At 39.9% G+C, this 230,686-nt stretch carries 190 protein-coding genes, 1 tRNA gene, 1 pseudogene and 2 riboswitches (2 of these 194 only partly in view); of the genes and pseudogenes, 102 read left to right on the top strand and 90 right to left on the bottom strand.

Translation table 11 applies throughout. The annotated features are described in order from the left end of the window. Both H6G73_RS00245 and H6G73_RS00250 read left to right on the top strand, forming a co-directional pair. Positions 1-1,233, top strand: the 3' portion of a protein-coding gene (locus H6G73_RS00245; protein WP_190600935.1) for a TrkH family potassium uptake protein. Its footprint begins 102 nt before the window's first position; the window shows 1,233 of its 1,335 coding nt (coding positions 103-1,335); its start codon lies beyond the left edge, outside the window; it ends in the stop codon at positions 1,231-1,233. A 44-nt stretch (positions 1,234-1,277) separates the two neighbouring features. Beyond that, entirely contained in the window at positions 1,278-1,973 is a 696-nt protein-coding gene (locus H6G73_RS00250) for a potassium channel family protein (protein WP_190600936.1), read from the top strand. A 161-nt stretch (positions 1,974-2,134) separates the two neighbouring features. Here H6G73_RS00250 and H6G73_RS00255 read toward each other — a convergent pair whose 3' ends face one another. Both H6G73_RS00255 and queA read right to left on the bottom strand, forming a co-directional pair. Next, positions 2,135-3,100 (bottom strand): tetratricopeptide repeat protein, encoded by a 966-nt coding sequence (locus H6G73_RS00255; protein WP_190600937.1) that lies wholly within the window; start codon positions 3,098-3,100, stop codon positions 2,135-2,137. 130 nt (positions 3,101-3,230) lie between these two features. Further along, complete coding sequence (gene queA, locus H6G73_RS00260; RefSeq protein ID WP_244997474.1) at positions 3,231-4,355, bottom strand: tRNA preQ1(34) S-adenosylmethionine ribosyltransferase-isomerase QueA; 1,125 nt, start codon at positions 4,353-4,355, stop codon at positions 3,231-3,233. A 171-nt stretch (positions 4,356-4,526) separates the two neighbouring features. Here queA and H6G73_RS00265 point away from each other — a divergent pair, with 171 nt between their 5' ends. Together H6G73_RS00265 and H6G73_RS00270 are read left to right on the top strand one after the other, a co-directional pair. Next, complete coding sequence (locus tag H6G73_RS00265) at positions 4,527-5,153, top strand: sigma-70 family RNA polymerase sigma factor (RefSeq protein WP_190601241.1); 627 nt, start codon at positions 4,527-4,529, stop codon at positions 5,151-5,153. 85 nt (positions 5,154-5,238) lie between these two features. Then, positions 5,239-6,333 carry a tetratricopeptide repeat protein gene (locus H6G73_RS00270; protein WP_190600938.1) on the top strand — a complete coding sequence of 365 codons (1,095 nt, stop codon included), beginning with the start codon at positions 5,239-5,241 and terminating at the stop codon, positions 6,331-6,333. A 12-nt stretch (positions 6,334-6,345) separates the two neighbouring features. On the opposite strand, the gene H6G73_RS00275 is transcribed toward H6G73_RS00270, so the two are convergent. The 3 genes from H6G73_RS00275 to H6G73_RS00285 all read right to left on the bottom strand — a co-directional run bounded on the left by H6G73_RS00275 (position 6,346) and on the right by H6G73_RS00285 (position 9,835). Continuing rightward, positions 6,346-7,125 carry a hypothetical protein gene (locus H6G73_RS00275; protein ID WP_190600939.1) on the bottom strand — a complete coding sequence of 260 codons (780 nt, stop codon included), beginning with the start codon at positions 7,123-7,125 and terminating at the stop codon, positions 6,346-6,348. A gap of 218 nt (positions 7,126-7,343) precedes the next feature. Next, entirely contained in the window at positions 7,344-7,811 is a 468-nt protein-coding gene (locus H6G73_RS24930; RefSeq protein WP_313946742.1) for a DUF2267 domain-containing protein, read from the bottom strand. A gap of 617 nt (positions 7,812-8,428) precedes the next feature. After that, entirely contained in the window at positions 8,429-9,835 is a 1,407-nt protein-coding gene (locus tag H6G73_RS00285) for a sensor histidine kinase (RefSeq protein WP_190600941.1), read from the bottom strand. A gap of 306 nt (positions 9,836-10,141) precedes the next feature. Here H6G73_RS00285 and ppk1 point away from each other — a divergent pair, with 306 nt between their 5' ends. Continuing rightward, a complete protein-coding gene (ppk1, locus tag H6G73_RS00290) occupies positions 10,142-12,307 on the top strand; it encodes a polyphosphate kinase 1 (protein WP_190600942.1) in 2,166 nt (721 codons plus the stop codon). A 346-nt stretch (positions 12,308-12,653) separates the two neighbouring features. Then, positions 12,654-13,058 carry a response regulator transcription factor gene (locus H6G73_RS00295; protein ID WP_190600943.1) on the top strand — a complete coding sequence of 135 codons (405 nt, stop codon included), beginning with the start codon at positions 12,654-12,656 and terminating at the stop codon, positions 13,056-13,058. Positions 13,059-13,341: 283 nt separating this feature from the next. On the opposite strand, the gene H6G73_RS00300 is transcribed toward H6G73_RS00295, so the two are convergent. Beyond that, positions 13,342-13,524, bottom strand: coding sequence for a hypothetical protein (locus H6G73_RS00300; protein ID WP_190600944.1), 183 nt, complete (start codon positions 13,522-13,524; stop codon positions 13,342-13,344). Between the two features lie 214 nt (positions 13,525-13,738). On the opposite strand from H6G73_RS00300, the gene H6G73_RS00305 reads away from it, so the two are divergent. Then, positions 13,739-14,287 carry a DUF2854 domain-containing protein gene (locus H6G73_RS00305; RefSeq protein WP_190600945.1) on the top strand — a complete coding sequence of 183 codons (549 nt, stop codon included), beginning with the start codon at positions 13,739-13,741 and terminating at the stop codon, positions 14,285-14,287. Between the two features lie 227 nt (positions 14,288-14,514). Here H6G73_RS00305 and H6G73_RS00310 read toward each other — a convergent pair whose 3' ends face one another. Beyond that, positions 14,515-14,775 (bottom strand): chlororespiratory reduction protein 7, encoded by a 261-nt coding sequence (locus H6G73_RS00310; RefSeq protein WP_190600946.1) that lies wholly within the window; start codon positions 14,773-14,775, stop codon positions 14,515-14,517. A 555-nt stretch (positions 14,776-15,330) separates the two neighbouring features. Here H6G73_RS00310 and H6G73_RS00315 point away from each other — a divergent pair. After that, the gene (locus H6G73_RS00315) at positions 15,331-16,359 is read left to right on the top strand and encodes a response regulator (RefSeq protein WP_190600947.1); all 1,029 of its coding nucleotides are present in this window, start codon (positions 15,331-15,333) and stop codon (positions 16,357-16,359) included. Positions 16,360-16,410: 51 nt separating this feature from the next. On the opposite strand, the gene H6G73_RS00320 is transcribed toward H6G73_RS00315, so the two are convergent. Next, positions 16,411-17,616: a histidine kinase gene (locus H6G73_RS00320; protein WP_190600948.1), complete on the bottom strand. Its 1,206-nt coding sequence runs from the start codon at positions 17,614-17,616 to the stop codon at positions 16,411-16,413. A gap of 125 nt (positions 17,617-17,741) precedes the next feature. Between H6G73_RS00320 and H6G73_RS00325 the strand changes: the two genes are divergently transcribed. The 4 genes from H6G73_RS00325 (at position 17,742) to H6G73_RS00340 (ending at position 22,837) form a co-directional block, all read left to right on the top strand. Further along, positions 17,742-19,250, top strand: coding sequence for a hypothetical protein (locus tag H6G73_RS00325; protein WP_190600949.1), 1,509 nt, complete (start codon positions 17,742-17,744; stop codon positions 19,248-19,250). Positions 19,251-19,314: 64 nt separating this feature from the next. Beyond that, complete coding sequence (locus H6G73_RS00330) at positions 19,315-20,634, top strand: S-layer homology domain-containing protein (protein WP_190600950.1); 1,320 nt, start codon at positions 19,315-19,317, stop codon at positions 20,632-20,634. 99 nt (positions 20,635-20,733) lie between these two features. Next, a complete protein-coding gene (locus H6G73_RS00335) occupies positions 20,734-21,828 on the top strand; it encodes an SGNH/GDSL hydrolase family protein (protein WP_190600951.1) in 1,095 nt (364 codons plus the stop codon). Then, a complete protein-coding gene (locus H6G73_RS00340) occupies positions 21,794-22,837 on the top strand; it encodes a M42 family metallopeptidase (protein ID WP_190600952.1) in 1,044 nt (347 codons plus the stop codon). Before H6G73_RS00335 ends, H6G73_RS00340 begins: the two co-directional genes overlap by 35 nt. A gap of 255 nt (positions 22,838-23,092) precedes the next feature. Here H6G73_RS00340 and H6G73_RS00345 read toward each other — a convergent pair whose 3' ends face one another. Next, on the bottom strand, positions 23,093-24,130 hold the full coding sequence (locus H6G73_RS00345; protein ID WP_190600953.1) for a PEP-CTERM sorting domain-containing protein: 1,038 nt from the start codon (positions 24,128-24,130) through the stop codon (positions 23,093-23,095). 806 nt (positions 24,131-24,936) lie between these two features. Continuing rightward, a tRNA-Thr gene (locus H6G73_RS00350) sits at positions 24,937-25,008 on the bottom strand. A gap of 36 nt (positions 25,009-25,044) precedes the next feature. Here H6G73_RS00350 and H6G73_RS00355 point away from each other — a divergent pair. Beyond that, positions 25,045-25,314, top strand: a complete 270-nt coding sequence (locus tag H6G73_RS00355; RefSeq protein ID WP_190600954.1) for a DUF3493 domain-containing protein — start codon at positions 25,045-25,047, stop codon at positions 25,312-25,314. A gap of 551 nt (positions 25,315-25,865) precedes the next feature. Here H6G73_RS00355 and H6G73_RS00360 read toward each other — a convergent pair. The 8 genes from H6G73_RS00360 to H6G73_RS00395 form a co-directional block, all read right to left on the bottom strand. Next, entirely contained in the window at positions 25,866-27,491 is a 1,626-nt protein-coding gene (locus H6G73_RS00360; RefSeq protein ID WP_190600955.1) for a DUF1565 domain-containing protein, read from the bottom strand. A gap of 284 nt (positions 27,492-27,775) precedes the next feature. Next, on the bottom strand, positions 27,776-27,973 hold the full coding sequence (locus H6G73_RS00365) for a hypothetical protein (RefSeq protein ID WP_190600956.1): 198 nt from the start codon (positions 27,971-27,973) through the stop codon (positions 27,776-27,778). A 117-nt stretch (positions 27,974-28,090) separates the two neighbouring features. Next, positions 28,091-28,687, bottom strand: a complete 597-nt coding sequence (locus H6G73_RS00370) for a low-complexity tail membrane protein (RefSeq protein ID WP_190600957.1) — start codon at positions 28,685-28,687, stop codon at positions 28,091-28,093. Positions 28,688-28,802: 115 nt separating this feature from the next. Continuing rightward, positions 28,803-31,934, bottom strand: a complete 3,132-nt coding sequence (gene infB / locus H6G73_RS00375) for a translation initiation factor IF-2 (protein ID WP_190600958.1) — start codon at positions 31,932-31,934, stop codon at positions 28,803-28,805. A 440-nt stretch (positions 31,935-32,374) separates the two neighbouring features. Then, a complete protein-coding gene (locus H6G73_RS00380) occupies positions 32,375-32,638 on the bottom strand; it encodes a YlxR family protein (protein WP_190600959.1) in 264 nt (87 codons plus the stop codon). Positions 32,639-32,740: 102 nt separating this feature from the next. Continuing rightward, positions 32,741-34,018 (bottom strand): transcription termination factor NusA, encoded by a 1,278-nt coding sequence (gene nusA, locus H6G73_RS00385; protein ID WP_190600960.1) that lies wholly within the window; start codon positions 34,016-34,018, stop codon positions 32,741-32,743. A 296-nt stretch (positions 34,019-34,314) separates the two neighbouring features. After that, positions 34,315-34,776 carry a ribosome maturation factor RimP gene (gene rimP, locus H6G73_RS00390; RefSeq protein ID WP_190600961.1) on the bottom strand — a complete coding sequence of 154 codons (462 nt, stop codon included), beginning with the start codon at positions 34,774-34,776 and terminating at the stop codon, positions 34,315-34,317. A gap of 418 nt (positions 34,777-35,194) precedes the next feature. Further along, positions 35,195-36,646 carry a hypothetical protein gene (locus H6G73_RS00395; RefSeq protein WP_190600962.1) on the bottom strand — a complete coding sequence of 484 codons (1,452 nt, stop codon included), beginning with the start codon at positions 36,644-36,646 and terminating at the stop codon, positions 35,195-35,197. A 257-nt stretch (positions 36,647-36,903) separates the two neighbouring features. Here H6G73_RS00395 and H6G73_RS00400 point away from each other — a divergent pair, with 257 nt between their 5' ends. Next, positions 36,904-37,656: a peptidoglycan-binding protein gene (locus H6G73_RS00400; protein WP_190600963.1), complete on the top strand. Its 753-nt coding sequence runs from the start codon at positions 36,904-36,906 to the stop codon at positions 37,654-37,656. A 272-nt stretch (positions 37,657-37,928) separates the two neighbouring features. On the opposite strand, the gene H6G73_RS00405 is transcribed toward H6G73_RS00400, so the two are convergent. Beyond that, a complete protein-coding gene (locus H6G73_RS00405; protein ID WP_190600964.1) occupies positions 37,929-38,084 on the bottom strand; it encodes a hypothetical protein in 156 nt (51 codons plus the stop codon). A gap of 418 nt (positions 38,085-38,502) precedes the next feature. Here H6G73_RS00405 and H6G73_RS00410 point away from each other — a divergent pair, with 418 nt between their 5' ends. Continuing rightward, on the top strand, positions 38,503-39,855 hold the full coding sequence (locus H6G73_RS00410; protein WP_190600965.1) for a pentapeptide repeat-containing protein: 1,353 nt from the start codon (positions 38,503-38,505) through the stop codon (positions 39,853-39,855). Positions 39,856-39,917: 62 nt separating this feature from the next. Here the strand turns inward: H6G73_RS00410 and map are convergent, their stop codons facing one another. Then, positions 39,918-40,679 carry a type I methionyl aminopeptidase gene (gene map / locus H6G73_RS00415; RefSeq protein ID WP_190600966.1) on the bottom strand — a complete coding sequence of 254 codons (762 nt, stop codon included), beginning with the start codon at positions 40,677-40,679 and terminating at the stop codon, positions 39,918-39,920. Positions 40,680-40,696: 17 nt separating this feature from the next. Next, entirely contained in the window at positions 40,697-41,701 is a 1,005-nt protein-coding gene (locus H6G73_RS00420) for a Gfo/Idh/MocA family protein (protein ID WP_190600967.1), read from the bottom strand. 333 nt (positions 41,702-42,034) lie between these two features. On the opposite strand from H6G73_RS00420, the gene H6G73_RS00425 reads away from it, so the two are divergent. Beyond that, positions 42,035-42,334 carry a ferredoxin gene (locus tag H6G73_RS00425; protein WP_190600968.1) on the top strand — a complete coding sequence of 100 codons (300 nt, stop codon included), beginning with the start codon at positions 42,035-42,037 and terminating at the stop codon, positions 42,332-42,334. Positions 42,335-42,638: 304 nt separating this feature from the next. On the opposite strand, the gene H6G73_RS00430 is transcribed toward H6G73_RS00425, so the two are convergent. Beyond that, positions 42,639-44,243: a SpoIID/LytB domain-containing protein gene (locus H6G73_RS00430; RefSeq protein WP_190600969.1), complete on the bottom strand. Its 1,605-nt coding sequence runs from the start codon at positions 44,241-44,243 to the stop codon at positions 42,639-42,641. A gap of 188 nt (positions 44,244-44,431) precedes the next feature. On the opposite strand from H6G73_RS00430, the gene H6G73_RS00435 reads away from it, so the two are divergent. The 4 genes from H6G73_RS00435 (at position 44,432) to H6G73_RS00450 (ending at position 46,584) form a co-directional block, all read left to right on the top strand. Beyond that, positions 44,432-44,695, top strand: coding sequence for a ParB N-terminal domain-containing protein (locus tag H6G73_RS00435; protein WP_190600970.1), 264 nt, complete (start codon positions 44,432-44,434; stop codon positions 44,693-44,695). A 49-nt stretch (positions 44,696-44,744) separates the two neighbouring features. Continuing rightward, positions 44,745-45,227, top strand: a complete 483-nt coding sequence (locus tag H6G73_RS00440; protein ID WP_269468935.1) for a Dps family protein — start codon at positions 44,745-44,747, stop codon at positions 45,225-45,227. A 157-nt stretch (positions 45,228-45,384) separates the two neighbouring features. Then, the gene (gene grpE / locus H6G73_RS00445; RefSeq protein WP_190600972.1) at positions 45,385-46,059 is read left to right on the top strand and encodes a nucleotide exchange factor GrpE; all 675 of its coding nucleotides are present in this window, start codon (positions 45,385-45,387) and stop codon (positions 46,057-46,059) included. 198 nt (positions 46,060-46,257) lie between these two features. Continuing rightward, positions 46,258-46,584: an STAS domain-containing protein gene (locus H6G73_RS00450; protein WP_190600973.1), complete on the top strand. Its 327-nt coding sequence runs from the start codon at positions 46,258-46,260 to the stop codon at positions 46,582-46,584. On the opposite strand, the gene H6G73_RS00455 is transcribed toward H6G73_RS00450, so the two are convergent. The 7 genes from H6G73_RS00455 to ndhC form a co-directional block, all read right to left on the bottom strand. After that, the gene (locus H6G73_RS00455; protein WP_190600974.1) at positions 46,581-47,717 is read right to left on the bottom strand and encodes a PP2C family protein-serine/threonine phosphatase; all 1,137 of its coding nucleotides are present in this window, start codon (positions 47,715-47,717) and stop codon (positions 46,581-46,583) included. The two genes, H6G73_RS00450 and H6G73_RS00455, sit on opposite strands and share 4 nt — an antisense overlap. 245 nt (positions 47,718-47,962) lie before the next feature. Continuing rightward, complete coding sequence (locus H6G73_RS00460) at positions 47,963-48,730, bottom strand: DUF1350 family protein (protein WP_190600975.1); 768 nt, start codon at positions 48,728-48,730, stop codon at positions 47,963-47,965. A gap of 170 nt (positions 48,731-48,900) precedes the next feature. After that, positions 48,901-49,617, bottom strand: coding sequence for a hypothetical protein (locus H6G73_RS00465; RefSeq protein ID WP_190600976.1), 717 nt, complete (start codon positions 49,615-49,617; stop codon positions 48,901-48,903). A 128-nt stretch (positions 49,618-49,745) separates the two neighbouring features. After that, entirely contained in the window at positions 49,746-50,135 is a 390-nt protein-coding gene (locus tag H6G73_RS00470; protein ID WP_190600977.1) for a hypothetical protein, read from the bottom strand. A gap of 306 nt (positions 50,136-50,441) precedes the next feature. Further along, on the bottom strand, positions 50,442-50,966 hold the full coding sequence (locus tag H6G73_RS00475) for an NAD(P)H-quinone oxidoreductase subunit J (protein ID WP_269468936.1): 525 nt from the start codon (positions 50,964-50,966) through the stop codon (positions 50,442-50,444). Beyond that, the gene (gene ndhK / locus H6G73_RS00480) at positions 50,959-51,696 is read right to left on the bottom strand and encodes a photosynthetic/respiratory NAD(P)H-quinone oxidoreductase subunit K (RefSeq protein WP_190600978.1); all 738 of its coding nucleotides are present in this window, start codon (positions 51,694-51,696) and stop codon (positions 50,959-50,961) included. The genes H6G73_RS00475 and ndhK overlap by 8 nt, the downstream gene beginning before the upstream one ends. Beyond that, a complete protein-coding gene (ndhC, locus tag H6G73_RS00485; protein ID WP_190600979.1) occupies positions 51,687-52,049 on the bottom strand; it encodes a photosynthetic/respiratory NAD(P)H-quinone oxidoreductase subunit C in 363 nt (120 codons plus the stop codon). The genes ndhK and ndhC overlap by 10 nt, the downstream gene beginning before the upstream one ends. Positions 52,050-52,244: 195 nt before the next feature. On the opposite strand from ndhC, the gene H6G73_RS00490 reads away from it, so the two are divergent. From H6G73_RS00490 to H6G73_RS00515, 6 genes are all read left to right on the top strand, one after another. Next, positions 52,245-52,598, top strand: coding sequence for a rubredoxin (locus tag H6G73_RS00490; protein ID WP_190600980.1), 354 nt, complete (start codon positions 52,245-52,247; stop codon positions 52,596-52,598). 232 nt (positions 52,599-52,830) lie between these two features. Further along, positions 52,831-53,835, top strand: a complete 1,005-nt coding sequence (locus H6G73_RS00495; protein WP_190600981.1) for a photosynthesis system II assembly factor Ycf48 — start codon at positions 52,831-52,833, stop codon at positions 53,833-53,835. Between the two features lie 120 nt (positions 53,836-53,955). Then, entirely contained in the window at positions 53,956-54,204 is a 249-nt protein-coding gene (gene psbE, locus H6G73_RS00500) for a cytochrome b559 subunit alpha (RefSeq protein ID WP_190600982.1), read from the top strand. Between the two features lie 9 nt (positions 54,205-54,213). Next, complete coding sequence (psbF, locus tag H6G73_RS00505) at positions 54,214-54,351, top strand: cytochrome b559 subunit beta (protein WP_015139785.1); 138 nt, start codon at positions 54,214-54,216, stop codon at positions 54,349-54,351. A 9-nt stretch (positions 54,352-54,360) separates the two neighbouring features. Further along, on the top strand, positions 54,361-54,480 hold the full coding sequence (locus H6G73_RS00510) for a photosystem II reaction center protein L (RefSeq protein WP_010997988.1): 120 nt from the start codon (positions 54,361-54,363) through the stop codon (positions 54,478-54,480). 69 nt (positions 54,481-54,549) lie between these two features. Beyond that, complete coding sequence (locus H6G73_RS00515) at positions 54,550-54,669, top strand: photosystem II reaction center protein J (RefSeq protein WP_190600983.1); 120 nt, start codon at positions 54,550-54,552, stop codon at positions 54,667-54,669. 152 nt (positions 54,670-54,821) lie between these two features. Here the strand turns inward: H6G73_RS00515 and H6G73_RS00520 are convergent, their stop codons facing one another. The 5 genes from H6G73_RS00520 to H6G73_RS00540 all read right to left on the bottom strand — a co-directional run bounded on the left by H6G73_RS00520 (position 54,822) and on the right by H6G73_RS00540 (position 61,231). Then, positions 54,822-54,962, bottom strand: coding sequence for a photosystem I reaction center subunit VIII (locus tag H6G73_RS00520; protein WP_190600984.1), 141 nt, complete (start codon positions 54,960-54,962; stop codon positions 54,822-54,824). Between the two features lie 95 nt (positions 54,963-55,057). Further along, positions 55,058-57,514 (bottom strand): hypothetical protein, encoded by a 2,457-nt coding sequence (locus H6G73_RS00525; RefSeq protein WP_190600985.1) that lies wholly within the window; start codon positions 57,512-57,514, stop codon positions 55,058-55,060. A 96-nt stretch (positions 57,515-57,610) separates the two neighbouring features. Next, positions 57,611-58,921 carry an O-antigen ligase family protein gene (locus H6G73_RS00530; protein ID WP_190600986.1) on the bottom strand — a complete coding sequence of 437 codons (1,311 nt, stop codon included), beginning with the start codon at positions 58,919-58,921 and terminating at the stop codon, positions 57,611-57,613. Then, positions 58,903-59,745 (bottom strand): YaaW family protein, encoded by an 843-nt coding sequence (locus tag H6G73_RS00535; RefSeq protein WP_190600987.1) that lies wholly within the window; start codon positions 59,743-59,745, stop codon positions 58,903-58,905. The genes H6G73_RS00530 and H6G73_RS00535 overlap by 19 nt, the downstream gene beginning before the upstream one ends. A gap of 262 nt (positions 59,746-60,007) precedes the next feature. Then, a complete protein-coding gene (locus tag H6G73_RS00540) occupies positions 60,008-61,231 on the bottom strand; it encodes an FAD-dependent monooxygenase (RefSeq protein ID WP_190600988.1) in 1,224 nt (407 codons plus the stop codon). Between the two features lie 191 nt (positions 61,232-61,422). Here H6G73_RS00540 and ureE point away from each other — a divergent pair, with 191 nt between their 5' ends. From ureE to ureG, 3 genes are all read left to right on the top strand, one after another. Further along, positions 61,423-61,869, top strand: a complete 447-nt coding sequence (gene ureE, locus H6G73_RS00545) for an urease accessory protein UreE (RefSeq protein WP_190600989.1) — start codon at positions 61,423-61,425, stop codon at positions 61,867-61,869. Further along, positions 61,844-62,536, top strand: a complete 693-nt coding sequence (locus H6G73_RS00550; RefSeq protein WP_190600990.1) for an urease accessory protein UreF — start codon at positions 61,844-61,846, stop codon at positions 62,534-62,536. Before ureE ends, H6G73_RS00550 begins: the two co-directional genes overlap by 26 nt. Positions 62,537-62,613: 77 nt before the next feature. Further along, a complete protein-coding gene (gene ureG / locus H6G73_RS00555) occupies positions 62,614-63,207 on the top strand; it encodes an urease accessory protein UreG (protein ID WP_190600991.1) in 594 nt (197 codons plus the stop codon). 259 nt (positions 63,208-63,466) lie between these two features. On the opposite strand, the gene H6G73_RS00560 is transcribed toward ureG, so the two are convergent. Both H6G73_RS00560 and H6G73_RS00565 read right to left on the bottom strand, forming a co-directional pair. After that, positions 63,467-63,937 carry a hypothetical protein gene (locus H6G73_RS00560; RefSeq protein WP_190600992.1) on the bottom strand — a complete coding sequence of 157 codons (471 nt, stop codon included), beginning with the start codon at positions 63,935-63,937 and terminating at the stop codon, positions 63,467-63,469. A 337-nt stretch (positions 63,938-64,274) separates the two neighbouring features. Then, complete coding sequence (locus tag H6G73_RS00565) at positions 64,275-66,566, bottom strand: RelA/SpoT family protein (RefSeq protein ID WP_190600993.1); 2,292 nt, start codon at positions 66,564-66,566, stop codon at positions 64,275-64,277. A gap of 286 nt (positions 66,567-66,852) precedes the next feature. Here H6G73_RS00565 and patD point away from each other — a divergent pair, with 286 nt between their 5' ends. The 5 genes from patD (at position 66,853) to H6G73_RS00590 (ending at position 72,522) form a co-directional block, all read left to right on the top strand. Beyond that, positions 66,853-67,203 (top strand): heterocyst frequency control protein PatD, encoded by a 351-nt coding sequence (gene patD, locus H6G73_RS00570; protein WP_190600994.1) that lies wholly within the window; start codon positions 66,853-66,855, stop codon positions 67,201-67,203. Between the two features lie 371 nt (positions 67,204-67,574). Then, on the top strand, positions 67,575-69,455 hold the full coding sequence (locus tag H6G73_RS00575) for a sensor histidine kinase (RefSeq protein WP_190600995.1): 1,881 nt from the start codon (positions 67,575-67,577) through the stop codon (positions 69,453-69,455). Positions 69,456-69,576: 121 nt separating this feature from the next. Then, positions 69,577-71,214, top strand: coding sequence for a dipeptide ABC transporter ATP-binding protein (locus H6G73_RS00580; RefSeq protein WP_190600996.1), 1,638 nt, complete (start codon positions 69,577-69,579; stop codon positions 71,212-71,214). Continuing rightward, positions 71,214-71,933 (top strand): class I SAM-dependent methyltransferase, encoded by a 720-nt coding sequence (locus tag H6G73_RS00585; protein ID WP_190600997.1) that lies wholly within the window; start codon positions 71,214-71,216, stop codon positions 71,931-71,933. The genes H6G73_RS00580 and H6G73_RS00585 overlap by 1 nt, the downstream gene beginning before the upstream one ends. Positions 71,934-72,021: 88 nt before the next feature. Then, the gene (locus tag H6G73_RS00590) at positions 72,022-72,522 is read left to right on the top strand and encodes a GNAT family N-acetyltransferase (RefSeq protein WP_190601243.1); all 501 of its coding nucleotides are present in this window, start codon (positions 72,022-72,024) and stop codon (positions 72,520-72,522) included. Positions 72,523-72,557: 35 nt separating this feature from the next. Here the strand turns inward: H6G73_RS00590 and H6G73_RS00595 are convergent, their stop codons facing one another. Further along, a complete protein-coding gene (locus H6G73_RS00595) occupies positions 72,558-73,742 on the bottom strand; it encodes an NAD(P)H-quinone oxidoreductase subunit H (protein ID WP_190600998.1) in 1,185 nt (394 codons plus the stop codon). A gap of 764 nt (positions 73,743-74,506) precedes the next feature. Between H6G73_RS00595 and rsmH the strand changes: the two genes are divergently transcribed. Next, positions 74,507-75,412: a 16S rRNA (cytosine(1402)-N(4))-methyltransferase RsmH gene (gene rsmH / locus H6G73_RS00600; RefSeq protein ID WP_190600999.1), complete on the top strand. Its 906-nt coding sequence runs from the start codon at positions 74,507-74,509 to the stop codon at positions 75,410-75,412. Positions 75,413-75,502: 90 nt separating this feature from the next. Here the strand turns inward: rsmH and H6G73_RS00605 are convergent, their stop codons facing one another. The 10 genes from H6G73_RS00605 to sfsA form a co-directional block, all read right to left on the bottom strand. Then, a complete protein-coding gene (locus H6G73_RS00605; RefSeq protein ID WP_190601000.1) occupies positions 75,503-77,422 on the bottom strand; it encodes a WD40 repeat domain-containing protein in 1,920 nt (639 codons plus the stop codon). A gap of 38 nt (positions 77,423-77,460) precedes the next feature. Then, complete coding sequence (locus tag H6G73_RS00610; RefSeq protein ID WP_242034078.1) at positions 77,461-78,072, bottom strand: Uma2 family endonuclease; 612 nt, start codon at positions 78,070-78,072, stop codon at positions 77,461-77,463. Between the two features lie 165 nt (positions 78,073-78,237). Next, positions 78,238-80,079, bottom strand: a complete 1,842-nt coding sequence (locus tag H6G73_RS00615) for an ABC transporter ATP-binding protein (protein WP_190601001.1) — start codon at positions 80,077-80,079, stop codon at positions 78,238-78,240. 288 nt (positions 80,080-80,367) lie between these two features. Continuing rightward, positions 80,368-82,350, bottom strand: coding sequence for a primary-amine oxidase (locus H6G73_RS00620; protein WP_190601002.1), 1,983 nt, complete (start codon positions 82,348-82,350; stop codon positions 80,368-80,370). 205 nt (positions 82,351-82,555) lie between these two features. Further along, a complete protein-coding gene (locus H6G73_RS00625; RefSeq protein ID WP_190601003.1) occupies positions 82,556-83,080 on the bottom strand; it encodes a tetratricopeptide repeat protein in 525 nt (174 codons plus the stop codon). Between the two features lie 103 nt (positions 83,081-83,183). Next, positions 83,184-84,008: a transporter substrate-binding domain-containing protein gene (locus H6G73_RS00630; protein WP_190601004.1), complete on the bottom strand. Its 825-nt coding sequence runs from the start codon at positions 84,006-84,008 to the stop codon at positions 83,184-83,186. A gap of 12 nt (positions 84,009-84,020) precedes the next feature. After that, complete coding sequence (gene rplT / locus H6G73_RS00635; RefSeq protein ID WP_190601005.1) at positions 84,021-84,377, bottom strand: 50S ribosomal protein L20; 357 nt, start codon at positions 84,375-84,377, stop codon at positions 84,021-84,023. Between the two features lie 20 nt (positions 84,378-84,397). Further along, positions 84,398-84,595 (bottom strand): 50S ribosomal protein L35, encoded by a 198-nt coding sequence (rpmI, locus tag H6G73_RS00640; RefSeq protein ID WP_190601006.1) that lies wholly within the window; start codon positions 84,593-84,595, stop codon positions 84,398-84,400. Between the two features lie 56 nt (positions 84,596-84,651). Beyond that, positions 84,652-85,962 (bottom strand): aminopeptidase P N-terminal domain-containing protein, encoded by a 1,311-nt coding sequence (locus tag H6G73_RS00645; protein ID WP_190601007.1) that lies wholly within the window; start codon positions 85,960-85,962, stop codon positions 84,652-84,654. A gap of 210 nt (positions 85,963-86,172) precedes the next feature. Continuing rightward, positions 86,173-86,898 (bottom strand): DNA/RNA nuclease SfsA, encoded by a 726-nt coding sequence (sfsA, locus tag H6G73_RS00650; RefSeq protein WP_190601008.1) that lies wholly within the window; start codon positions 86,896-86,898, stop codon positions 86,173-86,175. A 142-nt stretch (positions 86,899-87,040) separates the two neighbouring features. Between sfsA and H6G73_RS00655 the strand changes: the two genes are divergently transcribed. The 3 genes from H6G73_RS00655 to H6G73_RS00660 all read left to right on the top strand — a co-directional run bounded on the left by H6G73_RS00655 (position 87,041) and on the right by H6G73_RS00660 (position 89,190). Continuing rightward, positions 87,041-88,171: a sensor domain-containing diguanylate cyclase gene (locus tag H6G73_RS00655; protein ID WP_190601009.1), complete on the top strand. Its 1,131-nt coding sequence runs from the start codon at positions 87,041-87,043 to the stop codon at positions 88,169-88,171. A gap of 92 nt (positions 88,172-88,263) precedes the next feature. Continuing rightward, positions 88,264-88,398 carry a hypothetical protein gene (locus H6G73_RS24675; protein ID WP_256443787.1) on the top strand — a complete coding sequence of 45 codons (135 nt, stop codon included), beginning with the start codon at positions 88,264-88,266 and terminating at the stop codon, positions 88,396-88,398. 123 nt (positions 88,399-88,521) lie between these two features. Further along, on the top strand, positions 88,522-89,190 hold the full coding sequence (locus tag H6G73_RS00660) for a 2OG-Fe dioxygenase family protein (protein WP_190601010.1): 669 nt from the start codon (positions 88,522-88,524) through the stop codon (positions 89,188-89,190). Positions 89,191-89,258: 68 nt separating this feature from the next. On the opposite strand, the gene H6G73_RS00665 is transcribed toward H6G73_RS00660, so the two are convergent. Next, positions 89,259-90,434 (bottom strand): DNA double-strand break repair nuclease NurA, encoded by a 1,176-nt coding sequence (locus tag H6G73_RS00665; protein WP_190601011.1) that lies wholly within the window; start codon positions 90,432-90,434, stop codon positions 89,259-89,261. A 73-nt stretch (positions 90,435-90,507) separates the two neighbouring features. After that, on the bottom strand, positions 90,508-91,293 hold the full coding sequence (locus H6G73_RS00670) for an HAD family hydrolase (RefSeq protein WP_190601012.1): 786 nt from the start codon (positions 91,291-91,293) through the stop codon (positions 90,508-90,510). Between the two features lie 308 nt (positions 91,294-91,601). On the opposite strand from H6G73_RS00670, the gene H6G73_RS00675 reads away from it, so the two are divergent. After that, a complete protein-coding gene (locus H6G73_RS00675) occupies positions 91,602-93,821 on the top strand; it encodes an ATP-binding protein (protein ID WP_190601013.1) in 2,220 nt (739 codons plus the stop codon). A 250-nt stretch (positions 93,822-94,071) separates the two neighbouring features. Here H6G73_RS00675 and H6G73_RS00680 read toward each other — a convergent pair whose 3' ends face one another. The 4 genes from H6G73_RS00680 to ntrB form a co-directional block, all read right to left on the bottom strand. Continuing rightward, a complete protein-coding gene (locus H6G73_RS00680; RefSeq protein ID WP_244997475.1) occupies positions 94,072-94,731 on the bottom strand; it encodes a universal stress protein in 660 nt (219 codons plus the stop codon). Positions 94,732-94,862: 131 nt separating this feature from the next. Next, positions 94,863-94,979, bottom strand: a riboswitch (cyclic di-AMP (ydaO/yuaA leader). Between the two features lie 125 nt (positions 94,980-95,104). After that, complete coding sequence (locus H6G73_RS00685; protein WP_190601014.1) at positions 95,105-95,941, bottom strand: ABC transporter ATP-binding protein; 837 nt, start codon at positions 95,939-95,941, stop codon at positions 95,105-95,107. 42 nt (positions 95,942-95,983) lie between these two features. Next, on the bottom strand, positions 95,984-97,426 hold the full coding sequence (locus tag H6G73_RS00690; RefSeq protein ID WP_190601015.1) for an ABC transporter substrate-binding protein: 1,443 nt from the start codon (positions 97,424-97,426) through the stop codon (positions 95,984-95,986). A 79-nt stretch (positions 97,427-97,505) separates the two neighbouring features. Next, positions 97,506-98,357, bottom strand: coding sequence for a nitrate ABC transporter permease (gene ntrB, locus H6G73_RS00695; RefSeq protein ID WP_190601016.1), 852 nt, complete (start codon positions 98,355-98,357; stop codon positions 97,506-97,508). A gap of 95 nt (positions 98,358-98,452) precedes the next feature. Beyond that, positions 98,453-98,657, bottom strand: a riboswitch (cyclic di-AMP (ydaO/yuaA leader). 421 nt (positions 98,658-99,078) lie between these two features. Here ntrB and H6G73_RS00700 point away from each other — a divergent pair. After that, entirely contained in the window at positions 99,079-100,272 is a 1,194-nt protein-coding gene (locus tag H6G73_RS00700) for a sensor histidine kinase (RefSeq protein ID WP_190601017.1), read from the top strand. Between the two features lie 66 nt (positions 100,273-100,338). On the opposite strand, the gene rnc is transcribed toward H6G73_RS00700, so the two are convergent. After that, on the bottom strand, positions 100,339-101,019 hold the full coding sequence (rnc, locus tag H6G73_RS00705; protein ID WP_190601018.1) for a ribonuclease III: 681 nt from the start codon (positions 101,017-101,019) through the stop codon (positions 100,339-100,341). A 109-nt stretch (positions 101,020-101,128) separates the two neighbouring features. Between rnc and H6G73_RS24680 the strand changes: the two genes are divergently transcribed. Together H6G73_RS24680 and H6G73_RS00710 are read left to right on the top strand one after the other, a co-directional pair. Beyond that, on the top strand, positions 101,129-101,254 hold the full coding sequence (locus H6G73_RS24680; protein WP_277925164.1) for a hypothetical protein: 126 nt from the start codon (positions 101,129-101,131) through the stop codon (positions 101,252-101,254). Positions 101,255-101,849: 595 nt separating this feature from the next. Further along, the gene (locus H6G73_RS00710; protein WP_190601019.1) at positions 101,850-103,316 is read left to right on the top strand and encodes an ammonium transporter; all 1,467 of its coding nucleotides are present in this window, start codon (positions 101,850-101,852) and stop codon (positions 103,314-103,316) included. Positions 103,317-103,387: 71 nt separating this feature from the next. Here the strand turns inward: H6G73_RS00710 and H6G73_RS00715 are convergent, their stop codons facing one another. Continuing rightward, positions 103,388-104,902: a hypothetical protein gene (locus tag H6G73_RS00715; RefSeq protein ID WP_190601020.1), complete on the bottom strand. Its 1,515-nt coding sequence runs from the start codon at positions 104,900-104,902 to the stop codon at positions 103,388-103,390. Between the two features lie 257 nt (positions 104,903-105,159). Between H6G73_RS00715 and H6G73_RS00720 the strand changes: the two genes are divergently transcribed. Next, complete coding sequence (locus H6G73_RS00720) at positions 105,160-106,779, top strand: ArnT family glycosyltransferase (protein ID WP_190601021.1); 1,620 nt, start codon at positions 105,160-105,162, stop codon at positions 106,777-106,779. Positions 106,780-107,037: 258 nt separating this feature from the next. On the opposite strand, the gene H6G73_RS00725 is transcribed toward H6G73_RS00720, so the two are convergent. Continuing rightward, positions 107,038-107,403, bottom strand: a complete 366-nt coding sequence (locus H6G73_RS00725) for a hypothetical protein (RefSeq protein ID WP_190601022.1) — start codon at positions 107,401-107,403, stop codon at positions 107,038-107,040. Between the two features lie 480 nt (positions 107,404-107,883). Here H6G73_RS00725 and H6G73_RS00730 point away from each other — a divergent pair, with 480 nt between their 5' ends. Then, the gene (locus H6G73_RS00730; RefSeq protein ID WP_190601023.1) at positions 107,884-109,791 is read left to right on the top strand and encodes a chloride channel protein; all 1,908 of its coding nucleotides are present in this window, start codon (positions 107,884-107,886) and stop codon (positions 109,789-109,791) included. Positions 109,792-109,996: 205 nt separating this feature from the next. Here the strand turns inward: H6G73_RS00730 and H6G73_RS00735 are convergent, their stop codons facing one another. Continuing rightward, the gene (locus tag H6G73_RS00735) at positions 109,997-110,410 is read right to left on the bottom strand and encodes an AbrB family transcriptional regulator (RefSeq protein ID WP_190601024.1); all 414 of its coding nucleotides are present in this window, start codon (positions 110,408-110,410) and stop codon (positions 109,997-109,999) included. Positions 110,411-110,803: 393 nt separating this feature from the next. Here H6G73_RS00735 and H6G73_RS00740 point away from each other — a divergent pair, with 393 nt between their 5' ends. The 12 genes from H6G73_RS00740 (at position 110,804) to H6G73_RS00795 (ending at position 123,915) form a co-directional block, all read left to right on the top strand. After that, a complete protein-coding gene (locus tag H6G73_RS00740) occupies positions 110,804-111,247 on the top strand; it encodes an Rrf2 family transcriptional regulator (protein WP_190601025.1) in 444 nt (147 codons plus the stop codon). A 66-nt stretch (positions 111,248-111,313) separates the two neighbouring features. Beyond that, positions 111,314-112,285 carry an adenosylcobinamide-phosphate synthase CbiB gene (cbiB, locus tag H6G73_RS00745; RefSeq protein WP_190601026.1) on the top strand — a complete coding sequence of 324 codons (972 nt, stop codon included), beginning with the start codon at positions 111,314-111,316 and terminating at the stop codon, positions 112,283-112,285. Between the two features lie 118 nt (positions 112,286-112,403). Continuing rightward, on the top strand, positions 112,404-112,940 hold the full coding sequence (gene pyrR / locus H6G73_RS00750) for a bifunctional pyr operon transcriptional regulator/uracil phosphoribosyltransferase PyrR (protein WP_190601027.1): 537 nt from the start codon (positions 112,404-112,406) through the stop codon (positions 112,938-112,940). A 143-nt stretch (positions 112,941-113,083) separates the two neighbouring features. Beyond that, positions 113,084-113,611, top strand: a complete 528-nt coding sequence (locus H6G73_RS00755; protein WP_190601028.1) for a response regulator — start codon at positions 113,084-113,086, stop codon at positions 113,609-113,611. A 389-nt stretch (positions 113,612-114,000) separates the two neighbouring features. Continuing rightward, complete coding sequence (locus tag H6G73_RS00760) at positions 114,001-114,672, top strand: glutathione S-transferase family protein (RefSeq protein ID WP_190601029.1); 672 nt, start codon at positions 114,001-114,003, stop codon at positions 114,670-114,672. 1 nt (position 114,673) lies between these two features. Next, complete coding sequence (locus H6G73_RS00765; protein WP_190601030.1) at positions 114,674-115,669, top strand: formylglycine-generating enzyme family protein; 996 nt, start codon at positions 114,674-114,676, stop codon at positions 115,667-115,669. A 270-nt stretch (positions 115,670-115,939) separates the two neighbouring features. Continuing rightward, positions 115,940-118,276, top strand: a complete 2,337-nt coding sequence (locus H6G73_RS00770; RefSeq protein ID WP_190601031.1) for an arylsulfatase — start codon at positions 115,940-115,942, stop codon at positions 118,274-118,276. An 88-nt stretch (positions 118,277-118,364) separates the two neighbouring features. Beyond that, positions 118,365-119,252 (top strand): bile acid:sodium symporter family protein, encoded by an 888-nt coding sequence (locus H6G73_RS00775; RefSeq protein ID WP_190601032.1) that lies wholly within the window; start codon positions 118,365-118,367, stop codon positions 119,250-119,252. Between the two features lie 264 nt (positions 119,253-119,516). Continuing rightward, on the top strand, positions 119,517-120,680 hold the full coding sequence (locus H6G73_RS00780; RefSeq protein ID WP_190601033.1) for a hypothetical protein: 1,164 nt from the start codon (positions 119,517-119,519) through the stop codon (positions 120,678-120,680). Between the two features lie 142 nt (positions 120,681-120,822). After that, positions 120,823-121,842: a Bug family tripartite tricarboxylate transporter substrate binding protein gene (locus tag H6G73_RS00785; RefSeq protein ID WP_190601034.1), complete on the top strand. Its 1,020-nt coding sequence runs from the start codon at positions 120,823-120,825 to the stop codon at positions 121,840-121,842. Between the two features lie 6 nt (positions 121,843-121,848). Beyond that, entirely contained in the window at positions 121,849-122,352 is a 504-nt protein-coding gene (locus H6G73_RS00790; RefSeq protein ID WP_190601035.1) for a tripartite tricarboxylate transporter TctB family protein, read from the top strand. 24 nt (positions 122,353-122,376) lie between these two features. Continuing rightward, on the top strand, positions 122,377-123,915 hold the full coding sequence (locus tag H6G73_RS00795) for a tripartite tricarboxylate transporter permease (protein WP_190601036.1): 1,539 nt from the start codon (positions 122,377-122,379) through the stop codon (positions 123,913-123,915). Here the strand turns inward: H6G73_RS00795 and H6G73_RS00800 are convergent. From H6G73_RS00800 to H6G73_RS00820, 5 genes are all read right to left on the bottom strand, one after another. Beyond that, a complete protein-coding gene (locus H6G73_RS00800; protein ID WP_190601037.1) occupies positions 123,912-128,648 on the bottom strand; it encodes a response regulator in 4,737 nt (1,578 codons plus the stop codon). The two genes, H6G73_RS00795 and H6G73_RS00800, sit on opposite strands and share 4 nt — an antisense overlap. A 111-nt stretch (positions 128,649-128,759) precedes the next feature. Further along, on the bottom strand, positions 128,760-131,645 hold the full coding sequence (locus H6G73_RS00805) for an ATP-binding protein (RefSeq protein WP_190601038.1): 2,886 nt from the start codon (positions 131,643-131,645) through the stop codon (positions 128,760-128,762). A 523-nt stretch (positions 131,646-132,168) separates the two neighbouring features. Continuing rightward, positions 132,169-133,266: a putative bifunctional diguanylate cyclase/phosphodiesterase gene (locus H6G73_RS00810; RefSeq protein WP_190601039.1), complete on the bottom strand. Its 1,098-nt coding sequence runs from the start codon at positions 133,264-133,266 to the stop codon at positions 132,169-132,171. 119 nt (positions 133,267-133,385) lie between these two features. Beyond that, positions 133,386-133,763: a response regulator gene (locus tag H6G73_RS00815; protein ID WP_190601040.1), complete on the bottom strand. Its 378-nt coding sequence runs from the start codon at positions 133,761-133,763 to the stop codon at positions 133,386-133,388. Between the two features lie 321 nt (positions 133,764-134,084). Further along, entirely contained in the window at positions 134,085-135,623 is a 1,539-nt protein-coding gene (locus H6G73_RS00820; RefSeq protein WP_190601041.1) for a response regulator, read from the bottom strand. A 504-nt stretch (positions 135,624-136,127) separates the two neighbouring features. Here H6G73_RS00820 and H6G73_RS00825 point away from each other — a divergent pair. After that, positions 136,128-136,583 carry a response regulator gene (locus tag H6G73_RS00825; protein ID WP_190601042.1) on the top strand — a complete coding sequence of 152 codons (456 nt, stop codon included), beginning with the start codon at positions 136,128-136,130 and terminating at the stop codon, positions 136,581-136,583. Between the two features lie 28 nt (positions 136,584-136,611). Here H6G73_RS00825 and H6G73_RS00830 read toward each other — a convergent pair whose 3' ends face one another. From H6G73_RS00830 to H6G73_RS00840, 3 genes are all read right to left on the bottom strand, one after another. Continuing rightward, the gene (locus H6G73_RS00830; protein ID WP_190601043.1) at positions 136,612-137,736 is read right to left on the bottom strand and encodes a hybrid sensor histidine kinase/response regulator; all 1,125 of its coding nucleotides are present in this window, start codon (positions 137,734-137,736) and stop codon (positions 136,612-136,614) included. Between the two features lie 25 nt (positions 137,737-137,761). Beyond that, complete coding sequence (locus H6G73_RS00835) at positions 137,762-139,093, bottom strand: ATP-binding response regulator (protein WP_190601044.1); 1,332 nt, start codon at positions 139,091-139,093, stop codon at positions 137,762-137,764. A 556-nt stretch (positions 139,094-139,649) separates the two neighbouring features. Further along, complete coding sequence (locus tag H6G73_RS00840) at positions 139,650-139,787, bottom strand: hypothetical protein (RefSeq protein ID WP_190601045.1); 138 nt, start codon at positions 139,785-139,787, stop codon at positions 139,650-139,652. A 551-nt stretch (positions 139,788-140,338) separates the two neighbouring features. On the opposite strand from H6G73_RS00840, the gene H6G73_RS00845 reads away from it, so the two are divergent. Next, positions 140,339-141,058, top strand: a complete 720-nt coding sequence (locus H6G73_RS00845; protein ID WP_190601046.1) for a response regulator — start codon at positions 140,339-140,341, stop codon at positions 141,056-141,058. Positions 141,059-141,109: 51 nt separating this feature from the next. Here the strand turns inward: H6G73_RS00845 and H6G73_RS00850 are convergent, their stop codons facing one another. Both H6G73_RS00850 and H6G73_RS00855 read right to left on the bottom strand, forming a co-directional pair. Further along, positions 141,110-142,420 (bottom strand): lipid-A-disaccharide synthase-related protein, encoded by a 1,311-nt coding sequence (locus tag H6G73_RS00850; protein WP_190601047.1) that lies wholly within the window; start codon positions 142,418-142,420, stop codon positions 141,110-141,112. 126 nt (positions 142,421-142,546) lie between these two features. Then, complete coding sequence (locus H6G73_RS00855) at positions 142,547-143,797, bottom strand: FGGY-family carbohydrate kinase (protein WP_190601048.1); 1,251 nt, start codon at positions 143,795-143,797, stop codon at positions 142,547-142,549. A 228-nt stretch (positions 143,798-144,025) separates the two neighbouring features. On the opposite strand from H6G73_RS00855, the gene psaM reads away from it, so the two are divergent. Together psaM and H6G73_RS00865 are read left to right on the top strand one after the other, a co-directional pair. After that, entirely contained in the window at positions 144,026-144,121 is a 96-nt protein-coding gene (gene psaM / locus H6G73_RS00860) for a photosystem I reaction center subunit XII (protein WP_190601049.1), read from the top strand. A gap of 337 nt (positions 144,122-144,458) precedes the next feature. After that, positions 144,459-144,866, top strand: a complete 408-nt coding sequence (locus tag H6G73_RS00865; RefSeq protein ID WP_190601050.1) for a slr1601 family putative cell division protein — start codon at positions 144,459-144,461, stop codon at positions 144,864-144,866. A gap of 336 nt (positions 144,867-145,202) precedes the next feature. Here H6G73_RS00865 and H6G73_RS00870 read toward each other — a convergent pair whose 3' ends face one another. Then, on the bottom strand, positions 145,203-145,928 hold the full coding sequence (locus H6G73_RS00870; RefSeq protein ID WP_190601051.1) for a tetratricopeptide repeat protein: 726 nt from the start codon (positions 145,926-145,928) through the stop codon (positions 145,203-145,205). 663 nt (positions 145,929-146,591) lie between these two features. Between H6G73_RS00870 and H6G73_RS00875 the strand changes: the two genes are divergently transcribed. Both H6G73_RS00875 and H6G73_RS00880 read left to right on the top strand, forming a co-directional pair. Beyond that, positions 146,592-147,056 carry a hypothetical protein gene (locus H6G73_RS00875; protein WP_190601052.1) on the top strand — a complete coding sequence of 155 codons (465 nt, stop codon included), beginning with the start codon at positions 146,592-146,594 and terminating at the stop codon, positions 147,054-147,056. Between the two features lie 13 nt (positions 147,057-147,069). Continuing rightward, complete coding sequence (locus H6G73_RS00880; protein WP_190601053.1) at positions 147,070-147,627, top strand: glutathione S-transferase family protein; 558 nt, start codon at positions 147,070-147,072, stop codon at positions 147,625-147,627. A 180-nt stretch (positions 147,628-147,807) separates the two neighbouring features. Here the strand turns inward: H6G73_RS00880 and H6G73_RS00885 are convergent, their stop codons facing one another. From H6G73_RS00885 to H6G73_RS00900, 4 genes are all read right to left on the bottom strand, one after another. After that, positions 147,808-148,299 (bottom strand): YajQ family cyclic di-GMP-binding protein, encoded by a 492-nt coding sequence (locus H6G73_RS00885; RefSeq protein WP_190601054.1) that lies wholly within the window; start codon positions 148,297-148,299, stop codon positions 147,808-147,810. Positions 148,300-148,387: 88 nt separating this feature from the next. Further along, positions 148,388-148,801: an MAPEG family protein gene (locus H6G73_RS00890; protein WP_190601055.1), complete on the bottom strand. Its 414-nt coding sequence runs from the start codon at positions 148,799-148,801 to the stop codon at positions 148,388-148,390. A 136-nt stretch (positions 148,802-148,937) separates the two neighbouring features. Next, a complete protein-coding gene (locus tag H6G73_RS00895) occupies positions 148,938-149,441 on the bottom strand; it encodes a DNA recombination-mediator protein A (protein ID WP_190601056.1) in 504 nt (167 codons plus the stop codon). A 482-nt stretch (positions 149,442-149,923) separates the two neighbouring features. Then, positions 149,924-150,088, bottom strand: a complete 165-nt coding sequence (locus tag H6G73_RS00900) for a hypothetical protein (protein ID WP_190601057.1) — start codon at positions 150,086-150,088, stop codon at positions 149,924-149,926. A gap of 446 nt (positions 150,089-150,534) precedes the next feature. On the opposite strand from H6G73_RS00900, the gene H6G73_RS00905 reads away from it, so the two are divergent. From H6G73_RS00905 to H6G73_RS00920, 4 genes are all read left to right on the top strand, one after another. Next, entirely contained in the window at positions 150,535-151,566 is a 1,032-nt protein-coding gene (locus H6G73_RS00905) for a general stress protein (protein WP_190601058.1), read from the top strand. Between the two features lie 336 nt (positions 151,567-151,902). Then, positions 151,903-152,364, top strand: coding sequence for a BON domain-containing protein (locus tag H6G73_RS00910; RefSeq protein WP_190601059.1), 462 nt, complete (start codon positions 151,903-151,905; stop codon positions 152,362-152,364). A 236-nt stretch (positions 152,365-152,600) separates the two neighbouring features. Then, a complete protein-coding gene (locus H6G73_RS00915; RefSeq protein WP_242034079.1) occupies positions 152,601-153,044 on the top strand; it encodes a CAAD domain-containing protein in 444 nt (147 codons plus the stop codon). Between the two features lie 206 nt (positions 153,045-153,250). After that, positions 153,251-153,625, top strand: coding sequence for a hypothetical protein (locus H6G73_RS00920; protein WP_190601060.1), 375 nt, complete (start codon positions 153,251-153,253; stop codon positions 153,623-153,625). Position 153,626: 1 nt separating this feature from the next. Here the strand turns inward: H6G73_RS00920 and H6G73_RS00925 are convergent, their stop codons facing one another. Next, on the bottom strand, positions 153,627-154,601 hold the full coding sequence (locus tag H6G73_RS00925; RefSeq protein WP_190601061.1) for a YegS/Rv2252/BmrU family lipid kinase: 975 nt from the start codon (positions 154,599-154,601) through the stop codon (positions 153,627-153,629). 199 nt (positions 154,602-154,800) lie between these two features. Between H6G73_RS00925 and H6G73_RS00930 the strand changes: the two genes are divergently transcribed. From H6G73_RS00930 to arsC, 6 genes are all read left to right on the top strand, one after another. Next, entirely contained in the window at positions 154,801-155,889 is a 1,089-nt protein-coding gene (locus H6G73_RS00930) for a glycosyl transferase (protein ID WP_190601062.1), read from the top strand. A 32-nt stretch (positions 155,890-155,921) separates the two neighbouring features. Beyond that, positions 155,922-156,335, top strand: a complete 414-nt coding sequence (locus H6G73_RS00935) for a secondary thiamine-phosphate synthase enzyme YjbQ (RefSeq protein ID WP_190601063.1) — start codon at positions 155,922-155,924, stop codon at positions 156,333-156,335. Between the two features lie 24 nt (positions 156,336-156,359). Beyond that, entirely contained in the window at positions 156,360-156,686 is a 327-nt protein-coding gene (locus H6G73_RS00940) for an ArsR/SmtB family transcription factor (protein WP_190601064.1), read from the top strand. A gap of 121 nt (positions 156,687-156,807) precedes the next feature. Then, complete coding sequence (locus H6G73_RS00945; RefSeq protein ID WP_190601065.1) at positions 156,808-157,869, top strand: PstS family phosphate ABC transporter substrate-binding protein; 1,062 nt, start codon at positions 156,808-156,810, stop codon at positions 157,867-157,869. Between the two features lie 29 nt (positions 157,870-157,898). Beyond that, entirely contained in the window at positions 157,899-159,050 is a 1,152-nt protein-coding gene (gene arsB, locus H6G73_RS00950) for an ACR3 family arsenite efflux transporter (RefSeq protein ID WP_190601066.1), read from the top strand. Between the two features lie 141 nt (positions 159,051-159,191). Further along, positions 159,192-159,584 (top strand): arsenate reductase, glutathione/glutaredoxin type, encoded by a 393-nt coding sequence (gene arsC / locus H6G73_RS00955; RefSeq protein WP_190601067.1) that lies wholly within the window; start codon positions 159,192-159,194, stop codon positions 159,582-159,584. A gap of 262 nt (positions 159,585-159,846) precedes the next feature. Here arsC and H6G73_RS00960 read toward each other — a convergent pair whose 3' ends face one another. Beyond that, positions 159,847-162,834 (bottom strand): two-partner secretion domain-containing protein, encoded by a 2,988-nt coding sequence (locus H6G73_RS00960; protein ID WP_190601068.1) that lies wholly within the window; start codon positions 162,832-162,834, stop codon positions 159,847-159,849. Positions 162,835-163,130: 296 nt separating this feature from the next. On the opposite strand from H6G73_RS00960, the gene H6G73_RS00965 reads away from it, so the two are divergent. Then, the gene (locus H6G73_RS00965) at positions 163,131-163,967 is read left to right on the top strand and encodes a peptidoglycan-binding protein (RefSeq protein WP_190601069.1); all 837 of its coding nucleotides are present in this window, start codon (positions 163,131-163,133) and stop codon (positions 163,965-163,967) included. A gap of 82 nt (positions 163,968-164,049) precedes the next feature. On the opposite strand, the gene H6G73_RS00970 is transcribed toward H6G73_RS00965, so the two are convergent. Continuing rightward, positions 164,050-165,624, bottom strand: coding sequence for a tetratricopeptide repeat protein (locus H6G73_RS00970; protein WP_190601070.1), 1,575 nt, complete (start codon positions 165,622-165,624; stop codon positions 164,050-164,052). 100 nt (positions 165,625-165,724) lie between these two features. After that, a complete protein-coding gene (locus tag H6G73_RS00975) occupies positions 165,725-167,665 on the bottom strand; it encodes an FAD-dependent oxidoreductase (protein WP_190601071.1) in 1,941 nt (646 codons plus the stop codon). A 299-nt stretch (positions 167,666-167,964) separates the two neighbouring features. On the opposite strand from H6G73_RS00975, the gene H6G73_RS00980 reads away from it, so the two are divergent. The 8 genes from H6G73_RS00980 to H6G73_RS01015 all read left to right on the top strand — a co-directional run bounded on the left by H6G73_RS00980 (position 167,965) and on the right by H6G73_RS01015 (position 176,679). Then, positions 167,965-168,738 (top strand): ABC transporter permease, encoded by a 774-nt coding sequence (locus H6G73_RS00980; protein WP_190601072.1) that lies wholly within the window; start codon positions 167,965-167,967, stop codon positions 168,736-168,738. A 25-nt stretch (positions 168,739-168,763) separates the two neighbouring features. Further along, positions 168,764-169,657: an ABC transporter ATP-binding protein gene (locus H6G73_RS00985; protein WP_190601073.1), complete on the top strand. Its 894-nt coding sequence runs from the start codon at positions 168,764-168,766 to the stop codon at positions 169,655-169,657. Between the two features lie 142 nt (positions 169,658-169,799). Then, positions 169,800-170,513 carry a PspA/IM30 family protein gene (locus H6G73_RS00990; protein WP_190601074.1) on the top strand — a complete coding sequence of 238 codons (714 nt, stop codon included), beginning with the start codon at positions 169,800-169,802 and terminating at the stop codon, positions 170,511-170,513. Positions 170,514-170,521: 8 nt separating this feature from the next. Next, on the top strand, positions 170,522-171,430 hold the full coding sequence (locus H6G73_RS00995) for a phosphate ABC transporter substrate-binding protein (RefSeq protein WP_190601075.1): 909 nt from the start codon (positions 170,522-170,524) through the stop codon (positions 171,428-171,430). 88 nt (positions 171,431-171,518) lie between these two features. After that, positions 171,519-172,157 carry a lysophospholipid acyltransferase family protein gene (locus H6G73_RS01000; protein ID WP_190601076.1) on the top strand — a complete coding sequence of 213 codons (639 nt, stop codon included), beginning with the start codon at positions 171,519-171,521 and terminating at the stop codon, positions 172,155-172,157. A 413-nt stretch (positions 172,158-172,570) separates the two neighbouring features. After that, on the top strand, positions 172,571-173,896 hold the full coding sequence (locus H6G73_RS01005) for a hybrid sensor histidine kinase/response regulator (protein ID WP_190601077.1): 1,326 nt from the start codon (positions 172,571-172,573) through the stop codon (positions 173,894-173,896). Between the two features lie 663 nt (positions 173,897-174,559). Beyond that, the gene (locus H6G73_RS01010; protein ID WP_242034080.1) at positions 174,560-175,003 is read left to right on the top strand and encodes a pyridoxamine 5'-phosphate oxidase family protein; all 444 of its coding nucleotides are present in this window, start codon (positions 174,560-174,562) and stop codon (positions 175,001-175,003) included. Between the two features lie 80 nt (positions 175,004-175,083). Next, entirely contained in the window at positions 175,084-176,679 is a 1,596-nt protein-coding gene (locus H6G73_RS01015; RefSeq protein ID WP_190601079.1) for a B12-binding domain-containing radical SAM protein, read from the top strand. A gap of 84 nt (positions 176,680-176,763) precedes the next feature. On the opposite strand, the gene H6G73_RS01020 is transcribed toward H6G73_RS01015, so the two are convergent. From H6G73_RS01020 to H6G73_RS01050, 7 genes are all read right to left on the bottom strand, one after another. Beyond that, on the bottom strand, positions 176,764-181,539 hold the full coding sequence (locus tag H6G73_RS01020; RefSeq protein WP_190601080.1) for a P-loop NTPase fold protein: 4,776 nt from the start codon (positions 181,537-181,539) through the stop codon (positions 176,764-176,766). Between the two features lie 306 nt (positions 181,540-181,845). Further along, the gene (locus tag H6G73_RS01025; protein ID WP_190601081.1) at positions 181,846-183,363 is read right to left on the bottom strand and encodes a thioester reductase domain-containing protein; all 1,518 of its coding nucleotides are present in this window, start codon (positions 183,361-183,363) and stop codon (positions 181,846-181,848) included. 192 nt (positions 183,364-183,555) lie between these two features. Continuing rightward, positions 183,556-185,220 (bottom strand): PfaD family polyunsaturated fatty acid/polyketide biosynthesis protein, encoded by a 1,665-nt coding sequence (locus H6G73_RS01030; protein ID WP_190601082.1) that lies wholly within the window; start codon positions 185,218-185,220, stop codon positions 183,556-183,558. A 121-nt stretch (positions 185,221-185,341) separates the two neighbouring features. Beyond that, a complete protein-coding gene (locus tag H6G73_RS01035; protein WP_190601083.1) occupies positions 185,342-188,692 on the bottom strand; it encodes a PfaB family protein in 3,351 nt (1,116 codons plus the stop codon). Beyond that, complete coding sequence (locus H6G73_RS01040; RefSeq protein ID WP_190601246.1) at positions 188,692-190,056, bottom strand: beta-ketoacyl [acyl carrier protein] synthase domain-containing protein; 1,365 nt, start codon at positions 190,054-190,056, stop codon at positions 188,692-188,694. Before H6G73_RS01040 ends, H6G73_RS01035 begins: the two co-directional genes overlap by 1 nt. Positions 190,057-190,420: 364 nt before the next feature. Further along, positions 190,421-192,151, bottom strand: a complete 1,731-nt coding sequence (locus tag H6G73_RS01045; RefSeq protein WP_190601084.1) for an SDR family NAD(P)-dependent oxidoreductase — start codon at positions 192,149-192,151, stop codon at positions 190,421-190,423. A gap of 309 nt (positions 192,152-192,460) precedes the next feature. Then, entirely contained in the window at positions 192,461-197,974 is a 5,514-nt protein-coding gene (locus H6G73_RS01050) for a type I polyketide synthase (protein ID WP_190601085.1), read from the bottom strand. Positions 197,975-200,154: 2,180 nt separating this feature from the next. On the opposite strand from H6G73_RS01050, the gene H6G73_RS01055 reads away from it, so the two are divergent. The 9 genes from H6G73_RS01055 to H6G73_RS01090 all read left to right on the top strand — a co-directional run bounded on the left by H6G73_RS01055 (position 200,155) and on the right by H6G73_RS01090 (position 209,698). Then, the gene (locus tag H6G73_RS01055; RefSeq protein ID WP_190601086.1) at positions 200,155-201,375 is read left to right on the top strand and encodes an ABC exporter membrane fusion protein; all 1,221 of its coding nucleotides are present in this window, start codon (positions 200,155-200,157) and stop codon (positions 201,373-201,375) included. A gap of 148 nt (positions 201,376-201,523) precedes the next feature. After that, complete coding sequence (gene devC / locus H6G73_RS01060) at positions 201,524-202,702, top strand: ABC transporter permease DevC (protein ID WP_190601087.1); 1,179 nt, start codon at positions 201,524-201,526, stop codon at positions 202,700-202,702. Between the two features lie 53 nt (positions 202,703-202,755). Next, positions 202,756-203,760, top strand: coding sequence for an NAD-dependent epimerase/dehydratase family protein (locus tag H6G73_RS01065; RefSeq protein ID WP_190601088.1), 1,005 nt, complete (start codon positions 202,756-202,758; stop codon positions 203,758-203,760). A 49-nt stretch (positions 203,761-203,809) separates the two neighbouring features. Further along, positions 203,810-203,938 (top strand): hypothetical protein, encoded by a 129-nt coding sequence (locus tag H6G73_RS24685; RefSeq protein WP_256443788.1) that lies wholly within the window; start codon positions 203,810-203,812, stop codon positions 203,936-203,938. 135 nt (positions 203,939-204,073) lie between these two features. Further along, on the top strand, positions 204,074-205,069 hold the full coding sequence (locus H6G73_RS01070; RefSeq protein WP_190601089.1) for a glycosyltransferase family 2 protein: 996 nt from the start codon (positions 204,074-204,076) through the stop codon (positions 205,067-205,069). A gap of 28 nt (positions 205,070-205,097) precedes the next feature. Beyond that, positions 205,098-205,565 carry a DUF2141 domain-containing protein gene (locus H6G73_RS01075; RefSeq protein WP_190601090.1) on the top strand — a complete coding sequence of 156 codons (468 nt, stop codon included), beginning with the start codon at positions 205,098-205,100 and terminating at the stop codon, positions 205,563-205,565. A gap of 102 nt (positions 205,566-205,667) precedes the next feature. Further along, positions 205,668-206,927: a glycosyltransferase gene (locus H6G73_RS01080; RefSeq protein WP_190601091.1), complete on the top strand. Its 1,260-nt coding sequence runs from the start codon at positions 205,668-205,670 to the stop codon at positions 206,925-206,927. Positions 206,928-207,108: 181 nt separating this feature from the next. Beyond that, positions 207,109-208,368 (top strand): glycosyltransferase, encoded by a 1,260-nt coding sequence (locus tag H6G73_RS01085; protein ID WP_190601092.1) that lies wholly within the window; start codon positions 207,109-207,111, stop codon positions 208,366-208,368. 67 nt (positions 208,369-208,435) lie between these two features. Next, the gene (locus H6G73_RS01090; RefSeq protein ID WP_190601093.1) at positions 208,436-209,698 is read left to right on the top strand and encodes a glycosyltransferase; all 1,263 of its coding nucleotides are present in this window, start codon (positions 208,436-208,438) and stop codon (positions 209,696-209,698) included. Positions 209,699-210,285: 587 nt separating this feature from the next. Here H6G73_RS01090 and H6G73_RS01095 read toward each other — a convergent pair. Beyond that, the gene (locus H6G73_RS01095) at positions 210,286-211,824 is read right to left on the bottom strand and encodes a GMC oxidoreductase (protein ID WP_190601094.1); all 1,539 of its coding nucleotides are present in this window, start codon (positions 211,822-211,824) and stop codon (positions 210,286-210,288) included. A 120-nt stretch (positions 211,825-211,944) separates the two neighbouring features. Beyond that, a complete protein-coding gene (locus tag H6G73_RS01100; protein ID WP_190601095.1) occupies positions 211,945-212,760 on the bottom strand; it encodes an SDR family NAD(P)-dependent oxidoreductase in 816 nt (271 codons plus the stop codon). A gap of 420 nt (positions 212,761-213,180) precedes the next feature. Between H6G73_RS01100 and H6G73_RS01105 the strand changes: the two are divergent. From H6G73_RS01105 to H6G73_RS01115, 3 genes and pseudogenes are all read left to right on the top strand, one after another. After that, positions 213,181-213,672: pseudogene (locus tag H6G73_RS01105) on the top strand (transposase); the annotation flags it as partial. A gap of 192 nt (positions 213,673-213,864) precedes the next feature. Then, the gene (locus H6G73_RS01110) at positions 213,865-214,827 is read left to right on the top strand and encodes a XamI family restriction endonuclease (RefSeq protein WP_190601096.1); all 963 of its coding nucleotides are present in this window, start codon (positions 213,865-213,867) and stop codon (positions 214,825-214,827) included. A gap of 117 nt (positions 214,828-214,944) precedes the next feature. After that, complete coding sequence (locus H6G73_RS01115) at positions 214,945-216,477, top strand: Eco57I restriction-modification methylase domain-containing protein (RefSeq protein WP_190601097.1); 1,533 nt, start codon at positions 214,945-214,947, stop codon at positions 216,475-216,477. Here the strand turns inward: H6G73_RS01115 and H6G73_RS01120 are convergent. Beyond that, positions 216,474-216,614: a hypothetical protein gene (locus H6G73_RS01120; RefSeq protein WP_190601098.1), complete on the bottom strand. Its 141-nt coding sequence runs from the start codon at positions 216,612-216,614 to the stop codon at positions 216,474-216,476. The two genes, H6G73_RS01115 and H6G73_RS01120, sit on opposite strands and share 4 nt — an antisense overlap. 140 nt (positions 216,615-216,754) lie before the next feature. Between H6G73_RS01120 and H6G73_RS01125 the strand changes: the two genes are divergently transcribed. Together H6G73_RS01125 and H6G73_RS01130 are read left to right on the top strand one after the other, a co-directional pair. Next, on the top strand, positions 216,755-217,858 hold the full coding sequence (locus tag H6G73_RS01125) for an XRE family transcriptional regulator (RefSeq protein WP_190601099.1): 1,104 nt from the start codon (positions 216,755-216,757) through the stop codon (positions 217,856-217,858). Next, a complete protein-coding gene (locus H6G73_RS01130) occupies positions 217,845-218,348 on the top strand; it encodes a hypothetical protein (protein ID WP_190601100.1) in 504 nt (167 codons plus the stop codon). Before H6G73_RS01125 ends, H6G73_RS01130 begins: the two co-directional genes overlap by 14 nt. 66 nt (positions 218,349-218,414) lie before the next feature. Here H6G73_RS01130 and H6G73_RS01135 read toward each other — a convergent pair whose 3' ends face one another. Then, the gene (locus H6G73_RS01135; protein ID WP_190601247.1) at positions 218,415-218,606 is read right to left on the bottom strand and encodes a hypothetical protein; all 192 of its coding nucleotides are present in this window, start codon (positions 218,604-218,606) and stop codon (positions 218,415-218,417) included. Between the two features lie 416 nt (positions 218,607-219,022). Between H6G73_RS01135 and H6G73_RS01140 the strand changes: the two genes are divergently transcribed. The 6 genes from H6G73_RS01140 to H6G73_RS01165 all read left to right on the top strand — a co-directional run bounded on the left by H6G73_RS01140 (position 219,023) and on the right by H6G73_RS01165 (position 226,011). Then, positions 219,023-221,683, top strand: a complete 2,661-nt coding sequence (locus tag H6G73_RS01140) for a cyclic nucleotide-binding domain-containing protein (RefSeq protein ID WP_190601101.1) — start codon at positions 219,023-219,025, stop codon at positions 221,681-221,683. Between the two features lie 134 nt (positions 221,684-221,817). Next, positions 221,818-222,273 carry a DUF2214 family protein gene (locus H6G73_RS01145; protein WP_190601102.1) on the top strand — a complete coding sequence of 152 codons (456 nt, stop codon included), beginning with the start codon at positions 221,818-221,820 and terminating at the stop codon, positions 222,271-222,273. Positions 222,274-223,463: 1,190 nt separating this feature from the next. After that, positions 223,464-224,357 carry a nitrogenase iron protein gene (gene nifH, locus H6G73_RS01150; RefSeq protein WP_190601103.1) on the top strand — a complete coding sequence of 298 codons (894 nt, stop codon included), beginning with the start codon at positions 223,464-223,466 and terminating at the stop codon, positions 224,355-224,357. A gap of 351 nt (positions 224,358-224,708) precedes the next feature. Further along, positions 224,709-225,008, top strand: coding sequence for an RNA recognition motif domain-containing protein (locus H6G73_RS01155; protein ID WP_190601104.1), 300 nt, complete (start codon positions 224,709-224,711; stop codon positions 225,006-225,008). A 162-nt stretch (positions 225,009-225,170) separates the two neighbouring features. Next, entirely contained in the window at positions 225,171-225,476 is a 306-nt protein-coding gene (locus tag H6G73_RS01160; protein WP_190601105.1) for a P-II family nitrogen regulator, read from the top strand. Between the two features lie 229 nt (positions 225,477-225,705). Next, positions 225,706-226,011, top strand: a complete 306-nt coding sequence (locus H6G73_RS01165; RefSeq protein ID WP_190601106.1) for a hypothetical protein — start codon at positions 225,706-225,708, stop codon at positions 226,009-226,011. Positions 226,012-226,022: 11 nt separating this feature from the next. On the opposite strand, the gene H6G73_RS01170 is transcribed toward H6G73_RS01165, so the two are convergent. The 3 genes from H6G73_RS01170 to H6G73_RS01180 all read right to left on the bottom strand — a co-directional run bounded on the left by H6G73_RS01170 (position 226,023) and on the right by H6G73_RS01180 (position 230,115). Continuing rightward, the gene (locus H6G73_RS01170; RefSeq protein ID WP_190601107.1) at positions 226,023-227,492 is read right to left on the bottom strand and encodes an FAD-dependent oxidoreductase; all 1,470 of its coding nucleotides are present in this window, start codon (positions 227,490-227,492) and stop codon (positions 226,023-226,025) included. Positions 227,493-227,596: 104 nt separating this feature from the next. Next, positions 227,597-228,346, bottom strand: a complete 750-nt coding sequence (locus H6G73_RS01175) for a DUF6920 family protein (protein ID WP_199317551.1) — start codon at positions 228,344-228,346, stop codon at positions 227,597-227,599. 146 nt (positions 228,347-228,492) lie between these two features. Further along, the gene (locus H6G73_RS01180; protein WP_190601109.1) at positions 228,493-230,115 is read right to left on the bottom strand and encodes a cyclic peptide export ABC transporter; all 1,623 of its coding nucleotides are present in this window, start codon (positions 230,113-230,115) and stop codon (positions 228,493-228,495) included. Between the two features lie 43 nt (positions 230,116-230,158). Between H6G73_RS01180 and hpnI the strand changes: the two genes are divergently transcribed. Beyond that, on the top strand, positions 230,159-230,686 hold the 5' portion of the coding sequence (hpnI, locus tag H6G73_RS01185) for a bacteriohopanetetrol glucosamine biosynthesis glycosyltransferase HpnI (RefSeq protein WP_190601110.1). 609 nt of this gene lie beyond the right edge of the window; only the first 528 of its 1,137 coding nucleotides appear in the window; it begins with the start codon at positions 230,159-230,161; its stop codon lies off the right edge, out of view.

The following is a 230,686-nucleotide window of genomic DNA, read 5'->3' on the forward strand; positions in this document are numbered from 1 at the left end:
GACCCAATTGTGGCACTGTTTACTTCAACTTCGGCGGTATGCGTCACAGGTTTATCAGTAGTTGACCCTGGCACATATTTCTCTTTTTGGGGTCAATTTTTTATTGCCCTTTTAGCCCAAATTGGCGGTTTGGGTTATATGACCACTACCACTTTTCTGATTTTGTTAATTGGGCGAAAATTTGACCTACGCCAAAAAATAGCAATTCAACAAGCTTTGGATCGACCAGGCATGAGTGGTAGCAGCCAAATTATTCGCTCAATTATTGCGACCACCTTAATTTTTGAAATTACTGGCATCTTTCTACTCTTACCAGCATTTGTGCCTGAACATGGCTGGAATTATGGTCTATGGCTAGCCATATTTCATAGTGTCAATGCTTGGAATAATGCCGGATTTAGCTTATTCAAAGATAATTTAATTGGCTATCAATCCTCGCCTTTAGTGGTTTTCACGATTACTACCTTAATTATCTTTGGCGGTATTGGCTATCAAGTAATTTTAGAAATGTATATTTGGCTCAGGGAAAAAATTAATAAATCAGCCAATAATTTTAATTTATCCTTGGATTTTAAAGTTGCTACTAGCACAACAATCTTGTTATTAGTGCTAGGCACTTTTCTCTTTCTCACTATCGAACAACGGAATCATGAAATATTTGGTAACCTCAATTTAGCAGATAAATTTCTAGTTGCTTGGTTTCAATCTGTTACGCCCAGAACTGCTGGTTTTAACACCGTTGATTTTGGAAAAATGACAGATGCTGCTTTATTTATCACCATCGTTTTAATGTTTATTGGTGCTAGCCCTGGTGGCACTGGCGGGGGGATAAAAACTACTACTTTGCGGGTGTTAACTAGTTGTACAAAATCGATTTTACAGGGCAAAGAAGATGTTTTACTCTACGAGAGAAAAATAGCTGTTTCACTTATTTTAAAGGCTGTAGGAGTCGTATTAGGTTCATTCGCTACGGTGCTTTTTGCCACACTTTTAATTAGTGTAACTGACCCAAAATTTGATTTTATTCAGATTTTGTTTGAAGTGGTATCTGCTTTTGCTACAGTGGGATTATCCACCGGTATAACTAGTAGTCTTTCCGTCGTAGCCAAGATAATTGTTATTACCACAATGTATATCGGTAGAGTCGGGGTTCTATTATTAATGTCAGCAATTTTAGGTGACCCTCGTCCTAGCAGAGTCCACTATCCTGAAGAAAATTTACTGGTGGGCTAATCAATAAAAATTTCCTTGTAAAAACATCAATAACAACAGAAATTATGAATCTGTCATCATTAAAATTCTTGCGGAGTCTCCGAAAAGATAACCACCAATTTGCCGTGATTGGTTTAGGTCGATTTGGTCGGGCTGTTTGTGCCACTCTGCATAATTTAGGTTATCAAGTTTTAGCTACAGATGTAGATGAAAAACGGGTATCAGAGGCATTAACAGAAGATATAGTTGGTCATGCTTTGCAGATAGATTCTACTGAACCTGCGGCTTTGAGAGAAGCAGGGATTTTTGAATTTGATACAGTCATTGTTGCCATTGGTAATTATATTCAAGAAAGTATTATCACCACTCTGAATGTGAAAGAAGGTGGTGTGCCCCATGTAGTAGCAAAAGCTTCTAGTGAAGTTCACTGCAAGTTGCTAAAAAGAGTGGGTGCAGATCATGTTGTGTTTCCTGAATATGAAGCTGGTTCTGCTTTAGCGAGAACCCTGACCAAACCCTCAATTTTAGAACGATTTGACCTTGACCCAGATAACAGTATTGTCGAGTTACTTGTTCCTGATGAATTTCACGGTAAAACCATTACAGAAATTCAATTGCGTAACCGCTATGGCTTAAATTTGTTAGCAGTGAGTCAGGATGGAAAATTTTTGATTAACCCTGAACCTACCAAACGCTTAGAAAGAGGTTCAGCTATGGTTGTGATTGGTTGTAATAAAGATATTAATCGGTTACCAATTTAGTCACAAACCATATTAGACATCTCCAGAAAAGTAGAGACGTTCCATGGAAAATCTCTACAATGTTTCCAGGAAATGCACATTTAATTTTCACCACATGTTTATATTATCGGTGCGTTAAGCGTTGCTATAACGCACCCTACCGTTATCTAAGGTCATCTATTTTATTGCTTCACTTCCGGGGTTTTAGATGTGACATTTTGCCCTAATTGCTGTAACATCTGGGTGATATTTTCAGTTTTTTCTGTGTCGCCTTGTCGGGTATATTCATTTAAAGCCCGACTGAAAGATTTCTTGGCGTTATTGATATCGCCTTGATTGTATAGCGCCACTCCTAAATTATAGAGAGCGAGGGCGTTTTTAGGATTGAGGCGAATTGCTTGTTGATAAACAGTAATTGCTTCGGCATTTTTGCCTTGCATAGACAATAAACTGCCCAAATTATTGTAAGCTACGCCGAGTTCGGGATTTAACTTTAAAACTTGACGGTAGGTGTCAATCGCCTGGTCAATTTGATTGTCCTTTTGCAAAACCAGGGCTAAATTTAAATAAGCATCCGTATTACTGTTATCTAGATTAATTGCCTGTTGATAAGCAGCGATCGCTTCTTGATACTGTCCTTGCTCATACAGTGCTAACCCTAAATTATAATGGGTGGCAGCCATGGTGGGGTTAAAGGTTAAGGCTTGACGGTAGGCACTGACGGCAGCTTGTTGTTGTCCTTGTTTGTGTAAAACCAGACCTAAATTGTAATAAGCTTCACCGAAATTCGGATTTAGCCGAATTGCTTCACTATATTCTTGTCCAGCTAACTCCAGCCGATTTTGTCGCAAGAGAATATTCCCCAGAAAATTCCTCGCTGCGGCAATATTGGGGTCACGCTGCAAAGCTTGACGGAAAGCCGCTTCGGCAGCAGGTAAGTCATTGTTTTGATAACGGATGACTCCCTGTTGATACAAGCTAGCTGTTTCCAAATCTTGTGAGACGACATTTTGTGCCACTAATTTGGTGGGTAGGGTCAAGAGGACAAACAGTGAGGAAGCTAATAATAGCTTTTGTCCTAACTTGCTGGAAAAACCTACCAGGGATAGCCCCTGCAACCATTGACGAGATGAAATTTGCTCAAACATAGATTAGTTTTTTACTTACTATCCCGCCCCTGGTGTACATATTTGATGCTTCGGGGCTAAGTATTTACATAGTCAGGATACCCATAACTACACGAAAAATTTAAACTCTTTTACTCAAAATTTAAATTTTTTACTCAATCCCTTGACCTTCCGGTAAAATCAACATGGCATCACCGAAGGAGTAGAAACGATACAGTGATGCGATCGCTTCTTGGTAAATTTTCAATAGCCTGATTCTGCCTATCAGGGCGCTAACCAACATCAACAAGCTAGAACGGGGTAAGTGAAAATTGGTAATTAGCCCTTCTACCACCTGCCATTCATAGCCAGGGTAAATAAACAAATTAGTTTTACCCACAAAGGGCTGTAATTCCCCTGATTGTGCCGCCCCTTCTAAAGCCCTAACCACCGTTGTTCCCACGGCAATAATGCGCCCTCCAGCCGCCTTAGTAGCCCGAATTTGTTCTACGGTTTCTGGTGGTACTTCTATCCATTCTTCGTGCATTTGGTGAGTGGTGACATCTTCCACTTCCACAGGGCGAAATGTGCCTACACCCACATGGAGGGTGAGAAAAGCTTGATTAATGCCAATATTCCGCAGTTTTTCTAATAATTCCGGTGTAAAATGTAATCCAGCTGTTGGTGCAGCGATCGCACCAGGTTGGTTAGCATACACTGTTTGATACTGGTCGCCAGCCGCCGTTGAACCTGTAATATACGGTGGTAGCGGTATTTCCCCAAACTTTTCTAACACCTGCACCAGGGAAACATGCTCTGGTAAATTAAACTGTAACAATCTCCCCCCAGTGGTTGGGTCTGATGCCATCACTGTAGCTGTTAACGGATGGTCAGATTCTTGTCCATGATGACCATCAAAAATAATTTGACTACCCAATTTAAACCGCTTTCCCGGTTTAACCAAAGCCAACCAACAATTATGCTGCCGTTCTTCTAACAGTAATACTTCCACTTCTGCCCCTGTGGCCTTACGTCCATACAACCGGGCAGGAATGACCTTCGTATTATTCATTACCAACAAATCACCGGGACGGAGAAGTGTAGGCAAATCACGGAAAATATGGTGTAGAGGAGGAAGAGTTTTACCAGTTTCTGGGGAATTGACCACTAGTAAGCGGGAACTGTCTCTAGGAACCACCGGGTTTTGGGCTATCAGTTCTGGTGGCAGCACATAGTCATAACCAGATAAAGATTGGTCTAAATTAATATCTTGTGTTGTTTGTTCCTGCACGTTCACTTTTGATTAACCAAAAAACAAAAATAACGTATGAGCATTCCTTGAGTATTTGCAGTTCGTGGCAAATAACCCCATATTATATGTTCAAAATGGACACTCAAGCGAATTTGAGATAATTTTGAGCATTATTAACCTAATAAATGCCTGGCAGAATCGATTGATATGGTGACAATGCAAATTCCCCATTTTCCCGAAGCTAATCACCCATTGGTGAAGTCGTTGTTTCACCACAGCGACCAAGAATTGCTGAGTTTATTTCAGCAATATCCAGATCATGGCAAGTATTTTACGGTGATTTTTTGCCGTTATAGTCCTATAGTCTACACCTTGATTCGCCATTCGGCGCGATCGCCCGTCCAGGCAGATTATCTATTTGCCCTCACCTGGAGACATATTTACTATGAACTAGGTGGACTCAATCTCAACAGCCCAGAAGTAGGTCAGGATGGTCTTAGCTTGCAAAACTGGCTAATTAACATGACCGCCTTCTGCATCAACGAAATTCAACTACCACCCACCGAAGCTATCCATTATTCTCTTCAAGGGTCTTCTCCACCCCTGTGGTGTTATGTTGAACAGGCATTAGACCAAATACCACCCCTATTACGTTTAATGCTAGTGATGGCACAAACCTTCCATTGGAGCGAAACTAGAATAGCAGCATACCTGCAAGCGGAAGGAGAACAAATTTCCCCCAGTGAAGTTAGTGATCTTCTGCAAGAAGGATATCGTATGCTAGAAGACAAACTGCCGGCCGATATTCGCGTGATTTACTTAGAAGAGAATTTGCCATCTTAAGCTCAAGTATCAACGTGAATATATCCGGTCTTTAATTCCCATTACAGAGATTTTACTGAGAGCCGAAATTTCACGGGTGAGCGTTATGAAACCGAGGCATTTATTACCAGGGCTATCTATTTTAAATTTTCAAAATTGCGGGGAATTTCGCCATATACAAAAATGGCAATCCCGAAGTTTTTATGCTTTATTATTGGCTGTTTTGCTAATGCCAAATTCAGCCATTGCTATTGATATTACCAAACAAATGCACCGTCCTCTATCAGTATCTAGAGATGAACGGACATATAGAGATTATGCTGATAGTTTGCTGCGGATAGGTAGAGAACAATTAGCAGCAGGATTTGCCGCTAAAACTGTAGAATCCGGGCAAGAAGCACTAGATATATATCGCATCCTTGGTGATGTGAACTCTCAAGGTTTAACCTATGATTTATTAGCAGGAGCTTATTTACAATTAGGTAATTTAAAAGATGCCGAAGATGCCTTAAGGCGGAGAGTAGGGATAGCTCGTGATAATAAAGATTTTGAAGCCCAAATCTTTGCCCTCAACAATCTTGGCACCCTGTTATTGCAAAAAGGTGAAGCCAAGGCTGCGGGTCAAACAATTCAAGATGCCTTGGCAATTGCTCGCAACTTAGAAAATATTGAAGGTCAAGGACTTTCTTTAAGCAATTTGGGCTTGGTATATACAAGATTAGGTAACTATAATCAAGCTATAAAAGTTTGTGAAACTGCCTTAATTTTCCGTCGCCAAACCAATGATGTTATTGGTGAAGCCAATACCTTGAATAACTTAGGTGATGCCTATTTAGCCGCAGGAGATTATGACAATACTATTGGTGCTTATGGTGCGGCTATGCGGTTAGCAAAAGTTCATTTTGACCGAGGTAATCAATTACGGGCTATTGATGGTTTAGTGATTGCCCATAGTGCTGTAAAAAGATATGAAAGAGCCATAGAATTACTAGACCAAAGGTTAGCCATCGCCCAATTTTTAAATAATCCTGTAGAAGAACTCAAATATTTTGCCTCTGCTGGGCAAATGTATGAAAAAATTGGTAAATACACCCAAGCCCGGAATTTATATCAACAGGCCCTGACTCTAACTAGAAAGTTAGATGACAAAAAGCAAGAAGCCTTTGTTTTAGATCGGTTGACTAATTTACCCAACAAATAAACACCTTGATGGTTAGTTCAATAAAACTCCACCAGTGTCTTGAATTCGCAACGATTTTCTATCTTGGTTAAAATCTGTTGTTTCTTGCAATGTCACATTCAAATTACCGACATTTTCCCCAGGTTGAGGAGTTACTTGTAAAAATCCACCATCTTCCCGTTGGAATGTTAATGTGATTGGTGCCTTTAACCCTCGTAACATCACGTAGGATTTACCTGTTAATGAACGGGGGGCTGTATCACCAATCACTTGATAGGTGACATTTGCACCAGTATTATTTTCTAACCTGATATTAACTGTGCCATTAGCGAGAGCAATTCTCATGACCGGGACTGGCGCTGGTGGAGTTTGAGTCCTGAATCTTGTTCCTGGTTGAGTAGTGGGTGGTGTTGGCCGAATAGTCGGTTCTGGAAGGGTAGAACCTTCCGACTGCACACCACGGGGGGAACGATTATAAGGTGCTTCATTAAAGATGCTGGGGTTAGGATTAACCACTGAAGGCGCTTCACCACCTACACCGAAGGGAGTCTGTTGTGCTGATGGATTTGCCGCAGAGGGTAAAAGACCTTGTTCCAATAGCCTTTGGGTTAAAGCATTGGGAGGACAACCTCGGGGAACTAAAACGCGATTATTATGAGGTTCTTCGTAAAAAATACGGGGACAGGGGTTAACTTTAGGAGTAGTTTGTTGTGCCATAACTTGATTGATGGCAGGTAACCCCATAAGTAAACCACCACAAATAGTCCCCAATATTTGCACATATTGGCGAAATGTTCGCTGATTTATATTCATTTTTACTCCATGAAAAGATGAAGGAAATTGCTATGAAACAGGTGACAGGTAAGCCAGCGCGGTCTTGGGGGAAACCCCCATGAGCGACTGGCGCACCCCTATGGCTAACGCCACGCTCCGCGAACGGGGTTACAGTGCTAAAAACCTTTGCCTGTCTAAGTGTTAGTTAATGTTCTAACCGTTCTGTCCATTGCTATGAATGTTGAATTTTTAATTGTTCATGCTTCTTGCCACAATTGATGAATATGGTCAGGTAACCAAGTAGCAATTTCTGCAATTCTGTCGGGGGATAATTCGTCTTTGGTGGCAGAAAATACAGCTTTTACCAGAGTTTCCCTCTCTACCGTAGGTGGCATTGGCCCTTCATTTTCCACACGAAACAAAAAGCGATCGCTATCTATCTTGAAAATGCCCGGTCCTTGCCAAGGTGGACGTACTCGACTTAAAAACGCCACAATTGGGTTAGTATCATGCCACAAATCGGCAATTTCTAGTTGTAAAGACCTATCTTCCGTTGTTTCCGCTGGTTTATGTAGTTCTGCTTCCACTCTATCTGCTGCTTCCGTAGTCATTAAATCTCGCATGACGCGAAAGACCACTTCTGTTAAATCTCTGGCATCGAAAATATCATGTACACCACTTTTGGCCATTACCTTCTCTAGAAATGGCAGATTTTTTGTATCTATAGCCTTATGACCATTTTCTGCTGGGGCATTGGCTAAATTATTAGCTAATTTTTCTAGTAATTGTTGTCCTTTTTCTGTGATTTCTGCCTGTTTGAAAGTAATCAAATGGGATAATGGCCCATCCTTCGCACTATAAGTATTAGCTATTCTTAAATCAAATTCTGGAGGATTAATCAAATCAGGTACATCTTCTTGATTTCCATAGGCATTACCTGTGAATTCTGCACGAATATAGTGATTTTGATTTAAATAATCTAAATGTCCTAAAAAATTAGCTATGGTAATATTGTGACCAGGAAAGTCATCTTTGGTAAAATGTACTTCGTGCATTCCTGAGCCAGATTCATTAATTTTTTTGAGTAAAATGTAGGCAACATCTTCTCGGATAGTTATAGGCATCTGTCGCTACACTCCCATAGGAATTTTAACATCATGAATTTCTGTCACCCATGACCAATTATTGAGCCGTCTGCAATGATATGTAAACCTCTCTCTTTCTTCCTATTCCCTGTTCTTTTCCCTAGATTTACAAGTCAAATTAGACTGCTATATTCCTAAATTAATAAGTAAATTAATTAGTCTCCATCTATCACAGGAAGCAAATACAAAAGACGAAATTATGACTCTAGATTTATAGGTAAAGTCACAGTAAATGTAGTACCTTTGCCAAGACTACTTTCGATTTGTATTTGTCCTTGATGATGTTCGACAATAGCTTGAGCGATCGCTAATCCTAATCCTGAACCAGTAGTACGTTCTTTTGCTGGCTTGAGTGTCTGATGAGACCGGGACGGATCAACTCGATAAAAGCGGTCAAATAAGCGGGGGAGAGATTCTGAAGGAATACCAATTCCCGTATCCACGACTTTAATTTGTAATTGGGGATGACTATAACGCAGTCCCGACACCAGATTTATCCCTTCTATCCTGGCTAACTCTACCTTGACTGTCCCCTTGGTTAGAGTATATTGCAGCGCATTACTAATCAAATTGGTACATAACCGCACCAACTGATCCCAATTTCCCATCAAAGTAAACCAATTTTCTAATAGTTCTGGGTCAATATCCTGGGGCGGGTCAATTAAGTGCAAAGATAAGGAAATTCCCTTTTCTGTGGCTAAAAGTTGTTGTTCTTCCACCACTTCCATCAACAGTGCATCGACAGGACAAACAGAAAAAACTTCCTGACTAATGCCACTGTCTTGACGTGCTAGAAATAGCAAATCATTGACCAATTTACCTAACCGTTGAGTGAGGCGTTCAACTAACTTTAATTGTTGTCGATATTGGCAGGCTGTAGATTCTTCCACCTCCACTAAATCCAAATCTGCTAAAGCTACTTGCACATTTGTTTGAATCAAAGCAATGGGACTTCTTAGTTCATGGGAAGCATCCGCAGTAAATTGCTTCAACCGTTGATAAGACTCCCCCACCGGTTCCATGGCTTTACCAGACAAAAACCAGCCACTAGCTGCCACCGATAACACCATTAACCATGTCCCCAAAGCCAAATCCAAAATCAACTGCCGGCTGGGTTTGGTAACTTCAAACCAGGGATGACTAACTCGTAAATAACCAAGCACCTGTCTTCCCATTTCTACCCGTTTGGTCACTTGTCTCAATAACTGTGCAGATTCTCCCCATCCCCCCATACCTACAACCTTGACTGTTTCACCAGTACGATGGTTGTGAACTGGAATATCTAAAGGTGCAGAAAACGTTGACCAAAGTAATTCTCCGGTTTGACTAAACCATTCCAAGTCAATGTGGTCGTCTTCTACACTATCTGCATTGTTGCGAAAACTGGCCTCTATATTGACACGCAGTTTTTCAGTATTTTTATTGAGTGGTTCAATGACTAAAGACCGTTCTACTACTTCCACCACATGGTTCAAGGTGTCATCTATCCTTTCAATCAAGGTACTACGAACATATAAATAAACACCACTAGCAAATAGTAGTAGTAACAGGGCTGTTACAGAGGTATACCAAATAGCGAGACGACGACGTGTGGCTTGGAACATGGTTAAACACCGACAAAATCCCCAGGTAATTAGCTAAACCACATCTGGTGGACATACCTGGACAAACTCACTACAAGTCTTGCCCACCCTGATGATGCAACTCCCATGTGTAACAGCTTACCAATTAAAAATTAAAAATTAAAAACTCAAACAAGTTTTTGCGATTCAATTTGTCCTGTCCTTTGGGCCAATGGGTATAATTTTTCTATCTTGATTTTCCTTGTTAAATATTACTTAACTTGGACTTACTATATTAGTTAGGTCTTCTCCTGTTTAATGGGCAAAATTTCACAGCCCCAGGTCATCATGCCTAAATCTAAAAAGACGACTCCTGCTATTAATCTCACCGAACCCCAATACTATATCAACCGCGAGTTAAGTTGGTTAGAGTTCAACAATCGCGTACTCCATGAAGCTTGTGATCCACGTACCCCACTGTTGGAACGCCTCAAGTTTTTAGGGATTTTCTGTTCTAACTTAGATGAATTTTTTATGGTACGTGTTGCCGGTTTAAAGCAACAGGTAGAAGCAAAAGTAACCCAGTTAACTCCTGATGGTCGCACACCACAACAACAGTTACAAGATATTCGCCTGCATTTGAGTCCTCAAGTCAAGAAACAAAATGAGGAATTTGAACAGGTTCTAAGACCTTTGTTGGCAGAAAACGGTATTTATATTCTTGATTACATAGAACTGAATCAAAAACAAAGAAATTATCTAGATAACTATTTTGAAGACCAGATTTTTCCGGTTTTAACTCCCCTAGCTGTTGACCCTAGCCATCCCTTTCCCTATATTTCTAATCTCAGTTTGAATTTAGCAGTGGTGGTGAAAAACCCAGATACAGAGGAAGAGTTTTTTGCCAGAGTCAAGGTACCGAAAGTATTACCGCGATTTTTGCCCTTACCACCAGAGTTAGGGATTCAGCATCAAGGCAAGCCGGCCCATTGGACAGGTGTACCATTGGAACAAGCGATCGCCCATAATCTGGAATCCCTGTTTCCGGGTATGAATATTCAAGAGTATCACCCCTTCCGTATTACCCGCGACGCTGACCTAGAACTGGAAGAAGACGAAGCTGACGACCTGTTATTAGCCATTGAACAGGAACTGCGGAAACGTCGCATGGGTGGCACACCAGTGAGGCTAGAAATTCAATCTCAAACCCCGGAAACAGTTCGTTCTCGGTTATTACAAGATTTGGAACTGACCGAAAATGATGCCTATGAAGTCGATGGTCTGTTGGGACTGCGGGATTTAATGTATTTCATGTCCCTGCCCTTACCAGAACTCAAAGACCCACCACGTCAATCTGTGGTGCCTCCACGCTTACAACGCATTAGAGAAAGCAGTGTCAATGCTGAAGGGTTGGAAGTTGAAGAGGGAAAAGACTTTTTTGCTGTGATTCGGGAAAAAGACTTATTAGTACACCATCCCTATCAATCATTTTCCGCCACCGTCGTCCGGTTTATTACACATGCGGCCCATGATCCCAATGTCCTGGCCATCAAAATGACCCTTTACCGTACTTCTGGGGATTCACCTATTGTTAATGCTTTAATCGCTGCCGCAGAAAATGGTAAACAAGTATCTGTTTTAGTAGAACTCAAAGCCCGATTTGATGAAGAGAATAATATTTATTGGGCTAGAAGGTTAGAAAGAGTTGGTGTACATGTAGTCTACGGCTTAGTGGGTTTAAAAACCCATAGCAAAATTGTCATGGTGGTGCGGCGAGAAAAAGACAGAATGCGCCGTTATGTACATATTGGTACTGGGAACTATAACCAGAAAACTGCCAGACTGTACACCGATTTAGGCTTATTAAGTTGTCGAGAAGAATTAGGTGCAGACTTAACAGATGTATTTAACTTCTTAACTGGTTATTCACGGCAAAAGTCCTATCGAGAAATTATGGTCGCACCAGTGAATATGCGCGATCGCTTTTTGGAATTAATTCGCCGTGAAATCGACAATGCCCAAAACGGTTTTTCGGGGCGTATCGTTGCTAAAATGAATGCCCTCGTTGACCCACAAATTATCGCGACTCTCTACGAAGCTTCCCGCGCAGGTGTGCAAATTGATCTAATCATTCGCGGTATTTGCTGCTTACGTCCAGGACTCAAAGATATTAGTGAAAATATCCGCGTCATCAGCATTATCGGCCGCTTCTTAGAACACTCCCGCATTTATTACTTCTATAACAATGGACAAGAAGAAATATATATTGGTAGTGCCGATTGGATGCGCCGGAATCTCGACCGGCGAGTCGAGGTAATTACCCCCATCAAAGACCAAGATATTGCTAAAGATTTGCAAGAAATTTTAGGCATCATGTTGGCAGATAATCGCCAAGCCTGGGAATTACAACCTGATGGCAGTTATATTCAAAGACGACCCTGTGAAGACTGCCCAGAAGCCAATTCTCAAAAAATTCTCATGTCTATGGCATTACGCACTGTTGGTATGTCCTAAGATAACTAACCACTCAGTAAAATATGTCAATTTATTTCTGGGTGGTTAACAGAAAACTGATTAATCCTAGAATCAAGATTTTTGACTAGTTTGGATCAGATGACCAAGGGCGGAAATAAGTTACAAATTGCGTTTTTTAATTGAAAATCCAACATCTCAAAGCTCAAATTGCCATGAGATAGGAGATTGTAAAACCCAAATCTAGATATGATTAGTGATGTTACATTCATCACATCTAAACTTTTTTAACTTGGTATAACTTTTTCACCCATAAGATAGAGTGAATAAATAAACCCATCCACATAAACTATATAAATTAACCTACATCTTGTTCCCTGTCCCTGGAATGTTAATGTTGTCCCCTAAGTCCGCGATCGTTCGCGTATTAATAGTTGACGATCATGACCTGACTAGATACTACCTCAAGGTAGCTTTCTCAGCCCAAGAGAATATCCAATTAGTAGGTTTAGCTACTAATGGAGAAGAAGCAATAGAAATGGTGAAAAGCTGTCATCCTCATGTCATCGTTCTCGATTTACAAATGCCAGTGATGGATGGTTGGATTGCTTCAGGAAAAATTAAAGCTATATCTCCACATATTCAGATTGTAGCTTACTCTTCCATAGAAGAATCCCGCATTAAACAAACAAAAGCCATGCCTAGTTTTGATGAAGTCTGCAAAAAAGATATTCCCACTAGCGAATTGATAGCAATTGTTAGAGAACTAGGTTTAAAAGCTGAATATGATTAAAGTAAAAAATTAATCATTCATCCTGCCGTGTACCAGTTCAATTGCATCTTTTACTCTCCTTCTCTCCTCACAACATTTTTTTCCAACATATACCCATTTAAAGCAAAAATTGGACAGATGAAAGCGAAAAAGTCTGAACTAAATATTGCCAATTTTTAATGGGTATTACATCAATTGAAAAAATAGATAGATTATGTACACAAAAAAATTAGATTTTGAGTCTTGAATGTGAACATCCAAAATTCAAAATCTAACACCGAAAATTTAAAATTGCTAATTAGGTTTAATTTCTTTCAGCTTCAGGAATAGTCTTCCGAAATTCATCAATTAAATCATCCAATTCTTCCAAAGCTTGATTCACATCAACTCTTAAAATCCCTAAATTTGATTGTTCCAGTAGATTCAGCAGATACTCCCGCTTACTTTGAACTGCGGCAATTCTTTCCTTGAGTGTCTGTATATCCATTGTCTTTTCCTATTGTTAACTATCCTCACATTTAAGTTAACGCAAAAAGTACAAGCCAGAGATGTTTGAGAAACTCTACCGGAAATTATTAGGTGCGTTATGACCAGATTTAACGCATCTTTTACATGTAATAATCACACCATGTGAATAATGCACCCTATTTGGAGGATGATATAAAAACTAGAATGTAAAGAAATTATACTTATCTGAAATTATGTTCGGCGGACTTTCTTTGGGAACTTTGGGTTTAACAGTTGGTAGCATTCTCACACTTGTAGGCTTTGTCGCCTATGCTACTAACAACGCTACCCTCAATCTTGTGGGCTTTTTTTATGGTTTTCCTCTGTTATTAGGGGGGTTAGCACTCAAAGCTAATGAACTGAAGCCAATACCCTTCAGCCAACCTACCACACCATCTATCTTGGCATTGAGACAGCAGCAAGCCACAATCACTCAAAATAAAATCCGTAAGGACATTACGCGCTATTGTTATGGTCAAAAGGCACATTTAGACCGGGCCTTAGAGTATCTAGGCTTAAGTCCTAGTGACGAAGAAAGACCTGTAGTCACTGGTCTGCGAGAAATAGAAGTCAATGGGGCCTATGCTTTGGTCTTAGAATTTGATTCTCCCGACCTACCCCTAGCTGTTTGGCTGGATAAACAGGAGAAAATGACTAAATATTTTGCACCTGGATTAGAAGTTAAAATTTCTCAGCCTGATGAAAATAAAATTGAACTGACGTTAATTACAGTTCCAGGTTAGTAATTAGGGATGACTGAAAACAGATAAAATTTTCATTCCGTCAAACTGTCAGTTAGAGAACAGGGGATATAACTACCAGTCTTCAGTTTTGAGGCTATTAATTTCTATAGTCTGCCATCCATTGATAACATTCATTCCATCAGGTAGAAGGCAGGGATATACTATTCCCTGTTCTCTGCTATCATGGATATTTCCTAATAGAAAATTTCCCTACCATCAATATACTCTTATTTTTCTAACCTGACTGCGTACCATTCTAAATATTGACCTGGGCCAACATCTAATTCACAACTGGTATCCAGTAAATATTGTGCTTGTTCTGCAACTGTGGTAAATCTCTGCACGTCCGGTGGTAAGTCATTTTCAGGTAGTTTTCCTAGAACTTCTTGCAATTTTTCCAGTAACTCTGATGCCGTGAAAAATTGCTCTGGTTGATTGGTTTCGAGGACAACAAAGTAATCTTGTTGATACATTAATGGATCTGGCATTGGTAATTTTTCCCAATCATTGACAAAATATTGGATTAAGTAGGTCAGATTAGTTAAATATAAAATGTCATTGTGTTGGCTAAGTAGAGCCGTAGACAAGGCAATTATGACATTAACTACAACTAAAACTTAGACACCCAAGAGCTTTTAGCACTGTCACCGTTCGACTGACACGGTAGTCGAAACTCACGTTAAGCCTATCACCTGGTATATGTTGTTAGCCCCGTGAAAACCAGGGAAACTAAGCAATTCCCATAACTGCATTTTACTGTTTTCAATGTAGACCTACTTACCCATAAAATTCCTTTCCGAGAAAACAATGAATTTTTGCATTTTCCATCAAAAATTATAGCAAATTTAGTCAATATTATTGAGTCAGGAGAATACAACTATACAAAAGATACTAAGTGTGAATATGGATGTACAATATGTAAATAAATTTGGTTAACTAGATTGCACGTCAAAAATACTTTTGCGCTCATCCCCCTTGACTACCTGTAGATATAATTTTGCCTATCTTCAGCCCATACTCTCGTTTTCTGTGGAATAAAATTCATGTCCGTCATAAGCCGATTTCCATTTTCCCAGCAACCCCCTCTTATTTTGGTGGCTGATGATGACAAAACGATGCTAATGCTGATGCGTGAAGCTATGGAGCAAGAGGGATATCGTGTGGTGACGGTTTCTGATGGTCAACAATGTCTAGATGCCTACAGTGCTATCAAACCAGATATCGTGTTGTTAGATGCCATCATGCCACAGATAGATGGCTTTAGCTGCTGTCAGCAATTGCTGCAAATAGCTAGAAATAATTTAATTTCGGCTTTAGCTAGTCTGGACAGTGACCCGGCATTAAGCAACACTATTATTTCTCAACTTTGGGATCGGACTCCTATATTGATGATCAGCAGTGCAGATGATGAAGAGTCCATCAACCGTGCTTTTGAGGCTGGTGCAACTGACTACATTCTCAAACCAGTGCATTGGGCAATTTTGCGCCATCGGTTACGAAGGTTGTTGCAACAGGGGCAGGTTTGCAAACAATTGGAGGCGGCAAATCAAGCTTTACAACAATTAGCTAATGTGGATGCTTTAACTGGCTTGGCTAATCGTCGTCGGTTTGATGATTATCTTAATACCCAGTGGATCAATTTAGCACAGTTAGAGTTACCTTTATCGTTGATTTTATGTGATATTGATTATTTTAAACTTTACAATGACAAGTATGGTCATCCAGCTGGTGATGTTTGTCTACAAGCTGTAGGTGCTGTTTTAAATCAAAATGCCCAAAAAAATCAGGATTTAGTTGCTCGTTACGGTGGAGAAGAATTTGCGGTGATTATGCCTAATACCCATGCTCCTGGGGCTGTCCATGTGGCTAAGGGTATGCAAATGGGAGTGAAAGATTTGCAAATTATTCATCATGGATCTGCTATTAGTGATTATGTCACTTTGAGTATGGGAGTTGCTACTGTTATTCCTAGTTGGAATAGTACACCCCTAGATTTAATTGTGGCGGCAGATAATGCTTTATACGAAGCTAAAGCCCAGGGAAGAGATTGCATTATTTCGGTGCAGCAGTGAGGAAGATGGCTAGGCCAGGTTGCCCTATCAGGAACTTACCCGCTAAGGGGGCTAAGAGGGATAAACTGGTAATGTAAAATGGAACCATGCGCCACCGTTAGGACTAGTGTCTACCCAAATTTGACCGTAGTGGGCGCGAATAATTCTTTGACATAAGCAAAGTCCAATTCCGTATCCTTCTGTACCTTCGTCTCGTTGCAAGCGGAAATGATTTTCAAAGATGCGATCGCGATTTTCTTCGGGAATGCCAGGGCCAGTATCACCAATGCTAAATTGTACTTTTTGGGTGGTGCGGTGGAGGGCAGAAATACTGATTTTTCCCCCGACTGGTGTATATTTAATGGCGTTGTCTAATAAATTGACGATGACTTGACGGATGCGTTCTGGGTCAGCGTAGACATAGGGTAAGTCTTGGGGAATATCTTTTTCTATCTTTTGAAATTTGGTAGTGTAGCGATCGCACAGTTCATCTAATACATCTAAGCAAAGTTGACTTAGTTCTAGTTTTTGGGGAGTTATGGGAAACTCAGTATCTTTACCTCTCCCTACTTGCAATAAGTCCGCAATCATGCGATCAATTAGCTTGGTTTGTGACCTGGCTTGTTTTAATAAATGTACTGTCATAGCGGGCTTGAGGCGCTGAAATGCTCCGCTATCTGGATTATAGTTAGATTGCAAAGTTTCTATGGCAATGGCCACTGCTGTGAGGGGATTGCGGAGGTCATGGGCCAGCATGGCAATTACCCGGTCTTTAAATTGTAGCTGTTCGTAAAGCTTTTCTTTTTCCTGTTTGAGGTGAAATATTTCATCGGAAAGTTTGATTAATTCCGCAGAAACGGCCACAGAATGAATTGTAGAGTTGGGAGATGCCACTCCTCTATTCTCATCTATACTGTCTTGTAAGTCTTCCTGTAACTTTAAGAACGTGTCTACAGCTGCTTGCCACCGAGGCCACCAGTTTTTTACTTGGCCAATAATATTGCTACCAGCAATAATTTGTTGTGGTGCTGGGTGAATTTTCACTAAGGCAGGTGTAGCTACTAATTTAAAGTGTTCGGCTAAATAGGGTTGTTGTCCAACATCGATAATTTGAAGTTCAAAACTATACTCAGCCTCTAGCTCTCTGAGGTAAGCACGGATACGCTGTACTTGCTGTCGGGACTTAGGTCGTCCATCAACAAACAACAATAGCTGGAGTGGGGCCTCAGACGAAAGCGGCTGATCGTGGGAAACTTGCATGTAATCGTGTTTCAGCACTGGTAACAACCTGACAACGCTTTACAGAAAGTAAAATAGACTGACGGTTGTTGATGGTCGTTGTTTTTTCCAATTTAATATCTATTTTAGATTTTTCCTACTCTTATCCAGTTTGGTTTTTGAAGATGAAACGAGTATTTTTAGGATTTTTGGCCTCATTAACGTTCACTTCCATAACTGATAGCTCTCTGGCTGAGGAATACCCATTATTTCCCCGTCAGAGTCTAAAACTGGCTGTAGATAGAGATGAACTATTTTATACCATAGCTAGTCAGTTAGTACAGCAGCAGATCAATTTAGTGGCTCGCTTTGAACAAGCATTGAATGACCCAAATCCCAATCCCATGAGGATTGTCCGTGGACAGTTGACTAATCAGGCGATCGCTGTTGATAATTTCCTGATGCGTCGGTACTCCAGCCCAAAAACTTTATGTACAAACGACGGCAATTTTTCCCAGCAGTCACCTTTACCTGTGCAATTAGATGAGTCAAAAGCCAAAATTTACTGCTCGTTGCACGCTGCTAACCAGAATTTATTAAAACTTCGCCCAGTCATTGACCGACTTTTATCACGGCGTGGTGAGTTAGCCTTAGTACGGGAGCTACCTTTGGTATCTGGAGAGCGACAATTAGATCCTGTCCTCACCATTGCACCAGTACAGCGTCCTGATCTGGGTCAACCTTCCACACCCTTTTTAGGCAGGGAACCTAATTTAACTACTTCCTCCTTTCCAGTGGTTGGTAGAACTGCAAAAACAGCTATAGCAAATTATGTACCGCCTCTGCAACCTGCCATCACCCCACCAGAGGATGCACTGACTATTCTTAAAACTGCTAATCAAATTTTGACTACAGTTCAAGCAGCGTTTGCGTCAGAAACTCGATTTATTAATACTCAGGAAACTAACACTACACTTGATCAGTTTGCTTACGACATAGATTCCCACGACAGACAAGTACACGCACAATTTTTGGAGTTGCCTCACACAGGCATTTTCCGAGTTCTTCCTGATTCAGCTTACCGTCGTCAGCCGAATAATCTTGAAAATCGATTAAAAGCAAGTGTTGGTGTTCGCTATCCGTTTCCCTCTGTGGGTAAGTCTGAAGGAGAGCTTAACCCTAGTCTAGCACTTGTCATTGTGGGCGATCGCTTCCAGTTGGTAAATTCGGGTGTAAATTACGGTTTTCTTACAAATGTCGGTGATGTGCCCTTAGAAAAGCTAGATCAGCAACTGGTGGGGGTGTCTCCGCAGATACGGGAGTTTTTCTTCAACTACCAACCACCCCAACAGTTAGAAGCCTTACAGGTAGACAGAAGAAGGTTTATTACAGGCAAAAACCAAAACTGGAACCAAGGGCAAATATTGTTAGCCAGCGCCCCAGTGGCATTAAATCATACTTATTTAGTGCGATCGCTACAATTTCAACTGCCAGAAATTATTTTGCATCGTCAACCAGTCTACCGCCAAAATAGCCGTGCTAGGCAGCAATTAGGACTCGTCCCTAGTAGTGATACCATAATTGCCTTTCGACCTGTCCGTCGTCGTTTAGATGGCAGCTACACCATTCTTTGGCGAGTCATTCACAACCTACCAGCACCCCAAATCGAAGATTTAGAAAAATATGTGCAGTAAATTTTGAAAATTGAGTTAGTCAACAGTGCTAGGTTAGGAATTGACGATAGATTTGTAACTTCCTGTGCTGTCCTCTAACCGTTCATTTTTCCTTGGCTTAGTGGTTGTAATTTCTGGCCTTACAGCCTGTTCTAATAGTCCATCGGCGAAAAATTTAGAGCAGTCTTTAGCCGCAGACCCCAGGCTACAAAACAACTCTCAAATCTTGGGGACAAATGCTCAACCCACTCCCACCAAATCATCTACAGTTCAACTCCCGACGGACTTTCCTCCAGAGATACCCCTTTATGCCAATGCTCAACTAACGGCAGTTCAACCTGCTAGCGGTTCCGAAAATCGAGCTTCCACCCAGTGGCAAAGTTCTGATCCCAGCAACTTTATTGCTAACTTTTATCGTAATCAATTTAAAACCAACAACTGGCAGATTGTGGAACAGCCTACAGATGATGTGGGTGGTACTTTTGTCGCGCGACGCAATGATTTAGAAGTCAAAGTCAACATCAAACCCCAATCTGTCACTACAGGTGCTGCAAATCAACCACAAACTTCCACAGAATTACAAATTGAATACTCAACCAGTGGCAATCTCAATGCTAGTAATTCTCCCCAACCAGGAGACCCCCAATTTATTGGCCCAGTACAACCCAAAACTAATGTAGCTGCCCAGCCCCAAAACTCCACTGTCAAACCGACATTTTTCTCTGACCTGAATAAATTAACACCCCAGTGGCAACAACATATTCAAGATTTAGCAGCCTTGGGTGTCTTAACCACGGAAACAAATATCAATAAAAGTAACTCTAGTTCTGCTACCAACCAGTTTGAACCCGGTAAAATTGTTACCCGACGAGAATTTGCCCGGTGGTTAGTGGCTGCTAATAATGCCATGTATGCTAACAACCCAGCGAAACAAATTCGCTTGGCATCAGAAACTAATCAACCCACCTTTAAAGATGTCCCTGCTACAGATGGGGACTTTCCAGCTATTCAAGGATTAGCAGAAGCTGGTTTAATTCCTAGTGCTTTATCAGGAGATGCCACCGCTGTGTTATTTCGTCCTGATGCTCCTTTAACCAGGGAACAGTTAATACTGTGGAAACTGCCCTTAGATACTCGTCAAGCCTTACCAAATGCCAATTTAGAAGCGGTGAAACAAACCTGGGGTTTTCAAGATGCAGAAAAAATTGACCCCAAAGTCTTAAGAGCAATATTCGCTGACTATCAAAATGCTGAACAGGCAAACATCAGGAGAGTTTTTGGCTATACCACTCTGTTACAACCGAAAAAGCCTGTAACTCGTGGAGAAGCTGCCATTAGTTTGTGGTATTTCGGTACTCAAGGGGAGGGAATATCTGCCACTGAGGCATTGAAACTCAAGAGTTAACAAAACTAAATACCTAAATAAATCAGTAAATCTACTAATCGTGAGTAAAATAAGCGTATATTTGACTAATTAAATTTTGGAAATACTATTTTTCATCCGATGAAAAACCGTAATACCACCCAGGTTTCTCTTTCTTTTCCCACCAAAGTTTTAGCCGCAGGGGTTGTACTGGCTTCTTCATTCCTGCCTCTTTCTGCTTCAGCAGCCCAATTTTCAGGGATTTACTCCTTTGGTGATAGTTTGACGGATACAGGAAACGTATATAATGGTACGTTTGGTCAAATACCTCAGAGTCCTCCCTATGCCGATGGACGCTTCTCCAATGGTTTCATCTGGGTGGAATATTTGAGCCAGCAACTGGGTTTACAACCTACTTTATTTTCTGAGATACCTATTAATCCTCAAGGTGTAAATTTTGCCGTTGGTGGTGCTGCAACTGGTCCAAACAATGCCCTTGTACCTAGTTCACAAACTGGACTACTCTCTCAAGTATGGGCTTTTGCTAATTTCAATCCGCAAGCTGACCCCAATGCCTTATATACTGTTTGGGCAGGGGCGAATGATTTGATTTATGTTAAGCCACAAGACTACGGCGACATAAATCAAACAATATCTACCGCAGTGCAAAACCTAACTAGTGCCTTGGGTTTTTTAGGTGGATTAGGTGCTAAAAATTTGATGGTATTTAACCTGCCAGATTTGGGTAAGTTGCCAGTTGCTCAACTAGGTAATCGTAACCCTGCGGTCTTAAGTGCAGCAACCCAAGCTTATAACTCAGCTTTAGCAACAGCTTTGAATGGTTTTAGCCAAAACCCAGGTCTGAATATTATTTCCGTTGATACTTATTCCCTATTTAATCAGGCGATCGCCTCACCAGCATCATTTGGATTAACCAACGTCACAGACCCTTGTTTAGATACAATTAATCAAACACTGTGCAGTAATCCCAACGAATATTTGTTTTGGGATTATTCTCACCCCGCTACAGGCGTGCACAGGGTAATTGCTGGTGCAGCATTAGCCGCAATTCCTGAACCTTCTGTATTATTAGGAATGTTTGCCCTGGGGATTTTAACTACTACTGGGGTTGTGAAAAGGAAGAAACCATCATCAAAAGTGTCCAATCATCTGGCATCAAGATTGAAACATCAATCAACTCATGTGGAATTACGACCAACTATTTACCATAATTGAAGAACTAGTCATGCACCACTCTCCTAGTGGTGTAGAAACAGAGATAAATGAGTTTTTGTTGCAGCGATTTGCTGAATTGGGAGTAGAAGCATGGTGCGATCGCGCCGATAATATTATCGCCAAAATTCCCGGTCAAAATCCAGAGGGAGCGATCGCTATCACAGCCCACAAAGATGAAATTGGTGGTATTGTCAAAAGTATTGGTGATGCAGGTCGTGTAGAGGTACGGAAGTTAGGTGGTTCCTATCCTTGGGTTTATGGTGAAGGAGTAGTTGACTTAATAGGAGACAACGAAACCATTAGTGGAATTCTCAGCTTTGGTTCTCGTCACGTTTCCCACGAATCACCCCAAAAGGCTCAACAAGAAGACACTCCAGTCAAATGGGAAAACGCCTGGATTGAAACCAAATTAACTATAGAAGAATTAGCAGGCGCAGGTATCAGACCAGGAACCAGAATGGTAGTTGGTAAACATCGGAAACGACCCCTGCGATTGAAAGACCATATTGCCAGTTACACCCTAGATAATAAAGCTTCTGTAGCCATTCTTTTAGCACTAGCAGAAACCTTAAAACAGCCACTTGTTGATGTTTATTTAGTCGCCTCAGCCAAAGAAGAAGTAGGAGCAATTGGGGCTTTATTTTTCACCCAAAATCAGCGTCTAGATGCCTTAATTGCTTTAGAAATTTGTCCTCTTTCCAGCGAATATCCCATAGAAGACGGCAAGAATCCCGTGCTTCTTTATCAAGATGGTTATGGGATTTATGATGAATATTTAAATGGACAACTACGCCAGTCTGCTCAACAATTAGATATATCAGTGCAACTAGCCACCTTGAGCGGATTTGGTAGTGATGCTTCCATTGCTATGAAATTTGGTCATGTTGGCCGTGCAGCTTGTTTAGCCTTTCCCACTCAAAACACTCACGGCTATGAAATTGCTCATTTAGGCGCAATTGCTAACTGTATAGAGTTGTTAAAAGTCTTCTGTCAAAATAAATTAGGGTAAGTTGACTATTCTTCCATGTATTTTATTCAAAATTTTATAGATTGTTGATTCAGCAAAGTGTGAAACATGGAGTTTTTGTAAATTCCTTCTGTCACGCAAACAACATACAATAAATGGATATTTTTGAGCATAACAATAGAGTGGCTACAAACAAAATAGCACTTTATTACCATCGATTCGGGTTAATTTAAAGATAAAAATACCAAGTCAGCTGATTACTGACAAGGTATTTTCCATTAAGTAGAACGGATAATGCTATGCTTTAACTGCCACTTTGTGGCGGTTCCGTTTTATTAGTCCACTCACTCCCACAGCACCCAATGCTAAAACACCCAAAATAGAATTAGATTCGGGAACAGTGGTAGAAGTTCTAAATGTGCTGGTAACGAATAACCCGTACACATTATCATCATTACTTGGGTTACGGGTATTCAAAGTGACAAATGTATCACCGGGCTTAATAAAGGGATTAGGATCAGCACTGTTACCTAATGCCAAATTATAATACTCATCGTCTGTTCTGAAACCACCAGCGTCAGAAGCAAAAGGATCTGGGTTAGTAGGACTATCACCAATACCACCAGCTGTGATCAGAGCACCATTTGCTCCACTTCCATCATCTTGACCACCAGCAGAACTAGTCAAACGCCGGGACGGGGTAGAGTCAGTAGTTACATCTATAGTAGTAAACTGTCCAGATGTCTGAAAACTGAAGCTATCAGCAATAGATACTAAAAAATCACCACCTGTATAAGGTTGAGCAAAGTTGAATGTAGTGGTGTCACCTGTCGTGGCTAATTCTCCATCAAAGATAAACGATGTGAATCCTGTGGTACTAGCATCTTTATAAGCTACTACTAACGTTGAGCCATCATTATCTCCTAACTCTTCTATGGTGTGGTTTTGCAAACCGCTCAAAGAGCCAAGAATACTAGTTACATCCCATAACACAGTGGTGGTTGGATTTGCATCAGGCGTAAGCACCGTTGCATCAGATACTTTGAGTAGATTACCATTCAACTTGACATCATTGACTGGACTAAAATCCCAAACAGATGATGTATAGAGATAGGCTTTGAGAACAGTTGCACCCACAGATACATTGGTTGATATAGTACCACTGTTACTAGTGCTACCAAAAGCATCTATAGAAAGAGCCGCATCATTAAATGTATTACGAGCTAACAAAGCCGCAGATGCAGGTGAACTGAAAGCTGCCAGTCCAAACCCAGCGCATACAATTGCAGACGTTGTCAAACCACCTAATTTGTGTACCAGATTAGGTATTTTCATAGTATTCTCCAGAATTAGTTACAAGTCATTGATTTTGAAGGGGATATAGTGCTATCGACAATTCAGCAAGCAAGTGAAGTTAAAAATTAATCCCCTGTAAAACCCACCACTTTCATATGGAAAGTGAAAAGTTTGCCATTCCCTTTTCCTGAGAAGTCGAATTAATCTGGCTAATTACACCAAAGATACTGTCGATATTGCTATTGGTTTCTACAGATGAGCAAAAGCTTGAGATGGATTTACCAAGAATATACTTAACTTCTGTGGTATGTGACAAGAGTTTTGGAGGACTTAACAGAAAAAACACTTATACTATCTTTAAATTTCCAGGTCATATCTTCATGAAACCTATATATCATCAAGTTTCTCTCCATGACTTCATGAAGTTTTAATATCTAAATTATATGAAGTTTTGATGAAGTTAATTTATTTATCAAGTAAACCTAGTATCAAAAAGAACAATTCCAGACAAGAAATGCAGGAATAAGTTTGGCTGTCAAACACTTTCATAAAAGTTCAGCATCTATTTGATTAAAATTCTATAGCCAATTACATAGATAAAAATTGTATAAATACACACTGTATTAGTTAATTTTAAGCAGCTTTCTCCATGGTTTATAACTGCTCTCTTCTATATATTTCAGTCCTGTGAAAATACTTTAATCTATACCTAGAAATCCATAAATAGTTATACTTACACAATATCTTTCCAGAAATGTTAAATTCTGATACAGAATTTTATATTGTCACTGATGACAAATAATTAGTCACTGTACAGCTATTTGGCAATTGATATTTGTTCACTAAGCCGATGATGGGATTTGAACCCACGGCCTGCTGATTACGAATCAGCTGCTCTACCCCTGAGCTACATCGGCACACACAGTCTAGAAGTATAGCATTATTTACTAATAATGGTAGACCCAAAATCTCAAAATCGTCTCAACTCTGAACAATACGCCCGTCTGAAAGCTGAAGCCGCAGCGCCGTTTCGCGGTCTACGTCAATTTATCTATGTGGGTGTTGGCGCTTCTGGTCTAATAGGAGCATTCGTCTTCTTTTTTCAAGTGCTAGCTGGAAGGAATATAGATACTGCTTTACCAAACTTAGCAATTCAATTGACTGTAGTGGGATTGATGATATTTCTTTGGAAATGGGAAAAAACACGACAAAAAAGCCCATAAATTTGAAATGTTCTGATTCCAATCCAACTTAACGATTATTTTTTTGAACGTGAGTTCGATGACATCTCACCAACCCCTCTCGGAAGTAGAGAGGAACTTAAATATATGAAAAACAAGAAATTCAGGCTTTTCGGTTTCTCTCCTTCGAGGGGAGAAGTTTAGCTGTGGTTTATTTAATCCGTCAAACTCACATTTTTTTAGCTTTTCTTGTAATTAATCTTAATATTAATAACATTTCTTGATTTTTTTCTACAAAAATTTAGGTATAGAGATAAAACATAAAGAAATTATTAGAAAATAGCCGAAATAAAAAATATCTGAGAAACTGGAAAAAGTTCAAACGGGATCAGCCTATATAAAGATCCTGAATATCAATACATTAACTTCAATAGGGTCAACCCCATTTACAGACCCTCTCTTTAATAAGATGCAAAATATATTGAGCGCCAGACTTAACTATGGTCGAGTCTGGCGCTTTTATCTTGGGATAGTTTGATGGCTGTAGACCAGGCAGTGATATCGTGTACGCCTGGTATAGTTTTAAAAATTCCTTACTGAACCTTCACTACGTAGGGAGAAGAAATAGCAGGTGCACGTCCAGCATTCACCAGCGCTTGATAGACAAAGGCAGCAATTTCGGCTCTGGTGGCTTCCCGATTAGGTTCTAGTTGTCTAACAGAGGGATAGTTAATCACTAATTGCCGTAAGGTTGCCGCTGCTACTGGACCTGCCGCATAATTGGGGATTTGGGCAGCATCAGTATAGACACTCAGGGCATTATTATTGCTAGCAGTGAAGCCTAAACCATTTGCCAATGCTACTAAAGCCTGCACTCTAGGAATTTGTTGTTGAGGTTTAAAAGTGCCATCAGGATAACCAGAGACATACTGGCTTTGGTAAGCAGATTGAATAGCTGCAAATGCCCAAAAATTCCTTTGAACATCCCTAAATTCAATTGCTGCACGTTTAGGCGCAGGTGTCAGTGCCTTAGTAATAATGGTAGCAAATTGAGCGCGTGTGACTGGGTCATTGGGTTTAAAACTACCATCAGGAAAACCAGCAATGATATTTTGGGCAGCTAAGGCTTCAATATAGGGTTTAGCCCAGTAATTAGCTGCTACATCCTTAAAGCCAGTACCACTCGGTGGGGAGACAGGTGCTGCCACAAAATCTACCGCACCAAAAATTTTCTTTTCATTGATATCATTCCCAACAGCAATAATTCTTTGGGTTTTGGTGGAATTATTTAGGTCGTAGCGGGTGTTATTACGAATCAGATTTCCACCAGGACTATCATTAGTACCCAGATTAGGGACAGCGTTGACAGTAGACACAATTCCATCCCGTGTATTATTTTGAATGACATTCTTACGCAAGATGGGTTGAGCCGATTCGGTAATATATAAACCGTCTTTGTTTTGGATAATTTGGTTTTCTTCCACTAAAGGTGTGGATGTGCCACTGATGGATAGACCAAAACCAGTATCCTGAAATAAGTTATTGCGAATCTGTCCTTGGGCTGCTCTGGCAATGGAAATCCCGTTACCTTGATTTTTGACAAAGTTATTACTTTCAACGGTGGGATTACCGTTACCTGTAACAAAGACACCTTCGCGCACGCTGTTAGTAAAAGTATTATTTCTGATAATTGGATTACTGGATTCTACCCACACCCCTGTACCCCGTTGATTGGGATTGGTGACTGTGAGTCCAGCAATTACGGTGTTGTTGTTACCCAAGATAGTAATATCTTGTCTAGCAAAGGTACGGCTAGTGTAATAACCACCACCAATCACTACTGTGCCTAAACCTTTGTTAGATTCATCTCCCTTGAGTGTAATTCCTGGAGGCAATAATAGAGGGAAGGTTTCTCCAGAGTCTTTGGTGTAACTACCGGGAGCAAGTTGAATAACTGTACCAGCTTGGGCTTGGGTAAGGGCAAAGGTAATAGTTTTATATGGTGCTTCTGCACTGGCACCAGCACCAGCAGTATCTCTACCAGTGACGGGGTTAACATAAATTACTGTTCCACCCACTGGCACTTGTGCCATTAAAGTAGGGGTAGAATTAGCATTCACTTGATGAGGTAGTAGGGTAGAACCACTAGCAACAACAAACAAAGCTAACAGACTAGTTGATATAGATAAAGCAGAGATATGAAAACCTCGATCTTTCATTTGATTGTGTTGTTATTTAATTAATACGGAAGTTTTAACACAGTCTAAATTAGCAGATGTAGAGAAGGTTGGGCAGAAGCTTTATACCCTCTACCGTTTTTTTTTACATTGTGTTTACTTTGAGATACTCTCAAGTTGAGAAATAGCTGCTGTAACTTGACTCTATAACCCAGAAATAATAAATAAAATATTAAAAAATCCCTCAGTAGTGGACTAAGGGATAGTAATTTTAAACAGGGCGTTGCTAAAAAATTCCGTCGAGAATCTTTGTATTTGCCAGGATGTTAATAAGCTAAGGTTTCTAATGTTTCACGTAAATACTTTTGTACTTGTTGGTCTAAACGTAATCCTTGCAGTTGAGTATGGCGTTCTAGTTGCCAGCGTTGAAAACCGGAACTAGCAGAGATAGCATATTTTAAGTTTTGCCAGATACTAGCATCATCAGAAACAGAGCGATCGCTAGAAGCTAGAAATTGAGCCATAGTTCCCCATTCCTTATTTTTCACTTCCAGAGTCAAAACAATTAGGCATTTTCTATGTAACCCATCAGCAGTATGGGTTGATTTCCATGATAGATTCTGGATCTCTAGTATCCAAATCTAATTATCAGTATCATGGGGTAAGATGCGATTCACCCGTACCCCTAAAATAGTGAAATCCTGCTTAATCTGTTCTAAAGGTAACGGCTCTATACCAGCAAAATCTGTGTCATTCGTCACTAAAACTGGTAATACACTCAAGGGAATTTGCAAAAACAAATTACTAGCAATAAAGGCAAAAGCAGCAAACAACAGTCCAAGACTGTGCCATTGAGGTAAAAACCCAGAAAAGTTAGGGAACAAAGAAGCAACTGGGTATAGCTGCCATAACACTATTACTAATAGTAGTGTTGATAATAAAACTAAGCCAGGATTTAATTTAGTTTTAATTAAACAGAGAATTTTTCTTTGTTGCTCAGTCAGGTTTTCTGGCTTGAGCGCTATTCCTAAAATAGCAAAAATGTAAAAAGGGCGACGTAACTGCATCCACAGTAGTGGCAGAGTTCCAAAAACTGCAACTAGAAGTAACTCTATCCACTCTGGCAACTGGGGTTCACCCACAGATAAAAAAAACAAACACAATGTTAAAAAAATTGGCAGTGTTGTTAGTCCAGCCAGATGAATCCACAATATAGGTTCAGACCGAAATGAAGACATATGAGGGTAATGAGTATTGAGTTATGAATCCTGAGTTATGAGTATTGAACTCAACAAAATCTTAAACTCAACACTCATCAATATGCACTCAGGATTCAACACTTGTTACTCACGACTATCTTGTCATGGTCAAGGTTCGGCGTTTAGTCACCATTTGGTAAGCTTCGATGATGTCGCCTTCAGCCCAATCATGGAACTTATCAATGCCGACACCACATTCATAACCAGAGTTGACTTCACGGGCATCTTCTTTCATCCGTTTGAGGGAATCAAGCACACCTTCGTAAACCATCTTGTTACCACGACGTACCCGCACTTTGCAGTTACGCAGCAGTTTGCCTGATTGAACGTAGCAGCCAGCCACGGCTCCACGACCGACAGGGAAGACAGCACGCACTTCTGTTTGTCCCAATGGTTCTTCCACCAATTCTGGCTCCAGTAGACCTTCCAAAGCTCCTTGGATATCTTCTAGCAGTTTGTAGATGATGTTATATTCCCGCACATCTACACCAGCTTCATCAGCAGCCTGCCTAGCACCACTGGCATAGGTGGTATTGAAGCCGATGATCACAGCATTACTAGCCGCAGCTAAGTCGATATCTGTCTCGGTGATTTCCCCAGGGGCAGCTAACAGCATCCTGATTTGGACTTCGTTTTGGGGAATTTGTTTGAGTGAGCCAATAATAGCTTCTACGGAACCTTGTACGTCTGCTTTCAAGATTAAGTTGAGTTCTTTTAACTCGCCTTCTTGAGCTTGAGCAGAGAGGGTTGTGAGGGTGACACGTCCTTGGAGGAGGCGGGATTGGCGTTGTTTATCAGCCCGGTCAGCAGCGATCGCTCTGGCTTGTTTTTCGTTTTCAAACACCTCGAACTCATCACCAGCCGCAGGGACATCGCTTAAACCTAATACCTCTACTGCAAAGGAGGGGCTAGCTACTTCTACTCGGCGACCTCGGTCATCCACCATCGCGCGGACTTTACCAAATGCCGAGCCAGCCACCAGCATATCACCTACGTGCAAAGTACCATTTTGAATCAGCAGAGTAGCTACTGCTCCCTTAGCTTTATCCAAATGTGCTTCAATGACTGTACCCTTAGCCACCCGATCTGGGTTAGCAGAGAGTTCAGCAACTTCAGCCACCAACAGAATCATCTCTAATAGGGTATCCAGGTTTTCACCACGAATGGCGCTCACAGGCACCATGATAGTTTCACCACCCCATTCTTCCGCAGTTAGGCCATACTGGGTCAACTCTTGTTTAACGCGGTCTGGTTGTGCACCTTCTTTATCAATTTTGTTGATGGCTACAACAATGGGAACACCCGCCGCTTGGGCATGGCTAATGGCTTCAATGGTTTGGGGACGAACACCATCATCTGCTGCTACGACTAACACAGCAATGTCTGTTACCCTTGCACCTCGCGCCCGCATTGCGGTAAAGGCTTCGTGACCAGGAGTATCTAGGAAGACGATTTGTTGTGCCTTGCCGTCATGTTCCAGATCCACATGGTATGCACCAATGTGTTGAGTAATACCCCCAGCTTCCCCAGCCGCCACTTTGGTTTTGCGAATGGAATCAAGCAAGGTGGTTTTACCATGGTCTACGTGACCCATAATTGTCACTACTGGTGGACGACGGTGGAGATTTTCTAGGTCTTCCACATCCAGCATTTCTGTGACTTTACGAGCTTCTGCTTCTGGCTCAGCTGTTTCGACTTCTACTTCTAATTCCTTGGCAATCAGGGTAATGGTGGGAATATCCAAATTTTGGGTGATACTCACTGCCATACCTTTGATGAACAGGATTTTCACAATCTCTGTATCAGCAATGACCAAACCATCAGCCAATTCTTGTACCGTCATTGGCCCAGTGACGACTAATTTTTCTGGGCGTTCGCGTTTTGTTTCTGTTTCTTGGCGACGGTTTTGCTCACGGTTAGTAGCAGCAGCTTTCTTAGCTGCTCTGGTTGTGGGACTAGAAATTGTGGCAACAGGTTGTAAAGCAGGCTTGCTGGACTTAGGTTTAGGAGGACGAGCAATGGAGAGACTCACCTGGACTGCTGCGGGTATGTCTAGACCGTCTTCCCCTAAAAAGTCTTCATCTTCAAAGTCATCTTCCAGAATCGGCTTGACTCGTTTGCCCTTGGCTCCAGATTTTGACTTTTCTTTAACTTCGTCAATAATCTCCTCTTCTTGCCACTTTTTTGGGCCACCCTTAGCTAAACGTGGTGGAGTGGGGCGCTTCAAGTCAAGGATTTCTGGTGTGACAACTTCATCATCCAAAAATTCTTTGTCTTTTTTAGCAGCGGCACCAGCCATGGGTCTGGGAGGGGTGGCAACAGGAACAGCCGCCACTGGTTCTGTGGGACGGGCTGGTCTGGGTCTTTGTCCCTCACCGCCTGGTGCTGGGGGTCTATTCCCACGATGTTCTGGTTTACCAGCACCAGTCCCTGGCCGTCCTGGCTTAGATGGTGCGCCTTGAGGTGCTTCTGCTGTCTGCTTATTGCCTCTGGGCTTAGATGGTTCACGTTCGTCTTCGTTACGACGTTGACGTTCACGTTTGAGGATCGGTTTTTCGACTGGTGATCCTGAATCTGCTGGTGAACCTTTTTCTTCTGCTGGTCTAGACGGTGGTGCCACTAATTGTGGCTTTTGGGGTTTTTCCGGCTTGGGTTTAGCTGGAACTACTTTCTCTGGTTTTTCCGCCGCAGTTTTTTCTGCTGCTGGAGTAGAAGGATTTTTCTTCTCCGGTTCAGCGAGATTGGGTTTTTGCGGGGTCTCAGATTGATTCCGGGGTACAGGTCGAATAGGTGCCGTCGGCTTCATGGGCGAGACTTGTGGTGTAGCGAAAGGCCGTGGAGGTGAGGGAGGATTAACTTCAGACGAAGCAACGTAATTATTGGTAGCAACTGATGCCTCAGGGGCATTGGAGGTAGTGTTTCTCAATATTTTGGGTTTGCGAATTTCCAAAATTTGTTGTTTATGGGATGCAGCAGGTCGGTTTCGGGAGCCAGTTTGGGGTGAATTTGGTTTATGGCTGTGATTACCTTGTTCCTTTCTAGAGGCCGCATGAGTTGCGGGCAGTTTTTCTGCCGCCGACCGAATGCGTTCTGCCTCAGACTCTGAAATTGTGCTGCTATGGCTTTTGACCGCGATATTGAGCTGGTCGCAAATTGCTAATAGCTCCTTGTTATCCAAATTCAATTCCTTTGATAATTCGTAGATTCTAACTTTGCCGTTGTTCATCCACTCTTTCCTTTGTAATCTACAGTTTTAGCGGATGGTTGCCTGGTTAACGACATCTCCATCCTTTGATCACTGTTTTTTCGGTTGCCCTTGGTGATGTTGCCGGTGCCTCCAATTAGGAAAGAGAGATGTTTCGGTTTAATGCTGGCATCCCCACCAGGAATGATGGTTGACGCCGAACTGCGCTGTTGCGCTACCAGGTTGCCATTTTTTAGGTTTTTGTTTTGCTGATTCTGAGTCTTCCACAACACAATCGAGTAAAACTTGTTGGGAGTATTGCCTCGTCCCTCACTATTTTGTTGGAGAGCCGTATGCTTGCTACACCCATTTACTATTTTGGCACTAACCCCAGCGATCCAGAGAGATTTGGTTGAGATTACAGGTTTGAGTCCTGCAATATCTTTGCTCTCAAGATTACCGCCGTCAAGGTCTAGGAAATCTTAAGTTTGGGGATTGCTGTTAGTGAGGCGTTGCCACAATGTTTGATACAGTGCTTCTGGCACTGTTGCATGTAGCGATCGCCCTAGTTTATTCTTTTTTTGAGCCACCTGGAGGCAGCTTGCTTGGGGGCAAATATAGGCTGACCGCCCCATGCCCTCATCTAATTGTACCTTTCCCGATGGAAAGACGCGGACAATTCGCCAAAACTCTTCTTTAGATCCTACTTGGCGACAACTGATACAACGCCGATAATTCGGTTTCATGACTTTTTGCTTTGATCAGGCAGCAGTCTGTCGGTGAAAAAATTCCCCTTGACCAGGTCACTGTGAGATGGTCAGTGAACAGACAACTTCCCAGGCAATTAATTATTCATCCTCGCTAGTGTCAAAGTTATCTTCCTCTAATTCTAATTCTTCTTGCATTTCATCCTCTATTTCCTCCAAATCATTGTCATCATCCTCCGGTTGATATTTAGCTCGTGCAGCAGCAAATTTAGCATCCTCTGCGGCATGATCGTATTTAGCTTTATCTTTAATGTCGATTTTCCAACCAGTGAGGCGAGCAGCTAAGCGGACGTTTTGACCTTCTTTACCAATCGCCAAACTCAGTTGGTCTTCCGCAACTAAGACGTGGGTTTGTCGGGTTTCAGGGTCCATAAGACGCACTTCATCAACCCGTGCTGGACTCAAAGCATTAGCAATATATGTTGCTGGATCTGGAGACCAGCGAATTACATCTATTTTCTCCCCACGTAACTCGTTGACTACCACCTGAATTCGTGAACCTCTAGCACCAATACAAGCGCCAACAGGATCTACATCACGATCTAGGGTATCTACTGCAATTTTAGTCCGAGGGCCTACGTAGCGAGAAGGGGGATTTGCTTCCCGTGCCACAGCAACAATTCGCACTACTTCATCTTCAATTTCTGGGACTTCGTTCGCAAAAAGATAAACTACAAGTCCTGCATCAGCGCGAGACACCATTAATTGGGGTCCCCGTTGTTGACCTTGGGAAACTTTTTTCAGATAGACCTTAAATGTGGCATTAGCTCGATAATTATCGTTGGGTAGCTGCTCCCGTTTTGGTAATTCTGCTTCTACTTCTGGTTGGCCAAAACCGCTACTCACTGCCAAAATTACTGATTGACGCTCAAATCTCAAAACTCTAGCTTGTAATACCGTACTTTCTAGGTCTTGGAACTCTTCTTGCACCATTTGGCGTTGTTGATCTCGCAGCTTTTGAGCTAATACCTGTTTGGTTTGCATCGCTGCCATACGACCAAATTCACCTTGGTCTGGGGTGACATCAAGCACGACAGAATCACCTAATTGTGCTTCTGGTGCTACTTGTTGAACTTCTTCTAAAGAAATTTGATGATCGTTATTACTAACTTCTTCAACAATTGTTTTAGTAGAAAGAACGCGGAATCCTTCACTATCAATATCTAGTTCTACTTCAAAATTATCAAAATAGTCTTCATCAAATTGTTTTCGTTCTAAATTTTGGGCGCGACGATAACGTTCATAACCTTTGAGTAGGGCTTCTCTGATAGCTGACTGTACTGCTAGACGTGGTAAATTGCGTTCACGACTAATATTTTCAATTAAATCTTTTAAACCAGGTAAACTAACCATTGACATAAGCAATCTCCTTAACTTTGATGTAAGCACCCAAGCAAATTTTCGATGTTAAGTTTTGATTTTAAGTTTGGGATTTTTGATTTTTCTTGCCTGAGTATGGGTTACTTGCTAAATACACTCCAATTGACGATATCTGTTCCTGGGGAAACCTACGGAAAACTTAACGATCAAAAGATTGTTATTTTCAGTTTTTGGGATGTTGGGGATGGTAGACCTAGTCCACCATGTTGTCCGAGTGTTTAACACCCACTACCCAATCGCAAATCCAAAATCTAAAATCTAAAATTTAAAATCAATCAGCGGCGCTCATCCAGTTGCACCCTAGTAATTTGGGTGCGGGGAATTTCAACTACACGACCTTTTTGATTTAAGTAAACAGCTGTTTCATCTCGACGAACCAATTGTCCAATCCACTCTTGTTGTCCTTCGTAGGGTGGGGAGGTGGAAATAAGGACAGGAAAACCTTTAAAGGAAATAAATTCCCTATCAGTGGTAATTTGTCGAGAAATTCCAGGACTGGATATTTCTAAGACATAAGCATCTGGAATGATCTCTGCCGCATCTAAGGAGGCTTCCAAGGCACGGCTCATCCGCTCACAATCATCCAGACCTGTGTCCTGTATGGGATTACGGATATCTACCCGCAAAACCGGCGGACGTTGGTTTGTGTGAAAAACTGCACCAACAACTTCTAAACCAAGTTCTGCTGCTACTGGTGTTGCTAATTCAAGAATTTGCGGGACTAAAGGATGAGTCATGCGAGAATTCAATAAAAAAAGTGGGCAACTACCCACTTCCTGCGATAAGGATATCTTCCAAGAAGTATTGTGACGAACCGAGATCGGTTCGCCCCTAACATGAGTGTAGCGTATTTCTTTCAATAAACAAGAAGGAGGGAGAAGGGAAGGAGTTCAGAAGTTCAGAAGTTCAGAAGTTCAGAAGCTACAGAAGTTCAGGAGTTCTAGAAGTTCAGAAGTTCAGGAGTTACAGAAGTTCAGGAGTTACAGAAGTTGCAGAAGTATGGGTGATCCCTACGGCACGATGCGCGAACAAGCATGGTTACTGGTGAGGAATACTCACCCATTTGGGAAAAAATGGGATAGCTTATACCTGAAACTCTAATGAAATCATATCCTTGCCCGTTTTTTATTGTTAATTTTTAATTGGTATTTTTTTCTATGCTCTGTTACCTTTGCTCATTAGTGAGGTGCTGTTATTAACTACTGTTTTCATGCTTCCTTGGGTTCGCATTTGTCTGGTTTGTTCAATAATTTGGTCGATATCTTCTTGGGATAGTCGTTGAATGTAATTAATCTTCACTTCTTCGAGGAAGTCGCTTAGTAAACTTTGAATCTCTCCTAGCACATGCTGTTTCTGAATTTCTGAACTGAGGGTAGATGACAATTTGTCTATGAGTTGACGAGAAAGTTGGTTTGCTACAGGGTCATTGGTGGCGCTGACTACAGCTTTGTAGAGGTTGGTGATAATTTGGGTAGCGAGTTGGTCACTGATTTGTGTTTGTGCTTGACTTATTCCTGGCAACATATGGAGGTTGCGATAACCAGGAACCTGCTGGAAGGCTGTGTTGATGTTGTGGCGCAAAATAGCAATAATTTCTGGTTGGATTTTGGGTAGAACTTGATGAAAGACGGTTTGGAGTAAAAGATTAGCGATCGCTTCTACTTCATTGACGTTATTAATATCTATATAGGGTCTGACGTTTTCTGGCTGTAACAACCAGCGTGTAATCTCTCCTCGCTGAATTGATCCCTGTATTTGATTAATTACCCTTACCACTACAATTTCGGTAATTTCTTCCGCGAAATTGGCAACTATACCTTGATGAATCTGTTTTCTGATAACGCTTAAATCCAATATCTGGGCTTTATCTAACCTGATAACTACAGGCAATACCCGCAACCAGCGCCAATAGGGGATCAATAAAAAGAGGTCGTACCACCGCCATAAAACCGCTTCTAACCAACTCAAATTTCGATATCGACGCTTTAAATAAACAGTCCTGCCTAAAAATTCCAAAGCAAACAAGCAGACAAATGGTAAGTCAATTAGCCAGAATTTATCTAAAAATTCTCCGTTTTCCCCTATTTGCCGATGGTAATTGATGGCGATTAATGGCTGAATCTGTTGATTAAAAAAGTTAATTTCTTGTTTCCAACCATTTTTAGATAAATATTCTTGACTCCAAAAAATTGCAAAGGCACGTTTTGCAGATTCTTGTTTAAGATGATCTCTCATCCGATTTTTAATTTTTTCTAGCGTTCCGGTTTTGCCTGCTACTGCAAAAGGGTTGCTATTAATCATCTCCGTACTCAGGCGGTTGAGTTCCTCTAATTGGGTTTTGACCTGAGGAGAATTTAAGCCAGTTTGACTGACTTGTTCTTCTAAGGCTGCTACTGCTGCTAAATATTGTGTAGTATCACGATTAGGTTCTATACCTTTGATGTCATCATAAATTTGAGTAATCTGAGGAAGTCTGCGCCAGTAAAAATCGCGCCAGGGCACATAACTCAAATCAAATACTACTAAACCTAAGTTCACACTGGCGACGACTGCCATTAACCTTTCAAACCAAAGGTTACGCCGTTTAGAGGTTTGAGGATTAATCATTGCTGGTTACTGATTATACTTACATTCACAATATTATTGAGCTTAAATTTAGAACTGAGTCTGATCAATAACACCGTTCATTTAAGAGCAGACTATGTAGAGCATATAAAACTTCTATTTGTTCATATTTTTTAATAATTTACTGGTATCTAATTAATCAAAATTTATAAATAAAATCAAAAAACGATCTTAAAGAAACTTAAAATGCACCTGTTAGGCTCTCTACCATGCTGATTTAATCTCAAGGAGTTTTAAGAATGTGGTGTGATTTTGGCAAATCAAGGGCAGCGGTTGCATTAACTTGCTTAGTTACTGCTAGTGTCGTTATTTCTGATACAGCTTTTGCAATTCGTCAACGTAACTATACTCCTGAAGAATTTCGTGCTGTGTTGAAAGGATTGGGTTATAACGTCAAAGTCACAAAAGGACCTTTAACTGACGAAGAAACAAAAAAGGCAATTACTGAATTTCAAAAAGGTTATAAATTAACTGTCGATGGTAAGGCAGGCCCCCAAACACAGGGGTTTGCAGCTAATATCGTTAAGATTTTGCAAGCTAATTTAAATGCGGTTTTAAAGCCAAATTCTCTTCTACCTCGTGATCAATTTTATAGTTCTCGAACAGAGGAATTGGTGAAGGAGTATCAGAAAAAGCATCAATTGGAGGAAACTGGTATAGCTGATCTCAAACTGCGTCAGAAGTTAGATGCAGAAGTTAAGCAAATCATTGGTCAACCTGCTGCTAAACCAACTCCTACACCTGCACCGACTGCTTCACCATCACCTAAGCCGTCACCCAAACCTTCTCCCACGGCAAAACCAGCAGTTAAACCAACAGTCAAACCAACAGTCAAACCAACAGCAAAACCAACAGCAAAACCAACTGTCAAACCAACAGCAAAACCAACAGCAAAACCAACTGTCAAACCTTCACCAACAGCTACACCAACAGCTACACCAACAGCTACACCAACGGCTACACCAACAGCTACACCAACGGCTACACCTTAAGCAGGGTCAAAAAGTTGATGATTAATTGTTCCCCAAAAAGATTTATTTGCATAAATGGCCAATAAAAATCTTTGATCTACAGGTTGATACATTGAGTCTGTATCAATGCAAAAACGAAATTCAAGACGCTGTTAATCAATCCCATACTATGAGGAAGGGGCTTCCATTAATTTGGAAGTCCCTTCCTATTAATTTGAACTTTGGATTAAGCAAACAGTGAAATCATTCACTCATCTAAATTTTCTCTGTTTTTTTTGTCAAAGATGAAAATTTTAAAAAGCACCAATTGATATGCTGACAGTTACAAGTAACAACATAATCAACATAGTAAAGAAGATGGCAGAATAAGGCGCATGATTAATCTGATCAAGATATTGATTTCTTTTGCGATCTGCATCAGTTAATTCTGTAAATACCATGTTTTTCATGAGATTTATTTTCCTCTAGATTATTTAGCGATGAAAATTAATAGACGCGATTTAAGATTTTAGAGTGGGAGATTGGGACTGTTTTGGTAGAAAAGGCAAAATATTAGATAATAGTAGCTTGATTATTAAGATAAACTAATGCCCAGACAATCCTTGAATACATCTAAAATCTCAACTTGAGCGACTGGTTGTTTGTATTAAACTCTAAACAAAATAGAAATGGATGTAAGTTATCAAAAGAGATGAAAAAATTTAATGATTTTAATCAATGGATAAATAAAGTAATTTTTACAACAAATTGATACGATTTATTATAAATAATCTGCTAAGTTATCTGCCCAGCATTTGTTTGGGGTTTGTCAAATATCCGTTTTGCGTGATGTTTGACTTTACCCTGGTGAAGCACTAGTGATTAACCATGACTATTGAATCTAATTCCTACGATTTACCAAAACCGGAACATAGAGTAGATGAAGACTTGGAACCGAATGATTTTGATGGAGGTTCTGGGAATCATGAACTAACTCCTGAAAATTTGGCAAGAAAACAAGCCTTAGCGGCTATTACTGCTTTACAATCTCCACAGCATACCAATGCTCTAAAACAGGCTCGTTCTGGGTTTCACATGGGCCAAAAGGTGGAGTTGGCAGTGAAGCCCAGGGCATTAATATTAACAGCGATCGCGATCGCTATGACTCTGCTGGGCATAATCATCAATAACTCATTCCTGGGGATCTTGGGCACCTTGGTGACATTGGGGTTATCAATAGCGATGCTTTCCCCTTGGTTGAAGGAAAAAATCAAAAAGTGGTTTTCACCTCAAGATAGAACTTTGTTCATTGCCTGGGTGGGGTTAATCATTGCAATTATTGGTATAGTAAGATTTACCAGTATAGGCGATCGCTTGCTGGCATTGGGGCGGAAAATCAACTGGGAAGCCTCTGGTACTCTGGCTGAATGGTTTGGAGCATTAGGACAAATCTTCATCGCCGTTATTGCTGTTTACGTTGCTTGGCGACAATATATTATTTCCAAAGACCTGACAATTCAACAAAACCTGTTGACTGTCCAGCAAAATATTATTACCCAACAACAAACCATAGATTCCTATTTTCAAGGCATTTCTGATTTAGTCCTCGATGAAGAGGGACTATTAGAAGACTGGCCCCAGGAAAGAGCGATCGCTGAGGGGCGCACAGCTGCTATTTTGAGTAGTGTTGATGGTAGTGGTAAAGCCAAAATTCTCCGCTTTCTCTCCCGTTCCAAATTACTCTCACCTCTGAAACGGGATCTGCGCTTGGGAAGGGCAATTCTCAATGGTGTAGGTGGATATGCAGAAGACCGTTTAGATGGGGTCAGAGTGATTGACTTAGGAGTGATGTTAGCCGCAGCAGACTTATCAGGCACAGATTTACGCTGGACTGACTTAAGCGAAGCAAATCTTGTTCGTGCCAATTTAAGTGGTTGTGACCTAGTCAAGGCTAACCTGTCTCGCACCATCTTATTTGACGCAAATCTCAGCGGTGCAGATTTAAATAGTGTGCGCTTATTTTATGGGACATTGGAACAGGCTTCACCCCGCAGTCGCACAGCCGAACCCAACTATGAAACAGGTGAACACACAGGGGCAGTGGTAGAAAATGCCGATTTCACCAACGCACAGAGAATATCAGACTCTGCCCGTTACTATTGCTGTGCGTGGGGAGGAGAAAAAACTAGAGCCACCATGCCTGGTGGGTGTGAAGGTATTCCCAATAAATTGGGACGATGAGGCAGTGGGGGAAGCAGGGGGAGAAAATTCTGACCCTACACCCTATCGCCTTTCCCTCTGTTTTACTCCCGAGTCAAGATTTCTACACCATCCTCAGTCACAGCTATAGTATGCTCAAATTGGGCTGATAATTTGCGATCGCGTGTTACTGCCGTCCAACCATCACTCAACATCTCAGCTTCCCAAGTACCTTCATTAATCATCGGCTCAATGGTAAATACCATACCGGCTCTCAGGCGTTTACCTTTGCCTCTTGTACCATAGTGGGGAATATCCGGTGCTGTGTGGAAAATATTACTAATCCCATGCCCCACAAAATCCCGCACCACAGAGAAGCCGTGAGCCTCCGCATACTCTTGAATAGCTGCACCAATATCACCAATTCTAGCCCCTGGCTTGACTTCTGCTATTCCTAATTCCAGACACTTCTGGGTAACTTCCACTAATTTTTTTGCTGTGAGAGAGGGGTTACCAACAATAAATGTTTTTGATGTATCCCCATGATAGCCATCGACAATTGGTGTGACATCAATGTTAATAATGTCACCATCTTTGAGAATTTGTTTACCATTGGGGATACCATGGCAAATTACTTCATTGACACTGGTACAAATCGATCTGGGAAAACCTTTATATCCTAAAGGGGCACTTTTTGCTCCTTGTGCTTGTGTCCAACGTTCGGCTTCATCATTTAGTTCTAAGGTACTTACCCCTGGTTTCACCAAAGGTTCTAAATGTTTTAATAACTTTGCTGCCAAGTTCCCAGCCCGACGCATTTTTTCTATTTCTCGTTGGGATAAAATAACTATTGGTTCTGTTTTCATTGAATTTGATTTACTACTTACTTAAAGAAATATATAGTTAATCCGCTGTTCGCAGCCCTTTTTGCTGCATCAGCAACTTTTAATGTATACAAACTTTCCTCTGGTGTGACATATAAAGGAGTACCATTAAACAGATGATCTAACACCATAGTTGTATCTTTTCCAAATAAACCCCGGCGACTACCAACTTCAATTGGTGTTTTCTTGTCTCCTTGTAACAGGATTCCCCCATCACCATCAAAAATTAACCCACCTTTTGTACCATGCACTTCAAATTTTCGTTCTGACTGCCATAAAGTTTCTCCTTTACCGTAAATAACTTGGGCCAACAATCCACTAGTAAAACATAACTGGGCAATACACAAACAGCCTTGATAATATTCCGTTCCTTCTTCTTCCCAATAACGCTGGTGACAATTAACAGTAAAAACATCTCCAAATAAATCAGTCAGACGATGTAACCGAGAAATCGCGCCAATTAAAGGAAACCCGAACAGGTCATGGTGATAAGTCCATTTCCGCGGTGCAGGATGCTGGGAGTTGATGGTACTGTAGCGAACATAAAATACATCACCAATTAAAGGTAAATTTTCTTTTAAAGCTTGATGTAAGCCGCCCAAAAGTTCTATATGTTCTACATGCAGTAGTTTTTTGTTGGTTTTGGCTAAGTCAATCAGTGACTGAGCTTCTTCTAAATCTATTGCTAGAGGGTACTCAACAACAACATGTTTTCCACTCATTAAAGCTGCGTGGGCGATTTTACCATGATCTCGATTCACTGTAGAAATCACCAGTAAATCAATATCATCTCTTGCTACCAGTTGTTGCCAGGAATTCATCCCCTCAATTGCGTATTCCTGAGCAAAAGTATTGGTCTTTTCTATTGTATGCCCAGCGATCGCTACTAAATGTGCCCGTGTATCTTGTTGCAATGCCTCTGCTCGGAGTTTAGCGGCATAACCAGTCCCAACTAAACCCACCCGCACACTTGTCGTTAGCAAAGGTGTCTCGGAATTATACATGTTCGTCACCAGTTATGTTTGTGGGGTTTTCTCAGATGCTGATTAAACCTTGTTTGCTTACAACTCAAGCAGTGAAAGTTCCATCAATGCCATAAGCATTTTATCAAAAACACAGTTTGAGCCTAGAGGCGTATTTTATATAACTAAAACTTATTAGTAGGAATTAACTAAATTTCATTACTAATCGCGGTGATTTTTCAGTTAAAAGCTTTTACTTTTCCCGTAGTATCAGAATTGAAGCAAATTGAAATTAGCGGCTAACCCGCTCGGAGTAGCCGTGTGCTTTGCTTGAGGATATCTTATACTGCCGTTTGCACAAGAGAGGAATACTAAATGGCTACTTACAAAGTCACATTAATCAACGAAACTGAAGGTACTACCCACACCATTGATGTTCCTGATGATGAATATATTCTAGATGCGGCTGAAGAAGCTGGTCTGGATCTTCCCTACTCTTGCCGCGCTGGTGCTTGTTCTACCTGTGCTGGTAAACTCGTTTCAGGTACTGTTGACCAATCCGACCAATCTTTCTTAGATGATGATCAAATTGAAGCTGGATATGTACTAACCTGCGTAGCTTATCCTACCTCCGATGTAACCATTCAAACTCACAAAGAAGAAGACCTGTACTAAGATTTAGGTTGGGTGATCATAAACCTGCCTTAATAATCAGAAAAATACAGCAAACAAGAAGAAAAAAACCTTTTTTTGTTCTTTATTATGCTGGAGTAATACAAAACAATTTTTTCCATGTTTGGTGGAGAAAAATCTCCAGGGAGGAAAATAGGATAATTCCTGTTCCTCCCACTTTGTATTGAGGAGTATGCCTTTCCTATCGGCAGTTCAAAAGGAAAAAGAAAAAATAAAAAAGAGTTTTTCTTGATTCGTAGTTATAGCCATAAATACACCCTGAAAAATCTGAAAATTCAGCAATTACTTATTTCAAATTGATGGATGTTTTGAGTTGCTGATCTAGTTTTTGTAATTTTGTACCGGGATAATAAAATTGCAGAATTCTTTCGCTTGACCAACCTAATTTAGCGAGGTTTTGAGCACCAGTCTGACTTAAACCTACTCCATGTCCCATTCCTCCACCAACAAAAGCGTATCCCCACAGCTGATCTTGACCTTTATTTAAAGGTTGGAGATAAAAAAATGTACTGATAGGTGGTCTTAAGGCACTGCGGACTTCATCTTTGTGTAGGGTAAATGTGCCAATATCTGTTTTTACAGCTAGTTTGAGAATGCGTCCACTTTGACTGCGTTCAACCACAGACATTGCTTCCACTTTTTTTAATTTGGCATAGGGACTTTTTTTCACTTGCAAAAATTTTTGCAAGTCTTTGGTAATGTCTTCTATGGTGCTTTCTTTACGCCATCTGAATACATCCCAAGAACTTTCATTAAACCCTTTTTCTAAATTGATAAACTGCTGAAAGTTTTTTTCGTCAGCTAGATTTTGGGTGGATAGATTCCAAATGTTAGTTGCTGCATCAAGGACTGGCCGCAAATAGGGACGGTCTTCTCCATTCCAAACGTCACTAAAGGAAGCTGTAACACCACCTGTTGTGGAGGAATACAAGGCATCTACTAGTTGTTGGTTGTAAGTTAGAACCATACCACTAGTGGCTGCACTAGCTTTGTCTGTGTTCCGTGAAACTGCATTCAGTCCTTGATACACTTGGCAATGGGTATCAGCGCACAGTTGATAGTTATCTATAGCAAATCGACGCAAGTTTCGTAGAGCGTAGGTGCGGGCAATTACAGCTTGTGCTTCTAGTGCTGCTGTTGGGGCATTGGGGCCAATTTCGTAGGGCAAAACTCCACGTACATAGGTTTCTAGTGGGACTTGATTAACTAAGGTATATGTACCGTAGGCGTTGGGTTGTAATCTAATGGTACCGGGATAGGTGAGAGTTTGTTCAGGCTTTTCACTTGTAGAGAGTTTAATTAAATTTTGATCAGAACTAATTTCTAAATTATTTTGACTGTAGCGTTTGCCATTGACTATGAGGCTAACTTGTGGCTGCTGGGACAAAATTTTAGTATCAAGATAAGCATTTTTATTACCAGAAGCTTCCATGCTCTGTAGCAGCAAGCGCCGTAGTAAGGGTGTGCTGTACACATCTCGTTTTGCCCATACTTGCCAGCGTTCTGGTTGGGCGATTTCTACTTCTATGCCTTGAGCACGAAGGTTTTTGGCACTGTCTTCTGCCGTTTCAAAGGTGCGGAAATCTCCTAAAACTAGTACCTCAACTACTGTTGGTTGGGGTAAGTTTTGCATTACCGTTTCCAGGGTGATGGGGTTTTGGGTAATGAGAGTTTGCGGCTGATTGCCTTGGGAAAATTGTAACTTCAAGCGATCGCCTTTTGTTGGTGACAATTGTACCTTGGCTTTAGGGTTAGAACCAAATCGCTGGACAATCCCAATTTGCAGTTCTACATCCTCACTACTGCTTACTGGCCCCGATGCAGCCGTTAGTCCCAATAAGCAAAATGTGGTCAGGAATGCGTATGAAGAACGCCAAAATAAAATTTTCATGGAGAATTGGTTTTGCCTCTTTGTGTGGCGTTGGGGCTGATTTTCAAGTTGTGTACCCTGATTTTTTTCTAGCTCATGCGCTCCCATTATACGATTTCCCTATTTTGCTCCGGACAGTTGCAAATCAAAGTCATAACGAGTATGATTTATCTATGGTCGAAACATAAAACTAGTTAGTAAAACTCCCTATGGTTCGGATTCAAGAAATTCCATTAAACCAAATCAAACGCCCCTTGCCACGAGAGAATGACCCCACCAAGGTGAAAGCCCTAATGGAATCTATCGCTGCCATTGGTCAACAAGAACCGATAGATGTCCTAGAAGTAGATGGACAGTATTACGGCTTTTCTGGTTGCCACCGTTACGAAGCTTGTCAAAGGCTAGGCCAAGAAACTATTTTAGCCAGAGTTCGCAAAGCACCCTTAAGTGTTCTGAAAATGCACTTAGCATAAAATTTACAGTTTAATTGTCAGCTATACTACCTTTATGGAGGAAAAAATTATGTCATCTTTAGCAAATGTCAATATTGGTATTGATGAAACCAGTAGAGCTAAAATAGCCGAAGGTTTATCTCGACTACTGGCTGATACCTACTCACTGTATTTGAAAACACATAATTTCCATTGGAATGTTACTGGGCCAATGTTTCAAACCCTACATTTGATGTTTGAAACACAGTATACAGAACTGGCCCTAGCAGTAGATTTAATTGCCGAAAGAATTAGAGCACTTGGTTATCCTGCACCGGGAACCTATAGCGAGTATGCGAAATTAAGCTCAATTCCAGAAACTCCTGGTGTTCCCAAAGCCAAAGAAATGATTCGCTTACTAGTGGAAGGACAAGAAGCTGTAGTGAGAACTGCCCGGTCAATTTTTCCTGTGGTAGATGAAGTGAATGACGAACCCACCGCAGATTTATTAACCCAACGGATGCAGGTACATGAAAAAACCGCTTGGATGTTGAGAAGTTTACTAGAAGACTAACGATAGAGGAAATGGGATACTATAGCAGGTGAAAGGTGAAAGGTGAAAGGTGACAGTGCTAAAAGCCTTTCAGTGTTCAGGTTTTAGTTGTGGTTCATGTCCTAACCATCTTGTCTACGGCTATAGTAATTAACCCATTTCCTCCAACTTTTACCCAATGAACCAAATTGATTTCACCCACAAGTTGCAAAGTTTAATGCAGCAAGTGGGTATTTCCAGTTTTAAATCTCTCAGTCGTGCTGCTGGTGTGTCAGAACGACAAATTTTACAGATGCGACAGGGTAAAATTCACAAGATGCGGCTAGAGATATTAATGAAGCTTTCGCAAGTTTTACATGTATCCCTAGATGAGTTAGTAGAATCTTTCTCAGGTTCAAGGGAAGTTGTTAACAGGGAACAGGTAAATAGTCAGGACTTAGACCTCAGAACCCAAGTGAGCAACTTACAAACAGAATACCATCGCCTCAATAATTTGCTGCAAACCCAACAACAGTCTCTACACCAAGAGTTTCAACAATCGAGTATCCAAATTTTAGAATCTTTGCTCCTACAGTGGCCTACAGCAGCGGAAAAAGCCAAGGAAAACCCAGAGTTAGCAGCAGTCAAAATAGTTCCATTGATACAAAAACCCTTAGACAAATTATTACAGGCTTGGGGAATAGAAGTGATCGCTTATGTAGGGGCAGAAATACCCTATGATCCTCAACAACACCAATTATTGGAGGGAGCGGCAAAGCCAGGAGACTTAGTGCAAGTACGTTATCTTGGTTATCGTCAAGGAGAAAGGTTATTATATCGTGCTAAGGTTAGTCCTATAAACAACTCATTGTAAATTTAAAATACCTAATAAATTTTAAACTGAATTTAAATTTTTCCGTTTATTTATAAATACTTTATATTCCCCCATAAAAATAATCTACAATTCAATTATTTAATCATATTTTGGTGTGTTAAATATCTGTATTTGTCGCCTTAGTAATATATACTAGCAACAATAGTATTTCCTTGAATTTATCAAAAATAAACGCTTATGAATGAAACAGTTAGAATTGTTAGCCTCAGTGGAAGTTTTAACACCAACTCTTCCTCCGTCTTTCAGCAAGATATTGACAAACTTATTGCTAGTGGTGCGAAATTCGTGTTGATTGACTGTCAAGGAGTCACATTTATGGATAGTTCGGGCTTAGGTGCACTAGTTCTAGCTTTTAAAAAATTGCAAGATGCAGGTATTAAAATGGCTATTTGTTCTATTAACGAACAAGTCAGAATATTATTTGAATTAACTAATATGGATAATATATTTGAAATCTTTCCGACCCAAGAAGCTTTTCAAAAAGTAGCTATTCCTGCTAATTAATCAAATTTAATTTGAAGAATAGATAAATCATCATCAAATACATCTTTGGAGTTTAAATTGGTTAGATACTTGAGGATATAATCTAGTTGATAATCAACGGAATGGTGCAAACTAACTAATAACTGAATAAATCCTTCCAAACTCCAAAGTGTATTATCTGGCTTCATAATTTCGTAAGCACCATCGCTGAAAATATATAGGGTACTCGATTTTTCTATCGTATAAGATTGGTTAAAGTATTGCGTATGAGGAAACATACCTACTGGCATACCTGGTGTTTTTAAAAGTTCTACTTCAGTGGTATTAGGTGTATTGCCAAATAATAAAATAGCTGGTGGATGACCAGCACTAGCATAGGTAAGTTCACGAGTGACACGGTTATAGACACCGTACCAAATAGTAAAATATTTATCATTTTGATAATTCATTTGAAAGGTGTCATTTAAAGCTTTTAATACATCAGAAGGATGATAATAGTTTAAGCCTTTGAGCGCACGAGAACGCAGTAGATTGTGTACAGAAACCGAGGGAAGAGTTGCTCTGAGTCCATGTCCAGCAGTGTCTAATAAGTAAACCGCTAAATAATTAGAATCAAGCCAATAGTAATCAAAACAATCTCCACCCAATTGTCGTGAAGGGATGAATCGAGAATCAATTGTTAAAGGGGAGGTCATGGGTAGAGGTAACAGGGATTTGACATATTCTGCTGCCTCTGATAATTCTGTTTCTAATAATAATTTTTGAGTTTGTAAATCTCGATTCAGTTGATGTAGTCTCAGTCCTGCTCTTACCCTAGCTTGCAGTTCATTTTGCTCAATCGGTTTAGAAATAAAATCATCAGCACCAGCATCTAAGCCTTCTACCCGATGAGCTACAGAATCTAAAGAAGTGAGTAAGATAAAAAATGTCGTGGATAAATTGGGATCTTTTTTAATGCGATCGCATACTTCTAATCCACTCAATCCAGGCATCATCCAATCACAAATAATTAACGATGGTGGAGAAGATAGAGCCTGCAAAATGCCTTCTTCACCGTTGCTGACAGTAATAACCTCATAGCCTTGTTTTTCTAAAATTCTTTTCAGAAAAATTTGAATAGAAGGGTCATCATCAATGACTAAAATTTGAAACATAATGGAAATAAATATACAAAATTAAATTCGTCTGAATATAAAATTTTTCAAATATCATCTATATACTTATTCATTGCTACTATGCCAGGAAATTTTTACTAGAAAAATTGAAAATTGATGAATTTAAAATAAGATTTATTCACTTGTTTAAAGGAATATCAAGAGTAGAGCAGGGCAAAAATGAATATACAGCCCAAGCATAATTTACAACTGTGTCGTTCTATCTTCTGCTGCTCTAGAAACAATTACAACGCTGAGAGAGGATTTAACCATAGCAACATGGTACGGCTAAGTTGGTTTAAGTCTCGGTATGTTTCCTGTTTAAACCACTGTCCTAAAGCATCTAAAGGACTAAAAGAGTTTCCTATTTGCCATTTAATATCTTGACCGAGTGGTGTGGTATGATTACCAGTCAAATTTTGGATAGTCACCATATCTGGAAATCTTTTTTGGAGAATTTGAGTTAAAACAGCTGATTGGTCTAGGGTGTCATTGCTAAATTTAATTAATAAATTACGGCGAATTTGATACCTTTCTTGCACTAGTTGGTTAGTTTGTGCTGGTGTAGGAGTAAACTCAACCGCAAACTGAGAATTAAGCTGTTCTACTAAGGGGATAGCTTCCTGTGCTGTGAAATTATTAAAGGAGATTAAAATATTTCCTGCTCGCTCCACAGAAAAGAGGCTACCAATGAGTAAGTGAAGTTTGCAACCCATACTGTGGCCTACACCGTAAATGGGAAGGTAAAGCTTGCGTAGTTGGCCAGAGTCTTGTAAACGTTCCAGAGTACGCTCAAAGTTGAGGAGTACAGAATCAGCGATCGCGCTATGATCTAAAGTATTCACAAAAGGTGTAGCAATCACCACATAACCTTTACTGACCAGATTTTCCAGCAAACAACGGTAAGTTAAATGTGGAGCCGTAGCCACAAAAGCACCACCCAAAAAATGAATAATGCCAATAGGGTTACGAGGAATTACTACCCAATTACCTCTAATGTCTTTCCAGTCCATGCTAATGTGCTGTGTGATTGATCACAACAAGTGCTTCTCTTTCATGTTAAAACGGGTATGGTAATTCTGTCGCAGATTAAAGAAAAACCTGCGGATGAAAACAATCATTCCCTGCCCTCTCTCCCCTTTCTCCTTCATTCCTCAGGTGCAAAGGTTAACCAGAGGTGGAGTTATCCTTGACTTTGTAACCTTTTCATTTCATATTGCACATCTAAAGCAATTTGCAAAGCCTCATTTAACAATCTGCCATGTTCTGTAGCTTGTTCTGTCACTTGCAAAGATGCCAAAGTCGCTAAATTATTAGCAAATAGTTCAGAATTATTGAGAATAAAGTTTTTGTTTTCTCTCATAATTCTTTCTGTTTTTAACGCTCTAATTAAATCAGCTTTTGTTAATTGCAAAGCCTCAATCACTCTTTCTCGCTTCTGAATCTTTACGTCTAAATTACCAGCAGCTTCTATTTGATCATTAATATCTATAGCCTTAATGACAGAATTAAATCTTTTGACATCATTCAACAAAATTTGTAGAGAATTAGTCATATTGACTTTGAGTAATTTACTCTGCCTTTTCCACCAAAAATATAAAACAGCCTGACTTAATCCGGCTAACCACAATATAAATAATATAAATAAGAATCCAGAATTATTAATCGGTATAGCTAATATTCTCACAAATACATCAAATATTAAATAAGTAAATAAACACACAGATAAACTAATAAAAATTACCGTTGCTCCTTCCGAACCGCGAATTTTTCTGAGCAAACTCTTACCAAGTTTTTGCAAATTCCTGGTAATGATAATTAACTCAGCATTCACAGGTAAATTAGTTATCTCTTGTAGTTCTTGTGGAGTAATTTCTAGCCCTTGCAGATCATCACGCACAGTTGCTTAAACCTCCCATTGACAGTGACAAAGTATAATATAGCAAGCCCACTTCCACAATGGTGAGCAACCTGGCAGTTTCTACAAAACTTTCCACAAACTTCATTCTTTATCTTCAAACTGTAAATTCATTTATGAATAACTAAAGAAAATAAATAAAATCCAGCCGCACTAAAGATAAATAAAATAGTAAGAGAGTATACAACTACATCTTTCAAAATAAATAATATCCAATCTTTCAACAGTTCTTGCCTAAATTTTAATTCCCTCAATTTGTAGTCAAAATCCGCCGCTTCTTTAGCAGAAATATTTATATAACGGCTAGTGTAGATATTCTCAATCACTTCCTCATCTACAGCATTCTCCCAATTATTATTTGTATCCTTTAAAGTTTCTAATGGCTCATTTATTTGAGTAGAAACAATTGCTAAGTTCTCTGCCTTGAACTTTTCTATTTCTTTTTTCATCACTTTTTTCACTATTTTGGTGATTAAAGCATCAAGATTTTTGTCAGTCATCTTGTTTGATATAGTTTAGAGTAAATTTACAGTTATTTTGCAGGGAAACTATTGAAAACTTAATAGCTAATAATAATTAAAAATTAAAAATTTGATGTTTTATCGGCCTCATTATTGAGCAAAATTGGAACAAATTCATGATCATTTATAGCCACAGGGCATTTAGGACATCGATATAATACTCAAATTGAGATCATGAGAGGCTTATTTCTGTTCAAGCTGAAAATAATAATCACCCCTTTCCGCGACTGGAAAGGGGTTATGAAAAGTGACTTCTCACTAGCCAAACTCAAGACACAACAAACTTTAATAAGCGTCTTGCAACTCGTAGAAATCAGGCGAAATGTAATCCTTACGTAAGGGCCAACCGACCCAATCTTCTGGCATCAAAATCCGCTTCAGGTTAGGATGACCCTCGTAGATAATGCCATACATGTCATAGGATTCGCGCTCTTGCCAGTCAGCTGTTTTCCAAATCCAGTAGACTGAAGGCACTCTGGGATTTTCCCGTGGCAAGAAGACCTTCACCCTGATTTCTTCAGGACGGTCAGCATTATCACCCACTTTAATTAAGTGATACACACTCACCAAATCTTCTCCTGGCCCCAGGTCAGAGCCGCCCTGAAACTGGAGATAATTAAACCCGTAGGCATATAAAGCTGTAGCAATAGGTAGTAAAAATTCAGGCGCTACCTTAATAATTTCTACACCATTAACATCTGGCGCTAAAGATTCATGTTCAAAACCATTTTCCCTCAGCCACTGGGAAACCTTACCAGCTTGAACAATAGCATCTGGCGCTGCCACTATTTTAGATTCTTCATCAGCCACGCTTTTGTTCCTCCTTTTGAGACTTGGATGTTAACAGGGCTGGGGGTATGGGCATACCAATTGCTTCTGTCAATTCCTTGGGTGGACTGAAGCGAGTTTCTGATTGTAAATACTTACCAGTGAGAATTTCTGCTACTGGCTTGAGATTATGAGTTGTACTGTAGTAGCGATGGATTTGCTTAATTTGACCACGTTCTTGCATGGAATCATTAGCAATTTTCTTCCGCAGTTTGATAATCGCGTCAATAATTGCTTCTGGACGGGGAGGACAACCAGGCAAGTAAACATCTACAGGAATTAACTTGTCAACACCACGTACAGCAGTGGGAGAGTCCACACTAAACATCCCACCTGTAATGGTACAAGCACCCATAGCAATTACATACTTAGGTTCTGGCATTTGTTCATAAAGACGCACCAATTGAGGAGCCATCTTCATGGTAATCGTGCCAGCAGTAATGATTAAGTCAGCTTGTCTAGGACTGGAACGGGGGATAAGTCCAAAGCGGTCAAAGTCAAAACGCGAGCCGATTAAAGCCGCGAATTCAATAAAGCAACAGGCTGTACCAAACAAGAGCGGCCACAAACTAGAAAGCCGTGCCCAGTTGTAGAGGTCATCAACGGTAGTCAAAATGACGTTTTCAGAAAGGTCTTGAGTGACAGTGGGACGCTCAATGGGGTTGATGATTCTCTCTTTGTCCTGGGTAGTTATATTAGAATTCAAGACCATTCCAAGGCTCCTTTACGCCATGCGTACACTAAGGCGATGACGAGAATCGCAATAAAAATGAGGGCTTCAATAAACGCCAATAAGCCCAGACGGTGAAAAGCTACCGCCCAAGGATATAAAAACACTGTCTCTACATCAAAGACCACGAATACTAAGGCAAACATATAGTAGCGAATATTGAATTGAATCCAAGCTCCGCCAATGGGTTCTAGCCCGCATTCGTAAGTGGTACGTCTTTCTAGACTATTACCACTGGGTCTGAGAAGTTTGGACGCTGACAGCGCTAGGGCTGGAACTAGGCTACAGATAATCAGAAAGCCTAGAAGGTACTCGTAACCGCTAAGGACAAACACAATGAATATCTACCGCTAATGGTGTAAATAAAGCTGTAACTTTCTTTTACATTATATCTTTTCGGCTTTTCTGAAATATGGGAAACAGAAGAACCGAGGGTATTTGATTCGTTTTGGTCAGTGATAGAAAAATCTAACAGTTATGTCATAATTTGTAACGTATATTTAAGATTTCTTCTCTGCGAGACCAAAGCTATGAGCGAACAAGCTGAACAAGCTGATGCAGCTGTTGAGACTCCAGTCTTAGACCGCTATGAGTGTCGCGCCTGCGGTTATGTTTATGAACCTGAGAAGGGAGACGATAAATATAGTATCCCTGCTGGGACATTATTTTCTGAACTGCCCATTAATTGGCGCTGTCCAGTGTGTACAGCCAAAAAAGCAGCTTTTGTCAATATCGGCCCAGCAGGTACAGCATCCGGTTTCAAAGAAAACTTAAATTATGGTTTTGGTGTAAATAAATTGACACCAAACCAGAAGAATATTTTGATTTTCGGTGCTTTAGCCCTTGGCTTTTTACTTTTTATCAGTCTTTACGGTTTACAATAGCACTCACTTTTTTTCGTACTCTCTTTTGAATTGACCCTAGTTCCAAGTTATTTGGTGAAGGGTGTAAAAGGTGGGTAATGAATGGGTAATCTTCTGATTACACCCTTGAGCCTTTTCCCGTACTGTAAATGTAGCTTCTGTGTAGAATTTACTCCTACACTCCTGTTTTGCAGTCGGCCCCTGAGGCAAATAAACAAATCTACCAATTTTAGAAAAAAACTCAGTAATACTGATGCGTCCAATCATAAGCAAGTGGCAAGGTATTCTTGCTGCATTATTAGTGGTGTTTGCCTGTATAGGGTGTAGCAATGTTCCGTCTACTGCCTTTAATCCTTGGCAAGTAATTAATGTCCCCACAGATGAGAAGTTATTAGATATTGCTTTTACTGGTAATCCGCAACATGGTTATCTGGTGGGCAGTAATGCCACTTTGTTGGAAACTAATGATGGTGGCGAGACTTGGAAACCGTTAAAGTTAGAACTGGATGATGCCAAGTATCGTTTTAACGGAGTGAATTTTGCTGGTCAGGAAGGGTGGATTGTGGGTGAACCTTCTTTACTGCTTCATTCTACTGATGAAGGTCGTTCCTGGTCACGGATTCCGTTGAGCGAAAAGTTACCTGGTAATCCCATTACGGTTACAGCCCTAGCCGATGGACAGGCAGAAATGGCAACAGATGTAGGGGCAATATATAAGACTACTGATGGTGGTAAAAACTGGCAGGCCCAGGTAGAAAATTCTGTGGGTGTGGTGCGGAACATGAAACGTTCTGCTGATGGCAAGTATATTGCTGTGTCTGCCAAAGGCAGCTTTTATTCTACTTGGGAACCAGGACAAAATGCTTGGGTTCCTCATAATCGCAACAGTTCCCGACGTTTGGAAAATATGGGTTTTACTGACAACGGCCAACTATGGTTGTTAGCTAGGGGTGGTCAAGTCCAGTTTAGTGACCCCAATAAACCTGATGAGTGGTTAGAGGCAGAATATCCAGAGTTATCAACTAGTTGGGGGTTACTGGATTTAGGATATCGCACACCTGAGGAAATTTGGATTGGTGGAGGTAGCGGTAATTTGCTACGTAGTGCTGATGGTGGCAAAACCTGGGAAAAAGACCGGGAAGTAGAAACTGTGGCGGCTAATTTTTACAAAATTGTCTTTTTCCAACCAAATCAGGGTTTCATTATTGGCGATCGCGGTGTCTTGCTGAAATATAATCCTAAAGCAGAAGCTGCTTAGTAACCCTGTAAGTGTCAGTATTGATCCTGAATTCTGAGAAGGACGTTGCAACTTGTAACTCTTTCTAAACTTTGTAGGATAATAAACTCAATAATAGTCTTTGAGAAGGTAGTGATTTAAATGGCAGGTAGCACTGGAGAACGTCCGTTTTCTGACATCGTTACCAGTATCCGTTACTGGGTAATTCACAGCATCACCATTCCTGCTCTGTTTGTTGCAGGTTGGCTGTTTGTCAGCACCGGCTTGGCTTATGATGTGTTTGGCACTCCTCGTCCAGATGAGTATTACACCCAAGCACGTCAAGAGTTGCCTATTGTTAGCAACCGTTACGAAGCTAAGAAGCAAGTAGAAACATTTATTGGAAAATAGTTTGAGATCATGACTAGCGGTAATAACATCAATCAACCAGTTACCTATCCTATTTTTACAGTCAGATGGCTAGCGGTTCATACCTTAGCTGTTCCCACTGTATTCTTTTTGGGCGCGATCGCCGCAATGCAGTTTATTCAACGCTAGGAGCAACTCATGGAAAGAACGCCCAATCCTAATAACCAACCGGTTGAATTAAATCGTACTTCTTTGTACTTGGGACTATTACTAGTCTTTGTTTTAGGGATTCTCTTTTCCAGTTACTTCTTTAACTAAACTGGAACTGCGGTCATTAATCTCTGTTAATTAATCTCTGTTGATTTGCTATTTAGGGAGGAGAAAACTGTGTCTGGAAGCGGGAGAATTCCCCTGTGGGTTGTAGCGACAATCGCAGGTTTAGGTGTAATCACTGTTGTAGGCATTTTCTTTTATGGAGCTTACGCAGGACTAGGTTCTTCAATGTAAGTTCAGTCTGAACTGAATCTTTGTTTAAAAATTGACATGAAAAAAACCGCCTGTCTCTCTGGGATAGGCGGTAAATATTTGGTTGTAATTGATTGTAATTAATTGCCCCAGGGGAAACTGGTAATTGTACCTTTTACCCCTGAGTAACTAGATTAAGCGATATCTTCGCGCTCAATGTATACGAATAAAAACGCAAAAACTGCGGCTGGGAATACGACTACAACCAAGGGTAATAGCAGAGAAGACAGGTATGGTGTGTAGGCCAAAAGGGTGGGAAAGAATGAACTAGACATAATATATTCCTGTGAAGTGACACTACAATTCAAAATGAGCTTACTGCAAAAGTATGTTGGATTTTGGAAATTCTAAAGATTTTTAACACATAATGTTAAATTTCCAGTAGTTCATCCAGTTCCATCGTCTGTAAGTCAGGTGGGACAACTGTCCTGACAACGGTCACTTTGTGGCTTTCCTGGTGGGTGGACTGGTCAAGGGCGATCGCCTGAACGCGCATCTCTAAACAACCCAAGGGAACGAGTAATTTGGCTGTGGCTTCTAAGGTTCCCCAATTATTGGGACGTAAATCTGTTAATAAATGTGGGCCATCTAACAAGGCACGGGTTTGATAATCTTCAATCCACAGCTTCACCGCTACAGAAGCAGGTACATCAGGCATTTCTACACGTATCTTCAATTCAGAAGCTGCTACCAGTTCTCCCTCTGGTACATACAATTGGGGAGTGGGGATAGACTGAATTCCAGGAATGGGAATATCTTCTGGTTGGTTTTCTACTTGTGCTGCGACATAGGAATGGTCTTGAGGTTCATAGATCACATCATTCAAGTCATCAATGACTATTTCTTCAGACAACCAAGCAGGTAAAGTCGTGATTAGTGGGGGATGTGACACTGATACTTCTGGAGGTGGTTCACTAGTTGCTGAATTCACTTCCTCTGAGGCTTGTGCTGATACTGGTAATTCAGTTTCTAGATTGGGGAGTAAATCAGTAAATGTATAAATTGGTGTTTCTGTCTCAGATGCCGCAGCTAAAGCAATATCGTCCGAGACAGTTTCTGCACTCACAGTTGAGGTTTCTTCAGGAGTAAATTGCTCACTATTGTTGTCTTGTTGGCCTATATCCAGAGGTTCAAGTCCAGAATATCCCTGATTTTGCATCCACATTTTCAGCAGTGGAGATGGTTGTGGTTCAGATGTAACTAGTGAATCACTGGGTAAAGGTTCTGGTTCTGGTGATACCTGTAATTCAGAGGTAACTAGTGAATCACCTGGTAAAGGTTCTATTGTGGCAGTATCTTCTAATTCCTCTGTGGGAGATTCAGGTAATAATTCTGAAGTTAATTCCAGTTCAGATACTGGAGGAGTGGCAGGTAATTCAGGGGTTTTAAAGGTGAATAATTCTGGTTTTTTCGGTTTGGTTGTTTCTGCTGGTTCTGCGGAAGACGTTAAGCGTTTTAAATAGGGAAAAGACGTTGTCTGATGAGAACCTTGGGTTGATTTAATGGCTAACTTACCTAAATCAATGGGGGGAATAGCAGGTTTATCCACAGGTGCTGCTGATTCGTCCGATTCAGATTTTTTGGGATTTTCCGGTAAGGTAGGCAGTTGGGGAGATTGACCATCTACTAAATCAGTAGATTTAATTCTCGGTGGCAGAGGTTCAGTTGTGGCTGATTGGGTTGTGGGGAATTGGACTAATTTCCGGGAATTTTTGGCGATATTAAATAGCTCTAAACCCAAACTGGCGGTTTTTTCAGCTTTTTTGAGGGAGTGAGGTGGGTTTTGAGTTTCCTCTAAGGTGTCTAAGGTTTCCGGGTTGGTATTTTTAAAGGCTAGCAACTCGGTGACATCAGCCGTGATGGTGAAAGCACTACTAGCTAAAAGCTGGTTTTGGGCAAGAGGGGAAAATCGACCGTATAATCTGATTTCCGCCAAAATTAGCTTGGATTCGCAATTAGCGGGAATGGGAATTGTGGCAGTAAAGGAGAAGGGTAAAGTTTGGTCGGTGAGGGTCTGCTGTTCCTGAGTTAAGATGTTTGATTCCCAAGGCGATCGCAACTCTATTTCCATCGTCAAACCCTGGAGGCTGTTGTTAGCAGGATTTTCATCGATTGCTGCTTTCAGTTCCACATCACCATGAATGCTTAAACTCTCACCCCAAATAGCAATGTAAGCATCTTGATCTAGGGTGATTTGCAGGGGTTGGTCTTGGTTGGGAGAGACATCTTCAATACTCTGGTCTTCCAAAGACTCAGAATTCGGCAAAGCTAAATCTATTAAATTTTGTAAAATCTGTTCTGCGGTTTCGCCTTTAAACCAAACGGGACTAACTGGCTGATCAATAATCAGGTCTTCTTCAGTTTCCGCAGACAAGGTATTGAGTGAGGAATCGGCTGGGTTAATGGCAGATGTAACCGATTCTGTCAGTGATTTTTCTGAATCTTCATTAGGTAGCAGTTCTGATGGATCACTTACTTCTTGGGGTAAAACTTGAATCAACAGATTTTGCTGCCAAGATTGACCAAGCATATCTGCCATCAAATCTCCAGAACAGCGCACCTCCCAAATCCCAGGTTTTAAATGAGTAAAGGGAATAACGGCTAAAAGTCCTTCTGCACTGGTGCGACGTAATCGCTTAACAACCCGCCGTTTTGGAGGGACTTCCTGGATGGAAGAATGAATGATCCGCACCTCCACATCCATATTGGGAAGGTGAGAACGGGCCAAAACTCGATACTTACCTTCAGAAATTTTCAGATTTGGCGATTCTAGGTTGTTCCAAGTGCGATCGCCCTGTTTCTGAATCAGAAACTGCCAGTTTTCCATCGTCAGTAATGCCCAAACCAAAAAGATGCCGAGTGAAATTTTGCGGTAATTTCTTAGTCAGTTTAACTCAGCAATTAGTAATTGCATCACTCAATGTTATTGTGTGCTGCCGACGCTGGCAAGACGATGACGATAATTAATGACACCACACATGGCCGCTAAAAATACCCAAAACAGTGTATTTAAGCGTAAATCAAAGATAGTTACATCTACTGTATTGGATAGTACCCAGCCACCAAAGGCTAATAAATAACTAAAAAATATCAGTTTGTGTTCTGCTGGTAAGGTTTGGGACTGCCATAAAAATTGACTAGCGGCGATAAATATCCAAATCAATAAACCGCAAAAGAGCAAGGTACAAGGTAGACCTGTTTCGGCGGACAACATTAAAAACAAGTTGTGGGGATGACCTAAATCAATTTGCATCTGGGTTTTATACAAACCACTAAAACTGCGTAAACCCCAACCAGTCCAGGGATGCTGCTGAGTTAATGACCAAGCAAACTGCCACTGGGTTTTTCGCATCATCGCCACTGGTCGGTCTGGATACATATCATCGTTTAATCGTGCCCAAATAAAATAGGGAACGAAGCGACGAAAAAATTGAGCGATCGCTGTTGGTGCAAAAGCCGCTAACAAAATTGATGTGGCAATACTCACCACCACACCAACTATCAGCCGCCAACCTTGATAAGTCGCAAAGGCTAAACAGGCCAGCATGGCTATCACCCAGCCATTTCTAGAGTTAGTCAAGATTAAAGCTAGGAAATCAGCTAACAGAATGATGGTGAGGGCAATGGTGAGGGGCTGTTTTTCTCTCAGTTGGGGATAATTTTCTAGCCACAACCCTAATCCCAAAATCAAGATGGTGACTAAATAGGCAGCTAAAGTATTAGCGTGCATAAACATAGATGCCATCCGTCCCGCCGGCAGTCCTCCCTGTGCCACCACCCAATCAAAAACTATCCACAAAAACTGAAACTGGAAATGCCAACCGAGAAATAACTGCCCAAAACCCGCAATTAATACAGGAATGGAACCAAACACCATAATCCAAGCAATTTGTTTCAATTGGGCTGGTGTGTAAATTAGGGCAGTTAATCCGGCGAAAACAAAGAAATAGGGGAGAAAATTAAATAACCCCAGGAAAGCCTCCAGAGGGTGAGAGGCAAACCCGGTGGTAATCAGCATGAGTAAACCTAACAGTGCAAAACCCTGATTGAGGGGGCGACGGCTAATGGTGCGGTATTTTTTGCGCCAAGTCAGCAAAGCCGCCAAAACGATGGTCACAGCCCCCAAAAATGGACTGACTGGGAAGAAGAACAACCCAAATTGAGTACATTGCCAAGGGAATTGCAAATCAGGTTCGGGATGGTAAAAAGCCTTATTCAAGCTAACTCCCAACATTCGGAACGGGTCAAGCGAATTTGTGCGAGGGTGAAAATTGTGGGAATAATGCGACCATAATTAGTAGCGATCGCTCTCCAACCCAAATCCGCAAAAAACCAAGCCCACATCATTGGCCCCACAAAGGCAAAGACGCTGCGAACAGCACCATAACGGGCCGCACTAACAGTCATTCCTCTCCGGGCCATTTGCAAGGCTACATAATTTTGAAATTGGCGATTTGCTACTCCTGACCCAGCAATAGCAGCTTCTTTCGCTACTTGGTAGGTGGCAAAATGAATGGCAAATTGCCGGGCAATTTGTTGGAGAATTAAGGGCTGAATTACGGAAGTCACAGCCAAAGCACTGCCACCTTTGAAGAGTAATCCTAAAGGATCTTTTTGAAATAACAATGGTAAAGGTTCTTTTAATTCAGATTTCACTAACTGACGTTGAATGTTGGCAGTTAATTTTTGTTGTTCTGTGACGGGCAGCTTTTGCCAAACTTTTCCTAAAAGATGTAAAAACACCTCGGCTTCTAAATCTACAGTTGCCAGATGTTGAGAATAATCTATTTTTAAATATTTACAGACTTGTATCAGGGCTTGCCTGTAAGTAACTTGATATGTGCGTCCGCGCAACACTGTCATCCCATCTGCCGCTAAAAAACGAAAGCGGTCTTCTAGTGCATCTAACCAAGATTGACGGTCTTGGCTTTGCACGTCGATGGGGTTGGGTGTGTGAACATAATCTAGGGGATTAAACTTACGACTAAAAAGAATCGCTGTTAAGTCCTTGAGTTCCTCATCGGTGGCTAGTTCTAGTACCGCCCTCAGTTCATCCAATTTCCCTTCCTCCCTTCTGTGCAGCGTTTCTGTACTTTATTCTACTATCAGGTTTCAGCAGTCATTGAACAGAATGAAGTATTAAGGATAGCGCAGAAAGTGTGAAATATTACATTTTCCCAAAATTGTGGCAGGATTTAGGCAAAATGTCTAAATATAGCCAGATATAACAATTAATATGCAATTCAATTTCTACAAACGAGTTAATTTTCTCATACAGAAAATCATTAATTCCCGTTGCCAATCTAAAATCCAAAATTTTTTAATTCCAAGTAGGATTGTAATCAAATAACCATTTAAACTGCTGGTCAGCTAACCAGGTAGGCGTTAATTGATAAATCAAATTACGGAAGAGACAGCCTATATTGGAGTCAGTTTGTGCTAATGAACCTACTGACCGAGAAACATTCAAAACTTTAGTAACTCTGGGATGGCGATCGCTTTCAAATTGACGCAACACTGATGAAACTTGCTCTTGACTGGTTACAGTTGCTAATAATTTAGCTAATTCAAAAGCATCTTCTATAGCCATACAACCTCCTTGTCCAAGAGTAGGTTGAACTGGGTGGGCCGCATCTCCAATTAATGTCACCCGACCTTTTCCCCAGGTGTGACCTAGTGATTCCCGGTCAAAAATATCGTCTCGATAAATACTCTTAGGGTCTAAAGCAGCGATGATGCTGGGTACAGGTTCACCATAGGCAGAAAAAATTGTTTGCAATGCAGCTAAAGGCCCTCCCACAGATTCATCATTTTCACCCGGTTGACTATTGGTGAAACCGTAGAAAGAAAATTTTCCTCCTCCCACATGAAAATAGCCAAAACGATTACCTTTTCCCCACAATTCCATCCAACTGTATTCTGGATTTAAAGGCAGATTAGCACCATCAAAAGATCCCCTCCAACAGCACATACCGCTATAAATTGGATCTTCTAAACGTTCTTGACCATGCAAAGATGCCCTAACTTTGGAATAAATACCATCAGCACCGACTAAAATATCCCCCGTTGTGGTGGTGCCATCTTGGAAATAAACTTTGATGCCATGATCAGTTGCTTGAAAACTTTGGAATGCTAACCCAGTTTTGACCGTTGATGGTGGCAAAGCGTTATATAAAATCTGTTGAATTTGCGATCGCATCAAACATACTCCCAAGTCTGTTTCACCTACAAACTCTGGAGAGTTGATATATAAAGGTTTTGCTTGGTGATTAAAAAACCCACCAGTTAAGATTTTGCCCCCGTATTTATAGAATTCCTCGTAAATCTTGCCATTTGCCAGCAACTTATAAACCTTCATGGCATTGCGTTGAATAAATATGCCACCAGGTCCCCCCAGCATCGTCTCCAGGTCACGTTTCTCGTATAACTCAACTTCTAAGCCAATATCCAGACAGGCCAAGGCTAAAGTTAAACCACCAATTCCACCACCAATGATAATTACTTTAGATACTGAAGAATTGATGGTTTTGCTGATTGTTTCCATTCGTGACTCCATTGACAAAAGATATTCAGACCCTGGTGGGAAATAGTTGAGGAGGCGATCACTTGACGGTAAGAATTAATGCTAAAACTACATTTTACCTAAATTACCAATGCTGCATTCCCTCAGCCTAGAAACATACTGTCCCAGCCACGTTTTAAAATGCCTGATATTGCTCGTAAATTCTCTGTCCCATGCTGACGCTGACACAACGTAACCTACCTAACCCCAATACTTTAGTCACCCTGTCTTTACATTTAACTGCGGAAGAACGCACCCGCAGTCGTCACCGATTTACCACAGAAGATGGCATAGAGGTATGTTTACGTTTGCCTAGAGGTACAGTTTTAAACAATGGTGATATTTTGACAGATGATGAACACAGCAGTTTAATCAGAATAATCGCTAAACCTGAACCTGTATACACAGTTGTGGCTGAGTCGCCATTATTACTCATCAGGGCAGCTTATCATTTAGGAAATCGCCATGTCCCTGTAGAGGTGACACCAAATTATTTACGCTTGTCACCAGACCCTGTATTAAAAACCATGTTGATACAACTAGGTTTAAGGATTTATGAGGAAGTTGTCCCTTTTCAACCAGAGTTAGGTGCCTATGGAAACCACCATCACTCTCACTGATTACCATTTTCTGTCCATTCTTCAATTGGCTAGTCCGGCTTTACCTGTGGGGGCCTATAGTTATTCGGAAGGGTTAGAAACATTGGTAGAAAATGGCACTATTAGCTGTTGCCAATCCCTGGAACAATGGATAACGGCTGAGTTGCGGTATGGTTCTATGAGGTTAGATGCAGCCATGATGGCAAGAAGCGTGGCAGCAGCGACCAGAGGTGATATAGCAGCTTTACGTCAACATAATTTGTGGTTATCAGCTGTGAGAGATACAGAGGAGTTGCGGAATTCTAGCTGGCAAATGGGGCGATCGCTCAAGCAATTATTAGGTAAACTCCAACCTGATACCTTACCATTAGCTGAAGCTGTCGGAAATCCCTGTAATTATGCGATCGCTTTTGGTATTGCCAGTGCCCATTGGCAAATTCAGCCTCAAACTGCATTATTAGCTTATCTCCATAGTTGGGCCACGAATTTAATTACCGCAGGTGTGAAACTCATTCCCCTGGGTCAAACTGCTGGACAAGAACTATTATTAAGCTTACAAACCTTATTTAGTAATACATCCCAGGAAATTCTCAATTTAGACGATGATCAACTGGGTTGTTGTAGTTGGGGTTTATCTTTAGCTAGTATGCAGCACGAAACTCAATATACAAGGTTGTTCCGCAGTTAAAAAAATGGGAAAATTACAACCTATCAACAGTAGAGATTGTAATTTTTTAATTCTTTATTTTTTATTTTGTATTGACTATGACTGCATTTAGAGTTGGGGTGGCTGGCCCAGTGGGTTCAGGAAAAACTGCTTTAGTCGATGCTTTATGTAAAGCTTTGCGTCAACAATATAAATTAGCAGTAGTCACCAATGATATATACACTCAAGAAGATGCCCAGTTTTTGGTGCGTTCTCAAGCCTTGTCTAGCGATCGCATTGTGGGTGTAGAAACTGGTGGTTGTCCCCACACAGCCATCCGGGAAGATGCTTCTATGAATTTAGCCGCAATTGAACAATTAGAAGAAAAATTTACAGATTTAGATTTGGTCTTTCTAGAAAGTGGTGGTGATAATTTAGCAGCTACTTTCAGTCCTGAATTAGTTGATTTGACACTTTATGTGATTGATGTAGCTGCTGGTGATAAAATTCCCCGCAAAGGTGGCCCTGGTATTACTAAATCCGATTTATTAGTAATTAATAAAACCGATTTAGCGCCCTATGTAGGTGCTAGTTTAGAAGTCATGGAACGGGATGCGAAAAAAATGCGCGGTGATAAACCATTTATTTTTACTAATTTAAAAACTCAAGCAGGTTTAGCAGAGGTAATTAACTTTATCAACTCCTATATCTAGGATTCAAAATGTCAATAACTCTTGTGGGGTGGGCATCTTGACAGCCCTAATTATGCGATTTAAATGTGTAACAGCTTAAAACATTGAGTCTTGCTTTTCAGTTTTTACCTCATGGATTTGCAATCTGCTGTAATTGCACAAGATATAGCCGTAGACAAGGTAGTTAGAACATGAACTATAGCTAAAACTGAGATAACCAAAGGCTTTTAGCACTGTCACCTGTCACCTGTCACCTGCTATATCTAGTGAAAAACCAAAATTATTTCATAAAATCAGCAAATATTTTTTGTAAATTCTCTGGATGAGTTGCTTCTAAATATTTAGATGCCATTTCTGGCGTTAAAAATTCAATCATGATTCTATTTTCAATCCAAAATTCAATCACATCAAACACAGAATCACGGTTGCAATATAAAACTTTCCAACCTTCTCGCTGACCAATTTCTTCTATTTTTTCTCGGCTTGTAGGTACAGAAACAGCCGCATGAGTCGCTACAAAGGGAGAAGATTTAATAGAATCGACAAAATTACATTGTTCTTCGCCTTCACCAGGAACTAATTCTGTATTTAACGGATAAATTTCAATTCCTGTTCCATATTGATCTAGGGGAAGAACGATATAACTACCAGGATGAGGAAAAAATGGAAAAGCCTTTCCGTCCATCACTTCAGCTAAAACTTGAGATACATGTTCAGGGTTGCCAGCAGCAATAGAAATATGGTGAATCATAGTAATGAGTTAATGCAAATTTTCTAGTGAGTTAGTCCCACTAAGTTAATCAGTCAAATATAAATGCTAGTTTTCCTAATTTATCTACGGCACAAGTTAAAAAAATTTACAAAAAAACCAACCTGTGCGGCCGGTTCAATTGCTGGTTAAGGATTTATGCTTCCAACACCAACATCTGCACCCATGAATTAGTTCATAGGTGGCAAATCTTTGGTTTAGTTGGATTTTCCGGGAATGAACACACAGAATCTATCAATTGCACAGAGTGAAATCCTCTCCCTCCAGACATAGATCAATGGAAGGAAAGAATTATAGAAATAGAAATCAATTTTGTCACCTACAGACTTTGGTTACCCACAGATTCCTCAATTTGTCCGACCCGTCGAATGTTGAGAATATCACTCATTTTTTTAATTTGTGTAAATACTTGCTCTAATTGGGAGCGATCGCGTATATCTATCCCTAAATCCATTAGTGCTGGTTGTCCAGAGGCTGTTTTCACTTGGGCATGGCGCACATTGATGCCTTGGTCGCTCAAGCGAGATAAAATATCTTTTAATACACCCACTCTATCTAGGGCTTCTATTTGAATATTCACAGGGTATGTATGGGGACGACTGGTATGTTCTGCCCCTGGATTCCACTTCACAGGCACTAGGCGATCGTACTCCACACTTTCCAAATTTTGACAACCTTGACGATGAATAGAAATTCCCCTTCCCCTAGTCACCACACCAATAATTGCTTCTCCCGGAATTGGTGTACAACAACCTGCTAAGTGATAAACCAATCCTTCCACCCCAATAATTGGTGAATCAGAGGCACGGGAGGAATTGATATGACTGTCCCGTAAGGCTTTAGTAGAGGATGATTCTTTGGGTAATAGGGGTGTATTGGTGGTCATTGGTTGCTGGGCTTTAATCACCTCTCGCCAGCGATTGAGAACCAAATTAAGGGTTACTTCTCCGTAACCTAAACCTGCGAGTAAATCTTCTACACTGTGGTAATTACATTTTTCTGCCACCGTGTGCATCGCTTCTGATTTCAGCAGGTTATCAAAGCCAGTTTTACCTAGTTCCTTTTCTAATAATTCTCTGCCACGGGCAACATTTTCTTCTCGGCGCGATCGCTTATACCATTGTTTAATTCTATATTTCGCTGTCGATGTTCTGACGAAATTTAACCAATCTAAGCTAGGATGGCTATTCTTTTGGGTGAGAATATCGACAATATCACCATTTTGCAGTCTAGTTGACAACGGCACTATCCGCCCATTTACCTTAGCCCCAGCACAATGGTTACCGACTTCAGTATGAATGCGGTAAGCAAAATCTACACTGGTAGCACCAGGATTTAAAGATATAACATCTCCCTTAGGGGTGAAGACATAGACATCATCTTCAAATAAATTGTCTTTAACACTATCAAGATATTCTTGCGCGTCCTTGAGGTCACTTTGCCATTCTAATAACTGCCGCAACCAAGTAAACTTTTCATCAGCTGCCGTTAAATGCCCAGTATTAGAACCGCCAGTTTCTTTATACTTCCAATGGGCAGCAATCCCATATTCCGCAATACGGTGCATTTCTAAGGTGCGAATTTGTACCTCTAGGGGACGGCCTGTCAAACCAATTACCCCAGTATGTAATGATTGGTAACGGTTAGGTTTGGGTAGTCCAATGTAGTCCTTAAATCTACCAGGAATGGGGCGGAACGCATCATGGACTATGGCCAAGGCCCGGTAACATTCTTCATTAGTTTCGACGATTATTCGCAAGGCGGCCAAATCGTAAATTTCATGAAATTCTTTTTGCTGACGCAGCATTTTTTGATAAATGCTATACAGGTGCTTGGGTCTGCCACTAATTTCTAAGCATTTAATGCCTGCTTGTTGTAATCGTTCTCGTAAAATTTCTGTTGCTTTTTGTAATTTCTCTTCTCTAGCTGTTCGTTTTTCGGAAACGCATTGTTGCATGTGGCGAAATGCGTCCGGATCTAAATATTTAAAGGCTAAATCTTCTAATTCCCATTTAATCTGCCAAATTCCCAGGCGATTAGCTAAAGGTGCAAAGATATCTCGTGTTTCTTGGGCACTGCGACGACGACTGGCTTCTGGTACATACTGAAGAGTCCGCATGTTATGTAAACGGTCTGCCAATTTCACCACAATCACGCGAATATCTTTGGCCATAGCCAAAAACATACGTCGGAAGTTTTCTGCTTGACCTTCTGTTTTACTTTTAAAGTTAATTTTTGACAGCTTAGTAACACCTTCTACTAACTGCCGCACCTCTTGCCCAAACCGGGTTTCTATCTCTTCAATTGTGACATCTGTATCTTCAACTACATCATGTAATAACCCAGCTGCTATCATAGCAGGACTGCCACCTAAATCACGTAGCAATTCAGCTACCGCAACGGGATGAGCAATGTATGGTTCTCCTGATTTGCGATATTGACCTTCATGAAGTTCGTAAGCGAATTGGAATGCTCGACAAATCAAGTTGGAATCATGAAACGTTCGGTCATCGTCTGCTTCACCGCTATGGGCTGATGGTTCCCGCAAACAGTTATTTAACCATTCTGGGAGGATAACATCAGTCGGGGATTCGATCGCTATGGTACTCATACAGTGGAAGAATTATTCGGTGGATAACTGAGAGATGAACAGAAGCGACAGCATTGCCATCTAAAGATGCTGTAGCCAAAAAGCAGTGGGAAGAATAATTGGTGGATGATGTCAGTTTGATTTGTCGGCTCATCCATTGTGTTTTGTCTATCACATACAAAGAACAAACTGATGGCAAATGAAGCCTCAAATCATCTTTTGAGGCTTGTGGTTGTTATAAGATGCTTAAAAGTTCTATTGTATAAGAAAATTTTCTTGACATTAATACTATCTTAACTAGCACCTGATGTCTCTAAATCGTGATAAATATCAGGAAATGGCAACATTTCTCGACCAGATACAAAGTGGTGTATCCTTAGGGGAATCAGATACAAATATACTACGTCAACAGTTAATTTCACTGCAACGCTTATTTATAGAACAGATTGTCTCTGTAGCTGATGTCAGTTCACGGGAGCAGTCCTATCGAACGGAAATTAGTAAGCAGTTGCGGTTATTGGAAATCGATGTGACGTTTTTTCAGGGTGCTAGACAGTCGGTAACTGCAAAGAATAGACTAAAAATCATCAGCGATCGCTTGACTACTCTCTCGCAATACTGTCGTGCCATCCTAGAAATAGATGAAGAACAATGTTAATCTTTTCCTCCTGCTCAAGTCTGTTCCTATCATTCCATTATCTCACCTTTGATTTCAGTGGGTGGACGCTTAGATAACAAGTCTCAACTAACTTTTCCCATTTTTTTCTGGTTCGACGACGCAGATGGAAATCATCCTTATCTTTGTCTAGGGAGATTACCAACCAAACTCATCCCTACTATTTGACTTAAGGTATAGATGAAAATCCCAGATAAATGCACTGTACTATCACCTTATATTTATCTTCATCCTTCACCAAAGTTTTAAATATTATGTCAACAAATTTACATATAAATTTAGTAGAATTTATCCTGAGATAAAGACGTAATAATTCCATACTAAATTTAGTTAGCGATGTTTCATTAATTTATATGCCAATAACCTTTATATCGCGCTTGGGAATAAGTCAGAGAATTACCTACGGTTATATTTTATCTCTATTTTTAGCGGTTTTTGGCATTCTGGCTGGCTTTGGCATCAGTCGTCAATATCAACAGCAAGTGATTAGCAGAGAAAAGCATGTACGCAAAGAATTAGAATTGCTGTATCGACTGCAAAGCAGCGTCCTGCGAGCAAGGAATCAAGAACAACAATTAGTTCCTTTGATATCTCAGCCTAATGAATACAAGAAAGAATATTCTCAATTAATCCACTACAAACAAGAAGTTGAACAAAATTGGCAAAATCTTGAGGCATTTACTCAACAAAAAGATGACTGGGAAGGAGATGTACACCATCAGGAAATGCCAAAACTACTTCAGGAATTCCAGAATGTTCCTAATCTTTATTTTCAGCAATTAGAAGAGAAGCTAGCAACTATGCGTTCCCTGGATATTAGTTCACCCCAAGGGAAGCAACAAGCTGAACAAATTTTACTGGTATTTAGTCAGAGTCAAGCCGCAAAAAATTTTAATAATATATCTAATGAATTAGCAGAATTAATCGAAAAGTCATATGAAGAATATAGTTTTTCAGAAAAATCATTAAATCAAAGCAATGAAATCTCTGGCAAGATTTTAGCCTATAGCATTATTTTTTCTATTATTATATCTATTAATTTAGCAATTTTAACCAGTCGCGCTATTTCCCAACCCATCCAAATGTTAACGAGGATAGCGCGTCAATCTACAGAAGAATCTAATTTTGATATCCAATTAACAATTAATCGTCATGATGAGATTGGTGTTCTATCTCAATCTTTTAATCAATTAATTACTTCAGTAAAAAAATTACTAGAGCAGCAGAAAGCTGTGAATGAACAACTAGCAGATAATAATGAAATCCTAGAAGCTAAAGTCCAAGAAAGAACAGCAGAAATTCAAGAAAGAAATGAAGAATTACAAAAAATATTAGCCGAATTGCAACGCACTCAAATTCAAATGGTGCAAAGTGAAAAAATGTCTGCTTTAGGAGAAATGGTAGCTGGTGTAGCCCATGAAATTAATAACCCAGTTAACTTTATTCACGGCAATTTAAGCCATGTCCAAGAATATGCTTATAGTCTGCTGAATTTTATTAAACTTTATCAAAAATATTATCCAGAAGCAGTACCAGAAATTGAGGAAGAAGCGGAAAATATAGATTTAGATTTTATTCAAAAAGATATGCCAAAAATGCTCGATTCAATGAAAATTGGCACAGATAGAATCCGCAAAATTGTCCTATCTTTACGGAATTTCTCACGTACAGACGAATCAGACTTTAAAGAAGCAGATATCCACGAAGGAATTGACAGCACTTTGTTAATTCTCCAACATCGTCTCAAAGAAAAATCTGATCAACTAGGTGTAAAGGTCGAGAAAATTTATGGTCAATTACCGTTGATAGAGTGCTATCCCGGACAACTGAATCAAGTATTAATGAATATCTGCGCTAATGCCATAGATGCTTTGGAAGAACAAAATGCAAAACGCACCTATCAAGAAATTAAAGCTAATCCCAATACACTGACAATCAGGACTTGTTTATTAGCAGATGATTGGGTGCAAATTGCGATCGCGGATAATGGCCCTGGTATTCCCGAAGAAATTCACCAACGCATCTTCCAGCCTTTCTTTACCACTAAAGAGGTGGGTAAAGGTACTGGGATGGGAATGTCAATAAGTTATCAAATTATCACTGAAAAACATGGGGGAAGACTGTATTTTAATTCCCAACCAGGACAAGGAACAGAGTTTTTTATTGAAATTCCGATTAAACAAGCCTTTCCTCAAAAAGTAGCAAATACTGTTTCGTCAAAATCAAAGTCTTGAAAGTGATGAGTGATAATAGTTCTTTTCTTCTCCTGACTAATTGTCTGCGGCAGCTACTTCGGGTGATCTGATAGACTATCTTAAATTTACAATTTATAAAATTTGGTAACTCAGGGCTGATATGACTCAAGCCTTATTTAGTATAGAAAATCTCCGGGTGGCTTATCCGCAAAGAGGCGGTGAAAACTTAACTTGGGCTGTTGATGATGTATCTTTTACCTTACAACCAGGGGAAAAGATGGGTTTGGTGGGAGAGTCTGGTTGTGGAAAATCGACTTTAGGTAGGGCGGCCATGCGTTTATTACCGCCAGACAGTCAGGTTGAAGGTAAGGTCAATTTTCAGGGAGATTCGGTCTTTGATTTAACACCACCTCAATTGAGAAAGTTTCGAGGGGAGGCAGTAGCGTTAATTTTCCAAGACCCGATGACAAGGCTTGACCCGTTAATGACCATTGGTAATCATTGTTTAGAAACCCTGCAAGCCCACTCACCAGAGTTATCCAAACAACAAGCGAAGGAAAAAGCTTTAGCTACTTTAGAAAAGGTAAAAATTCCCCCTAGTCGCTGGAATCAATATCCCCATGAATTTAGTGGGGGGATGCGTCAACGGGTAGCCATTGCTTTGGCATTGTTGCTGAATCCTAAATTAATTGTGGCTGATGAACCAACCACGAGTTTAGATGTCACCGTTTCTGCACAAATTTTACAGGAGTTAACGCGCCTCTGTGGGGAAGAAAATATGGCGCTGTTGTTGATTTCCCATGATTTAGCTATGGTCGCAGAATATTGCGATCGCATTGGTGTGATGTATCAGGGCAAAATGGTAGAAATGGGGCCTACATCTTCTGTTTTTGGCAACCCTCAACATGAATATACGCGATCGCTACTGCAAGCCGCACTACATATTCAAGCGGGAGAAGATAACTTTACCCCCATCAGAATTGAAGAAACTCCTATTTTGCGGGTGAGTGAGTTAAAACAGCATTACACCATTGAACCTAATTTCATTGAACGGCTATTTAAAGGGGAAGGTCAAACCATTAAAGCTGTAGATGGCATCAATTTAGATTTGTATCCAGGGGAAATATTAGGGTTAGTGGGGGAATCTGGTTGTGGTAAAAGCACCCTTTCCCGGACGATTTTGCAGTTAATTCCTCCTACTGGAGGGAAAGTAGAGTTTTTAGGACAAGAATTAACTAGTTTGTCTCGTCAAGAAGTTCGTGCTTCCCGACGACAAATGCAAATGGTATTTCAAGACCCCCACGCTTGTTTAAATCCCGCTATGACCGTGGGGCAAAGCATTGCTGACCCCCTATTTATCCATCATTTAGCTGACGCAGCCAAAGCTAAGGAACAGGTGTTATGGATGCTAGAAAAAGTCGGGTTAACACCAGCAGAAGTTTATTATCAACGTTATCCTAGTGACTTATCTGGGGGACAACAACAACGAGTAGCGATCGCTCGTGCTTTAATTACCCGTCCTAAACTAGTAATATGCGACGAACCTGTGAGTATGCTAGATGCTAGTGTCCAGTCGCAAGTATTAGATTTAATGTTGCAACTAAAAGCCGAATTTGATTTAACCTACCTGTTCATTACCCATGATTTGTGGTTAGCGAGATTTTTGTGCGATCGCATCGCGGTGATGAATGGTGGAAAAATAGTAGAAATCGGCCCGACAAAAGAGATTTTTGCCCATCCCCAACATCCTTATACCAAAACCCTGTTAGCGGCTGCACCTTTGTTAGCAAGAGTATAATGGCTAAAAATAAAGCTTCCAACTTTTATCAAACCCAGAACAATTACTCAGATAAATGGCAAGAAAGAGTAGCACAGGTAGCATATCGATTTAATCGACAATATCAAAATCAGCCCTTTGAATTACCTGAAGAAGTACAAGCAATGCCCATCTTTCGAGAATGGCAGACAGGCTTATTAAGTAGTAAAACTGTCTCTCCATTCTGGGAAATTGCCCAACCCCAAAAAAACCAACATTGCTTAGATATTGGTTGCGGTGTGAGTTTTTTAATTTATCCTTGGCGAGATTGGCAAGCATTTTTCTATGGGCAAGAAATTAGTAATATTGCCCGTGATACCCTGAATTCTCGTGGTTCTCAATTGAATTCCAAACTTTTCAAAGGTGTAGAATTGGGGGCATCTCATCACTTAAATTATGCAGCTGGTCAATTTGATTTAGTAATTGCCACTGGATTTAGTTGCTATTTTCCTCTCGAATATTGGCAAGCTGTTTTAGGGGAAGTGAAACGAGTATTGAAACCAGGAGGACATTTTGTCTTTGATATTCTCAATTCCCAACAGCCTTTAGCAGAAGATTGGGCAGTTTTAGAAACCTATTTAGGGGCTGAAGTGTTTCTAGAATCAGTGGCTGAATGGGAAAAAACTATTAAAGCTAGCGGTGCTAAAGTCGTAAAACGCCAATTAGGAGAGTTATTGGAGTTGTTTAAAGTCAGATTCTGATTACTAAGATTTAATTTATGCCACTGGTTTCCAGTCACATTGTATTATCTGGAAAGATTTGCTCAGGAATTTTGCCCCCATAGCCGCAATGATCATCCGCCATGCCAGAGAAACCGACCTACCAGCTATTGTAGCTATTTATAACGCTGCCGTTCCTAGTCGCATGGCCACTGCTGATTTAGAACCTGTATCTGTAGAAAGTCGTCGTGCATGGTTCCAAGGGCGATCGCCTGACAGGTATCCTTTATGGATAATAGAAGTAGAAGGAGTAATAGCCGGGTGGCTGAGTTTCCAGGCATTTTATGGTAGACCAGCTTACGCTGCCACTGCGGAAATCAGTATTTATATTGCCCCCAAGTTTCAGGGATGTGGCTTAGGTAAAGAATTGTTGCACAAAGCAGTAAAAGAAAGTCCCAGTTTAGGAATCAAAACTTTAGTTAGCTTTATTTTTACCCACAACCAGCCGAGTTTAAAGTTATTTGAATCATTCGGCTTTCAGCATTGGGGTCAGTTACCGAAAATAGCCGACTTGGATGGTGAAGAGAGAGATTTAACAATTTTGGGATTACGAGTGCGATCGCCATATTAGAATGGGCTGGGTGGGCAGTACCCACCCAAAACCAACTATCTATCAACAGAACCCATAATTACGTCAATACTGCCCAGAATGACCACAATATCTGCCACCTTCACACCGCGTAACAGAGTAGGCAGAATTTGCAGGTTATTGAAATCTGCGGGACGGATTTTCCACCGCCAAGGGAACACATTATCATCACCTATGAGATAAATACCCAGTTCACCCTTACCGCTTTCTACACGGGAGTAAATTTCTCCTTTGGGAATCTTAAAGGATGGTGAAACCTTCTTACCAATGAATTGATAATCAAAAGCATCCCACTCAGACTTTTTACCAGCCATCAACCGCTTGGCTTCTAAATTTTCGTAGGGGCCACCAGGTAACCCGGCAATAGCTTGGCGAATGATTTTCACAGATTCGCGCATTTCCCGCATCCGCACCATATAACGGGCCAGACAGTCACCGGCAGTTTCCCACTGCACTTCCCAGTCAAAATCATCGTAGGATTCATAGTGGTCTACTTTCCGCAAGTCCCACTTCACCCCAGAAGCACGAAGCATGGGGCCAGAAAGTCCCCAGTTAATAGCTTCATCACGGGTAATTGTACCAATGCCTTCAACCCGACGGCGGAAAATGGGGTTATTGGTAACTAAACGTTCGTATTCGTCAATTTTGGGTAATAAGTAGTCACAGAATTCAAGACACTTATCTACCCAACCATAGGGTAAATCAGCAGCGACACCACCCACCCGGAAGTAGTTGTTATTGACCATCCGATAACCTGTAGCAGCTTCCCACAGGTCATAAATCATTTCTCTTTCTCGGAATTGGTAGAAAAAGGGAGTTTGAGCGCCTACATCCGCGAGAAATGGGCCAAACCACAGCAAGTGGTTAGCGATACGGTTTAATTCCAGCATAATAACGCGGATGTAGCTAGCGCGTTTAGGAACAGCAACTCCCGCTAACTTTTCTGGTGCGTTGACAGTGACTGCTTCGTTGAACATTCCAGCTGCATAGTCCCAACGGCTAACGTAGGGGACATACATAATATTGGAACGGTTTTCCGCTATTTTCTCCATTCCTCGGTGCAGGTAGCCAATGACTGGTTCGCAGTCAACGACATCCTCACCATCAAGTGTCACAATTAACCGCAGAACGCCGTGCATGGAGGGATGATGAGGCCCCATATTTAGCACCATTGGTTCAGTGCGGGTTTCTATTCTACTCATAGATGTGGTGTTCTCCCGTTGTATTCGCCTAGCCTGCCGAAGGCAAGATTTTGTATAGAACCGCTAAGATGCTAACCAGACCCAATTTCTGGTGTCTGCCAAAATTAAGCTTGTAGGGATAATTTTCTAGGTTGCCCCTACAGAGTTATGTTGGAGAAGGGATAGCAGGGTCGGACTTGTACTTGATGTTTTATTTGGTTGCACTTCTTAAATTATTATAGGGAGCTAGCGATTCAGGGAATTGATGCTGTGGATTTTTTTCAGGTGGTTGTTGGGGTGGCAAGGAGAGCAATATTCAGTGCTGAGGTGATAGATGGTATTGACTAAACGCAAGTGGTGTCAATGGGTTGGTGATTTTGCTGATTTCTTGGTTGTAGTGAGATAGATTTAATTTATAATTAGCCTCATGAAATTCTATGACTCACTGCTTTGATTTTACTTAATTTTTAAATGTTTTATCTCCCGTATAGGCGTAAAGAAAGATGAGTATAAGGTTTTGATATCTCTCATCTTGCAAAATTCCCAATTGCTGCTTTCTGCTTTGTCACTTTGCACCTGGGCGTAAAACAAAAAAATATTTATGCCAGATATCTATTGATGGTTTGGTTATAAATTAGGCGGAATTATTGTAAATGAGCGTTAATTAAAGTTATTAGCACTTCTAATTGTTAAACTTATATTCACTGAAAACACAGGAGAATATGACTTCATATTTGTTAGGATAATTTTCTCTCACATTAATACTAATTATCTATAAATTAATAATGCAATCAGATTCACAAACACCTCTAGATTTAGATGCAATTGCTTTTTCTCATATTCCTGTTTTGAGTCGGGAGGTAATTGAGGGTTTAGCAGTGCGTCCTGGTGGTCATTATTTAGATGCAACTGTCGGTGGTGGTGGTCATAGTCGGTTGATTTTAGCTGCTGCTGAAAGTGTGCGAGTTACTGCACTTGACCAAGATGTGGATGCTTTGGCCGCAGCGAAACAAAATCTAGCAGAGTTTGGGGAGAGAGTTCAGTTTATCCATAGTAATTTTGCTAATTATCAATTTTCTGCCCATACTTATGATGGAATTTTGGCTGATTTGGGGGTGAGTTCCTACCATTTAGATAAAGCAGAGAGGGGTTTTAGTTTTCGCAATACTGCAAATTTAGATATGCGGATGAATCAGCAACAGTCTTTCACCGCTGGGGATGTGATTAATGAATGGGATGAGGGGGAATTGGCGGATATTTTCTTTAAATATGGTGAAGAAAGGCTGTCACGACGCATTGCCAGACGAATTGTGGAGAGGCGCCCATTTCAGACTACTACAGAATTGGCTGAGGCGATCGCTTATTCTGTTCCTCCTAAATACCGTCATGGGAGAATTCACCCTGCCACTCGTGTTTTCCAGGCCCTGCGAATAGTGGTGAATGATGAGTTAAAGGTGTTGGAAACTTTGATAGCAAAGGCACCTTTAGCTTTAGTTCCTGGGGGAAAAATTGCTATTATCAGTTTTCACAGTTTGGAAGACAGGTTAGTTAAGCATGGGTTGAGAAACTCACCATTATTAAGGGTTTTGACGAAAAAGCCAATTATTGCTGAGGAAGCAGAAATTAATGAAAATCCCCGTTCTCGTTCTGCTAAGTTGAGAATCGCGGAAAGGAAAAGTATGGATGAATAAGCTAGTTTTTAATAATAATTGAACGCAGATGGACGTAGATAAAGAGGGATGGCGGAATTTGGGTTGAACCAAAATGAAAGATTGATTTTTCTAATTAAATTCTTCCCAGCGTAGGAAACTTACCTTTGCTGATTCTTCATGATCACCCGCTACGAATATAACGCCATCAGATGAGACGGCACAGTAGAAAATAAGACTTTCACCAGTCCAGATATGCAGACAACGCCCAGAGTCTAAATCCCACACTCGCAGGGTTTTGTCTATGGAGGCGGAAACAGCTTGTTGCCCGTCTGGGGTGATGGCTACAGCACCGATCCAATCCCAATGCCCTGTTAGGGTGTGCAAGCAACGCCTAGAGTCTAAGTCCCACACTTTCAGGGTATTGTCCCAGGAAGTGGAAACAGCTTGTTGACCGTCTGGGGTGATAGCTACGGCAATGACCCAATCATTATGCCCTTCTAGGGTATGCAGGCAAAGCCCAGAGTCTAAATCCCACACTCTCAGAGTTGTGTCTTTGGAGGCGGAAACAACTTGTTGACCATCTGGGGTGATGGCTACCCCATGGACTACATCATCATGACCTTCTAGGGTGTGCAGACAACACCCAGATTCTAAATCCCACACTCGCAGGGTTTTGTCAGAGGAAGCGGAAACAGCCTGCTGCCCGTCTGGGGTGATGGCTACCGCATAGACCACATCATCATGCCCTTCTAGGGTGTGTAGGCAACGCCCAGATTCTAAATCCCACACTCTCAGGGTTTTGTCAAAGGAAGCGGAAACAGCCTGCTGCCCGTCTGGGGTGATGGCTACCGCATAGACCACATCATCATGACCTTCTAGGGTGTGCAGACAACACCCAGATTCTAAATCCCACACTCTCAGGGTTTTGCCCCAGGAAGCAGAAACCGCCTGCTGCTCGTCTAGGGTGATGGCTACCGCGTAGACTTCTGACCCATATCTCTCTAGGGTGCGTAGGCAACGTCCAGATTCTAAATCCCACACTCTCAAGGTTTGGTCATGGGAAGTGGAAACAGCCTGCCCTCCGTCTGGGGTGATGGCTACCGCATTGACCTCATCATCATGCCCTGCTAAGGTGTGCAAACAACGCCCAGATTCTAAATCCCACACTTTCAGGGTATTATCCCAGGAGGCAGAAATAGCTTGTTGCCCGTCTGGGGTGATGGCTACGGCCTTGACCCCATCCTCATGCCCCTCTAAGGTGTGCAAACAACGCCCAGATTCTAAATCCCACACTCTCAAAGTATTGTCTATGGAAGCGGAAACAGCTTGTTGCCCGTCTGGGGTGATGGCTACCGCATTGACTGAATACCTATGCTCCTCTAAGGTATGCAGACAACGCCCAGATTCTAAATCCCACACTCTCAGAGTATTGTCTATGGAAACAGAAACAGCCTGCCCTCCGTCTGGGGTGATGGCTACCGCATTGACCTCATCATCATGCCCCTCTAAGGTGTGCAAACAACGCCCAGATTCTAAATCCCACACTCTCAAAGTTGTGTCTTTGGAGGCAGAAACAGCCTGACCTCCATCTGGGGTGATGGCTACCGCATAGACCCCATTTTCATGACCCTCTAAGGTGTGCAGACAACGCCCAGATTCTAAATCCCACACTCTCAGAGTATTGTCTATGGAAACAGAAACAGCCTGACCTCCATCTGGGGTGATGGCTACCGCATAGACCCCATTCTCATGCCCTTCTAGGGTATGCAGGCAGCGCCCAGATTCTAAATCCCACACTCTCAAAGTTGTGTCTTTGGAGGCAGAAACAGCCTGACCTCCATCTGGGGTGATGGCTAGTGCATTGACCTCATCATCATGCCCTTCTAGAGTGTGCAGGCAACGTCCAGATTCTAAATCCCACACTCTCAGGGTTTTGTCAAAGGAAGCGGAAACAGCCTGCTGCCCATCTGGGGTGATGGCTACCGCATAGACCATATCATCATGCCCTTCTAGCCCATGTAGAGCACAACGTAAAAGTTCACCAGCCATATGCAGCCACAAAAAGAAACGGTATTACATAATTCTATTCACAAACTATCCAGGTCTATATTTAACTCTCGCAGTTTAGCTGCTAGTTTTTGGGCTTTTGCTTCTGCTTCTTGTCTTGCTGCTTCCGCCACTTGTCTTGCTGCTGCTTCTTCTTCATGGGTGAGCAGCACTTGATTTGTCGCAGGGTTATAAAAACGCAGTTTTCCTTTTTCTAGTCGCAATTCTAAGCTTAAAACTTCACTAGATAAAGAAATTGTTCCATCTGTCAAAGTATTAGCTGTAATCGGTAAATAATTACCATCTACTAAGCGCAAACCTTGGAGTTGAGGAGTGAGATAATCTGCTGTGGGGTCATATTGGAAATATTCACTCACACCAAGAAATGCGTAAATACCTTTTTTTGCACCTTGGTCTTTACTGCGGGTAGTTTTTGAGGTGATTTCTAAAATAAAATTAGGGGTTTTATCTTGTTCTTCCCAAGTTTTGAAAGAACCTCTATCATGTTTATCTACACCAAATACCACAAATACATCTGGTGCGACAACTGATTCGGGAACGCCTTTTTCGTAATAGATAAATAAATTTCCAGCTACATATACGTCTGGATGATTTTGAAAATGAATATCTAGCGCGGTAGTAGCATAGGTCAAGTAGCTATATTAGGTATCACCTTCGGCTATTGGCTTTCCATCCTCTTCTGGGTATTCAATTGGGGTAATTGGTATATATTCCACTGAGGCTGTCATCAGTATTACCTCAAATCAATAGGGGATAAGTTTAATATAAACTGGGTAATGGGGGTTTGGTATTACCCATTAATTCCGCTTTCTCAATCTTTCAGGACTACCTGTAGGAATAGCCGCAATTAGGTTCTTGGTATATTCTTCTTTTGGTTCTTGATAAATGCTGTCGGCTGTTCCTGCTTCTACTATTTTGCCTTGATTCATGACTAAGATGCGATCGCTCATAAATTTGACTACACTTAAATCATGGGAAATAAAAATATAAGTTAATTTAAAATCCTCTTGTAATTCTTTCAGTAAGTTTAAAACTTGGGCTTGTACCGATACATCCAAAGCGGAAACAGATTCATCACAGATAATAAATTTAGGATTTAAGGCTAAAGACCTAGCAATACAAATTCTTTGCCGTTGACCACCAGAGAATTGATGAGGGTAGCGTTTCATGGCTTCTGCATCTAAACCAACTCTTTCTAGGAGTTCCACTACTCTATCTCTACGCTGGGAGTGAGTATTGCCGACAGAATGAATTAATAAGGGTTCCATAATAGCATCACCTATCTTCATTCTGGGGTCAAGTGCAGCAAAGGGATTTTGGAAAACAATTTGCATTTCCCGACGCAGTTTTTGTAATGCTTGACCTTTGAGTTGAGTAATATCTTGTCCCTCAAATTTAATTTGACCACTCATCGGTTCAATTAGTCGCAACAAAGTTCTGCCCAAGGTGGTTTTGCCACAACCTGATTCACCCACTAAGCCGAGAGTTTCACCAGGGTAAACATCAAAAGATACTCCATTGACCGCCATATTGTACCGTTTGGTGCCACCGAAAACATTTCGCACCGGAAAACCAACTTCTAAATTTCTAATTTCTAGTAATGGTTTTTTCGTCGTCAAATTTGCCCATCTTTGGTTAATTTCTGAACTGGTAATTTCTTCTGTTTGGGGTGGCTCTTTGGTTTGAATGATTAACTCTCCTGTTGGGGTTTCTTCTACATTCATGTAATCAGAAACCGTCAAAAGTTTGCGAAGACGACAATTCAAGGTGGGACGACAAGCAACTAAACCTTTAGTATATGGATGTTGGGGTTGACTAAAAATTTGTGCAACTGGGCCAAATTCAACAATTTTGCCTTTGTACATCACCGCTACTTGGTCAACAATTTCGGAAATTAACCCCAAGTCATGGCTAATGAAAATCATGGACATATTGCGGTTTTGTTGCAATTCTGCCAACAAGTCGATAATAGTGGCTTGTACAGTTACATCTAATGCTGTAGTAGGTTCATCCGCTATTAGCAATGCTGGGTTACAGGAAATAGCCATTGCAATCATCACCCGTTGTAGCTGACCCCCAGATAATTCATGGGGGTAGCGGTTTAGCATGGCTTCTTTATGTTCTTTAACTAACTGTCCGACCTTGCGACCATCGGTCTTTTTATACTGCTGCTGGAGTTGTTCATCACTGGGTAAAAGTTTAACTTCTTGCAATCCAGCGATCGCTATTCTTTTCGCTTCAGCTAAACTAACATTTTGATGGCGCATAATCGCTTCTGTTAGCTGAAAGCCAATACTATAAACTGGATTTAAGGAACTCATGGGTTCCTGAAAAATCATTGCGATGTCCCCACCCCTATACATCTGCATTTCTTCAGGGGAAAAGGCTGATAGATTCAGAGGTTGAGCATTTTCTTGGGGACTAAACAAAATTTCTCCCTGACTGACCCTACCGGGGTGCTGTAACAAACCCATCACAGCTAAGGCCGTTACCGATTTACCACTTCCTGACTCCCCAACTATACCTAGAGTTTCACCCCGATGTAATTGAAAGCTAATGTTATCAACAGCTTTCACTTGATTGTAATCACCTGTAAATTCTACCTGTAGATTGCGAACTTCTAAAATAGTTTCTTTCATAAAAGTTTGTTTTTAAACTAAAAAAATGGATAATTTCCAGTATTTCTAAGTAGAGATAATACCATGTATCTAGAAATTTGCCCTCACGCTAAAACGTAAGGGCTAACTGAATCATATTATGTACTAAATGCTAGCGGGGATAGTTTTGTGAAATCAACTAATTTTTTGATTTCACGCAGACACACTAAAGATAAAAAGAGAAATACAACTCATAATCATGCAATTCATTGATTTATCGGCGTTTATCGGCGTTCATCTGTGTTCGCCAACAGCACACCAAACATCAACCTAATCAGGCAAATTAATCGCTGGATTTCTACTGAAAAAACCCCTTGGTGCCAATTTAAAACTAATGTGGTGTCTTGGCATCACAGGCCAATCTTCTGGACGGGGAACATGGGTTAAACCCATTGTGTACCAAACCACAACGTCTTCTGTTGTTAAAGACTCATTATCAGCAACGAATTTAGGTAAACCTTCCCCTGATTTTGTTTGGTTGGGATAATCACCACCTGCATACATTTCATTGGGTTTATATTTTGTCACCCAGAAATGATGAGTGGCAAAACCGGCTTTTTCTCTAATTTTTGCCCCTTCTCCAGGAAATAAGATTGTATTTCCTCCTGGCATTAACATATATGCCGTTGCCACGCCTAAATTATTCTGGTGATTAGCACTGGTAATCATCCATTCCCGACTGTGTTTAATGTCTAAATCACGCACGGCAACTTTTTCTGTATTTAATAGCGTATCTTCCACAGTCATAGCGTTACCTAACGGGTTTTGATTACCAATTGGTAAAGCATTAACATTCATTTCCATGACAGAATTAGCCTGTCCATCCACATCTAAATCCAGACGATAATTAAATAAGTGTTGATGATTAACACCGAAGATATTTTTAGCTAATAAACGTCCCAATTTATCCTGTTTTGATTGGGTTTGAGCAGAGGTTCCTTGGGCTAGAACTATTCCTGATAACTCATTTTCTATTTCTATTGTTCCATCTTGAGAAAATATCCAATTGATACTGTAATCATAGTTATCAATTGTCGTAATCATCTTCACTACTAATTCCCGACTACGACGGACATAATTTTTTTGGGTGTTGTATTCAAAATGTTTCCAAAGTAAGCCGTTATCTCGTTCATAAATGCCAATTACTCCTGGCATTGTATAAGCCTCTCCCTCCCCATTGGCAAATACGGCATCAAGTACCGTACCATTTTCGGGAATTTCTTGACCTAAAGTGATTTTATTAGCTAACAAACCTAAGTTATATTCACCCACATCAAAGGCGTTACGAAATGACCAATAGGGGTTAGGGTCGCCATAGGGAACTACCATTTCTGAGAGGCTACCACGATACAAAATTGGTCGATATTTTTCACCATCTTTGTAACTGACTAAATATAAAACTAAACCTTCACGGGGGTGCATTAAGTAACGAAATTTCCACCCTTGCCAAGTAATTTCATTACCTTGAATTTGAAAACTTTGACCTGCTGGTTGGGTAATGTTTAACGGTTTGGGAGAAGGTAATAATGTCTGCAAAGATTTAGTGTCATAATCCCAATTTTCTTGGGAAATGGGAACCACACCACTGTCAATAAAACTATCAACCTTACCCTTAGTTAAGTTGACAGTAGCTATGACACCTTCAATGGGACGGGCGTAGAAGTTCCAATATTTTCCTTGATAGTAAGATAAAATGCGACAAAGGCGATCGCCTGATTTTTCTTCTTCTGGGGTGAGAAGTCCAGGGGCCCAACAGAGGGTTTGCACTTGGTCAAAATCTTTAATTCCCCGCTTCTCCATGGCTTTTTGCCACCTGGGGTCAGATTTAACGATTTCTCTGGCTAGTTCGTATTCTGGGGGTAAAATAGCTGGTTGCACATGGGGTTTTTCTTGCCAAGAGGATAGGGTTTTGCTGTTGAGGTCTACTATCCCTTCAAAGGTTTTATTTTGCGATCGCTCATACACTACCAAAAAAACCTGGCGTGAAAATCGTTGACCAGGTGTAAAATTTAATACTTCTTTTTTATCCGGTTCCTTTAAAGCAATGGTGGGGAAAAAAGCTGTTTCGCTTAAGTTTTTTTCTCGTTTGAGGATGGAAACCGCTGTATTAATTTCTGTCTCTGTTAATGGGTAAAGAGGATGAGATATGACAGTTTCTTCAGCCAAAGAAACATCTACAAATCCACAGGAGACACTAAGAAAAACAATGATAGCAATAGCTAGCCCAAAAACACAATTTAGCCTCTTAATCATCCTGAACATTTTCTGAGAAAAACCTAGATATAGCAGAAATTAACAAATCAAAATTCTGTTGTACTCTGGGTTTGAGGAATAGTCGATAACCTCATCCCCCTAACAATTGCTATATCAATTCGGTATATATATCTCAGAAACAGTACGATTAAGAGGCAAATACCATTCAAGGCTGTGAATCTGAGATTTTGGTATTAGCAGAAAACTAAGCTGAAACTAAGCGACGCAAAGATTCGGCACGACGTTTAGCAGTGGCATTATTAGGAGCAAATTTCAATGCTTCCTCGTAAGCTTGTAGGGCTTGGGAATTTAACTTTTTCCGCTCATAGGAATGCCCTAGATTATTCCATGCTACTACATAATCTGGTTTGATTTTCAAAGCTTCTTTATATTGGCGAATGGCTAAATCATATTGGTCTTGGGCAAAATAAGCGTAACCCAAAGCATTGAAAATTGGGGCTGTATTATCTTCCCCTTCTTCTTCTGCTGCTTTCAGGGCTTTTTGAAATAGGGGTATAGCTTGGGTATAAACTTTTTTTTCTGAATAGATACTACCTAATTCGTAGTATTCTTGAGCCGTACCTTTATCTTTTGTTAATTTGTTGCGTAACCGCGACAGAGAACTTTCTACTCTGCGGGTTTTTAAGACTTGACGCAAAATACTCACACTAGCAAAGGCGAGTAAACCGACTAAAACCGAGAGATAAACAAGGGCTAGATTGTTATCCATTGCCTCACATACCAATTATTGAACGTTCCCTTCTCTTTCTATTGTGTCATTGAATCGGGAACAGGGAACAGGTGCAGCTGATGAGGATGGGGGAGATAGATGACTAATTGGGATCAGATAGTCCCCAAAAATTGGTGCGTTCTTTTAGCCAGCCTGTCACTGTATAACGAGCGATCGCTTCATTGACTTCTCGTCTTAATTCATCGTACTGCAAACCTTTGGCCATGGCTACAGATAATGGTTCGGCTGAGAGTTTAATGGGTAATATGCGATATTGGGGGTCTTCTTGCACCCAACCAGTTAAAAGGCTGATATCTGCTGCAAAAGCGGCAACTGCACCACTGGCGATTTTTTCTCTGGCTTCGGTGTAGGAGTTGACGCTGACTAATTCAGCCTTGGGTATAAAATATTTTACATCAGCAATGGTGCTGGAATAATTCAAAACAGCGATTTTACGTTGTCCTAAGTTTTCTAGCTTTTGAATTGATGTATCTTTAGTAACTAAAGCGGCGCTATCGAAGTAGTAGGGAACACTGAAGCTAACTAAGCGAGAACGGGATTCTGTAGCGGTAATTCTGGCAATAGCGAGGTCTACTTGATGATTAAATACCACTGCCAAGCGATCGCTATTCGCTACAGGTACAAATTTAACCGCTTCTGCTTTTCCTAACAAATCCGCTGCCAGTTTCCTGGCCAAATCAATTTCTAAGCCTTGTAAATTGCCCTTGTCGTCCTTAAATCCCAAGGGACGGATGTTATCTTTAACGGCAATGTTTATATAGCCTCGTTGCTGAATTTCTGACAAAGTGGCAGCAGAAGCCAGAGAATCTGTCCCGAAACCACAAAGGCAGAGAACAAAAATTAGGGTAGCGGATAATACCAGATGTAACTGATTTTTAATTGACCATCTGTTACATCCGTTATTCATCCGATGCCACCTTTATCCCTTAACGGAGTTTGCCAATTCAGCAATTTTGCTGAAGCTAGCAGGGTCAAGCACTGCCAACTGTGCCAACATTTTCCGGTTGAGTTCAACGTTAGCTTTTTTCAAGTTACCAACCAATTGGCTGTAGCTTAAGCCATGTTGTCTAGCTGCTGCATTGATACGGGTGATCCATAAGCGACGGAAATCGCGCTTTTTCTTTTTGCGATCGCGATAGGCACTGCGTAATGCCTTCATTACCTGCTGGTTAGCGGTTCTAAACAAAGTTGAGTGAGAACCACGGAAACCTTTAGCTAACTTGAGAATTTTATTGCGGCGTTTACGTGCAACGTTACCGCGTTTTACACGGGTCATCTTTTAATTACCTGAGAAATTTACAAATAGGGAAGCATTAAACGCACGTTTTCTTCATCACGTTCGTTGACAATTGCCATCTTAGACAAGCCACGCTTTTTGTTCGTAGACTTGTGTTCCAGTAAGTGGTTTTTGAAGGCTTTGCGACGGACGATTTTACCGGTACCTGTGGCACGGAATCGTTTAGCTGCTGCCTTGCGAGTCTTGAGTTTAGGCATGGTCTGGCTTTGATTCGACACAATCTATTATTATATACGAAGAAATTGGCCGTGAATTAAAATCTTTCTACCTCCTGGACTTCTTTGGGAACTCCGGCTGTTAAGACTTCATGACCCTGTGGGGTGACTAACACATCATCTTCGATGCGAATACCAATACCTAGCCATCGAGGATCAATTTCTGGTTGGTCTTCTGGGGGTTTAGTTGCAGGAACAATATAAATACCAGGTTCGATGGTCAGCACTTGACCAGGTTGTAAAGTTTGAGGATGTTCTCCATGTTGATATGCGCCAGCGTCATGGACATCTAAGCCTAACCAATGACTAGTACGGTGCATATAAAAGGGTTTGTATTTTTCTTCAGTAATTAATGTATCGATGTCACCTTTGAGTAAACCCAACTCCACTAATCCTGTGGTGAGAATGCGTACAGCTTGTTCATGGGGTGCATGAAAGGAATTACCAGGTTTGACTTGGGCGATCGCTTGTTTTTGGGCTTCTAGTACAATTTCATACAGTGCCTTTTGTTCTGGTGTAAATTTTCCCCCCACAGGAAATGTGCGGGTAATGTCCGAGTTGTAATATTCGTAAGCGCAACCTGCATCAATCAGTAATAAATCCTTTGATTGCATTTGCCGATTGTTTTCAATGTAGTGCAGCACACAGGCATTAGCCCCAGATGCGACAATAGAGGGATAGGCAGGGCCCATTGCCCCCCGCAGTCGAAAAATATGTTCCATCTCCGCTTGGATTTCGTACTCGTAACGTCCAGGTGCGGTAACTTGTAGGGCATGGTTATGGGCTTCTATGGCAATATCTGCCGCTTTTCGCATCAATGCTAACTCACCCTCGCTTTTAATTAATCTCATGCTGTGGAGGATGGGGCCTGGATCTTCAATGCCGATAGGCCCTGTACCCCGTTTGGGATAGGTGCGTAGCAGTTTTTGGTAATGGGTGAGGATGGTTTCATTAAAGGAGCGATCGCGTCCCAGGTGATAATAAATGCGATCGGCTTTTTCTAAATATTGTGGTAACTTCTCATCTAACTCATGAATCGGGTAAGCTGCATCTGCACCATAAATTTCCTTCGCTGCGTCCACTCCACAACGATAACCAGTCCACACTTCTTTTTCTAAATCCTTGGGTTGGACAAATAAAATAAAGCGATGTTCTGAATGATGGGGTGCTAATACAGCCACTGCTTCAGGTTCATTAAAGCCAGTTAAGTAAAAGAAATCACTATCTTGTCGATAAACATACTCGACATCGTTGTGCATCACCGCCATTGGCGCACTGCGAAATATGCCAGTTCCATTGCCAATTTTCGCCATCAATTGCTCACGACGCTGCCGATATTCTGTTTGCATAGAGGGTGTTATTTTTTACTGAATGAGCTAGAGACAACCATCGGCAAGTTATAGCAGGTGACAGGGGACAGGTGACAGGTGACAGTGCTAAAAGCCTTTGGCTGTCTAAGTTTTAGTGTTAGTTAATGTCCTAACCGTTCTGTCCATTGCTATACATTCAGTGACGTGATGGTTGCTCATATCTTTTCGATTTTAATTCATCAATCTTTTTTAAACTTTCAGTTTGGCCAAACCCAAATAACGGATACCTTGGGGAGACACTTGAAAACGACAAGGTAGCACTTCCAAACCCAGTGCGATCGCTTCTCTGAGTAACTTACCATATACTGGGTCTGTGGTATCTCCTGGTGCAAAGGCATTACAGTCACCACGATTGATAAAATAGAACATCACCGCGCGACTTGCTGGTAAAAGTGCCATTAATTCCCGTAAATGCTTTTGTCCTCTGGTGGTTTCTGTATCTGGGAATAAAGCTAAATCTCCATCACACCAAGTTGTATTTTTGACTTCTAAGTAAATTGGCTTTTCTCCATCATCACTAGTCAAGTAAAAATCCACCCGACTTTTGTGATCCTGACCATAGACGACTTCCCCCTTAATTTGGCTATAATTTCCTAATTGAGGAAACAATCTTTTTTCTAAAGCTAATTTCACCACCCGATTAGGTAAAGCTGTATTTACTCCTACCCAAGTCGGTTGATTGTCATGCACTTGGATGAGTTCTAAGGTGTAAGCTAACTTCCGGTTGGGATTATCACTGCGGGATACCTGCACCGCACTACCAATGGTGGAAACTCCCGTCATTGGCCCAGTATTAGGACAATGGGCTGTAATTACTTCTCCAGAGTCAAGTTGAACATCAGCAAAAAACCGTTTGTAGCGTTTGAGTAAAATCCCAGGACATAGTGGTGGGTATGAATAAAGACAGTCATCCATGATGATATTCAATTAATTTTTGACAATTTTGTGTAAAAATACATTAAAGTGCATTAAAAATCTTTGAGCACTGATTAAACTATTTTTATACTCTCTTGAGTAAAGATAACTATAAAATTATACAGGTTGATAACGAAACATTATGACCAAAGAATGTAACTCATCACCACACAGCAAACTATCATTAGATGGTGCTACTGAGTGCTATTTGCGGTCAATGGAGCGGTTATTAATTGTATCTCAAAAACTTTCTCAGCAGCGAAATTTAGAAAAAGCCATCGAAATTGTACAACGAGCCGCAAGAGAAATTACAGGGGCTGATGGTGCGGCTTTTGTGTTGCGAGATAATGGGTTTTGCTATTACGTAGATGAAGATAGCATCGCACCCCTGTGGAAAGGACAACGCTTTCCAATTCATGTTTCTGTGAGTGGTTGGGTAATCTCAAATGCTCAAGTAGCCATTGTTGAAGATATTACTCACGATGAAAGGGTTAATTTTCATAAATATAAAAACACTTTTGTCAAAAGTATGATAGAGGTACCCATTGGCACAGAAGAACCAGTAGGTGCCATTGGTTGTTATTGGCAAGAACTTCATCAACCTACGGCTGAAAAGGTGAAATTGCTGCAATTTTTAGCAGAAACAACAGCCATAGCCATGGAGAATATCAATCAATCTTCAGATTTAGAGAGACAATTACGTGATCGCACCATCGCCCTTGAGGCAGCTAATATTCGTCTGCAACAAGAGATTGTCGAACGGAAAGCAGCTGAAGCGAAAGTTCGTCGTCTATCTCTCACTGACGAATTGACAGGGTTACACAATCGCCGTGGTTTCTTCATTTTAGCAGAACAACAACTGAGATTAATTCAGCGATCGCGTACTACTGCCAGTATTCTCTTTATTGCTTTAGAACACCTAAAATACATTAACGATTCCTTCGGTCGTGAAGCTGGGGATGATGCCATTGTTGCACTAGCCAGCATCCTCAAACGCAGCTTACGTACATCTGACACCATCGGCCGACTAGAAGGAAATAAATTTATCATTCTCACCCAAGGAAATGACCCAGGTTGTGAAGTAATACAACAACGCCTCAATGCAGCTATTCATAAATTTAACCAAACTCAAAATCAGTTATTCGAGTTAGAAATTACCATTGGGGTACAAGCATTTGAACCATCTCAACCCCTATCGCTAGATGATTTAGTGACGCTTGCACACATGCACATGAATCAACGTCAACGTGCCAAACAGGCTTATCATCATTAAATAGGGCTAGGAATTGAGAAGTTCAGGAGTATGTCTACGGCACGCTGCGCGAACAGGAGTCATTAGGGGCGGGTTTACAGATATCATCAACTATGAACGAGAATTTTGGTAAACCCGCCCGTACAGGAGTATGCCTACAGCACGCTGCGCGAACAGGAGTATGGCTAGATTTGCTATTTCTTCCTCCTTCCCATCCTTTATTTACGTCACCTGATTTGTATTCATAGTTACGATTAATTCAAAATTTGTTGCCTATACTAGGTATTATCTACCTTCCTGAACTAGCTTGAAAGTTGTGAATTACCATTAGCTGAATCAGGAAAATCTTACCATGCAAGGAAATATGTCCTATGCAACAAGTTTCTAGTCAAACTGATTTAGAATATGCTTTTTTGTTTAACTTAAAAAAAGTAAATTCTATCAATACAGAAGGTTTTCGACCATTTTTTAATGATTTACCAGTTGACCCATATATCAAAGGTCAATATCGTTTTCGTAGATTATCTAGATTTCTCGTTTCTGGAGATAAATTAATTAAACTTTCCCACGGTTATTTATTCCAAAGTCAAGCTTATAACCCGTTATTAGGTGATGTGAAAAGAGAGTTTGCAGAATTAGATGATGCACTCATAGAACTAGATATTTTTAAGAACCTGATTTTGGCTTTTAGTGATTCCTCCAAACTACATCCAGAAGCAGAAATTGGTGTACATCAAATCCGCACTACCTGTTCACCCAACAATTTAGGTAACCCAGCACCAGAAGGTATCCATCAAGACGGTACGGATTTTATTGGTATCTTTTCCGTAGGGAGAGATAATATTCAAGGTGGTGAAACCCACTTATATAATGCCAAAAAAGAAAAACCTGTTTTTAATAAAATTCTCCAACCTGGAGAATTACTATTAGTCAATGACCATGAATTTTTCCACTTTACTACACCAATTAAATCTCAAAATCCAGCCCCAGGTACTAGAGATGTTTTTGTATTAACCTCACCCAGTTTGATATCAGATTAAAGAGAAAAATGTCTATAATTTTTAATTGTAGAGAAGTTTTATGAAAACTTCTCTACACATTTTTTTCATTAAGCAATACTGCCTCGTTTCCTCGCTTCCTTATAGGAAATACCCACATTTTTAATTCCAGCTTTAATCATTTGTCTTTCCAACAAACCAAAAAACCGTGCTTTATCTCCACCTCTAACTACAGCTTGATTATGGGCTTCTGCAATTGCCACAGGATAACCATATCCTTTTTGTACCTGTGCCAACATTAATCCTAATGCTTGGTCAAACATAGCCGAGTTTTCTGCTACCCAAGCAGGTACTTCAATTCTGGCAATTTCTGTTCCTACATGAACATAACAAAAATAAATTTTTTGGTCTGCATATAAGTCTAAAATTTTGGCATTACTACGCCAAAGAGGACTGCGTTGGCCTGGTTGGAGTTGAGTAGACCAGAGGGTAGTATCTCGTAAAGATTCAAATACTTTACAAGGTACATTTTCTAATTGATTGGGACAGTAACTAACGCAGTCAGGAATAGGGTGAGGACAAGCTAACAACCGCAGAAAATTCATACCTTCGATGTTGCGAGAGGCGCTAAGATAACCCATGAGAGGAATTTGGGCATCCCGTAGCTGTTGCCAAGCATCCAAGATGGGGGGTAAGATGCGATCGCGTGCATCCATGGGTAATTGTTCTAAAAACCAGTAAATTAAGGACCCATCCACCATCGCTAGCATCGGTACTTCTCCCTGCACACCGCAAGCTAGTTCTGCTAACACAGTAGCCTCAGAAGCAGTCCGACGGTAACTCATCCATTCCTCTGTCCTAATTCCCCATTGACGGGACACATATAAATCTTCAGGACGATAAAACACTTCTGGTAAACTATCTAGCAACGGGTGAAGATTTTGTCCGTAATGTAAAATAACTCTGCCAATATTGAGCAAATAACAATAAGCTATTTCATGATGGTTAGGTGCAATTTGTGAACCATCTGTCGCTACAACCGTATGAACTTTAGGCGGAACAGGAATTGTAATACAGGTATTTAGGGGTTCAATTGGTGTAGCATTAGCAAAGAGGATGCGATCGCGCCATTTTTCTTGCAGTTCAACTACTCCCTGTTGACATTCATAGGCTTTTTTTAAATGTCTTTGTGCTAATTCCAAGCGTTCCCGACTAGCAGCAGCTTCTAAAGAAAGATGCTGACTTAAACCCTGCATTTGTCGCGCTAGTTTTGTCAGATCCAGCATAAATATTTAAATAATCTTAATAAACAGTGAAAAGGGAGAGAATTCTACTTGATTCCCTATCCCTCATTTCCCATTACACCCACTTAGAGAAATCTTGAGCAAAATGAGACAACGATATTAGCTTAATTCGCAGATCATTTTGCGCTGCTTTTCTTTCTGGTTGGGTATTATAACCCCAATCCGCTAAAAACAACTTCACATCCACCAAGTCTGGTTGTTGTGCAACTAATTGCAAAGTTTTTAATCTATCTTCCACAAACCACAAACTTGCAGGTTTAGTAGTTGCTGTTTGCAGTAACCCACGCAGCGTCACATATTTTGGTTGCTTCACTTCTTTGCCAAATATTGCTGATGGTGGTAAATCTACCCCTTCCTGTTGTAATAATTCTTGGACAAACCTTCCTTCTTTAGTTGTGACAATATATACTTGGACACCACTATTCAAAGTCATCTTAAGTTTTTCCACTACACCAGGATAGAATTTATGCAAACTCAACCAACCCTTGACATCAGTGGCTATCCATTCATCTCTTAGATGATCCAATTTTTTCGCTACATCCTTTGCATCTAAGCCATCGGCTGAGAGAATTTGTGGTGTAATATTTATCCAGTCATTGAGAATTTGTTCATCAGTAAAGCCAGAAATCAATGCTTTAATTAATACTGGCATTTCCCAGCCAGTTTCAATCACAGGACGTAGGCGATAGAATCTGAAGGCTAAATCATCAGGAGGTATATCTTGCCAAGACGACCAAATTTGACAGTAGGTACGCCAAGCTACCTCAAAATATTCAATTAGTCCATCGCAAATTACTCCATCAAAGTCCAGGGCTAAAATTGTGGGACTACTTGCTGTCATGGTTTTGAGGATGAAAACTGCTGTAGTCAGCTTATCGCACTCTTCAGTCGAAATTAGGTATGCAAGTTAACACAGAGGCTGACGAATATAAAGATAATGTGAAGCTAACAACCAAAATATAGATATTTTCTTATTAAGTGAATTAGATCGATCAATGTGGGAACACTAGATGTAGTGGCACTTACCCATTAAATTGCAAATAGATGGGTCATGACTAATTCTCTAGTCAATATAGGCCCTGCCGTCATGATTGACTAAATTTTCCTGTAGGAATCACCTGCTAAATCCGTCAAGGTTAATTAATTATTATGTTAAATCGGTTTGACAAGTTAATTTATCACAATATTTCCTTACGTTTACTATTAATTGTACCTTTTATTGTCCAAATCGCTTTAACTGTTAGTCTCGTTGGTTATCTCTCGTTCAAAAATGGCCAGAAAACGGTTAATGATTTAGCCAATCAGATTATGGATAAGACTGGACGCTTAGTAAGCCAACATTTGAATAATTACTTGGATGTGCCTAAGCGTCTCAATCAAATGAATGCAGATGCAGTAGAGACGGGTATTTTAAATTTACAAAACTTGGAACAGTCGGGAAAATATTTTTGGAAACAGATGTATCTCCATGAAAATTTAGGATACAACGGCTATATTTTACCAACAGGTAAGGGTGCAGGTTCCGGTAACTATTCACAAAAGAAATTGAAAACATTAGAAATATTTCCTATTGTTAACAAAGGCGTATCTAAAATTTATTCCTATGCTACAGATGCCCAAGGAAATAAAACTAAACTATTAAATGTCTATGATTATCCTGGTTTAGCACAACCTTGGTATACACAAACAGCGAAAGCAGGTAAACCTATTTGGAGTGGTGTACATCCTTGGAGTGGTGCATTTGGTTCTGAGTCTATTGCCGCTTCTGCTAACTATCCCATTTATAATAAAAATGGTCAATTAATGGCTATTTTTGGTGTTGATTTATTACTCACAAATATTAGCAATTTTTTAGAACAAATTCATATCAGTAAAAATGGCACTATATTTATTATTGAACGCAATGGACTCTTAGTTGCTAACTCTGGACTGGAAAAGCCTTATCTATTAGTGAATAAGCAAGTAGAGCGACTCTCTGCTATTAACAGTCCTAATCCCTTAATTGGAGCCACTGCCAAGTATTTACAGCAACAAATACCTGATTTACAAACTATTCAACAAACACAACAACTAGAATTTGATTTTCAAGGTCATCAACAATTTGTCAAAATCATGCCTTGGAAAGATAGCTTAGGTCTAGATTGGCTGGTGGTTTTAGCCGTGCCTGAATCTGATTTCATTACCCAAATCCAAAGTAATACATACAACACAATTTTATCCTGTGTAATTACTTTATTAGCTGCTTCTTTTGTGGGTATTTATATATCCAATTGGATTACTAAACCCATTTTACAATTAAGTCAAGCAAGTCAGGCAATTGCCGCGGGTAAATTAGATCATTCGGTAGATGTTAAAGGCATTAACGAATTAGAGATTCTCGGTCAATCGTTTAACCATATGGCAAAACAACTACAAGAATCTTTTTCGGCATTAGCAAGAGCGAATAGCGACCTAGAACAAACTAATATAGAACTAGAAGCAAGAGTAGAAGCAAGAACATCAGAATTACAAGCTACCATTCAACAATTACACCAAACTCAAACTCAAATGGTGCAAAGTGAAAAAATGTCTGCTCTTGGTCAAATGGTGGCAGGTGTAGCTCATGAAATCAATAATCCTGTAAATTTCATCCATGGTAATGTTGTCCATGCTGAAGAATATACTCAATATTTATTGGAATTGATACACCTTTATCAACAATATTTACCGGAACCACCCCAAGAAATTGCTGACCAACTTGCCGCTATTGAATTTGAGTTTCTAGAAAAAGATTTAGTCAAAGTATTCCAATCTATGCAAATAGGAACAAAGCGGATTCAAGAAATAGTTGTATCATTACGAAATTTTTCCCGTTTAGATGAATCTGAAGTCAAAGCAGTTGATATTCACGAAGGCATTGATAGCACTTTGGTAATATTAAATAACCGTTTAAAAGCTAAATCAGACCGAGAAGGCATTAAAGTAATTAAAAATTATGGAAAATTACCTTTAATTGACTGTTACGCTGGTCAACTGAATCAAGTATTTATGAATTTACTCAACAATGCCATTGATGCTTTAGAGGAAAGAGACAGCGAGCGCACAGTTGAACAAATCAAGATTCAACCCAGCACTATTACAATTTCCACCTCAGTAGAAAATGGTTGGTTACGTATTAGTATTGCAGATAATGGGACAGGAATTACAGAGGAAGTTGGTTCCAATATATTCAACCCATTTTTTACCACTAAACCAGTAGGTAAAGGTACAGGTTTAGGTTTATCTATTAGTTATCAAATTGTCACACAAAAACACTATGGTAAACTTTCTTATCATTCTACTTTAGGAGAAGGAACAGAGTTTATTGTTGAGTTACCTATTCATAAGTAGAGGAAAAAAATCTTAAGAATATCTATAGATTCGCTAAATTTCCCTATTCCAGAAATCAAAATTTTTTACAAATCATGTTTCCATATTAAATTTGTCCCCTCTGCACAGCAGAGGGGTAGAAGATAGTTGCATCTAAATTGGAGAATACCAAACAGAGAATATTTAAAAACAACATTCTCAAAAATTATGCACAGTGTGTTAATAATACATTAATTGGTATTCCCTAAATTCAGGGCTGATGACACTGCAATTATTCGTTAATACAGCTAGGAATACCCACTACAGCACAAGGAAAATGATGACCTAGCATGTGAATAAGTGGATGATGTATAGATTGACAACCCAGAAACAGAATGTCAGCAGCTTCTGACTCAACTATTTTTCTAAATTCTGTACCAACATTACCCCAACGTAAATGTGATTTAAAAGAACCTTGCCATTCTTCAGCTAAACTTTTGGCTTGCCAAAGAATTTTGTCCGCTTGATGAAATAAAGCTGTTGACGTACTAGATAAATAACGAGCCAAATCTTGTAATTTTGGTTGTTCTGCTAATAGGGTATTAGAGTGATTAATATTACTACTTGGACACTCTAATAATGGCTGATCAGCAAATAAACTGAAATTACTGCTATAGCCATGATTGAGCTTGTTTTCGATTACATAAACGGCTTGCACAGTAACTTGAGTATTAGTTGCCAAATGGGTTTGGTGAGCTATGCAAAAAGCAATATCTAGGGCTGTGTGACTGTTAGGAGAAGCATCATAACCAACGATTAAATTGATAGAATTGGCTTCCTTCACTCTTTTGGTAATAGACTTTTGCGGCTCCGGTATTAATACCATTTGTTCAATTAAGTCATTTCGACCTATGGTACTTTGTAGCCGAGCTAAAAGAGGCTTAATTTTCACAGCTTTACTTCTCTCCCTTGGAACGAATAATGAATGAGAAGCAGTAGTATCAATTCTGGATTGATGAATCAGTTAAATCCAAAATTGATTGAGGAAACTCCAATCACAACTAAAATAACAGCCAAGATTTTGGAGGTTCCTTCCATTGCCGACGGAGTTAGCTGACGGGCTGAGACTGGAAGGTGTCTCTCAATTAAGATTAGCCCCAAACATTGGTTCCTCCGCTTTAAATTCAGCTTTCATGAATTTAAATTAGGCTACCCACAATGCTTTGTGGAAATAAATAGTTAAAAGCAATAAAATATCAACTTTCAACTTTTTGAATTGTAGCTTATATTTCTCTAATTGTCTAATCAGAAAATAATAATTTCTGTTACTCCTCTGAGGTAAAGTAGCGGTCAAGGAAATTCAGGGCATGGTTGCGAAGTTCAAAATATTCTTGAGAGTTACGCATAGCCATTCTATCTCTTGGGTGTTCAAAGGGAATTTCTAAAATCTCACCAATTTTAGCTGCGGGTCCGTTGGTCATCAAAATAATGCGATCAGACATATAAATTGCCTCATCAACATCATGAGTAATCATCATGACTGCTTGGCGATTATTTTCCCAAATATCTAATACTTGTCGCTGCAATTTCGACCGAGTTAAAGCATCAAGGGCACCAAAAGGTTCATCCATCAATAACATTTTTGGTCGAATTGCTAAGGCTCTAGCAATGCCTACCCGTTGTTTCATTCCTCCAGATATTTCATCAGGATATTTATCAGCAGCCGACGTTAAGTTTACCATTGCTAGATGTTCGTTCACAATGCTAATTTTTTCGGCGCGGCTAGCATTCTTTAGCACTTCATCTACAGCTAAACGGATATTTTCGCGCACAGTTAACCAAGGCAGTAGGGAATAGTTTTGAAAGACCATCATCCTATCTGCACCAGGTTTCCGAATTTCTCTACCATCTAAACGTACTGAACCAGAGGTAGCTTTTTCAAAGCCACCAATGATTTTTAACAGTGTTGATTTACCACAACCAGAATGACCAATTACAGAAATATATTCATCTTCACCAATCGTTAAATTCACACCATCTAAAACCACAAAATTACCTTTATCTGGTGTGGCATAAGACTTCACCAAATTTTCAATTTGGAGAAATCCATGGTTGGCCGTATTTTTTAGTTCAGTATGTTTGGATAAAGCAGTATATTCCATGGGTGATTTCTCTCTTGATTAATTACTTTTTTGATTGCTGATTTAAGACATAAAAGTGCGGATAGGTGCAGTGACTCTAATGTCAAAGCTATTGAGATAACCAATAGGGTCGCTAGGGTCAAAGCCTTTGTGATCTATAAATGCTGTTGGTGGTTCAACTTTATAATCATCGGAAGGGCATTTAATACCCATTTCTGAGGCAATATCTCGATATAAATCTGTTCTCCAACCTTGAGCCGCAATTTTTTCAGCATTGGGCGGAAATTGGTGAATTTGTCCCCAACGTGCAGCCTGAGTCATTAACCATAAGCTGCGAGAACGCCATAAAAATGTGGAATGTTCTCCTGGCTGTTGAGGCAGATTAGGGGGAATATCAAAAAAGATAGTAGTGTCTTCTGCCTTGATAGTGCGGTCTTTGCCATCAAAGCCACCATAGTTATATTCACCTAAAATACCTGGAGCGGTAAACTTGGTGAGCGAAGCCCCTGGTTGCTTTGGTTTGGCTCCGGTAAAGGAACGGTCAGTAATTAGTTGTGCTACTTCTTGACGGTTTTCTGGTTTGCTGCAATATTGGCAGGCTTCTATCATGGCCTTAACCAAAGACCGATAGGTTTTTGGATAGTTGACGATGAAAGATTCCATCACTCCTAACAGTCGGTCTGGGTGTCCTTGCCAAATTTCTTTTCCTTGGGCAAAGGTAAAACCAATACCTTCGTTACCTGTAATGGCTCTGGTGTTCCAAGGTTCGGCTACCATATATGCTTGCATAGCGCCAATTCTCATGTTGGTCACCATTTGAGGTGGGGGAATGATGATGACGCGAAATTCTTTAAAAGGGTCAACACCTGCGGCAGCTGAAAGGTAACGAACAAAGTATTCGTAAATAGCGGAACTGAGAACGACTGCCCAAACTCTTTTCTCTGGGGGTTGGTTGTCAAAATAAGTCCGGAAATCTCGCCCAAAGGCTTCTAAGGCTCCATCACCATATTTTTGTTGATATTCATACCAAGGACGTAAACCAAAGTCCCACATATCTTTGCTCATGGTGATGGCGTTACCATGGCGGTGTATGGTCATGGCAGCACAGAGGGGGGCATGACGGGCACCTTCTGCGCCAATTCTGGCGTTGGTAACGGCACCAGAGACGACGGGGGCGGCATCGAGACGACCAAAAATTAAACCATCACGGGAGGTGGCCCAACTGGCTTCTCGGTTGAGTTTGACGTTGAGTCCATATTTGCGAAAGAAACCTTTTTGCCAGGCGATCGCAAATGGCGCACAATCATTTACAGGTACATAACCAACTGTAATATCGGGTTTTTCTAACTCTTGGGGCTGAATTATCCGTTTCACTGCTAAAGCTTCTTCCGTTAGTCCCTGTGCAGACCTATCACTGGAAATGCCACAGGATGACAAGGCTATACCTGCTGTTACTGCACCTATGCCTTGAATAAATTCTCTCCTTGTCCAATTCTTTTCACTCATGACTATAAACAATATATATGGATACGTTAAGGCGCAATGCAACCTTGCGTCTCACCATGAAAATTGCCACTAAATTTGGTTAATTCTTACTATGGGGTCGGTGAGTGACTAATTCCTGAATTTTGCCCATAGCATAGTCTAAAACTAATCCAGTGATACCAATCACGAATACAGCCAAAAACACAGAACTGAGATTTAAACGACTCCACTCATCCCAGACAAAGAAGCCGATACCAATACCACCCGTGAGCATTTCCACTGCCACAATTACTAGCCAAGCGATTCCTAAACTAATTCGCAACCCGGTAAAAATATAAGGCAAACTCGCAGGTAAAATGATTTTCGTAATCTGTCGCCAACGGGGCATTTCTAAGACCCGGGCCACATCTATATAGTCTTGAGGAACACTGGCAACACCCAAAGCTGTATTAATAATTGTGGGCCAGAGAGAAGTAATAAAAATCACAAAAATCGCGGAAGGATCTGCCAAATTAAAAATAGCTAAGGAGATAGGCAACCAAGCTAAAGGTGATACTGGCTTAAATATCTGAATTATGGGATTAAATGCCAGCATTGCAGGTTTAGACATGCCAATTAGAAATCCCAAAGGAATTGCCACTATGGCACCTAAAACAAAACCCAATAAAACACGATGTAAACTCGCTAACAATAACCAACCAATACCTAAATTACCAGGGCCTCTTTCGTAGAAAGGGTGCAAAATATAATCTAAATTGGCAATTAGTGCCTCTGGTGGAGTTGGCATGACATCATGGTTAGCAAGGGCAACTATCCACCACAGGACAATGATTCCTCCAAAACCTAAACAGGGAAATAAAACAATATCCTGAAGCAATACAGGTTTTGTCTTTTTCCAAATATCTTTTCCTGCCACTGCAATTATTGCAGCTAAATTTAGTTGCAAAATCATATTTAACCTCAACAGAGTTAAGCGCAGGTACAAAAACTGAGTAGTACCAGCCTTGGATACTGATGAGATCAGAAAATAAGAGAAATTCTGTCTCTTCAGTCTCCTCTCAATGCCTACGAAGTTAGCTGACGGGCTAGGGCTGAGAGATGCCCTTCTTTGCTCGATTAAAAATCTTAGATTTTGGATTATTTTCCATCCTTAATCTTAAATTTGGGAAATATTCGAGACAAAAATAAGCCCCACAATTTGGTTCCTCCGCTCCAGAATTTACTAATGGGCTGGATTAGGCTGACTTACTCTAAATACATATTAACAGGCACACTATAACATTAGTATACAGCAAAAGCATCTGTATTTATAATGAATATTATTTATTTAACTACTTGTATGTTTTGAGTAGGGGAATGCAAGTCCTCAGTAAATAGTGAAACTAGAGCTTAATTAAGCTTAATTAACTTTATTATGTAAATTCAAGGCAAATACAGTTTTAGTCTAGATTTTTGCTGATCAAAGTTTCGATAAATTCAGAATAATGATAGTTTTCTTGCTTTTATTGATATATTCATTCCGTCAAAGCAAGAAATTTTATCTTGACCAATTTATTACCTATTGGCTGATATCTACTTCTTGTGTATGGGGAAGTTTTTCCATAATTGTGATAACCAAACTCTAGACTCGTTAAACTAATTGCATATGTAATCTGATTCAGTGAATCTAACAAATGGATTTTAGTCAATTACTTGCTGCACGTATTAATAATATCTTGGATAAATGGGTATTAGCAGTTCGTCAAGATAAACAAATTGACAGTGTTGATGATTTATCTTACCGCGCTATCAAGGATCATATTCCTGATGTATTGAAAGCCATGGCTAAACTGTTATCAAATTCTCACAATAATGATTTTGAATCTATAGTAACTGCTAGTTGGCAGCATGGCTCAATTCGGGCTGTACAAGGTTTTGACCCAGAAGAAATTGCTAGAGAATATCATCAGTTAAGACTAGTCATATTTGATACTATACAACCAGATTTATTGCAAGTTACACCCTTAGAAATCATTCGGACTACGGGATTGATTAACTCTGTGATCGATGAAGCGATCGCTCAATGTTTCCATAGTTATGTTGCTGAACGCTTGATAGAACTACAAAATATCCATTCTGCTCTAATATTACATAATCAGGAACTAACCCGCTTAATTAATGCTAATCAAGATAACTTGTCCCAACTGGCACATGATTTAAAACATCCGCTGGCATCGATCATCGGTTATTCAGATTTATTTTTACGTCAACATCGTAAACAATCATCAAACACACATACCCAGATCAACTTTGAACATATTGAACGGGTATTAAATAACGGTAGATACCTACTACGTTTAATCAATAATTTATTAGAAATTTCACGCCATGATGCAGGAAAAATTCAGATTGAATTAGCACCAACTAATGTATGTGAAATTATTAATTGGGTCTATCAGATGTTTGAACCCTTAGCGGCTGAAAAAAATCTCCTAATTTCCATAGATTGTCAAAATGCTCCTGCTAAAGTTATGACAGACGGTTTTCATTTCCAACAAATTATCATCAATCTCCTTAGTAATGCTATTCGCTATACCCCATCAGGCACAATTAATATTATTTGTCGCTTACTAGATGAGCAAACATGGCAATTTGTTGTGGCTGATAGCGGCATTGGGATTTCACCAGAAAACCAACAGCATATTTTTGAACCCTATTTTCGAGTTAATTCAGGTGTTCAATTGAATATAGCTGATAGCACAGGATTAGGACTAGCAATAGTATCGCGCTTGGTCAAACTGTTACAAGGTGAAATTGAGGTAGTTTCTCAGTTGGGAGTCGGTTCCACCTTTACTGTCACCTTTCCTGTACAAGTTGAGAGCAAATAGAGTTGATTCCGCGCCAAGAGACAAAACAAATTTTTGTAACTTGGCGTAAAATCAACAACAGTATATTTAAAAACCTTCTTTTTTCAATTTAGCGATCGCATCTTCTGCTGCTGCTTTTTCTGCCTCTTTCTTATTGCGTCCCCTACCAATACCATATTCTACCCCTTCCACAAATACTTTCGCCACAAACTCCGGTGCATGGGAAGGCCCACCAATTTGTTCTGTTATGTATTTGGGTGGAGTAGTAGTCAAATATCGCTGAACCCATTCTTGAAAACGATTTTTTGAATCTACATGAGAACGAGATTCCTGATTAGACTCACGGACAGAATTAAATAAGGGTTCCACCAAATCCCGCACAACTTGAATATCTGCCTCATTATCTAAATAATAAGCGCCAATAACTGCCTCAAAGGTACTACTCAGTAGATTAGGATTATGAAAACCTCCATCTCGAATTGCACCTTGGCCTAAGTACATTAAAGAATCTAAACCAATTTCCAGGGCAAACTCCGCTAATTGTTTTTCATATACCAATGCAGAACGACGACGAGTCAATTCATCTTCCCCTTTATCTGGGTAACGACTATAAAGGTATTGTCCACTCAAAAAGTTGAGAATAGCATCACCGAGAAACTCCAGACGTTCATTGTGTTCACCTTCTGTCGGGTGCTCATTCACATAAGAACGGTGTGTGAGTGCTTGACGCAGCAGTTTTTCGTTCTTAAATTTTGGCAGTTTGTTCATGTGAATATTGATTGTGAATATTGATTCGGATGTTGTTAAAACCAATAGCTTACCTGATTTTAGATTTTCGATTGAGAATTGTGGACGATAACTAATACCAAATCGAATAATGTTGGCAACATATGATTACCCCACCCGCTTGTGGGGAGGGTTGGGGAAGGGTTTGCTCAATGTGTTGGTGCTTTTCGCGAATTGGTATAAAAAACCGTCCTGGGAAATTCTCATCAGCACTTGAATTTTGTCAACTTCTGGTTTTTATAAATAAAAAATATAGATAAATAACGGTTTAATTATTTTTTAATATCAATAATCAACATCCTGCTCCCAAAATTCACCTCCTCAGTAAATACCGCAGATACAGAGGTTGTTCATAAAGCCTCAAATCCTAAAAAATGTATTAAAAACTACAGATATTTGTTTTCAATCGATAGAAGATCAGTCAAATTTACTGAGTAGAAATTAATCTCATCAACTTAAATCCAGGTCATAGTCTCCGTATTTCCTGCCATCTTGGTTAGATAAAAGTTGATGACATAGTATGTGCCACATTCTTAACTGCACATTGACTGATGTTCACCTTTCATGAGACACAGGGTATGAATCATAGAAGAGTCTCTCTATTGTCTTGGCATAACACTTATAGGTATTATGCAAACTAAACCCCTACTCTCAGGGGAAACCCCAAATCACAGTTCCCAATATAAACATTAAGAATTTTGCCTACTGATTAGCAAAAATCTGATTGAGCAACCCTGATTAAATCAATTAATTTAGGTGAGCTTTTGCGTAACTTCCATTAAGACTGTTCTATCAGGGAAAACAAAACGGTAATGAATATGCGGATTCGATCTTGGCATCGTCTACTAGCACTAGCTATCGGTTCACTAATATTTGCAATTTTTGCACCAACAGTTGTACAGGCTTCAGCACCTCCAACTATTGAGTCTCTGGCAGACACAACTACAAAACTACAAATAGCCATTGATACTACCTGGGTAATACTAACAGGCTGTTTGGTCTTCTTCATGCAGACTGGCTTTGCCATGCTAGAAGCTGGTTTACTACGCCAAAGAGGTGTAGTGAATGCCTTGTTAGAAAACTTTGTTGATGCGGCTGTCACCATTCTGATTTGGTGGGGTGTTGGTTTTGGTGTTGCCTTCGGTACAAGTGCTGGTGGTTTCATCGGTATAGATACATTCTTCCTCAGTCACTTACCCGGCGCAGATGGTAGCTATCCCATGGGTGCACCTGGTTCAACAGCTGCTATTAACACTTACACTTTATTCTTCTTCCAATTTGCCTTTGCTGCCACTGCTAGTACCATTACCACTGGTTCCATGGCAGGAAGAACAGATTTTGTTGCTGACCTAATATACAGCGCCGTTATGGCTGCATTTAGCTATCCAATTATTGTCCATTGGGTGTGGAATGCCAATGGTTGGTTAGCAAAGATGAGTTATCACGACTTTGCAGGTAGTTCCGTTATTCATACAGTTGGTGGTTGGACAGCTTTAGTCGGTGCTTATTTACTTGGTCCCCGTCCGGGTCGTCCAGCTTGGGGAACATTGCCACCAGCCCATAATTTAGGACTGGCTACTCTGGGTACGATGATTCTCTGGTTTGGTTGGTATGGTTTTAATGCTGGCTCTACCTTGGGAACAGGAAATACAGGATTAATTGGCTTAATCATACTCAATACCACTATTGGTGCTGGGGGTGGTGCTTTATCCGCAATGTTTTATCAGTTTTTCCGCTCAGGTAAGTGGGATTTAGTTTACTGTCTCAATGGTTCTCTAGCGGGACTGGTGGGCGTTACAGCAGGTTGTGCCTATGTTTTGCCTTGGGCTGCATTATTAATTGGCTTAACTGGCGGTTTGTTGGTAGTTTGGGGGATTGATTTAATTGAAGCCGTACAAATTGATGACCCAGTGAGCGCCTTTGCTGTTCATGGAATCAATGGGATGATGGGTACCATCGCTGTAGGTTTATTTGGGCAGCCAGAATTGACCATGAACAAAAAAGCTGGTCTATTTTTAAATGGTGGCTTTGAATTATTAGGGATACAACTTTTAGGGCTTGTTGCCATTACCGTGTTTACTGTTGCTTTTGCCTTTTTAATGTTTGGAGGGCTGAAGGCAATAGGTAGACTGCGTGTAGATTCTAAAGCTGATGTGATTGGTATTGATGCTTACGAGCATGGGGCATCAGTTTGGCCTGATATCTATGCAGTTGATCAATTAGAAGAATCGGCAAAACACTCTCACAACCCCGCAGTGGGTGCTTACGAAGGTGAATAATTTTTATTTGGGCTAATAAATGGGTGATTGATACATATCAATCACCCATTTTTTGTGGATAAATATAGTTGTTAATCTTTTACTCCTTTCACTTGTTTACCCACATTTCTAACATTCATTACTTTACTTAAGATATCAAACCAAAAAGAAGCGCCCATAGCAATAGCTAAACCAGTAATTAACCAGCCGGTAATCATAGCTAAAATGCGGTAAATTTTACCAATAGTTCCTAGTGATTGATTTGCTCCTAATTGCTCTTGCAAATTATTATTATTCCAACCAATTGGCAAAGTAATATCTTCTAAAATTCGATTAGTATCTATATTGACTAACCCTGATTGATTAGGATTTTCTGAACTGACTTGCACAACTTTATTAATAATTGCTGCTCGCAAGATAGTATCTTTTGATAACCGACTAATCATGTGAAATGTATCAGCATTTGCACTGACAGCCAAAGTTACACCAATTAAAATAGCTACCCCTTTGGCATTACGCTTATAAACACCTCCTGCACGTTCCATGGAACTATCAAAACTTTTTTCAATTTCTCGACGGAAGATTTGAATTCCTTCTTCAGCAGTATTTGCAGTCATTTGGACTCGCTTGGCCATAGTTGCAATACTTGTTACCACTGGTGCTGGTAAACTATCGATTAATTCTTGAATTTTTTGATAAGTTTCACTATCTTGGTCTTGCAGGGCTGCTTTCATTTCTGCATACACAGCACTACCTTGCTGAATTGATTGGACAATTTCGTGGATATTTGGTTTTAGTCCATTGACAGCAATTGTCTGTTCAATATTATCAAAAATTCCTTTACGGAAGAATTTTAAGTTACGCCAGGTTTTTTCTAAAAATTCTTGGTTATTTTCTACATGATATTGAAAATGATCTATATATTTATCAAAGGAATCACCCATTCTGTTCAGGCTAATTTGTACATCTGTTTTACTATTTTTATAGTCTGCTACAATTTGGTTATATTCTGAATTCAGTTGCTCAAAGGTATCAACAATATCTTTAATAATTTCGTTGGATACTTCATTATTTTCAACTTTCTCTTCTAGACTAAGCAAAATATTTTTTACTTCAGCTAATTTTTCATCTTTGAATTTTTCTAGTCGAATTTCTGTTAATTTTTGCACTACCATGGTTAATTGCAATGTGTCAACTAAAGTGGTAGCGAATGTTTCAGCAGGGATATAGGAAGGTGCGCTGTGTTTATTGTCACCAAAAATAGTTTCTTTTTTCAAGCGAGAAGTTGGTTTTCGCAATGAATTAAACATTGCAGAGATTAACCAAGTAGCTTTGCGAGGTAAAGTTGGTAAAAATCCTTTTGCTTCTTGGTTAATACCTTTGACTAAGGGATTAGTATAGATTTTATTAGCAAGTTGAATTACTTTGCTGTCTTCTGAATCTAGAGCATCTCCAGCTAGTAAAATTTCAATAGATTTTCGTAAATGTTGAGCACGCCATTGGAGAATGGTAGCAATCAATTCTTGAATTTCTGAAGCAAGTAAGCTAAAAATTAAATAAATAAATATTAATCCCAAGGCTACATCTAAAATAAAAGGTAAATTCATTGACAATCTCCGGCAAGGTAATTAACCAAGCTATGATTGTATTATTTGTGTCTATAAATCGTAAAGGTGCTAGTAACATTTATTGAAATATCAAGGTTTAAAATCTTAGCTAAAAAATTATTTATGTAATGAAGAAATTAAGCTAATTTGGGATTTAGCCATTGTTCAGAAAATAAGTTGTTACTGGATGGCTACATTAGAGATTTGCTTTGGTCTCTATGTAATCAAACCAAGCTGTAAAATGATTAGCATAGGATATGCAAGAAGGAAGCTTTATTTGGAGTCATCTAGAGAAACAGCATCGCTCGGCAGAGAAATGGATAGATTGGTTATGGCTAGTAGTATTACTGTTGGCTGCTGTAATTCTATTTAGTATTAATCTTGGTGGACTGCCGTTGCAAGATGGAGATGAAGGGACTGTAGCACGAATAGCCAAGGAAATTTGGCAGGCTGGCCCAGGCTCAATGAAATGGCTGTATCCAACCTTGGGAGGTGAACCATATCATCATCAGCCTCCTTTGATGCATTGGTTAATTGCTTGGGTCTATTCTCTAGGTGGTGTGAATGAATTTACTACTCGTTTACCTGGAGCAATTTTAACAGCTATTTCTGTGCCTTTGGTTTATTGCATTGGTCGGGAAATATTTCGCCAACGTTGGGCAGCGATTTACGGTGCTTTGATTTATTTAACAATGTTGCCGGTTGTACGTCACGGTCGATTGGCCATGGTCGATGGTGTGGTAGCCAGTTTTTTGTTGGTGATGATTTTGTGTATGTTGCGATCGCGTCGCAACTTGCGTTACTGCTTGGGTGTAGGTATCAGCTTTGGCTTGATTTGCCTGACAAAAGGGATGATGGGTGTGTTTTTAGGGGCGATAGTTTTAGTATTTCTCTATTGGGATACTCCCAGACTCCTCACCTGTTACTATTTCTGGCTAGCTATTTTCTTAGGCTGTCTGCCTGTGATCAGTTGGTATACCGCCCAACTTTTACACTACGGCTATCCTTTTAACCAAGTTGATACAATCAATTCATCATTAACCAAAATCGATACATTCACCTTTGGTAAAATTGAACCACCTTGGTATTATCTTCTGGAAATTGGCAAATGGACCTGGCCTTGGTTAGTATTTGTCCCCCACACTCTACGCTTCACCTGGGAAAACCGAAACCTCAGTTGGGGAAAATTAATCATTATTTGGGGTGGTGTTTATCTCATCCTCATTTCCCTAATTAGTCAAAAATTACCTTGGTATTTATTTCCTATTTATCCTAGCTTGGCTCTAGCCCTGGGTTGCCAACTATCAGAAACAGAAAATGTACCATTCTTTTCTTCCTATCCCCGCACTTGGGTGACAAGTTTTGCGATTTTGGCAGTGTTAGCTTCTGCTGGCAGCGTTTATTTTAGTTGGGGTAGCACAGCGAAAACCGACTTGCAAATGATATTTGCCGCAGTTGCCCTCACCATGACCTTAGCTGCGATTTTGGCAGAACGAAATGATGGGCAATTTTTGAGGATTTTAGTTTGGGGTAGCTATATTGCCTTACTGTTATTGATGAAATCTAATTACTGGGCTTGGGAATTAGAAGCGGCCTATCCCGTGAAACCTGTAGCAGCGATGATTACAAGGGTAAATCCCAGGGTGCAGCAAATTTACACATCTTTTCCCTACCATCGCCCCTCACTAGATTTTTATAGCGATCGCACTATTATTCCCGCCTCTCCAGGGGATTTGCAATATTATTGGCAATATAGTCATCAACCTTACTTCCTGATCAACCAATCAGCCTTAGCCAACCTCCAACTCAAATCTGTGAAACTGATTGATCAAGCTGAAGGTTGGCAATTGATTACTAAGGATGGTAATAGATTGTAAACATAGGGGGCAGAAAGAAGAAGACAGGAGTTATAGAAGTTGCAGGAGGCAGAAAGAAGAAGACAGAAGTTACAGAAGTTGCAGGAGGCGAAAAGAAGAAGACAGAAGTTACAGAAGTTGCAGAAGTTACAGAATAATTAATGCCATTGCTGCTGAACTTCTGTTCGCGCAGTGTGCCGTAGGCATACTCCTGTCTTCTGAACTTCTGAACTCCTGTTCGCGTAGCGTGCCGTAGGCATACTCCTGAACTTCTATCCCCTAAAGTGTCCTATGGCTATCTGGCAGTGTTTGCTGTTGGTAGTTAGTGCTTTCTTGAGTGAGAGCGATCGTACCTAAGATAATAGCCCCTCCTGCTAATAAAGCTAAGAAAGGGCTTTTAAATAGAACAAAATCTCTTATAATCCTAGCTAAAGGTTGGCTTTGACGACGTAGAGATGAAGAGAGCACAATCTGTTTCCAAATAAATGGATCGCGGACATAGTGACCGCTTTGGCAGACTACCAGCTTTTCTTGACAATAAGGACAGCTAAATAAGCCAATGTGGGTTTTTATCGGCTTCATCCTTTGATTCTTCTGGCAAATGGGGCAAGTAACATAATGATTATCAAATGTGTGTATATTCATCTAGCTCGTCCGCCTAGTCCATTTAATCGCTCTATAAGAATAGCTATATTGAATTTTGCTCAAAACTTAGTAGCTCTTTCGGTATATTATGAATATATGTTACTTATAATACAAACATTATATACTGCTACCAAGAATGACCTATATGGTGCTCACAGGAGTTTAGTCATAGTTAAGTAACTTTGGGGCTAAGTTCTGATTGAATTAATCATGATCTATCAAGACTGAATTTACTGTCTCCTCTAAACAGAGAACACAGCTAGTCCCGATCCATACCCAATACGGCCCTTTAACTACTCAATATTAATTCTCTCCCATTTAAGCATTCTCCCCACAAAAATTGTGAGTAGTTGTATTTTTTTATCAAAGGTTTTGGGATTTAGCAAATGAAGCTTACTTGTCTAGTTGCTAAATCATGACTCACAATGAGAAATAAACGATAATAACTTAAATTTTTTCTCACATTTACCCCACATTTCAATGACTCTCTTGCCTCCTAATCAATTCAGGAAGGTAAAGGAATCACCTGCTTTTCCCACACCTTCTGCTTCTGCTCGTTTAACTCACTTACTTAACCGTTTTCAAGCCTCCCCAGAAACCCTAGTGTTATTTTTAGCCGTGCTAATTGGCGGGGGTACGGGTATGGGTGTTGTTACCTTTCACTATTTAATCCAGCTGATTCACGATATCATGCTGGAAAATTTCATGGGTCAAATTGGTATTTGGGGTGCTTGGACTTTAGCTTGTGTCCCCACCTTGGGTGGTATCATCGTCGGTTTAATGCGTTGGCGTACCCAAGATTTTGGCCCTGGACTTTCTTCTTTAATTGCTGTCACTCAAGGTAGAGAAGTCAAACGACAATTAAGACCAGTGACAAAAATGTTGGCGGCTGCTGTTTCTTTAGGTAGCGGTGCTTCTTTAGGGCCTGAAGGGCCAAGCGTGGAAATTGGTGCAAATTTTGGGGTGTTGTTGTCTGATGTGCTGCAAGTCTCCCAAGAACGACAGAGGCTATTATTAGGTGCTGGTGCGGCGGCTGGTTTAGCGGCTGGTTTTAATGCTCCCATTGCGGGTGTCTTTTTTGCCCTGGAAGTAGTGATGGGAACTACATCTTTTGCTACTTCAGCAGTTAGTGTGGTGTTGCTAGCGGCGGTAGTGGCGGCATTAATTGCTCAAATCGGGTTAGGGGCCCAACCAGCTTTTACTTTACCTGCTTACCAAGTACGTAGTCTTTTAGAATTACCTCTCTATCTGGGTTTGGGATTGGGAGCTAGTTTAGTTTCTTTAACTTATGGGGAAACGATTCGCTTGGCTAAAGCGATTTTCGCTGGCAGAATACCAGGGTTTGATGTTTTAAGTAAAATTCCGCAGCCAGTTCAACCAATTATTGGTGGGGCGATTATTGGTGTTGTGGCTTTACAATATCCGCAGATTTTGGGTATTGGTTATGGCACTGTACAAGCAATGCTACAAGACCAGGATTTTTCATTGGAATTGTTACTAGCATTATTAGCCCTCAAGTTGCTCATGACAGCCCTGAGTTCTGCTAGTGGTTTTGTGGGTGGCTTATTTGCACCTGCAATGTTTTTAGGTGCTTCCTTTGGTTCAGCTTATGCTAAATTGCTGGGTTTAGTAGCGCCAAATATTAGTGAGTATATGGCTGGGCCTCCAGCTTATGCCATGGTGGGTATGGCCGCAGTGTTAGCAGCTAGTGTGCGAGCACCATTAACAGCGATTTTGATGTTGTTTGAATTAACTCGTGACTACCGAATTGTTTTACCGTTAATGGCGGCGGTGGGTTTAAGTGTGTGGTTAGTGGAGAGAATTAAACCAACTTATAGCTCTAATTCTAATCTGCAACAAATTGGTTTGTCGGAATTAAAAGATGAACAAGCAGAGATTTTGCAAAAAATTGTGGTATCCGATGCGATGAGTGTCGAGCCGAAAAAGTTGCCTGCTAATTTGGGTATTTTAGAAGCAGCGATGGAAATGGTGAGCGATCGCACCCGCAGTGCTTTAGTTATTGATACCGCAGGAAGTTTAGTGGGAATTATCTCTCTAGAAGATATCAACCGTACCCTTTCCCGATGGCAAAACTACCCTAATTCTGGCAGTACAACAGAAAATCATGGGTCGCAAACACTCATCGATATTTGTACTAAGGAAATTCTTTATGCCTGGGAAGATGAGCCATTATCAGAAGCTTTAGACCGAATGTCTTTACGCGGCTTACATCAGTTACCAGTAGTAGCTAGAGACAATCCGGATTTTATTCTTGGTTTATTAGAAAGGGAACAAGTGGGATTAATTTGTAACTTAGCAGCAACCCGTCAAGTGTTGCGCTATTATCTACCAAGTTTACCATCAACTGATCAGGTGATTAATCATTAGGTAAGAACTCAGCTATCAACCCTCAGCCGTAAGCAAACTAAATCAAGTTAAGCTCCGTCCATAGGCAAAACTAACCCAATTCAAAAGAGATTGAACTGGGAAAATTAAATGATAAATTGTCAAAAATGCTGTTGACGGAGCCTATAATTAGGCATCAGCTACTGATAGCTGATAGCTGAGTGCTTACCTGTTGACTATCTTTTGATTACGCTGTAGCTTCTACAGCATCAACATCTAGCTGTTCTTCTGGATCTACTTGTCTGAGACGGATGTGCTTCTTACCTAAAGTGATCAGAAACTCATCACCAGGCTTGAGATTCATTTGTTTTGTATAGGCAGAACCTATTAACAAGTTACCATTTGATTGGACGCTAATTCTATAGCTTGCACTGCGTCCACCGCGTCCATTTGCACTGGCTGAACTGTCCAACTGAATGCCTTCAGCATCAATTAGAGCATTGAGGAATTTCATCATATTGACGCGCTCTATGCCGTTTTTAGTAACGGTATAGTAGCCACACTGTTTAGCTTTTTCTTCCTTGCTCAGGTTCTCTAGCTCTTTAACTTTTTTCAGAAGGTCTTCGCCAACTAGGGGTTCAATTTTTTTCTGTTTAGGCATCAACTTAGGTCGAAAACGAATGTTTGAAGTGTTTGGAATCGATTTTATTTTAGCTGACATTGAGCTAATAGGAACAGAGTCCTTTAGTTTTTATCTCAGCCTAGCCAAGTATATTACACTTATAGACAAAATTGTTGCATTCTTAGCAATCTTGTCAAGACATTTGATCAAAATAATTCCGATCATGGTGATAGATACTATATTTAGTTTGTAAATTACTGGTAGACTATATTTGTTTAAGTTTTTTAAACTAACCTAAACCGAGTCTTTTATTGGCTGAGGATAATCATTGACACGGTAATGATAAGCAAAACTGATCCTTAGTCATTGCTCATTAGTCATTAGTCATTAGCCGGTCTTCTACCTTAATAACTGACAGCTAACAAATGACAAATGAAATTAACCACTAAAGGGCATTACAGTGTCAAGGCATTGCTAGATTTAAGTTTACAGCCAAAATATGGCCCTGTATCAGTGAAAGCGATCGCTAAACGACAAGATATTCCTGCTCCTTATTTAGAAAAATTGCTGATCGAAATGCGTCGCGCTGGGTTAGTAAAATCAATTCGTGGCAGCATTGGTGGCTATCAATTAGCAAGAGAGCCAGCAAAAATCTCCATTGGACAAATTTTAGAAGCAGTAGGTGAAAAGGTGACTCACTTACCCTTAAATAGCCCAGAACCTACACAAGCAGAAGATTGGGTAACATTAACTCTGTGGCAGAGACTTAATCAAAAGCTCAAAGAAGCTTTGTACAGTATTACTCTGGCAGACCTCTATTATGATGCGCGTAGTTGGCAAGCTTCCTTAGGTGAAGAAGCAAATTTCATAGTTTAATTAGTGGTCAGTTGTCAATACTTGCTGACTAATTCTTTATAAATATTGATCAATGACCAATGAGCAATGGCGAATTATATCTATATCTTGATCTTGGCAGCCTGTCTAGATTACTTAATTGGTGATCCTTGGGGTTGGCCACATCCAGTCCGTGTGATGGGATGGGTAATTTCTCGTGGAACTAAATTAGCTCTCCAATACTGTCAGAGTCATTTCTTTCAACGCCTTGCCGGCATAATATTAGCCATTGTTTTAATTATTGGTAGTGGTGTAACAGGCTGGTTAATAATTCAAATTACCCGCAATATACATCCGTGGTTAGGAATTATTTGTGAAAGTATTCTCTTAGCTAGCTGTTTTGCCCTGAAAAGTTTAGAAAATGCAGCAAAAGAGGTTCTCCAACCACTATCTACAGGAAATTTAGCAGCAGCAAGACAAATTTTAAGTAATTATGTGGGTCGAGATACAGAAAATTTGTCTGAACCAGAAATTTTCCGGGCTGTGCTGGAAACTGTGACTGAAAATGCTACTGATGGGGTAATGGCTCCTCTTTTTTATGCCATTGTTGGTGCTTTCGTGCCTATGGTTGGTGCTGTTCCCTTGGCATTAGCCTATAAAGCTAGCAGTACCTTAGATTCAATGGTTGGTTATCGGGAAGCACCTTATACCTATTTGGGTTGGTTTAGTGCCAGATTTGAAGATTATTTAACTTGGCTACCTTGTCGATTAACGGTGATGACACTAGGGTTACTATCGGGTAAGCCACTATATATATGGCGGATTTGTCAAAGAGACGCGATTCAAGACCCCAGCCCCAATTCTGGATGGAGTGAGTGCGCCTATGCCGCAGTTTTAGGGGTACAGATGGGAGGAATAAATTGGTATCGTGGAGTAGCTAAACCTAAACCATTGTTAGGAGATGCCATCAAACCAATTACATCTGATGTGATTAATCAGGCTTTATTATTGACCCACACTGCCTTTTTACTGTGGTTAGGGGTAGCGATCGCTCTATTATTAGTCATTAGTCAGTGGTAATCTGTACTCTCTCGCGTTAACTGCATAGAGCCATTTCCACAAACAAGCCGACAGATTAAACCAGAAAACCCTGATCAATCGTTCCCTAGCAATCCTTAATTTTCAATTGGTATTATCTATGTCTGGCAAAGTAGTTGAAATTCTTTCCTCAGATGAACTACGTCGTACCATCAACCGTATGGCCTCTCAGATTGTCGAAAGGTCACGGGATTTATCCCAACTGGTACTCTTAGGCATTTATACCAGAGGAGTCACACTGGCTCACTTATTAGCACGTCAAATCGAAGCTTTGGAAGGAATCACAGTTGCAGTAGGAGCTATAGATATTACCTTTTATCGTGATGATTTAGACCAAATTGGCATCAGAACACCTGCAAAAACCGATATTCCCTTTGATTTAACGGGGAAAACAGTGGTTTTGGTAGATGATGTAATTTTTAAAGGACGGACAATTCGCGCGGCATTAAACGCAGTAAATGAGTATGGTAGACCTGAATTAATTCGACTAGCAGTCTTAGTAGACAGGGGTCATCGGGAGTTACCAATTCATCCAGACTTTTTAGGTAAGCAACTTCCCACAACAAAAGAAGAAATTGTCAAGGTATATTTACAGGATTGGGATGGGCGCGATGCTGTTGAGTTAATTAGTAATTAATATACCTACTATTTTGCAAAAATCAGGGTGTAAATACGGTTATCAGTCAAATCGGTTGACCCCCATTATAAAAAATTAACCAACTAGTGAGTTATTAATTCCCATCCTGGGCAGTTTAACAATAAGTTTAAAAAATTAACCTTATGGAAAATATTGCACCAAAGGAAGAGCGAAAGAGCATCTTACTAGTTGATGACACACCTGCCAATTTACACTTATTAACCAAAATTCTCACTACTCATGACTATCAAGTCAGGGCTACGGTGACGGGTGATATGGCACTCACTACCGTGAAATCTGCGCCCCCTGACCTAATTTTACTTGATATTTTTATGCCTAATATGAATGGCTATGAAGTGTGCCAACATTTAAAAGCAGATGAATTAACAAAAGATATTCCCATTATTTTTATTAGTGCTGTGGGTGAAGTAGTTGACAAAATCAAGGCTTTTGAAGTTGGTGGCGTTGATTATATTACTAAACCCTTCCACGTTGCTGAACTACTAGCAAAGGTGAAAACTTATCTCACCATTAATCATCTGAAGCAACAAATCAAAATTAAAGATAATTTACTGAACCAGGAGAGAGAGGCGCGAGAAAAACTTGAAGTTGCACTGGCTGAGGCAAATCATAAACTAGCACAAATATCTCTTAAAATTGAGGAAAATTAATTATTTTTTCCTAAGTGGATTTAGCTAATGGTGATGTGACGTAAAAAATCAATCCACAACTCAAATACTCTAACCCAGCGATCGCGTCTTTATCTCTCCTGGGTTGTTTTGCCTAGCAAAAGTTTAGTCCCAACAGAAGTAAATGTTGTCAAAAACACTTGTTTTTTCGGCAAGACTATGAAATACTCCTGTTTAATACGGTATTTCGACCGATAAACAGTAGTATAAGACTGGCATCAATAGCTTTTCAGTCCAGTAATTGATGAGACTGAACAGTAGAGAAGTGTGATCAGCTTCTCTACATACAGTTTTGCGTTGGTCTGTTGATATAAGTTTTGCCAAAAAAGATAACCCTCAAGCAGTTGTAATATTTACAAGGAAAGGACTCAATGAGCGAGCTAAAACTCTACTTTGCCAAAGCTTCAACCTTTTCCCAAAGAACCCGTGTTGTCTTGTTGGAAAAAGGAATTGACTTTACATCTATAGACATTGATTTACAAAATAAACCAGAAGCTTTCACCCAAGTTTCTCGCTATGGTAAAGTTCCTGCTATCCAGCATGGAGATTTGGAAATATATGAATCTGCAATTATTAATGAGTATTTAGAAGAAGTATTCCCCCAACCAGCTTTATTACCTAGTGATCCAGGTGCAAAAGCAGTAGCAAGAATTTGGATTGATTACGCTAATACTCGTTTTGTTCCAGCTTTTACTAAATTCCTACGTGGTAAAGATACCCAGGAACAAGAACAAGGAAGGAGAGAGTTTTTAGAATCTCTCTTGTATATAGAGCAAGAAGGATTAGGTAAACTATCTGGTAATGGTGCTTACTGGTTAGGAGAAAACTTAAGTTTAGTGGATATTAGTTTTTATCCTTGGTTTGAAAGATTACCAGTTTTAGAAAAATTCCGCAATTTTACTTTGCCTACAGAAACACCCCGCATCAAGCAATGGTGGGAAAATTTGCGCGATCGCGACTCGATTCAACAAGTTGCCAATCCTACAGAATTTTATCTAGAGAGATTTGCCAAAATTTTAGGTTTGACAGTCCCATCGGCATAAAATGAGGCTACTAATATTACTGCTTATTCAGGTAATTACACTCATTTCACTATTCACCAATTCATCAGCTTTAGCAGCTAATGTTAATCCCTGTCCTCCAGAAATGGTATTGATTCCCGCAGGTACTTTCAAAATGGGAGCGGATGATTCTGGTTTTGTGGAAGAGCGAACAGGAAAAAATGTCACAGTTAGTTCCTTCTGCATTGATAAATACGAAGTGACAAACGCCCAATTTACTGAGTTTGTCAAAGCCACAAAGTATGTAACAGTTGCAGAACGACCTTTATCTCAAGAGCAGTTTCCCGACTTACCTGATGAGCAGAGATTACCAGGTTCTTTAGTCTTTCAAGTGCCAAAACCAGGCACGAAGCAAGTGCAGGTTCTCAGTTGGTGGCATTGGACACCCGGTGCTAACTGGCAGCATCCCTTTGGCAAAGACAGCACAATTACAGGTAAAGGCAACTACCCAGTTGTGCATATTGCCTATGACGATGCTCTTGCCTACGCCCAATGGCTGGGAAAATCGCTACCAACCGAGGCACAGTGGGAATACGCCGCTCGTGGCGGTTTAGATGGTGCAACTTATACCTGGGGCAATCAATATTCAGCCACAAAAGCCAACACCTGGCAGGGAATCTTTCCTTTTTTTAATACGAAAACCGATGGCTATGTGGGTGTAGCTCCCGTTGGCTCATTTCCTGCCAATGGTTATGGATTATACGACATAACAGGCAACGTTTGGGAATGGACTGCTGACTGGTTTGCTATTGGTCACGACCATCAAGCCCATCAAATCAACCCCACAGGCCCCAAACAAGCAGAAACTTTTGACCCCAAAAAACCGACAGAGATTGCTCTCCACGTCATCAAAGGAGGCTCTTATCTATGTGCGCCAAACTATTGCAGCCGCTATCGTCCAGCAGCGCGAGAATCCGAAGCACCTGATACTGGCACAACCCATATCGGATTTCGGTTGGTAAAGAACTTGATGAGGTGACAGGTAACAGGTGACAGGTGACAGTAAGGAGAATAACTTAATTTTTTAGTCTTGCTCATACAAGACTTATGTAAGAACTCTCTCAAACTCTCTTCTCTTCGTGTCCTTCGCTCCTTCGTGGTTTGTTTCTCTATTACCTTCACCCAAGGCTTAAAACTCTTAATCTCTCTCCGCGCCTCTGCGCGACGGCAGTCGCTACAACGGGGGGAACCCCCGCAACGCGCTGCCTCCTCTGCGTGAGACAAAAAAACAGTGCTAAAAGGTTATTGTATGTTACGTTTAATTTTACGGGTGCTGTCTCTATCTTTCCTCATCACATTGTTGATGGTAACAAGCCCCGCCCTAGCAGCTACATCAAAAGTATTACCAATTAAACCACCGTCTTTCGATGGTGAAATTGGCTTAACTTACAAAGATTCAAAGCCAGATTTCCCCGCCCCAATTACTGCCCCTAAAAACGCTCCCAATGTCCTGCTAGTCCTACTAGACGACGTAGGCTTTGGGCAAGCAAGTACCTTTGGTGGGCCAATAGAAACCCCAAATTTGACTCGTTTGGCAGAAAAAGGACTACGCTACAACCAATTTCACACCACAGCCCTTTGTTCTCCTACCAGAGCCGCTTTATTAACTGGGCGTAATCATCATTCAGTCGGTACAGGGGTAGTTGCAGAGTTAGCAACAGGTTACCCTGGTTACACAACAATTTTACCCAAGAGTGCTGCCACCGTAGCGGAAGTGCTACGCCAAAACGGCTATAACACCGCAGCTTTTGGCAAATGGCACAACACACCAGACTATGAAACCAGTGCAGCAGGCCCGTTTGACCGCTGGCCGACAGGGTTAGGGTTTGAGTATTTTTACGGCTTCTTGGGTGGTGATACTAACCAATGGAGTCCGGCTTTGGTAGAAAATACCAAACGGGTTGCACCACCTGTAAATAATCCTGATTACCACTTGACCCGAGATTTGGTAGACCATGCCATTAGCTGGATTCGTTCTCAACAATCTATAGCCCCCGACAAGCCTTTCTTTACCTATCTGGCTACCGGTGCTACCCATGCACCCCATCACGCGCCCAAAGCTTGGATTGAAAAGTATAAAGGCAAATTTGACCAAGGTTGGGATAAATTGCGGGAAGAAACCTTTGCGCGTGAGAAACAATTGGGTGTAATTCCTGCCAATGCCCAGCTTACCCCTCGTCCGAAAGAACTACCTGCTTGGGATTCCCTTTCCCAAGAGGAGCAGAAAATCTATGCCCATGAAATGGAAGTATTCGCTGGATTTTTGGGGCATACAGATTATGAAATAGGACGATTAATTAATGCTATTGACGAACTTGGGGAACTAGATAACACCTTAGTTCTTTACATCGTTGGTGATAACGGTGCTAGTGCCGAAGGTGGTTTAACTGGTACTGTCAACGAATTGAAAGTATTCAACCGAATACCAGAAACCAAAGAACAAATTTTAGCTTCCTTGGATGATTTAGGCAGTCCCAAAACCTTTAATCATTATCATGCCGCTTGGGCATGGGCAGGAACTACCCCTTTCCAGTGGACAAAACAAATTGCTTCCCACTTTGGTGGAACTCGTAACCCCTTGATCATTGCTTGGGGAAATCAAATCAAAGACCAAGGCGGACTCCGCAGCCAATTCCATCATGTAATTGATATTACACCCACCATTCTCGAAGCAGCGGGAATAACTGCACCGACTGAAGTTAATGGTGTGAAGCAACAGAAGATTGAAGGTACAAGCTTAGTTTACACATTTGACAATCCTCAAGCACCTTCTGAGCACAAAACCCAATATTTTGAAATGTTGGGCAACCGAGCTATTTATGATGACGGATGGATAGCTGCGGCTCGTCATCCCCGTTTACCTTGGCAAGGTACAATCAATGCTGACTTTGAGAAAGATAGGTGGGAACTATACAACATTGAGAAAGATTTCAGCGAAGCGAATAACCTCGCAGACCAAAATCCACAGAAACTGCAAAAACTGCAAAAGTTATTTTTATCAGAAGCCCGCAAACACAATGTCTTACCATTAGACGATCGCCTTTCTGAACGGTTTGATGTCACCAGTCGCCCTTCTTTAGCCGCAGGACGCACGAGTTTTACATACTATCCTGGTGCAGCATCTATCCCCGAAGGTAGTGCGCCAAATCTTAAAAATCGCTCCTTTAGCATTACTGCTGATGTAGAAATTCCCGAAAATAGTGCGGAGGGTGTGTTATTAACCCAAGGTGGACGCTTTGCGGGTTGGAGCTTTTTCCTAGAAGATGGGAAACCAACATATCTATACAATTTGGCTAATGCAGAGCGATATATTATTCAATCTCCTGAAAAAGTGCCAACAGGTAAATCTACATTGCGATTTGATTTTGATTATGAAGGTGGTGTTGGTGCTGGGGGAACTGGGAAGTTGTTTGTTAACAATCAACAAGTGGCTGAGGGAAGAATTGCCAAAACTATTCCTTATCGTGTGGCTTTAGATGAGACTTTTGATGTGGGTCGAGATACGGGTACTCCTGTTGTTGACACTTATCAAGTGCCGTTTGCATTCACAGGTAATTTGCAAAAAGTCAGTTTGAATTTGAAGTAAGAGTAAATCTCGCGCAAAGGCGCAAAGACGCAAAGGAAGAAAGAAATGTTCTTTGCGCTTTTGCTTTTATGAACGAAATCAAAAATTTATGCAAGAAATTATCCCTATACTTGTCCTCGTACTTGACAAAATCGCATTTTTGGCGTTTGTGGTTGCCACTATGTTTGGCACTGGTTTGAAGTTAACTGTTAAGCAGATTTGGGAACCACTTCGCAATATTCGCTTGGTTATTTTATCGCTGGTCACAAATTTTTTATTTGTGCCAATTTTTATCTATTTGCTATTACAAGTTGTACCTGTGACTGAACCAGTGAAAGATGGTTTTATCATTATGGCGTTAGCATCAGGCCCACCTGCTTTACCTAAGCTTGCCCAAATAGTGAAGGGTAATTTAGCTTTTTCTACAGGGCTAATGATGATATTAATGTTAGGCACAGTATTTTATATGCCGCTTGTATTACCTTTAGTTTTGCAAGGTGTACAGGTAAATTCGTGGGATATTGCCAAACCTTTAATATTGATGATGATAACTCCGTTAGGAATTGGGTTATTTATTAAGTCCAAATCTGAGGATATAGCTCTCCGTTTCCAAGCAATCACTGCTAAATTATCTAGTTTTGGCTTACTTTTAGGTTTAGTGGTGAGGCTGATAGTACATTTCAACGAAATTATTATTTTATTAAAAACAGGTGTAATTTTTATTTGCGCTATTTTTATTATTTTCTCGTTTACTGTCGGTTATTTATTAGGTGGGCCTGGTATTGATACTCAAAGAGTTTTAGGAGTAGGAACGGCTCAACGCAATTTTGCTGCTGCTTTGTTAATAGGTACTAGTAATTTTGATGATCCTAATGTAATCAGCATCATTATGGTAACGAGTTTATTAATGATGGTTTCAGTTCTGATTTTGGGGCAGAAGTTACCAGAAATAGATAAAGGACAGGGTACAGAGGTAGAGCAGGTAGAAGTTTTGTGATTAAATTACAGCCTACCTATCAGTTTGTAATAGTCTGGGTGTGTTCCAATCCAAAACCAAGAAATGCCTAGTGTATTAGATTTCGCAGCAATGGCCTGCTATATATTTTCTTGTGTAAGTGAGTATAGGCGTATTAGTTAGATTATTACAAATTTAAACTAAATGTGGGATAGGACTATACTTAGCGATAAAATTGATACTAAGATAGATGTTGTTTAGTAATATTATATACTCTATTAAAAGAGTAGTAATAAGAATTTTAATATGCTCAACATCTTTTATTCTTGGCAGTCAGATTCTCCATCATCTTCAAATCGAAGTTTGATCAAAAATGCTTTAAATAAGGCTATTAAATCACTGAATAAAAACAGTGAAGATATAAAAATTGAGATGCGTATAGATACAGCTACAGACAATTTATCTGGCTCTCCAGATATTGCTGCATCTATTTTTGAAAAAATTTCTAATAGTCATATATTTATATGTGACGCTACAATAATAAACCCTTTGTCTCCTCTTGAAAAGATTGCACTACCATTTTACCAAAAAAATAAAAGATTAACACCTAATCCTAATGTTTTAATTGAACTAGGTTTCGCAGCGAGTTATCTGGGCTGGGACAAAATTATTTGTGTCGTCAATACATCACAAAGTAGACTAGAAGACTTGCCATTTGATATTCGCGGAAGAAGGATGTGCCAATACAAGTATCCGGATAAATTAAAATCAGAAAAATCAAAAATTCAAGATAATTTGGCAAATCATATTAAATCCCAATTAATGGATATTATAAGTCGGATGGACAATATTAAATCTCCTGACTTAATCACCAGCATTTTAAGCAACAAGTTTATTGAATGCACTAACTATCTTGGAGTTTTTCTCAATTATTTTCTTGAAAATAAACTGGGACACAAAAAAGCTGAAGATGTTGTTAATGAAAGCATTTGTACTGTATCACAAAATTTTGATTTATCAGCAATAGAAGAAATTGTTAAAATTTTTGAAAACAAGGATATCAATGAACTATCTAACGCTGTTACAGAATCAGGTAAAAATTTATCTTGGAAAGAATTTATGATTACAGCTTTTAAAAGAATTTCGTCAGAATGTGAAAATTTATTGTCGAAGTATGGTAGTTCAGGTAATCCTGAACTAATTGTTAAACTAGAAAGAATAAAAGATATTTCTGTAAATATGATTAATTTCATCAATAGTAATGATTCACAATATATGAGGGAAATATACTCCGAAGAAGTTAGGCGTAAAGTATTTGCAACGTCTTGGTTGAAACCGTATTTCCTAGAGGTTATAGAAACACGTATACTTGCAATCAAATATCTTGAATCCTCTGAAATTAAAGTAAAAAGCCAACCAAAAGTCTTACCAGGGGAAAACTTGAAAACCAATCCTAATTCCCAGTATTAGAATGCTTTGCGCGTTCCTACAACACACCCTAATTTAGTTATGTGGAAATTTGCTTTAAACAATTAGCGATAAAAGAGAATTTATAACCGATAAAGTGGTATATAAGTAATAGCTCAATAATCAACCAAATAAAATCTGTTCAATGAATATTTATTTCCCTAAACTGGCATTTTTAATATTATTCTTTATACCTGCAATCACAAGCTGTAATAATACTAATAACTCAACCCTCAATAGTACATCATCGCCAACATCAACTGCCGCAGAATACCCCACAGAAACTATTAGTATTATGGTTCCTGCTGCTCCTGGTGGTGGTTGGGATAAAACAGCAAGAGCGATGCAATCAGCATTAAGTACCGTCACTAAACAAAAAACTGAAGTTTATAATGTTCCAGGTGCAGGTGGAACAATTGGTTTAGCTAAATTTATTAATGATAATGCTGGTAAACCTCATCAATTGATGGTCATGGGTTCGGTGATGGTGGGAGCAATAGAAACTAATAAATCACCAGTGAAATTAAATCAAGTTACACCCATTGCTGCCTTAACATCTGAATCATTAGCGATCGCTGTCCCTGCTCAATCAAAGTATCAAAATTTACAACAACTAATCCAAGATTTTAAAACTGACCCTACTGCTATTAGTTGGGGTGGTGGTGCTGTGGGTGGAACTGACCATATTTTAGTGGGATTAATTGCTAAAGAAACAGGTGTTAATTCTCAGAAAATTAATTATATTGCTCATGCTGGTGGGGGTGAAGCCTTAGCGGCTATTCTTTCTAATGCAGTGACTGTTGGTGTTTCTAGCGTGTCTGAATTTAAACCCCAAATTGAAGCAGGAACAATGCGATTATTGGCAGTATCTAGTGATGCTAAATTGCCAGGAATAAATGCTCCTACTTTGAAGGAGCAAGGACTCAATATTACACTATCTAACTGGCGGGCTGTGGTTGCACCTCCTCAGCTTTCATCTCCACAAACTGCGGCAATTGTGGCAGTCATGAAAAAAATGTATAATAGCCCCAAATGGCAAGAAGCATTAAAACAGAATAATTGGCAAGATAGCTTTAAAACTGATGGTGATTTGCAAAAGTTTTTAAATGAAGAGTCTATTAAAACCCAAACAGTATTAAAGGATATCGGTTTAATTAATAAGTGAAATTTCATGAAGGAAATTCATCCACGACAAATCAAACGAGGTCTCAAGGAACTGCGGTTAGTTGCCGTAGCAGTGATATTGTTAGGAATTTTCACAGTTGAGCAAACTAGAAAAATTCCCGCTGTTCAAGGTTTTGTTGTGGTTAGTCCGCAGGTTTTTCCTACCATTGTTTCTGTGGGTCTGCTATTGTTGGGTATCTTTCTATTTATTCGTACTACTATCAAACCAGATGAAAATTTAGGTAAACAGATAGTGCAAACAGGGGAAACTGACTGGCTAACGGTAATTTTGATTATTATTGTTTTAAGTTTATATCCGTGGGTATTTAGTTCTTTGGGTTATATTATCGGCACAAGTTTATTTTTTCCCGTAGTAGCCAGAATTTTAGGTAGTACAAAAACCCAGACGGACTTTATTGCAGGTGGTATCCTCTCCATAATTATCTATTTTGGGTTTACTCACTTTTTAGGTGTGCGCTTACCGTCTGGTATTCTAGACTTTATTCTGTAATTAAAAGCTGGTAAAAACCCACAAATGGATGTTGTAGGACATTTACTCCATGGATTTGCTTTAGCACTCAAACCAGAACATTTATTATTAGCTTTTCTTGGCACTAGCTTAGGCACGTTAGTCGGTGTTCTCCCTGGTATTGGCCCAGCTTTAACTGTTACATTATTACTACCTTTAACCTACAAATTCGACCCCAACGGCGCATTTATTATGTTCGCGGGTATTTATTACGGGGCGATGTATGGCGGTTCTACTACATCAATTTTACTGAATACTCCTGGAGAGTCAGCCTCGGTTGCTACGACAATTGAAGGCTTTCAAATGGCTAAGGCTGGAAGAGGAGGTGCTGCACTCACTACTTCTGCTATGGGTTCTTTTGTCGGGGGAACAATTTCGACTATTGCTATTACTTTTGTTGCACCTTTTGTCGCCAAATTAGCTTTATTATTTCAACCAGCAGATTATTTTGCATTGACGGTTTTGGCATTTACTAGTGTTACTGCTTTAGTTGGTTCATCTCTGCTCAAAAGTTTGATTAGTTTATTTTTTGGTTTATTTATTGGACTGATAGGCATTGATACGTTAACTGGGCAACCAAGGTTAACTTTTGGCATTCCCCAATTACTAGATGGACTGGATATTGTAGTTGTGGCGGTGGGTTTATTTGCTGTAGGTGAAGCATTATATGTTGCTAGTAAACTCCGCTATGCACCAGAAGAAATTATTCCTGTGAAGGGAAAAATTGGCATGACTAGTCAAGAATGGCGACGGTCTATTGTGCCTTGGCTTCGTGGAACGATGATTGGGTTTCCTTTAGGTACATTGCCTATTGGGGGGGCAGAGATTCCGACATTTATTAGTTATAGTTTAGAAAGATGGCTATCTAAATATAAGGAAGAATTTGGCAAAGGTGCAATTGAAGGTGTGGCTGGGCCAGAAGCTGCTAATAATGCAGCTTTTTCTGGTGTTCTAGTCCCATTACTAACTTTAGGTATTCCCACTTCCTCAACTGCGGCGATTTTATTAGTAGCTTTTCAAATTTATAATCTGCAACCTGGCCCTTTACTGTTTCAGAATTCTCCAGATTTAGTTTGGACATTAATTGCTAGTTTATATATTGGCAATGTGATGTTATTAATTCTCAATTTACCTTTAATTCGGATTTGGATAAAAATATTAGAAATTCCCCGTGGGCTTTTATATGCAGGGATTTTAGTTTTTGCTACCTTGGGAGTTTATAGTTTAGCCAATAGCGTGATTGATGTTTTATTGATGTACTTGTTAGGTGTAATTGGCTTTTTTATGCGTCGTTATGATTTTCCTATTGCACCTATGATTCTCGGTGCTATTCTGGTGGATATGATGGAATCACAATTACGCCGAGCTTTATCTATTAGTCGTGGAGATGTTTCTATATTTTTAAATAGACCCATTGCATTAACTTTGTTAGTTTTGGCATTAGTGGTGTTGGTTATACCTTATATTCCTAAAATATTAGCTATTTTACGTGGAGAGAAAGCCAAGGCTGATCGTATTATTTTGAGTGATGGAAATGAGGATTAATTATGCTGCTGCAAATATTGCACACATAATTGCACTATGGTTTCAAATCTAAATTCTCGCACTACTTCTGTTAACGCTTTAGCTAAACAGCTATGATGAGCGGGAATTTGCGCGATTAATTCTGTAGTTTGACGCTGACTACATTTACTTGCAGCTTTATGTAGTTGGGAAATCCATTCTGGTGTCATCACCTCTAAGGATGACGATTGTAAGTTAAATTCAGGTAAATTTTCTGGTTTAACTTCTGAAGCTGTTTTTGTTTCTGCGTAAATGTAACGTAGTCCTAAATGTTCAGCTAGTTTATTGAGTAGAAATTCTTCCCGGAAGGGCTTGCGAATAAAGTCATCACAACCAATGGAAAGTATATAGGAGCGTTGCTCTTCAAAAGCACTAGCAGTCAAAGCAATGATTTTACATGTGGGTTGTAGTGATGTTGATTTTTGAGCTTCTAAAGAGCGAATTTGCTGTGTTGCTTCATAACCGTTCATCACAGGCATTTGTATATCCATAAAAATGAGATGGGGTTGATAACGCTGCCACATATTCACCCCTTCTTGACCATTTTCGGCTGCATATACTTGAAATCCTAATGGTTCTAATAGTTCAACTAAGAGTTGTTTGCTCTCCCATTGATTTTCCACTACTAGTATTCTGTATATGGGTTGATCAGCAGCCAAGCGCAAAACTCGATTGGTATGAATTTGAGTATTAGTCCAACTAGTTTGACCATATTCAGCTTGAATTCGGAATGTAAAAATAGTCCCTTGATTGACAAAGCTTTGAACGGTGATTTCTCCGCCCATAAGTTTGACAAATTTTTGGCTAATTGCCAGTCCTAAACCTGTACCTTCATGGGAGTGGGCAGTGCGGGTTTGAACGAAGGGTGTAAATAAGCGTTGGAGGTCTTCTGGAGCGATACCAGGGCCGGTATCTTCTACTTCAAATATCAAAGAGAAAGAATTCGCGAAATTCAGGGGATTTGTTTCTGAGTCTGGATGTATTTCTTTTTTTACTCTGAGTGTGATGACTCCTTGTTTTGTAAATTTAATAGCATTGCCTAAGAGATTTAGTAATACTTGACGGAGTTTAACTTCATCGGTAGTGATGTATTGGGGAACGTCGGGAGCACAATGAAAGAAAAGTTGTAATTGTTTGTTGGTGGCTTTGAGACGCAGTAATTCTTCAAGGTTTTCGAGCAGATAATAGAGGTCAAAATTGGTGGGATTGAGTTTGATTCTTCCCGCTTCAATTTTCGACATTTCCAAGACATCGTTAATCAGTTCTAGAAGATGTTGACCACTCCGATTAATAATATTCAGATGTTCTTGATGTTTTTGATTGAGGGCTGTGTCCCGACTCATAACTTGAGTAAAACCAAGAATTGCATTTAATGGTGTTCTTAGTTCATGGCTCATGTTAGCTAAAAATTCACTTTTAGCTCTATTTGCTGATTCGGCTGCGTCTCTAGCTTTTTCTAGTTCTGTTGATTGTTGTTGAATTTGGGCAAATAGTTCTGCTTGTTGCAGGGCTATTCCTAATTGATTACTAATATGGGTGATGAGATTAATTTCGTTGCGTTGCCATTGTCGGAAACTAGAGTTTTGATAAGCCCCCAATAGTCCCCATAGTTGGTCAGCTTGGAAGATGGGAACAATGGTGTAGGCTTGGACTCCCATGTGCACTAACATGCTGCGATAGCATTCAGACAGTTCTGCTTCGTAAATATTATTAACCACAAAATTGGGGGCAGATAATATTAATTCGCCTTGGCTTTGTTGAATGTAAGTATCAGTAAATAAAGCAGATTGCATTCTGCTCAAATTACATACTTGGGGATTATTTGCGTCTAAATATAATTCTTGTTGAAGTAGAGGTTGCCATGGTTTGCCTACGGATTCAGCAACAAATTCACCACTCCAGTCTGGGTGGAATCGGTAAATGACGACGCGATCGCATTTCAATAACTGTCGCAATTCGTCGGTGGTAGAGCGGAAGATTTGTTCAATATCCAGGGTCTGACGCATTCTTTCCACAACTCGCAAAATAGCTCTTTGCTGTTTGGCATTCTGTTGTAGAGCATCCTCAAATAATTGTCGTTCTAATTCGGCTCCTGCACGTGCGGCAAAGATTCTCAGAATCAATTCTGTATTCTGGTCTTTGTCCATTGACTTGGTATCCAGAACATTGAGGTGTCCGACGATATTGCCTAGAGAATCAGATAAGGGAATTCCCAAATAGCTTTCTACTTGCAATTGCACGAGATATTCATCGGTGGGAAAACAATGTTGGACTTGACTAGGGTAGTAAACTACCTCTCCTGCTAATACTTGTTCACAAGGAGTACCAGCTAAATCATATTCCCATTCTTGACTAAACTCTTCTCCTTGCCAAAATGCTAAGGTTCTGACTCTTGTTTTTCTTTCATCTACGAAGCGAGCAATACCAGCATAACGAACTTGTAACACTTCTGCTAAATAGCGGACTAGGGAATGAAAGAACTCATTACCTGTTTTGGCAGCAGTGCCTTCTACGATTAATTGCAAAGCTTTTTCTTGGAGTTTGCGTTCGGTAATATCTTCGGAAATACCCAATAGATATTGAGGTTTGCCAGCTTCGTCTAAAATCGGCAGTTTCTTAGTATGAAGAATGCGTGTACCATTGATGGGAGTATGAATAGGTTCTTCAGGAATATCTAAGAGGATACCTGCCGATAATACTTCTTGGTCTTTACTGGTAAAGAAATCAGCTTCTGCTTGGGGAAAAAAATCGTAGTCGTTTTTACCTATTAACTGTTCTTTGGAATACCCCAATAATTCTTCACCGGCTTTGTTCAAGCGCACAAATCTAAGGTCTTGGGCATCCTTGACAAAAATCATGTCGGGGATGTTTTCGATGATGGAATCTAAGAATAGTTGGGTTTGACGGATTTCTTCTTCTTGTCGTTTGCGATCGCTAATATCGGTGTAGGCCCCAATGCGTCTAATGGCTTTGCCCTGTTTATCCCACATAGCCTGAGCACGTTCTAGCACCCACTTGTAGCTGCCATCTTTGCATAGCATTCTATACTCTTGAATAAAGCCAGGGGTAGCTCGATTAATATGGCATTGATGAGCATAAATCACTGAATCTAAATCATCTGGATGAATGCGCTTGACCCACGCGTTGACATGATTCTCAATTTCATGATCTGCATAGCCTAAGATTTCTTTCCACCTCACTGAGTAAAAAGCTTCTAAGGTTTGTAAGTTGACATCATAAATACCATCTTGACTAGCTTGAATTGCTAATTGCCAACGCTCTTCACTTTTTCTGAGTTCTTCTTCGGCTTGTTGACGTTTAAGTTCTATTTGATTAGCACTAATAAATTTACCGATACTTTGAGCCATTAATTCAATAATTTCTTTTTCATGGCTGTTAAATTTTTCTGGTCTAGGATCAGTAGAAAAAAAGCATAAAGTCCCGTATATATTCCCATCCACCCAAATCGGTGTGCCAATGTATGATTCTAGTTTCATACTTTGGTAAAGTGGATGACAACACATGTCTTCCATCTCTCCCACATGGTCAAAGGATACAGTTTTTTCTTGTTCTACAACTTTGCCACAATAGGCATCTTCGAGGCTAATTTCTAATCCAGGCACTAAATTAGCGAACTCTGATTTAACAGCCAAAAAAGAGTATTTTTCATGGTTGACTTTACCGACAGCACCAGCAGAAAATCTTAAAACTTTACATCCTGTCATTAAATAATCTAAAAACAGTTCATCGAAATTAATAAAATCTGTCATATTAATTCGATGTAACTCTTTCAAACTATTACTAAAATCAGCTAAAGCCTGGGTTTTTTTCAATAGTTCTGCTTCTGCTAACTTGCGATTTGTAATATCACGATATTGCCACAGATGACCTTGATATTCTTGCTGGTCGAAAATGGGAATATAATCTCGTTCGTAGATACTTCCGTCCAAAAATTGAATTTCTTCAGCTACCACTGGTTGTTTTTGATTAACAACTTCTGTAATGCGTTCTCCAAACTTCACAGGATCGAGAAAGAGATAGTCACATTTTTGGGCTATTTGAGAGCAATCAGCACCTAGTAGTTCTTGGGGAGATACTGCTAGTTCAAAGGTATAACAGAATTCTTGATTGAGTAGAGCGATTTGCCGATTTTCATCCTCTACTAACACTGCTGCTTGCAAATTTTCAATCAAAATTGACAGTCGGGAGGTAGCTTTACGTAATTTCTCCTGTGCTTGTTTTAAATCCTCCAGAGCGCGATCGCGTTCATAGATTCCCTGTTGCAGCTGTTGATTTTGCTCTCGTAACTGCCTTTGCAACCTTTGTATTCGCAGTTGATTTTCCACTCTCACGATTACTTCTTGTGCTTGAAAAGGCTTAGGAATGTAATCAGCACCACCAACTGTAAAGGCTTTGACTTTATCTAATGGTTCATCTAGGGCACTGATGAAAATAACTGGTATATCACGGGTTTTTTCACTGGATTTAAGGGTTTGACAAACCTCATAGCCATCCATATCGGTCATCATAATATCCAGCAAAATTAAATCTGGCAATTTTGCTTGCACGGACATGAGGGCTAAATGAGCATCTGGTGCAGACCTGACTTTATAGCCAGCATTGGCAAGCACCTTGGATAGTAAAACTAAATTGACAGGATTGTCATCAACTACCAAAATATTAGCTGGTGAGGGCAGAATTTGTAGCTGACTCATACTGATCCTTGGTTAATTGGGAGTAGTAGGAGCGTTCTAGAGGATACATTGTGCATATTAATTTATTTTCTGTCTATGTATACTAATATTTAATTAATTATTTAAACCTAATTAATTTTCTGGCTGTTGATGATTATTTTGGGATAACAGCAGTAGCTCATGGGTTAAATCCAAGATTTGAATATATTGAAAATGATTAGTTAAATCAGTCAATTGGGAAGCTAAGGTGGGATGTTGGTTTTGAATTTGATCAATCAGAGACCAAATAACTTCTACATCTCCTTCTAGTGTAGATTGCTTGAGAGCTAGTAACCATTCTATCGGTAAGGAGAGAGCCAGGGATTCTAGAGGCAAATTGAAGCCAGTACCTCTATTGGCCGTTCCTGGTTTACGTGGATGTTCTGATTGATGAACGATTTGATGATATTGATAAAAATTAGAACTGTCTGACTCCGCTATGTGAACTGGAACTTCAAAACTGAATTTACTGCCTTGATGCAGTTGACTAGTAACTTGAATTTCACCACCCATTAATTCCACCAAATGACGGCTAATAGTCAAGCCTAAACCTGCACCTTCCAAGGGGGTTTTACCAGAGCGGGTCTGAATGAATGCTTCAAATATTTGCTGCTGCATTTCTGGAGAAATACCTGCACCAGTATCTTCTATTTCAAATTGAAGATATGCGTTAACGGTAGATAAATAAAAATCAGGAGATTGAGTAAATTTATCAGCATCTGGCGGTGAGAAGTGGGCAAAAATACGTAAAGCTACTATTCCTATTTCTGTAAATTTAATGGCATTACTAATGAGATTAATCAGAATTTGCCGTAACTTCAGTTGGTCAATGTAAATATAACGGGGTAAATAGTCAGATAACTCTACGACAAACTCGATTTGTTTTTGATTAGCGTTGAGGCTAAACATGACTTCTAAATCTTTGCACAGTTGATGGAGGTCACACTCCTGCGCTCTTAAGGTCATGTGTCCTGCTTCAATTTTCGACATATCAAGAATGCCATTGATCAGGTCTAATAGATGTTCGCCACTAGTGCGAATAAAGTCAATATATTCTTGGGTTTCCTCAGGGGCTTGTTGTGGTAAGGACAATAAATCACAAAAGCCTAAAATGGCTGTGAGGGGAGTCCGCAATTCATGACTCATGTTAGCGAGAAATGCACTTTTGGCACGGTTAGCAGCTTCCGCAGCGGTCATTGCTTGCTGTAATTCTATTTCCGCTTGTTTGCGATCGCTAATGTCGGTCACCATTGCCAATGTACCGATATATTTACCATCCTCATCAAAAATTGGCGTGGTAGACATCATTGTCCAGACTAGAGAAGCATCTTGCCGTTTTAGCTTGACATCATGGTGTTGGGAAATTCCTTGCTGTTGCTGTCCTAGATGATGTATTTCCTGTACTTGTTCATCCATGAAGGCAAATACATTCATTCCTGTCATTTCTGAAATCGTGTAGCCTAGCATCTGGGCTATTTTGGGATTGACAAAGCTGGTGTTATTAGCTGCGTCAATAATCCAAATTCCTTCATTAGCAGTTTCTACAATTTGACGATATCTCGCTTCACTTTGACGCAGAGCATAGTCAGCTTGTTGAATTTGTTGATACGCTAGTTCCCGTTGCTGAATTTCTTGTTGCAACCTTTGGGTTCGTTGTTGAACTTCCTGTTCGAGCGATCGCGAATATTCTTCTAACCTCTGACGCGACTGTTGGAGTTCCTGACTCATTTGGTTAAAGGATGATGACAATTCTTGCACCTCCCCAATGATTGTAGGATTTGTGATCAATTCAAAATGACCGGCAGCAATCTTTTGACTGGCAAGATTCAAGCGGAAAATTGGCCAACTAATCCATTGAGAGGTTTTTAAACCCAACCAAATGGCCACCATTGAAGCCAAGCCACAAAGCAAAATTGTGGTGCGTGTATTGGTCTGAATTTGCCCCATAAAGTTAGATTCGGGAATCACAACTACAATTAGCCAATCTAAACCAAATTTGTCTTGCCACGGTGTTACTAATGCAAACTGCCGCGTACCATCTGATAGTGTTAATTCCCATTCTTTGGGATCATGAATATTATTCAATTGTCCAAATTTTGCTACCAGGGATTTAGTAACTTTTTTGATTAGTAAATCATTACTTTTGAGCGCACTTAATCTTTTGGCTTGTTGATCTACTAGGGTAAATGGCTGTTCTGAGTTAGAACTAGCTACCAATAGACCATTGCGCTCGATAATAAAAATTGTCCCTGAATTACCAGTATTAATGGAATTTAAAAAATTACTAATTTGTGATAATAACAAATCAATCCCGATCACACCAATTAAGGTCTTATTTTGATCATAGAGGGGATAGCTGGCAGAAATAGAGAGAATTTCTGGTTTATCTTCCCATTGATAAATTTTGCTCCAGATCGGCCGTTGAGCCTTGACTGCATCGACATACCAAGCTTCTGTTCTAGGGTCGTATTTTTTTACAGCTATACGTTGGGTGCGATCGCCTTGTAAATTAGTTGTATATACATATAACTTACTTCCAGTATGTTTTTTCGATACTTCGTTAATTAACAGTTCATCATTATCTGTTCTTTCAACACCAATAAATTCCCCTGCTATATTGGCGAAATTATTGTAACCAATATTAAATGAACGCATCTGTTGCCAGAAATAATGTCCTGTTTGCTCAAAATTATTTAAATTCAACAATCCTAAATTATATGCTCTTAAATTAATTTGATTAACTTGATGAGGTGTTGACAGATACCCATTGAGATGCTGCTCTACTCGATTGGTAATTTCTCGACGCAATTGAGATGTCAGATTGTTAATAGATTTTTGGCTATTGCGTAAGGAAAAATAACCAGTCAAACTGACTGCAACGGCGATTTGCAACACAAATGGGACTATCAATACAAAGCGTAATGCTAGCCTTCGCATGTTTTTAGGACTGTTAATATTCAGAATTTCTTGGTTGTCCACTGCTAGCTACAGCTTAGTGATCATGGGATGTTGATGTTATAAATTAATACTCTAATTGATTATTAAAGTCTATTTTGACAACAATTGATACTTAAATACAGTAACCTATTTGGTCATCTTTACCCAAGTATACCTAAATTATTAATACACCAAATTACAAATCTAGCCATCTCTAGCAAGAAATTTTGCAGCTTTAGCATGGTTGCCTATGTTTGTAATCTTGTAAAAATGTAGTTATTAATCAATTATTGCTGTTGTATTAGACGAACTTATGTGAACGTCCAATCAGCCATATCATTCCCAATCAAAAATCAGAAATAAAAACAATTATAGTATAGAGTCGAGCTTGAACAGTGACAATCAAAATTTACGCTTGTTTATACTTTTTACAAAAATCTTAATTGCAAGTGCGCTTGGCTTTTAACTGCTGGGAGCACCAACAGTAGATGGGAGAATTTAATTTTACTCTAGTTAGCAAGTATGATAATAAATATCAATAATATTTATTCTGGAGAAATTAAAATTATTCCAAAATATTATCTGATAGCCTAGATATTAAATTGGAAATTGATTGATTATCAACTGGTTCAGCAAAGAAAAAGCCCTGACCTTTAGTACAACCCAAAGATTCCAATTTGGATATTTGTTCTAGTGTTTCTATGCCTTCAGCTATGACTTCTAAACCCAAATTATGAGCCAAATTAGTAATAGCTTTCACTAAATGCTCACCACTTTCATAATTTAGTTGTTCCACAAAAGAACGGTCAATCTTTAAGACATCTAAAGGCAATTCATACAAACGACTTAAAGAAGAGTAACCAGTACCAAAATCATCAATATACAGCCGTACTCCCAGGCTTTGTAGTTTTTCCAAAGTTGCCTTTGCTGCTACAGGATTGGATACCATAGCACTTTCCGTAATTTCTAAGACTAAGTTACGAGCCGGCAATCCTGTCTGCCGCAAAATTTGTTCTACTTCCTGTGCCACATTTTTTTGAGTAAAATGCTTGCTGGAAATGTTAACACTAACAGTCATAGAATTAAAATGTTCAGGGAAATCATCTTGCCAACTTTTTAATTGACTGCAAGCTTCTTGTAATACCCAAGAACCAATTTCCACAATAAAGCCATTTGCTTCTGCTAAGGGAATAAACTTATTAGGTGGAATAATTCCCGCATGGGGGTGCATCCAACGAATTAATGCTTCAAATCCTGTAATTTTCTTCGTTTGTAAAGAAACTATCGGTTGATAGTAGAGTTGAAACTCATTGCGAATCAATGCCAATTTCAGTTCCCGCTCAAATCGCAGTTGCGCGAGTTCTGCTGCGGATAAAAAATTCAGATGTGCTTCTGGTTCCCCTTCAATCACTGTTGTCAGACGTAATAACCTATCTGCGTTTTTAGCAGCAATATCCACCATTTGTTGTGCTTGTACAGAAAGATTTCCTAGTTTGCCACAGCTAAGTAATTCCAAAGCGCATTGAATAGCAGTTAATGGTGTACGTAGTTCATGGCTCAAATCCACAAGAATGTCATTGCTGACCTCTGACTCATTCACTTCCGGAGTTTGAAGATTCAAAGGTTGATTGGTTTTTAAATTCACTGATTTTTCCGTTGACATACATTTTTATGACCTACAGAAACTGACGATGGGTTTCATAAGTCTGTTGGAGTGATGGTTCATCATTATGAATGGCAATTATGGAAAATTTGTGGAAAAACCGTGAATGCAGATCAATCCTAGTCCCAACCCAAAGCACCTAACAACTGTTCAGCCAATAATGCTGGCTTAAATGGTTTGGTAATAACTGCTCTAATCCCCAAGGTGGCAAAACGCCGTTGCTCTGATGCTTGTACCTTGGCAGTCAGAAAAATTACGGGAATATGCTGAGTAGCAGGGTTAGACTGGAGCTTGTGAAAGGTGCTGACTCCGTCCATATCGGGCAGCATTACGTCTAGTAGAATGGCATCTGGTTGCTCTATTTCTGCTTTTTGAATACCTTCTCCACTGTTGTGGGCTAGAATCACATCTAAACCTGCCATGATCTCTAAGCTGGTTTTCGCTACTTCGCGGATATCATCTTCATCATCTATAACTAGGACTCTTTTAGGGGTCATAACTATCCTGGATTCAATAAACGATACAAGTGAAAAGCATGTTGGTGTATGAGTTATATGAGCACCTACCCTAGTTGAATCAGTGGGTCTGAACTGTTCTTTAACGCTGCCGTAAATTTACCCGCAGCCCTGGTAGTTACTGAGCTATCATGGGTAACTGGGGAATTATATGTAGTGCTGAAAGAAATAATGTTTTTTTTTCAATCAGTGTTTTTAACTATAAACATGAAAATGTGCAAAATTTGAGGAATTATATCCTTTTCATAGATTTACAGTTCTAGTTTCTAGTGGCAGAGGATAATCGAGAATCAATTTTTTTGATTAATTTTCATCTAGTTGTTCTAGTTTTTTCAGGATGTCCGTTTTAAATTGACTCCTCAATGTCCGAATCCGCTGGAGACGGTTGCGAATACGGCTGGACAGTTCCTGAGGCACTATAGGTTTATTTAAATAATCATCTGCACCAGTGATAAAGGCTTGCTGCCATACTTCTGGTTCTGTTCTGGCAGTGAGAAATAGAATGGGCAACCAGTTCCATTCAGGATCTTGGCGAATAGATTGACACAACTCTAAACCGTCCGCTTGGGGCATATTAATGTCAAGAATCAGAAAATCCGGTTGGGATGCTCGGAGAGTTTGCCAAAAGTTTTCAGGATTATTGAGACAAGTGAGGGTCACTCCTAAAGGTTCGAGCATATTTTTAAGGGCTAGAAGAATTTGTAAGTCGTCATCAACAGCTAGGATTTTGGCACTGATTGGTTCAGAGACTGGAGTAACTGTTGTGATGGGGGTGAGGCTTGATTCACCTGTGGAGTGACAGAGTACCTCCCGTAAAGCCTTCATTAATGGCTCTAATTGTTGGGCAAATTGCTGTTGTGCGGATGGGGTTAAGTGCGATCGCGATTCAAAACCTGATTCCAACAGATTCTCCATCTGTCGTGCTAGGTTTGATCCTTGATCAAAACCAAACATCCCCAAGGAACCAGCTAGTTTATGAGCATTCTGAAGAGCTTGCTCATGTAGTGCGGCATCAAATGTTCCCGATTTGAGTGCTGACATGGCTTGCTCTAAACTATGAAAACGTTCAATGCTCAAATGTTTTGTCTGTTCCCACACTTCTGCTAAAGAGTTTTCCAGCACCGCTTGTTTATTGGGAGTAGAGACGGGCTGAGGACTCCCAGCAATAAAGGCGGGGTTAATTCTGTATCCTTGACCGTATACTGTTTCTAGAAAATCAGCTGCTCCGATATTTTTTAACTCTCGACGAATATTTTTAATATGGGATCTCACCGTAGAGTCGTTGGGTGGTTCGGCATCAAATGCCCACAGATGATCGACAATTTCCCGACAGCTGTAAACTCGTTTTTGATTCCGCAGAAACAACTCTAATAGTTGGTATTCCTTGCGACTACAAGGTAATACTTGCCCCTGATATGTCACCTCGTGCATGTTAGGGTCAAGCCGCAAATCTCCACAACTGAGGATGACAGAAGCAGAAGTGGTACCACGCCGAATTAAGGCTCTAATTCTCGCTGCCAGTTCCAGAACGTTGAAGGGCTTGACGACATAATCATCGGCACCACTATCTAGTCCTAACAACTTATCAGTGGTTGTATCTCTGGCAGTTAACAGCATAACTAAAACTTGATTTTTTTGTTCGCGCAGACGACGGCAAAAGCTAATGCCATCAAGTTTTGGCAGCATGACATCCAGTAGTACCAGATCGTATTGAAACCCTTCTACCAACTCCCAGCCTGCTTCTCCATCTTTGGCTACATCTACTACATAGTTTTGCTCCTGTAAGACTTTATTCAAGACTTTTACTATGTTGTCATCATCATCTACTAGCAAAATCCTCATAGGTTTCGATATTAGCTCCTCTCCAAGCTATTTTGTTTGGATCAAACTAACTTAAAACTATCCACTTAGTATAATCTGATTTGCTGCGAGATGATAAACGTTTAAGAAATACTTGGGATAATACAGCAAACACAGGGGACTCAGCCCTAGTTCAGATGCTCAATTACTGATACATGGAAGTAATAAATAAACCAGACGAGAAATAATACACAAAATATTTTTTTTAGCATTAGTAAATGTACGGCTTTTTTATTGAAAAACCTTACATAAAGTAAATATAAAATTATTAGGAAATAGTTATGTTTTTTTGCATATAATCAAAATGTGTCTACTATAGCTACTCAATTTAAAATTTTTTGTGTTGATAGATGGTCTACAATATCAACTGCAAATCTGAATAATGTGAGTATTTTTGATATTTCTTGCTATGGCATAGATAAATAGAGATATCGTTGATTTTCTCTAGGATTTTAGTTCATTTTTATAGAATCTTCTGGGGAAGAGATGTATCTGGCACATTCATTCATGAGTGATGAAAAAAAGCGTAACTCTCAACAGCCTTTGGTTTTAGTAGTAGAAGCTGATGAAGATAGTCTACTGCTGATGAACTACGCTCTAGATTTAATAGGGTGTAAATTTATTTGCCAAAACAATAGCTCAAATACTGTGTTAATGGCCAGGGAGTATCAACCAGATTTGATTTTGCTAGATATTTTTTTACCAGGGATGAGTGGTGTGGAGGTTGTCCGGTCTTTGAAACAGGAACCCCGCACGGGAAGTATTCCTGTGGTGGCTGTGACTACTTTTGATATGGATGAACGGGAATTGATTCTGGACGCAGGGTTTGATGATTACATTACTAAACCCTATTTGATTGAGGATTTAGAAGCGGTAATTAGGCGGATTTTAAAGAGGAAATTTCAGTTTTATAAGGCTTTTAATTTATGTCAAGATAGTTAGTTTATCTATTTAGGTGTGGGAAGTATGTTTAATTGTGTTTTGGTAATTTGACAGTAAAGACACTACCTTTACCGAGTTCAGAAACAAGTTCTATTTTACCGCCATGGGCTTCGATAATCCGGTGGGATAAATGTAGTCCTAAGCCACTGCCAGCGCGTTTGTTTCTACCTTGACGAAACCGTTCAAAGATTCTGCCTTGGTCTTCGGGAGCAATGCCATAACCAGTGTCAGCAACTTCGATGATTACTTCTCCAGGGTGATGATTAGTGGATGGGGTAGTAAAAATGCGAATTTCAATACTACCTGTGTCGGTGAATTTGATGGCGTTACCCAGTAAGTTGTTGAATACTCGTCGTAGTTCTAAGCGATCGCCTAATACCACATCTGCATCTTGTCCCTGTGGGTCTAATTCGTTGGTCACTAGCTTGAGAGTCAAGTTCTTCTCGGTCGCGAGGGGGGCAAGTTCACTGACTACTTCTTCAGCAATGGGTTTTAAGCTGCATTCCTCTAGATTTAAGGTTTTTTTCCCAGCCTCAAAGCGAGATACTTCTAGGAGGGTGTTTACCATGTCGATTAAATTTTGGTTACTGCGAATCATCACAGCGATCGCTTGCTTCATTTCTGGGGAAATTTCACAAAAAGTTTCTTGTTGAAACAAGGTCAACATCCGATCGGCTGCGACTAAGGGTGTCCGCAAGTCATGGGTGAGACGAGAAACAAAGTCTTCCCGTTGACGGGCCATTCTCGTTTGGTCATCAATACTGTGCTTAAGACGCAACAGCGATCGCACCCTAGCTAACAATTCATCTGTATCAAATGGCTTGCGAATAAAATCATCAGCACCAGCATCTAAACCTTCCACTACACTAGATTCATGAAAGGCAGTAATTAACAAAATGGGAATAAATTCTAGGTCTGGATTATGACGAATTCTTTTTGTTACTTCATAGCCATCTATTCCCGGCATCATTACATCTAACAAAATCAAATCTGGGGGACATGCTTCTATTTTTTGTAATGCAGTCAAGCCATCAGTAACTACATCTATTTCGTATCCTTCACTCTCCAAAATTGTTTGCACTAAAATTAAATTATCTCTAGTGTCATCAACAGCGAGAATACGGTCAGGTTTATCATTGGCAACAACAGACATGATTAATACTATTTTGTTAACTAATCTATAATTTCAAATGGGAATGATCCATTGATGTTTTGGAATTGACAGATGGAGCAGAAGTTAAATTTTGATTAGCAAAAAATATCCCCTCTTCATCTGGATTAAAACTATGATTTTCCCCAATTGTAGAGCTTACAGAGACTTGGCGTGGTAACTCGATTTTGAAAGTTGAGCCTACTCCTAACTGACTTTCTATAAAAATTTTTCCCCCCATCATTCGCACCAAAGCATCAACAATAGCTAATCCTAAACCAGTGCCTGGATATTGTCGGCTAATTCCTTGGTCTACTTGCTGAAAAGCTTCAAAAATTTGCTTAAAATCTTGAGGTGCAATCCCAATTCCTGTATCTTTAACAGTAATTGTCAGCCGATGATGATGTATTTCTTGCACCTCTAAGCAAACAGTGCCAGTTTCCGTGAATTTAATGGCATTGGCTAGTAAATTTACTAAAATCTGCCCAACTCTTTGGGGGTCATTAAATACCAAGCTATTTTGTAAATCCATGTGCACAGATAATTGGATTTTTTTACTTTCTGCTAAATAACGAACCTCCTCATATTTACTATTAATTATCTGAGCTAAATCAAATATTTCCGGCTTCAGTTCTAATTTTCTCGCTTCGATTTTAGAAAAATCCAAAACTTCATTGAAGAGCATCAACAAATGTTTGCCATTATTTAATATGCGCTCTACCATATCAATTTGTTGACGATTCAAATATCCAAATTTAGGACGTAATAATATCTGGGAAAACCCAATAATAGCATTCATAGGCGTTCTTAGCTCATGGGATATTGTGGCTAAAAATTGCGACTTGAGTCTTGATGCTTCTAGTAACTTTAACTTTTGGGCATGAATTTTTTGTCTTTGTCTCTCCAATTCCTGATTTTTAAGATTTAGTTGTTCATAGGTTTCTTTTAGCTGTTGTCTTGCTAAATCTGCCTGCATTTCTGCTCGATATAGCCTAATAGCATTTCTCAAAATTTGCGCTAATATTTCTGAAGACAACCTCGATTTACTTAGATAGTCAGTTGCTCCAGCATTCACTAACTCTAGTGCAGTATGTTCATTGCCTTGGTTAGTGAGAATAACTAGCGGGACTTTGATATCTAAAGATCGTAACTTTTGAATTAATGTGAAGCTATTATCTGGCAAGCAATAGTCTATAAATACGCAGTCATAATAATTTGTTTGCAGAATATTCAGGGCATGATTACCATCATTAACTTCGTTGATGGTGATACTAAGACCTGCTTTATTCAAGGCTAAACGCACTGCCATTCGGTCTACTTCATCATCATCTACAACCAAAATTTTCAGCGGTTCTTTCATTGGTTTTTGTTTTCGCTGTCAAATACAGGTTGGTGTACTGCATTGTTGTTTTCAAAATATTTACTAACGGAAAATAGGGAAATTAACTTTCATGAAAAAAATACAATTTTTATATTTAATTCTTTTCACTCCTCTTATAATTAACACCCAATCATATGGAAAATGTCTTTCACAATTGGTAAATTACTTGATAATTTTTCTAAAATTATCAGCAGTGATTGATTGATAAAAAAGTTTTTTACTAGTGGAGCAGTTATTATTGATAGATAATCTGCTTCAAAAATTATCACTTTCTAGGTGATGGTTATTCTCTACTCAAAGACATAGAACTAGCTGAAAGTACAATACAATACTTTAACTATCTCAACATAAATTGTAAATGAGTAAATCATTGATCGTCCTCACCCATTAGTGAGAGTTGCATAGAAACATTGTGTACCATCAGCTTGAGCAGTTTTACTAAGTTAATCAGGATATATATAACCTATCTTTAATGATTGAAAATTACACAACCAAAATGATTGCATAGCAGGATGAAATATTGTCTGCTTGCAGTTTAGATATCCTGGGTATTATGGGAAAAAATTATCGTTTTTGGGTGAGAAAATAAATAGCGATCGCATGATGGCAGAAGACAACCATCACTATTGATTGCCAATGGTGAATGATATTCTCTTTCAGCCGCAATCAGCATGATTTATATGCTAGCCTTGATCAAAACGAGCAATAGATTTTAATCAATGGTTAGCTGGATTATTTCCAATTAATCGGGATATAGCGTATTTAATCAAATTTAAATACGCTAGATAGCCCGTAATCACTTTTTGTCGAGTATCAATTGGGAATATTTTCCCCAATAGGAAACTCTAGCTGAATTACAGCAGCACCCACAGAGATGAAATAAAACCAGTGTGTTAGTCTTGCCCCCTCGGAGATTGGAGAACTTTTGTTTTGGTCTTTCTGAAGATATAGGTGGGAAATGATGAAAATAGATTCATCAGGGAGTATTCGTAAGATTGAGCATCTGTTTCAATAATTTCATTGGTTTCGGGGAAAATAGCTATATCTCTGTAGCTAGATATTTAGTTAGAAATTGAGAAAAAAGAAAAAATTTCTTATTTCCAGCGATGGATGCTGACCATCCAAAAGATCATCTATCGTTGGTTTGGGAAAAGTTAGATCGAATTATTAAGAAATTGAGATTTTGAGGTTGAGATAAGTATTGAGATCATCATGGGTGTAAAAATGAGTGAGATTAGCATCGTTTTAATAGAAGATCATGATTTGACTCGGATGGGGTTAAGGGCTGCATTACAGTCCTATACTGGACTCAGAGTAGTTGGTGAAGCAGCAAATGCCACCCAAGGATTAAAGCTGTTGGAAAACAGTAAACCGGATGTAGCGGTGGTGGATATTGGCTTACCGGATATGGATGGAATTGAACTAACTCGCAAGTTTAAACGTTATCTAGCAGAAACAGGACAAATGACAAAAGTTCTGATTCTGACTATGGATCATAGCGAAGATGCTGTTTTGGCAGCTTTTGCGGCTGGTGCAGATTCCTATTATATGAAAGAAACTAGTATTAATAAGTTAACCGAAGCCATACAGGCAACTTTCTACGGCAACTCTTGGATTGATCCGGCAATTGCGAATGTGGTATTGCGGAAAATGCGTCAAGGTTTACCAGGGGATAGTCCATCTGCTGATAAGCCAAAAACAGTGAAAATTGAAGCTTTAGCAACGGAGTATGAACAAGTTTTAGAAACTTATCCACTGACCCAACGAGAGTTAGAAATCTTAGAGTTGATTGTTGCTGGTTGCAGTAATGGTCAAATTGCGGAAAAACTATATATTACGGTGGGTACTGTAAAAACTCACGTTCGCAATATTTTAAATAAGTTATGTGCGGATGACCGTACCCAAGCCGCAGTACGTGCTTTGCGTTCGGGTTTGGTAGCTTAACTAACTTAAGATTTTGGATTGACCCAATAGATGATTCACTTGCTAGGTAAGTTATAGTATCGCCTGCAAAGTTTCGGCAATGCGTTTTGCTGCACCTGGCTTTCCTAGACGCTGAACACCATTTTCAGCGATGATTTGCAATAGGTCAGGATTTTTAAACAGAGACTGGATGACTGGGGCTACCTTTGCTGGCTGGTCTACTAGAATCAGAGATGTTCCTAAAAGACGACTCTGTGCTTCTGCAAAACCAGGATTGTATTGGGGGCCTGTACCGGGAATAGCGATCGCTGGTTTACCTAAACCAACAAATTGTTCTGTGGCTGTCCCTGCCATAGCGATCGCTACATCACCCAAATGCAAACAGTCATTGTAAGCAGTTTGGGTCAATACTAAGTAAGCATTTTTTTGTTGAAAAGTCAAACAATTCGGGTCGGGCAGTGGGAGAGGAGATACTTGACTAGCACGCCAACCTTGGATTTGTAGAGTTTGGGTCAATATATTACAGTCTAAACCAGGAGCGATCGCCCCTAAGAAAATCACCCTTCCGTCTGAAGACACAATTGCCTCTGGTTCACGAAAACTCGCCAACACAGCCGATACAGCCACCATCATTAATTCCCAATTATTGTAAGCTTCTGGGGCACGGGAACCGGGGAGAAGAGTGACAATTAAAGGACGAGTCACTTCTGAATTTTGATCATCAGTATCATCAAACGGGTGGCTGGTCAAACTGGGTTCCAAGCCATCCATCATCGGATTACCCAAATCAAAGGCAGGAATGTGAAACTGTTGTAATATTCTGGCTGTCAGTGCATCTCTTGGAAAGACTGCCCGACAACGACGACGACTCATTAACCACCTTTCCCAAGGATGATAAACCGAACCAGAAAAGTTTTCCCACCAAGCGGATTTGGAATTTCTGGTTAACATATCAGTTTCGTCCCGTACATAATATTCTGATTTAGCAGTACCTACAAATCCATAATTAGTACCGCTAATCGCTGCAAATAATAGAGGGACAATATCACCCACTGCCAAAATCGCCGATTGGTGACCTAATTTTCTGTGTGACCGCACCCAGCGACGTACAGACTTGATTTGTTCCCAGGTCAGTTTTAACAAACCACCCTGGACATCGCGCATCAGTTGGCGACCATCCATATAAATAAAGCCACCAGAAGGCATATTTTGGACTGCACCAATAATGGGAATATTCGCTTGTTGATAAGCACGTCCTTCACCAACTATTGGTAAAGCAAAAATATTTGTAGGTGTAGGTAGCTGTTGCAGTGCTTGTACAATCCGAACAGCAATGATATCTTCTCCATGTCCGTTGCTTAAAACGAGTAATTGTAAGGTCATAAATGAGGGAAATTAAAATTAAAAATATTCTGTAGACATCTGGCGAAAATGAAATATGGGTTTTCAACAACCCCTGTAGAGACGTTGTATACAACGTCTCTACATCCATTACCACCAGAGGTCTTGTCAATACAAATGATATCCCCTGGCTAACAAGGCTGTTCCATAGGCTGCTTCAGTCTGAACTGAGGGAACCACAGGGACTTTTAAATATTTAGTGCGAATAGCTGTCCAGGTAGAATTAGCAGCACCACCACCCGCTGTGTACACATGGGTGAGTTGATCTGCACCAAGTTGCTGCAATAATTCATAGCCTTGGGCTTCGATTCTGGCCATACTTTCTAATAAGCCATGTAAAAATTCTCTGGGTGTGTCGGGATGGGGATCAAGTTTTGGTGGCAGGTGGGGATCATTAATGGGAAAGCGATCGCCTGGTGTCAACAAGGGATAATAATCTAAATTACTAGCTTGCGCTGGATCTATTTCCTGACTCAATTGGCGTAATTCTTCATCGGTAAAAAATTTTCTTAGCACTGCACCACCAGTATTAGAAGCACCACCAGTCAGCCATAAGTCCCCCAACCGATGACTATAAATTCCATATCGCGCATCTTCAACACGGGTACGACTTAACAGTTTCAGTACCAAGGTGGAACCCAAAGAAGTCACCGCTTCCCCTGGCAATTTTGCCCCACTGGCTAAAAAAGCCGCAATACTATCTGTTGTTCCTGCACAGACGACACAATCACGACGTAAGCCAAATTTAGAGGCAATTTCTGGTTGCAACTCGCCGATGGGTGCTCCTGGGGCCAAAACAGTTGGTAACTGAATGGGAATTTGTAACTGTTCTAGCCATTGGGGATAACACAATTGTTCTACATCGTAGCCCAATTTTAGGGCATTATGGTAATCACTAATACCTAACTGACCATGGAGCAAAAAAGCTAGCCAATCAGCTTGGTGCAGTAAATATTTAGCTTGGGGAAAATTTGGTAAACCCTCCATCCATAGCAATTTTGCTAGGCTAGAAGTAGCACTTAATACAGTATGTTTAGGTGGGGCAGCAGTCTTTAAGAATTCCAACATTGTCCCACCCCGTGGGTCGTTGTACAAAAGGGGAAAATCCACAGGACGGCCAGCACTATCGGTGAGGAGGATAGTAGAAGAAGTACCATTAATCGCGATCGCATCAATTCCTGACCGCAATTGACCCGGAATCTGGGCTAATAAGCTCCACAAAGCCTCCTGCCAACAAATTAACCAATCAGCGCCATTTTGCCAAGGATGACGCATTTGCGCCAAAATAACTCCCTCCTCATCAATCACCACTGCCCTAGCGCCAGAAGTCCCAAAATCAACACCCAAAAACAAAGACATAAACAATTCAAAATAAAAAATTAAGAAATATAGAGAAAATCAACCCTTCAGCAGATTGTGATGTGCAATGGAGATGTAAAGTTGTATGAATAAAAAGCACAAATCCGTAGCACTCAAACACTGTTTTTGTTGCATCTTGTAACAAGATATTCCCCAATCTTGGCAAAACAGTGAAAAGTAGTAAACGAAGTGTTCAAAGTCTAATCCCACCTTAGGAGGGTTTCCACTATGACTATCTCAGATACTCAAGTGTACATCGCTATGGTTGTAGCTCTGATCCCAGGACTTCTGGCTTGGCGGTTAGCTACAGAACTTTACAAATAACAGCAAGATGTGACACGGTTAGAAGACTGATAATCCTGGCATGACAGAGAGTTATTTCCATAGGCAAAAGATGGTAAACCATCCCATCCTGGGAAACATCCACTCTGGATGCCAGGTTATTTTTTTGGGACAACAGGGGAAATATAGTTTGAAGGGCAGAAATCAATACTGTCATCTGTCATGGGTTAAGTCTTACCTATTTACACCACTGATGTCATTGACCATCTATTTAAATTTTCCAAAAATGAAGTAAGATCGCAGCTAACTCATGCGCCAATTAGCACCTATGTGCTATTGACGGTACTTAACCTACTCCAGCGAGGCTCTTTTTAGTATCATGAACGCATTTGAACCGAGCAGACCCCCGCTACAGCCACTAGAACAACCTAGAGCCGTTAGCAGACCAAAAAAACATCTGCGTCAACGCGCTTATAAAGTTTTGGCAGTAGAAACAACAGCCAAAATTACTGTTAATTTACTGGTTGGTGCAGCAGCCGTCTCTGGCCTAGTTCAACTTTTACCTTATCACTGGTCACAACAAGACAAGCTGCGGGAAATCCGCACGGAAGTAAAAGTGATGGAAGCACGGGTCAATAACTTACAAACGGAATTTAGCCGTAATTTTGACCCCAGCCAAACCAAAAGCATTATGCAGCAGCAATCATACCGTTTAGACCCTAATCAACGGCAAATTGTGTTAACGAACGAAGACCAGACAGAAAAACAATCAGCATCAACACCCTGAAGCGAATAGTATTAATATTTGCCCTGTCTATGTATAGTAGGTGACAGGCGACAACTCGACTACGCTCAGTGCATCGCAGGTGACAGTGCTAAAAGCCTTTGGTATCCAAGTTTTAGCTTTAGTTAATGTCCTAACTGCCTTGTCTACATGCTGTATCAAAAGAAGATAAATTGGTAGCCGTGACAACAGCTAATAGTTAAAAAATAATTATGGAAGAGTTATCAGTTTATTATCTATTAGCGCATCGGTACAACAATGTCGCTACAAGAACGTCACTTGACTCTATATTCAAAGTTTAAAGAAATTTAATTAAATTTTGATGATGGAGTTGAAGGCTTACCAATCAGTCTGCTGAGGATGCAGTAATTCGTTTAACCAGTTTTCTAGTTGTAAACGCAAGCGATAGCCAGAAACATCTTGATTGTTGTGGAAAAATGGTAATTGTGTGAGAGCGCGTTGGTAATCAGCGATCGCACAATTCCAGTCACCCCACAGATGATAAGTCCGGCCACGTTCAGCCCAAATGTGACCTTTTAGTTGACCAAACAGCAGTACAATCTCAAAATTTTCTATGGCTTCTGCATATTGACCTAAATCGCGCAAAGTAATGCCACGATTAATCCAAGCGCGGACATGACTAGGATTTAAATCCAATGCTTGGTCATAATCAGCTAATGCTACAGTTAATTCTCCACAGGCTGCATAGTAATTAGCACGGTTATTGTAGGCGCTAGCCAGCTTAGGATTGATGGCAATGGCAGTGTTATAGTCACGCACCGCTTTTTGACCATCACCACTTTGGAAGTAAATCAGTCCTCGGTTGTTGTAATCAACTGCACTGTCAGGATGACGATTAATTAATTCAGTTAAAAGAGCGATCGCTTCTCGATATTCTCCTTGTTGGGCTAACTTCAGTGCCAAAGAACGTAAAGAACTGTCCTCTAATCTATATTCTCCCCCTGGGTTGACTCCCAGAGTTCTTGTAGACAAAGTTTTTTTACCCTCAGACTGACAAAAGGGATATTGTTGACGACCAGAAGTTAAAAAAGGGTGATTATCCATGTTTTACTGCCTCAAACACTGGCTGTGTAAAAATAAATGCTACTGACTAGAGCCTGGAATCTGTACCTGTGGTGGTTTGAGCCACCCATTCACAACACCATTACCTACATTCTTTCTTTGTGCTCCCCAAACGCATAAACTCCAATTCACCCATCCTCCACCTTGCGGCACCCTTGATTTCTCTAGAGTTTATCCTTGCTTTAGCAAGTAAAAATTACTCACTAACACAATTAAGCCTCAAACCTAATAATGTATACTTCATACCTAAGTTCAATTCCAGAAACAGTAAAAATTCAAAGTATGAAGTGTACAGTATGAAGGATGAGGGGTACTTCCCCGTCCATCAAGAATGCAGTAAGAGATAAGAACGTTGAAGGAGTGCATTACCCCATGTGTACAATACCCCGCACCAAATCTGCTTACTGATATAACTAAACATCAAAGATGAAATCCCCTATCCTTCATACTTTCTAGGCATTTTCGCCTTTTTTCCCAATCCTTCATACTTTCTTAAGTGAGAGCAACAGTTGATAGAATGCCAACAAGCTTGGAAATAAGTAAGAGCGAAAGGGAGAAGGATGCACAGAATAAGGCAAAGAAATCAATACTGTCAGCTATTCGCTTTTACCTGTCACCTATCAAATATCACCTATTAAATTGCTCATGACAAAAACAACTTCCTACCCCAACGCGGCTGACCTCACCGCAGATGACTACATTGTCCTGGGTTTGGCTACTTGCTTTGTTAAAGAAGAGGGAGAATTGCATCAAATTGATGTAATTGAACCTATTCCTTCAGCTGCCCTAGAAGCCATCTTAAAAGGCATTCCTACCTCCTACAAATTGGCTCAAGCCACAACTTTAGGGTCTGTACTGGACGGTGAACAACCCCTATTACCAGAAGGGTTTCCAGAGTCAACCCAGTTTGGAGAGGACTTTGTATTAAGAGTAATTGCGGCTGCACGTACATACAAACGTCGCGAAGTAGCCCAATCTCTGATTCCTTTAGGTACAACTAAAACCGATCTGAATTATTCTTTAGAACGTAAACGGCTGCTCAATGCCACTAGAGTTGTCACGAAAGAAGACAACGTTAAACAACACGCTTACACACACAAAGTCCTTTAATTCAGAGGTAATCATGTTGAAACTTTATGGTGGCGCTTTTAGCCGTGCATCACTAATCAAATGGTATTTAGAGGAATTAAATATTCCCTATGAATTTGTTCTCCTAGACATGCAGGCAGGTGAACATCGTCAACCCGAATTTCTGAAAATCAACCCCATAGGAAAAGTCCCGGCAATTGTTGATGGTGATTTTCAACTATGGGAATCTGGGGCAATTTTACTTTATTTGACAGAGAAATATGGTCAAAAGCCTCTAACCACAGAAGAAAGAGCAATATTTACTCAATGGGTATTATTTGCTAATTCCACCCTAGCTACAGGGATTTTTGTAGAGAGCAATCGGGAGCGGGAAATGCCTCGCTTATTAACTCCCCTCAATGAAATTTTTGACAGACAACCGTTCATTACAGGCAATGAATTTACAGTTGCTGATGTGGCAGTAGGCTCAATTCTTGGTTATATTCCCATCATGCTGAAATTAGACTTGAGTGCTTATCCGGCCGTAGTGAAATATATTCAGCAAATTTCTGAGCGTCCTGCTTTTCAAAAAAGCATTGCTAATCGTGGTTAATTAACTTGAGTTCAATGATTGTAGAGAAGTTCCGGCGGAACTTCTCTACAATTGTTTCTGATATAAAAATAGGGACATTTAATTAACTGCCCCTATTTTTGATATTTTTATGTGCTGAAAGATTTAGTTTTAACGAGAAGAAAAGATAACCAAGATATGCTTTTGTTTTCTCTGAAAAAACTAACGATAATTTGTGAACTGTAAAGCTACAGGAAAATCTTCCTGTTTTAACCTTTGAATTACAGTTTGTAAATCGTCTTTAGCTTTAGCAGAAACACGCACAGCATCACCTTGAATAGAAGCTTGTACTTTTTTAAATTCGTCGCGAATTAATTTAGAAATTTGTTTAGCGATATCTTGGCTGATGCCTTTTTTCAGTTTGACTTCTTGACGAACACGATTACCACTAGCTGATTCAGCTTTACCAAAATCAAAGATTTTTTGAGAGAGATTACGCTTGGCGGCTTTTTCTCGCAAAATGTTATTAACAGTATCTAAGGTAAATTCGCTATCAGTGGCAATGGTAATGGTTTCTTCTCCTAATTCCACAGAGGTTTGGGTATCTTTGAGGTCGTAGCGGCTTTTAACCTCACGCAAAACTTGATCAACTGCGTTGACTAATTCTTGTCTGTCAAAATCGCTCACAATATCAAAAGAATATGTAGAAGCCATAGCAAGTCGTGAATTACAGATGTTTAATTTGTGACTGAAAATGGGCGACAGGTGAAACTATATTATTTCTTGATACCCGTTCCTACCCTTAAATATGGATGATGCTGAGGTAGAAGAGAGTACCAGAGCTAAGGGAGCCGATGGCAAACATCAGAGAACGCAAAACAGGAATATTCAGAATATAGAATGTAGAGTATAGCAATCTAGAGACAACAAAAGCGATCGCTGCCAATGCCCCAAAGGGAGAATTCACACCAGTGACATAGGCCATCATAGCGGCAGCGGCAAAAATCATAAATGCCTCAAAGCTGTTTTGGTGGGCCCAAGTGGCTCTTTTTCCATAGTCAGGCAATTTATCAAACATCGCACGAGGAGCAGCGGTATCGTATCCTACTTGCGCTCTGGCATAACCTACCACCAAAAAGGGTACATAGATAAGTATGGCAGCAGCAGCGATCGCGTACAAAAAAATCTCAGGTGTAGAGAGTTGCAAAAGCGACATCAACCTAAGTCCGTAAAGTTAATATTTTTGAATTTATGATTGGTAAAGGGTAAGGGGTAATTGAGAATCTTTTTACCCTTTACCCATTGAGAGTTTCCCATGTTGATCATTAGGTACGCAGGGAGTCTTTTTCACTTTAGTCAAAATAGAATAGTGTTACCACTTTTCTTTGTTCTTCAGCCTCTCCACAGGTTTGCAGTAGAGTCCGACTATCGTGAAAAGCAAAGCAAATCAACTGCTGACAACGGGAAACAATCTCTTTGTTACACAGGTAACTAGCCTCAGCTAAGGAAAGGTTATCATTGCTGGGATTTTCTACCAAATGCATCACTTGCTCTAATTGCTGGCGCGATTCATAGGGCTGGCGTTCCAAGCTTTGGGGCAAAATCACCGTCAGCAAGTTCGGATCTGCCCTTGTTGCGCCTTTAATAGCGGCTGAGTTGGTTCCTGTAGCACCAGAGGTAATGATGCGATTACCCGCTAAAACTAGGGCGTATGTCATCATTTCAATGAGATTCTGATGCGTAATTGGCACATGACGGGAACCCAACAAAGCGATTCGTTTGGAACCAGTTTGTTGGATTGTCGCCAGCTCTTGCGCTAATGTATCGAGGTTAATTGTGTCTATTGACTGGCTCAAAGATGGAGATAATTCAGATTAAACAACCCAGATATTCTATCAGAGAGTGTGTAGATACGATGCTAACTAGAGTTACATATTGCTACAGATTCTTACTCAAATTCTGCATTTTGCCTAATTCCTATTAGCAATATTACCTGCACATCTGATTTCTCTACTTTTTGAATGTACAGATGTGACAACACTTTTGCTCTTACACCTGGGAGTTGCATAATTAGGTCAAGCTGTTTGGTCTAGTCCACAAGTGTGTTATGCAACCGAGATGTAGTTTAGCTGATTAATTACATAGCAGGTGGCAGCAAATCAGTTGTTTAGAGATGTTTCCCTAGAGCATCTCTTCGATGGCCAATCCTAAATATTCGGTACTAAATTATACTTAAAGTCCAGTAGACAATAAGTGAAAGTCGTAATTTATATCATGTGGAAAAACCCTAATGATTTTTCCCTTGATCAATCTTGATAGCTGAATACCAAACGGAAATTTATGGATTGGTCTGGCTATCTTGCTGATTTTGTGTCAAGACGAAAACTGGATGATGAGCACTGGGGGTTTTTACAGAAGTATTGTTGGAAGTAGACCAACCTATTTCTGCAAATAAACTCAAGCTAAATGTTAGGAATGAGGCTAGTAATAATTTTTCTAACATCGGTTTACCCCCGTAAAATCATTCACTCATCACCGAATACTGCTTTATTTGACGGTTTATCTAATTTAAATTTAGGCGATCATTTAGTTAACAGCCAGTGACTTCAATATAACAAGCTTGTGATCTTCATCACAATTCGTAGATTTACTGCTGTTTTAGCCTGGTATGCTCTGTTGATCAATATTTTTCTTTAGTTTTACCATTATTTACTTATATTCACTTTCAGTATTTTTACTTTATAAAAATCAATATTAATTGTAGACACGCTGGTATATGGCAATTTTGCCCACCTCATGAAAATATTTAATTGGCAATTCCTCTACCACATGATAGATAGAAAACCTATTCCAACTGATTGATGAAAGTACCAGAAAAAAGCGCAGTAATTAAATTATTGGCTTGAATAAATTTGGAATTATCTTGGTATTTAGTGGGGGAATACAAAAATGGTTATCGATGTACGTAGACGTGCGGTAGGGGTATTTCCCCATCATAGGAATGCTGAACAAGCATTGCAGGAATTAAAAACTTCAGGCTTCCCGATGGAAAGAGTTTCTGTGATTGCCAAAGACGCAAATCATAAGCGAGATTTAGCAGGAACTGAAGTCAAGGAAAAGGTTGGCAATAAAGCCGATGAAGGAGCGAAAGTTGGTGCAGTTTCTGGTGGTGCACTGGGTGGTTTAACAGGCTTATTAATTGGTTTAGGCAGTTTGGCTATTCCGGGAGTGGGGCCAATTATGTTGGCAGGTGCAACAGCAACTGCTCTAGCTACAACCCTTGCTGGTGCGGGTATAGGTGCAGCCGCAGGTGGGTTAATTGGAGCTTTAATTGGTTTGGGAATTCCAGAAGAAAGAGCGAGAGTTTATAACGAACGAGTTCAACGAGGAGATTATTTAGTAATTATTGATGGCACAGAAGCAGAAATTGAGAGAGCGCAAGGGATTCTTCATCGTCGGGGAATTGAGGAATTTGAGGTTTATGATGCTCCACGAACCCAACATGTAGCTAGTGATGTTGTTCACTCTGATGTCAACCATCACAGACATGCAATTGGTTACTTTTCCCTCTTACCTGATGCGGAAGCAGCAATTAATGAATTACGAAATGTCGGTTTTCCCTTGAGTCAAATTTCCTTAATTCATCGGGAACGGCCCCAGAGAAGTAGTTTTGCGGGAGTTCATGTGAGCGATCGCTTTGACCCCATCACTTTAGGTCTTCCTGATCAACGTAGTCAATTCTATCATCAGCGCATCCATCTAGGTGACTATATTGTCATCGTCAGTGGCACACAAGCAGAAATTAATCAAGCAGAAACTATCCTCAAACGCTCAGGAATTCATGACTTTGCTCTATTGGATGGTCACGATGTAGGTAGTCCTACCCTGGAGACACCAGTTAGAACCACAGAAACAGTTCCCACCAACTACACGAATGAACCTTCTGTAGTGATTATTGACCGACGAGAAGGTGTGGTTTAACTTTAATCTTCAATCATTGGTCTAGGAGTAAAAGTTACAATTACAGCAGGTTCTCAACTTTCTCAAGCTAATTATTTCATCAATTGATCATCAAAATTAATCAATAATCAATATTTATAGGGTGGGCAAAATACCCACCCTCATACACCTAGAAGAAATTTACTGGAATTTACAATTTTTTCTGCTCACATATTGATACCAATCTCATCGAATTGTCGCCAAAAATTTTTTAAATATTTACTAAGAAAGAAAGTAGATTTTTTATCTCGACACACCATAAATAATGTTTGCCGCTTTTTTATAGATATAAAACTCTTATTTCTTCAACTGAAATCCATGAACAAGCTAAAACTATTCTTAATTACTTCTGTGTTACTTGTAGGTACAGTTGCCTGTGAAAATCCATCTAAAACCACTACCTCTGCGCCTAACTCTCAAGATAACACAGCCGTAAATCCAGATGTACGAACCAGAGAAGCAGCCCAATCAGATGCTCAAAGTGATGTTCGCAGAAGACAACTAAATTCAGATATTCGTGCTCGTGAAGAGCGTAATAATAATGATGGTGGTAGTACCACCAGAGCATCTACAGACTTAGCTAGTGAAGTGCGCTCGAAATTAGAGGCTAACATTCCTGATGGACAACTAACAGTTAATGCTACAGATAATGGTGATGTTACAGTTTTAGGAACTGTGAATAATCAGGAGCAATTGGCAAAAATTGAACCCTTAGCCAAAGAAATTAAAGGCGTAAGAAATGTAATTGTTAAAGCTTCTATTGCTCAACCCAAAAGCTAATACAATTGCCAATTAACATAGCCAAAATCCTATTCTCAGTCTCGAATTTACCATCCGCAGGATAATTTACCTCTAGGAAAAACATAACTGTGCTCAGTCAACCATGAATAAAAGCTTTATCAATCAAGAAGCTTGGGATTTTTCACACTTGATTGAGGATTCCTATAGGAATTTTGAGTCTAGACTGATATATTTATTTACGTCCAGTAACTTCACAAAACTGTTGTCCTTGCCGAATGACAAACATTATGGAACCTCAAGAACAGCAAACAGTATCAGTTAATTCAGGTTCACAGCAAGGTATTTTAGACCTTGACGGCGTAGAAACAGCAAACTTGCCAAAGCTGCCTCCAGCTACTGCACCTGAATCTCAATGGCAGCAAATTTTCGGGCAGATTACAGATTTCTTAGATAAGTTGCCTGATTACATAGGTGGCCTTTTTAATAACAACAAGCAGGCGCTATTGACCTTTTTTCTAATTCTGTCCGCACTGATTACTGTCAGAGTAGTTCTGGCATTGCTCAGTGCTGTGAATAGTATTCCCCTGCTAGAGCCAACTTTTGAGATGATTGGCTTGGGTTATGCGATTTGGTTTAGTTTCCGGTATCTTCTTAAATCTGAGAACCGTCGAGAACTAGTGGATAAATTTAGCTGGTTAAAACAACAAACTTTGGGTTAGTGATTTCCTGAGATTTGTAGTTTAACTTAATTATTAACAGCTATTAAAGGTGGGTGTATCCCACCTTATTTTTTTATATATCTTTAGCAAGAAACATACAGGCTTTTTTATAAAAATGCAATTCTTTAGATAGTTTATTGATAGAAAAAAAGCGCATAATCTAGTTATTGAGGTTATTTAATCACTAATTGTAGGAAACTGGTAATATGTCTAATCAAGCCAATATAGATACTTATGATCGGGGAATCATTCCCGCCGAAACAGCAGCACGCAAAGAAAGAGAAGGGGATAAATATAAACACCTTCCGGGAGAAGAAAATCAACCGAATGCCTTGACTGATGACCAAACTAATGCAGAAAGTATCCGCACTACCGATGGTTACACTGTAGATAAAGAAGGTTTATTGAACAATTATGCTGTGGAACCAGAAATGTACTTTGAAGTGCCAGGAGATGCTAGAGAAGAAGCAGCAGTAGATGTTGCTAACCGTGCTGAAGAAATAGAAGAAGTGAATGAGGATAAAACTGGTCAATTAACAGAAATTGACGATATTAGAGGCAAAGGACAGGGAATAGTTTAGTTTAATTACTCTCAGGGGCATTTTTTATTTCCACAGTTAAATTTGGCAATCCTGCTAATTTTTCTGTGGGTTTATTTTCCTCAATTAGTGGTACAAATACCCTCAAACCAGAGGGAATACATTGAATCTCTATAGGAGTAGTACCAATTATTTCTCCATCTAAAACAACTTTTTGGGGTGGGTCAGTGTGAATTTTAAATTGGTTAGCGCGAAGATAGCCAATGTCGTCCCGTTCAGCGGGATTCCCTGTAGAAGCTGTTTGAAATAAATGGAACGTAGCAGCGATCGCTCCTGCCTTACTTGCTGGTGCTACAATCGTTAAATCTAATAATCCATCATCAACAATAATCCCTGCTGGGCCTTGGGCTAAAACAGAAGTCGGGGGTGCGGCATTTGCCACTGTCACGGCTGCTGCGGTTGTTTTTACTACCTTATCCTGGGTTTCGATTTCCACATCAAAATACTGCAAATTTCTCAACTCCCGAATACCAGCCAAAAGATAGGCAATGATTCCCAATCGATTTTTTGCTTCTCGGTCAGCTTGTTCTATGGTTTCTGCCTCAAAACCAATCCCTGCTAATAAAACCATTGGCTGACCATTACAGCTACCAACATCTACAGTCCTTGTAGTGCCTTGCAATATTGTTCTACAAGCATCAGCAATGGTATCAGGAATACCTAATGCAGTGGCAAAGGCATTTGCTGTGCCTCTGGCTATAATTCCCAAGGGTATTTCTGTATTAATCAGGGCTGCGGCTACTGCGGAAATAGTACCATCACCCCCAGACGCTAGGACTGCATCTACCCCCCTTTTCACCGCTGTATGGGCAAGTTCATCTGCATCAACTTCTTCAGTAGTGAGATAAATTTCTAAATCAATTTCTGGCTGTAAAATTGCCCGAATTTCTTCTAGTTCTAATTCTGAGTTTCCCTGACCTGCAACTGGATTAAAAATTAAGCAAGCGGAACGATTCATAATAATTCAATTTTCGTTTTAGTTATTTTGATATTATTTTTTACTTAGCAATCTAAAAATAACTGTATTGGGATGATAAAAATCAGCTACATCACAGGTGAATTTTATATTTATAATCTAAGTCAGATTTTTTCGCTTCTCTCTAGGGATAGGTTTAAACTGGACAACAGTGAATGAATTTTCAATTGACAAGTCAATTATGGAACGTCCAATTTTATATATAGCAATTACAAATCATGGTTTTGGTCATGGGACGCGCACTGCTTCCATCGCAGCCACGATTCAAAAATTGTGCCCAGATGTATTGTTAATCTTAGTAACTACTGCCCCCCGTTGGTTACTAGAGTCATATATAGAAGGAGATTTTATTCACCGTCCACGGGCCTTTGATTTAGGTGTAGTTCAAACCGATAGCTTGAATATGGATAAAGGTGCAACTATAGACAAGTTGAGGAAAATTCAAAAAAATCAAAATTCTTTAATTGCGTCAGAAGTAAACTTTATTCGCCAAAATCGGGTGAATTTAATTTTAGCCGACATTCCCTTTTTAGCTGCGGGATTTGCTCAAGCTGCCAATATTCCCTGTTGGATGGTGAGTAATTTTGGTTGGGATTTTATTTACCGCAATTGGGGAGAGGAATTTACAGAAATAGCTGATTGGATTAGTAATTGGTATAGTCAGTGCGATCGCTTGTTTCGTTTTCCCTTTGCTGAACCTATGTCAGCTTTCCCTAATATAACAGATGTAGGGTTAACAGGCGGCACTCCCCGCTTCTCTCCTGACGAATTACGCACCACTTGGGGAATAACTAAACCTCCAGAGAAAACCATCCTACTCACCTTCGGGGGTTTGGGTTTGCAGCAAATACCCTATGAAAATCTCAGACACTTTGCTGATTGGCAATTTATCACCTTTGATACCTCAACACCAGATTTAGCCAACATCGTCAAAATTACTAACCGTCAATATCGTCCAGTTGATTTCATGCCCATTTGTGGGAGAATAGTTTCCAAACCTGGTTATGGAACATTTGCAGAAGCCACAAGGTTGGGAACACCCATCGTCACCATCCCCCGTGATGACTTTGCAGAAGCGCCTTTTCTCATTGCCGGAATTCAGAATTACAACCATCATCAAATCATCACCCCAGCAGAGTTTTTTCAAGGAAATTGGGATTTTCTTCATCATTCACCCCAACCACCCCAACAAACCGAACCCATCGCTAAGGATGGAAATCACACAATTGCTGAAGCAGTGATAAATTATTTCCAGAGCAATTCTTTATAAGCAGACACTGAATCAATCACATCAAATTGCTGATGACACACTATCAAAAACTATTGAGAATTTCCACCACTGGTAAGTCATTTCACAACATCACATCCAAAGTCGAAGCCATAGTAGCAGAATCAGGAGTGAAAACAGGTCTTTGCACCTTATTTTTGCGTCACACCTCCGCTAGTTTAGTTATCCAAGAAAATGCTGACCCTGATGTATTGACAGACTTAGCAAACTTTATGGCTAAATTAGTTCCTGAAGGTAATTATTATATTCATGATGCTGAAGGGCCAGATGATATGCCCGGACACATTCGTAGTGTTTTAACACATACTTCTGAGCATATTCCTATTAATAATGGTCATTTAGTCTTAGGAACTTGGCAAGGCATCTATGTTTGGGAACATCGTCAACGTAGTCATACAAGAGAATTAGTAGTTCATATCTCTGCTTAACACTATATATTTCAATAAAAATTGATGAATTCTATTTATACGCTCACAAACGATAGTATAGTTGCTGGCTTCCATGCTCTTTCTGAACCATTACGACTTCAGGTATTAGACCTATTACGAGACAAAGAACTGTGTGTTTGTGACTTGTGCCAGGTTTTAGGCGTAACTCAGTCGAAATTATCTTTTCACCTGAAAACTCTCAAAGAAGCTGGTTTAGTTAGATCGCGTCAAGAAGGACGTTGGATTTATTACAGCCTGAATTTGGTGCAGTTTGTGGCTTTAGAACAATATTTAGCGGATTTTCGACGTACATCCCAAATCAGGTTTTCCAGTTCTTGCGATCATCCCTGAAATTACATATCAATTTTTTTTGATGAATTTTTGTGTGTCAGTCTTGACATAGACATATATATCAAGTTTTATTGAAATGAGGAGGAACTAAATTTAGCCAAAATACGCAATGGAGAGTTTGATGAAAATAGCGATTAAGAAAATAGCTCTCGCGTTGGGAATCCTAACTATAGCCAGCAGTTGTGCCAATGGCTCCACGTCTACTCAAAGTCAGCAGTCTGAAAAAATCATTGAAGTTAGTAGGAAAGTAAAAACCGAAACAACAATTAGAATTGATGGTTCGAGTACGGTACATCCAATTACCCAAGCAATTGCCCAAGAGTTTCAGGCAGACCCCAATAATAATAAATTGCAGGTTGACGTAAAAATTTCTGGTACAACAGGTGGATTTGAAAAATTTTGCACTGGAAAAACAGAGATTAATAACGCTTCTCGACCGATTTTACTGGCAGAAATGGAAACTTGTAAGAAAAATGGAGTGGGCTACATAGAGCTTCCCATTGCCTTTGATGCTTTAACAGTCGTTGTTAATCCCCAAAATAACTGGGCAAAAGATATCACACTAGCAGAATTGAAAAAGATTTGGGAACCTGCTGCCCAAGGGAAAATTACCCGATGGAATCAAGTCCGTCCATCTTGGCCAGATCGTCCTCTAATTTTATATGGTGCAGGTAAAAAATCTGGTACTTTTGATTACTTTACAGAAGCTGTTGTAGGTAAAGCCAGAGCTTCGCGCAATGACTACACAGCTAGTGAAGATGATGAGGTATTAGTTGGTGGGGTAAGCAAAGACCAAAATGCTTTGGGATACTTTGGCTATGCCTATTATGAAAAACATCAAGATAAGTTAAAAGCACTCTCTATAGATAACGGACGTGGAGCAGTATTACCCTCACGGAAAACAGTAGAAAAGGCCCAGTATCAACCACTGTCTCGTCCTCTGTTTATTTACGTCAATCCTCAGTCTCTCTCAAGCAGAGGAATACTCTACAAATTTACTGATTTTTACATTCAAAAAGCACCACAAGCAGTTAGTGCTGTAGGATATATACCTTTACCAGAAGATGGGTATAGACTCAATTATATTCATATGTACAAAGGCAAAGTAGGAACAGTATTTGATGGCAAAGCCGAGATGAATTTAACCATCGGTGAATTGTTACGCAAAGAAGCCAAATTTTAGCTATTTATTTTCATTGCAGGTTCATTTTCATGAGTAATAGTTCCCAATCTAAAACATCCCGCATACAAGCAGGAAGCAGTCTGAGTTTTTTTGAAAAATACCTGACTATTTGGGTATTTCTGTGCATTTTTGTAGGAATTGCTTTAGGTAGATTATTTCCCGGTATAGCTGTGGCTCTTGATGCTATGAGTGTGTATCAAGTGTCGATTCCTATTGCAATATGTTTGTTTTTCATGATGTATCCCATCATGGTGAAAATTGACTTTACACAAGCAGCAAATGCTATCCGCGCTCCCAAACCCGTGATTCTCACGTTAGTAGTGAATTGGTTAATTAAACCATTCACCATGGTGATATTTGCTCAGTTTTTCTTAGGATGGTTATTTCGTCCTTTAATTAGTGGAACTGAGTTGATTCGCGGTAACGAAGTGACACTAGCGAATTCTTACATTGCTGGCACGATTTTGTTAGGAATTGCACCTTGCACAGCGATGGTTTTATTGTGGGGATACCTTTCCTACGGTAACCAAGGACATACTTTAATCATGGTGGCTGTAAATTCTTTAACGATGCTATTTTTATATGCACCGTTGGGGAGGTGGTTATTAGCAGCTAATGATTTAACAGTGCCTTGGCAAACTATTGTTTTGTCAGTATTGATTTATGTTGGTTTACCGTTAGCCGCAGGAATGTATAGCCGATACTGGATTTTTAAATATAAAGGTAGAGAGTGGTTTGAAAGACGCTTTTTAAATTATCTGACTCCAGTTGCTATTACTGCTCTCTTGCTCACACTGGTACTACTATTTGCATTTAAGGGAGAACTAATTGTTAATAATCCCTTGCATATCTTGTTAATTGCCGTACCGCTATTTATTCAGACTAATTTCATTTTTTTGATTAGTTATGTAGCCGCATTAAAGCTGAATTTATCCTACGAAGATTCCGCACCCGCAGCATTAATTGGAGCTAGCAATCATTTTGAAGTTGCTATTGCCACTGCCGTCATGCTATTTGGCTTAAATTCAGGTGCAGCACTGGCCACAGTGGTTGGGGTTTTAATTGAAGTACCAGTGATGTTGATGTTGGTTGAGTTTTGTAAGCGCACAGCAGCTTGGTTTCCCAGGGAACCAGAAAAAGCTACATTGCCAGATCCACGGTGTCTTAGTGCCTATAAATAATCGCACAATTCTAGGAATTACAAGATATGGCAAGTAATAGTCATTGGACTCAATAATCTTCTAGTTAATCTTGTCTTCATTTGCCAAATACTGAATTTGGCATCATTTTAATTTATTCCTATAAACAAGAGGAGTCGAACCATGAAACGTGTGATGTTTGTTTGTAAGAAAAATTCTGCTCGTTCTCAAATGGCAGAAGGCTTTGCCACAAACCTTGGTAAAGGAAAGATTGAAGTGATTAGTTCTGGTTTAGAAGCCAGTTTTGTCAGACCAGAAGCAATTGCGACTATGCAAGAAATTGGCATTGATATTACAAATCAAACTTCTAAAGCTTTGAGTGATTTTAATGCTGAAGACTTTGACGTGGTAATTTCTTTGTGTGGTTGTGGTGTAAATTTGCCACCAGAGTGGGTAATGCGGGAAGTCTTTGAAGATTGGCAATTAGATGACCCAGCTGAACAACCAGAAATTTTTCCTAGAGTCCGAGATGAAATTAAGGAACGTGTAACTGCGCTAATTAAATCACTGACGTAGTTGGGAAAATTGTGGTATGAATCTTTGTGCGATCGCTCTTCCAACGCATCCAGGATGTATAGCAGGGGACAGGTAAGCCAGTCGCTCATGGGGGAAACCCCCAAGACCGCGCTGGTGCACCCCGTAGGGGTGGCAGTGCTAAAAGCCTTTTTGTGTCTAAGTTTTAGTTGTAGTTAATGTGTTGGTTGCTTTTGGAGAATTGATATTAAACCAATTCTCTCAATGAAAGGAAGATAAGGTTATTAATAGGGTTGTAGCGTAATTATCTATATCCTCTAGCGGAAACACTACAACTGGAAGGAATAAAGTTTGGTGTTTGTAACCCTGTCCTTGGCGCTGCTGATGTTAAAATCACGTTTCCATTAGTTGTGACTATCCAACCTTGTGCTTGTTGAATTCCTCTTTGGCTCAATTGGTGCGAATTATCTTCACTTTTTGGTCGTTGCTTCACAACTACGGGACTTTTATTTTCCACATCTGAACGATTGAACCACTCAACTAAACTGGGTGCATTAGCAATTAAATCCTGAGCATCAGCAGGTAAACCGCCCTTTCCTGTAATCACAAAGGAATTTTCTTTAATTGCAGCCACATCACAAACGTTTCTGGCTACCAATGATTCTGCATCAACTAGAGTATTTGGTAACTCCACTAACCCAGATGTAGTGTTGACATTAGGAGTGGTGATTTGCACATTACCAGTCACACCCAATTCAGAAGATGCGGTGATGTCGCTTTGAGATGTTGGTTGAGGACGAAATTCTAAACCAAATATTTCATCGGTTGTGATATTGATATTGCCACCCCTACCTTGAAAAGCATTGGCAGTAATATCACTATTTTCATCAGGAAAAGCAACTATTAAAGGTGCATTAATATTGATATTGCCGCCGTCTCCTCCAGCTTTGTTGGTTCCAGCACTGGCAGTAATCCGACTATTATTTCGCATTAATAATAAATTTTGAAGATTGAGACTAATATCCCCACCTTGATTAGATGCGGTTTCCGCAGTGATAAAACCCTGATGATTTAGTTGGAGATTGCCAGCTTGGAGAAAAATCTTTCCACCTTCAGCACTACCTATACTGTTAACAGCAATACCACTAACTGAGCTTATGGGATCTACTGTAGGTTTGCCAAACTGAGCTAGTCGAGCATCAAAGGTGCGATCGCTCCCTGAAATCATTATGCCTTCTCTGGCGTTGATAATGATATTTCCAGCTTTGCCACTACTATAGGCAGCTGCCAGGATTTGCCCACCTTCCAGAATTTTCAGGGTATTGGTGTTGATTGTAATATTACCGCCTGGCTTGGAACTTCTCGTTCTACCACTAATTACCGCCCCATCTGTTATTTGCAGCGCAGAAGTATTCACCGTAATATTCCCACCAGTACCCTGAGAGCCTTCTCTTGTGCCACTTAATACACCACTAGAAGCACCATATACGCCAAAACCAGACAAATTTATAGCCTCGGAAACATTTAAGGTAATATTACCCCCTGTACCAGAACCAAATGTACTACCTTGAATTTCTGAACCATCAGTTAAAGACAGAGTTCTCGCAGTCAGTTCGAGCGCACCAACAGCCCCCTGACCAGAGGTAGACAGCTGTATGAGCGCACCATTGCTCAACGATACTCTATCAGCGATGATTTTGATGTTTCCACCATTACCTATCCCCCGTACACCTTGAGGATTTGAACCCACACCAACAATGATGGCAGTGAATAATCCATCTAAGGATAGTGTTTTCACATCAATAGTGATATCACCAGAATTTCCCCGTCCTCCAGTTGCCGCACTGAGTAAAGCCTCATTAGCAAGAAACAAAGACTCTGCTGTGATGAAAATACTCCCTCCGTCACCTACAGCGCCTTTCTCTACATCACTGTGGATGAAGCTAGACCAGTTCTGACTCATTTGTTCATCTAACAAGATGGAATCCTTGATTTTCAGGGTGATATCGCCAGCATTTCCTTTTCCCTTGGTACTAGCAGATATTTCTGCCCCATCATTTAAAGTAAGAGACTTAGCGGAAATATCAATGCTGCCTCCCTCTCCTACCCCTGTGTCTCCTACATTAGTAACGATAGCACTGGAAAGTTCACCGCTCGCATCTACACCTGCTAAGGAGATAGGCCCACTGGTTTGAATCATGATATTCCCACTATTTCCTTGTCCAAAGGTACTGGTATTGAGTTCGCTACCACCAAGCAATGAGAGAGAACCTGTTGTGATGGTGATATGACCACTGTTTCCTACACCTCTAGGACGAACTGTATTCAAAATCTGGCTTTCATCCAAGGTGACAGATTCTGTAGCATGAATATCTATATTCCCTGCCTGTGAGTTAACTGAACCTTGATTTGCAGCGATACCTGCACGCATTATACTGTCTTGGCTCTGCAACTTTCTGGCATGAATGGCAATATCTCCCCTGTTACCAGCCCTGACATTAACAAGGGATTGATTGCTTAAGATAACATCACCTCTAGGCGTACTCTGGGGAAAAATAAATTTGAGATTACTATTTTCACTATTTATTTCTACTGTTCCTGTCCCTAAAATACCACCTAATTCAACTCGCCCACCAGGAGCAATTAAATTGGCATTATCTATTTTTAGATTACCCCCGATGAAAGCTAAGGTTTTACCGTGATTAACCTCGATTTCTGAGTTTTCAATTTGAATATCTCTGTTTTTTTGATTAATTAATTGATTAAAAAATAGTGCATTGGGAGATATTGTTAACAAGTTACTATTTTCTGGATTAGTGGCACTAAATAAACCATATTTACCTAATTGAATACTATCCGCAGTTGTGGCAATAAAAGAACCTTGAATGTCTAATTTGGCATTTTGACCAAAGTAAATACCATGAGGATTGATTAAAAATAAGTTGGCTGTTCCATTAACTCCTAATGTCCCTAAAATATTAGAAACATTACTACCAGTGACACGAGTTAAAATATTTTTTATGCCCACAGGATTGGCAAAATAAACGCTTCTCCCAGCACCAATATTAAATTCTTGGAAACTATGAAATAAATTTGTACCTCTAATTGCACCCTTTTCGATACCATCTTTGAGTTCGTCAATGGGTTTAACAACTGAATTTTCTAGTCCTAATGTCTGATCTGGTTTAAGTTGGGCAAAGCTGCTATGAGAATTAACTATGATTCCAGTTGTGACTAAGCTAATTGCTATTTGCAGTTGCACTAGTTGCTTCCACTGCCATAATATGAACATTGATTACAGTACAGGATTGATAATTACTGAAAATAATTGTATATCTAGGGGATGACAATGTGATAAGTTTTGTCACAAATAATATGACCTCATGAACGGTAATTTTGGGTATTACCAGTATTGTGGTTTCAACCAGAATGCTGATACTGTTCCGGAAATGAATGCGGCTGTCATATCTGCCCTACTGAGAATTTACGTAATAAAAAATTACATCGATTGTCTTGACTCTACTAAAACTATATGAAAGATTAGGTGTCAAATCACATGTTTGCACACCTTCAATATAAATAATCTCTATGCCCACAGTTAAAGAAGTTATTATTAATCGCTCTAATGGTTCTTGTAGCACTTCTATTGTCAGAGGTCTCAGCTTACAAATTATTGCAGAAATGAATCTGCTGATTCCTAATGTTCTAGTTAATTTTGATGATTTGAATATCAGTGCTGCTAGTTCAGCAGTCAATCCTTTTCTCCAACCTGCGGCCAAAGAAGCCCTGCGTCGTGCTATTAGGACAAAAGGGGGAACACTACGAATCAATTCAGCTTATCGTACAGTTGCTCAACAGCATTTGCTACGTAGTTGGTATGAATTAGGTGGTCAATGTGCCCCACCAAGGGCCGCTAGACCAGGTTTGAGTAATCATGAAGATGGTTTAGCCTTGGATACACCTGATTTTCAAGGTTGGATGTCTGCTTTAGAAAATGAGGGTTGGGATTGGTTTGGTAGGGGTGATGAAGTTCATTTCACCTATAGGGGTAGTGGTGTTAGAGATGATATTGGTGATATTGGGGTAAAAGCTTTTCAGCAGCTTTGGAATAAAAACAATCCTAGTGACCAAATTACGGTAGATGGTCAATTTGGGGCACAAACAGCAGCAAGATTAGATAGGTGTCCAGCAGAAGGTTTTGCCACAGCGAGATTGTTGAAATTGACAACTCCACCTTTGCAAGGTGAAGATGTTCGCAAAGTTCAGCAAGCATTAGTAAATGCAGGTTTTCTGGAGGAATCCCAAATTAATAGCACCTATGATGCAGCTACCGAGTCAGCAGTAGAGAAATTCCAAGATCAAAAAGGCTTAAGTCCAGATGGTGTGGTTGGGCCGCAAACTCGGAGATTATTAGGTATTACCTAACTCGCTGGCATCATTTGAGGCAAAAGCAAAATAATAATAGAGAGGTTGCATACAACCTCTCGACAATGGTTATAATCAAGTTTTAAAAATTTAAAATATCTAATGATGCTTCTATTTCCAAATCCAAAATTCTAGCTTTGGTTTCTTGATGTTCTGCAAGTTTGCCATTTTGCCAGTATAAATCTGCGGCTTTGTTAAAGTCTTCTATGGCTTTTTCTTTATCTCCCATTTCCAGCCTAGCGTTACCACGATTATAATAGGCATCCGCATAGTGATAATTTAGTTGAATGGCTTGGGTATAATCTTGAATTGCTTCTGGATATTTTCCTAAGTCAGCATAGACATTACCACGGTTATAATAAGCTTCTAAATCATCAGAATTAATGGTAATGGCTTGTGTGTAATCGGCAATTGCCCCTTCATAGTCACCTAAATCAAAACGTTGATTGCCTCGATGTTTATAACCAAGGGCATCGTCAGGGGCAATTTTCATTAACTGGACTAATTTATTTTGGGGTTCTAGGAGTGAGGAAGGTAAGCCGCGATTTTTTTGAGTAACAGCATAATGAGGGTTAATTTTCAAAGCTTGGGTGTAATCTTCAATTGCTGCTTGAATATTGCCTATTTGATAATAAGCATCGGCACGGTTTTTATAAAAAATAGCTACATGGGGATTAATTCTAATTGCTTGGGTATAATCTTCTATGGCAGACTGATAATTATTCAATTGATAACAAGCTAATCCTCGGTGGTGATAAATTTTAGCGTCATAAATATTTAAGTTAATAGCCTGAGTATAGTTACTACAAGCATTTGTATAATCACCCAGTTGATAATAAACTAAACCTAATTTGTAGTAGGTATCATAGTTATGCTCATTGAGTAAAGCTTGGTTATAGCTATTAATAGCGGCTAAATAATCTCCTGTTTGTAAATATTGATCACCTCGCTGTGCCACTGGTGTGATGAAATTTGGTTCTGGCAGTAAATCAAGATGAGGTTTAATTGATATTGGTTTATCTAAATTTCTTGGTAATGGTTGATTGATATTATGAGGATTGAGCAAATTATCTAAATAGGGAAATAAGCCACCACCATACAATAATTGATGAATACCAAAGGAAATTCTGCCTGTTTTGAGTTTAATCATTTGGGTAGGTAGAAACCCAGCTAAAAAGAGGTGATATTGAGATTGGGCTTCGTTTACTTCTTCTTGAATTAAAATACAAACAACTACGGCATTTTTTTCGACTTCTTCTGCACTGACTGACCATCGGACTTGATTAATTGTACCGTGTCGAGATTTGACTTCTACACCAATGGTGGGGTTAGCTGTGAGGGTAAAGTCTACTTTACCGTCTCCTCCCCAACGTTTTTCATAATCGATTTCTGTAATCAAGTTGCCTAGACGTTCTTTGACTACTTCTTCTCCCAGTTTACCTTTGAGATTGCTCACAAATACATCACGTACTGTAGAGGTACGCTTATATTTTTCTGCCATTTGCCAGCAAAAATCTCGTAGGGTTTTTAATCTTTCTCCGGAAATAATTGTTAATTCACTATGTTGTCCTTCCGTTTGACAATGAAGTAAACAACCATTGGTTAAGCGTTGAATAAAGTCAGACTGTAGCGATCGCAGCAAGGTGATCCAGTCCATGTATAATTAATTCTGCGAGTCTGGGTATACACTTATTTTAGGCAAAAATCCGCTGGGAGTAAACAGGGTGTAGGTTTTCTCAACCTTGACACCCAGTCAGCTAAATTTGCAATAGTCCTTCCGGATTAACGGAAAGAAGCGATCGCCTTTGTAGTCCTTCCCGATGTAAAATTTCATTAGCAGCTAGTAGTCCACTACTGACGGCTCTTTCCATTAAGCCACAAGGAAAGGGCATTTTTACCCAATCTCCGGCAAATACCAAGTTATTGACCTCGGTGCTGGTTTCTGGACGGTCTGCGTAACTATTGGGTGGATATCCAGAAAAGTTGTGTTGATTAACCAATTCTCGATGTAATACCTTCGCTTCTCTCAATTCTGGAACAATTTCATAGAGTTCTTGTTCAAAGGTGGTTAACAAGGCTTCCTGGGTGGGGAATTCCTTTTCTTTGTAACAATAGGCATGTAATTCGACAACACTACCACCTGTTTTTTGTGACCATTCAATAAATTGAGTTTGGATGCGGTGATACAGGGTAATACTATCAGTAAGTTGATAGCCAGATAGAGAAGTAAAATTGCTATGGGACCAGGTAAAATCCCGGTCAAACCAGAACCGACACACAGCAAAGGGGTCAGCTATATTCAATTTAGCAATTTGCGATCGCACTGTGGGGTTGACATCCCCATTAATTCGGTGGAAAAGTTGTTGAACTCCAGGAACATCGGTGGCCATTACATAGTAATCAGCAGCAATTTCCTGTGGTGAAGATGCTTCGGGATTTTTAGCTAATAATTGCAATTGCTCATCCTGTTTTTTCACTACCTTAAATTTAGCTAAATCCCGTTGGGCTGGGCCTTTAACTACCTTTCCTTCTGCTGTAAATACAGCACCGTGACAAGGGCAATGAAACTGACCATCTGCGGCTTTGTGGACAGTGCAACCTTGATGGGTACAAGTGAGAGAAATGGCTTCGTTGCTGTTAGCTGCTACAGCAAAAACTTCATCTACTGCGCCAAAATATGCTATTTTTTCATCCTTAACAACCGAGTTCTGCTTTACCCAAAAAGGTACTGAATTATCATTACTACCAACAAAATATTTAACTTTTTCAATTTTGTTTTGGTTGGCAATAATTTCACTCACTGTCACATCAGTAAAAACTTGACTACCTTGTTTTTGAATAGATGCAACAATGGGTTGAACTAAACTTGTCCCCATATCATCTTTCGTACCATTAAAAGCTAGTCCTTCGGGGTTGCCAAAAAAGTAAAAATGGAAGAACTGCATTAGTTCTCCTACACTCATTAAATCGGGTGCATTTAAACTCGATTTAGCAAAAGGTAGAAAATATAAGTCGTATAGGCCTTGGGGAAACTCTGTTGCTACCCAATCAGCCACAGAGATATGATCAAAACGACGATAATTTTTGTCGCGCTCAAAGCCTGTAATTGCCTGGAATACTTGCAAATGCTTGAAGTTGGTGAGATTAATCCCCCATTGTAAGCGGTTGGGAGATGCGATCGCTAAATCAATGATATTCCAAGGGAAAGCTGAATGACTGGGACGAAAGACTTCTGGTTGGTAGTGGCGATCGCGATAAACTACAGAATAGAAGTTTAATGATTGAAAATTATCCTTGATATTTAATTCAGAAACTAAACTATTCAAATTATAGTATTGGGGGAAAAAGCCATGAAAGCCATGTTCCATACGAAAAGTTTCACCTGCTGCCTCAATTTGCCAACTGGCAATTTTTCCACCTAGTTGGGGAGATTTTTCTAGCAGCGTGACCATAAATCCCCGCTGAACCAATTCATAAGCACAAGCTAAACCAGCTAAACCCCCACCAATTACCACCACTCTTTTAGGAGTATTTAAATTTAAGGGTAAGTTAAGACTATCCGGTTGAAAAATAGTTGGTTTTGGTTTACTAAAGCGAGAATATCCTGTCCCCCCAACTATCGCACCCACTCCAAATAACTTCAGCAGTGTCCGACGGGAAATAGTAGATGATTCTGGTGAATTAAATGTTTGGCTCATTGGTTACACAATCAACTTTTCACGATCACAAATCGTGGGCAATCATGACTTGCATTTCGCAGCTTTTTCTGCTATTCTGCACATTTTTAGTAAATATTACATTGACAGTGTAATATACTATTTAATAATTTGCTACCATAAACATCAGAGATTTTTTTGGGGTACTACATCAGCTATCATCAAATCTTGCGGAAAATATTTTTCTCTTGATGTTTGGGCATGATCTACATCTGAGGGGATGAAAATTTTTAATGCGCTCTCAGACCTAAGCAGGTAAATTTATAATTTCATTCATAAATATGAAATATTGGCGAGAAACTATCGCTGTTACTCAGCGTATCTTAATTGAACTATTACGACGGCGGCGCAGTCTAATATTTTGGAGTATATTTCCGATTTCTATTTTAATTCTTAACGGCTTTATTTTGGCAGAAAGAGCAAAACTGTCTATGGATGTAGCCTTTGAAAATGCCGCACCTTCTACCCTAGTCGGTGCTGCACTTTTCTTTAGCTGTTTGGGTGGAAGCGTGTCTACTGTAGTGGCAGAAAGAGAACAACAAACGCTAAAACGCTTATTCATTTCTCCTTTAAGTGGGACATCTTATTTCTTGGGAATTTTTCTAGCCCATAGTAGTATTGGGATTGGTCAAACTATTTTGGTTTATACAATTGCTGCTTTTTGGGGTGCTCAATTCCAAGGAGAAGTTTGGCTAGGGATTTTGATTATCTTACTCAGCATTATAGCTTATGTAGGTTTAGGATTTATTTTAGGGACTCAATTAGCTAGACGCATTGAAGATGTTAACGCTTTAGTAGCGGCTTTTGGCGTACCTTTATTGATTTTAGGTGGTGCTTTTTTGCCTACTTCCTTGTTTCCCAAAACTCTTTTAGATATTGCCCAATACAATCCTATTTATCACATGAATGAAGCACTTTTAGCTGTGTCAGCTAAGGGGGATAAATTAGATCAAATTACATCGCATTTTTCTTTTTTATTTTGCTTTGCTTTAGTCATGGTTGTTTGTGGTTGGTTATCCTATCGACGGATGTTGATGATGGAAAGAAGATTATAGGAATTAAATTTTAAAAATTAAAAACATGCTGAAAATAAAAAATCTTAATAAATCCTATGGCAACAGAAAAGTCTTGCAAAACCTCAACCTAGAAATTAATCCAGGTGAAGTGTATGGTTTACTAGGTGCCAATGGTGCTGGTAAAACCACAACCATCAATATTATTTGTAATTTACTCAAAGCCGACCAGGGAGAAATTACAATTAATAATTTACCTGTTTCTGAAGCAACTAAAAAATTAATTGGCATTGCTCCCCAGGAAAATTTACTGTATAAAACCCTATCTTGCCAAGAAAATCTCAAATTTTTTGCTGATATCTACGGTTTAGACCAAAGCACTCGTCAGAAACAAATCACAGACACTTTAACCGCAGTCAATTTGTTAGATCGAGCTAAAAGTCCTGTAGAAACTCTCAGTGGAGGAATGCAGCGTCGAGTTAACATTGCTGTAGCTTTAGTTCATCAGCCCAAATTAGTCATTTTAGATGAACCGACCACAGGATTAGATATTGAAGCTAGATACGAAATTTGGGAATTGATTCGGCAATTACAAAATCAAGGTATGACAATTTTATTAACAACCCATTTATTAGATGAAGCTGAACGTTTATGTAATAAAATCGGCATTTTAAAAAATGGTCAAATATTAGCCGAAGGCAGTTTAGAGGAATTGCAAAAATTAATTCCCGCCCAAGAAATTGTAGTCCTGAAAACACCTCAACCAGAGGAAGCGATCGCTCTCGCTCAAGAATATGGATTTACCCATCGATATTACGGTAATGATTTAGCTTTTTGGTTGCCAGAAGTCTGGGATTTAAAAGATATTATTGCTAAATTTCCAGGTATATCTATAGATGCTATCTCTCGTCAACCTGTACGATTAGAACATATATATTTAGAAGTAACCAATCACAATTAAAAACCATCTCATACTTTAGTAAAAATTAGGTAAAGAAAAATATCTATATCTATTTATAGAGATTTATTGTCAAACTGTTGACATTCCCACAGTAGTAGTGTTTCTATAGAGGTTAAAAATAATAATCTAAATTATCAAAAATATGAGAAAGTTTATCTACTGGTTAATGGGTGAAAAAGCCGGGAGGGTAGTTGTTGGTAGTTGGAACTGGCTGTGGGGAGTACCTGTAGAGTCTGGTGGCAAAGTAGCAGTAGCAGTAGCTGAAGATTCCTTACAGTCAATGCAGGAGGCTGTACAAAAGCTGGCTCAAGCGGTAGCTGCCCAAGAGGGTGCTTATAAAACAGCTAAAGGCAAGTATGAAGCCAAAATCAAAGAATTTAAGACCTTTGAACAACAAGCCCTCCTCGCTCAAAAAAATGGTAATGAAGAAGCAGCAAGAATGGCAATGACTAAGGCTATTCAAACAGAGCAGATTTTACCCACATTAGAGGACATGGTAAAACAAGCCGAAGTAGCTGTGAATGCTTCCAAAGAAAAGCTCAACCGCGAAAGACTCAAGCTAGAAGCTTACAAAGCGGAAATGCAGAATCTCAAAGATATGTCTGAAGTCAACGAAGCATTAGCCACCATTGTTAAAGTTAACAACGAATTTGATATTGGTTCAGCAAAAAGTGATTTTGAAAAAGCCAAAGGTGCGGTGGAACGTCGTAATCTCCAAGCAAAAGCCTTAGCTGAATTATCAGAAAATCCAGCAGAAAAAATGCAAGCAGATATAGAAAAAATCGCTTTAGACGATGAAGTTGCTCGTCGCTTGCAAATGTTACAAGATTCTAGTGCTAAGAAACTACCAGAATAAATTTAATTATGAGTCAAAAAAGTGGACCTCCTCCCATTGTTTATATTCTGATATTTTTGGCCTTGTTAGGTGGTGGATATTGGTTGTTTTTTACGGGTTCAGTAGTAACCATACCTCCACTGCCAAGTAATACTACGCAGCCAAATAACGAGGCAAACAATACTAACAATCAATCTTTTCCCTTACCTAATTCTGTTCCTTCTGGTACAACTATCAGAATAGATGGTTCTACTAGTATGGTGACAATCAACCAAAATTTCAAAAGAGGTTTTGAAGCTAAGTTTATAGGTACCAAGGTAGAAGCATTAGCTAACGGAACTAGTAAAGGAATTGCAGATGTCCTAGCAGGTAAAGTAGATTTAGCCGGTGCGTCACGACCTTTAACTGCACAGGAAAAAAGTCAAGGCTTAACTGCTGTTCCTATCACCACAGATAAAATTGCTGTCGTCATTGGTAAAGATAATTCCTTTACTAAAGGATTAACTAGCAGCCAAGTAGCAGATATTTTTCAAGGGAAAATTACAGACTGGTCTCAGGTAGGTGGTAAAAGTGGAAGTATCCGCGTTATTAACCGCCCTGAAATTAGCGGTACACACCAAAGTTTTCGAGAAATGGTTCTCAAAGGGGCTACATTTGGTACAGGTACTAACTTCACCAATTTGTCACAGGATGCTACTACTCCCTTACTCCAAGCATTAAAAACTGATGGTGTGGGCTATGCGACATTTAGTCAAGTGACAAATCAGCAAACTGTGAGAGTCGTCGCTATTGATGGTTTGACTCCTGATGCAGCCAGTTATCCTTATCAACGCCAGCTATATTATGTCTATAAAAACCCTGCTAGCAGTGGGGTACAGGCATTTTTGGGTTATGCAGCTTCTCCCCAAGGACAGCAAAATTTGGCTGTGGGTAATTAATTTTGGTTATGGACTAAAGTGGCGACTGATTGACTAAAGTTGCGAGCGATCGCTTATTCTAAATTCAGGCTCAATTCAATTATCTTCCGTGACCAAAGAACGCGAACCTTTCATTAGTTTGGCACTTTACCACGCTTTTAAGTGGTCAGTAGTTAGCCCAATGTTACACGCTTACTTCCAGGGTAAAATTTATGGCGTAGAAAATGTCCCCCAAATAGGGCCATTGGTGGTAGTCAGTAATCATGCTAGTTACTTTGACCCACCCATTGTTTCTAATTGTGTTTGTCGGCCAGTAGCTTACATGGCTAAGGAAGAATTATTTAAAGTTCCAGTCTTAGCACAAGCCATTAAGTTATACGGTGCTTATCCTGTCAGTCGTGGCAGTGCTGATCGCGCTGCCATTCGTTCTGCCCTAGAATATTTAGAAAATGGTTGGGCTGTAGGTGTATTTTTAGAAGGAACCCGTACCCCCGATGGTCGTATTCATGACCCCAAACGAGGTGCAGCACTCCTAGCAGCCAAAGCCAAAGCCCCTTTATTACCTGTGAGTTTGTGGGGAAGTGAAAAAGTAGTCAAAAAAGGTACACCTATTCCTCAAAAAGTGCCCCTCACCGTCAGAATTGGCAAATTAATTGATTCTCCCACCTCCACCAATAAAGAAGAACTAGAAGCAATAACCCAAAGATGTGCAGCTGCTATTAATGAACTGCACGACTTAGGCAGATAAGTCATACAATTTTGGATACGGGATTTTCACACCTATCTACATTGAATGTAGATAGACATGATGTGTCCTGATTCAAGCTGTTAGAGCTACTTGAGATTGTGGATTAAAAACCCTGATTTTTAGACTATTTCACCACTTGGAAATAGACTCACGACCAGAATTTAGTCTCAACAGGCATTAAACATTAAAAATAAAAAATTGTTAGTCTAGGAGTAAGTGTAGCTAGGCTACACAAGCTATTACCAATCAATACGTATTACTATATGATCAAGATATAAATATAGCTGTTTTTCTTTGAGAGAGGTAAATTTTTCCATCGTCAACCCTGTAGAGGCTGGATTTTCTATCCTAGATTTTATTGCCTCCCTGCGAAAATAACCATAACAAATTTTTATTCCTACTGTGCCTTAACAATGAAAGCTGTTCAAGTCAATCATAACTTGAAAAAAAATATTCTTGTCGTTGACGATACACCAGACAACTTGAGGTTATTGTCCGTAATTCTCAGCAGTGAGGGTTATAATGTTCGGAAAGCCCTAGATGGAGAAACTGCGATTACAGCGTGTAAAACGTTGTTACCAGACTTGATTTTACTAGATGTCATGATGCCAGAGATGAACGGTTATGAAGTTTGCCAACATCTCAAAGCAGATGAAAAAACCCGCCACATTCCCATCATTTTTATTAGCGCCTTGAATGATGTCATTGAAAAAGTCAAGGCTTTCGATAGCGGTGCTGTAGACTATATCACTAAACCTTTCCACAAAACCGAAGTTTTAGCCAGAATTCAAACTCACTTAAATCTCTATTTTCTCCAACTGGAATTACATCAAAAAAATATCCTACTTCAACAAGAAATCCAAGAAAGATTACAAATAGAATCAGCATTAAATTTACAAAAACAAAAACTCGAACAAGCTTTAGCTGATTTACAACATACACAAACCCAATTAATTCAAAGTGAAAAAATGGCCGTATTGGGTCAAATAGTTGCCGGTATTGCCCACGAAATTAATAATCCTGTCACCTTTATTTCTGGTAATCTTTACTATGCTCACCAATACATTCTCAATTTACTCAACTTAGTAGAAGCTTATCAAGCAGAATATACCAATCCCTCCCCTTTTATTCAAGAAATAATTAATGATATAGATTTAAGTTTTCTCAAAAATGATTTTCCTGAATTGATGCAAGCAATGGAAAGAGGGGCAAATCGAATTAAAGAAATTGTGCTTTCTCTCCGTAATTTTGCTCGTTTAGATGAAGCAGATATGAAAGCTGTTGACATTCATGAGGGACTAGATAGTACCTTATTTATGCTGCAACACCGTCTCAAATCCACAGACCTGCGGGCAGAAATTGCCATTATTAAAAATTACAGTGATTTACCTTTAATTAGCTGCTATCCTAGCCAAATTAATCAAGTATTTATGCACTTATTAAATAATGCCATAGATGCTTTAGAAAATTGTCAAAATACCCCACAAATTACTATTCAAACAGAACTATTACCAATCAATCAAATTAAAATTACCATCACCGATAACGGTTGTGGTATTGATGAATCTTCCCAACCCCATATATTTGAACCATTTTTTACAACCAAACCTGTGGGTAGTGGAGTAGGTTTGGGACTAGCTATTAGTTATCAAATAATTGTCCAACAACACCAAGGACAACTTTCTTTCCAATCTTCCCCTGGTCAAGGAACCCAGATTTATATTGAAATTCCTGTGTAAATAACGGTATTTTTGATGGAGACAATCCCCACTCTCTCATAAATCAATAAAAATATAGAGATAGTTTCCAATGGAAATTATCTAAAAATTCATTTGCTGCAACCTCATATATAATTAGTATAGCTGTAGACAAGACAGTTAGGACATTAACTACAACTAAAACTTAGACACAAAAAGGCTTTTAGCACTGTCACCTGTCACCTGTCACCTGTCCCCTGCTATATAAATTGCTATCAAAAATCAACTATTTCCATATAAACCTAATAAGTTTTTGTGAAATATTTTACAAAATCAAGACATAAGTAAAATAAACCCATCAAAATATTTTTTCTAACTTTAGTTAGAGGGTTGAACTAAGGTTCAACCTTAAAATTAATCCTATAGTTGTGTGATATATAAATGACCTTAACCTTATTTAAGGTTAATTTTGTTATAACAATGTGAATCATAGAGGATATCTAAAAAACTCCTGATAGGCTATTTAATTTAAAAACATATTAAAGGTGGATGTGAATTAGCATTCGATACTAAATTAACTCAATACATTGCTCAAATTATTTGTAGTTTAAAACAATATATTGGCTCATTTTTCTGTTACTTGTACAGAAGTTTTAAATCAATTAAATCCTGAGAAGGAGAATAACTATGCTAGATATTGATGAAATGAGTACAAAAGAGATTCATAATCTCTTGCAAAAAGTAGGACATGGACATCTTGGTTGTGCATTGGAAGGACATCCTTATGTTGTGCCAATGCACTATTATTTCGACGACCCAGACATATACATCTTCACCACTATTGGGATGAAGACCAAGTATATGGATGCTAATCCAGAAGTCTGTTTGCAAGTTGAAGAAGTCGAGGATCTCAAGCATTGGCGTAGTGTTACTGTGACCGGTAAAGCCGAACACATCACAGAACAGAAAGAAATTGATCGTGTAATGGAATTTGTCAAAACCCAAAATCCAACACTTTATCCTGCTATTAATCGAACCTGGATTGATGCCTGGGGACGGGATGAGACCATGGCACTCTACCGTATACATCCTAGTGAAATGAGTGGACGAACCACGGAAGGAGTTAGCAGTCGCCATCAATCAGATTGAGGTAAATAACTGTGCAAAATTAATTGTCTATGGCTATTGATGGGTATTAGAGATACCAGAAGTTTTGCAATCAGGATTTTATGAAAGCATTATTGCTCTACCCTCAGTTCCCCCAGTCATTTTGGTCTTATGATCGCTTCATGGAAATGGCCGGACTCAAAGCCGTCTTGCCACCACTAGGAATTATTACAGTAGCAGCACTGCTACCAAAGGACTGGGAAATTAAATTTTGCGATCGCAACGTTAATGTGGAAACAGATGCTGATTGGCAGTGGTGTGACCTGGTAATTCTTTCAGCAATGCTAGTGCAGAAACCAGATTTTCATGCCCTAATTCAAAAAGGGGTACGTTTAGGTAAAAAAGTGGCAGTCGGTGGCCCTTATCCCACATCAATCCCACAAGAGGCCCTAAACTCGGGAGCGCATTATTTGATTTTGGATGAGGGCGAGTTGACAATTCCTCAGTTTGTGGAAGCCCTCAACCAGGGCCAAGAACAAGGAATATTTCGCTCCCTAGAAAAGCCGGATGTCACCCAAAGCCCGATGCCGCGTTTTGACTTGCTGCAACGGGATGCTTACTTGATGATGGCTATCCAGTTTTCTCGCGGTTGCCCCTTCAACTGTGAGTTTTGCGATATTATTACACTCTACGGTCGCAAACCACGCACAAAAGAACCTGACCAAACAATCGCCGAGTTACAGGCTCTTTATGATTTAGGCTGGCGCGGATCACTATTCATAGTTGACGACAACTTTATTGGTAATCAGCGTAACGTCAAACAACTCTTGCGAGAGTTGATTCCTTGGATGAAGCAACATGACTATCCTTTTACTTTCATCACTGAAGCTTCTGTGAATTTAGCCGAAGATGAAGAACTGTTGCAATTAATGAATGAAGCTGGTTTCTATGCAGTATTTCTCGGCATAGAAACTCCTGACCAAGACAGCCTACAAATGACCCAAAAACTGCAAAATACTCGCAATCCTCTTATAGAAGCATGTCAGAAAATTAATGAAGCAGGAATGCTAATTTATGCAGGGTTTATCCTCGGTTTTGATGGAGAGCGTCCAGGCGCTGGAGAACGAATCCAAGCTTTTGTAGAACAAACAAGTATTCCTCAACCGATGTTGGGCATCCTTCAAGCTTTGCCTAATACTGCTTTATGGAAACGTTTGCAAAAAGAGCAGCGTTTATTAGAAAGTAAGGGTATTGGTGGTACTGAAGTGGGAGACCAAAATACCTTAATGAATTTCATTCCCACCCGCTCCATCGATGAAATCGCTAGAGAGTATGTAGAAGGCTTGTGGACATTATATGAACCTAAAAACTATCTCAGGCGCTGTTTTCAGCAATGTCTGAGTATTAATTTGCCATCAAAACGAAAGCAAACTAGGCATTTTTCTCCACGTCAGGGGTTGCGACTCTTTGCTCAGTTAATCTGGCATCAGGGCTTACGGCAACCTGAAATTTTTGGACAGTTCTGGCAACAACTATGGACAATTCTGTTGAAAAAGCCTCAAGCTCTTAATCTGTATTTAGGTCTATGTGCTGCGGGTGAACACTTTTGGGAGTACCGTGCTTTAGCTAGACAACGGATTACTCAACAATTAGGTTACGATCCACTAACAGAACAGAACACTTTGCTGGTGAACAAGTTCTATAGCAAAACCGTTTAGTTGTAACTGGACTTTAGAATAGTCTAATGTCCAGTTATCAATATGCACCCTATTTAAAATAAGCTTAATTGAGAATTTATCAGCCTATTTATTAATATTAAAGCCATATAATTTTTGTCCATTGTCAACCCTGTATTCACGATTATAGTTGTCGTCAGGGTCGTAACCGATATCACCAATAAAACAGAAAGAAATCGCTAAATGAAACGTTCTTCTTTCAAATAAAAATTCATCTAGAGGTGGCATTTTGAGAAAATCGTTCTTAAACTTCTTCCATTCCCGTTGATTGTACATATCCATAAACAAATTTTGCTTTAATAAGCGATTCAGCCACTCATGTTTGTGAACTATTAACGATTCTGCATCTGTTTCTTCAAATTCCAAATAAATTTCTTCTAATAATTTCCGCATTTCCTTAGGATATCTACCAGCTAAAGCCAAAAAAGCAATTAAGCTTTGTTTAAATCTATCTTCAACGGGAGTCTCCCAGATTGTGTGATGTTTAACATCATTTTCTGTGGGAGTCCAAATAATTTTAATAATTTTGCAAATATTAATTAGTCGCTTGGCTGTTCTCGGAGTCAGGTCTACATGCTGGCAACATTCTTTGATCCAATTAAATTCTTCAGTGGTGAATTTTTCCAGGGTGATAAATGGGTCTATATTAACAGAATAAGCAGGAGTAATATGCTTGTTTTCTAGATGAGATACCTGAGTTTTATCATCAATATCTTTAATAGCTTCTTTTCTAGGAATTACAGAGATTGATAAATTTTCCTCTTCTTCTATATCTTCATCACTAGATGTTTGTGTAACCTGATGATGTTGTGATGATTCTAGTAATAATTCACTGTCATCAGCTACCGATTCCGACGAAAAAATATCTGCTGGCAATAGTTTATCTACTAGAGAAAAGCTACTTTTTTCTGCAACTTGTGTGAATTGAGATAAATTACTAAAACTATGAATTTGAGAAGATTCCTCAATATCTACCAAAGACTTTAAGTAACTTTCGATCACACTTTTATTAATAGGACGCATTCTATAGGGAATTTGAATAATTTTCTCTAAATAATCTACCCCAGAAGGATTAGCACCACGTTTTAAAACTCCTCTGTACATATATTCTAAAGCCCGTCCAATATAACGGTCATCTATGGCTAAAATTATTACAAATATTTCCGTATTTAATAATAATTGTACAGCCTCTAACACTTGCACCACTCTATCGGGTGGACAACGGTCTAAATCATCTATATATAAAACAATTCTAGCGGGTCCTCTAGGGAAATGTTTTTTCAAAACTGCCAACTTTTCAGGGTTAGTATGCCCATGTCTATAGATTAAATGCTCAGATAAATCTGCGAAATCATCTTGAATTTGGTGCATTAATCCCAACAACTTTTGATAGGAATTATCCTCTAAACGATTGTTAACAAACTCCAATAAAGATTTATATTTAGCAGTTAAACCCACACGCTGCTTTTGCCGTTCTACTTGTATTTGCAGATTTTCCATTTCCTGGCGTTTTGCAGCTATTTCTTGTTGTGCTAATTCCTTCTTTTCATAAATTTGTTTAACTTGATGCTGCTCATATTCTAGTTTGCGTTGGTTAACTTGCTCTTTAATTTTTTCTTCCTTAGTTCGGTTGATTTTTTCTCTTTCCGCATTTACATTTTCCCTGGCAGCTTGCAAAAATCTGACTGTTTTTACTTGGAGGATGTGGACTCTTTTAAAAATTTCCATCCCAGTAGTTAAAGCAGGGATAGCGGTTACACTTGTTAACCACAGTTTTAAAGCAGTGGATAATTCTACTAGCAGTGCTGGTAAGAAGTTGGGAATACATTTCACTATGACAAAATAGACAATAAATGGTACAGCACAAGCACCTAAAAATATCAATAATGTCTTTTTATCTGTTTTGGTAAATTCAATTAAGCCAACTATCTGGCTGGGTTGTTCTTCCAGAAAATGGTTAATTTTTTGGAGATGGGCAATAATATTTTGCAGTTTCTCGTCTTTACTGACAATTAATTCCTGAGCAATATCTAGGAGATTAGATTGAGATAACTTATCCAACTGGAGTGTCGGAAACTGTGTTTCCAAATCTTTTCTATCTTTAAAACCACAAAAATTTAGAAAATCCTTGAGAATAGAGTTACCAAAATCATCTTTGAGAGTTTCTTTGAGTTGAGACAGAAACACAACCAATATGGATATATCGGTCATTTCTTCTTCCATTTCTGTTTCAATATTTTTAACTTCTTGGTTAAATACTTGCTCAAGCTGCACTAATTCTTGATTAAACTTAGTTTCAATCTCTTGATTCTTGGTTTTTAATTCTGCCTCTAAATTTTGTAATTCCTCTTCCGCACGCTTTAATTTTTCTGTTTCTTCCTGCCTAACTTGACTAAGAAGTTCCCACAAAGCATTACCATCAGGATTTTTATCTTTTAGCTGAGAAAGTACATCTTGACTCAACTCCGATTCTAAAATTATCTTTCTGTCACTATCATTCATTTGATTAACAACACGCCAAATATCACCTCCCGCTAGTAAGTCAGAAACTTCTCCTAACTGCTTTTCTAAGGTTAATTGACGATCAAGTTGATCAAAAATTGTCTGCATTAAACTTGCCCATAAGTCAGATTTGGCGTAACTCCAGGCATTAAATTTAATTTGGTAAACATGACCTACATAGGGAGAAAGACTCGGTTCATTTCCCACATCACCCCATGCCTGTTTTGCGGTGATGGGATGACAGCGAATCTTGGTAATTTGTTGTTCTATCAGGTGCATTCCAAAAGATTTACCACTACCCCAACTCCCTAAAATTGCCACTGCTAAGGGAGGTTGGAGACTTCGCAACATCAAGACATCAGCTAAAGATTGCAGTTCCTTCGCTACATCAAGAGAGTCTTCACCTGTGGGTTGGTCATTACGGAAAGCTTGGGGAATTCGGCGAATATTAAACCTCTGCCAAGGCCAGACTTTGATGCCATCTTTACTAGCACTGATAATGTAGTCTCCTTGAGGGTCAAAAGCGACTGAGTAAACTTCCCGCTGATGTTTGCCAATGATGATTTGCCGCTGACGGTGGGAGTCGGAGATATCCCATAACCGCACTGTGTTATCCGCACTCCCACTGACCACGGTTTTACTATCGGGGCTAAAGGCAACTGAGTCAACAGTATTGGTATGACCGATGAAAGGTTGACCAATAACTTTTCCAGTGTTGATATCCCATAACCGCACTGTGTTATCTGCACTCCCACTGACAACCATAGTCCCATCAGGACTAAAGGCGACGGAGGTGACAGTATCTGTATGACCAATGAAAGGTTGACCTATTGCTTCTCCAGTTTCCACATCCCACAACCGCACTGTGTTGTCTGAACTTCCACTGACCACGGTTTTACTATCGGGACTAAACTCTACTGCGTAGACAGGATTTGTATGACCAATGAAAGGTTGACCTGTTGCTTCTCCAGTTTTCACATCCCATAACCGTACTGTCTTGTCATAACTCCCACTGACAATCATCGTCCCATCAGGACTAAAGGCTACCGAACGGATATAACTTGTATGGCCACACAGAGGTTGACTGATGGCTTCTCCAGTTTCCACATCCCACAACCGTAAGGTCTTGTCATTGCTACTACTGATAACCAGAGTCCCATCAGGACTAAAAGCAACTGAGTAGACAGCATCTGTATGACCAATGAAAGGTTGACCTATGGCTTCTCCCGTGTTGACATTCCACAACCGTACAGTTTGATCCCAACTACCAGTGGCAATCCTACTGCCGTTGTGATTAAAGGCTACTGATGTCACATAATCTGTGTGACCAGAGAAAGGTTGACCTAAAGTTTCTCCGGTGCTGACATGCCACAAGCGTAATGTCTTGTCATTGCTACCACTGACAACCATAGCCCCATCAGGACTACAAGCGATCGCGTTGACATAACTTGTATGACCAGAGAAGGGTTGACCTATTCCTTCTCCGCTGCTGGCATCCCATAACCGTAATGTCTGATCAAAACTGCCACTAATCACTTGTGTACCGTCGTGATTAAAGGCCGCTGATGTCACATAATCTGTGTGCCCAGATAAGGGTTGACCTAGAGTTTCTCCGGTGTTTACATCCCATAACCTGACTGTTTTGTCAGCGCTGCCGCTAACCACTTGGGTACCATCGTGATTAAAGGCTACTGATGTTACATAATGTGTATGCCCAGACAAGGGTTGACCTAGAGTTTCTCCCGTGTTGACATCCCACAACCTTAAGGTCTTGTCATTGCTACCACTGACAACCATTGTCCCATCAGGACTAAAGGCCACTGAGTTGACAGAACTTGTATGACCAGACAAGGGTTTTGCGATCGCTTGTCCAGTTTTGGCATCCCATAACCTGATAGTGTTGTCAAAACTGCCACTCACCAGTTGTGTACCGTCGTGATTAAAGGCTACTGATGTCACATAATCTGTATGACCAAAGAAGGGTGGTGCGATCGCTTGTCCGGTCTTGGCATCCCATAACCTTACAGTGTGATCAAAACTGCCGCTGACCACTTGTGTGCCATCGTGATTAAAAGCTACTGATGTCACATAATCTGTATGACCAATGCAACTTACCCACCTAGACCCAGTTAACCTATCCCAAATTTCTATCACGCCATTTGCTAAACCCACAGCAATACGTCTCCGTCCCTGGGGTGATATGGCTACTGCATTAACACCACTATCCAACTCAGCAAAGGGTTTTTCGGATTCTGCGGTTGCTGCTTCTAGGTCTTGTTCTGCTTCCGTACCAGTCTCGATGCCTGGGGTTATTGCTTGTTGACCTTGGGTGATGTCCATGCAAGTGGTTTGACCAGTTGAGTTGTGTCTAGGTGTTACTGGTTTTACTATGTAAATTATGAGATTGTAAATAGTTTTATAGTTTTTTTTACAACAAAAAACCGAGAACCTAATGAGAAATAAAATCTAAATTAGACAAAAAAATAAGTCCATATAAATGAACTTAGGGTATTTTTATTGACTTAAACCACAAGTTTGCTTATTTTCCTAATATTTGTGTCTCTGCATGAGACAAATTACCCTGAGATTATACAAAGTCAATTTGATTAACAGGGGTCAAGTATTACCTTACCCCTATTTTTGGAATTATGCCAAACTCAAGAAACCTGTTTGAATTAAATACGATGTGTATGTCATCAATAATTGGGAATCAATTGGAGGACAAACTACACCACTTCCTTTTAAAGACTCTAAAGTTTCTGCACAACTAATAATTGGTCTTCTAGCTTGTAAATACAAATCAGGAATGGTGATTTGTTCATCAGACCAACGCTCTAACAAAAATGGACGCAAAGTGTATAATGGATTTTCTTGTGAAGTCACATTATTAATTAACTCTGCTTGCCATTCTTCGTAGGGAATCATCTTAATGGCAAATCCAAAGGAACGCACCCAATCAACTAAACCTTTTAAAGATGCTGGTTGTGGATGTTGCAAGTGAAAAGCTTTACCAATTGATGCTTCTTTTCTAGATAGATAAACAATGGCTTTACTTACATAATCCACCGGCGACATATCCAACATATAATCTACATCAGGGAAAGTTCCCATTTGCAGACATCCTTTAATCATCAAGTTGATAAAATCATGGGTGTTGCAAATGCCAGTTTTACTATCCCCAGCAATTAAAGGTGGTCTGTAAATAGTTACAGGTAAGCCTCGATCACGAGCAATTTTCACTAACTTCTCAGAAACCCATTTTGTTTGGGAGTAACCCAAGAAAATACCTTGCCAATCATTAAAATCGTCCTGTTCTTGGACTACCTTACCAGCGTAAGCTGATGATTCAAATACAGCCACACTAGAAACGTAATGAACAGGCTTAACTTTAGTTTGACAAGCTAAACGCAGAACTTCTTGAGTGCCTAAAACATTAGGCGCTTTTAGTGCTGAATAGGGGAAAACATAGTTCAGCATTGCACCACTATGGTAAATGGTGTCAATATTAGCAGCTAAAGATTGAAATTGCGCTGCATCAATTCCTAAAAAAGGTTGAGCTAAATCACCAATAATCGGGATAATTCTATCTTGATATTTCTCATCCCACAGAGCATATTGCTGTAAATTATTTTGTAATTTGCTCTTACCTTCTGTGACATCAGTAGCCCGAACTAAGCAATAAATAATTGCTGGAGTTGATTCTAGCAATTCTTTGATAACAAATGCACCTAAATAACCAGTCCCCCCTGTGATAAAGATATGTTTGGGGTTTTCAATGGCAACGTTACATACGCCAGCAGGTTGAATAGTTGGGTCGAGTATACATTCAGCAGCCAAATCAAGATAAGGTGGGGCAAAATTTGTAGCTGTAATTGTACCACCAACTTTGTCTTTAACTGGTGAATCATTGCTTGATTCTTCTGCTAACCGTTGGGACAAAGAAGCAATACTGGGATAATGCCAAAGCAGTACAGGTGAAGGTTTAAAACCAAGTAACTGCTCTAATTTACTGATAATAATCATGGCTTGAGCAGAATCCAAACCATAATTTTCTAAGTGTTCTTCAACATCAATTGATTCTGGAGAAATTCCCAGAACATCAGCAAAATTAGATATGAGAAAAGATTGAATATCTTCAGCAGTATAAAACTGTTTTATAGCCATTTTACATCTCCAATCAATAGGAAGGTAATATTTAGAAAGTAGGTTGGTTTTTGTTACTAAACCCAACGTTAAAGATGTTTTCAGGTAGCTAAACCACATTTGGGTAAAAGTTTCGCACAATCTCTCGTAAGAGTAGACGCAAAGAAATATATGGTCTACTCTGTGCGAATCATTTGTTGGGGTTCACTTTGTTCAAACTAACCTACTCTCTGGGCGATATTGAGTGTAATCATTAGGTAATTGCAAACCCTGCATTTTCAAACTTTGAATGCGGTAAAGAAAAGCCGTTCCTTTCATAATTTGGTCAGCTACATCAACGACATGACGATTAGCAGGTTCAGCTAAATATGAACCCTTAACCCAATCATTAAAACTGCCCATAGCGGGGCCGCACCAAATTTGATAATCTACTTCTCGACCTTTTTCACCGGCACTAGCCCAGCGAGAAGATAAGCCTAAATACCAGCGAAAAATTAAAGCCATCTTAAGTTTAGGATTGTTAACGGCTTTACCTAATTTTTCAGGATTTTTTTGTGATAAATATGTAGCTGTTCCTTCCCAAACTTCAGCAATAGTTTTGCGGAAAATCTGTTTCTCTAACTTTTCTTTTTCTGCCAACGGAATTTCTTCAATTGAGTCATAAGTGCGGTATAATTCGTATAGCTTTTGCGCCCGCATAGGGAACATTGTTCCACGTTTGAGAACTTGTAATTTAACTCCCATTTCAAACATATCAGCAGCGGGAGCCATAATCATATCTGCCATTTCTGCTTGTGCTAGGAGTTTTTTTGTATATTCACTAGCACCAGATTCCACACAAGATTGATTAATAGAACCAGTGACAATATAGGCTGCACCCATCATAAAACCAGCTAAGGCTGATTCTGGTGTACCAATCCCTCCAGCTACGCCTATTCTAATAGGAATAGAGTAGTTATATTGTGTTTGAATTTCATCCCGTAAGGCAATAATTGAAGGTAGCAAACACACTAAAGGACGATTATCTGTATGTCCACCTGAATCAGCTTCGACGGTAATATCATCCGCCATTGGCACCTTGCTAGCCAGGTTGGCTTGTAATTCAGTGATGAGTCCTTGTTGTAATAATTCTTGTAAAATTCTTGGTGGTGCAGGTTGTAAAAATTTAGCAGCTACTTCTCGTCGAGAAATTTTAGCAACAACTTTATTTTTAATTTCAATTTGATTAGCTGCATTCAAGCTTAAACCTGCCACACGATAGTAAACTATGTTGGATGTTAAGTCTAAAAATGCAGAGGCTTCAACTGTTCTGACACCGTATTTGAGATATAATTCAACGGCGCGGCGTTCAATTGCTAAGTCGTTAGGACTGTGAATTAAATTGAAAGCGTAGGGGCCATTTGGTAAAGCAGCTTGAATAGTTTTAATGGCTGCTTCTAGACGTTCTGGAGGTAAACCACCTGCACCAAAAGAACTTAATATTTTTTCTTTTCCTAAGGCAATGACCATATCTTCAGAAGCGATACCACCAGCCATTGCCCCTGTCATATAGGGATATTTAACACCATGAAAGGCGAGAAAGCTAGGATCACCAAATTGTTGGGAATGAATGGGAGTAACAGAAGTGAGAAGTTCTAGTTGTGTCGATGCAGTATCTTCAATAGGTGCTAAGTAACCATCATTAGTAATGCCAATTTTACCGTTAATTCTGACGATATGACAGGGTTTATCTAATGTGAAAAGTTTAGATTTTATGGCGTTTTTTTCAAATGCGATATAATCTAATGAACCTTTCCAAGTTTGGGTTGGCTGGGTTGTCCAAGATAAAAATTTTAGTCCGTTTTCGTGTGTATTTAATACCGTCTCAAGTGTGGTCACTGTAGGTATTCCTCAGTTTTAAAAAGGAGTTCAGTAGTTACAGGAGTTTAGAACGCAATCTATACAAAGGCGCAAAGAATAAATAAATATTTTTCTCTGCATCTTTGCGCCTCTGCGTGAATTATTTATCTTCGCTGAGTAAATTTTGAGCGCAAGCGAGTTGCAGTTGAATGATTTCGCTCATTTGTTGACTAAATTCTTGCCTAGCTTGCAAAAAGCTAGTGTGTGCTTTAGTTAATTTGGAGTTGTTGTTTGTCAATTTTTGATACTGAGCAGTTTTCAAATCATTCATGATAATTCTGTAGTTAAGTCTGGAAGTGCGGAGGTATGCAACTTTGGTGTTTGCTGGTTTTTGCGCTGTATTTAACTTTGAAGATTCTAGTTTTTCTGGAAGATTTAAACCGTTATCCATGATAGTTTTCATGGTTATTTTTTCGGTTTTTGGCTGACTTTCTGGTATGGATTGCGGATAAATTTCACTGGGCAGAATTGGGACAGAAAGCTGGAGAGAATTAATAAGCTTATATTCTCTCTGGTGGGAATTTTGGTGTGCATTGTTACTGAAAATTTGACTATTTTCAGGATTTAAAATTGCCTTAGCAATTGATTTACCACCAAGGGTTACTTTTCTCATCGCTGCTGTATTTTTCTTAGCAGTTTCTGAGGACAAGTTGTATAGAGGAGATAAGTCTAGGTTAACTCGATGGCTGACGAGTTTAGCTAGTACTCTCACTATAGATGTATGGTCATCAATACCCCGACGATTTAGGGATACAGTAATGTGTTGTTGGTTGCCAAGAATTTTGGAGATCCAACGTGAACAAATTCCTCCTGCACCCGCTTCAATAAATATTTTTGCACCATCGTTATAAACTCGATTGACTAAGCGGGGAAAGTCGAGTTCTTGACATAAGCCCTTGGCGATATTTTGAGCAATAATTTCACTGTCAATGGTGATGGGTTTATACTCAGCAGCCGAATAAAATGTTATCCCAGAAATGGGTTTAGCTGGTAGGTTGTTAAGTCTCACCAGTTCAGAACATTCTGACTGCATAGCTGGGGCATGAATTACATGATCAAATGGCGCAGGAAAGGCGTTACAACCGAGTTTTTTAATTACCCGTTCACAGGCTGTTGGTTCACCGGCAATTAATACTTCTTCTGGCGTATTAATTTGGGTTAAGTAAACGCGAGTTTCGGTTTTTAAACATTCTCTAACTTGGGCAGGTGTAGCCATGAGAACATAGTTAGCCCACAGGTTATTGTCTGTTGCTGTGCTTATTTTTGGTAGCCCCCAATACTCCCGCACCGCATTTTTATTTCCTGATAACCTATCTCCAAATAAGTTAGAGGAATTAAAACTGTGACTACCTTGATAAAAGTTACTCCAAACACCTTGGGCAACCATCATACTGGTTTCACCCAAACTGTAGCCAAAGACATATTTGGGCTTAACTTGAAAATCGTCTCTGATAATTGTTGTGATTAATCTGGTAAAGTGCATTTCTGCTTCCAGCATAGCCAGAGAATCATCTAACAATTTCTTCTCTAATGTTTCTATGTGTCTGGTGGTTAATTTGCTTAAACTTCTGGGAAATATTAATTTCTCAACATCGGCAACACGCCTGTGGAGACTTTGAAGTATTTCATCATTGAAAGTTTTAGGAAAAAGGCGGAACATCATCCGACCAATACCAACATAGGAGTTAACTGCGGCGGGATAAACAAAAGCTACCTCTCCAGCTTTTCCTAGTGGTTTGGGTGTAAAATAACTACCTGTTGGTGTTTGCCAATCCTTGCCTGTAGCAAAGGCGTTAGCTACACCTTTTCTGGCTGATTCAATTTCTTTGAGTAGTTCTTTTTGGTTGCGTCCAGTGATAGATATAGTGTATTTTGCACTGGATTTTTGTTGATAATTAACAAAGTTTTGGGAAGCTGTTGCTGTTAAAGATTCAGCAGTTTCTATGGTTTTTTGCAGGTTATCTAGTGCTGCAAATAAGCTAGTTTGGTCGTCTCCGGTGATAGGGAAAAGATGAAATGGTCTTTCCTGCAAGTAACGACTGCTGCGTTCAGTTTGACTGGTTTCCTCCGAGAGAATTAAATGGGCAAATGTACCATCACAGCCAATACTATTAATAGCTGCAATTCGGCATTTAGCTTCTTTTTGCAAAAACCAAGGTCGAGACTCGGTAGCGACGTAGAAGGGGCTACCTTCCCATACTTGCGGTGTTTTCACCCCAGACCAACTAGGGGTAGCAGGTATATATTTATAGTAGACACTAAGGGCGGTCTTAATTAAGCTAGCAATGCCGGAAGCTACGAAAGTATGACCAATATTGGCTTTAACGCTACCAATGGCACAATGTAAACCATCACCAACTCCAGGGTAAGCTTGGAGGATACCTGTAATTTCTGCTTCGTCTTGGATGGGAATACCACTAGCGCAGACTTCCAGATAGTTGACTTCTACAGGTTGAATACCTGCTTGCTGGAAAGCTTGCTGACAAACTTCCGTGATAGTATTGCTATCTACAGCCATTGAGGGAGACTGACCGATGCTTAAACTGTCGATGACTGCATAGATGCGTTCTTGATTTTCTAAAGCTATATCATGGCGTTTGAGAACTACTGCACCTGCACCTTCTCCCACTGTCCAACCGTTGGCGTTTTGGTCAAAACTTAAGGTATTAATACCAGTGTTAATTTTGCCCCATTGACTGCGAAGTAAAACGTTTTCTACGCCTCCAGCTAAGTCAACTGCACCAACTAACACTGCTTCGACTTCGTTGGTTGCCAGTAGCATTTGCGCGAGTTCTATGGCTTTGAACGCCGCATTTTCAACTGCGCTGATGCTGAAGGAAGGCCCGGAGAAGTTCCACAGAGAACATACACGACTAGCCATAATATTGGCTACATAGCTGAGGTATTCACCAATTTCCACTTGATGGTGAACACTATCTTTAACAATAGTTTCCAACTGGGCAATTTTTTCTGGAGGTAGGGCAATTTCTGCCGCATTCAAGCCATCTCGGACTTGCCAAGGGGAATTCCAACGTTGCTGTAGCTGGTGTACAGATAACTCTGTTTCCGCAGCGATAATCACCGCTACATTAGTGTTGGGTTGTATTTTCGCATCTTTGAGGGCGCGATCGCACACCTTCAACATTAATAACTGTTGCGGGTTGAGTTTCTCAACTTCGTTTGGTGGGATTTTATACGCCAGGGTATCAATTTCAAAATCTGTAATATATGCCCCTTGGGGTGCTTTTCCAGCTTCTAAACCGTACTCTTGCAGTAACTTTTCTTGCTCATTAATGCCGTGCCATCTTTGTTCTGGCAGGGGAATAAAATGCTGTTTTCCGTCGTAGATACTGCCCTCAAAGGCATCTAAACCATTGCATTCCCCGAAAAAGGCATCCATACCGACAATTGCAACTTTTACACTGAGCGAAGTCGAAGTGCTAGCCACCATTATGCGTTTTCCCCCTGTTCCTGTTCCAGAATTAGATGAGAGTTAGTACCACCAAAACCAAATGCGCTTAAAGCTACGTGCTTAGTTCCTTGCTTCTGCCAAGGAATTGTTTTTGTAACAATGCTTTGCGACGAAATCACAGTATCGTCATTACCGATGGGTTCACTGACACCCACTGTTGCCGGGATAACATTGTGGGACATACTTAAAATCGTCTTTGTTATCCCCACCATTCCCGCAGCAACGAGTAAATGACCGACATTGGTTTTGGCTGAACCTACCAACGGTTTGGCTTGGTGTTGACCGAAAAAGCCTTCAACCGAGTTACATTCGGTGGTATCTCCCAACAAAGTGCCAGTAGCGTGACACTCTAAATAGTCAATTTCTGTGGGGTTGAGTTGCGCTTCGGCGTATGCTCTTTCGTATGCTGAAGTTTGTCCTTGGGCGTTAGGGCTGAGGAGATGCTTACCTTTACCATCATTAGATAGACCATTACCGCAGACAGTTGCGAGAATATTGTCTCCATCTCTGACTGCATCACTGTAGCGTTTGAGCATTACCATCCCGATACCTTCAGAGGTAATTAACCCACGTGATGCCTTATCGAGAGGACGACTAATGCCATTTTCTGGATATCCTTGAATACCGGAAAATAACATTCTTAAAAATAGAGGGTCAGCGCAACTAATAGCACCAGCTAACATCATGTCAGCTTTGCCAGACCACAGATAATGGGATGCTAACTTAATGGAATAAAACGCCGAAGAACAAGCAGCATCAATACAGAAATGAGTGCCAGAAAGAGAAAATGCACGAGAAACAATGGCGGCTGGTAAGCCGGAAATCATCGCGTTATATGGCGAGACTTTCGTATTACTAGGAATACCTGCTAAATCAAAGTCTCGATTTTGTAAAAGTTCGCCAATGGCTGGATTAATTGTTTGCTGATAAAGGGGAGCAAACAGTTGATTAGAAGCCTTAGTTGGTAAAGCGAGAGTACCAAGAATTACGCCACATTTTGAGAGAGCAGATTTATTTCCCCAGTAGCCACTATGAACAATTGCCTGTTTAGCGGCATACAGTGACCATTTAAAAGTATTGTCTAGACTTTCGACCAATGCAGGTGGTAAATTGTACTCACTGGCATCAAATCTAAAGTTGCGAATAAATCCACCTTTAAGAAAGTAGATTTTTTCTGGTTTGCCTTTGTTAGAATCGTAGAATATGGCAGGGTCTACGCCTAATTCCGCAACACTGATATCAGAAGTTGAGTCTTTTTCATCGGTGAGATTATGCCAAAATTCTTCAGGATTGTTGGCATCAGGAAATAGGCAGGATAACCCGATAATGGCGATTTTTTCCACTGTTGAAATCCTCATTGGGGTATGAGGGAAAAGAGGAAATGTTTCGCGCAGAGGCGCAAAGGCGCAAAGATAAGAACGCCAAGTATATTTACTCTTTTTCCCTAAAGTATTTAGGATTTACGCGATTCCCCAATGTGTTAGGATTTTTATTTCGTTGGGTTGAGTGTGAAACCCAACCTACAATCATCATCTGTCAAATGTTTTTTAGTAAATGCAATTTCACCCAATTACTAATATAGCAATTCTAAAGGTTTCGTGAAAATCTTCTTTTTCTTCCTTCGTGCCTTTGCGGTATGCCTCCGGCACGCTACGCGAACGTTTAAAAGCAACTTTCACCACAAACTCAGAATTGCTAATTGTATTCTTACTTACGCTTGAGTAATTGTTGCGGCCAAATTACTGCTTTTGCTTCCACAATCCGTGAATATATTTGACCTTCCTGATTGTGAATAATAAAATCAGCTGTTACTCCTGTATCTGTTTTAGCCTTCACTTCACAGGAAACATAATAAGGTTGATCACAAGGAAGTGGTCTATATTGTTCTGTGAGTACCAGTTGTCCGGGTAAACAAATTTCTTGATGGAAATGACTGAGCCAGACCCATAAAGGTTGGGTACTTAAGTCATGTACGTAGGGATTGTACCATCTAATAGGAAATTGCCCTTGTTTCTCAACCGAAATTGATTCCCAATAGCATTCAGCAGTAATTTTTTCGGGGTTGATATTGATAACTCTGGTAATTTGTTGGAATGCTGGCCCATGAAATAAAGCTGTATCACTAGTTTGGTAAAAATCTGTTCCTCTGGTAGTGATGATGTTATCTTCCCTCAAGTCTACAGCTTCGTATACAGGCATTTCTGGTGTTTTTGCAACTACTTTGATAATTGCACGGAAATGGAAGACGGGCTTACCTTGGGGATTTATGCTGGAAATGGTGGTTTGAAATTCAACAAATTCACCATCTTTTTTATCCAGTTCCTTTATTTCTAAATAGTATTCATTTGCCAGAGTTTGATTAAAACTAATGCCCTTTAAAACTCGGAATTCACGGCTATTGAAATAGCGATATCCTGGATAAACTTCTTCACTGGCATTAATCATCCAAGACATGGCACAAGTTGCTGGTAGAACTGGTGTTCCAGCAATTACATGGTCATGTAAAAATGGATTTTCTGCCAATGTCATCCGCCGCCGTAGACGGTGAGTTTTTAATTGGGAATCTAAAGGGGTTGGTGGGGGAGCCATGGGATTACCAATGACAACTTGTGTATCATTGGTGTAGAGAGGATGCAGTTCATTAACTAACATTTGTGTGCCAATGGGAACGGGAATAATATCAATTCCCCGTTCAGCAAATGCTTTCTTTAATTCTGCTGTCACCATGCCACTGTCCCATCCTCCCCAGTTGATAGCGACAACGTGACATTGAGGATTTGATTGTTTGATTAAATGGGCTGATTTGTTGAGAATTTCGTTGGCTATACCGTAATCAGTTTGACCGATATTGCCATAAAAGCCAGTGACGGAGGAGAATAAAACTAAATGTTGTAGTTCTTGGGGATTAATACAATTGAGCAGGTTTTCTAAACCCTGAACTTTGGCAGTGTAAACCTTTTCAAAATCTTGTTCTGTTTTCTTTTCAATGAATTTGTCAGCTAAATTACCTGCACCGTGAATAATGCCTGTAATTTGTCCAACTTTTCGAGATACTTCGTCAAGTTTGGCTTTTAAACTTACTGTGTCTGTCACATCGACGCTGACATATTCTGCGGTTGCACCTGCTGCTTCAATGGCAGCTAATGTCTTTTGAATTTCTCGACTGGAATTAATTTCGTTATATATCTTTTGCACCATCATGGGTGTTGGTTTCTGACCTTGAGCAATCAGGTTTTCCATGATGCGTTTTTTCAATATTGATTCTTCTAAGCAATCACGGGCGTATTCTGGTTCTGGTGCAATTTCGGAACGACCAAGGAGAATAAATTTGCAAGGTTGATGTTGGGCTAATTTGATTGTACATTGTGCAGTGATTCCCTTGGCTCCACCACTGACTACAAAGACAGATGATGGATTAACTTGAAGTGTTGCTGTCATATTTCCTCGGTAATAGATTAATATTTATGTTTCGCGCCAAGACGCAAAGACGCAAAGAAGGAAAGATGCAAAGGTTAAGATTTTGAATTTTCTAATTTCATATTGCAATTAAGTAAGACAAAAATTAAATTTTTGGTGTTGAGGAGTAAATTTATTAATGTCTCACGCAGAGGCGCAGAGAGAATGAAGAGAATTAAAAACTTTTTCTTCTATGTAGTTTTATTACTTAGCGGCTTTTTCTTTGCGCCTTTGCGTCTTGGCGCGAAACATTCTTCCAGAGTGTGGTGGGCAATTTGCCCACCCGACAATTTATTCAGCCTCGGCTATGAGTGTGACTCGTCCTTGTGAACCGTAACCAACTTCACTGATATATCTGTTGGAATCATGCAATTCCGCAAGGATATGTTGTGCAGATTGATGGGGGTCTAAAGCAGGGCTTAAGTCAATTGCTCTCAAGAATACGTTTGGCCATTCCCACCGCAAGCATTTGGTTAACCCGAATAACCCTGCACCGATGACTCCAAAGTTTCCTTTGTGTTCTAGTCCAAATGCACCGTCGAGATGGGCTACTGTGCAGAAGCTAACTCTTCCTTCTAGGTTGGCTGAGTTGTTCAAGCTGGCTTTCAGGTGTTTTGCCATTAAGAAGGTGTGCTTGACAATTGCCTTTTCCGCTTCCAGATATGCCACTTTACCTGGGGTTTCGGTGGAGAATTGAGGATGTAGGTGGATGAATGCCCCAATCGGCCCGTGTTGCGCGATGATGCTCTGTAGCAGTAGTTGCAGATGTTCTTCTCTCATGTTTGCTAGGGTGACGCGCTTCACACCTTCAGGTAATGGCACTTGATCGGGAACTAATGATTGGGGGAAACTTAAAACTACTACTTTCCAGCCTTGTTCGTTGAGAGCGATCGCTAGTTTACTGGTAGTTAATGACCCATCATCGGTAATTAGTGCAATATGTCCCTCTGGTAAGGTGGTTTCCCAAAAATCTGGTCTGGGTAAGGTTTTCAGCTTAACGGGACGGCGGGGAAGGTTGGGGTCTGGTAGAGACGGTGGGGTTAATTCTACCGTCAGTCGCTCATGGGGGAAACCCCCAAGACCGCGCTGACTCACCATCTCTGAGGGAATTGTTATCGAGTCAACATCAAACTGTGGCTTTTTTTTTTCACTACCTCCAGCCAACTTTTGGAGGTAGTCTACTATTTGTCCAATTGTCCGCAGGTCACCTAGTTCTTCGACATTTGGTTTGGCTAAGTTCGGGTATGCTTCTTGCATTGCTCCCAGTATTTCTACCCTTTTGATGGAGTCAATACCCAGGTCGGCTTCCATGTCCATGTCTAGTTCCAGCATCTCGACTGGGTAGCCTGTTTTTTCGCTGGTGATGTTGAGCAGGGTTTGAGCTAAGTCTGCGTACTCTTCGCTGTCACCTGTAACCTGTAACCTGTCACCTATCACCTCTTCTGTCACCTGCGATGCACTGAGCGCAGTCGAAGTGTCACCTGTCACCTGTTTTTCTACGGCTTGCTGTACTTGGTTAATGGCGATTTCTACAGACAAGCTTCTGGAAGCGTTGGCTTGTAGATATTCAACAACTTGACCGATGGTGCGTTTTTCTCCCAGTTCTTCTAAGTTGGGTTTGGGCAAGTTGGGATATAGTTCTTGCAATGCACCGAGAATTTCTACTCGTTTGATGGAGTCAATACCCAGGTCGGCTTCCATGTCCATGTCGTATTCGAGCATTTCGATGGGGTAGCCTGTTTTTTCGCTGGTGATGTTGAGTAGGTTTTGACCAATATCATCAGTTTTGACATTGCTGCTGACTGCTGCGGGTTCGGGGGTAAAGGCAACTACAGGTGCAATTGGTTCAGGTTCAATAATTGGTGCAGGTGCAGCAATTACGGGTTCCGCAATCTTAACTACTGGTTCAATAACTGGTGCAGGTGCTTCAATTACTGATACTGGTTGAGGTTCAACAATTTTGGCAGCGGGTGGAACAGCAACTTCAGTAATAGCTTGTTCTGCTTGTAGGGGGATGAAGTCCCGCAGGGTGTTGGTGTGTGTTTCGGTGAGTTGGAGAGGAACTGCTGGTTGAGTTGTGCCTTCACCAGCAATTAGTTGAGAATATTCTTGTTCTATGAGTTGGAAAAAGTGTTTGGTATATTCCACTTGTTCCCGCAGATATTGTTCATGGATGCGGAGGGTTTCACCTTGTTGCGCGTGAAACTGCAACATACTGCGCTCTAAGCTTTCCATCACCACTTGTTTGATTTGGGCAGCTTCTTCAGAGGATTTGACGTTTGCAAACAAGGTGTTTTGCTGTTGCATCAGTTGGAAGAAGGTTTTAGCATATTCCATCTGATGGTTCAGGTATGTACCGTGAACTTGTAAATTCTCTGCTTGGTTGTGCTGGAACTGGGTGAGCAGGTTTTCTAAGCTGCTGAGAATTTGTTGGAAGTTTGCAGGTTTTTCTGGGGTTTGCATCTTCTCTCCGGAATGCTGCGCTAACAATTCTGTAGTGGGTTGATTTACAAAGGTCGCAGGACTCATCTGGGGTTGAGGTGGAGTATTAATAATGGGTGTTTTCTTATGTCCGTTACCGTTCGTCGGAAGAAGTCCAGAAGTTACAGAAGTTACAGGAGTTACAGAATGTTGAATTTCTGCACTTTTCAATTCTTCAACTTCTTTTGCTACTGTCTCTTCAACTACTAATTCCTGATTCTGAACTTCTGTACGGGCGGGTTTACCAAAATTCTCGTTCATAGTTGATGATATCTGTAAACCCGCCCCTACTGACTCCTGAACTCCTTTAATCTTGAACCCATCCTGTAATGCTTGAGTAAAGGCATTCTTGGTCTTGTCAGACACATAGTTGATGCCATTTAACTTGTAACTCAAGCCTTTCTTGGGTTCTGCGGGAGGGAGTGCGGGGGGTAGTTGGTAGGGGTCGAGGTTGCCTAATGCCATACCAATGACGCGCAGTTGCACTGCTGCTTCCCGGAGGGAACGATCGCTATTTTTCTGGGTACTTGGATTCAGAGATACGGTAAGATGAGGGCGATCGCCTAAAATATCTTTCACTAAGTTGGTCAATATCCGCTTCGGCCCGAATTCTACGAAGCAACGACCACCCGCTGCATAGATGTTTTCAATTTCTTGCTTGAACAGCACCGAACTAGCTAAGTGGCTTTCTAAGGTCTTTTGAATAGCTGAGGTATCTGGGGTATACTGCTTACCAGTGACGTTGCTGAAGACTGGGATTTTGGGTGCGTGGAAAGCGACAGACTTAGTAGCGATCGCAAAAGATTTTTGAGCAAAGGCAATTAGTGGTGTATGGAAAGCCGCAGACACAGGTAAAGGCACTGCACCATAACCCAACTCTTGCAAAGTTTGGTGAATGCGCTTAATTTCACCAGTCGGCCCTGCCAACACAATCTGCGTGGGAGAATTGAAGTTAGCAATACTTACCTGTGGGAAATGCTTGAGGATAGGTTCAATCTTGCTGATATCTTCCTTCACCGCTAACATTGTCCCTGCGTCGTGCTGTGGGTCTTTTGGTGCAGCCATCGCTTGTCCTCTGGACTTCACGAGGAACAAATAATCTTCCTCACTCAGCACACCCGCAGCCCACAAAGCGGTCAATTCACCAAAGCTGTGACCAGCAGCGAAATCTGCCTTAAACCCAGCTTGCTGCATAACAGAATACAGCCCCGCGCTAAACACCCCAATGGCTGGTTGGGCATATTCAGTTCTTTGCAAAGCTGCAACCTGAGCATTTTTCTCGGCTTCCACAAAGGTGGGATGGGGGAAAACAACTTCGGAAATAGGCTGCAAATTATCTTTAATTAACAGGCTATCCATCTGCCCATACAACCGCCGCAAGGAGGGGAAATTCATCACCGCTTCCCGACCCATTTCTAGGTACTGGGAACCTTGACCAGAGAACAACGCTACAACCTTGCCACCCAACTCCATCCCAGAAGCACGGTAGAAAATACCTTGGGGATGTTCCCAAGCATCAACTGATTGTTTATGCTTGATTAAATCAACGGCAATTTGCAGCAGTTTGCAAGCTTCCTGGCGAGTTTCTGCCACAAAACCAATTCTTGCCGCAGTTTGGGGAATAGTCACATTTTGGCACTCTTGCACCAATAAACCGTAATGTCTGTCTCCCCCTTCACCTTTCAACTGATTCAAAGTTGCTTCTAACTTTGTTACCAACTCAGCCGGGGTATTGGCAAATAATAACACTTCACTCAAATTTCCATGTAAGCGGTAAGGACGTTCTTGTTCGGCTTGATATTCTTCCAACACAACGTGATAATTTGTGCCACCAAAACCAAAGGAACTCACACCTGCGCGTCTGGGTGCATCCCCTTCTGCTTTCAGCCAAGGACGAGTTTCAGTGTTGAGATAGAAGGGAGAATTCTCAATATTTAATTTGGGATTTGGTTCAGTAATATTGATGGTAGCTGGTAAAACTTTATGATGTAATGCCAGGGCAGTTTTAATTAAACTGGCAGCACCAGCAGCAGCTTTAGTATGACCAATTTGGGACTTCACACTGCCTAACGCGATGTGTTGCTTCTTGTCGTCATATTTCACAAAGAAATCTCTCAAAGACCCAAATTCTGTGGGGTCTCCTGCCATTGTACCGGTGCCATGTGCTTCCATCAAACCGACGGTAGCAGGAGAGAAACCAGCATCATCATAAGCTCTTTCTAACGCTTTGACTTGTCCTTCTTTGCGGGGTGCATAAATACTCTTGTAGCGTCCATCGCTAGAAGTACCAATACCCTTGATAATCGCATAAATTTTATCGCCATCTCTTTCGGCATCTTCCAGGCGTTTGAGTACCAACATGCCGATGCCTTCACCTAACATCATCCCGTCAGATTTAGCATCAAAAGGTTTGACATTTTCGCTGGGAGAAACGGCGGGAGTTTTACTAAAAGAAATGTACGCCATGATGGTGTTATCGGTATCCACACCACCAGTTAGCATCATATCGCTCCGATATTCAACTAACTCGCTGATAGCAACTTTTAATGCACCGAATGAACTCGCGCAAGCTGCATCAACAACGCAGTTCATTCCGCCCAAGTTCAGCCGATTAGCAATGCGTCCAGCGACAACGTTTGCCAACATGCCAGGGAAAGCATTTTCGTCCCATTTGATGTAGGCGCTTTTAATTTTTTCGACGATTTTTTGAGTTTCTTCCTCAGATAAACCGCAGCTTTTCAGGACTTTTTCCCAAATGGGGTATTCTAATCTGGCAGACAATGGCATTCCCAATTGTTTGGCCATTGCTACCCCTAAAACTACCCCCACAGCTTCCCGGTTAAAATCACGAGATTCACCGTAACCAGCATCTTCCATTGCTTCTTTCGCAACTACTAAACTTAATAGTTGGGAAACATCAGTTACTTCTAAAATGCTGGGAGGAATGCCAAATTCCATTGGGTTAAAATCAACCTCAGGAATGAACCCACCGCGCTTACAATAGGTTTTATCTTCTGGGGTTCTGGGGTTGGGGTCGTAGTAATCTTCTACACTCCAATGGGTATCAGGAACATCGGTAATGCAGTCAGCTTTATTAATAATATTGCGCCAGTAATCCCGCAAGGTTCTCGATTGGGGAAACAGCGATGCCATGCCAACAATTGCTATAGGATTTTGTTGCAGTTTTCTGTTAATTTTGTGAGTGGACATTGAATTATCTGACTTCATCTTTTTTTCCTCTATAAACCTAAGCACAGCCTGTTCACAACTATTAACAAGGCTTTCTAACTCTGCCAAGGCAGTATTAATTGAATTAGCAGACATAGGACATAGACTTATTTTGATTACTGTGGATTTTGCAGCTACAGTAACTGCTATGCAATCTAACAATTTGCACTATTACTGTTAGTCAGCAGTGAGCAATCCTATCTGCGATGGCTTAATGCTTGACTCCAAATCAACACCACACGATAAATACTGCCCTGATGTAGTTTCTCAATACTTGATGCTTTTGGTGGTTGGAGGCAATTTTGGAAAAAGTAACACTAAACAACGTTGCCTCCGGCAAGCTGTATAAATGACTATATTTCTGATGGAAATTAGCCATTGATATTGTAGAAACAGCAAAAATAAGCTGGTAGTGATTTAGTCCGAAAATTAGTGAATTTCATCCAGATGTAATGATAAAAAGTTCGGTAAATTAGTCAGCATTTAGTTTTCAGATGTCAGCCAATTAGGTCAATCAAAGAATATGGTATGTGAGGGTATGAAATTCAATGTTGTTGAATTAGCTGTTCCTTAGCTTTGTCTGAGTATCAAGGGTTAAATGCTACATAAATTGTATTCACTAGGCACAATGCAAATGTCACATTAGTTATGCAAGCTGATTTTTACTATCTCACACCAGTTGCATAGTCTAGAGTTGTTTCAGCGTTGTTGTATGTGTCAATTGCCACGTTCTGCAATTTGAAAAGACTCATGTTTATTTTCAAAATAACAGATAATCTATTTTAGCTGATTTGTTTCATCAAAGTTGCCAATCTTGTTACAGACAGAATACAATTCTTTACCAGATTTATCATTCATGAAAAAATACTTAAACAACTTTTAGATAAATGATCATCAAGCTGTCAATGCTTAGTATTTTTTCCTGAACACCTCAATTGATTCAATAATTTTGTTTCCATTTATCGATGTTGAATTAATACAAACACTAGCATAGGTTGGAGAAATTGAATAGTTCATATTTAGTAAGTTTGCTAGAAATATTTTGGCAATTACCTCCATTTTGATTGAGAAACCAAGACACTAGTGTCATATTTAACGATGATCGGCTAATCAATGAGTGGGAAAATTCCTAAGCCGATGGTTATTTATCTCCTGTGGTCAAGGGTGACAGCTTTAATGTCTGCTCAATTACAAATAAATAAACACACATCTTCAGAAATTGAACAGAAACGTTGTTTTTTCAATAAAACATGATAATTCTGCTTTGGTATTTGATGATTTTATAAGATAACTCAGGAGAATAATCTCCATCAGTTACTTATAAAGCAGACATTCATTTTTCAGGTGTTGTTATCAAACCTACATATTGATGAGTTGTTAGAGAATATGAACATTTTGGAGATAGTAATTAAGAATCTCAAAAAATTAGCCATGTATATGCAAATTATCAGATGATATTTGCGTATACATGGTTGAGAATATCTAGAATCTATGGGTGAGGCAATTAAGAGTAATTGCTTGGTCTATATCAATATCTGCTATGGCTTTTGTTCACTAGTTACAATCAACAAATGATTTATTGGCTAAATTCATCACGGGGAATTGACAGGATGCCTGGTAATCTCAAGAAGAAAGGATAAGCAGTGAGAGAGAAAATTGCCAGACTACTAATAAAACCAACATATTCAACAAAATATTGTGTTTGTTTCTAGACATTGATGTAATTCATTTTGATTGACAGCGTGATATATTATTGGTAATAATTTAGATGCAGACTGATCCTGTTAATCAGTTATTCAAGAGCAATAAATTAGCATTTGATGATATAAGGTATTCAACATTTGCTAAGGTATTTGACGCTACTTAATTCCGTGGATATTAAGGATAAAAATAAGGGTATTGACCAGAAAATATTGTCAAAATCCCAGCATTAAATTATCGGCTTCCTGCATCTTCCTGACTTATCTGATTGTTTATATCTGTATCCGCTACGTCACTACTGGATATTTCGCTAGAAAAATTTCTTGTTGAGTAAGTCGCTCATTAATTCACAACATAATAGCAGGTACATGAGGAACAAGTTTCTGCCTCTTTTGTTTACTGTTATTTGCTACATCGATAGCAGCAAGCAGTAATGGTAATAATTCATAGCACAGTAATTAAACTTAGCTGTTTTCGTTACCTGAAAATGTATAAATTCAGCAGTAATGAGCAGTCATATCAACTGATAGAGATATTACGACTATTGTTTAAACGAACATACTGGGAATAAAAATATGGCAGTAAATAAAGAACGCCAACTCTTCAAAAAAACAACTGTTAAGTGGCCGGTAGTTTTGGCTGCATCGATTACTTTAACCACTGGTTTAGTAGTTTTATCTCGGTTCTATAATTTGTCGCAAGTAGGGCTAAATTCTCAATTGCCTTCTCATTCAGCTGCATCAATAAATCCACCTAAACCTACTCCTGTGAAAGTGGCTGTAACTGCCTTGGGACGTTTGCAACCACAGGGAAAAATCACTTATTTATCTGCACCTAATTCCATTAATGGTGTGCGGGTAGAAAGACTGTTGGTTAAGGAAGGGGAGGAGGTCAAAGTTGGACAAGTGATGGCCCAACTGGAAGATTATCAACGAGCAAAAGCAGCATTAAAACAAGCTTTTGATAAACTACAATTAGCAAAGGCTCAGTTAGCTCAGGTAAAAGCTGGGTCTAAACCTGGAGATATTAATGCCCAAAAAGCAACTATTTCGCGGTTAGATTCCCAGTTGAAAGGGGAAATTGCGGCTCAAAATGCGACTATAAACCGCATTACAGCAGAAGTAGAGAATGCCCAGAAAGAGAGCGATCGCTATCAGCAATTATACAAGGATGGTGCTGTTTCTGCTTCTGTTGCCGATGCTAAAGCCCTACAACTCAAAACTACACAACAACAACTAAGTGAAGCCCAAGCTACTCTCCAGCGCACTCAGAACACCTTAAAAGACCAAATTCAAGAAGCCAAGTCTCGACTCAACAGCATTAAAGAAGTCCGTGCTGTAGATGTGGAAGTAGCCCAAAGCCAGGTTAAAAGTGCAGAAACTGCTATCGAGCAAGCTAAAGCAGATTACGATTTAACTTACATTAAATCTCCTATTAACGGCACAGTTTTAAAAATTCATGCCAAAAATGGAGAAGTTATTTCTACTTCTGGGTTTGCAGAAGTTGGTGATGTTTCCCAAATGCAAGTATTAGCAGAAGTCTATCAAACTGATATTGAAAATGTGAAAATTGGTCAAAAGGCTTTCATTACCAGTGCCGCATTTTCGGGTAAAATTCGTGGCACTGTTAAAGAAATTGGCTGGCAAGTAGACAAACAAAGTATCTTTAGCTTGAATCCCAATTCGGATACAGACAGACGAGTAATTGAAGTCAAAATTGTGATTGATAACGCCGCAGATAATAAAAAGCTGTCGCGTTTAACTAATTTACAAGTTGATGTGGCAATTCAGATGTAATTAACAATCAATCAACGCAAGAAGTAGTCAATCCATAATTAGACTTCTTGCATAACCATGCAAAATTTTCTGGTTACCAATATCGCTGCAAAATTAGCGATTTTGCCAGGGGTTAATTGATAACTACTTACTAATCACTGCCAAATATATGAATTTCAAAATTCCTTTAGCATGGCTACAGTTAGCCCAGCAAAGAGTACGTTTTGTGGTGGCTGTAGCCGGGATTGGTTTTATCGTTTTGTTGATGTTTATCCAACTTGGTTTTCAAGATGCACTTTATTCCAGTGCCACAGCAGTACATCAACATTTACGGGGAGATTTATTTTTAGTTAGTTCTCAATATAAAGCTTTAACAGCAATTCAAAGCTTTTCGCGGACTCGTTTATACCAAAGTTTAGGATTTGAAGGCGTAGACTCTGTAAGTTCTTTATATTTACAGTTTGCCAAATTAAAGAATCCTGTCAGTGGGGAAAAATATTCTATTTATGTGATTGGTTTTGACCCAGGCAGACCAGTGATGGATATTCCTGAAGTTGAGCAAAATTTAGATAAGCTAAAAGTGCCTGATGTCATGTTGTTTGACAGAGATTCTCGACCAGAATTTGGTCCAATCGCAGAACAGTTTGAAAAAGGCAATACTGAACAAACAATAGAAATTTTTCCCTTTGATGCTGTTAAAGGTTATCGAGTGAGAGTAAGTGGTTTATTTAGCTTAGGTCCATCCTTTGGTGTGGATGGCAACTTAATTGTTAGTGATTCAACTTTTTTGAGAATTAACCCTAATACTCGACCAGCAGAAAAAATAGATGTGGGAATTATTACTCTCAAACCAGGTGCTGATCCTGCTCAAGTTTTAGCGAATCTGAAAGAAAACTTGCCTAATGATGTGAAGATATTTACCAGGCAGGAATTCATTGATTTTGAAAAAAATTATTGGGCAGCTAGAACTCCCATTGGCTTTATTCTCAATTTAATGCTGACCATGGCTTCAGTTGTAGGTGTAGTGATTGTTTATCAGATTTTGTATAGCAATATTTCCACCCAATTTATTGCTTATGCCACATTAAAGGCCATTGGCTACACCAATAATTATTTACTCAAGGTAGTATTTCAACAGGCATTAATTTTAGCTTTATTAGGTTATATACCCGGTTATATTATTTCTGTGGGTTTATATGACTTTGCCAGTGAAGCCACTAAATTGCCGATTATCATGACAGTTAATAATACTGTAGTAGTTTTAGTTTCTACTGTGTTAATTTGTCTGACTTCTGGTGCTTTGGCTATTAATAAGCTGCGTTCTGCTGACCCAGCCGACATTTTCTAGTTGTTATTTATTGTCTCGGTTACATTACAAAAATCATCCCTTCAATATCTTCTATGAACTGCCAAAATAAAACTCTGCTGATTACTGGAATTGATGAATTTATCGGGTTGCGTGCGGCTGAATTAGCTATAGCCCAAGGAATGAAAGTCCGGGGTTTACAAACTTCTACTCAGCAACATCAAAAACTAAAAGATTTAGGGGTTGAGGTATTAGTTGGTGGGATTACAGATGCAAAAATTGCTAAAGCCGCTTGTCAAGGTGTAGATATTGTTTTACATACTACTCAATTAGCAGAAGAAGCAGGAGATATCAAGCATTTTCGGGAAATAAATGTCCAGGGTACTATCAATATTGGTCAAGCTGCTAAACAGGCTGGTGTCAAAACTTTTGTCCATCTTTCTACTGCTTTAGTATATGGCTTTAATTATCCTAATCAAGTGACGGAATCAAGTCAAACTTCTGGGGATAACAATTCCTACTGTCAGAGCAAAATAGAGGCAGAAACTGAATTAATTAAACTCAATTCACCGCCTGATTTTGGCGTAATTATTTTACGTGCTGGGGATGTTTACGGGCCTGGGAGTATTCCTTGGGTAGTGAGACCAATTCACATGATGAGACAGAAGTTATTTGCTTATGCAAATGATGGTCAAGGTGTCATGAATCATTTATATGTAGATAACTTGATTGATGCTATCTTTTTGGCGATAGAAAAAGCCCCTTACGGTGAGATTTTTAATATTACCGATGGACAGGAAACTTCCTGGAAAGAATATTTTATGCACTTAGCGGCAATGGAAGGTTTACCAGCACCTATGTCTTTACCAAAGGAAGAAATGAAATTATTTTTACGGGTGCGTAGTCAAGGACAAAAGTTATTTCGGAAAAAAGCTGATATTTTACCAGAATCAGTTGATTTCATGAGTCGTCCCTATGCTTATTCTATTGCCAAAGCGACAAGTGTTTTAAATTTTAAACCAAAAGTTGATTTGGAAATAGGAATGGGACTCACCCATGAGTGGTTAAAAGCAACTGATATTGAAAAATTGATGAAATAAAGTCAGACTTCAGGAGTCAGTAGGGGCGGGTTTACAGATATCATCAACTATGAACGAGAATTTTGGTAAACCCGCCCGTACAGGAGTATGGCTACGCCACGCTACGCGAACAGAAGAATTGTCAAATAATAAATACCCTATTGTGGCTGGTGTATCAAACTATCAGGTAGGAAATTAAAGTTTGATGTATTCTGTACTTCCCTTTTGCATTTTGAATCTTGACGCAATCAAATACTCATCATTCAAAATCCAGAATTCGCACAAATCAAAAAATTCTGGATGATTAATTGTGAAATTAATGGGGGAACTGCGAATGAAAACTTATTCGATTAAATTAAGCATTGGTTTACCTGTATATAATGGTGAACGGTTTCTTGCTCAAGCTTTGGATTCATTATTATCACAAACTTTTACAGATTTCGAGTTGATAATTTCTGATAACGCATCTACTGATAGAACCGCGGATATTTGTCAGGAATATGCCCAAAAAGACCAGCGCATTCGCTATTTTCGCAATGCAACCAATATTGGTTGTGCTTGTAATTTTAATCGAGTGCTGCAATTAGCTAAGGGTGAGTATTTTAAATGGGCAGCTTATGATGATTTACATGCACCGAATTTTCTCGCTCGATGTATTGAAATATTAGACAAATACCCTAGTTATATCTTGTGTCATTCCCGTACAAAATTGATTGATGAACAAGGTAACTTATTACAAGATTATGCTATCAAGCTAAAAACTTATTTACCATTACCTCAACAAAGATTTAATGAATTACTAACTAAACATTTTTGTTATCAACTGTATGGGGTAATGCGTCGTAGTGCTTTGGAGAAAATACCACCTATGGGTGGTTACGGCAATGCAGATGGAATTTTATTATTGAGGCTGGGTTTAATTGGGTGTTTTTATGAAATTCCTGAATATCTATTTTTTGCTAGAAGTCACCCGCAGCAATCTCTAAGTATGTTTTTTCCAGATTATTTATCATTTAATGATAATAATCCGCGGTTTTCATTACATATGTTACCTAATTTTTATGAATATGCCGTGTGGTTTGATTCTCAAAACAAGGATAAACTTTTGTTTCCACACTGGCGGTTATTAGGGGAGTATCTACAAACAATTAATCACAGTTCGATGAATTGGTATGCCAGGTTATGTTGCTATATCAGCATAGTAAAAAAATTAACTGGTACAGAATCTTTATTAATTAAAGATTTAGTTTTTGCACTGCAAAAAATGGTAACCAAAACCTGGAAAATATTTCACCGTGATAATTTACCTGATTCATCTCTAGCGAACTAACTTAATCTATCACAGAAAAGATTGATTTATGTGGAAAATATCAACTCTCCAATCTGTTTTGCTAGCTACTTTATTGAGCTTCTCTTTTAGTCAAAATGTGCAAGCCGAATCTACTGCCAAATTAACGGTAGTAGTGAATGGTATTCAAAACAAGACTGGGGAAATTTGCCTGAGAGTTTATAACTCAGAAAAAGGTTTCCCTATGAATAATACTAGTGAAGTCAAAAGTGGCTGTGTCAAGATCAATGGCAATTCTGTTAAGAAGGTATTTTCGGGTTTAAAACCTGGTACTTATGCGGTTGCTGTGGTTGATGATCAAAACGGTGATCATAAATTGAATCGAGACTTTTTTGGTATTCCCCAAGAAGGTTTTGGCATTTCTAATGATCCAGTGGTTTCGGTTTCTACTGGGACACCAAGTTTCCGCAAATCTAGTTTTGCTTTGAATAGAGATAAGACCATTAATATCTCTTTGAAGTATTCTTTAGATCCATAAAAAATAAGTAATGAGAATGGGTGATTATCCTTCACCTTTCTCTCTTTTTTCTGCCACCTACTGTCTAGAAATCAACTAAAATTTTGCCGGAGACTTATAGATGTGGAAGATTTGATGATATTTATCTCTAAGTCTTTGCTGGGGTGGTTGGTCATACAGGTGTGTTTGACATTGGTGTTTATTTGGTATGTGAAATCGCACCAACCCAAGGTATTAGCCAATGAACAGTTACCGAAAACGGCTGTAATTCTATGTCTGCGGGGTGCTGATCCATTTTTACCAACTGTAATCAGATCGCTCTTACGTCAAGATTACCCGCAGTATGATCTAAAAATTATCATCGATAGTCCTGAAGATCCAGCTTACACCATCGTCAAAGAAGCGATCGCCCAAATTCAGGGTACTAACGTCCAAATTAGCACTCTTAGAGCAGTACGCCATAATTGTAGCCTCAAATGCAATGCCCTTATTCAAGCTGTCTCTGATTTAGACGAATCTTACAAAGCTATAGCATTAATCGATGCTGACACCGTAGTTCACCCGACTTGGTTGCGAGAATTAGTCAGTCCTCTCATAGATAGTCAAGTGGGAGTCACCACAGGGAATCGTTGGTATGTCTCCAATGGTAATTATTGGGGTTCCCTAGTCCGCTTTTCTGGAAACGTTTCCACGGTTGTGCAAATGTTTCTGTTTGGTATTCCTTGGGGTGGTAGTTTAGCAATGAAAACAGAAGTTCTACACCGGATAGAACTACTAGATAAGTGGGAACAGACCTTATGTGATGATTTATTTATTCCCAAACTTCTCAAAGCACATGGATTAAAAGTACAGTTTGTCCCTTCACTGCTGATGGTAAATCGAGAAGAATGTGATTTACCTCGCTGCTTAGAAAATTTAAAACGTTTGATAATTTCTGCTAGATTTTATCACCCGGCTTGGTTAGCAATAGTGAGTGAAACTATCTCTAGTATTCTGTTTCCTAGCATATTGATTCTGTTGATGATTGAATCATTGCTTCAGGCAGAATTATATGTGATGTCTTTATTGTTTTCTGCTTATAGCTTCTATACTATTGGCATACTTTTGTTGATGCTGTTAATGGAAGTGAGCATTCAACCAATTATTCAAGCGCAAGGTCAATATCCAACTCCTATTTCTCTGAAGCATAGTGTGAGATTATTGATTGCTATTCCCCTGACCCAATGGATGTATGGGTTAGCAATGCTGTCTTCTGTAGTTATTTCCAAAGTTACCTGGCGAGGTATTAACTATAGGCTACAAAGTGCTATGGAAATTACCTTAGTAGAATATCAACCTTATCAATGGCTAGACCAACCGATTGACCCAAAAATTTCTTTATAAAATAACGATTTCATTAGCAATTTTAACGGCATTTACCCAAGTTGGATTTAGTAAATTTAATCATTTTGACTGTCTGATTTCAATACCTCTAAAAAGTTGGTCAATACTCTTTTTTCTTCAAAATTCAGCCCTAAAGAAGCTTTAAATGCATAAGAGAAACCAATTTTGGAGGTGATTAACAATGTATTCCTGGGCAATTTTGTTAGCACAAATTATGCTAATTTGGTTAGGAATTCAAGTATTTTTGAGTTTGATATTTTTGTGGTATTTGCGGTTTGAAAAACCAAAAGTATTAGCAGATGAGCAATTACCCAAAACAGTCATTATTCTTTCCCTACGTGGTGCAGACCCATTTCTTGCCAATTGTTTGCGATCGCTACTCAATCAAAACTACCCCAACTATGATTTAAAACTGGTGGTTGACCGACAAGAAGATCCAGCTTGGCAGATTGCTACTCAAGTAATTCAAGAACAGGGTGCCACCAATGTACAAATCAGTTCCCTGAAAATCATCCGCCAAAGTTGTAGCCTCAAATGTAGTGCCCTAATTCAAGCTATTTCCGAATTGGATGAATCTTATCAAGTGGTAGCCTTGGTAGATGCAGATACAATCGTTCATCCTAATTGGCTGCGAGAATTAGTCAGTCCCCTTGGTCATCCTCAAATTGGTGCTACCACCGGTAATCGTTGGTATGTACCCACAGGTAAATATTGGGGTTCCTTGGTGCGTTACATCTGGAATGTTTCCGCTGTGGTACAAATGGGACTCTATGGGATTCCTTGGGGTGGTACTTTAGCCATCAAAACCCAGGTTATCCACCAAACAGGCATCTTAGATAAGTGGAATCAAGCCTTTGGTGAAGATACGCTGATTCGTAGCGCCTTAAGCAAACATGGTTTAAGAGTGAAGTTTGTACCGTCTCTCCTGATTCTCAATCAAGAGGAAACCAAATTACCAAGCTTGACATATTGGCTAAAAAGACAATTACTGTCTTCACGACTGTATCATCCCCTGTGGTCTGCGGTAGTTGGTGATGCGGTTTTAACTGTACTGTTGCCGAGTCTGGTGATTTGTTTATTGGTGACAGCAATTTGGACGAAACAATGGGATGCAGTGGTGTTGAGTTTGGGCTGTTATAGCAGCTATATGGTGGCATTACTTTTACTGGTGCTGTTATTAGAAACCCAAATTCAGCCAGTCATTCGCCGCAATGGTGGGCCAGCTACCAAATTATCAACCGCCACAGTTTTCAAAATATTTATTGGCATTCCTTTCACCCAGTGGGTTTATAGCTGGTCTTTGATATCTTCCCTGTGGATGCCAACAGTGAAATGGCGTGGTGTTACCTATCAAGTGAAAGGGCCGTGGAAAATTCGCCTCTTAGATTATCGCCCTTATCACTTGTTAGACCAACCAAGCGATCGCAAAATTTCCCTCTAGTCTTCCTACTTCCCACCCTCACCGGACATCTACCAACCATTATTGACAATCAAAAATTCCCCTCCCCATGAATAACCAACCCATCCGCATTGCCCTATTCACCGGTTTATATCCTCCTTTCCTGACCGGTGTATCTGTGGCTGTACACCAAAGAGTCCGGTGGTTGCTGCAACAAGGTCATGAAGTTTTTTTAGTTCATCCCGAATTTAACAACCAATACCCCCAACAAGTCCTCAAACGTCCTATGGCCGGGATAGAGGAACTCCAAACCTTCCCCAATTTTTCCGCCTACGCCTTCCCTACCCAACCCCTCATCTTTTATAAATCCCTGCCCCAACCCTTAAACTATCGCCATTGGAGTGACAGCAAATTACTGGGTCAATTTCAACCAGATGTCATCGTAGTGGAAGAAGCAGCCCAAATGAGAGGGTTATACTCAGCCTTTCTCCAAGGTTATGGCCGCCCCATCGGTGTAGAATACGCCAAACGCACAGGCACACCCATCATCTCTATTTTCCACACAGATATCATTGCCTATATTAGATATTACTTGGGCGATGTCTTTTTCAACTTGCTACGCCCCATCCTACCTGCTTTAGTTAAACAGTTCAGTTCTGCTTACGATCTCAGCTTATTTTCCTCTAAAGAACAACTGAAAAAATATCAAAACTTTCAATGTCAAAAAAGCGAATATTTGCCCTACCAAGGCATTGATTGTGAAAAATTTCACCCCCGCAACATTAATTTTAATCCCATTCCCGATGACGATCGCCCAACGCTTCTGTTTGTGGGTCGGATTACTGCGGAAAAGAATGTCTCCCAGCTTCTAGATGCCTATCCCTTCATCGCCGCCCAAATTCCCAATGTTCACCTCGTAATTGTGGGTAGTGGCCCCTTAGATGCAGAAATACGCCGTCGCGCCAAAAAATTCGGGTCTGGAGTCACCATTTGGGGCGAATCTCATGGAGAAGAACTCTTAGGTTGGTTTGCCAGGGCAGATATTTTTGTCAATCCTTCCGTGACAGAAAACTTCTGCACCACCACCAACGAAGCCTTAGCATCGGGTACTCCCGTGGTTGCAGCGATCGCCCCTTCCACTTCTGAACAAGTTATTCCTGGCTACAATGGTTTCCTCGCTGAACCTAACAACGCCAGAGACTTTGCCCAAAAAGTGATTACTATTCTTCAAAATCCCCATCTCAAAGCTGAACTAACTGCCCAAGCCCGTCCTTCTATTATCGAGTTTGATTGGTCAGCTTGTATGCAAAAGTTTGAAAATAAACTCTACCAATTAGTCACACCCGAACCCCAAAAGAAACTAGTTATTTAGTTCTCCTCATTCCAAATAACGCCAATTTGGCTACTTTAAACCCATTTCCTCTGGTACATTATTCACTTAGTTGACCTGTGGGATTTTAGGTTCTAAGTTTGAGATACTAATCAAATTTACCAGTTTATTATCAGTAGATATATTGCCTACTCCAACTGATAATCAGCTTGGTATCGTCCTCAATAGTGCCTAAAAGTCTTCTCGCCTCAGAAGGGATGAATTCTGAGGCTTTTATATTCACATTTTCATCATTCAGAGACATAATTTTTGCCATTATGTCTAGACTTAATACGTCCTTTATCAAGGTTGAATATTAACTTGAAAAAGTATCTATCTTTAGTCAGATAAAAATCTCATGTTTTTAGAATATTTTCAGAGAAATTGCGCCGGACATAAGTAAAGAATTTATGTCTAAAGAATTGCGTTGTGACTATTGAATTTTTTCCGCAACTTAGGAAAAATACAAATAAGTCTAACATCTTGTAGGCTCTCTTGGTGACAACTTAACCTTATCCAATGTCCTCAGTCCGCGCGAGCGGACTTTATTTTTGGCTATTTGAGTTAATAGAAAAATGATCCTCTCAATTTCACTTCATTCTGTCTAGCAAATGCTCACCCACCCGCAAAGCATTAGCAATGATAGTTAAGGACGGATTCACAGCCGCACTGGAAGGGAAAAAGCTGCCATCCACAACATACAAATTGTCACAATCATGGGTGCGGCAATTAATATCTAATACCGAAGTTTGAGGATCTTCTCCAAATCGACAAGTCCCACATTGATGCCCCACTTCTCTCACACCCATTTTTTGAGGAATATGTATAGCACAATTGCCCTCCTGATACACCTGCAAAGATTTTAAAACCTCTACCCAGCGTTTGATTAATCGATTAAAGGCAGTTTGATTATTACTTTTATATTCCAGATATATAGTGTCATTTTTCCAAGTTACGCGATTATTGTAACTCGGCAAATCTTCTGTCATCACTAACCAAGCTATGGAATGACGAGCTAATTTTTCTGCTAATATCTTAGGCATCAATGGCGGCCCATAAGCTGCTATTTTATCTTTATTGACATTGCCTAACGACTGGATACTACCCATAGGATAAGCAAAATCCTTTTCACCCCAATAAAAGTCATTCACTCCTAAAGTTTTGGGAAAAGATGTGTAATGTGGTTTCTTGCTTAAAGACATTACCACCCCAAAGTTGTGAGACATATAATAACGACCAACTAAATTAGAACTATTAGCTAATCCATTGGGGTGTTGATCATTGGCAGATTGCAGTAATAATGCGGCTGAATTAATCGCACCACAAGCCACAATCACTATATGTCCAGAAAAAATTTGCCGCTTACCACTAATTTCTGCTTCTACACCAGTCACTTCTCGACCAGAAGCACTAGTATGTAACTTGATGACTTTAGCATCTGTAATTAATTTCAAGTTATTTGCCGCAATTGCGCGACGTATACCATTAATATCCGCATCACCTTTAGCATCAACTAAACAAGGAAAACCATCACAAGTATTGCAGCGAATACATTTACTTAAATAACGGTTTAATTCATTTAATTTAATCGCTATAGGTAAATAAAAGGGATGTAAATCGAGATTTTTTAAAGAATACTTAATTTCTTTAATATAAGGCTCATGACTAATCGCCGGAAAGGGATAATCAAGATTGGTTGGTGGTTCAGTTGGGTCTAGTCCTCGTTGACCATGTACTTCATAGATTTTTTCTGCTTCATCATAATAAGGAGCAAAATCTTGATAGCTAAGTGGCCAGGCAGGAGAAATACCATCTTGATGAATTACCTGATCAAAATCGCGCTCTCGTAAGCGAAATAATGCACCACCATAAAATTTAGTATTACCCCCTACAAAATAGTGAGTTAGGGGATAAATAGCTTGACCATTTTTGTCATACCAAACCTCCGAAGTGCGATAATGCTCCTTTTGAGAAACTTGCTTAGTATCCCAATTTGCCTTTTCTTTGGGTAAAAAATTACCTCGTTCTAAAATTAAAATTTTCTTGCCACTACTGGCTAATTTATATGCTAAAGTGCCACCACCGGCTCCTGTACCGATGATGATGAAGTCGTAATGACAATCTGCCATTTTTGCCTCCAAAAATAATTATTAAAAGTGAAGTATCAAAGACTTTATGGAAAATCTTTGATTTAAAAAGTGATGAATTTTGACTTTTGGATGGCGATAGTTTTACCATCCAAAATCTCACTAACCACGCATTTGATTTTCTGCACAGGTTTTGTTAAGCTCTGTTACGCCAATCCAACGAAAAATGCGATCGCCAAATTTGGGAAAAAGTTGGATATTAGAAAACAACAGCCTGGTTAAAATGCCATCTAGCATCACTTCTGGCTCATTTTGTTTAATCGCTAGCAACACAGCCTTAGCAACATCTGTGGGTGGAGAAACCTTTGCTAACTTGGGTGCTGCTAGTCCAAAGGCATGGAACATCCCCGCATTGGTATATCCAGGACAAACAACAGAAACCCCCACATTAGTTTCTGCTAGTTCTTGTCTGAGGGCATCTGTCCACATAATCAATCCCGCTTTACTAGCAGAATATACGCTGTTAAAGGGTGCGCCTTTTTTCCCAGAACCAGAAGCAATATTGACAATATGACCACGATTGCGAACAATCATACTCGGTAGAATTAACCTTGTTAATTCCATCCCCGCAATTAAATTTGTGGTTAAAATAGATTGAATTTCTTCTAAGGTATAATGTTGAAAAGGTCGATATTTTTCGATGGCGGCATTGTTAATCACAATATCAATTTGCCCAGCTACCTGGGAAACATGATTAACTAAATTAGGTAATTCATTCACCTGGCTGATATCAAAAGGAACACTAATTCCTTTGCCACCTAAAATTGTTACATCTGAACATATTTTTTTGAGTTTATCGACAGAACGAGAAACTGCAACAACGGTTGCATTTTCTTTCGCTAAAGCACGAGCTATATATACACCAATCCCACCTGTAGCGCCAGTCAAAAGAACTGTTTTACCTGCTATTGATTTCATTGATAACCTGTGATTATAAAGGATAGTTTTAGGCAATTTTTTGTTGCTTCATCTGCCAGGATGGAGAGACTAGCAGCAACAATAATAGGCAAATTCACCGTCCGAGTCAGATATATTTTTGGGTGTGAATCATTACCTCAATCCCCACACTTGTTATCCATTCATACTTAAAAAATATGAATTGTCTTGGTTATTAATTGGTTTTCAATATAGCTGAAGACACATTTTAATTTAGTGCTTTAAATAGCTGTATTTTGTAAAAAGTCTAGAAATCTTTATAGGCGTTACATATTAGTTACACAATTCTTATGGTTTTATAACTTATTTTGACTTGATTGTGCTTGATACATATATTTTAATTGGACTGCTACAAGTAATCTCTGTACATGACAAAAAATAGAGAAAAAGCTTGCAAAGGTGACAGGGAATGGGTTTCCAGGTTCTGTGATTTTTGCTCACCTCAAGGTGATTGAATCTCAGGTCTTATCTACTCGTCGTTGGATCTGGGGTCGATTAGTTTATGTGGCTGGTTTACGTCTTGATGATGGCAAGTTATTAATTGTTATTTCTGATGATTCTCCACAAACTATGATTGCTGACTATGGTCGTCGTTGGGGGATTGAAACTTTGTTTGGTATGTTCAAAACCCGTGGTTTTTGCCTCGAATCTACCCATTTTCTCGATGCGACACGATTGAGTAAGTTATTAGCTTTACTTTCTTTAGCTTTGTGTTGGGCTGTCAAAACTGGTGAATGGTTACATCAACACCGCCCTATCAAGATCAAGAAACATGGTCGTCCATCTCAAAGTGTTTTTCGTTACGGTTTAGATTATCTGCGTTCTCTTGTTACCAATTTAGATTTAAAGCATAGTGAGTTTCTTCTCTCTCTGCAATTTTTGTCCTGTACTTAGAGTGATAGTATTAAACCCAAATACGTAAAGCATAATAAACGCTGTTGCTTTGTCGAATTTATTAGATTTAAGGGACTTCCAGAAATTAAATTATCAAATTTTGATAGAGACAATGTTGAGATGAAGTTTACCGAAAATGTTCGCTTTCAGATATCTTTATAGCCTTGCTGTTCGTCAACTTGAGGTGATGTAGTGCCAGTAAATGCCGATAAACCCCACTTGTGGAAACAAGATATTGCCCAGTCCGTAGACTTTTACAACAGTTGGTTTATGGAATTTGCTCCCAGGGCTTACCTGGAAACTCGCATTGCCACAACCCAACAAGTTGAATCAGCATTGACTTGGACAGCCAATTTAACCAACATTACCCCCACTGTCCTGCGCCAACACCCATCCGTACTACCAATAATGCGGATGACAACAGCACCGCCCATCGCTCGTGACCGTCTGATTGGACTAGCCGGAGTGTCACCCAATCTTGTCAAAAACATGGAAGACAAGCAACGCATCCCGCCGAAAATGGATACTACAATGCTGGATGCCGAATTGGCAAAAATCTCTCAGGTTATAGCGCGGCTAATTGACAGAGACATCTTTCCTTGGCTAGAAACAAAGCTAGACCCCAATGATATACAAATCCACCGAGCAGCAACCATTGTTGCCGACCGTCTTTGTGGAGCCTTGGCTGACCCTATTATCCGCAACACCCAAGAGCAAAGACAACTGGCCACAATTAGGCAGTGGTTAGAAGAACGAGGTTACTCTTACATCAGGGGAGGTAGTGGACTAAGATTTGAAACCATGCAACCAGGAACCTTCGTGTTTCGGCTCAACATTCCCGTCAGTTTGCAGTCTGGCAACAAACAAGTCAACATCCCCATTGATGCCGTGATCATGCCCAGACAGTCTGCTCCTGGCGATTTACCTCTCCTGATTGAAGCTAAATCAGCTGGAGATTTTACCAACCCCAACAAGCGACGCAAAGAAGAAGCCATTAAAGTTGCTCAACTCAGGAGCAACTACGGTAATAAAGTCCGTTTTGTTCTATTTCTTTGTGGTTATTTTGACAGTGGCTACTTAGGCTATGAAGCAGCCGAAGGAATTGACTGGTTATGGGAACATCGCATTGATGACCTAGCATTATTTGGTGTTTGACTTTCCGTCTGGCTGAAACTGTATTGCTGTCTTTGCTCACGGCATCAGCTGCGTTAACGTGTCAGCATCTCGCTAGAGAGGAAATTTTAAGAAGTCATTACCTGAAACGAGTTGTTTATGAATGTAAGCACAACTACTGAGCAAGCACGGGTGTTCCGTCAATTACAACTAGATGCAGCCAAAACCCAAACCGAACGCAATAAATTGGGACAGTTTGCCACACCCACAGATTTGGCATTCGACATTGTGCAATATGCAAAAGAGTTATTAACACCACATTCCCAAATCCAGTTTCTTGACCCCGCTTTTGGTACAGGTGCTTTTTATTCCGCATTATTACAGCTATTTTCACCAACACAAGTCAAAGAATCTGTAGGTTATGAAATTGATTCACACTACGGCTTGGAGGCAATTTCGTTTTGGCGCGATACACCACTACAATTACATTTAGCTGACTTTACCCAAGCTATACCACCTAGCTGTGACGATAAAAAAGCTAACTTACTCATTTGTAATCCCCCCTATGTGCGACATCATCATTTAAGCCGAATTGAAAAGCAGCGATTACAAAATCAAACCTTTCAGATAACAGGAATAAAACTCAGTCAGTTAGCTAGTCTTTACTGCTATTTCTTGTGCCTGGCTGATGCTTGGATGGCGGATAATTGCATTGCTGGTTGGCTCATTCCCAGCGGATTTATGGACGTAAATTATGGACAACAAATTAAGGAGTATCTATTAAGCAGTGTTACCTTGTTGCGTGTTCATTTGTTTCATCCAAATGATGTCCAGTTTGCAGATGCTTTAGTTACCAGTGCAGTTGTTTGGTTCAAGAAGACTTTACCACCATCAAACCATCATGTTGAATTTAGCTATGGTAAAAGTTTAGCAACACCCAACAAAAGCAAGTTGGTTTCTGTAGAGACGCTTTGCTCAACACCCAAATGGACAAAGATTGGATTTACCTCAAATAATACTCAGTCTAATTTAAAGCAATTTCAGTTAAAAGATTTATTTACTATTAAACGTGGTTTAGCGACAGGTGCTAACAATTTTTTTGTGCTTACGAAAGAACAAGTTCTAGCATATCAACTGCCGATTGAATTCTTAACATCTATTCTGCCCAGTCCCCGTTATTTATTAATTGATGAAATTGAAGCTGATATAAAAGGTAATCCGATTTTGACACAGCAGCTATTTTTGCTGGACTGTGCATTGCCTATAGCTGAGGTGCAAGCAAACTATCCAATGCTGTGGCAATATTTGCAGATGGGAGTAGACAATGGAATTAGCGATCGCTATTTGTGCAGACATCGTTCTCCCTGGTATTCACAGGAGAAGCGTCCACCCTCCCCATTCCTTTGTACCTATATGGGTCGTCAAGATACCAAAAGAGGTAGACCTTTTCGTTTTATTCTCAATCATTCCCAAGCAACAGCTACTAATGTCTACTTGATATTGTATCCCCTCCCTGTTTTGGCTCAAGCATTGTCACAAAATTCCGAATTACTGAAGCAGGTATGGCAGGCTTTAAATGAGATTTCTGATGAAATGCTCATGTGTGAAGGTCGGGTGTATGGAGGTGGACTATATAAGCTGGAACCAAAAGAATTGGGTAATGCTATTGTTTCAATTCCACGATCATTTTAAGCTGGCATCAACTGTAATCCTGCTACAGTCGCTAGTAAATCGGCTGGTTCATAGGCGGAGAGACTCTTCACAAACTTAGTCAAAGGATGTTGCTGACTGTTATATAGTTTTCGTGGATTTACGGAAGCTGTTGTCATTACTAATAATTATGTACTTAAAAAAATGTAAAATAAATTTTACATTTTCCATTATAATTAGAGAAAATAAAGTTAACAACTTTGACATCTGACCAGACACCGCCCTTGAGCCTAAGAGCATTTGTTCTTAAAACCCAGCCATGAAAGAAATCATCGCTGCCAACCTGCTCCGCTACCGCAAAAGTCTAGGTTTGTCTCAAGAGCAACTTGCAGAACAAGCCTCTGTAACTCGCCAGAGTATCAACAACTACGAGAACGCCAAAACTTTACCAGACAGCAAAATCCTCTCAGCCCTGGCTCGTGCTTTGGGCATTACACTCGATGACTTGCTACGCTCACAAGGTGAAGGACTACCCAACTTTCGGTTCCGCGCTCATGTTTCCTTTGACAAAAATGCCCAGTTTGCAGCCCAAGTGCTACGAATGTTGCAAACTTATAACGCCCTAGAACAAGCCGTTGGCTTACCGACCTACACCCCAGAAAGTACACCTTGCCATCAAGTAGAAGGCAACGAAAAGCGCATTCAGACAATAGCTGCTTTGTTTCGCCATCGCCTGGGCTTGGGAGATGCTCCCATTGCCAACCTGTTTCAGTCTGTAGAAGAAATCGGTTTAAAAGTTTTACGCTCCTCCGTTCCCATTAAAGGTTTCTTTGGTCTGAGTGCTTGTAGTGATATTGAAGGTGCTTTTGTTTTGGTAAATACCCATAACATCACCATTGAACGTCAATTATTTACCCTTGCACATGAAATTGGACACTTAATCTTTCATCGTGTAGAGTACCAAGACACTTTAATTGAAGAAGGAACTAAAGAAGAAGAAAAAGCACGAGAAAAGGTGGCTGATTACTTTGCCAGTCATCTACTTGTTCCCCAGGCTGAATTTGAGCGGATGTACACACTTACCCAAGATATTGTCAAACTCAAACGGCATTTTCGGGTGAGTTACTTAGTCATTTTGAATCGTTTAGCAGAAATGAAAATCATTGATTTTGCTAAAGAGAAAGCCAAAATCTGTGCAATTTATAAAAAGCGACATAATGGGGCATCTTTGCAAAATTCAATGGAATTACCACCAGCCCTGGCTGTGGAAGAATACCCAGAAAATGAACGTTATGAATATCTAATTTGGCAGTGCTTAAAAATGGGCAAGATTTCCGAAATGAAAGCAGCGGAACTGCTCAATTTAACTGTGGAAAAACTGCGGGTGCGTCGTCAAGAGAATGAGGTTTATGCAGTTGCTTAACGGCACAATTCTCGACGCAACAGCACTCATTGATTTTTGCTACCTGAACGAGTGGGGATGGCTACAACAACACTATAGCCCATTGTACATTGCTCAGGAACTTTTAGACTCAGATCAACTGGAAATACCCACTCGCCAAACTGCTCACCAATACTTAACGCCTCTAAATCTTTCCACAGAAGAAATGTTCGCCAGTTTTCTAGAATTTGGTGTGAAAACACCGCTTCTCAGCGTTGCAGATAGGTCTACAATAGCCATCGCCCGTCATCAATTGTTGATTTGTGCCAGTGATGACGGGCTAGTTATTGAAACTTGTAAAGCATACAACATTGCCTACACCAGAACACTGCGGTTATTGGGTGAGATGGTAGATACAGAACACAAAACAGTAATTGAGGTGATGGCAATGGCTGATAACTTAATCCTGGAGCGTGGTAAACACATTTCTCCTAAAATTTTGACAGATTGGAAAACAAGCTTACATCAATAAAGATATTGTTTTCCAGGATGTTGTACTAGTTCACTGGTCTTTAACTGTCGATAAATACTGTACTGTTTAGATATCAACGTTAATGTTTTCAATCTGTCTAGCCGCTTTTTCCCAATACTTGGCTGTTATCTCATCTTTCCATTTATTGCGGAGATTATCAGCTTTCTTGTGACAAATTCGTTCTATCATTTCTAAAATTGCGGCTAATGTCAATTTATCGACTAATGTTTCTAAAACATCCATATCATCATTTTTCATAACACCCACCTCTTGCATGTTTTAAAAAAGGTGAAAATTAAGTTTATCTGTACTTACTATTAAACTTGATCTGGATGACGAATGATGATAAATGCCATAGATTGCAACAATTACAAAATCACCCAGGATTTACCATAGCCTTAAAAGCTTTTAGCACTGTAACCTGTTTTGCCTCAATCAATCCAAACATCCGCACTAATTTACGGATTTTAACATCAAAAATATATAACACTGAGTTAAACTAGATATATCTGACTAAGCTAGCCTCCAAAAGGCTTTTACTGGCAATACTCGGCATTTTTTCTAAGCAAAAATACATAATAAATAAATTAAATTATTACTTGAAATTTTGAGGCTTCACCTTGAACTTACATCAAGACACCAAATCCTCGAATCAGCCATGTCTGGATTCTGAGATGAATTCTCCAACCACCTTGTCAACGCAACCATTACCGTTGCACAAGGATGAAGGAAATGATGAGAAGTGTGTTCAAAATTTTTACCATTGGCTGAATCTTCATCAGGTGTGGGGAAAATTGCCCGCAGATGCAAAAGATGCGATCGCTCAGTCTAGCCATTATTTGCAAGTAGCACCCCAAACTCTGATTTATCAGGAAGGACAAACCCCCACGGGAGTGTACCTGTTAAAGTCGGGAACTGTGGAAATTTTCCAGTCATCACCCATTGGTCAATTGCTGATTCGTTACCGAAATCCAGGGGATTTATTCGGTTATACCCTCATTGCCAATGGTGTGGAAGGAACTTATCAAACTAGTGCGATCGCTTTGACACAGAGTGAAATTTGCTTTCTGCCCAAAGCAGCATTTCATCAATTGATAGTTGCTTACCCTGCTATTCAACAGGTGATTCATTCTCGTCTAGCGGAAGATTTGCAGGAGTATACAACTCGCATTGCTTGGTCACAGGTACGGATTCAATGCCTACAGTCCTATATCCAGCCAGTACCCCATCAAACTCACATTATCGGTAGTAGTAAAGCCACACAAAAACTCACAGAACAAATCAATCAAGCGGCTAAAAATCTTCAGCCTGTGATTTTTCAAGCTCAACCCGGTACAGGTAAAACCTTCGTTGCCGGTTTAATTCATACTCGCTCAGAACTAGCCTCTCAACCATTCGCGGAATTGGACTGTAGTGATTTGCCTCGGGCCGAGGATGGTCGGTTAAATACAGATGCCCTATTTGGTCGAGTAGGTCAGCAACAAGGAATTGTGGAACTGATCGAGCGAGGAACCATACTACTGGATAATGTACATGTATTGAGTGAAGGCGATCGCTCCCGCTTAATTCACTACCTCAAAACAGGATTCATTCTCCCTAATCACGGCATTGTCGGCAAAGTTAATCTCGTCAAAAAACCACCTCAACTTATTCAATCTGGGGTGCGGCTAATTCTGGCATCGCCTCACAAACTGGAATTGCCTGATATCAATACCATTACCATCAAACTGTTTCCCCTCCCCCAACGCAAAGCTGATATTGCCGATTTTGCTCATCACTTCTTAGAGCAGTTTTGTCGGGAACAGAATCGCCCCCTATTACAATTAGACCAATCCGACCTCCGTCGCTTGATCAGCTATGACTACCCTGGAAATATAGGGGAACTGGCAGAAATTCTGCACCGAGCAGTAATGATGACACCATCAGGCCATTCCACCATTCCTGAACAAGCCTTGTGGTCGGTGCAATCAACCAAAAACGCCTTCCGCCTGGATTTGTTAACCCATGTACCTTGGTTGCGACAAATATTTCTCAGTCGTTGGTATCCAGAAGCGATCTGGTGGGTGATGATGGCAGTGTTTGTGCCGGTGACAGTATTGGGTTTCCTTGGCCCCCAACCACGGGATAGCAGTGTCACTCTCAATTTATTTTGGGCCTGGTGGTGGCCTGGTTATCTGTTCCTCTTTGTCTTTGTGGGTCGGCTATGGTGTGCTGTTTGTCCATTCATGATTGCTGGTGAATGGATGCGACGTATTTCTCTCTGGCTCTTTCCCCGTCAGCAACTCACCTGGAATCACCAATGGTTGAACCGTTGGGGTGGTTGGGTTGTGTTTAGTGGTTTTGTGGCTATTTATCTGTGGGAAAAGCTGTGGGATTTACCACACCATGCCTATTTATCAGCCTGGTTATTGTTAACTATCACCGCTGGAGCAGTCATTTGCAGCGTGATTTATGAGCGGCGGTTATGGTGTCGCCATCTTTGTCCCATCGGTGGGATGAATGGGATGTTTGCCAAACTTTCCATGATGGAATTGCGTTCTGTGCAACAAATGTGTGGCAGTCAGTGTAACACCTTTGGCTGTTATAAAGGTACAGGCCCAACCCTAATCACCTTTGCCGGAGCCTTACCGGAAGAAGGACAAGCAACAGGAGGATGTCCGCTATATTCCCATCCAGCCCAATTACAGGATAACCGTGACTGTATGCTGTGCATGACCTGTCTGAAAGGCTGTCCCAATCGTTCTGCTCAGTTAAATTGGCGATTTCCCGCTTCAGATTTACTGGACAATCACAAAGGATTTTGGGCAGAAGCAGCTTTGTTGCTGCTGCTATTGGGTGGTGTTTTCATGCACCATGGCGATCGGATTTTGGCATGGTTGGGATGGGGTGAGGTTCCTGTAGATGCTGACCATTTGCTGATTAGTATTCCCATTGCCCTTGTGCTTTTGAGTATTCCCGCTGCCTTAACATACATTACTCATGCGATCGCTCGGTGCTTCGATTCAGAACAACCAGACTATCTCACTGTCATCTATGCCTATTTGCCTTTGACCCTAGCAGCCAATCTCACCCATTACATACCTGCGGCCATGACGGAAGCAGGGCAAATTCTCCCAGTGTTAGCCCAGACCTTGGGTTACAGTAGCGCAGGTTTACCAACTCTGACCTGGAGTTGGGATGTCGCTCAATTCTTACAAGGTATCACCCTCCTCTCAGCCCTGGTCTTCAGTCCCTATCCACTTTGGAGAATCACAGGGCGATCGCTATTTTCCAATATCCCCCATCTGTTATTAATGTTGAGTTTTACAGTCTTGTTTTTCCAATTGATGATTTGAAATCTCCCGCCAAAACCACTATAGACAGCAAAATAATGTAGCTTATTTTACTTTTTGTTCACTTGCCTTAGTGCTAGCTTTGGCTGGATATTAATATCATGTTCATTTATCCTGACATCAACGACACAACCAATATGACCAGCAGTATTATAGTAGTCTATTTACATTATTTAAGTTTCATGTTGTGTTTCGCTGCTTTAGCAGTAGAAGCATTGACATTAAAAAGAGAATTAGATGTAAAAGATGCTTGGAAAATATTAATTGCTGATGTAGTTTATGGCATATTTGCTACTAGTATACTAGTTACAGGAGTATTGCGTGTCATCTACTTCGGTAAAGGTGCAGATTACTATTTAAATAGCCCATTTTTCTACATCAAAGTAGCAACCTTTATTGTTGTTGGTACTTTATCTCTTTATCCCACAATTTCTTTTGTCAATTGGCTCAGAGATTTACTCCAAGGACAAGCACCCACATTAGAATTAACCAAGTTCAATCGTTTGCTGTGGATCATTAGGGCTGAACTAGTTGGTTTTACTTTGATTCCTCTCCTAGCAGTGATCATGGCAGCAGGAGTCGGAATTAAATAATACTGCAAAATTCAATTAAGGTGAGTTTGACTGTTTGATTTAGGTGCAAAAAAGCTGAGACTGTAATTGACAACGAAAACCAATCGTCTATCAGCTACGCCCACAATTGTATGTATCTCGCCTAGATGTAAACCAGATATGTTCACCCTCTGAACCAGACTAACAAATTGAGAGACACATTCAAACTACAAAAAATTTCCATATCCGTTCACATCGAACAAACCCTAAATATTAAAATGTGAGCTAAAAATTTTATAATTTTCAAAAGACTGCACAGCATTAATATCTAGGAAAAATATCTCATCATTATTCAATATTCCGTCAATAAATTAGTAAAAACGTGTTAAGCTGACAATAGGAATCAAAAAGCAAGAATGCAAAAAGACTTCAAGAGAGATATTGAGGTAAACTTAATTAAGTCCTTTTGCTCTGGTGAATCCACTTCAATATCGCTACGACCATTAGTAATGATAAACACAACCCAGAGAAACAGGATAGTAACTCTATTACTCCCTTGAAGTCAGTTATAACTTGGTGAAGTAACCATCACTAATAGTTAGCTATACAAGCTAGTATCATCCGCCAGAAATCATTACTCTAGGAGCCTGGGAAGAAAGACTCTTAGTCCAACTGGCTAACTAAAAGAAATCAGAAAAGTTGATGAAAAAACATAGTAACAGCACAATTAACTCTGTTTGATTTGCAGGCTATGTTCTCATAGTTAATTTGGGAATTAAGACTGCAAATACAGTTATAGTCTTCCCAAACATCTGACATTTAAGCACATATTCAAGAGTCACTAAGATATGACTCATGCCATTTCACGAAAATAGTGACACATATAAATTTTTTTAGGGGTTTAGCATGACTATACCCTGATCCAAATATTTATATCATCACCAACGAAAGTGAAGCGGTATCACTCGTAGGTTTCGAGGTAGATAACGCAGAATTAAATTTCTGAAATAGCAGTTAATCTTCTCTGCTTTCATGGCGAAATGATTGACTCAATTTTTAGAAATAATTCTCAGCGATACCCAAAAAACAAAGCGATCAGTATCTTAGGAGTAATTCTCGAATATTTGTTTGGTTTGTTTGTCGATAAGTGTTATGTGCAAACAGTTCCGAGCCTTAATTCTCAGATAAAACTTCAATCCCATTCATCCAGTAATTGTAGGTAAAAACTAACCATGACTGTTGACAAAAAAATCAGACAAATCGCTTTCTACGGTAAAGGTGGTATTGGTAAGTCTACTACTTCTCAAAACACCTTGGCAGCTATGGCAGAAATGGGTCAACGTATTCTAATTGTAGGTTGCGACCCTAAAGCTGACTCTACTCGTTTAATGCTACATAGTAAGGCTCAAACTACTGTTCTACATTTGGCTGCTGAACGTGGTGCAGTTGAAGATTTAGAACTAGAAGAAGTAATGCTCACAGGCTTCCGTGGAGTTAAGTGCGTTGAATCTGGTGGTCCAGAACCCGGTGTAGGTTGTGCTGGTCGTGGTATTATCACCGCCATCAACTTCTTAGAAGAAAATGGCGCTTACCAAGACGTTGACTTCGTATCTTATGACGTATTAGGCGACGTTGTGTGCGGTGGTTTCGCCATGCCTATTCGCGAAAACAAAGCACAAGAAATTTACATCGTCACATCAGGTGAAATGATGGCGATGTACGCTGCAAACAACATCGCTCGTGGTATCTTGAAATACGCACACACAGGTGGTGTACGTTTAGGTGGTTTAATTTGTAACAGCCGTAACGTTGACAGAGAAATCGAACTCATCGAAACTCTGGCAAAACGTTTGAATACCCAAATGATTCACTACGTACCCCGCGACAATATTGTTCAACACGCTGAGTTGCGTCGGATGACAGTTAACGAGTATGCACCCGACAGCAACCAATCTAACGAATACCGAATCTTGGCTAACAAAATCATTAACAACGAAAATCTCAAAGTTCCAACCCCAATTGAAATGGAAGAACTAGAAGAGTTGTTAATTGAATTTGGTATTCTTGAAAGCGAAGAAAATGCGGCAAAAATGATTGGTAAGCCTGCCGAAAGCACCACCAAGTAATTTTAATTTAGTAATTAACCTCGGTTTTGCTCAAACCGAGGTTCTCAAAAGTTCACCTTCTATTGAGCAAAACTTGTATATTTGAAAGCAACTCTATATTACGTAGATTTATTTTTTTGATATATTTATTTAATCTAGTTTATTATACTTAGACCACCAAAGCTTACATAACTTTATATAAAGGTTTTTACAACTATCCTGCGATTATTACTGGCTATGTCATACTAATAGATGAGAGTTAATTCGGCGACCGCGTTTGTTTTTAGTATTGACGGGCTTTTTCCTTTTGGTATTTACAGACTTTTCTCCGAAACTTAAATCTCTACACCCTTATGATTTCGGAGACAATTTATGTCAGTTTACGTAGGCAATCTTTCTTATGAAGTTACAGAAGATAGTCTGAATGCAGTTTTTGCAGAATATGGTTCTGTTAAACGTGTTCAACTACCTACTGACCGCGAAACAGGCCGTTTACGCGGTTTCGGTTTTGTGGAAATGGATACAGAGGCAGAAGAAACAGCTGCTATTGAAGCATTGGATGGTGCTGAATGGATGGGACGTGATTTGAAGGTGAACAAGGCTAAACCTAGAGAAGACAGAAGTTCCTCTGGTGGAAATCGCGGTAGCTACGGTGGACGTAGCCGCTACTAAGAGTGATTGCTTTAGCTTCAAAAGCTAGACCATCAAAATAGCGCATTAATTGCATTCCTTACTGACTCAGGCAGAAATGCTTGAGTCTTTTTAATAGACAAGCTGGACTGAGTAGCGAAAACTCAAGCTTTCTCAGCGAAAAATCAATTTCTGGAGTTATGCATGTCTCACTCAGACATTCCCGTAGAACCTGCCGTTTTAATCACCATTATTGGTGAAACAGTTCTGCAAGATCGTATTGTTAGGCTGTTAAAAAGCCATAACGTTACTGGCTACACCATTAGTCAGGTGCAAGGAGAAGGTGGCCATGGAAGACGCTTGTCAGACATATCAGGCTACAATACTAATATTCAGATTAAAACCATAGTCTCATTAGAAATATCTGACGCGTTGCTTTGTGCCCTAAAAGAGGAACAAGGTAAACATGGCTTAGTTGCTTTTAGACACCCTATAGAAGCTTTTTATTAATTAAATAACCTTGAGAAAATATCTAGTATAGATATGTGTTCTTAACCAATTCCATAAATTAGACATCTGGAGGTAAAGACTGTAGAAATGTTTGTGAGAAACGCATATTTAATTTCACCAGATGTCTATATGCAGTATCATGTGATTGAAGATTTTGATGTGATCAATGTTATACATCAAATCAAACCCCAGTCTTAGACCTAATTACAGATTTCCAGGTGGCTTAATAATGGACTCTACTGCTAACAAAATCATCCCAGAATTTGAAAAACTATTTAGACAAAAATTACAACTAAATAATTGTAAATTAAGAAAGAAAAGACAAGAGAATAATTATGAGATTACTACTCCTGCTCAAGACATTTTCCTGATGTACTGGTGCGAGTTTCCAGAAATTAAGTTGATATATCAGGCTATAGGAATTCGCACACAGCAGACTGCTGTTTATGAGCGAGCTATCCTCTCCCATATTAATTCTTGTCTCAGTATTCTCCAGGAAACTATTGCTATTAATACTCTATCAACCCAGAATTAGGTGCCATTAAATTACACTGACGATAAAGAATCTATGATTTGATTAACATCACGAGTATAAACTTTGTGGCTATACTCGTACCATTCTTGATCAGAATTATAAGGTGATCTGGTCAGTGTCGCTGCTTGGATATAGGCTATGAATGGTCGGCGTAAATGTTCATATTTGCTAAAGCATTGACTAATTAATTCCACATTTTGCCAATTATTTTTTTCGGCTATATTAGTAATTATTGTCACAATTGCTAGTGCATCTTCTAAGCCTTGATTGGCACCTTGGGCCATAAATGGTGGCATTCCATGGGCAGCATCTCCAACTAGTACCACTCGTCCTTGATGCCATGGAGGTGTAGTTGTGCCAGCATCAGTTTCATAGATGGCATGGTGGATATAGTAAGGACGTTGATTAATATTTTCGATTGGTGAATTTGCGACTAATTCTGTTAAACTGCTAGGAAAATCGGCATGTTTTAAGTTTTGGACTGCTAAATTCACTAAATCTTTTCCAGATTTACCTTGCAGACATTCTAAAGGTACAGGCAGATGGAGTATATAAGCAAACTGACCTGGCTCTCTAGAAAATAATATCATTCTTATCGCGCTACTCTCAAGAGAGTTTTCTGAGATAGAGTCCCTACTAATAGTAGTCAGAAATGTGTCATCCAGGAATTTATTAACTATTTCTGTTGCCAGTTGATTGGGGATATCCTTGATACCTCCACAGTTAATAGCTGCAAAGCCAGAATATTGAGGGTGAGTAAAATTAGTATAGGGGCTATCTTTATAGATTACTTTACGAACTTCAGAGTTAATACCATCAGCACCAATCACTAGTTTGCCACGAAAAGTTTTAGAAATGTATTGAGTAGGTGCGTTATCGATATTTTGAGTTGAATTATTCTTTGAATGGGAATTTTCTTCCCAATAAGCATAGGGATTATTTTCTACTCTACTATCAGATATACACTCTACTAGTACACAACCATTTTCTGGTTCATCAACTAAATTGGTGCAGCGATGATTAGCTTTTACCAGTTCTGGAGGAATCAAATTTCTCAAGGTAGTTTGTAATTCAAACCAAGAAATTGATACTCTCCCTTCACCATAATCTCGAAACCATTCATCAAACCGTAATGGAACTGACCTAATGATCTGACCTTGAAAGTTTTTATAAACCCATTGCGGTGAATTTTTTGCGGTGTTTGTCTCCCCAGATGGCTGGGGTTTAACTAACGTAGTAGCCTTATTTTTGACTGCTGTATAAGCATTGCTATCTAACGCCTTCAGTGATTTTAATCCATTAGGTAATAGGTCTAAGACCTGACCTACTTGACGAAAACCACGTGTTTGGTCAAGGACAAGAATGTTTTCTATACCCCTCTGACGTAATCCCACAGCAGTTGCTAAACCAATAGGCCCAGCACCGACGATGATAACATCATATATTTTTTGATGATTTGTAATCGCTTGATGTTGTAACATGGTTTTTAAAAATGAATAAATTCAGGTATTAATTGAAGATAAATTATATAATTACTCAAAATAACCGCAGTTTTGATATGGGATTTGATTTCCTATATACAAAATCAGAAAAATTCAGCCTGTTTGATAGTGGCTTGAAAAAATTCATAATAACTGTCTGTTTCTACATACCACCCAGCAGCTATTTCTGAGGGAATTGTCAAACCGTCAAAAGTAGTTTCTGCTGATAATTTACCACCAAAAGGTAGATAAGACCAAGTTTTATCTGTTGTCTGATTTCCCCATCTTGGTAATTTAGCTTGTAACACTTTACCATTTTCATCAATTAGTAAAGTGAGATTAACGGGTTCCCCATCAATTTGGAAACTGGCTTGAATTGTATCATCATTAATGGCTTGCCATGACACACCTTGTTGAGGTAAAAGTGCAGATGGTAGCCAGAATAATTCACCACCACAACGAGCAATGCTAGAACGGGTAGTATCGGTATTTATTGCTTTGACAAAGGGAATTAAACCCCAAATTTTAAATTCCACTTTTCCCGCACCATTGTAGTAATAGTCTGCCCCTTTGAGATGAAATAATCCACTACCAATCAAGGCTTTCCAAACAAAACCTTTGGCTGTCAAGATTTCTTCTCCTTGCATCGTTAGCCATTTATCTGGACTTGCGCGAAATTTTCCTTCCATTGTGAGTTTCACACCAGTTGCTAAGGGTGTACCGGGTGTAATTGCATGGCTAAAGTAACGTTGTACTGGTGCTGGTAATTCGGCTATTAATTCTTCAGTAAATTTTTTTGTTGGGGTTGGAGTTGCTAGGGTATGCCAAATTTTATTAATGTTGTGATTTTTCATTGTATTTAATAATTGAATGCAGATAAACACAGATAATCATGACAATCAATGGATTTCAGGATTCTGTGCAGCCTCAGATAAAATTGGTATTAATGTGTTGGGCTTTATGATCAAAAACCTGACAATTCATTTCAGGTTGACTATGTTCATCTCACTTTATCATAGGCAATTTTGCCATAATCCAGTTTGATGATTCTATCTGCTAGGTGAAAATAGTGATCGTCATGACTAATAATTAATACTGTTTTGCCTCTGTCTCGCAATTCTGGCAACAATTGGGTATAGAATATATCTTTAAATAATGGGTCTTGGTCAGCGGCCCATTCATCAAATAGATAAATAGGTCGATTTTCTAAATATGCTGTCAGTAAAGCTAATCTTTTACGTTGACCTTGGGATAGAGAAGTAGTAGAAAATTGACCGTTTTCTATTTTTACTTTATGGTCTAAGTGTAATTTTTGCAGATATGCTTGGGCTTGTTGGTCTAAATTGGCATTTTCTAGACCTAACAGTTCCTCAAATAAATAAAAGTCAGAGAAGACGACGGAAAAATGTTGACGATACCATTCACGGTTCTGGTCAGTAATTAATTCACCATTTAAGAAAATCTCTCCACCTTCGGGAATATACAGACCAGTAATTAGTTTCGCTAATGATGATTTACCACTGCCATTACCACCAACTATAAATACTAATTCTTGGGGATGTAAGGTGAGGTTAATTGGTCCAAGAATAAAGGTGTTATCTTCTTGTTCTGTATGATAGGTGTGGGTGACTTTTTGCAACTGCAAGCTAGACCAGTTAGGATCTACTTTTGATGGTACTGTTTCTACTTCTGCACGGCTAGCAAGTGATAAACCCAAAGACTCTATTTTTTGCAAAGCGACGCTGGCTTTACTAATTAAAGGTAAGTTATTGACGATGTTATCCATCGGCAACATGATATAGGTAAAAGTTAAAATATAGCCAGATAGGGTTTGAGCGTTGATGGTTAGTAAATGGGGTAAAACAAAGAGTACAAAGCCAATGGCAAAGAAAAAGAGAAATTTACCCCAACTTGTAGTCGTTGCGAATAAAGTTAAACCATCAACATTATGACGACGAAAAAGATTAGCTGTGGCTTCTAACCGTTGATTGAGGAAGATTTGCCGACGTTGATAATGTAATTTAAGTTCTTTAATCCCGACAGAAATTGTCCCGAAATGTTTAAATAACACATCTTGGTCATCACGGGCTAAAGCTAGTAATTTTTCACCTCGATTGAGTAACCATTGACAACTAGCTACACCAATTAACATTAAGGCACAAACTAATAGAAATACTAGCCAAGATAGCCAAGTAATATATAGTAAACATCCCAATACCATCGCTAAATCGATACACAGGAAGGGGATAACGTAAACGGCATTGGCTACTGCTTGAACGTCTTCAGTTAAAGTTGCTAATAAGCGGGGATTTCCTACTTGTTCTAGATGGGTTAATTCGGAAGCGAGGATTTGCCGACTTAAACCCATGCGTAGTTGTAAAACGGCTTGTTGGGAAAGACGAATCAGCATGACTTGGGAAATCACGCTGGTAATTAAGGCAACGATGACTAGTCCAACGAAACCCCAAGCGATGGATGTGAGAGGTGTGGTGTTGCTTTGACTGGCTGCACTACTAATTAAGGAAATTAAAGCGGCGCTACCACCACCACTGAGAAATCCAGTAAAGATCGCAGTTGCGACCATACCCCAAGATGAACGTAAGAGAAAGTAAATTAGATGCATGTGTCAGTGGTGAGTTTCTACTCTTTCCTATTCCCTGTTGCCTATGATGTTGATATTTTGTTTATCAGCCGTCTTATTTTACGGCTATGGGATTTATGCAGCGATCGCTTTTTTGCGTTCCCCTGCGGCTGTCCATCCCGATTTTCATCCCCCAGTGACGATTCTCAAGCCTTTGTGTGGTGTGGAGGCACAAACCTATGAGAACCTAGCCTCATTTTGCCAACAACATTATCCACAATACCAGATTGTTTTTAGTGTACGCGATCGCACAGACCCCAGTATTGAAGTTGTGCAAAAACTGATGGGGGAGTTCCCAGAAATCGAGATGAATCTAGTGGTGTCCGATCAATTAATTGGCGCTAACTTAAAAGTCAGCAACTTAGCTAATGCTGTCACCACCGCTAAACATGATATTCTCGTCATCGCTGATAGTGATATTCGTGTGGGTACAGACTACCTCCAGCGCATTATTCAACCATTCCAAACCGAGAATATTGGTGTCGTCACTTGTTTATATCGTTCCGCAGCCACTGGTATAGCCGCCATCCTCGAAGCTATAGGTACGGCAACA

It is taken from the genome of Richelia sinica FACHB-800 (genome assembly GCF_014698825.1).
Lineage (GTDB): Bacteria > Cyanobacteriota > Cyanobacteriia > Cyanobacteriales > Nostocaceae > FACHB-800.

Bases quoted from the DNA above. Each gene is read 5' to 3' on its own strand.
- H6G73_RS00250 (WP_190600936.1), top strand. From the start codon at position 1,278: ATGAATCTGTCATCATTAAAATTCTTGCGGAGTCTCCGAAAAGATAAC.
- H6G73_RS00255 (WP_190600937.1), bottom strand. From the start codon at position 3,100: ATGTTTGAGCAAATTTCATCTCGTCAATGGTTGCAGGGGCTATCCCTG.
- H6G73_RS00265 (WP_190601241.1), top strand. From the start codon at position 4,527: ATGCAAATTCCCCATTTTCCCGAAGCTAATCACCCATTGGTGAAGTCG.
- H6G73_RS00270 (WP_190600938.1), top strand. From the start codon at position 5,239: ATGAAACCGAGGCATTTATTACCAGGGCTATCTATTTTAAATTTTCAA.
- H6G73_RS00275 (WP_190600939.1), bottom strand. From the start codon at position 7,125: ATGAATATAAATCAGCGAACATTTCGCCAATATGTGCAAATATTGGGG.
- H6G73_RS00285 (WP_190600941.1), bottom strand. From the start codon at position 9,835: ATGTTCCAAGCCACACGTCGTCGTCTCGCTATTTGGTATACCTCTGTA.
- ppk1 (WP_190600942.1), top strand. From the start codon at position 10,142: ATGCCTAAATCTAAAAAGACGACTCCTGCTATTAATCTCACCGAACCC.
- H6G73_RS00295 (WP_190600943.1), top strand. From the start codon at position 12,654: ATGTTAATGTTGTCCCCTAAGTCCGCGATCGTTCGCGTATTAATAGTT.
- H6G73_RS00300 (WP_190600944.1), bottom strand. From the start codon at position 13,524: ATGGATATACAGACACTCAAGGAAAGAATTGCCGCAGTTCAAAGTAAG.
- H6G73_RS00305 (WP_190600945.1), top strand. From the start codon at position 13,739: ATGTTCGGCGGACTTTCTTTGGGAACTTTGGGTTTAACAGTTGGTAGC.
- H6G73_RS00310 (WP_190600946.1), bottom strand. From the start codon at position 14,775: ATGCCAGATCCATTAATGTATCAACAAGATTACTTTGTTGTCCTCGAA.
- H6G73_RS00315 (WP_190600947.1), top strand. From the start codon at position 15,331: ATGTCCGTCATAAGCCGATTTCCATTTTCCCAGCAACCCCCTCTTATT.
- H6G73_RS00325 (WP_190600949.1), top strand. From the start codon at position 17,742: ATGAAACGAGTATTTTTAGGATTTTTGGCCTCATTAACGTTCACTTCC.
- H6G73_RS00335 (WP_190600951.1), top strand. From the start codon at position 20,734: ATGAAAAACCGTAATACCACCCAGGTTTCTCTTTCTTTTCCCACCAAA.
- H6G73_RS00340 (WP_190600952.1), top strand. From the start codon at position 21,794: ATGTGGAATTACGACCAACTATTTACCATAATTGAAGAACTAGTCATG.
- H6G73_RS00345 (WP_190600953.1), bottom strand. From the start codon at position 24,130: ATGAAAATACCTAATCTGGTACACAAATTAGGTGGTTTGACAACGTCT.
- H6G73_RS00355 (WP_190600954.1), top strand. From the start codon at position 25,045: ATGGTAGACCCAAAATCTCAAAATCGTCTCAACTCTGAACAATACGCC.
- H6G73_RS00360 (WP_190600955.1), bottom strand. From the start codon at position 27,491: ATGAAAGATCGAGGTTTTCATATCTCTGCTTTATCTATATCAACTAGT.
- H6G73_RS00365 (WP_190600956.1), bottom strand. From the start codon at position 27,973: ATGGCTCAATTTCTAGCTTCTAGCGATCGCTCTGTTTCTGATGATGCT.
- H6G73_RS00370 (WP_190600957.1), bottom strand. From the start codon at position 28,687: ATGTCTTCATTTCGGTCTGAACCTATATTGTGGATTCATCTGGCTGGA.
- infB (WP_190600958.1), bottom strand. From the start codon at position 31,934: ATGAACAACGGCAAAGTTAGAATCTACGAATTATCAAAGGAATTGAAT.
- H6G73_RS00380 (WP_190600959.1), bottom strand. From the start codon at position 32,638: ATGAAACCGAATTATCGGCGTTGTATCAGTTGTCGCCAAGTAGGATCT.
- nusA (WP_190600960.1), bottom strand. From the start codon at position 34,018: ATGTCAATGGTTAGTTTACCTGGTTTAAAAGATTTAATTGAAAATATT.
- rimP (WP_190600961.1), bottom strand. From the start codon at position 34,776: ATGACTCATCCTTTAGTCCCGCAAATTCTTGAATTAGCAACACCAGTA.
- H6G73_RS00395 (WP_190600962.1), bottom strand. From the start codon at position 36,646: ATGATTAATCCTCAAACCTCTAAACGGCGTAACCTTTGGTTTGAAAGG.
- H6G73_RS00400 (WP_190600963.1), top strand. From the start codon at position 36,904: ATGTGGTGTGATTTTGGCAAATCAAGGGCAGCGGTTGCATTAACTTGC.
- H6G73_RS00405 (WP_190600964.1), bottom strand. From the start codon at position 38,084: ATGAAAAACATGGTATTTACAGAATTAACTGATGCAGATCGCAAAAGA.
- H6G73_RS00410 (WP_190600965.1), top strand. From the start codon at position 38,503: ATGACTATTGAATCTAATTCCTACGATTTACCAAAACCGGAACATAGA.
- map (WP_190600966.1), bottom strand. From the start codon at position 40,679: ATGAAAACAGAACCAATAGTTATTTTATCCCAACGAGAAATAGAAAAA.
- H6G73_RS00420 (WP_190600967.1), bottom strand. From the start codon at position 41,701: ATGTATAATTCCGAGACACCTTTGCTAACGACAAGTGTGCGGGTGGGT.
- H6G73_RS00425 (WP_190600968.1), top strand. From the start codon at position 42,035: ATGGCTACTTACAAAGTCACATTAATCAACGAAACTGAAGGTACTACC.
- H6G73_RS00430 (WP_190600969.1), bottom strand. From the start codon at position 44,243: ATGAAAATTTTATTTTGGCGTTCTTCATACGCATTCCTGACCACATTT.
- H6G73_RS00435 (WP_190600970.1), top strand. From the start codon at position 44,432: ATGGTTCGGATTCAAGAAATTCCATTAAACCAAATCAAACGCCCCTTG.
- H6G73_RS00440 (WP_269468935.1), top strand. From the start codon at position 44,745: ATGTCATCTTTAGCAAATGTCAATATTGGTATTGATGAAACCAGTAGA.
- grpE (WP_190600972.1), top strand. From the start codon at position 45,385: ATGAACCAAATTGATTTCACCCACAAGTTGCAAAGTTTAATGCAGCAA.
- H6G73_RS00450 (WP_190600973.1), top strand. From the start codon at position 46,258: ATGAATGAAACAGTTAGAATTGTTAGCCTCAGTGGAAGTTTTAACACC.
- H6G73_RS00455 (WP_190600974.1), bottom strand. From the start codon at position 47,717: ATGTTTCAAATTTTAGTCATTGATGATGACCCTTCTATTCAAATTTTT.
- H6G73_RS00460 (WP_190600975.1), bottom strand. From the start codon at position 48,730: ATGGACTGGAAAGACATTAGAGGTAATTGGGTAGTAATTCCTCGTAAC.
- H6G73_RS00470 (WP_190600977.1), bottom strand. From the start codon at position 50,135: ATGACTGACAAAAATCTTGATGCTTTAATCACCAAAATAGTGAAAAAA.
- ndhK (WP_190600978.1), bottom strand. From the start codon at position 51,696: ATGGTCTTGAATTCTAATATAACTACCCAGGACAAAGAGAGAATCATC.
- H6G73_RS00490 (WP_190600980.1), top strand. From the start codon at position 52,245: ATGAGCGAACAAGCTGAACAAGCTGATGCAGCTGTTGAGACTCCAGTC.
- H6G73_RS00495 (WP_190600981.1), top strand. From the start codon at position 52,831: ATGCGTCCAATCATAAGCAAGTGGCAAGGTATTCTTGCTGCATTATTA.
- psbE (WP_190600982.1), top strand. From the start codon at position 53,956: ATGGCAGGTAGCACTGGAGAACGTCCGTTTTCTGACATCGTTACCAGT.
- psbF (WP_015139785.1), top strand. From the start codon at position 54,214: ATGACTAGCGGTAATAACATCAATCAACCAGTTACCTATCCTATTTTT.
- H6G73_RS00510 (WP_010997988.1), top strand. From the start codon at position 54,361: ATGGAAAGAACGCCCAATCCTAATAACCAACCGGTTGAATTAAATCGT.
- H6G73_RS00520 (WP_190600984.1), bottom strand. From the start codon at position 54,962: ATGTCTAGTTCATTCTTTCCCACCCTTTTGGCCTACACACCATACCTG.
- H6G73_RS00525 (WP_190600985.1), bottom strand. From the start codon at position 57,514: ATGGAAAACTGGCAGTTTCTGATTCAGAAACAGGGCGATCGCACTTGG.
- H6G73_RS00530 (WP_190600986.1), bottom strand. From the start codon at position 58,921: ATGTTGGGAGTTAGCTTGAATAAGGCTTTTTACCATCCCGAACCTGAT.
- H6G73_RS00540 (WP_190600988.1), bottom strand. From the start codon at position 61,231: ATGGAAACAATCAGCAAAACCATCAATTCTTCAGTATCTAAAGTAATT.
- ureE (WP_190600989.1), top strand. From the start codon at position 61,423: ATGCTGACGCTGACACAACGTAACCTACCTAACCCCAATACTTTAGTC.
- H6G73_RS00550 (WP_190600990.1), top strand. From the start codon at position 61,844: ATGGAAACCACCATCACTCTCACTGATTACCATTTTCTGTCCATTCTT.
- ureG (WP_190600991.1), top strand. From the start codon at position 62,614: ATGACTGCATTTAGAGTTGGGGTGGCTGGCCCAGTGGGTTCAGGAAAA.
- H6G73_RS00560 (WP_190600992.1), bottom strand. From the start codon at position 63,937: ATGATTCACCATATTTCTATTGCTGCTGGCAACCCTGAACATGTATCT.
- H6G73_RS00565 (WP_190600993.1), bottom strand. From the start codon at position 66,566: ATGAGTACCATAGCGATCGAATCCCCGACTGATGTTATCCTCCCAGAA.
- patD (WP_190600994.1), top strand. From the start codon at position 66,853: ATGTCTCTAAATCGTGATAAATATCAGGAAATGGCAACATTTCTCGAC.
- H6G73_RS00575 (WP_190600995.1), top strand. From the start codon at position 67,575: ATGCCAATAACCTTTATATCGCGCTTGGGAATAAGTCAGAGAATTACC.
- H6G73_RS00580 (WP_190600996.1), top strand. From the start codon at position 69,577: ATGACTCAAGCCTTATTTAGTATAGAAAATCTCCGGGTGGCTTATCCG.
- H6G73_RS00585 (WP_190600997.1), top strand. From the start codon at position 71,214: ATGGCTAAAAATAAAGCTTCCAACTTTTATCAAACCCAGAACAATTAC.
- H6G73_RS00590 (WP_190601243.1), top strand. From the start codon at position 72,022: ATGATCATCCGCCATGCCAGAGAAACCGACCTACCAGCTATTGTAGCT.
- H6G73_RS00595 (WP_190600998.1), bottom strand. From the start codon at position 73,742: ATGAGTAGAATAGAAACCCGCACTGAACCAATGGTGCTAAATATGGGG.
- rsmH (WP_190600999.1), top strand. From the start codon at position 74,507: ATGCAATCAGATTCACAAACACCTCTAGATTTAGATGCAATTGCTTTT.
- H6G73_RS00605 (WP_190601000.1), bottom strand. From the start codon at position 77,422: ATGGCTGGTGAACTTTTACGTTGTGCTCTACATGGGCTAGAAGGGCAT.
- H6G73_RS00615 (WP_190601001.1), bottom strand. From the start codon at position 80,079: ATGAAAGAAACTATTTTAGAAGTTCGCAATCTACAGGTAGAATTTACA.
- H6G73_RS00620 (WP_190601002.1), bottom strand. From the start codon at position 82,350: ATGATTAAGAGGCTAAATTGTGTTTTTGGGCTAGCTATTGCTATCATT.
- H6G73_RS00625 (WP_190601003.1), bottom strand. From the start codon at position 83,080: ATGGATAACAATCTAGCCCTTGTTTATCTCTCGGTTTTAGTCGGTTTA.
- H6G73_RS00630 (WP_190601004.1), bottom strand. From the start codon at position 84,008: ATGAATAACGGATGTAACAGATGGTCAATTAAAAATCAGTTACATCTG.
- rplT (WP_190601005.1), bottom strand. From the start codon at position 84,377: ATGACCCGTGTAAAACGCGGTAACGTTGCACGTAAACGCCGCAATAAA.
- rpmI (WP_190601006.1), bottom strand. From the start codon at position 84,595: ATGCCTAAACTCAAGACTCGCAAGGCAGCAGCTAAACGATTCCGTGCC.
- H6G73_RS00645 (WP_190601007.1), bottom strand. From the start codon at position 85,962: ATGCAAACAGAATATCGGCAGCGTCGTGAGCAATTGATGGCGAAAATT.
- sfsA (WP_190601008.1), bottom strand. From the start codon at position 86,898: ATGGATGACTGTCTTTATTCATACCCACCACTATGTCCTGGGATTTTA.
- H6G73_RS00655 (WP_190601009.1), top strand. From the start codon at position 87,041: ATGACCAAAGAATGTAACTCATCACCACACAGCAAACTATCATTAGAT.
- H6G73_RS24675 (WP_256443787.1), top strand. From the start codon at position 88,264: ATGAACGAGAATTTTGGTAAACCCGCCCGTACAGGAGTATGCCTACAG.
- H6G73_RS00660 (WP_190601010.1), top strand. From the start codon at position 88,522: ATGCAACAAGTTTCTAGTCAAACTGATTTAGAATATGCTTTTTTGTTT.
- H6G73_RS00665 (WP_190601011.1), bottom strand. From the start codon at position 90,434: ATGCTGGATCTGACAAAACTAGCGCGACAAATGCAGGGTTTAAGTCAG.
- H6G73_RS00670 (WP_190601012.1), bottom strand. From the start codon at position 91,293: ATGACAGCAAGTAGTCCCACAATTTTAGCCCTGGACTTTGATGGAGTA.
- H6G73_RS00675 (WP_190601013.1), top strand. From the start codon at position 91,602: ATGTTAAATCGGTTTGACAAGTTAATTTATCACAATATTTCCTTACGT.
- H6G73_RS00685 (WP_190601014.1), bottom strand. From the start codon at position 95,941: ATGGAATATACTGCTTTATCCAAACATACTGAACTAAAAAATACGGCC.
- H6G73_RS00690 (WP_190601015.1), bottom strand. From the start codon at position 97,426: ATGAGTGAAAAGAATTGGACAAGGAGAGAATTTATTCAAGGCATAGGT.
- ntrB (WP_190601016.1), bottom strand. From the start codon at position 98,357: ATGATTTTGCAACTAAATTTAGCTGCAATAATTGCAGTGGCAGGAAAA.
- H6G73_RS00700 (WP_190601017.1), top strand. From the start codon at position 99,079: ATGGATTTTAGTCAATTACTTGCTGCACGTATTAATAATATCTTGGAT.
- rnc (WP_190601018.1), bottom strand. From the start codon at position 101,019: ATGAACAAACTGCCAAAATTTAAGAACGAAAAACTGCTGCGTCAAGCA.
- H6G73_RS24680 (WP_277925164.1), top strand. From the start codon at position 101,129: ATGTTGGCAACATATGATTACCCCACCCGCTTGTGGGGAGGGTTGGGG.
- H6G73_RS00710 (WP_190601019.1), top strand. From the start codon at position 101,850: ATGAATATGCGGATTCGATCTTGGCATCGTCTACTAGCACTAGCTATC.
- H6G73_RS00715 (WP_190601020.1), bottom strand. From the start codon at position 104,902: ATGAATTTACCTTTTATTTTAGATGTAGCCTTGGGATTAATATTTATT.
- H6G73_RS00720 (WP_190601021.1), top strand. From the start codon at position 105,160: ATGCAAGAAGGAAGCTTTATTTGGAGTCATCTAGAGAAACAGCATCGC.
- H6G73_RS00725 (WP_190601022.1), bottom strand. From the start codon at position 107,403: ATGAATATACACACATTTGATAATCATTATGTTACTTGCCCCATTTGC.
- H6G73_RS00730 (WP_190601023.1), top strand. From the start codon at position 107,884: ATGACTCTCTTGCCTCCTAATCAATTCAGGAAGGTAAAGGAATCACCT.
- H6G73_RS00735 (WP_190601024.1), bottom strand. From the start codon at position 110,410: ATGCCTAAACAGAAAAAAATTGAACCCCTAGTTGGCGAAGACCTTCTG.
- H6G73_RS00740 (WP_190601025.1), top strand. From the start codon at position 110,804: ATGAAATTAACCACTAAAGGGCATTACAGTGTCAAGGCATTGCTAGAT.
- cbiB (WP_190601026.1), top strand. From the start codon at position 111,314: ATGGCGAATTATATCTATATCTTGATCTTGGCAGCCTGTCTAGATTAC.
- pyrR (WP_190601027.1), top strand. From the start codon at position 112,404: ATGTCTGGCAAAGTAGTTGAAATTCTTTCCTCAGATGAACTACGTCGT.
- H6G73_RS00755 (WP_190601028.1), top strand. From the start codon at position 113,084: ATGGAAAATATTGCACCAAAGGAAGAGCGAAAGAGCATCTTACTAGTT.
- H6G73_RS00760 (WP_190601029.1), top strand. From the start codon at position 114,001: ATGAGCGAGCTAAAACTCTACTTTGCCAAAGCTTCAACCTTTTCCCAA.
- H6G73_RS00765 (WP_190601030.1), top strand. From the start codon at position 114,674: ATGAGGCTACTAATATTACTGCTTATTCAGGTAATTACACTCATTTCA.
- H6G73_RS00770 (WP_190601031.1), top strand. From the start codon at position 115,940: ATGTTACGTTTAATTTTACGGGTGCTGTCTCTATCTTTCCTCATCACA.
- H6G73_RS00775 (WP_190601032.1), top strand. From the start codon at position 118,365: ATGCAAGAAATTATCCCTATACTTGTCCTCGTACTTGACAAAATCGCA.
- H6G73_RS00780 (WP_190601033.1), top strand. From the start codon at position 119,517: ATGCTCAACATCTTTTATTCTTGGCAGTCAGATTCTCCATCATCTTCA.
- H6G73_RS00785 (WP_190601034.1), top strand. From the start codon at position 120,823: ATGAATATTTATTTCCCTAAACTGGCATTTTTAATATTATTCTTTATA.
- H6G73_RS00790 (WP_190601035.1), top strand. From the start codon at position 121,849: ATGAAGGAAATTCATCCACGACAAATCAAACGAGGTCTCAAGGAACTG.
- H6G73_RS00795 (WP_190601036.1), top strand. From the start codon at position 122,377: ATGGATGTTGTAGGACATTTACTCCATGGATTTGCTTTAGCACTCAAA.
- H6G73_RS00800 (WP_190601037.1), bottom strand. From the start codon at position 128,648: ATGAGTCAGCTACAAATTCTGCCCTCACCAGCTAATATTTTGGTAGTT.
- H6G73_RS00810 (WP_190601039.1), bottom strand. From the start codon at position 133,266: ATGTCAACGGAAAAATCAGTGAATTTAAAAACCAATCAACCTTTGAAT.
- H6G73_RS00815 (WP_190601040.1), bottom strand. From the start codon at position 133,763: ATGACCCCTAAAAGAGTCCTAGTTATAGATGATGAAGATGATATCCGC.
- H6G73_RS00820 (WP_190601041.1), bottom strand. From the start codon at position 135,623: ATGAGGATTTTGCTAGTAGATGATGATGACAACATAGTAAAAGTCTTG.
- H6G73_RS00825 (WP_190601042.1), top strand. From the start codon at position 136,128: ATGTATCTGGCACATTCATTCATGAGTGATGAAAAAAAGCGTAACTCT.
- H6G73_RS00830 (WP_190601043.1), bottom strand. From the start codon at position 137,736: ATGTCTGTTGTTGCCAATGATAAACCTGACCGTATTCTCGCTGTTGAT.
- H6G73_RS00835 (WP_190601044.1), bottom strand. From the start codon at position 139,093: ATGAAAGAACCGCTGAAAATTTTGGTTGTAGATGATGATGAAGTAGAC.
- H6G73_RS00840 (WP_190601045.1), bottom strand. From the start codon at position 139,787: ATGCTGATTGCGGCTGAAAGAGAATATCATTCACCATTGGCAATCAAT.
- H6G73_RS00845 (WP_190601046.1), top strand. From the start codon at position 140,339: ATGAGTGAGATTAGCATCGTTTTAATAGAAGATCATGATTTGACTCGG.
- H6G73_RS00850 (WP_190601047.1), bottom strand. From the start codon at position 142,420: ATGACCTTACAATTACTCGTTTTAAGCAACGGACATGGAGAAGATATC.
- H6G73_RS00855 (WP_190601048.1), bottom strand. From the start codon at position 143,797: ATGTCTTTGTTTTTGGGTGTTGATTTTGGGACTTCTGGCGCTAGGGCA.
- psaM (WP_190601049.1), top strand. From the start codon at position 144,026: ATGACTATCTCAGATACTCAAGTGTACATCGCTATGGTTGTAGCTCTG.
- H6G73_RS00865 (WP_190601050.1), top strand. From the start codon at position 144,459: ATGAACGCATTTGAACCGAGCAGACCCCCGCTACAGCCACTAGAACAA.
- H6G73_RS00870 (WP_190601051.1), bottom strand. From the start codon at position 145,928: ATGGATAATCACCCTTTTTTAACTTCTGGTCGTCAACAATATCCCTTT.
- H6G73_RS00875 (WP_190601052.1), top strand. From the start codon at position 146,592: ATGACAAAAACAACTTCCTACCCCAACGCGGCTGACCTCACCGCAGAT.
- H6G73_RS00880 (WP_190601053.1), top strand. From the start codon at position 147,070: ATGTTGAAACTTTATGGTGGCGCTTTTAGCCGTGCATCACTAATCAAA.
- H6G73_RS00885 (WP_190601054.1), bottom strand. From the start codon at position 148,299: ATGGCTTCTACATATTCTTTTGATATTGTGAGCGATTTTGACAGACAA.
- H6G73_RS00890 (WP_190601055.1), bottom strand. From the start codon at position 148,801: ATGTCGCTTTTGCAACTCTCTACACCTGAGATTTTTTTGTACGCGATC.
- H6G73_RS00900 (WP_190601057.1), bottom strand. From the start codon at position 150,088: ATGTTAGAAAAATTATTACTAGCCTCATTCCTAACATTTAGCTTGAGT.
- H6G73_RS00905 (WP_190601058.1), top strand. From the start codon at position 150,535: ATGGTTATCGATGTACGTAGACGTGCGGTAGGGGTATTTCCCCATCAT.
- H6G73_RS00910 (WP_190601059.1), top strand. From the start codon at position 151,903: ATGAACAAGCTAAAACTATTCTTAATTACTTCTGTGTTACTTGTAGGT.
- H6G73_RS00915 (WP_242034079.1), top strand. From the start codon at position 152,601: ATGACAAACATTATGGAACCTCAAGAACAGCAAACAGTATCAGTTAAT.
- H6G73_RS00920 (WP_190601060.1), top strand. From the start codon at position 153,251: ATGTCTAATCAAGCCAATATAGATACTTATGATCGGGGAATCATTCCC.
- H6G73_RS00925 (WP_190601061.1), bottom strand. From the start codon at position 154,601: ATGAATCGTTCCGCTTGCTTAATTTTTAATCCAGTTGCAGGTCAGGGA.
- H6G73_RS00930 (WP_190601062.1), top strand. From the start codon at position 154,801: ATGGAACGTCCAATTTTATATATAGCAATTACAAATCATGGTTTTGGT.
- H6G73_RS00935 (WP_190601063.1), top strand. From the start codon at position 155,922: ATGACACACTATCAAAAACTATTGAGAATTTCCACCACTGGTAAGTCA.
- H6G73_RS00940 (WP_190601064.1), top strand. From the start codon at position 156,360: ATGAATTCTATTTATACGCTCACAAACGATAGTATAGTTGCTGGCTTC.
- H6G73_RS00945 (WP_190601065.1), top strand. From the start codon at position 156,808: ATGAAAATAGCGATTAAGAAAATAGCTCTCGCGTTGGGAATCCTAACT.
- arsB (WP_190601066.1), top strand. From the start codon at position 157,899: ATGAGTAATAGTTCCCAATCTAAAACATCCCGCATACAAGCAGGAAGC.
- arsC (WP_190601067.1), top strand. From the start codon at position 159,192: ATGAAACGTGTGATGTTTGTTTGTAAGAAAAATTCTGCTCGTTCTCAA.
- H6G73_RS00960 (WP_190601068.1), bottom strand. From the start codon at position 162,834: ATGTTCATATTATGGCAGTGGAAGCAACTAGTGCAACTGCAAATAGCA.
- H6G73_RS00965 (WP_190601069.1), top strand. From the start codon at position 163,131: ATGCCCACAGTTAAAGAAGTTATTATTAATCGCTCTAATGGTTCTTGT.
- H6G73_RS00970 (WP_190601070.1), bottom strand. From the start codon at position 165,624: ATGGACTGGATCACCTTGCTGCGATCGCTACAGTCTGACTTTATTCAA.
- H6G73_RS00975 (WP_190601071.1), bottom strand. From the start codon at position 167,665: ATGAGCCAAACATTTAATTCACCAGAATCATCTACTATTTCCCGTCGG.
- H6G73_RS00980 (WP_190601072.1), top strand. From the start codon at position 167,965: ATGAAATATTGGCGAGAAACTATCGCTGTTACTCAGCGTATCTTAATT.
- H6G73_RS00985 (WP_190601073.1), top strand. From the start codon at position 168,764: ATGCTGAAAATAAAAAATCTTAATAAATCCTATGGCAACAGAAAAGTC.
- H6G73_RS00990 (WP_190601074.1), top strand. From the start codon at position 169,800: ATGAGAAAGTTTATCTACTGGTTAATGGGTGAAAAAGCCGGGAGGGTA.
- H6G73_RS00995 (WP_190601075.1), top strand. From the start codon at position 170,522: ATGAGTCAAAAAAGTGGACCTCCTCCCATTGTTTATATTCTGATATTT.
- H6G73_RS01005 (WP_190601077.1), top strand. From the start codon at position 172,571: ATGAAAGCTGTTCAAGTCAATCATAACTTGAAAAAAAATATTCTTGTC.
- H6G73_RS01010 (WP_242034080.1), top strand. From the start codon at position 174,560: ATGAGTACAAAAGAGATTCATAATCTCTTGCAAAAAGTAGGACATGGA.
- H6G73_RS01015 (WP_190601079.1), top strand. From the start codon at position 175,084: ATGAAAGCATTATTGCTCTACCCTCAGTTCCCCCAGTCATTTTGGTCT.
- H6G73_RS01020 (WP_190601080.1), bottom strand. From the start codon at position 181,539: ATGGACATCACCCAAGGTCAACAAGCAATAACCCCAGGCATCGAGACT.
- H6G73_RS01025 (WP_190601081.1), bottom strand. From the start codon at position 183,363: ATGGCTATAAAACAGTTTTATACTGCTGAAGATATTCAATCTTTTCTC.
- H6G73_RS01035 (WP_190601083.1), bottom strand. From the start codon at position 188,692: ATGGTGGCTAGCACTTCGACTTCGCTCAGTGTAAAAGTTGCAATTGTC.
- H6G73_RS01045 (WP_190601084.1), bottom strand. From the start codon at position 192,151: ATGACAGCAACACTTCAAGTTAATCCATCATCTGTCTTTGTAGTCAGT.
- H6G73_RS01050 (WP_190601085.1), bottom strand. From the start codon at position 197,974: ATGTCTGCTAATTCAATTAATACTGCCTTGGCAGAGTTAGAAAGCCTT.
- H6G73_RS01055 (WP_190601086.1), top strand. From the start codon at position 200,155: ATGGCAGTAAATAAAGAACGCCAACTCTTCAAAAAAACAACTGTTAAG.
- devC (WP_190601087.1), top strand. From the start codon at position 201,524: ATGAATTTCAAAATTCCTTTAGCATGGCTACAGTTAGCCCAGCAAAGA.
- H6G73_RS01065 (WP_190601088.1), top strand. From the start codon at position 202,756: ATGAACTGCCAAAATAAAACTCTGCTGATTACTGGAATTGATGAATTT.
- H6G73_RS24685 (WP_256443788.1), top strand. From the start codon at position 203,810: ATGAACGAGAATTTTGGTAAACCCGCCCGTACAGGAGTATGGCTACGC.
- H6G73_RS01070 (WP_190601089.1), top strand. From the start codon at position 204,074: ATGAAAACTTATTCGATTAAATTAAGCATTGGTTTACCTGTATATAAT.
- H6G73_RS01075 (WP_190601090.1), top strand. From the start codon at position 205,098: ATGTGGAAAATATCAACTCTCCAATCTGTTTTGCTAGCTACTTTATTG.
- H6G73_RS01085 (WP_190601092.1), top strand. From the start codon at position 207,109: ATGTATTCCTGGGCAATTTTGTTAGCACAAATTATGCTAATTTGGTTA.
- H6G73_RS01090 (WP_190601093.1), top strand. From the start codon at position 208,436: ATGAATAACCAACCCATCCGCATTGCCCTATTCACCGGTTTATATCCT.
- H6G73_RS01095 (WP_190601094.1), bottom strand. From the start codon at position 211,824: ATGGCAGATTGTCATTACGACTTCATCATCATCGGTACAGGAGCCGGT.
- H6G73_RS01100 (WP_190601095.1), bottom strand. From the start codon at position 212,760: ATGAAATCAATAGCAGGTAAAACAGTTCTTTTGACTGGCGCTACAGGT.
- H6G73_RS01115 (WP_190601097.1), top strand. From the start codon at position 214,945: ATGAATGTAAGCACAACTACTGAGCAAGCACGGGTGTTCCGTCAATTA.
- H6G73_RS01120 (WP_190601098.1), bottom strand. From the start codon at position 216,614: ATGACAACAGCTTCCGTAAATCCACGAAAACTATATAACAGTCAGCAA.
- H6G73_RS01125 (WP_190601099.1), top strand. From the start codon at position 216,755: ATGAAAGAAATCATCGCTGCCAACCTGCTCCGCTACCGCAAAAGTCTA.
- H6G73_RS01130 (WP_190601100.1), top strand. From the start codon at position 217,845: ATGCAGTTGCTTAACGGCACAATTCTCGACGCAACAGCACTCATTGAT.
- H6G73_RS01135 (WP_190601247.1), bottom strand. From the start codon at position 218,606: ATGAAAAATGATGATATGGATGTTTTAGAAACATTAGTCGATAAATTG.
- H6G73_RS01140 (WP_190601101.1), top strand. From the start codon at position 219,023: ATGAATTCTCCAACCACCTTGTCAACGCAACCATTACCGTTGCACAAG.
- H6G73_RS01145 (WP_190601102.1), top strand. From the start codon at position 221,818: ATGACCAGCAGTATTATAGTAGTCTATTTACATTATTTAAGTTTCATG.
- nifH (WP_190601103.1), top strand. From the start codon at position 223,464: ATGACTGTTGACAAAAAAATCAGACAAATCGCTTTCTACGGTAAAGGT.
- H6G73_RS01155 (WP_190601104.1), top strand. From the start codon at position 224,709: ATGTCAGTTTACGTAGGCAATCTTTCTTATGAAGTTACAGAAGATAGT.
- H6G73_RS01160 (WP_190601105.1), top strand. From the start codon at position 225,171: ATGTCTCACTCAGACATTCCCGTAGAACCTGCCGTTTTAATCACCATT.
- H6G73_RS01165 (WP_190601106.1), top strand. From the start codon at position 225,706: ATGGACTCTACTGCTAACAAAATCATCCCAGAATTTGAAAAACTATTT.
- H6G73_RS01170 (WP_190601107.1), bottom strand. From the start codon at position 227,492: ATGTTACAACATCAAGCGATTACAAATCATCAAAAAATATATGATGTT.
- H6G73_RS01175 (WP_199317551.1), bottom strand. From the start codon at position 228,346: ATGAAAAATCACAACATTAATAAAATTTGGCATACCCTAGCAACTCCA.
- H6G73_RS01180 (WP_190601109.1), bottom strand. From the start codon at position 230,115: ATGCATCTAATTTACTTTCTCTTACGTTCATCTTGGGGTATGGTCGCA.